At 45.7% G+C, this 230,686-nt stretch carries 170 protein-coding genes and 1 pseudogene (2 of these 171 only partly in view); 80 read left to right on the top strand and 91 right to left on the bottom strand.

What is annotated here, in order from left to right:
* Positions 1–2,444 carry the 3' portion of a T9SS-dependent M36 family metallopeptidase gene (locus tag OP864_RS16030; RefSeq protein WP_270099161.1) on the top strand. 1,282 nt of this gene lie to the left of the window's left edge, so the window shows 2,444 of its 3,726 coding nt (coding positions 1,283–3,726); its start codon lies beyond the left edge, outside the window; it ends in the stop codon at positions 2,442–2,444.
* Positions 2,445–2,735: 291 nt separating this feature from the next.
* Here the strand turns inward: OP864_RS16030 and OP864_RS16025 are convergent, their stop codons facing one another.
* The 4 genes from OP864_RS16025 to smc form a co-directional block, all read right to left on the bottom strand.
* Positions 2,736–3,284, bottom strand: a complete 549-nt coding sequence (locus OP864_RS16025; protein WP_270099160.1) for a YkvA family protein — start codon at positions 3,282–3,284, stop codon at positions 2,736–2,738.
* Positions 3,285–3,289: 5 nt separating this feature from the next.
* On the bottom strand, positions 3,290–3,826 hold the full coding sequence (locus OP864_RS16020; protein ID WP_270099159.1) for a hypothetical protein: 537 nt from the start codon (positions 3,824–3,826) through the stop codon (positions 3,290–3,292).
* A 309-nt stretch (positions 3,827–4,135) separates the two neighbouring features.
* Positions 4,136–5,119 carry a hypothetical protein gene (locus OP864_RS16015; protein WP_270099158.1) on the bottom strand — a complete coding sequence of 328 codons (984 nt, stop codon included), beginning with the start codon at positions 5,117–5,119 and terminating at the stop codon, positions 4,136–4,138.
* Positions 5,120–5,153: 34 nt separating this feature from the next.
* Positions 5,154–8,675 carry a chromosome segregation protein SMC gene (gene smc, locus OP864_RS16010; protein ID WP_270099157.1) on the bottom strand — a complete coding sequence of 1,174 codons (3,522 nt, stop codon included), beginning with the start codon at positions 8,673–8,675 and terminating at the stop codon, positions 5,154–5,156.
* Positions 8,676–9,641: 966 nt separating this feature from the next.
* Here smc and OP864_RS16005 point away from each other — a divergent pair.
* From OP864_RS16005 to OP864_RS15965, 9 genes are all read left to right on the top strand, one after another.
* On the top strand, positions 9,642–12,902 hold the full coding sequence (locus OP864_RS16005) for a S41 family peptidase (RefSeq protein ID WP_270099156.1): 3,261 nt from the start codon (positions 9,642–9,644) through the stop codon (positions 12,900–12,902).
* 353 nt (positions 12,903–13,255) lie between these two features.
* Positions 13,256–14,347 carry a class I SAM-dependent methyltransferase gene (locus OP864_RS16000; RefSeq protein ID WP_270099155.1) on the top strand — a complete coding sequence of 364 codons (1,092 nt, stop codon included), beginning with the start codon at positions 13,256–13,258 and terminating at the stop codon, positions 14,345–14,347.
* A gap of 12 nt (positions 14,348–14,359) precedes the next feature.
* A complete protein-coding gene (locus tag OP864_RS15995) occupies positions 14,360–15,334 on the top strand; it encodes a T9SS type A sorting domain-containing protein (RefSeq protein WP_270099154.1) in 975 nt (324 codons plus the stop codon).
* A gap of 195 nt (positions 15,335–15,529) precedes the next feature.
* Positions 15,530–16,810, top strand: coding sequence for an ornithine--oxo-acid transaminase (rocD, locus tag OP864_RS15990; protein ID WP_270099153.1), 1,281 nt, complete (start codon positions 15,530–15,532; stop codon positions 16,808–16,810).
* Positions 16,811–17,059: 249 nt separating this feature from the next.
* Positions 17,060–18,745, top strand: coding sequence for an acyl-CoA dehydrogenase family protein (locus OP864_RS15985; protein ID WP_270099152.1), 1,686 nt, complete (start codon positions 17,060–17,062; stop codon positions 18,743–18,745).
* A 5-nt stretch (positions 18,746–18,750) separates the two neighbouring features.
* Positions 18,751–19,185: a hypothetical protein gene (locus OP864_RS15980; protein WP_270099151.1), complete on the top strand. Its 435-nt coding sequence runs from the start codon at positions 18,751–18,753 to the stop codon at positions 19,183–19,185.
* Positions 19,186–19,985: 800 nt separating this feature from the next.
* Positions 19,986–20,405 carry a DUF7793 family protein gene (locus tag OP864_RS15975; RefSeq protein WP_270099150.1) on the top strand — a complete coding sequence of 140 codons (420 nt, stop codon included), beginning with the start codon at positions 19,986–19,988 and terminating at the stop codon, positions 20,403–20,405.
* Positions 20,406–20,462: 57 nt separating this feature from the next.
* Complete coding sequence (locus OP864_RS15970; protein ID WP_002660908.1) at positions 20,463–20,954, top strand: hypothetical protein; 492 nt, start codon at positions 20,463–20,465, stop codon at positions 20,952–20,954.
* A 50-nt stretch (positions 20,955–21,004) separates the two neighbouring features.
* The gene (locus tag OP864_RS15965; RefSeq protein ID WP_270099149.1) at positions 21,005–23,620 is read left to right on the top strand and encodes a TonB-dependent receptor domain-containing protein; all 2,616 of its coding nucleotides are present in this window, start codon (positions 21,005–21,007) and stop codon (positions 23,618–23,620) included.
* 101 nt (positions 23,621–23,721) lie between these two features.
* Here OP864_RS15965 and OP864_RS15960 read toward each other — a convergent pair whose 3' ends face one another.
* Positions 23,722–24,336, bottom strand: a complete 615-nt coding sequence (locus tag OP864_RS15960; protein WP_270099148.1) for a hypothetical protein — start codon at positions 24,334–24,336, stop codon at positions 23,722–23,724.
* A 1,664-nt stretch (positions 24,337–26,000) separates the two neighbouring features.
* Here OP864_RS15960 and OP864_RS15955 point away from each other — a divergent pair.
* Positions 26,001–26,981 carry an arginase gene (locus OP864_RS15955; protein ID WP_270099147.1) on the top strand — a complete coding sequence of 327 codons (981 nt, stop codon included), beginning with the start codon at positions 26,001–26,003 and terminating at the stop codon, positions 26,979–26,981.
* Here OP864_RS15955 and OP864_RS15950 read toward each other — a convergent pair.
* A complete protein-coding gene (locus OP864_RS15950) occupies positions 26,971–27,738 on the bottom strand; it encodes a tRNA pseudouridine synthase A (RefSeq protein ID WP_270099146.1) in 768 nt (255 codons plus the stop codon). The genes OP864_RS15955 and OP864_RS15950 overlap by 11 nt on opposite strands.
* Before the next feature lie 21 nt (positions 27,739–27,759).
* On the opposite strand from OP864_RS15950, the gene OP864_RS15945 reads away from it, so the two are divergent.
* The 3 genes from OP864_RS15945 to OP864_RS15935 all read left to right on the top strand — a co-directional run bounded on the left by OP864_RS15945 (position 27,760) and on the right by OP864_RS15935 (position 32,598).
* Positions 27,760–29,286: a BCCT family transporter gene (locus OP864_RS15945; protein ID WP_270099145.1), complete on the top strand. Its 1,527-nt coding sequence runs from the start codon at positions 27,760–27,762 to the stop codon at positions 29,284–29,286.
* Positions 29,287–29,729: 443 nt separating this feature from the next.
* Positions 29,730–31,790: a BatA domain-containing protein gene (locus OP864_RS15940; protein ID WP_270099144.1), complete on the top strand. Its 2,061-nt coding sequence runs from the start codon at positions 29,730–29,732 to the stop codon at positions 31,788–31,790.
* A complete protein-coding gene (locus tag OP864_RS15935; RefSeq protein WP_270099143.1) occupies positions 31,780–32,598 on the top strand; it encodes an alpha/beta fold hydrolase in 819 nt (272 codons plus the stop codon). The genes OP864_RS15940 and OP864_RS15935 overlap by 11 nt, the downstream gene beginning before the upstream one ends.
* Here OP864_RS15935 and OP864_RS15930 read toward each other — a convergent pair.
* The 10 genes from OP864_RS15930 to OP864_RS15885 all read right to left on the bottom strand — a co-directional run bounded on the left by OP864_RS15930 (position 32,595) and on the right by OP864_RS15885 (position 44,539).
* Positions 32,595–33,944 carry a toxin-antitoxin system YwqK family antitoxin gene (locus OP864_RS15930; RefSeq protein ID WP_270099142.1) on the bottom strand — a complete coding sequence of 450 codons (1,350 nt, stop codon included), beginning with the start codon at positions 33,942–33,944 and terminating at the stop codon, positions 32,595–32,597. The two genes, OP864_RS15935 and OP864_RS15930, sit on opposite strands and share 4 nt — an antisense overlap.
* Before the next feature lie 61 nt (positions 33,945–34,005).
* Positions 34,006–34,860 (bottom strand): SDR family NAD(P)-dependent oxidoreductase, encoded by an 855-nt coding sequence (locus OP864_RS15925; RefSeq protein WP_270099141.1) that lies wholly within the window; start codon positions 34,858–34,860, stop codon positions 34,006–34,008.
* Between the two features lie 603 nt (positions 34,861–35,463).
* On the bottom strand, positions 35,464–35,898 hold the full coding sequence (locus OP864_RS15920) for a hypothetical protein (RefSeq protein ID WP_270099140.1): 435 nt from the start codon (positions 35,896–35,898) through the stop codon (positions 35,464–35,466).
* A 288-nt stretch (positions 35,899–36,186) separates the two neighbouring features.
* A complete protein-coding gene (locus OP864_RS15915; protein WP_270099139.1) occupies positions 36,187–36,795 on the bottom strand; it encodes a TVP38/TMEM64 family protein in 609 nt (202 codons plus the stop codon).
* Between the two features lie 99 nt (positions 36,796–36,894).
* The gene (locus tag OP864_RS15910) at positions 36,895–37,926 is read right to left on the bottom strand and encodes a tetratricopeptide repeat protein (RefSeq protein WP_270099138.1); all 1,032 of its coding nucleotides are present in this window, start codon (positions 37,924–37,926) and stop codon (positions 36,895–36,897) included.
* Positions 37,927–37,933: 7 nt separating this feature from the next.
* Positions 37,934–38,614 carry a tRNA (guanosine(37)-N1)-methyltransferase TrmD gene (gene trmD, locus OP864_RS15905; RefSeq protein WP_270099137.1) on the bottom strand — a complete coding sequence of 227 codons (681 nt, stop codon included), beginning with the start codon at positions 38,612–38,614 and terminating at the stop codon, positions 37,934–37,936.
* A 5-nt stretch (positions 38,615–38,619) separates the two neighbouring features.
* Complete coding sequence (gene hpt / locus OP864_RS15900) at positions 38,620–39,174, bottom strand: hypoxanthine phosphoribosyltransferase (protein WP_270099136.1); 555 nt, start codon at positions 39,172–39,174, stop codon at positions 38,620–38,622.
* Positions 39,175–39,514: 340 nt separating this feature from the next.
* Entirely contained in the window at positions 39,515–42,049 is a 2,535-nt protein-coding gene (locus tag OP864_RS15895; RefSeq protein WP_270099135.1) for a DUF3352 domain-containing protein, read from the bottom strand.
* A gap of 176 nt (positions 42,050–42,225) precedes the next feature.
* Positions 42,226–43,470, bottom strand: coding sequence for a 3-deoxy-D-manno-octulosonic acid transferase (locus OP864_RS15890; RefSeq protein WP_270099134.1), 1,245 nt, complete (start codon positions 43,468–43,470; stop codon positions 42,226–42,228).
* Positions 43,471–43,765: 295 nt separating this feature from the next.
* The gene (locus OP864_RS15885; RefSeq protein WP_015694298.1) at positions 43,766–44,539 is read right to left on the bottom strand and encodes a hypothetical protein; all 774 of its coding nucleotides are present in this window, start codon (positions 44,537–44,539) and stop codon (positions 43,766–43,768) included.
* A 200-nt stretch (positions 44,540–44,739) separates the two neighbouring features.
* Here OP864_RS15885 and OP864_RS15880 point away from each other — a divergent pair, with 200 nt between their 5' ends.
* The 8 genes from OP864_RS15880 to OP864_RS15845 all read left to right on the top strand — a co-directional run bounded on the left by OP864_RS15880 (position 44,740) and on the right by OP864_RS15845 (position 49,939).
* A complete protein-coding gene (locus tag OP864_RS15880; RefSeq protein ID WP_270099133.1) occupies positions 44,740–45,351 on the top strand; it encodes a DUF975 family protein in 612 nt (203 codons plus the stop codon).
* Positions 45,352–45,513: 162 nt separating this feature from the next.
* Positions 45,514–45,843 carry a hypothetical protein gene (locus OP864_RS15875; protein ID WP_270099132.1) on the top strand — a complete coding sequence of 110 codons (330 nt, stop codon included), beginning with the start codon at positions 45,514–45,516 and terminating at the stop codon, positions 45,841–45,843.
* 45 nt (positions 45,844–45,888) lie between these two features.
* Entirely contained in the window at positions 45,889–46,986 is a 1,098-nt protein-coding gene (locus OP864_RS15870) for a T9SS type A sorting domain-containing protein (RefSeq protein ID WP_270099131.1), read from the top strand.
* A gap of 8 nt (positions 46,987–46,994) precedes the next feature.
* Positions 46,995–47,456: a hypothetical protein gene (locus OP864_RS15865; RefSeq protein ID WP_270099130.1), complete on the top strand. Its 462-nt coding sequence runs from the start codon at positions 46,995–46,997 to the stop codon at positions 47,454–47,456.
* Entirely contained in the window at positions 47,438–48,082 is a 645-nt protein-coding gene (locus OP864_RS15860; RefSeq protein WP_270099129.1) for an RDD family protein, read from the top strand. The genes OP864_RS15865 and OP864_RS15860 overlap by 19 nt, the downstream gene beginning before the upstream one ends.
* Positions 48,079–48,603 carry an RDD family protein gene (locus tag OP864_RS15855; protein ID WP_270099128.1) on the top strand — a complete coding sequence of 175 codons (525 nt, stop codon included), beginning with the start codon at positions 48,079–48,081 and terminating at the stop codon, positions 48,601–48,603. The genes OP864_RS15860 and OP864_RS15855 overlap by 4 nt, the downstream gene beginning before the upstream one ends.
* 56 nt (positions 48,604–48,659) lie before the next feature.
* A complete protein-coding gene (locus OP864_RS15850; protein ID WP_270099127.1) occupies positions 48,660–49,154 on the top strand; it encodes an RDD family protein in 495 nt (164 codons plus the stop codon).
* A gap of 209 nt (positions 49,155–49,363) precedes the next feature.
* Complete coding sequence (locus OP864_RS15845; protein ID WP_270099126.1) at positions 49,364–49,939, top strand: RDD family protein; 576 nt, start codon at positions 49,364–49,366, stop codon at positions 49,937–49,939.
* Between the two features lie 352 nt (positions 49,940–50,291).
* On the opposite strand, the gene OP864_RS15840 is transcribed toward OP864_RS15845, so the two are convergent.
* The 5 genes from OP864_RS15840 to OP864_RS15820 all read right to left on the bottom strand — a co-directional run bounded on the left by OP864_RS15840 (position 50,292) and on the right by OP864_RS15820 (position 62,039).
* Entirely contained in the window at positions 50,292–56,708 is a 6,417-nt protein-coding gene (locus OP864_RS15840) for a T9SS type A sorting domain-containing protein (protein ID WP_270099125.1), read from the bottom strand.
* A gap of 224 nt (positions 56,709–56,932) precedes the next feature.
* On the bottom strand, positions 56,933–58,225 hold the full coding sequence (locus OP864_RS15835) for a nucleotide sugar dehydrogenase (RefSeq protein ID WP_270099124.1): 1,293 nt from the start codon (positions 58,223–58,225) through the stop codon (positions 56,933–56,935).
* A gap of 233 nt (positions 58,226–58,458) precedes the next feature.
* On the bottom strand, positions 58,459–59,406 hold the full coding sequence (locus OP864_RS15830; RefSeq protein WP_270099123.1) for a phytanoyl-CoA dioxygenase family protein: 948 nt from the start codon (positions 59,404–59,406) through the stop codon (positions 58,459–58,461).
* Positions 59,393–60,871: an O-antigen ligase family protein gene (locus OP864_RS15825; RefSeq protein WP_270099122.1), complete on the bottom strand. Its 1,479-nt coding sequence runs from the start codon at positions 60,869–60,871 to the stop codon at positions 59,393–59,395. The genes OP864_RS15830 and OP864_RS15825 overlap by 14 nt, the downstream gene beginning before the upstream one ends.
* Positions 60,864–62,039: a Wzz/FepE/Etk N-terminal domain-containing protein gene (locus OP864_RS15820; RefSeq protein WP_270099121.1), complete on the bottom strand. Its 1,176-nt coding sequence runs from the start codon at positions 62,037–62,039 to the stop codon at positions 60,864–60,866. Before OP864_RS15820 ends, OP864_RS15825 begins: the two co-directional genes overlap by 8 nt.
* Positions 62,040–62,406: 367 nt before the next feature.
* Between OP864_RS15820 and gap the strand changes: the two genes are divergently transcribed.
* Both gap and OP864_RS15810 read left to right on the top strand, forming a co-directional pair.
* Positions 62,407–63,411, top strand: coding sequence for a type I glyceraldehyde-3-phosphate dehydrogenase (gene gap / locus OP864_RS15815; protein ID WP_270099120.1), 1,005 nt, complete (start codon positions 62,407–62,409; stop codon positions 63,409–63,411).
* Positions 63,412–63,463: 52 nt separating this feature from the next.
* A complete protein-coding gene (locus OP864_RS15810; protein WP_270099119.1) occupies positions 63,464–64,675 on the top strand; it encodes a phosphoglycerate kinase in 1,212 nt (403 codons plus the stop codon).
* A 713-nt stretch (positions 64,676–65,388) separates the two neighbouring features.
* Here the strand turns inward: OP864_RS15810 and OP864_RS15805 are convergent.
* The 6 genes from OP864_RS15805 to OP864_RS15780 form a co-directional block, all read right to left on the bottom strand.
* A complete protein-coding gene (locus OP864_RS15805; protein WP_270099118.1) occupies positions 65,389–65,823 on the bottom strand; it encodes a hypothetical protein in 435 nt (144 codons plus the stop codon).
* 75 nt (positions 65,824–65,898) lie between these two features.
* Positions 65,899–66,336, bottom strand: coding sequence for a hypothetical protein (locus tag OP864_RS15800; RefSeq protein ID WP_270099117.1), 438 nt, complete (start codon positions 66,334–66,336; stop codon positions 65,899–65,901).
* A 177-nt stretch (positions 66,337–66,513) separates the two neighbouring features.
* A complete protein-coding gene (locus tag OP864_RS15795) occupies positions 66,514–66,963 on the bottom strand; it encodes a hypothetical protein (protein WP_270099116.1) in 450 nt (149 codons plus the stop codon).
* A gap of 685 nt (positions 66,964–67,648) precedes the next feature.
* Entirely contained in the window at positions 67,649–68,098 is a 450-nt protein-coding gene (locus OP864_RS15790) for a hypothetical protein (RefSeq protein ID WP_270099115.1), read from the bottom strand.
* Positions 68,099–68,178: 80 nt separating this feature from the next.
* Complete coding sequence (locus tag OP864_RS15785; protein WP_270099114.1) at positions 68,179–68,634, bottom strand: hypothetical protein; 456 nt, start codon at positions 68,632–68,634, stop codon at positions 68,179–68,181.
* A gap of 74 nt (positions 68,635–68,708) precedes the next feature.
* Positions 68,709–70,094: an RtcB family protein gene (locus OP864_RS15780; protein ID WP_270099113.1), complete on the bottom strand. Its 1,386-nt coding sequence runs from the start codon at positions 70,092–70,094 to the stop codon at positions 68,709–68,711.
* Between the two features lie 611 nt (positions 70,095–70,705).
* Here OP864_RS15780 and OP864_RS15775 point away from each other — a divergent pair.
* A complete protein-coding gene (locus OP864_RS15775) occupies positions 70,706–73,156 on the top strand; it encodes a M48 family metallopeptidase (protein ID WP_270099112.1) in 2,451 nt (816 codons plus the stop codon).
* 9 nt (positions 73,157–73,165) lie between these two features.
* A complete protein-coding gene (locus tag OP864_RS15770; protein ID WP_270099111.1) occupies positions 73,166–73,849 on the top strand; it encodes a hypothetical protein in 684 nt (227 codons plus the stop codon).
* A gap of 604 nt (positions 73,850–74,453) precedes the next feature.
* On the opposite strand, the gene OP864_RS15765 is transcribed toward OP864_RS15770, so the two are convergent.
* Both OP864_RS15765 and OP864_RS15760 read right to left on the bottom strand, forming a co-directional pair.
* Positions 74,454–75,308, bottom strand: coding sequence for a hypothetical protein (locus OP864_RS15765; RefSeq protein WP_270099110.1), 855 nt, complete (start codon positions 75,306–75,308; stop codon positions 74,454–74,456).
* Between the two features lie 26 nt (positions 75,309–75,334).
* Positions 75,335–80,329, bottom strand: a complete 4,995-nt coding sequence (locus OP864_RS15760; RefSeq protein WP_270099109.1) for a hypothetical protein — start codon at positions 80,327–80,329, stop codon at positions 75,335–75,337.
* A gap of 666 nt (positions 80,330–80,995) precedes the next feature.
* Here OP864_RS15760 and OP864_RS15755 point away from each other — a divergent pair.
* The 8 genes and pseudogenes from OP864_RS15755 to OP864_RS15715 all read left to right on the top strand — a co-directional run bounded on the left by OP864_RS15755 (position 80,996) and on the right by OP864_RS15715 (position 87,831).
* Positions 80,996–82,828: a DUF8202 domain-containing protein gene (locus OP864_RS15755; RefSeq protein ID WP_270099108.1), complete on the top strand. Its 1,833-nt coding sequence runs from the start codon at positions 80,996–80,998 to the stop codon at positions 82,826–82,828.
* Positions 82,829–82,938: 110 nt separating this feature from the next.
* Complete coding sequence (locus OP864_RS15750) at positions 82,939–83,415, top strand: hypothetical protein (RefSeq protein ID WP_270099107.1); 477 nt, start codon at positions 82,939–82,941, stop codon at positions 83,413–83,415.
* Positions 83,416–83,886 (top strand): TspO/MBR family protein, encoded by a 471-nt coding sequence (locus tag OP864_RS15745; protein WP_270099106.1) that lies wholly within the window; start codon positions 83,416–83,418, stop codon positions 83,884–83,886.
* Positions 83,887–83,891: 5 nt separating this feature from the next.
* A complete protein-coding gene (locus OP864_RS15740) occupies positions 83,892–84,368 on the top strand; it encodes an Mpo1 family 2-hydroxy fatty acid dioxygenase (RefSeq protein WP_270099105.1) in 477 nt (158 codons plus the stop codon).
* Positions 84,369–84,574: 206 nt separating this feature from the next.
* Positions 84,575–85,291 (top strand): annotated as a pseudogene (locus OP864_RS15735) (DUF434 domain-containing protein).
* A gap of 314 nt (positions 85,292–85,605) precedes the next feature.
* Positions 85,606–86,304, top strand: a complete 699-nt coding sequence (locus OP864_RS15725) for an SIR2 family NAD-dependent protein deacylase (protein WP_270099102.1) — start codon at positions 85,606–85,608, stop codon at positions 86,302–86,304.
* Positions 86,305–86,859: an NUDIX domain-containing protein gene (locus OP864_RS15720; protein WP_270099101.1), complete on the top strand. Its 555-nt coding sequence runs from the start codon at positions 86,305–86,307 to the stop codon at positions 86,857–86,859.
* A 78-nt stretch (positions 86,860–86,937) separates the two neighbouring features.
* On the top strand, positions 86,938–87,831 hold the full coding sequence (locus OP864_RS15715; protein WP_270099100.1) for an EamA family transporter: 894 nt from the start codon (positions 86,938–86,940) through the stop codon (positions 87,829–87,831).
* A gap of 345 nt (positions 87,832–88,176) precedes the next feature.
* Here OP864_RS15715 and OP864_RS15710 read toward each other — a convergent pair whose 3' ends face one another.
* The gene (locus OP864_RS15710; protein WP_270099099.1) at positions 88,177–89,901 is read right to left on the bottom strand and encodes a tetratricopeptide repeat protein; all 1,725 of its coding nucleotides are present in this window, start codon (positions 89,899–89,901) and stop codon (positions 88,177–88,179) included.
* A gap of 262 nt (positions 89,902–90,163) precedes the next feature.
* On the opposite strand from OP864_RS15710, the gene OP864_RS15705 reads away from it, so the two are divergent.
* Entirely contained in the window at positions 90,164–90,622 is a 459-nt protein-coding gene (locus OP864_RS15705; RefSeq protein ID WP_270099098.1) for a peroxiredoxin, read from the top strand.
* Between the two features lie 46 nt (positions 90,623–90,668).
* Here the strand turns inward: OP864_RS15705 and OP864_RS15700 are convergent, their stop codons facing one another.
* From OP864_RS15700 to OP864_RS15685, 4 genes are all read right to left on the bottom strand, one after another.
* Positions 90,669–91,568, bottom strand: coding sequence for a helix-turn-helix domain-containing protein (locus OP864_RS15700; protein WP_270099097.1), 900 nt, complete (start codon positions 91,566–91,568; stop codon positions 90,669–90,671).
* A 695-nt stretch (positions 91,569–92,263) separates the two neighbouring features.
* Positions 92,264–92,794: a hypothetical protein gene (locus OP864_RS15695; RefSeq protein ID WP_270099096.1), complete on the bottom strand. Its 531-nt coding sequence runs from the start codon at positions 92,792–92,794 to the stop codon at positions 92,264–92,266.
* 31 nt (positions 92,795–92,825) lie between these two features.
* Positions 92,826–93,977 carry a hypothetical protein gene (locus OP864_RS15690; protein ID WP_270099095.1) on the bottom strand — a complete coding sequence of 384 codons (1,152 nt, stop codon included), beginning with the start codon at positions 93,975–93,977 and terminating at the stop codon, positions 92,826–92,828.
* Between the two features lie 19 nt (positions 93,978–93,996).
* Complete coding sequence (locus tag OP864_RS15685; RefSeq protein WP_270099094.1) at positions 93,997–94,473, bottom strand: hypothetical protein; 477 nt, start codon at positions 94,471–94,473, stop codon at positions 93,997–93,999.
* A gap of 923 nt (positions 94,474–95,396) precedes the next feature.
* Between OP864_RS15685 and OP864_RS15680 the strand changes: the two genes are divergently transcribed.
* Complete coding sequence (locus tag OP864_RS15680) at positions 95,397–96,074, top strand: hypothetical protein (RefSeq protein WP_270099093.1); 678 nt, start codon at positions 95,397–95,399, stop codon at positions 96,072–96,074.
* Between the two features lie 57 nt (positions 96,075–96,131).
* Here OP864_RS15680 and OP864_RS15675 read toward each other — a convergent pair whose 3' ends face one another.
* The 5 genes from OP864_RS15675 to OP864_RS15655 form a co-directional block, all read right to left on the bottom strand.
* Positions 96,132–98,609 carry a TonB-dependent receptor gene (locus OP864_RS15675; protein WP_270099092.1) on the bottom strand — a complete coding sequence of 826 codons (2,478 nt, stop codon included), beginning with the start codon at positions 98,607–98,609 and terminating at the stop codon, positions 96,132–96,134.
* 201 nt (positions 98,610–98,810) lie between these two features.
* Positions 98,811–99,860 carry a hypothetical protein gene (locus tag OP864_RS15670; protein WP_270099091.1) on the bottom strand — a complete coding sequence of 350 codons (1,050 nt, stop codon included), beginning with the start codon at positions 99,858–99,860 and terminating at the stop codon, positions 98,811–98,813.
* Entirely contained in the window at positions 99,845–101,254 is a 1,410-nt protein-coding gene (locus OP864_RS15665) for a hypothetical protein (protein WP_270099090.1), read from the bottom strand. Before OP864_RS15665 ends, OP864_RS15670 begins: the two co-directional genes overlap by 16 nt.
* A 1-nt stretch (position 101,255) precedes the next feature.
* Positions 101,256–101,675: an acyl-CoA thioesterase gene (locus tag OP864_RS15660; protein WP_270099089.1), complete on the bottom strand. Its 420-nt coding sequence runs from the start codon at positions 101,673–101,675 to the stop codon at positions 101,256–101,258.
* Positions 101,676–101,714: 39 nt separating this feature from the next.
* A complete protein-coding gene (locus tag OP864_RS15655) occupies positions 101,715–102,461 on the bottom strand; it encodes a methyltransferase family protein (RefSeq protein ID WP_270099088.1) in 747 nt (248 codons plus the stop codon).
* Between the two features lie 301 nt (positions 102,462–102,762).
* Between OP864_RS15655 and OP864_RS15650 the strand changes: the two genes are divergently transcribed.
* Positions 102,763–106,059 carry an AAA family ATPase gene (locus OP864_RS15650; RefSeq protein ID WP_270099087.1) on the top strand — a complete coding sequence of 1,099 codons (3,297 nt, stop codon included), beginning with the start codon at positions 102,763–102,765 and terminating at the stop codon, positions 106,057–106,059.
* A gap of 2 nt (positions 106,060–106,061) precedes the next feature.
* Here OP864_RS15650 and OP864_RS15645 read toward each other — a convergent pair whose 3' ends face one another.
* Positions 106,062–106,343 carry a hypothetical protein gene (locus OP864_RS15645; RefSeq protein WP_015694233.1) on the bottom strand — a complete coding sequence of 94 codons (282 nt, stop codon included), beginning with the start codon at positions 106,341–106,343 and terminating at the stop codon, positions 106,062–106,064.
* Between the two features lie 109 nt (positions 106,344–106,452).
* Here OP864_RS15645 and OP864_RS15640 point away from each other — a divergent pair, with 109 nt between their 5' ends.
* Complete coding sequence (locus tag OP864_RS15640; RefSeq protein WP_270099086.1) at positions 106,453–107,022, top strand: glutathione peroxidase; 570 nt, start codon at positions 106,453–106,455, stop codon at positions 107,020–107,022.
* A gap of 314 nt (positions 107,023–107,336) precedes the next feature.
* Complete coding sequence (locus OP864_RS15635; RefSeq protein WP_270099085.1) at positions 107,337–108,386, top strand: DUF6340 family protein; 1,050 nt, start codon at positions 107,337–107,339, stop codon at positions 108,384–108,386.
* On the opposite strand, the gene OP864_RS15630 is transcribed toward OP864_RS15635, so the two are convergent.
* From OP864_RS15630 to OP864_RS15580, 11 genes are all read right to left on the bottom strand, one after another.
* Entirely contained in the window at positions 108,343–108,915 is a 573-nt protein-coding gene (locus tag OP864_RS15630) for a 4'-phosphopantetheinyl transferase family protein (protein ID WP_270099084.1), read from the bottom strand. The genes OP864_RS15635 and OP864_RS15630 overlap by 44 nt on opposite strands.
* A gap of 1 nt (position 108,916) precedes the next feature.
* Complete coding sequence (locus OP864_RS15625; protein ID WP_270099083.1) at positions 108,917–109,171, bottom strand: acyl carrier protein; 255 nt, start codon at positions 109,169–109,171, stop codon at positions 108,917–108,919.
* A gap of 269 nt (positions 109,172–109,440) precedes the next feature.
* On the bottom strand, positions 109,441–111,885 hold the full coding sequence (locus OP864_RS15620) for a TonB-dependent receptor (protein WP_270099082.1): 2,445 nt from the start codon (positions 111,883–111,885) through the stop codon (positions 109,441–109,443).
* 75 nt (positions 111,886–111,960) lie between these two features.
* Positions 111,961–113,805 carry a tetratricopeptide repeat protein gene (locus OP864_RS15615; protein WP_270099081.1) on the bottom strand — a complete coding sequence of 615 codons (1,845 nt, stop codon included), beginning with the start codon at positions 113,803–113,805 and terminating at the stop codon, positions 111,961–111,963.
* Positions 113,806–114,404: 599 nt separating this feature from the next.
* A complete protein-coding gene (locus tag OP864_RS15610; RefSeq protein ID WP_270099080.1) occupies positions 114,405–114,860 on the bottom strand; it encodes a hypothetical protein in 456 nt (151 codons plus the stop codon).
* A 2-nt stretch (positions 114,861–114,862) separates the two neighbouring features.
* Positions 114,863–115,297, bottom strand: a complete 435-nt coding sequence (locus tag OP864_RS15605) for a hypothetical protein (RefSeq protein ID WP_270099079.1) — start codon at positions 115,295–115,297, stop codon at positions 114,863–114,865.
* A 361-nt stretch (positions 115,298–115,658) separates the two neighbouring features.
* Positions 115,659–116,153 (bottom strand): hypothetical protein, encoded by a 495-nt coding sequence (locus tag OP864_RS15600; RefSeq protein ID WP_270099078.1) that lies wholly within the window; start codon positions 116,151–116,153, stop codon positions 115,659–115,661.
* Positions 116,154–116,266: 113 nt separating this feature from the next.
* Positions 116,267–117,103 carry an RHS repeat domain-containing protein gene (locus OP864_RS15595; RefSeq protein ID WP_270099077.1) on the bottom strand — a complete coding sequence of 279 codons (837 nt, stop codon included), beginning with the start codon at positions 117,101–117,103 and terminating at the stop codon, positions 116,267–116,269.
* Positions 117,104–117,964: 861 nt separating this feature from the next.
* Complete coding sequence (locus OP864_RS15590) at positions 117,965–118,636, bottom strand: immunity 53 family protein (protein ID WP_270099076.1); 672 nt, start codon at positions 118,634–118,636, stop codon at positions 117,965–117,967.
* A gap of 37 nt (positions 118,637–118,673) precedes the next feature.
* Positions 118,674–119,111 (bottom strand): hypothetical protein, encoded by a 438-nt coding sequence (locus tag OP864_RS15585; protein WP_270099075.1) that lies wholly within the window; start codon positions 119,109–119,111, stop codon positions 118,674–118,676.
* Positions 119,112–119,245: 134 nt separating this feature from the next.
* Entirely contained in the window at positions 119,246–119,464 is a 219-nt protein-coding gene (locus OP864_RS15580) for a hypothetical protein (RefSeq protein ID WP_270099074.1), read from the bottom strand.
* 1,134 nt (positions 119,465–120,598) lie between these two features.
* Here OP864_RS15580 and OP864_RS15575 point away from each other — a divergent pair.
* Positions 120,599–127,594 (top strand): reprolysin-like metallopeptidase, encoded by a 6,996-nt coding sequence (locus OP864_RS15575; protein ID WP_270099073.1) that lies wholly within the window; start codon positions 120,599–120,601, stop codon positions 127,592–127,594.
* A 698-nt stretch (positions 127,595–128,292) separates the two neighbouring features.
* Positions 128,293–129,066, top strand: a complete 774-nt coding sequence (locus tag OP864_RS15570; RefSeq protein ID WP_270099072.1) for a hypothetical protein — start codon at positions 128,293–128,295, stop codon at positions 129,064–129,066.
* A 135-nt stretch (positions 129,067–129,201) separates the two neighbouring features.
* Here the strand turns inward: OP864_RS15570 and OP864_RS15565 are convergent, their stop codons facing one another.
* The 6 genes from OP864_RS15565 to OP864_RS15540 all read right to left on the bottom strand — a co-directional run bounded on the left by OP864_RS15565 (position 129,202) and on the right by OP864_RS15540 (position 136,609).
* Positions 129,202–129,765: a hypothetical protein gene (locus tag OP864_RS15565; RefSeq protein WP_270099071.1), complete on the bottom strand. Its 564-nt coding sequence runs from the start codon at positions 129,763–129,765 to the stop codon at positions 129,202–129,204.
* Between the two features lie 109 nt (positions 129,766–129,874).
* Positions 129,875–130,405: a hypothetical protein gene (locus OP864_RS15560; protein ID WP_270099070.1), complete on the bottom strand. Its 531-nt coding sequence runs from the start codon at positions 130,403–130,405 to the stop codon at positions 129,875–129,877.
* A 504-nt stretch (positions 130,406–130,909) separates the two neighbouring features.
* Positions 130,910–132,007 (bottom strand): WD40 repeat domain-containing protein, encoded by a 1,098-nt coding sequence (locus OP864_RS15555; RefSeq protein WP_270099069.1) that lies wholly within the window; start codon positions 132,005–132,007, stop codon positions 130,910–130,912.
* A gap of 1 nt (position 132,008) precedes the next feature.
* Positions 132,009–134,777, bottom strand: coding sequence for a phage tail protein (locus tag OP864_RS15550; RefSeq protein ID WP_270099068.1), 2,769 nt, complete (start codon positions 134,775–134,777; stop codon positions 132,009–132,011).
* A gap of 12 nt (positions 134,778–134,789) precedes the next feature.
* Positions 134,790–135,857, bottom strand: a complete 1,068-nt coding sequence (locus OP864_RS15545; protein WP_270099067.1) for a hypothetical protein — start codon at positions 135,855–135,857, stop codon at positions 134,790–134,792.
* A gap of 290 nt (positions 135,858–136,147) precedes the next feature.
* On the bottom strand, positions 136,148–136,609 hold the full coding sequence (locus OP864_RS15540) for a hypothetical protein (protein ID WP_270099066.1): 462 nt from the start codon (positions 136,607–136,609) through the stop codon (positions 136,148–136,150).
* Positions 136,610–137,128: 519 nt separating this feature from the next.
* Here OP864_RS15540 and OP864_RS15535 point away from each other — a divergent pair.
* The gene (locus OP864_RS15535; RefSeq protein ID WP_270099065.1) at positions 137,129–140,425 is read left to right on the top strand and encodes an AAA family ATPase; all 3,297 of its coding nucleotides are present in this window, start codon (positions 137,129–137,131) and stop codon (positions 140,423–140,425) included.
* Between the two features lie 66 nt (positions 140,426–140,491).
* Here the strand turns inward: OP864_RS15535 and OP864_RS15530 are convergent, their stop codons facing one another.
* From OP864_RS15530 to leuS, 4 genes are all read right to left on the bottom strand, one after another.
* Positions 140,492–142,534 (bottom strand): DUF3857 domain-containing protein, encoded by a 2,043-nt coding sequence (locus OP864_RS15530; RefSeq protein WP_270099064.1) that lies wholly within the window; start codon positions 142,532–142,534, stop codon positions 140,492–140,494.
* A 197-nt stretch (positions 142,535–142,731) separates the two neighbouring features.
* Positions 142,732–143,538, bottom strand: a complete 807-nt coding sequence (locus OP864_RS15525) for an ABC transporter substrate-binding protein (protein ID WP_270099063.1) — start codon at positions 143,536–143,538, stop codon at positions 142,732–142,734.
* Positions 143,539–143,541: 3 nt separating this feature from the next.
* Positions 143,542–144,159 (bottom strand): class I SAM-dependent methyltransferase, encoded by a 618-nt coding sequence (locus OP864_RS15520; RefSeq protein WP_270099062.1) that lies wholly within the window; start codon positions 144,157–144,159, stop codon positions 143,542–143,544.
* A gap of 397 nt (positions 144,160–144,556) precedes the next feature.
* Positions 144,557–147,376, bottom strand: a complete 2,820-nt coding sequence (leuS, locus tag OP864_RS15515; protein WP_270099061.1) for a leucine--tRNA ligase — start codon at positions 147,374–147,376, stop codon at positions 144,557–144,559.
* A 941-nt stretch (positions 147,377–148,317) separates the two neighbouring features.
* Here leuS and OP864_RS15510 point away from each other — a divergent pair.
* From OP864_RS15510 to OP864_RS15490, 5 genes are all read left to right on the top strand, one after another.
* Complete coding sequence (locus tag OP864_RS15510; protein WP_270099060.1) at positions 148,318–148,797, top strand: Dps family protein; 480 nt, start codon at positions 148,318–148,320, stop codon at positions 148,795–148,797.
* A gap of 90 nt (positions 148,798–148,887) precedes the next feature.
* Positions 148,888–150,186 (top strand): adenosylmethionine--8-amino-7-oxononanoate transaminase, encoded by a 1,299-nt coding sequence (bioA, locus tag OP864_RS15505; RefSeq protein ID WP_270099059.1) that lies wholly within the window; start codon positions 148,888–148,890, stop codon positions 150,184–150,186.
* A gap of 975 nt (positions 150,187–151,161) precedes the next feature.
* On the top strand, positions 151,162–152,535 hold the full coding sequence (locus OP864_RS15500) for a hypothetical protein (protein WP_270099058.1): 1,374 nt from the start codon (positions 151,162–151,164) through the stop codon (positions 152,533–152,535).
* 2 nt (positions 152,536–152,537) lie between these two features.
* Positions 152,538–154,115 (top strand): hypothetical protein, encoded by a 1,578-nt coding sequence (locus tag OP864_RS15495; RefSeq protein ID WP_270099057.1) that lies wholly within the window; start codon positions 152,538–152,540, stop codon positions 154,113–154,115.
* Positions 154,099–155,787 (top strand): DUF4407 domain-containing protein, encoded by a 1,689-nt coding sequence (locus tag OP864_RS15490; RefSeq protein WP_270099056.1) that lies wholly within the window; start codon positions 154,099–154,101, stop codon positions 155,785–155,787. The genes OP864_RS15495 and OP864_RS15490 overlap by 17 nt, the downstream gene beginning before the upstream one ends.
* 737 nt (positions 155,788–156,524) lie before the next feature.
* Here the strand turns inward: OP864_RS15490 and OP864_RS15485 are convergent.
* From OP864_RS15485 to OP864_RS15475, 3 genes are read right to left on the bottom strand one after another with little or no spacing between them, the layout of a single operon-like run.
* On the bottom strand, positions 156,525–159,470 hold the full coding sequence (locus OP864_RS15485; protein WP_270099055.1) for a type I restriction endonuclease subunit R: 2,946 nt from the start codon (positions 159,468–159,470) through the stop codon (positions 156,525–156,527).
* Between the two features lie 12 nt (positions 159,471–159,482).
* Positions 159,483–160,724, bottom strand: coding sequence for a restriction endonuclease subunit S (locus tag OP864_RS15480; RefSeq protein ID WP_270099054.1), 1,242 nt, complete (start codon positions 160,722–160,724; stop codon positions 159,483–159,485).
* Positions 160,711–162,426 carry an N-6 DNA methylase gene (locus OP864_RS15475; RefSeq protein ID WP_270099053.1) on the bottom strand — a complete coding sequence of 572 codons (1,716 nt, stop codon included), beginning with the start codon at positions 162,424–162,426 and terminating at the stop codon, positions 160,711–160,713. Before OP864_RS15475 ends, OP864_RS15480 begins: the two co-directional genes overlap by 14 nt.
* A 979-nt stretch (positions 162,427–163,405) precedes the next feature.
* Between OP864_RS15475 and OP864_RS15470 the strand changes: the two genes are divergently transcribed.
* Complete coding sequence (locus tag OP864_RS15470; RefSeq protein WP_270099052.1) at positions 163,406–163,645, top strand: hypothetical protein; 240 nt, start codon at positions 163,406–163,408, stop codon at positions 163,643–163,645.
* A gap of 728 nt (positions 163,646–164,373) precedes the next feature.
* Here the strand turns inward: OP864_RS15470 and apaG are convergent.
* The 3 genes from apaG to OP864_RS15455 all read right to left on the bottom strand — a co-directional run bounded on the left by apaG (position 164,374) and on the right by OP864_RS15455 (position 166,327).
* Complete coding sequence (gene apaG, locus OP864_RS15465; protein ID WP_270099051.1) at positions 164,374–164,763, bottom strand: Co2+/Mg2+ efflux protein ApaG; 390 nt, start codon at positions 164,761–164,763, stop codon at positions 164,374–164,376.
* A complete protein-coding gene (gene gmk, locus OP864_RS15460; RefSeq protein ID WP_015694187.1) occupies positions 164,741–165,361 on the bottom strand; it encodes a guanylate kinase in 621 nt (206 codons plus the stop codon). Before gmk ends, apaG begins: the two co-directional genes overlap by 23 nt.
* Positions 165,362–165,451: 90 nt before the next feature.
* A complete protein-coding gene (locus tag OP864_RS15455) occupies positions 165,452–166,327 on the bottom strand; it encodes a YicC/YloC family endoribonuclease (protein ID WP_270099050.1) in 876 nt (291 codons plus the stop codon).
* A 303-nt stretch (positions 166,328–166,630) separates the two neighbouring features.
* Between OP864_RS15455 and OP864_RS15450 the strand changes: the two genes are divergently transcribed.
* A complete protein-coding gene (locus tag OP864_RS15450; protein ID WP_270099049.1) occupies positions 166,631–167,656 on the top strand; it encodes an NAD-dependent epimerase/dehydratase family protein in 1,026 nt (341 codons plus the stop codon).
* A gap of 170 nt (positions 167,657–167,826) precedes the next feature.
* A complete protein-coding gene (locus tag OP864_RS15445; RefSeq protein ID WP_270099048.1) occupies positions 167,827–168,324 on the top strand; it encodes a GbsR/MarR family transcriptional regulator in 498 nt (165 codons plus the stop codon).
* Here OP864_RS15445 and OP864_RS15440 read toward each other — a convergent pair.
* The 4 genes from OP864_RS15440 to OP864_RS15425 all read right to left on the bottom strand — a co-directional run bounded on the left by OP864_RS15440 (position 168,321) and on the right by OP864_RS15425 (position 172,848).
* Complete coding sequence (locus OP864_RS15440) at positions 168,321–169,064, bottom strand: lysophospholipid acyltransferase family protein (protein ID WP_270099047.1); 744 nt, start codon at positions 169,062–169,064, stop codon at positions 168,321–168,323. The genes OP864_RS15445 and OP864_RS15440 overlap by 4 nt on opposite strands.
* 144 nt (positions 169,065–169,208) lie before the next feature.
* Positions 169,209–169,922, bottom strand: a complete 714-nt coding sequence (locus OP864_RS15435; protein ID WP_270099046.1) for a hypothetical protein — start codon at positions 169,920–169,922, stop codon at positions 169,209–169,211.
* Positions 169,923–172,388, bottom strand: coding sequence for a M48 family metallopeptidase (locus OP864_RS15430; RefSeq protein ID WP_270099045.1), 2,466 nt, complete (start codon positions 172,386–172,388; stop codon positions 169,923–169,925).
* A gap of 259 nt (positions 172,389–172,647) precedes the next feature.
* Positions 172,648–172,848, bottom strand: a complete 201-nt coding sequence (locus tag OP864_RS15425; RefSeq protein WP_270099044.1) for a hypothetical protein — start codon at positions 172,846–172,848, stop codon at positions 172,648–172,650.
* A gap of 365 nt (positions 172,849–173,213) precedes the next feature.
* Between OP864_RS15425 and dapB the strand changes: the two genes are divergently transcribed.
* The 4 genes from dapB to OP864_RS15405 are packed head-to-tail and all read left to right on the top strand — an operon-like array spanning position 173,214 to position 176,762.
* Positions 173,214–173,942 carry a 4-hydroxy-tetrahydrodipicolinate reductase gene (gene dapB / locus OP864_RS15420; RefSeq protein WP_270099043.1) on the top strand — a complete coding sequence of 243 codons (729 nt, stop codon included), beginning with the start codon at positions 173,214–173,216 and terminating at the stop codon, positions 173,940–173,942.
* The gene (locus OP864_RS15415; RefSeq protein ID WP_270099042.1) at positions 173,943–175,187 is read left to right on the top strand and encodes a DEAD/DEAH box helicase; all 1,245 of its coding nucleotides are present in this window, start codon (positions 173,943–173,945) and stop codon (positions 175,185–175,187) included.
* A gap of 6 nt (positions 175,188–175,193) precedes the next feature.
* The gene (locus OP864_RS15410; protein WP_270099041.1) at positions 175,194–176,120 is read left to right on the top strand and encodes an ion channel; all 927 of its coding nucleotides are present in this window, start codon (positions 175,194–175,196) and stop codon (positions 176,118–176,120) included.
* Positions 176,121–176,153: 33 nt separating this feature from the next.
* On the top strand, positions 176,154–176,762 hold the full coding sequence (locus tag OP864_RS15405; protein WP_270099040.1) for a hypothetical protein: 609 nt from the start codon (positions 176,154–176,156) through the stop codon (positions 176,760–176,762).
* A 61-nt stretch (positions 176,763–176,823) separates the two neighbouring features.
* Here the strand turns inward: OP864_RS15405 and OP864_RS15400 are convergent, their stop codons facing one another.
* The 4 genes from OP864_RS15400 to OP864_RS15385 all read right to left on the bottom strand — a co-directional run bounded on the left by OP864_RS15400 (position 176,824) and on the right by OP864_RS15385 (position 180,078).
* Positions 176,824–177,516, bottom strand: a complete 693-nt coding sequence (locus OP864_RS15400) for a DUF2461 domain-containing protein (protein ID WP_270099039.1) — start codon at positions 177,514–177,516, stop codon at positions 176,824–176,826.
* A 6-nt stretch (positions 177,517–177,522) separates the two neighbouring features.
* The gene (locus tag OP864_RS15395; protein WP_270099038.1) at positions 177,523–178,059 is read right to left on the bottom strand and encodes a hypothetical protein; all 537 of its coding nucleotides are present in this window, start codon (positions 178,057–178,059) and stop codon (positions 177,523–177,525) included.
* A 268-nt stretch (positions 178,060–178,327) separates the two neighbouring features.
* On the bottom strand, positions 178,328–178,879 hold the full coding sequence (locus tag OP864_RS15390; RefSeq protein ID WP_270099037.1) for a hypothetical protein: 552 nt from the start codon (positions 178,877–178,879) through the stop codon (positions 178,328–178,330).
* Between the two features lie 251 nt (positions 178,880–179,130).
* Positions 179,131–180,078 carry a hydrogen peroxide-inducible genes activator gene (locus OP864_RS15385; protein ID WP_270099036.1) on the bottom strand — a complete coding sequence of 316 codons (948 nt, stop codon included), beginning with the start codon at positions 180,076–180,078 and terminating at the stop codon, positions 179,131–179,133.
* A gap of 410 nt (positions 180,079–180,488) precedes the next feature.
* Between OP864_RS15385 and OP864_RS15380 the strand changes: the two genes are divergently transcribed.
* Complete coding sequence (locus tag OP864_RS15380) at positions 180,489–181,997, top strand: catalase (protein WP_270099035.1); 1,509 nt, start codon at positions 180,489–180,491, stop codon at positions 181,995–181,997.
* Between the two features lie 86 nt (positions 181,998–182,083).
* On the opposite strand, the gene nadD is transcribed toward OP864_RS15380, so the two are convergent.
* Positions 182,084–182,659: a nicotinate (nicotinamide) nucleotide adenylyltransferase gene (gene nadD, locus OP864_RS15375; RefSeq protein WP_270099034.1), complete on the bottom strand. Its 576-nt coding sequence runs from the start codon at positions 182,657–182,659 to the stop codon at positions 182,084–182,086.
* A 118-nt stretch (positions 182,660–182,777) separates the two neighbouring features.
* Between nadD and OP864_RS15370 the strand changes: the two genes are divergently transcribed.
* The 4 genes from OP864_RS15370 to OP864_RS15355 all read left to right on the top strand — a co-directional run bounded on the left by OP864_RS15370 (position 182,778) and on the right by OP864_RS15355 (position 187,673).
* Complete coding sequence (locus OP864_RS15370; RefSeq protein WP_270099033.1) at positions 182,778–183,968, top strand: OmpA family protein; 1,191 nt, start codon at positions 182,778–182,780, stop codon at positions 183,966–183,968.
* Between the two features lie 1,335 nt (positions 183,969–185,303).
* Positions 185,304–186,212 carry a protein kinase domain-containing protein gene (locus OP864_RS15365; RefSeq protein ID WP_270099032.1) on the top strand — a complete coding sequence of 303 codons (909 nt, stop codon included), beginning with the start codon at positions 185,304–185,306 and terminating at the stop codon, positions 186,210–186,212.
* Positions 186,191–186,730, top strand: a complete 540-nt coding sequence (locus tag OP864_RS15360; protein WP_270099031.1) for a hypothetical protein — start codon at positions 186,191–186,193, stop codon at positions 186,728–186,730. The genes OP864_RS15365 and OP864_RS15360 overlap by 22 nt, the downstream gene beginning before the upstream one ends.
* A gap of 1 nt (position 186,731) precedes the next feature.
* Positions 186,732–187,673, top strand: coding sequence for a hypothetical protein (locus tag OP864_RS15355; RefSeq protein WP_270099030.1), 942 nt, complete (start codon positions 186,732–186,734; stop codon positions 187,671–187,673).
* Between the two features lie 250 nt (positions 187,674–187,923).
* Here OP864_RS15355 and OP864_RS15350 read toward each other — a convergent pair whose 3' ends face one another.
* A complete protein-coding gene (locus tag OP864_RS15350) occupies positions 187,924–188,379 on the bottom strand; it encodes a hypothetical protein (RefSeq protein WP_270099029.1) in 456 nt (151 codons plus the stop codon).
* Positions 188,380–188,918: 539 nt separating this feature from the next.
* On the opposite strand from OP864_RS15350, the gene OP864_RS15345 reads away from it, so the two are divergent.
* The 6 genes from OP864_RS15345 (at position 188,919) to OP864_RS15320 (ending at position 195,378) form a co-directional block, all read left to right on the top strand.
* A complete protein-coding gene (locus tag OP864_RS15345; RefSeq protein WP_270099028.1) occupies positions 188,919–191,132 on the top strand; it encodes an SDR family NAD(P)-dependent oxidoreductase in 2,214 nt (737 codons plus the stop codon).
* Between the two features lie 140 nt (positions 191,133–191,272).
* Positions 191,273–191,830, top strand: coding sequence for an energy transducer TonB (locus tag OP864_RS15340; protein ID WP_270099027.1), 558 nt, complete (start codon positions 191,273–191,275; stop codon positions 191,828–191,830).
* An 82-nt stretch (positions 191,831–191,912) separates the two neighbouring features.
* Entirely contained in the window at positions 191,913–192,452 is a 540-nt protein-coding gene (locus tag OP864_RS15335; protein ID WP_270099026.1) for an energy transducer TonB, read from the top strand.
* Positions 192,453–192,534: 82 nt separating this feature from the next.
* Positions 192,535–193,113: an energy transducer TonB gene (locus OP864_RS15330; protein WP_270099025.1), complete on the top strand. Its 579-nt coding sequence runs from the start codon at positions 192,535–192,537 to the stop codon at positions 193,111–193,113.
* A gap of 88 nt (positions 193,114–193,201) precedes the next feature.
* Positions 193,202–194,740, top strand: a complete 1,539-nt coding sequence (locus OP864_RS15325; RefSeq protein ID WP_270099024.1) for a polyamine aminopropyltransferase — start codon at positions 193,202–193,204, stop codon at positions 194,738–194,740.
* A gap of 20 nt (positions 194,741–194,760) precedes the next feature.
* Positions 194,761–195,378: a peroxiredoxin-like family protein gene (locus OP864_RS15320; RefSeq protein ID WP_270099023.1), complete on the top strand. Its 618-nt coding sequence runs from the start codon at positions 194,761–194,763 to the stop codon at positions 195,376–195,378.
* A gap of 232 nt (positions 195,379–195,610) precedes the next feature.
* Here the strand turns inward: OP864_RS15320 and OP864_RS15315 are convergent, their stop codons facing one another.
* Together OP864_RS15315 and OP864_RS15310 are read right to left on the bottom strand one after the other, a co-directional pair.
* Positions 195,611–196,102, bottom strand: a complete 492-nt coding sequence (locus OP864_RS15315) for an LURP-one-related/scramblase family protein (protein ID WP_270099022.1) — start codon at positions 196,100–196,102, stop codon at positions 195,611–195,613.
* A gap of 6 nt (positions 196,103–196,108) precedes the next feature.
* Complete coding sequence (locus OP864_RS15310) at positions 196,109–196,600, bottom strand: LURP-one-related/scramblase family protein (RefSeq protein ID WP_270099021.1); 492 nt, start codon at positions 196,598–196,600, stop codon at positions 196,109–196,111.
* Positions 196,601–197,005: 405 nt separating this feature from the next.
* Between OP864_RS15310 and OP864_RS15305 the strand changes: the two genes are divergently transcribed.
* From OP864_RS15305 to OP864_RS15285, 5 genes are all read left to right on the top strand, one after another.
* Positions 197,006–197,872 carry a protoglobin domain-containing protein gene (locus tag OP864_RS15305; RefSeq protein WP_270099020.1) on the top strand — a complete coding sequence of 289 codons (867 nt, stop codon included), beginning with the start codon at positions 197,006–197,008 and terminating at the stop codon, positions 197,870–197,872.
* 68 nt (positions 197,873–197,940) lie between these two features.
* Positions 197,941–199,875, top strand: a complete 1,935-nt coding sequence (locus OP864_RS15300) for a leucine-rich repeat domain-containing protein (protein WP_270099019.1) — start codon at positions 197,941–197,943, stop codon at positions 199,873–199,875.
* 226 nt (positions 199,876–200,101) lie between these two features.
* Positions 200,102–201,484 (top strand): DEAD/DEAH box helicase, encoded by a 1,383-nt coding sequence (locus OP864_RS15295; RefSeq protein ID WP_270099018.1) that lies wholly within the window; start codon positions 200,102–200,104, stop codon positions 201,482–201,484.
* 6 nt (positions 201,485–201,490) lie between these two features.
* Positions 201,491–202,495, top strand: a complete 1,005-nt coding sequence (locus OP864_RS15290) for a cation diffusion facilitator family transporter (RefSeq protein WP_270099017.1) — start codon at positions 201,491–201,493, stop codon at positions 202,493–202,495.
* A gap of 256 nt (positions 202,496–202,751) precedes the next feature.
* Positions 202,752–204,326, top strand: a complete 1,575-nt coding sequence (locus OP864_RS15285; protein WP_270099016.1) for a CHAT domain-containing protein — start codon at positions 202,752–202,754, stop codon at positions 204,324–204,326.
* Positions 204,327–204,556: 230 nt separating this feature from the next.
* Here the strand turns inward: OP864_RS15285 and OP864_RS15280 are convergent, their stop codons facing one another.
* Both OP864_RS15280 and OP864_RS15275 read right to left on the bottom strand, forming a co-directional pair.
* Positions 204,557–205,942, bottom strand: coding sequence for an MBL fold metallo-hydrolase (locus OP864_RS15280; RefSeq protein ID WP_270099015.1), 1,386 nt, complete (start codon positions 205,940–205,942; stop codon positions 204,557–204,559).
* Between the two features lie 228 nt (positions 205,943–206,170).
* Positions 206,171–206,830 (bottom strand): peroxiredoxin, encoded by a 660-nt coding sequence (locus OP864_RS15275; protein WP_015694145.1) that lies wholly within the window; start codon positions 206,828–206,830, stop codon positions 206,171–206,173.
* Between the two features lie 320 nt (positions 206,831–207,150).
* Here OP864_RS15275 and OP864_RS15270 point away from each other — a divergent pair, with 320 nt between their 5' ends.
* Complete coding sequence (locus OP864_RS15270; RefSeq protein ID WP_270099014.1) at positions 207,151–208,095, top strand: LysR substrate-binding domain-containing protein; 945 nt, start codon at positions 207,151–207,153, stop codon at positions 208,093–208,095.
* Positions 208,096–208,133: 38 nt separating this feature from the next.
* Positions 208,134–210,413: a leucine-rich repeat domain-containing protein gene (locus OP864_RS15265; RefSeq protein WP_270099013.1), complete on the top strand. Its 2,280-nt coding sequence runs from the start codon at positions 208,134–208,136 to the stop codon at positions 210,411–210,413.
* A 245-nt stretch (positions 210,414–210,658) separates the two neighbouring features.
* On the opposite strand, the gene OP864_RS15260 is transcribed toward OP864_RS15265, so the two are convergent.
* From OP864_RS15260 to OP864_RS15240, 5 genes are all read right to left on the bottom strand, one after another.
* Positions 210,659–211,663: a sugar phosphate nucleotidyltransferase gene (locus OP864_RS15260; protein ID WP_270099012.1), complete on the bottom strand. Its 1,005-nt coding sequence runs from the start codon at positions 211,661–211,663 to the stop codon at positions 210,659–210,661.
* A gap of 280 nt (positions 211,664–211,943) precedes the next feature.
* On the bottom strand, positions 211,944–212,378 hold the full coding sequence (gene dut, locus OP864_RS15255) for a dUTP diphosphatase (protein ID WP_270099011.1): 435 nt from the start codon (positions 212,376–212,378) through the stop codon (positions 211,944–211,946).
* 3 nt (positions 212,379–212,381) lie between these two features.
* A complete protein-coding gene (locus OP864_RS15250; RefSeq protein WP_270099010.1) occupies positions 212,382–213,893 on the bottom strand; it encodes a lipopolysaccharide biosynthesis protein in 1,512 nt (503 codons plus the stop codon).
* A gap of 118 nt (positions 213,894–214,011) precedes the next feature.
* Entirely contained in the window at positions 214,012–215,541 is a 1,530-nt protein-coding gene (locus OP864_RS15245) for a DUF4836 family protein (protein WP_270099009.1), read from the bottom strand.
* Positions 215,542–215,702: 161 nt separating this feature from the next.
* Positions 215,703–217,196 (bottom strand): DUF4836 family protein, encoded by a 1,494-nt coding sequence (locus OP864_RS15240; RefSeq protein WP_270099008.1) that lies wholly within the window; start codon positions 217,194–217,196, stop codon positions 215,703–215,705.
* A gap of 107 nt (positions 217,197–217,303) precedes the next feature.
* On the opposite strand from OP864_RS15240, the gene OP864_RS15235 reads away from it, so the two are divergent.
* Positions 217,304–218,326, top strand: coding sequence for a WG repeat-containing protein (locus tag OP864_RS15235; RefSeq protein WP_270099007.1), 1,023 nt, complete (start codon positions 217,304–217,306; stop codon positions 218,324–218,326).
* Between the two features lie 202 nt (positions 218,327–218,528).
* Positions 218,529–219,437, top strand: coding sequence for a WD40 repeat domain-containing protein (locus OP864_RS15230; RefSeq protein ID WP_270099006.1), 909 nt, complete (start codon positions 218,529–218,531; stop codon positions 219,435–219,437).
* A 409-nt stretch (positions 219,438–219,846) separates the two neighbouring features.
* Here the strand turns inward: OP864_RS15230 and OP864_RS15225 are convergent, their stop codons facing one another.
* The 3 genes from OP864_RS15225 to OP864_RS15215 are packed head-to-tail and all read right to left on the bottom strand — an operon-like array spanning position 219,847 to position 223,206.
* Positions 219,847–220,818 carry an endonuclease/exonuclease/phosphatase family protein gene (locus tag OP864_RS15225; RefSeq protein ID WP_270099005.1) on the bottom strand — a complete coding sequence of 324 codons (972 nt, stop codon included), beginning with the start codon at positions 220,816–220,818 and terminating at the stop codon, positions 219,847–219,849.
* A 21-nt stretch (positions 220,819–220,839) separates the two neighbouring features.
* A complete protein-coding gene (locus OP864_RS15220) occupies positions 220,840–221,976 on the bottom strand; it encodes a lipoprotein N-acyltransferase Lnb domain-containing protein (RefSeq protein WP_270099004.1) in 1,137 nt (378 codons plus the stop codon).
* A gap of 12 nt (positions 221,977–221,988) precedes the next feature.
* A complete protein-coding gene (locus tag OP864_RS15215; protein ID WP_270099003.1) occupies positions 221,989–223,206 on the bottom strand; it encodes a BaiN/RdsA family NAD(P)/FAD-dependent oxidoreductase in 1,218 nt (405 codons plus the stop codon).
* Between the two features lie 420 nt (positions 223,207–223,626).
* On the opposite strand from OP864_RS15215, the gene OP864_RS15210 reads away from it, so the two are divergent.
* From OP864_RS15210 to OP864_RS15200, 3 genes are all read left to right on the top strand, one after another.
* A complete protein-coding gene (locus tag OP864_RS15210) occupies positions 223,627–224,952 on the top strand; it encodes a TolC family protein (protein ID WP_270099002.1) in 1,326 nt (441 codons plus the stop codon).
* 331 nt (positions 224,953–225,283) lie between these two features.
* On the top strand, positions 225,284–225,700 hold the full coding sequence (locus OP864_RS15205; RefSeq protein WP_270099001.1) for a phasin family protein: 417 nt from the start codon (positions 225,284–225,286) through the stop codon (positions 225,698–225,700).
* Positions 225,701–225,777: 77 nt separating this feature from the next.
* Entirely contained in the window at positions 225,778–226,143 is a 366-nt protein-coding gene (locus OP864_RS15200; RefSeq protein WP_050981184.1) for a phasin family protein, read from the top strand.
* Positions 226,144–226,201: 58 nt separating this feature from the next.
* Here the strand turns inward: OP864_RS15200 and OP864_RS15195 are convergent, their stop codons facing one another.
* Both OP864_RS15195 and OP864_RS15190 read right to left on the bottom strand, forming a co-directional pair.
* Positions 226,202–226,594, bottom strand: a complete 393-nt coding sequence (locus tag OP864_RS15195) for a hypothetical protein (protein WP_270098998.1) — start codon at positions 226,592–226,594, stop codon at positions 226,202–226,204.
* A gap of 278 nt (positions 226,595–226,872) precedes the next feature.
* Positions 226,873–227,409 carry a hypothetical protein gene (locus OP864_RS15190; RefSeq protein WP_270098997.1) on the bottom strand — a complete coding sequence of 179 codons (537 nt, stop codon included), beginning with the start codon at positions 227,407–227,409 and terminating at the stop codon, positions 226,873–226,875.
* A gap of 228 nt (positions 227,410–227,637) precedes the next feature.
* Here OP864_RS15190 and OP864_RS15185 point away from each other — a divergent pair, with 228 nt between their 5' ends.
* From OP864_RS15185 to OP864_RS15175, 3 genes are all read left to right on the top strand, one after another.
* Positions 227,638–228,381 (top strand): leucine-rich repeat domain-containing protein, encoded by a 744-nt coding sequence (locus OP864_RS15185; RefSeq protein ID WP_270098996.1) that lies wholly within the window; start codon positions 227,638–227,640, stop codon positions 228,379–228,381.
* Positions 228,382–228,466: 85 nt separating this feature from the next.
* Complete coding sequence (locus tag OP864_RS15180) at positions 228,467–229,489, top strand: IMP dehydrogenase (protein WP_270098995.1); 1,023 nt, start codon at positions 228,467–228,469, stop codon at positions 229,487–229,489.
* 370 nt (positions 229,490–229,859) lie between these two features.
* Positions 229,860–230,686: the 5' portion of an NAD(P)-dependent malic enzyme gene (locus OP864_RS15175; protein WP_270098994.1), read on the top strand. Its footprint extends 385 nt past the window's final position; only the first 827 of its 1,212 coding nucleotides appear in the window; it begins with the start codon at positions 229,860–229,862; its stop codon lies beyond the right edge, outside the window.

The following is a 230,686-nucleotide window of genomic DNA, read 5'->3' as shown; positions in this document are numbered from 1 at the left end:
CCGGAACTTATACGGCTACTGAGGGTACTTTTGGCCCCAATGTCCCCACTACACCTATTACAGAGGATTTGGTCCTCGCCGATGATGCTACCGCTCCAGATCCCAATGATGCCTGCGACCCGCTAACCAATGCAGCTAGCCTCAACGGAAAAATTGCTGTGGTATATCGAGGAAGCTGTACCTTTGTGGCTAAGGTGCAAGCCGCTGAAGCCGCTGGAGCCCTGGCCGTTATTGTGATCAATAATACTGCAGGTGCCCCCATTACTATGGGCGGAACAGGAACCACCAATATCCCCAGCATTATGATTAGCGATACCGATGGAGCCGCTATTGTCGCCGAAATGGCCAATGGAACCGTCAATGCGAGTATCGGTAACTTTTCGGCTAACTTTGATAAAGATGGCGATTTTGACAATGGAATTATTGCCCATGAATATGGCCACGGTATTTCTACTCGCCTGACAGGCGGAGCCTCTAACTCTGGTTGCCTCAGCAATGCAGAGCAAATGGGCGAAGGCTGGTCCGATTACTTTGGTTTGATGATGACAATTGAGCCTGGCGACCAAGCCACTGATGTCCGTGGCATCGGTACGTTTGCCACCGGCCAAGCCGTTACTGGAACAGGAATTCGCCCAGCACCTTATACTACAGATATGGCCGTTAATAGCTATACCTATGGCGATGTAAATAATACGAACCTTTCTGAGCCTCATGGCATCGGTTTCGTTTGGGCAACGGTGCTTTGGGACCTCAACTGGGCTCTTATTGACCAATATGGCTATGATGCCGACCTTTATAATGGTACTGCTGGAAACAATATGGCGATGAATTTGGTCATCAACGGAATCAAGTTACAGCCCTGTAGCCCCGGCTTTGTCGATGGTCGTGACGCTATCCTCCAAGCCGATCAATTGCTCTATGGAGGGGCCAACCAATGTTTGATCTGGGAAGTTTTTGCCCGCCGCGGTTTGGGCGCTAGTGCAGACCAAGGAAGTAGCAATAACCGCTCGGACCAACTAGAGGCTTTTGATCTGCCCACTTCTTGCCAAACGCCAGTAACCGCCCCCACGGCCAACTTTAATAGCCTTTTGGTTTCGGCCTGTGGTAGCAGCGTTAATTTTGAAGACCAGTCTACGGATGTGCCCCAACAATGGCGCTGGGACTTTGGCGACGGAAATACAGATACCCTCCCCAATCCTAGCCATAACTATAGCGCCAATGGAACTTATAATGTGGTCCTTATCGTCAGCAATAGCCTAGGGAGCGATACGATTAGCAGTACCGTGACGATTAACATACCTAGCGCGCCTACCGCAGCCAATCAAACGATTTGCCCAGGCAGCACAACTATTAGCGCCAATACGACTAGCAACAGCGTGATTTGGTACGATGCCCAAGGAACGCCTCTGGATACTAGCCTCACTTTCGTTACGCCCAACCTCAATAGTAATACCACTTACCAAATGGAGGGCGTGACTTTCTACCCCAGAAGCTTTGTCGGTATTGATTCGGCTGGAGCCTCAGGAAATGGCGGTTACCATAATACTGGATTTACGGGTACCCAAAACTTCGAGGCCTTCAAGCCTTTGGTCATTGTTTCTGGCTGGATCGATGCTGGAAACCCTGGACCAAGAACGATTTATCTTTGGGATGGCAATGATGGCTCTGGAAATATTGTGGACCAAGTGACAATTAACGCCTTAGGCGGTCCCCAAAGAGTAGAACTCGGCCTAGAGGTTCCTGGTCCAGGAAATTATAGCCTTGGTGGAACCTCTATCAATCTTTTCCGCAATAATGCCGGCGCTAGTTATCCTTATGTGGTCCCCGGCCTATTGTCAATCAATAGCTCTTCGGCAACTACGGGCCCTTTAGACTTCTGGTATTATGTCTATGATTGGGAGGTAGAGGAAGCGCCTTGCCGCTCTCCCTTGGGCAATCTGAGCGTTAATGTAAACAATGGAGCGGTATTTAGCTATACGGCCAGCGATTTGGACCTCAGCTTTACGGACCAATCTGCCAATGCCTCTAGCTGGGCTTGGGATTTTGGCGATGGCAATAGCTCTACCCTACAAAACCCTACACATAGCTACAACCTGCCAGGTACTTATACCATTACACTCAGCGTTAATGGCAATTCCAGCTGTGTATATAACGAAACGATTACGGTCGCAGCAAGCAGCGTTCAGAACTTGGCCAACGGCAATAGCATGCGGCTACAGCCCAATCCCGCCAAGGAGATCAGCACGCTTAGCTTTAGCCAGCCGCTAGAAAGCGAACAAAGACTAGAGCTCATCAGTCTGGATGGTCGCCTGCTCAATAGCTGGCAGTTGGCCATTGGCCAAAGTCGCCTAGAGATAGACCTCGAGCAATTGGTTCCTGCCTTTTACATCCTTCGATTGACGGATAAAAATGGTAGCCACAGCCTGCGCTTGCTGGTCCAATAATCATTATAGACGCTTATTTTTTCTCGAGCCCCTTAACTTTTTTGTTGAGGGGCTTTTTTTGGGGCTTCCCCTCGCCCTCAAGGGCTCGGGGCGTTCCCTTTCAGGGCTCGCAGGTCTGCTCGGCCCTGCAGCGGCTGCGCCGCTTTGGTCTGCCGCTTCGCGGCCCCCTTACAGCTCACTAAGCCATCAGCCTACGGCTGTGGCGGCTGCGCCGCCTTTGGACCAAAAGCGGGGGCTGCATGTTTAAAACATGCAGCCCCCGCCGCTTCGCTCTTGGCCAAAACAGTTGGCTTATGGCTCTTGGCTTTGGTCCTTTTCCTCCTGTATGGGATTAGGCTCAATTTCGATTTGTATCTTCTGGGCATCCTCCCAAGACTGAAAGTCCTCCAATTCCTTTTGGTAATTCTTAACTAACCATAGAATTAAGGCAATATCATCCACCAAACCAATGACTAGGAAATCGGGAATAAAGTCTAGAGGCGCTACAAAATAAAGCAAGGCCGCAATAGAAAGCACCACTCCTTGCAAAGAAACGCCCTTATACTCGCCCTTGGCATAGGCTCGGACCATTCTAAAGAGTAGTTGAAATTGTTCGAGCACGTCGGCGCCTAGTTCTCGGGCGCTATCGTAGCGCTGTAGGCGCTCGGCAGATTGCTTGAGCAATTGCAGCAAAGCTAGGGGCTTGTTGAGAAAACGATAAGCTGATTTGACAAAAATCTTATATAACCAAGTTTCTGAAATCAGCAGGCCTTTGTCTTCTAAGGGTTCATCGCCATCGGCAAACTCTTTCATGGCGGGAGTCAATTCCTTTTCTTCTTCTTCTTTATGTTCTTCTTGCATATTATTTAATTACGGTAAGATGCTTCAATAAGTTGGTTTTCTGCTAGGCTGCTCGATAAATCAGCCCTTGTTTTTTGCCAAAGCAAGTTTCGGCTTTTTTGTTCCCAAAGTTGGAGATTTGGTCCAAAATCTTTCCGTCTCCAGTTATTGGCAAAGGGGGCATAAGCTTGCTGAAAGAGGCCAAAGAGCCGTTCTTTTTCGCTCTGGGGAAGTTGGCGATCGGCTAGGCGGTCTCTCAAGAGGTTGAGCTGTTCTTGCCGCTGGCTGATGAGCCATTGCAAGAGCTCCCGCTTTTCTTCTTGATTGGGCAAGCTAGTGGACCAAAGCCCCAGCTGCTTAATATCCAGCATAATGATTTCTATGGGTGGTTTTTGGGCCAATTGCTCATAGCAGTGGCTCCAATCCATAAGGTCCATTTGCAAATAGCTATTGAGCAGTTGTTTTTCGGCCAATTGGGCTTGTAGCTTTTCTTTTTCGGCCCTAAGTTGGCGCAACTCTTCTTGCTGTTTTAGGCAAAGACTACGCAATTCTTTCTTGCGCATTTTGTCTATAGCTTTGCTTTGGCCCCAAAGGGATACAAAAGATAAGGAAAAAAAGAAGGTAAATAGAGCCAGACGCATAAGATTAAACAACTTTAAGAGATTTGGAGAAAGTGTACCCCCTAAAGAGCGGAGCCCAAAAGGCGGCTTTGCCGCCTGCGAGCGAAGCGAGCAATTGGCCCAGCGCTGCGGAGGGGTGGCCGAAGGCCAGACCGAGCTGGCGAAGCCAGCGAAGGGCCGAACAGACCTGTGAGCCCCGCAGCATAGCGGCGGCCGCCCCAAATTGAAGGGCGGCCGCGGGCCCCAAAACAGCTACTCTCGGATGAGGACCATTTTGAGATTATTCATTTCGAGGAGCATCTCCTTATTGGTCCAGTACAAAATAGACCAACTTTCATTGCCGGCGGAAGTGGCAAACTGAAAGCGGTCGCCGGTATCGCTAAGGCCCCAGGCCCCTTTTTCGGTAGATTGGTCGCCCAGAAAAAAGCGCAATTCGCCATTTTCCAAAAACTCAAAAGCGGGATAATTGAGCTGTTCGGGACCTTGGCCAGAGATCTCCACAATGCGCCAGCGGCCTAGCAACTGCTTCATCTCGGAAGGCAAGACGGGGCGGCTGTAGCGACTAAAGCGGAGGCGGGCACCATTGGGGTCCTTAAATTCCATATTCTCCTTATCGATTTGGAGCAAAGACCAGCTTTCGGCCTTTTCCATATTATTGGGACCGACCATCGTCACGATCGTCTCCCTTTTGGGGCCCATCCGCCAAAAGATGCTATCTTTTTCGACCCCAGCATCAATAAACAAGCGGCCATAGGCAGAAAGCTGCAGGCTGACCGAGCGGCTATTTTGGGCGGCCACATCATTCACGGCAGAAAGCAGCCATTCGCCAAGGAGGTCCGAGGCATAGGCCTGAACAAACTGGCTATGAGGCGGAGCGGGCATGGCCGAGAGCGTCAGTAACTTTTGGCTAGTTTCCTCTCGGAGGACCAGCACCCTTTTGGGAACAAAAGCCATGAGGGTCCAGATTTCAGTGCTATCGGTTTCTACGATAAACTGCCTCTGGGGATGATTCCAAGCCCAGCGGCCGCCTTTTTGGTCCTCTCCATTGACCAACAAGAGTTGATTGCCATCAAATTGGATGTAAATGCTGGCACTTTCGGGTAGGGGCTGATTATCGACCTGTTTGAGTTGCCAGTAGCCTTCAAAATTATTTTCTATCCCAACTTGATAGGGCTGTGCAGCAAGCTGAAGGCCCAAAAAGAGGGCAAAAATAAAGGGCAAAGGGAAAAAACGCATATTTAACTTTAATTCTGAGATAAATAAATTGGGCCTATTGAGGCTGCAACATACGGAAATCGACGGGAATGACCTGAGAAACGCCCTGCTGCATGCTCACGCCATACATTACGTCTACCGCCGCCATCGTCTTCTTATTATGCGTAACGATAATAAACTGAGAATTGGCCGAAAAATCCTTGATGATATTATTGAACTTGGCAATATTGGTATCATCCAAAGGCGCATCCACCTCATCAAAGATACAGAAAGGGGCCGGTTTGAGCAGATAGAGCGAAAAGAGCAGCGCCGTAGCGGTCAGGGTTTTCTCTCCCCCCGAAAGCTGGTTAATAGAAAGCGGGCGCTTTCCCTTGGGCTTAGCAATAATCTCGATGCGAGACTCTAGTGGATTTTGCGGATCAGAAAGCAGCAGGTCGCAGGTATCATCTTCTAGGAAGAGAGAGCGAAAGACCCGAATAAAATGCTCACGGGCCTCTTCAAAGGCCTGCATAAACTTTTTGCTGGCCGTATCATCAATTTCATCAATGGTTTGCATCAGGCTGTCCTTGGCCTCGACAAGGTCTTGCCGCTGCTCGCCAATAAAATCGAAACGTTCCTTGGCCTCATCAAAGGCCTCGATCGCCATTTCATTGACGGCCCCATAATTATTGATTCGCAGGCGGAGCTGCTCTACCTTTTGGTCCAATTCCTTTTCGGGCAGTTCGCTTTGGACCTCATGCTCTAGGAGCTGAGAGAGTTGCAGCTCAAACTCAATGCGGAGGCGCTCGGCGATATTAGACAACTGCATCTTAAGTTCGGCAAAGCGTTCCTTTTGCAATTGAAAGAGCTCTTGTCGTTTTTGCAATTGTTTTTGGCCCTCTTCCCAATGTTCTTCTAGGGTTTGGATTTCGCCACGACCACTAAAGAATTGTTGCTCCACATCAGAGAGGCGAGCCTTATAGAGCTGTCGGTCTTCATAGAGCTCTTGTAGCTGCTTTTGGCTATCTTCTTGGGCCAATAACAGGCTTTGTTCTTTCTTTTCGCCCTCCTCTAAGGCTTCTTGGTCTTGCTTGAGCTGTTGCTGCAGCTCTTGGGCCTGCCGTTGGGCAAACTGCCATTCTTTGTCTAGGCCCTCTAGGCGGTTTTGTTGCCTGAGCTGCTCAATATGTTTTTGGTTGTATTGAGAAGAGGCCTGAGAAAGCTCTTGGGCTTGTTCCTTAAAGGCCATATTCTTTTTGCCCAACCGTCTTTGTAGTTGCTCCAGTTGATCTTCCTGAAACTCCAGCTCTCCCTCTATTTCCCTTTTGTCGTTTCGTATCTTTTTGAGCTCTGTACGGAGCTGCTCTTTTTGACTTTTGGTTTCTGCCTTAAATTGCTCGAAGCCCTCTAGTTTTCCCTCCAAGCTAATGTGCTTTTGCAAGAGCTGCTGATGGCCTCTTTCTGCGGTTTGGATCTCTCGGCTGCGGTCGGCTTGGCGCAATTGTTTTTGGCGCAGGCGCAACTCATCTACGGCTTGTTGTAGACTGCCCACTTCGGTCTGCAATAACTCGATTTCCTCAGCCAAAAGGGCCAGATTTTTCTTTCGCCCAATCTTTTTCCCCTCAAAGGCGCCAACAGAGCCCCCCTGCAGGCTGTAGGGACCAAAACTTCGCTTTCCGTCTTTAGACAAAAAATGTCCTGGGCTTTGAGCAGGCCGCTCTTGGCCCTCTTCCAATATATAGACCTGAGCGAATAGCTGTTGGGCCAAGGCTTCGTAATCCGCTTCATAGTCTACTAGCTCCAAAACCGCCTGAGCGCCCGGAACCGATAATTGTTTTTCGCCTTTGAGCGCCATCCAGTCTAGGACAAAGAAGTTGGCTTTTCCCTTTTCGGCTTCCTCTAGGAGCTGTACCGCCTTATAGGCTTCTTCTGCCGTTTGGACCACATAGTAGTTGAGGTAGGGAGAGAGGTAGTTTTCTACCGCTAAGCGATATTCTTCTGGACAATAAAAGAGGTCCGATAAGAGAGCCGGCTTGTCGGTCCAGCTATCGTTCTGATGCAAGAATTTTACAGATTGGGCATAGCCCTCCATGCTCTTGACCAAATCCTCTAACAACTTTTTTTCGTTGCTTTTGGCATCCAACAAACGGTTTTTCTGCTGCAAAAGCTGACTTTCGCTTTCCAGTTGTTGCTCTACGTTTTCTAGTTCGCTTTTTCGGATTTCTTCGGCCTGTTGCAGCCCTTCCAATATGCCTTTTTGGGTCTGTAGCTCGCTCGCACTTTCTCTATAGGCCAGCTCGACCGCCTTGAGCTCTTCGGCACGTTGGGCCAAACGCTCATCAATTTGTCGGTACTGCTTTTTGAGGTTGTTTTGTTCCGTTTCATAGACCGCCATTTCTTTTTCGGCCTGTACCAAACGCTCTTGCATGCTCTTTTGCTCTTCCAGAAATTGTTCTACTTCTATTTTGAGCTGCCCATGTTCCGAACGAATTTTAGCGAGTTGTTCTTGGGCCTCATAGAGGGCATCGGAAAGGATCTCTAGGACCTCTTCCTCGGTTTTCTTTTGCTGGGCATAGCGGTCGGCATTTTGTTGGGCGGCCGATAGGCGTTCTTTGCCCGAGCGCAGACGGTCCAATAGTTTTTCTTTGTTTTGCTGCAAAAAGAGGGCTTCTTGAGCTTTCATCTTTTGCTCGTTCTCTAGGCCCTTGATGCGCCCAATCAACTGGTTGAGCTTTTGCTGGGCAGCCGATAAGCGTTGTTCTTTTTCTAATTGTTCTCGCTTGGCCGAGCGCAAGCGCTCTTGCTCCAGTTCTTGCTCGCCTTGTTGTTTTTGAATTTGCTGCTGCTCTTGCGCCATCTTTTTTTCGAGCTCCGAATAATCTTTGCGCAAGCCTCTAATCCGAATGGCCTGTAGGTCAATGCTCAACTGTTTATATTCGCTTTTGAGCTCTAGATAGCGCTTGGCCCGCTTGGCCTGCCGTTCTAGGGTTTTGAGCTGTTGCTCCACCTCATGCAATAGGTCTTCCACCCGCTCGAGGTCCTCTGCGGTTTGTTTGAGCTTGCGTAGGGTTTCTTTTTTGCGAATTTTATATTTAGAGATGCCCGCCGCCTGTTCAAAAAGCTTGAGGCGGCTGTTGTCTTTATCCTGCAACAAATCATCTACCATCCCCAGAGCAATGATAGCATAAGAGTCGGAGCCCATACCCGTATCAGAAAGCAGGTTATTGATGTCTTTTAATCTACATTTGACTCCATTGAGGTAGTATTCTCCACTGCCGTCTTTATGCAACGCTCTTTTAATGGTCACTTCCTGAAATTCGGTGGGCAATACACCTCTGTCGTTTTCAAAGCGCAGACTTACCTCGGCCAAGGCGGCCGCTTTGCGCTTGCTGGTCCCATTAAAAATCACGCTGGTCATGCTGTCTGAACGGAGCTGTTTAGTTTTTTGCTCTCCCAACACCCAGCGAATCGAATCTACAATATTAGACTTTCCGCAGCCATTGGAGCCTACGATCCCAATCACATCTTCCGAAAAATTGATGACCGTTTTATCCGCAAAGCTCTTAAATCCCTTTATTTCTAAACTTTTTAGTCGCATACTTCCCCTTGATTTGAGCCCACAAAAATGCATTCTTCCAAGCAGAAAAGCAAATTTCTTTTTAAGGGGGATTTGGGGCTTCCCCGCCCGAAGGGCGGGGCGCTATGTTGCGGGGCTCGCAGCTCTGCTCGGCCCTGCAGGCAGGCTTTGCCTGCCTTTGGTCTGGCCCTTTGGGCCACCCCTTCACAGCGCTAAGCCGCTCATCCTTCTTCTTTGCGCTAATGCTGGGGCTCCGGCCGTTAAGGAGGGCTTATAAAAGGTATAGGAAATTAAAGCAGTGAGGATTTAGACTCGGTCCAGCGCATTCGCTAGAAAAATAATGGTCCATTGGAAGTCTTTTGCTGCATTCGCTGAAAAAATATATGCACCATGCAAGCCCTCAGCACATTTGCTAGAAAAATAATGCTCCATTGCAAGTCTTTTGCTGCATTCGCTGGAAAAAAAATGGTCCATTGTAATCCCTCAGCGCATTCGCTAGGAAAAAAATGGTCCATTGGAAGCCTTTTGCTGCATTCTCTGGAAAAATATATGTGCCATGCAATCCCTCAGCGTATTTGCTAGGAAAAAAATGGTCCATTGGAAGTCTGTTGCTGTATTCGCTGGAAAAATAATACTCCATTGCAAGTCTTTAGGCCTATTCGTTTTTTAGCGAAGGGGATAAAAGGCCGTTTTAGGGCCGAAGCCGATCCCCCAAGCCTGAAAAAACCCAAGAAGAGCGGCTGAGCTGCCGAAGCAGGGCCGCCGAAGGCGGCAGACCAAAGCGCTGAAAGCGCTGCAGGGCCGAGCAGACCTGCGAGCTGCGTAGCGGAGCGACCCGACCATAGGGAGGGGCAGCCCCAAATCCTCCTGCAGCAGTTTATGAATAAAAGAGAAGCCGCTTTCGTCTAGTTTAAAAAACATTGGTCGATATTATTCCTCATCTTGCCCAAGACTACTTATTATCTGAATTCATCAAAACAAGAACTTATGCAAAAGATATTTGCTTCCTTTTGGTTGCTCTTTTTACTTCCCTTATGGACCCAAGCGCAGCTACAAGATGCGCTCTGGATGCGCTATCCCGCTATTTCTCCCGATGGGCAAAGCATTGTATTTAGCTATAAAGGCGATTTATATAGTATGCCCGCCGCAGGTGGAGAGGCCAAGCCGCTCACGCAGCATAGCGCGCACGACTTCATGCCCGTTTGGTCCAAAGATAGCCGAAGCATTGCCTTTGCTTCTGACCGCTACGGCAATTTTGATATTTTCACGATGCCCGCAGAGGGTGGGGCCCCCAAGCGCCTTACTTTCCATTCTACAGATGATTACCCCTCAGACTTCAGCGGAGACGGTCACCGTATCTTCTTTAGCTCCCTGAGGATAGATGATGTCAAGAACCAACAGTTTCCCTATGCCCGCTTGCCCGAGCTTTATGCCGTGCCCGCTACAGGCGGAAGAGTAGAACAAATTACCTCTGCCGCTGCCGAATACACCAAAGTGAGCCGCAAAGGCGATATCTACGTCTTTCAAGATAAGAAGGGCTATGAAGACCCTTGGCGCAAACATCATCAATCTTCTGTTACTAGAGATATTTGGTTGTATGAGCCGCTCAGAAACAAAAGCTTTAGCCGCTTGACCGATTTTGGCGGGGAAGACAGAGAGCCGGTGCTTTCTAAAGATGCCAAAACCCTCTACTACCTTTCAGAAGAATCGGGCAGTCTAAATGTCTATAGCCTAGAGATTCGAGGCAAAAAGAACAAAAAGCAATTGACCAACTTCGATAAGCATCCCGTTCGCTTTTTGTCTATTTCTGATGAAGGCCTGCTTTGTTTCCAATACAATGGAGAGCTATATACCCTAAAGCCAGGCGCCAACGCCCAAAAACTACAGGTACAAATTGCTAGCGATTGGCGGAGCAACCCCAGAGAAATCGTCATGGCCAATCGGGCCGGGGAGTTTGCTCTTTCGCCCAATGGCAAAGAGGTGGCCTACGTTTATAGAGGGGAGGTTTTTGTCTCTTCTATGGAAGCTGGAACAACCAAGCGCATTACCAATACGCCAGAGCAGGAGCGCAGCATTAGCTTTAGCCCCGATGGTCGCAGTATTCTCTATGCTTCGGAGCGAGAAGAAAGTTGGAACCTCTACCAAACGAGTTTGGCCCGCAAGGAAGAAAAGTATTTCTTCAACTCCACCTTGCTCCAAGAAGAAACCATCTTGGCCTCAGATAAAGAGACCTTCCAACCCGCTTATTCTCCCGATGGGAAGGAGGTGGCCTTTCTAGAAGAGCGCACAAGGCTCAAGGTCATCAACCTAGAGAGCAAAAAAGAGCGGACCATCTTGGAGAAAGACCGCAACTACTCTTATTCCGATGGCGACCAATACTACCAATGGTCTCCCGATGGCAAATGGTTTTTGCTAGAGTTCTTGCAAGAAAACCAATGGATCTCTGAAATTGGTCTAGTGGCCGCCGATGGGAAAACCGCTCCCGTAAATTTGAGCCGCAGTGGCTACAATGACGGCCGCCCCAAATGGAGCATGAATGGAGAATCTCTCATTTGGTTCTCAGACCGCAAAGGCATGCGCAATCATGCCAGCTGGGGAAGCCAGAATGATGTTTTTGCCCTTTTCTTGACCCAAGACGCCTATGACCGCTACCGCCTGAGCAAAGAAGATTATCAATTGCTCAAAGAGGAGGAAGAGGAAAAGAAGAAAGCGAGCAAAAAGGACGAGAAGAAAGATAAAGAGGAAAAAGCAGCAGAGGATAAGAAGCTCAAACCCCTAAATATCGAATTGGAGGGCCTTGAGGACCGCATCGCCCGCCTAACTATCCATTCGGCAAGTTTGGCCGATGCCGTTTTGGACAAAGAAGGGGAAACCCTCTATTATCTGGCCGCCTTTGAAAAAGGCTATGACCTTTGGGCCACTAACTTACGGACCAAAAAGACGGAGATTGTCCAGAAACTGGGCGGCTCTGGCTCTTCACTAATCCTAGATAAAAAAGGAGAGAAACTCTACTTTGGCAATAGAGGACAGATCAAAGAGATGGAGCTCAAGAGCAAGAAGGTAAAAACAGTTCGCCTCAAAGGAGAAATGGAACTACAGTCTGCCGAAGAACGAGCCTATTTGTTTAACCATATCTGGAGACAGGTAAAACGCAAGTTCTACTTAGAGGACCTACATGGCGTAGATTGGGACCTCTATAAAAAAGAATATGCTCGCTTCCTTCCTCATATTAACAATGGCTACGACTTTGCCGAGATGGCTAGTGAGCTGCTCGGAGAGCTAAATGCCTCGCATACAGGCTGCCGATATACCCCCAACAGAAAAGGCGGAGACCAAACCGCTGCTTTGGGGATTTATATGGATTATGCCCATAATAAGGCGGGAATCAAAATTGCCAAAATCCTCAAAGGGAGTCCTTTGGATAAAGCCGATATAGAAGTAGCCGCAGGAGACATCATTGAGGCGATTGATGGACAAAAAATTGGCAAAGAAGATAATTTCTGGCCCTTACTCAACCGCAAAGCAGGGGACAACATCCTGCTCACGATCTATAACAGCAAAGAGAAGAGTCGCCAAGACATCCGCATCAAGCCTATTTCTTTTGGCCAAGAGTTCAACCTCCGCTATGAGGACTGGGTAGAAAGCCGCCACAAGATGGTCGAGGAGCTTTCTGATGGCCAATTGGGCTATGTGCATGTCAAAGGCATGAATAATTCGGCTTTTCAGCAGGTTTATTCTGATGCTTTGGGCCGTCATTACAACAAAAAGGCCCTAATCGTAGATACCCGCTTCAATGGTGGGGGCTGGTTGCATGATGACTTGGCCAGCTTCCTCAGCGGAGAGGTTTATCTCAAGATTCGCCCAAGAGGACAAAAGATCGGTACCGAGCCCATGTTCAAATGGTCGCGCCCCTCGGTGGTCCTCATGAGCGAAGGCAACTACTCCGACGCCCATATGTTTCCCTATGTATACAAGGCCTTGGGCATCGGCAAACTGATCGGTATGCCTGTACCAGGTACGGCCACGGCGGTATGGTGGGAGCGCCTACAAAACGGCATGGTCTTCGGCATTCCGCAGGTGGGCATGGAAACCCTAGAGGGCCAATTGCTAGAAAACACCCAACTAGAGCCCGACATCATGGTCCGAAACGATTATGAGAAGATGCTCAACGGTAGAGATGAGCAAATTGAGGCAGCTGTAAAAGAATTGCAGCGACAACTCAAAGCTCAAAATATAGATAAGCAATAGACTAAGCAGGCTATAATAGAAGAGGCAGCAACTTTAGGGTGGCTGTCTCTTTTTTTGGGGCTGCCCCTCCCGCCGGGTTGAAAGCCAGCGCAAAGCGGTATCGCTTTGCGAACTTATACAAAATGAGGGTTGAAACCCTCACGAATGATTGCTCGGGTCGCTCCACTACGCAGCTCGCTGTTCGCTCGGCCCTGCAGCCCTTCGGGCTTTGGTCTGCCGCTGCGCGGCCCTGCTTCGGCAGCTCAGCCTGCGGGCGCTTCGCGCCCTGCTAGACCCAAAGGGCCTTGGAGCAGATTATTTTTTTGCCCAAAAAAATGTATTTTGCGGCCTATTAAGGACCAATAAATCAACCTATGTTTCAATTTGAGTTTAGAGGGCGGCCCTTCAAGCTACAACGTTATCCGCAGACGACTAACCGCTCTTTGGTGCCGGTCTCTGCCGCTCAGGCTTATCTGCTTCGCCTACTAGAAGAGGGGGAGCTTCCTTTAACGGATCAGCCTTTGGTGTATAATGATCGCTTTGGGGCTTGGGCCTTGGCTTTATCGGGCTGGAAACCACAGTTGGTCCCCAATTATGCCTCTCAAAAGAAGGCTTGGACCAAAAACTTTTTGCTCAATGGCTTAGATTTGGACCAATTGAATTATTGCCTCCCTTTGGAGCAGGCTAAAGCTTGCTCGCAGGCCCTCATGTTGGTTCCTAAGTCTATGGACCTCTTTGAATTGCAATTGCAGCAGGCGCATCAGGCCCTAAAAGAAGATGGGAGCATACATGCCGCCTTTATGACTCGGCATTTTACGCCTAGCATGCTGCAAATCGCTCAAAAGTACTTTGAGCAAGTAGAGCAATCTAGAGCCTGGAAAAAAGCACGCATCTTGAGCATGCGGGGCAAAAAGTCCTTGGCTGGCCAAGCCTTGATGCGGAGCATTTATTATGAAAGTGATAGCTACCAACAATATTATGGGGTTTTCTCGGCCAGACAAGTAGACAAGGGCAGCCGCTTCTTTATAGAAAACTGGTTAGTGCAGGAAGAAGAAGGGCAGTTATTGGACCTTGCTTGCGGCAATGGCATTTTGGCCCATCAATATCTTAAGCGAGCGCCCAATATGCAGGCCCAACTAACCGATGATGCTTATCTGGCCATTGCCTCCAGCCAATTAAACTTGCCTGAGGCCTCGGCGGTCTGGACCGATGAGCTCTCGCATATTCCTGCCGAAAGTCTAGATTTGGTCCTCTCTAATCCGCCTTTTCATTTTGGGCATGAAAACAATATAGAAGTGAGTTTGGGCCTTTTTCAGGCCGTCAAACCCTTACTAAAGCCCAATGGAAGCATGCAAATTGTGGCTAATCGACATTTAAATTATAGCAGTCAGCTAGAGCGGGTTTATGCTAGAGTAGATTGTTTGGCCCAAAATCTCGCTTTTGAGGTTTTGAGAGTAGAATTGTAAAATAATAGGCAGATGAACCATTCTTGGAGCTTTATCCTCGCTCTTTTCTTATCCTTTAATCTGAATGCGCAGTATGCGCCTGCGGCTGGGCAGGCAGGAAGCACCGCCCTACATAAGGATTCTGTGCTTTGGGCCGATTGGGGCGCAACTCCTTATGTATGGAGTAGAGGACCTCAAGATATTAGTCAGCCCCAGCTGGGCTTGGCCAGTAATGGGCAGCCTGCGGCAGCAGCTGGTCCCGCTGGAGATGGGACCGTTTTCAGCCTTGGCGATGGTGGCCAAGCCACCTACTACATCCATCCACCAATTATTGATGGAACAGGGCCAGATTTCGCCATCTTTGAAAACGGCTTTAGCGATAGCTTTTTGGAGTTGGCCTTTGTAGAGGTCAGTTCTAATGGGGTTGATTTTGTGCGCTTTCCTGCGGTTTCCCTAACGGATACGGCCCAGCAAATAGGGGGATTTGGCGCCTTGGAAGCCAGTAAAATTCATAACCTAGCGGGAAAATACCGAGCAAACTATGGCACTCCCTTCGATTTATCGGAACTGGCCGATTCTAGTCGAGTAGACATTAACAATATAGCTTATGTCCGTATAGTGGATGTAGTGGGCCATATTGGCGAGTATGGAAGCTATGATAGTTGGGGGCGGGTGATTAACGATCCTTGGCCCACGCCATTTCCCTCTTCGGGCTTTGATTTGGATGCCTTGGGGGTAATTCATCAGCGGCCATTGGGCCTAAGGCCTTTGGCCCAAGCGGAGCCCTTAAAAATTTGGCCCAATCCCTTGCCTAGAGCGAAAGAACTGCAATTGAGTGTAGCCTATGAGGCTGGAACCAAACTCTACATATATAATATGCAGGGCCAATTGGTCAAAAGTATGCAGCCAAATGGGCCAAAAATTAGCCTTTCTTTGGCGGAATTGCCCGCAGCTAACTATATTATAGGCTATAAGGGGCAATTGGCCCGGCTCATCTTGCTGCCTTAGGCGGCTTTTTGCGGTTTTGCAGGGCGCGAAGCGCCCGCAGGCCTAGCGATGTGAAAGGGTGGCCCGAAGGGCCAGACCAAGGCGCTTTGCGCCGCAGGGCCGAGCGAATAGCGAGCCCTGGAACGTAGCGCCTGCCGAAGGCAGGAGGCCCCAAAAAAAAGAAATTTACTGACAATTGAATATAAACAGCTAGCTATGCAAGATCAACTATCTTCAGCGGATTTGATGGCCTTAGAAAATGAGTATGGGGCCCATAATTATCATCCTTTGCCCGTGGTATTGGCCAAGGGAGAGGGCGTCTATGTTTGGGATGTAGAGGGAAAGCGTTATTACGACTTCCTTTCGGCTTATTCTGCCGTGAATCAGGGCCATTCTCATCCGAAAATTGTGGCGGCCATGATGGAGCAGGCCAATACCTTGGCCCTGACCTCTAGAGCCTTTTACAACGATCGTTTGGGGGTTTATGAAAAGACCTTGAGCGAATACTTTGGCATGGACAAGATCTTGCCGATGAACTCTGGGGCCGAGGCCGTAGAAACCGCCATTAAGCTTTGCCGCAAATGGGGCTATGAGAAAAAGCAGATTCCCGCCAATCAGGCGATAATCATTGTTTGTGGGCAGAACTTCCATGGGCGGACCACCACGATTATTTCCTTTTCTTCTGATCCTGATGCCAAAGGCCAATTTGGTCCTTATACGCCTGGTTTTGTTTCTGTGCCCTACAACGATTTGGGAGCCTTGGAAGCAGCACTAGAAGAATATGGCGATCGGGTAGCTGGCTTTTTGGTCGAGCCCATTCAGGGAGAAGCGGGCGTTTTTGTGCCCGATGAAGATTTCATTCCCAAGGCGGCTGCGGCTTGTAAACAGCGCAATGTGCTCTTCATTGCCGACGAAATTCAGACGGGGATTGCCAGAACGGGTAGCCTTTTGCGCATCTGCGGCGATTGTAGCTGTGGTGGGCATTGTGAAAAGCAGGAAACCTACACGCAGCCTGACATTTTGATCTTGGGCAAGGCCATTTCTGGGGGCTTGTATCCTGTTTCTGCCGTTTTGGCCAAGAAAGAAATCATGGATGTGATTCAGCCAGGGCAGCATGGGAGCACCTTTGGCGGAAACCCTTTGGCCTGTGCGGTGGCCATGGCCGCCCTAGAGGTCGTTAAAGATGAAAAACTGGCCCAAAACGCAAGAGCATTAGGGCAGCGCTTCAGAGATCGCATTCAGGCCGAATTGGTGGAACAAAGCGAGCTCGTCAGCTTGGTCCGTGGAAAAGGCCTATTGAATGCTGTGGTTATCAATGACAGCCCCGACAGCAAAACGGCTTGGAACATCTGCGTCAAATTGGCGGAAAATGGCTTGTTGGCCAAGCCCACACATGGCAACATCATTCGTTTTGCGCCCCCTTTGGTCATGACCGTCGAGCAATTGGATGAATGCTGCAACATTATTATAGCGACCATCAAGTCCTTTGAGGCTTAGGTCTAAATTGCTAGATCAGCGCCGAGCTAATTGATTAGTTAGGCGCTTTTTTTATTATATTTTGGGGCTGTCCCGCCTAAAGGCGGGTCGCTATGCTTCGGGGCTCGCAGGTCTGCTCGGCCCTGCAGGCAGGCTTTGCCTGCCTTTGGTCTGGCCCTTCGGGCCACCCGCTCCGCAGCGCTCATCCTGCGGGCGCAAAGCGCCCTGTAGGACCGCAAAAAAATTCCCTTCCCATTTATTTTAGTGATTATGCAAAAAGAGAATTGCGTTTTGCCTCAGGGGCATAAAACAAGTCAAAACTACTTTAAGTCGGATAAGCTATTAGAAGATTACCTACATGCGCATTTGCCTGCGCAGGTCCTTTCTGAGCAATCAGACGCTTTGGAGCAATTGGGTCGTTTGGCGGCTGGCGTCATGAATGAACTCTCCTTAACAGCGGATAAAAATGGGCCAAAATTGCGCAAGCGCAACTATTTGGGCGAAACCATCAATCAGATTGATTTTCATCCTGCCTATGAAGAGCTCAAAGCCATAGCCGTGCATTCGGGTATGTTTCGCTTAAAGTGGGCCCCTGAATTTAGGGAGCGCTATGCGGGGCAGCGGCACCGTTTGGGTTTTGCCTTAGGTTATCTGTATGCCATGAGTGAAAGCGGTTTGTATTGTCCCTTATGTATGACCGATGGCGTTGCTTTACTGATCGATAAATATGCTTCGGAAGAGGACAAAGCCAGATTGTTGCCTAGAATTTATACCGATGAGCCCAAGGATTTTTATACAGGCGCCATGTTTTTGACCGAAAAAGCGGGCGGTTCGGATGTAGGGGCCAATTTGGTCAAGGCTAGTCCTTTGGACAATGGCTATTGGTCCTTAGAGGGCGAAAAATGGTTTTGCAGCAATGCCAGCGCCGAAATCATTTTTGCCTTAGCACGGACGGGCCCCTTAGAGAAGGGCACTAGAGGTTTGGGCATCTTCCTTTTGGAGCCCAAACGGCCAGATGGCAGCGCCAACGATATGGACCTTATACGGCTCAAAGATAAATTGGGTACTCGCTCTATGGCCAGTGGCGAATACCTCTTGCAGGGCAGTTGGGCCAAAATAGTGGGAGAAGAAGGGCAAGGCTTTAAGATCATGACCGATATGATCAACCTCTCTCGTTTGTATAATTCGGTAGCGGCTATTTCGGGTTTGCGCAGAGCCTTAATAGAAGCCTATCAATTTGCGACTTATCGAAATACCTTTGGGAAAGAACTGCTGGAGCACGCATTGGTCCGCATGAAGTTCTGGGAATTGGGCAGCATTCATCAGGGCCAGTTTTACAGCTGTTGGAAAGCCATTAGTTTATTGGACCAAGCAGAAGCGGGAGATGCGACCGCCAAAGAGTGGTTGCGCTTCTTGACCCCTATGATAAAAAAAGCCACGGCAGAGCAAGGCGTTTATGTAGCTAGGGAAAGCATGGAACTAATGGGTGGATTGGGCTATATTGAAGATGGCGTGATGCCCAAAGTCATGCGAGACATTATGGTTTTGCCCATTTGGGAAGGTGCTGGAAATATCATGATCTTAGATATGTTGCGGGCCAGTCAGAAGAGCAAAGGCTTGCTTCTGCTGCTTGAATTTGTCTATGAACAGCTAAAGCAGCGAAGAGGAACCGACAAACTAAGAGCCGATTTTGCGCTATTGAAACAAAAACTGTTTACCCTTGCGGAGGCCAAAGATATGGACCAAATTCAGTTGGAGGCCAAACAGCTTTTTGAGCGTTTGACGGACTACTTTCAGTGGGCTTGTATTGCGGAGCAGGCTGGCCTGATGCAGACTAATTATCAGGAGCTGGCTTTGCGTTATTATGAGGAAGAACGTTTATTGGCCCAAGCCTATCGGGGGCAGTATTTGCCTAGCCGAGAAGAAATTGCGGGCCTTTTGGCTTGGGAAATTTAGAAGAGATGCATAAAATAACGATTCGCTTAGAAGAAGAGGATGAAATATGGGCGTTATTTGATCAAAGCTTAGCGCATATTTTTGTTGCCGATTTTTGTCCAGAAGAAGCCGCCCGTTGGGATTTGGCCCAGATACAAATTGGTCGGCATCCTTTGCTGCAGGACATTATGGTTCGTCATCTTCGCTTTGATGTTCACACAGATTTGGAGGGCTTGCAAAAACTACTTGCTTTTGGAACGAGACATCTGCGGGTTTATCAATCTAAGCAGCCTATTTCCCAAAGTTTGGAACCCAAATACTTAAAAGCGGCATCGAGAGAAAAGATTTTGGCCCAAAACGGCATACGCCACTTTTTCTTTCTATCCTATGAATTTGTTGAGGTAGAAAGTTTTGATGCGGATTTTATTGCTAGCCTAGAAGCTCGGTTTAATTGCATTTAAAAAGATGAAAAAAGAGAGGGGCAAAAGCCCCTCTCTTTTTTTTGGCCAAGCTCATTTCAGGGCGGCTTTGGCTTCTGTTGTATAAGTAGTTTGCAAGGCTGTAATTTGAATTTTAGCTACCAACAGTCGCTTAAGCCGCTAAAAGGGGAAAGACAAAATTTCCAACCTCTTCCATTTTTTTGCTTGGCCCTCTCTCCCACTTTGGACCAAATAATATTCTTGTTTTGAGCTAGCATAACGCTACCCGTCTTATACGACGCTCATTTTCGACTTTAAAATTTTTCGTTTATATCTTTATTTTTAAATGCTAGAAAAAGTTGACGGACTAATATTGACTTAGTAAAAACAGAAGCTAAACCTTTCCTTATGAGCTATTTGTTTGCATGCTGCTTATTTTGGTCCAAAAAGCTAGAGTTTATTGGTATTTCTACGGCTAAGTTTTTTTGTTTCTGAAGACAGCTCTGCTAGATAAAGCCATTTTGTTTACTTAGGATTGCTTTTGCATATTTTACCCCAGAAAAAGTTGAGGGACCAATAACTTTTATTTATCCTTTAGGGCCAAGAGCCATTTGGCCCAGCGCTGCGGAGCGGGTGGCCCGCAGGGCCAGACCGAAGGCGAAACGGAGTGGAGCCTGAAGGGCCGAACAGACCTGTGAGCCCCGCAGCATAGCGGCGGCCGAGCGAGGCGAAGCCGAGCTGGCCGCGGGCCCCAAAACAGCCCTTAGAATCTTTCTAAACAGAAAAAACAGGCTAATCTTTATTTGTATTTCTATATTTTAGAGCCCACTAACTTAAATAAAATGAAAAAACCGAACTATACTCAAGAGCGGGTAGAGCTTCAGTCTGGAGCTTTAATTTGGCCCGAGGGCGACTTTATTGTGGAGCAGGAAATCAAGCCATCCTATTATATGGAGGACAGCGATGCCGAGGAGTCCTTACAGAGCATGCAGGCGATGGCTAGAATTAGATCGGCTAAAATTTATCTTTTGATTGACATGAAAAACATCAAGGGGGCTTCGGCTGGGGCTAGAAGAACCTTGTCGGGGATTTCTCCAGAAATTGTGAAAGGGGTGGCTACTTTGATTGCCAACCCTGTATCTCGTTTATTGAGTAACTTTATTTTGGGCTTAAACAAACCAAAATATCCCGCCAAAGCATTTTCGGATCGGGAGCAGGCTCGGGCTTGGTTGACTGAATTGCGGGCCAAGGAGCAGGCCTAGTGTTTTAAAAAGGGTTAAAAATTTAGATAAATCTAAAAAAAGTGCTTCATTTGTAATATGAGTACGGTCCAACTACATAAAGCTGGGCGTTTTTTGGCGCCTATACTTGCCCTGCTACTACTTTGTGGTTCAGTGGGTTGGAGTAGTTATTCTCATTTTTGTGCTTGTCAAGACAGTTGGCACTACAGCATTTGGGCCGAGGCCTCTTGTTGTCGGCAGGGAGTAGAAAATTCGGCTGAAAGTTGTTGTTCTATTTCGGAAGAGCAGCAGCATTGCAGTTTAGAGCAACCTTGTTGTCAGGACAATGAGGTAGAGTTTTTTTCTATTTGGGATGATTCTGGGGAGCTGCTGCCGCCAAATCTGGCCCAGTCCTTATATTCTCTTCAATTATTTTGGGCTCCTCGTCTAGTTCTCCATTGGCCCAGCCGCTCGCTTTCTGCACAGGAAGAGTTGGAGCTGGCTGCGCCCTTCATTTTTTGGCAAAAGCGGGCGCCGCTGCTTTTTGAGGGGGCCGACTATTTACAATTTATTCAGATCATGCGTTGCTAAAATTGATTTTCTGTACGAGTATTAGTTAATAATCAGAAAATCAAAAATTTATGCAATTTTACAAATATATTCTCCTGCTAGTTGGGCTAGCATGGAGCCAATTGGCCTATAGCCAATCTTATTTTTCAGGCCAGCTTGTTAATGGCCAAGGGGAAGCCATTATTTCGGCCACTATTCATTGGCAAGATAGCGCTAGTATTGGGGCGGTTACGGATTTTGAGGGGAAATTTCGCATTCTTCGCCTAGATACGGTCCAGCCACACACCCTAGAAATTCGCCATCTTTCTTATGAGCCAGTATCTGTAGAAATACTGCCCTCGGAGCAAGATTTAATCCTTACTGTGGGCGATGACCTACTCCTAGAGCAGGCCACCGTTGAAGTAACGGCTAAGCAAGGCGATGCCTTTGCTTCAACCATCAACCCCATCAATGTCGAGACCTTAGGACAGTGCGAGCTACGGCGAGCGGCTTGTTGCTCTTTGGCCGAAAGCTTTGAGAACAATGGGACCGTCAATGTAAGTTTTACCGATGCCGTTACTGGAGCCAGAGACATTGAAATGTTGGGCTTGCGGGGCATTTACAGTCAGTTGATGATAGAAAACCGGCCCAACTTTAATCGTTTGGGCTTAGCTTATGGCTTAGAATACATTCCTGGTACATTTGTCGAAAGCATTCAGATTTCTAAGGGAGCGAGCACGGTGCGCAATGGCGTAGAGGGCTTAACGGGGCAAATTAACACCGAATTGATTAAGCCACATAATGCGCCCAAGCTCTACCTCAATGGCTTTCTCAATCATTTGGGCCGCAGCGAGCTCAACCTAAACTTGGCTCATAAATTTAATGAGCGGACGGCTACTGGGCTTTTGCTACATGGCAACTACTTCAATCAGGCGATAGATCATAATGGGGACAACTTTATGGACATCCCCCTCAAGCGGCAGCTCAACGCCCTTTGGCGATTGAACCACAGGACCAAAAACCTGCATGCCGAAATCAATGCGCAAGCTATATTGGACCAAAGAGAGGGCGGACAAGTCGCTAGCTTCTTTTCTGCGGCTGATTTGCCCCAACGCTTATACCAAATCGACTCAGATATTGAGCGTTATGAGGTATTTGGGAAACTTGGATTTATTGGTTTTGATAATCCCTTACAATCTTTGGCCCTTATTTATAGCCTTAGCCAGCACAATCAATCTTCTTCTTTTGGCGATCGACTTTATGAGGGAAAGCAAAACACGGCTTATCTCAACTTGCTCTTTCAAACGCCTTTGGGCAAGGGACAAGAGCTGATGGCGGGTTTTAACTACCGCTTGGATGACTTTCAGGAGCAAGTAAATGAGCTCAATATGGACCGTAAAGAGCAGCAATCTGCTCTTTTTGCCGAATACAACTGGCAGCAGGAGCTCGATCCAGAAACCGGCCGAGGTTTTGGCCTTATTGCGGGGCTCCGTCTGGACCAGGTCCAAACCCTTAATGGCATGCAGTACTTGCCCACGGGCCGTCTCAACTTCAAATACAACTTCAATCAAGACTTTATCATTAGAGCTTCTGGGGGCCGGGGAATTCGCCTGCCCAACCTATTGATTGAAAACTTCCGTTATTTGCCCAGCAGCCGTGCCTTTATCCTAAATGAAACTCCTGCCGTAGAAAAAGCTTGGAACTATGGCCTCAATATCACGCGCAACTATATTTTGGGCGAGCGTGCGGGAAGCTTGAGTCTAGATATTTACCGCACTGATTTTGAGCAGCGTTTGGTGGCAGACATTGACCACAGCAGCAGCCAAGTTCAGTTTTACAATTTAGACGGCCGCTCTTTTGCCAACAGCATTTTATTATCTTGGACCCAAGACCTTATTGAAAACCTAGAGTTGCGTTTGGCCTACAAATACAATGATGTGTATACCACACATCATGGGCAATTGACCTGGATGGCCTTTTCTCCTCGTCACCGTGGCTTGATGGCCTTACAATACCAATTACCAAAATCGGGCTGGCAGTTTAACTTCAACAGCCAGTTAGTGGGGCCACAACGTCTCCCTACACTTTATGGCGATCTAAGCAACCTTCCCGCTTATCGACAAGAGGCCCTCTCTCCTACTTTTGCCTTGCTCAATGCGCAAGTTAGTAAAAAATTGGGCAAAGGCTGGGAAGTTTATTTGGGTGGCGAAAACCTGACGAACTACCGCCAAGAGCAACCTATTTTGGGCGCTCAAGACCCTTTTGGGCAAAACCTACAACCCCAGCTTTTTGATGCTTCGGCTGTTTATGCCCCTGTTTTTGGAACGATGGTTTATGCGGGCTTCCGCTACACTTTAGGCGAAAAAACCAAGGCAGATCCCCATGCTGGACATCATCATGGGCCCAATGAAGAGCATCATGCTACAAAAGAGCATCATCATGAAAATGGCGCCGAACTTTTGATTAAATCTGACCCTCAATGTGGTATGTGTCAAACGACAATTAGTCAGGGCCTAGAAAAAATAGAGGGCGTTTATCATGCTAGCGTTAATTTGAACAGCAAGACCGTAGAAATTCACTACGATGAGGAAAAAACCAATCCCGCTGCCCTACGCAAGGCCCTTAGCAAATTGGGCTATCCTGCCGATGAGCTCCCTGCTGATCCAAAAGCCCATGATCAGCTTCCCGCTTGCTGCCAACAGCATTAGGCCATTTTCTTTTAGCTGAAAATAGATTTGGGCGAAGAACTGCGGTTCTTCGCCCATTTTTTAGCACTTAAGGGTGGTAAGAAAAAGTTGAGGGACTAAATTCAATATATTTTATAAAACTCTTTTCTTCTCAGAAAAAAGACCAGCATCAAAATCCCTAGATAAGAGGAAGTGCCCATAATAGATAAGAACATAATTACAAAAATTAGCTTCCAGTAGTAATAGACTGTAGGTTTTGAAGCTAGATTTACCCAAGATAAAGCAAGGGGCTCTAGCTCCCTTTTTGAAATGGGCAATAAACCATCATCCGCATAATACCAGTATTGGCCACTATCGGTAACAAGATCAAAGAATAACTGACCTTCTTTTAAGGCATAACGATTTATGCTGTAAACAAAAGGCTTAGCCTCCTCTTCACTCCCAGAAGGCAGCCCAAAAGAACTCTCATCTTTATGGATAGATTGCCTTGAAAAAGAAAAATTAGCAATATATACCCCATCATCCGTAAGTCGGTAGGAACGCTTAAACCGCCCATTTCCATATTTGGCCGCCTGATTATCTAAAAAAATAAAGGATAGCAGATAAGTCAACTGAATCATTAAGATAAAGAGCAGCCATTTTTTCTCTAGTATACTTTTCAAGTAAGTAGCTAAGACGATAAGCAGAATATTTAGCCAGCGCTTTCTCAATAGGTTTTTCCAAAAGGAGTCGCTCATAATTTTAGTAAGGGTTTAAAGTTTGCCAGAAAAAGTTGAAGGACTATTTTTATTTTTGGGGGCCTGCCGCCAAAGGCGGCCGGGCTGTGTCAGGGCTCGCAAGTCTGCTCGGCCCTTCGCAAAATTCGCTACGCTCATTTTGCTCGGTCTGCGGCTTCGCCGCCCCCTTTTCCATCCCTAGGCCTGCGGGCCTTCGGCCCTGTAGGACGAATATATATACCTGTAGGTTGAAACCTACAGCAACAAAAGCGGCCATACCAAACGCAATTCGGCAAAAATGAGCCGAAGGTTAAAACCATCGGCCCATAATGAGTTGTAATAAACCGCTTTATTATTTATAGCAAACAAGGGCTTTAGCCCGCCAGTTTGCTCAGTCCACAACCATGGGCTTCAGCTCATGGCCCCAAACCGCCCAACCGCTAAAAAACGCTTTCTTTATCTCTCCTTTTTCAAAAACCCAAGAAAAAGTTGAGGGACTACCCCCCCCCAAATCTGCAAAAACAGATGAGCAAAACCAGTTATATCAGCAGTTAAGGCCCTTTAGGGCTGACTCCATGGGGTTAGCCTAGGGGCTTGTCCCTAGGCGATGAATGGCAGGCGGCAAAGCCTAGAGGTTGCACAAGCCCAAAATAGGGGTCCTCTAAGGTATAAATTAGGTCCAAGAACCCCAAAACAGTCCTTATCTACCACATTTTTTAGCTTAAGAAGCAGAAGAGGCCGCTTGTTTAGCTCAAGCTATAGGTTGAGTAACCAAAATTAGGGCTCTTCTACTGCTTTATAGACGTCTGGAACTGCATTCTATAGGTACAAAACTGCAAGGAGTAGGTCCACAACTGCTTGCTTGAGGTCGAGTAGCCCCAATTGGGGCTAGAGCAAGTCCTTAGCTGCGGTTCTTTTATCTATAACAGACCTTATGATACTGCTTAGGTGAGGTCGCTTTACCTACGCTTGAGGTTCATTATAGAAAAGCTGAGGTTATATAACTCCGCTAATCTAGTCCACCAACTGCAAGTCTAGCCTTTGGTCCCCTTAATTTACAGTTGGCTAAGGACTAGCTTGCAGTAGAAAAGCACAAACAAGGAGTTCCATAACCTATATTCTGGAGTTTTATAGGCTATGCCATGGAGTTCAGGACGACTCTTATGCAGTAAGAGGAGCTATAACGAACAGTTTAGTGACTGCATGCAATGACTTTGACAAGCTATATCGTAGAGTTCAGGACGACTAAGAAGGAGTTTTGCTAGACATTAGCCCACAAATATATAGTATATACACCTGTAGGTTAAAACCTACAGCAAGAAAAGAGGCCAAGCTAAGCGCAATAAAAATGAGCCGAAGGTTGAAACCATCGGCCCATATCATTTATAGCTTCCCGTTAAGCTTCTTCCCAAAACCACCTAACCGCCAAAGAAGACCGCCAAAAGAAAAAAGACCGTTGAGCGGCCCAGCGCTGCGAAGGGGTGGCCGAAGGCCAGACCGAAGCCGCCAAAGGCGGCTGAAGGGCCGAACAGAGCTGTGAGCCCCGCAGCATAGCGGCGGCCAGCTTTGCTGGCCGCGGGCCCCAAAGCCTAATAATAGGAAAGCAAAAAGCTATAGAATCATAATTTTTATTTTCTCTAATGCTTTTTTATCTTGGCCATCTTCACAGAACAACAACAACAGCTATGGAAAACATACAAATTTTAGAAATCCGCTCTGAATTGGGCGCAGGGACCCGTGGGGCTAGCCTAGGTATTGGCGCCATGAAAGTGGCCTCTCTCAAAATGAATGATACTTATTTTGCCCACTACCCCCTGCATTTGGTGCCCAATGAAAACGAAATTCTCTTTCGGCCCAGCTCAACTACCCGACATGCCAAACACATCAAGGGCATCCTCAAGGTCTATAATTATGTGGCCGATGCTATGGAGCAATTACTGACCGAAGGGACCCAGTTTCTTACCATCCTTTCCGGCGACCACTCTTCGGCAGGGGCCTCTATTGCTGGCCTGCGCAAGTCCTATCCAGACAAACGACTGGGCGTTATTTGGGTAGATGCCCATGCCGATTTGCATACCCCTTATACCACCCCATCGGGTAATGTGCACGGTATGCCCCTGGCTGCCTCTTTGGGTTTTGACAACCTAGATATGCGCCAAAATAACCTATCGCCTGAGCTCAATGTCTATTGGGAGCAGCTCAAAAGAGTAGGCGAAATCTCGCCAAAAATATATCCAGAAGACCTCGTCTTTATTGGCCTGAGAGATACCGAAAAAGAAGAAAACTTTTTGATCGACCAACATAAAATTAAGGTCTTTGAAGTGCCTGAGGTGCAGGAAAAAGGAGCGCTCCGCATTGCGGAGGAAAGTCTGCACTACCTCCAAAACTGCGATATAATTTATGTCTCTTTTGATGTAGATAGCATGGATTGCGAACTGGTTTCTGAGGGCACCGGCACCCCCGTCCCCAATGGATTGACCCCAGAAGAAGCCCGACAACTCCTCTGTCGATTTGCTCAGGAAGACCGCCTGAAGTGTATGGAAGTAACTGAAGTGAATCCCCTACTAGACAACAAACGCAACCTAATGGCCGAAACTGCCTTTTCTATCCTTCGGTCAGTAACCGATACGGTAGAAAAGCGACTGCGCAGCCAAGCTACAGACTAGGCAAATCCTCTTGAATATATGGATATTGGATATCCTTGAGAAACAAACCCTGAGGCGGGACCGAATAGGCTCGTTTCAGGGCTTTTTGTTGGTCCATAGCTGTTTTTAGCTCGGCCAAAGACAATTTGCCCAGGCCCACATTTAGACAAGCGCCAACAATCAGGCGAATCATGCCCCGCAGAAAACGATTAGACTGCACCTCATAGCGCCAAAGATAGGGGTCGCTAAAATCCCATTCGGACCGACTCAATTGGCAGCCATAATGCTTCACATCGCTATTGGTTTTGCAAAAAGGGAAAAAGGCCTCATAGTCGAGCAACAAAGCCGCTGCTGCCTGCATCTTTTGAGGGTCCAACATCTGCGCCCGAGGAAAATGGAAGGCCGTTTCTTGCCGAAAGGGATCGGGCCGCAGACTCAGTTGATAGACATAGGCCCTAGAACAGGCATCATAGCGGGCATGAGCCTCGGCTTCTACGGCTAATAAACGATAAACGGCAAAATCGGATCCAAGCAAACTATTGAGGCGAAAGGGAATGCGCTGGGGCAGCTCCCCTTGGGCATCAAAATGGGCAAAATACTGTAGGGCATGCACCCCCGTATCGGTGCGGCCACAACCCACAATTTGGATTTCTTGCCGTAAAACCGTAGATAGGGCCTCTTCTATTTTCTGCTGTACGCTCATTTGCTGAGGCTGGCGCTGAAAACCATGAAATCGACTGCCGTTATAGGCAAATTCTAGAAAATATCTCTTCATCATTAAAATTTGAGCCCCAAAGATATGCAAACTCTTCGAAAGACTGTTTTTTGGCCAAGCTTTGGCCTGCTATTATTCGCTATAATATATAGTATGAGCCAAGCAACAGCCTTTTTGGCCCAGATGAAAGCCCTAAATGCGGCCCTGCTGGCCAATTTTGGTCCCTTATTTAGCCTCACGAGCTTTTTAATGCTCTGCCTGCTGCTTGTCCTACTGCTTTCGCCACTAGGAAAAATCCGCATTGGCGGGGCCGATGCCCAGCCCTTGCTCAGCCGCTGGAAATGGTTTAGCATTAGCATCTGTACGACTATTGCCACGGGGATATTATTTTGGGGCACGGCAGAACCCCTCTACCATTATGGGAGCCCCCCCGCTGCCGCCAAACTGGCCGCCCAGAGCCCAGAAGCCGCCCAATTTGCCCTTTCTACCCTCTATTTGCACTGGAGCTTTACGCCCTATGCCATTTATTGCTTGCCCGCCCTGCTCTTTGCCTTGGCCCACTATAATTATGGGGCAAAATATAGCTTAAGCGCCCTTTTATTTCCCTTCTTAAAAGCCAAAAAAGAAGGCGGTTTTCATAGCTTCAAGGGCTTATCCTCTACCATAGACAGCCTTTGTCTATTTGCTTTGGTGGCGGGCATGGCTTCTTCTTTGGGGGCCGGTTTGCTCACTTTAGCGGGGGGCTTAAGCAGCCAATTGGGTTGGACGAGCAACAACAATATGCTGCTTTTGCTTTGCATACTGACGGTCCTGGCCTTTATTATTTCGGCGGCTACGGGCCTTAAGAAAGGTATTCAATTTTTATCGACGGTAAATATTTGGGCCTTTATTTTTATTGCGCTTAGCTTTTTATTTTTGGGGCCGGGCCAAAAAATGCTGCCCCTAATTGGAAGCAGTTTAGGCGAGTACTTTGGTCATTTTATAGAAAAAAACCTCTACAACATTTATCATCCAGAAGAGGATTGGGCCAATAGCTGGACCACTTTCTACTGGGCCAATTGGATGGCTTGGGCCCCCATTACGGCCCTCTTTTTGGGCAAAATTGCCAAGGGCTACACCCTTAGAGAAATGCTGCTCTTCAACTGGATTTTGCCCTCTATTTTTGCCCTGCTCTGGATGAGCATTTTTGGCGGCTCGGCCCTTTGGGCGGTGCAAACTGGCCAAGATTTGCTGGGCAGCCTTGCGGCCCATGGCGCCGAGTCTATCATCTATGAGCTCATGGCCAAATACGCCGCCCCACTAATGCCCTTTATGGCCCTGCTTTTCATTTTCACGGTCTTTTTGTCCTATGTCACTGCGGCCGATTCGAACACCGAAGCCATGGGCAGCATTAGCATGGATGGACTAAAAGCGGGGGAGTCGCCCAAGCTCTACATCAAAGTAATTTGGGGCCTTTGCATTGGTGCCGCCGCCTATATTATGGTCAGTCAAGCAGGCATAGAAGGCATCAAAATGCTCTCTAATTTGGGCGGCTTGCCCGCCTTGCTCCTGCTCTTGAGCGCTAGTGTTGGCCTACTCTACTGGATGATTAAAGAGCGTTTTGGTTATTAGGGGCGTTACTCCTTTTAGTCGTCGAACTGCGGCTTTCAGCCTTGTTGTCGCCTCCTTTCAGTCGTCGGCGCTATGGTCCGCAGCTCGCAGGTCTGCTCGGCCCTGCGGCGGCTGCGCCGCCTAGGTCTGCCGCAATGCGGCACTGCTCCCCAGCGCTAGGCCGTTTCCGCTAAGGGCTTAACAAAGCTTTTGGACCTAAAAAAAACATTAGCCCTAAAGATTGTTTATATTTAGCGCTTGGCTAAATCAATGGTCCAAACTATTGCGTCTTGCAGGCCCGGAGGGCCGCAGGATGAGCGCTGCGGCGGGGTGGCCGAAGGCCAGACCGAGCCAGCGAAGCTGGCGAAGGGCCGAGCAGACTTGCGAGCCCCAAAGCATAGCGACCCGCCCGCAGGGCGGGACAGCCCCAAAAAAATAAAAATAGGTTTTTTTTAAAATAGACTATGAGTTTTCTATATCCCAGCTTTTTATGGGCCCTTTTTGCCCTGATTATCCCTGTTATTATTCATCTCTTTTACTTTAGGAGGTACAAAACGGTTTATTTTACCAACCTTCGGTTTTTGAAAGAGGTCAAGGAACAAACCAACTCTTGGCAGCGGCTGCGCAACCTGCTGGTCCTGGCTGCTCGGATGCTGGCCCTAGCGGCTTTGGTCTTTGCCTTTGCACAGCCCTATTGGCAGAAAGCGGGCAGCAAAACCGAATTGGGCAACCATGATGTGAGTATCTTTTTTGACAACTCTTACAGCATGTCTGCCGAGGCCGAAGATTTGCGTCTGCTAGAAAAAGCTCGTCTTCGGGCCGAGGAAATTGTGGCTGCTTATGGGCCCAATGACCGCATTCAGATTTTGTCTATGGATTTAGAGGGGCGCGACCAACGGTTGTTGTCTAAGGAAGATGCTTTGCAAAGAATTCGGGAAATTCAATTGTCTTATCAGGTGCAGGATATGGAGCGGGTTTTTAACCGCCAAAAGCAAGCCCTAGAAAAAGGAGAGAATAAAAAAAAGCAGGCCTTCATTATCTCTGATTTTCAGAAAAACAGCAGTGATTTGGCCAAAATAGAGGCCGATACGCAGCTACAGTTGAGTTTGGTCCCCTTGCAAGCAGCCGCCCTAAAAAATGTGGCCATTGATAGCGCTTGGTTTGAGGCCCCCGTTCAGGGATTGAACCAAAATAACCGCCTTTTTGTGAAGATTCGCAACTATGGGCAAACGGATCAGAACAAACTGCGTCTTTCGCTACAACTCAATGGCGAAAATCGGCCAATTGGGAGCTTAGATGTGCCGGCCAACAGTGCTATATATGATACCATCAGCCTCAACTTGAACAAAACGGGCTGGTATTTGGCCGAGCTACAGCTTACTGATTTTCCGATTGAATTTGACAACAGCTATCGCTTTTCTTTTTATGTCAAGGAGAAGCTGCAGCTGCTAGAGCTCTATGAGGGCCAGGCTTTGGGCGCCATTTCTGCTGCCTTTTCTGATGATGACTATTTTGAGATGCGATCACAATCTGTAAGTCAGTTAGACTACTCTAAGCTGCCCCAAAACGACCTCATTATACTTAGCCAGCTCAGCAAATTATCTTCGGGCCTACAGGCCGAGCTCAAGACTTATGTAGAAGAAGGCGGCAAGCTGCTCATCTTGCCCAGTCGCTCGGCAAAGCTAGAGGACTACAACAACTTTTTGCAGCAATTGGGGGCCAATCGATTGCAGCCTTTAGAGCAAAAAGAGCGCAAAGTGGTGAGCATCAACTACCAAGACTTTATCTTTAGCGATGTCTATGAAAATGAGAGTGATCGGATGAAACTGCCGATTAGCCAAGCCAACTTTCCCTTGAGTAAATCGGCCCGAGCGGCAGAACAGCAGCTATTGCGTTACCGAGATGGCAGCAGCTTTTTGGGAAAATACAAGGTAAAAAATGGTTTTCTCTACCTCTGTTCTGCCCCTGCGGATAGCGAGAGCTCGGATCTGAGCAAGAATGGGGAAGTCTTTGTGCCTATGCTTTATCGCATGGCCTTAGAAAGTGGCAAGCGGCAGCAGATTGCCTATATTGTAGGCCAAGATCAAAATCTAGAATCTGAGGCCCAGGCCCAGCAGCAAGAAACCGCCTTTAAGTTAGGCTCGGGGCAATTGGAGTTTATTCCAGAGCAGCGTCGTTTGGGCAACCGCCTACTTTTGGGCCTTAATAACCAATTGCAGGAGGCGGGTTTCTATCAACTCTATTTGAATAAAGAAGAAGTATTGGACCAATTTGCCTTCAACTACAACCGTCGAGAATCGGCCCTAGAGTTCTATTCTTTAGAAGAGTTGGAAAGCAGTGCAGATGGGCGTTACAACATCATTGACGGAAACTACGGCCAAGACTTTGGCAGCTTAGTTTTGGAAGAAACAGAAGGAGCCTCTCTTTGGAAATACTTCTTGATTCTCGCCCTACTCTTTCTTTTGCTAGAAACGCTTTTGCTTCGCCTTTGGCAGCCTCAAACGCCCAAAACAAATGTCTCCTAGTTATCATCAAATTGATTTTGGTCCGCACCGCTTGCATTATGGTTGTTTTGGTCGCGGGCCCAAAGCCCTTCTGGCCCTACACGGCTTTGCCAATCATGGCGGCTACTTTGAAGAATTGAAAAGCTTGGGTGAAAGCTATCGGGTTTTTGCCCTAGACCTGCCTTTTCATGGAAAAACGCAGTGGGAAAGCGATCATTTTAGCGCCCAAGAGCTGCTAGAAATTATTCGGCTCATTTTGGCCCAAGAAAACTTTCAGCGCTTTAGCTTGGCTGGGCACAGCATGGGGGGACGCATTGCCCTGAGCCTAGCGCCCGAGCTCTTGCCCAATTTAGATGCCTTGATCCTATTGGCTCCAGCGGGCCTGCAACCTACCCCCTCGGATAGTCCCGTTTTGTTCCCACTTTTTTTGCGTCGCTTTTTGGCGGCTCGTCTGGAGCCGCCAGGATGGATTCTCTCTATTTTTGCCTGGGCCAGAAGGGCCAATTTGCTCAACAAGGCCACATACGTCCTTTTTCGCCAACAAATTGAGCAGGCTGATCGTCGGCATCGTTTGTTCAACTGCTGGATTTCACTATACGACTTTCCTGTCTATAAGCGAAAACTCAGAAAGTTGATTCAAGAAAAAGAGCTGCCGCTCTACCTCATCTATGGTCAGGAAGATGAGATTACGCCTGGCCGCTATGGGCAGCAGTTTGCCCAAAAGCTCCCTTCGGCCCAGTTTCATTGGGTGGCTGATGGGCATTTCTTTTTGCGGGCGCCCTTGGACCAGTGTATAAGAGAGATTTTAGCCAAACAGCAATACTTTTAATAGAGCTCCCACTTTATCCCCTGATCCAACAGCTCTTGATAAAGCGGCCAATCGGCCTCCTTCTCCAAATAGAGGTATACCTTTTTCAGGCGAGGGAACTGCTGCAGCAAGGGCTTCCATTTTGTTACAAATTCTTCGGGGCTCTGAGGGGCTATATAAAGCGCAACGACCTTATCCGCATAGCTTAACTTCTCGGCGGGAAAACAAATATCTTCCTGTTCACAAACTCGAAGGTCCAAAACGATATCTTCTTGTAGCTCTTTTTGGTCCCAGATATACTGGCTAAACCGCTCTGGAGCCCGCTTAAAACTAAGCGTATAAGGCATATTTCTATTTTTTCTAAATAGCTGCACCTTTTTTTTGCGCAAATCCATACTCAAACTATCTAGCTGATAATAAGAAGAGGCTCGCAGATCTCGCAACTTAATCTGATAAGCCTGCAATTTTCCCTTTTTATATTGCAAATAATGCCGCATATCGGATAGTGCATAAAGGTCTATAAAATACAGTTTTTTCAGCCGACCTTTTTTGTCTGTCTGCCAATCTACCGCTAGCAGCTTCTCTTGAGGCGCGCCATAGGAATAGCGATAATACCGACAACGGCCATAGGGCTTTCCATTTCGGATTTCGCCTTCTTCTTGCAAGCGTCCTTTTTCATCATAAGCCGTGTATTGTCCTTCCTTCAATGCGGGCAACAGCTTTTGCAGGCCTAAAAATAAGCGTTCTATATTTTCAATTGGCACTCCTGCCTTTACTCTTCGGTAAATAAAAGCTTGGAGTCGGCGAAAACCTTGGCGAGCAAAATAGGGTTTGGGATGTTTTAGGTTTCCTCCATAAAAATCGGCTGGTCCATAGCGCACAAAAAGCTCTTTGGCAGCCACATTAAAGCCATAAGTTTGGCGTTCTGCATAGCGGTTGGCATAATTGGGCAAGCTGCCCAGCTGCTGCAAGTTGGCTAAGTATTGTTCTTCTTGGGCCAGAGAAAAAGTTTGACAATAGGCGATGGCCTCCTCTATAAATAGATGCAGGGCATATTGTTCCATGGGCGTCAATTTGGCCCATTTGGCATGGATTTGATCTCGATAATAGGCTTGACTAAAAGGCAAATAATGTGTAATTCCCTCGCTTAAGCCTTGATTCAATTCTTCCGCTGGATTCTCTCTGCGCCATGTTCCAAAAGGAAAAGCCTGCGCATTTAGCAGCAGATTATCATCCAACAGCAAATAAATAGGACTTAATCCCTCGGCCTTATTTTTATCCAAGACCTGCTGAAAACTGACTAGGGGCTGCTGTCCGAAAGCCGCCAAAGCATAGGCGGTAAATAGGAGGAATAAATAGCTTCTCAAGTTCTGATTATTTTAATTTTGGGCAAAAAAAGGCCAGCGATTTTCGCTGGCCCTTTCTATTTTATTCTGCTTTCAACTCATCTTTATCGGGTACAGCCTCTTTGGGCGCTTTCCCTTTAAAGGTGCTCATGGTTTTATAGACACCAAATAGGCGGCCTGCGATAAAATCAAAAGCACGGGTGGGCAAAACACCTTTGAGCAAGGGAATTGCCTTTGTCATAAAGGGCTCCATCACCAGGATATCATCTTCCTTAACCGCCTTCATGATTTTATCCACAATGTATTCAGGTTCCATAATGGGCGTAAGTGCGGGTGCGGTCACGCCATCAAACATGCCTGTATTGATATAGCTAGGCAAAATCGTGCTCACCACTACCCCATTTTTGGCCTCTTCTTGTTCTAGACGCAAAGATTCGGACCAACCGACTACGGCCCATTTGCTGCCTGCATATACAGACATATTCGGGTTGGGAATCAGGCCAGCAGCCGAGGCAATATTAACAATATGGCCTTCGCCTTGGTCTTGCATATCGGCCAAAAACTGCAGGGCAATATGCATAGGGGCCGAAACATTGATATCGATCGTTTTCCGAATTTCTCGGTGGCTATGTTCCTCAAAGCGTTTACCGACCACAATACCGGCATTATTAAAGAGAATATCCACCATTCCCCATTGTTTTTTACAAGCGGCGGCAGCGGTCTCAATATCTTCTAAATTGGCCACATCAACTACCTGCACGGCCACCTCATGACCTCGGCCCTTAAACTCGGCCTGAGTAGCCAATAATTTCTGCTCGTTAATATCCCAAAGGATCACTTTATAGGCCCTTTGGCGCAGGCAGCGTTCTGCAATGAGCTTCCCGATTCCGGCCGCCCCCCCTGTAATCAGGACTGTTCTATTATTTATTCTTGACATAACTGATTGATTTTTGGTCCTACAAGATAAGAAGAGCGACGCAATATATTGTTTTGCAAAGCAACTTATTTTTGGCTACCCTATATGCCTTGGCCTAAGGTTTCCTATTTTCTAATGATTTTTATCTAGATGATTTTTTGGGGCCTGCCGCCTTTGGCGGCCGGGCCCTTGCCGGGCTCGCAGGTCTGCTCGGCCCTGCGCCAGCAAGCTGGCTGGGTCTGCCGCTGCGCGGCACCCTTTCAGGCCCCTAGGCCTGCGGGCCTTCGGCCCTTTTAACTGTAGGTTGAAACCTACAGCAAGAATGGTATTGCTTCGCAATCATCTATAAATGAGGGTTGAAACCCTCATAAAATTAACTTCTCGGCCATCCTTTGATAAAAATTTCAGGCTAGTCAAGGCATTTTTTAAAGGCATAGCCGTACCATCCTCAAGGCAATAAAAATGGGCCGATGGTTAAAACCCTCGGCCCATAATGAGTTATAATAAACAGCAAAAAAGGACTTCAGCCCGCTCTTTGCTCAGTCTACAAGCATGGGCTTCAGCCCATGGGCTCAAAACTGCCAAAGAAGAACAGCCTAGTAGACATAGCTTAGAAACAAGAGGCTATGAATCTGGATCTATCTTGAAGTTACTGTAAAACAAGCCTGTATCATGACGTAATTCTATCAGATATTTTAAATTTAAACTGACTGCGCTGATACCTTCATAACCAGAAGCTCTATAGAAATCGTACCAGTGCGCTATAAAAGTCGAGGTTTTTACTTTGCAAATTGGTCTATCATAGCCCATCTCTACAATTAACTCTGGATTTTCTGATAAACTAGTCTCTTTTAGCCGAGCAGTAACCCAGTCCTCATCTGTCTCCACATCAAAGGTATAATATTCTTGGCCTAAATGTTCCCAATCTATTAAATCATCTGTTCTCACTGGAATATGATGGGCCTGCAAAAAGTACTTAAAAAACCTAGACCTATAAGTCGCCAAAGGTGTTAAGTCTTTCATATAAGGCTGTAAAAAATAATTAGTAATTGTTATCATATCTTTTTGATTATCGCTGATGCTTGAAATTTTTATTAACTCCTCTATGTCGTTTTCTGTTCCTTCAAAAGGAATTTAGGCAAGGGCCAAAACCGCCGAAGAAGAATGGCCAAAAGAAAAAAGACCGTTGAGCGGCCCAGCGCTGCGCAGCCGTGGCCGTAGGCCATACCAAGTTTTTTGAGCGTAGCGAAAAAAACGCAGGGCCGAGCAGACCTGCGAGCGGCGCAGCATAGCGGCGGCCAGCTAGCCTTCGGCTAGCTGGCCGCGGGCCCCAAATCTTTATACTCATTAGGAAAAATAGCCCGCCTCAAAAATGGCATAGGCCAAAGCCATATAGCTAATTGGGACCAAAAGCGCCAGGGCATTTCCCAAAATATAGTCCTTGGGTTTCATTTGGCTAAAGGCCAAACTATAGCCCACAAAAGGCGATAATTGCATGAACGTTCTAATTACAATGAGGCTCCAATAAGGGCGCTGCTCTACCTTTTCGACATATTTTTTGAGCCAGCCCTTGGCCTCTGGTGCATTTTTTCCACCCAACAATTTGGCCCAATAAAAAGTAGCCAAGGCCGATAACCAAGCCGCAAAATAGGTCAGGGCCGCCCCCTCCCAGCTACCATATAAAAGCATGGCCAACAGCATAAAAGCAGAGCCTGGCAGACCGAGCAAACTGGCCAAAAGAAAAACCGCCACATAAATGACCGCCCCCCAAGGACCAAAAGCCTGTATGTCTTGACGCAGCTGCTCTATATCCCGAAGATAAAGCCCCAGTGGGGTTCCAAAAAGGATAATAAGGCCCAAAATAAGGAAGCCGCCAAGCAAATAAAAAGAACGATAAGGCCAAATATACTTGCGCCAAATCGCTTGTAAATCAATGGAAATCGGTTTTGCTGCCATAAGCGAAAAAGGGAGTTTGGTTGTTCTATTTTAAACTTAAGCCTTTTATACAACTCTAAATAGCTTATTGTTCCCTTTCCTTGTTATAGATCTGTTAATTTAATCTCGCCCAAAGTCCTGATTCCTAATCTTTTGCATATACTCTAAAAGCTTGGCCGCAAACTCATCCGTCAAATGGGCCGCCAAAGCGGGATGGTCCACCAAAAGGACCTCATAAAAGACGTATTCCTCCAATAAATCGGCATCTAGGGCTTGGGCGAAAGCCTCTAGGGCGGGCTCAATTCTTCGGTCCTTTTCAGGCAGGGCGCTATAGGTCAAAAAGGTGCCTAGGGTCCCTTCTAATTCGGCATGAAAAAGAAAATCAGAAACCTCTTGTCTGGACTTGATGTACTGATAGTCGGGTTCATAGGACCAAACCGCCTTGTACATGCCATAGGTCAGCCAAACCCCATCGGCTACAATGCTGACGGTATCGGCCTCTCGCTCTAGATAACATTTGGGGTCAAAGCCCCAGGCCAATTCATAGTTTTGGCCATTTAAGGCCCAAATTTCTCTCAAACGAAGCAAGAGTAGCTTATTATTCCGATTCAACAGATGGGCCTTGGCAATGGCTTGGGCTGCCTTGGCCGTATCTTTTTGCAGTAAAAAAACTTCCGCTTTTAGGCGTTGGGCCACATAATCAATAGGGTTAGCGGCTAGGGCCTGATCAAAGTACAAGAGCGCTTTTTCCCAGTTTTTTTGCCGATAATAGCTGTCGCCCATATATGTTAATATCTGGGCATGCTGCGGAATATCCTCTAAGATTTGCTGATACAGCTTGCGTATCTTTTTATACTTGGGCCGTTCCCGATTAGCCAAGGCCAAAGCTTTGGCTTTGAGGGCCTTATGCTCTTTCGTTTCTAAGGCCGCATAATCTCTCAAATGCTCTCGATTCTCCTCTAGCTCCACATAATTCCCATTGGCCAAAACAGGCCGCTCCCGCTTGGGCGGCGGCCCATACAATTGATCGATGCGGTATTGGGTGGGCGAAGCCTCCATAAATGCCATGATCTCCATGGGCGTAGACAATCTCGACTGCCCAAAAAGCAGGACAGTCGAACCAATAAATAATAAACTGACTAAAAACTTCATAGCTGATCTATTCCTCCAATAAATCGGGCCGACGCTGCTGGGTCCGCAACAAGGCTTGCTCATCTCGCCAAGCATTTATTTTTCGCTCATGGCCCGACAGCAAAATATCTGGCACTTTCCAGCCATTATAATCGGCTGGGCGAGTATATACGGGGGGCGCCAAAATGCCATCCTGAAAAGAATCCAAGAGGGCCGAAGATTCATCGCCTAATACGCCTGGCAACAAACGCCCAATGGCATCTACCAAGATGCAAGCCGGCAATTCTCCACCAGAAAGCACATAATCGCCCACAGAGATTTCCATAGTCACAAAATGCTCGCGCACTCGCTCATCAATGCCCTTGTAATGTCCACAGATGATAATCAAATTACCCGCCAAGGACAAATGGTTACAGGTTTTTTGATTCAGGGTTTGCCCATCGGGCGTCATATAAATAATATGCTCATATTCCCGCTCGGCCCGCAAATGCGCTATGGCCCGATGAATGGGCTCAATGGCCAAGACCATGCCCGCGCCACCTCCAAATTGATAGTCGTCAATTCGGCGATACTTTTCATCGGTAGAAAAGTCGTGCAAATCATGCAAAACAACCTCTAAAAGCCCCTTTTCTTGGGCCCGTTTCATTATAGAATGCGCAAAAGGGCTCTCCATCAATTGAGGCTGCGCAGAAAGGATATCAATTCTCATTTTTCTTAATCTATCGCCTTATAAATATCATTTAATTCTCGGCCACGCTTGTCATAATCTAAGCCATAACCGAGCAAAAAGTCGTTGGGCACTGCAAAACCCGCAAAGTCAATGGGCAGTTTGTATTGCATGGCATCGGGCTTGACCAATAGGCTGCAAAGGCCCACCGACAAGCAGTTTTTGGCCTTCAAGCTGGGCAAAAAATAGTAGAGCGTACGGCCCGAATCAACAATGTCTTCTACAATCAATACGGCTCTGCCCGCCAAATCAAGGTCCAAACCAATCATTTCGGTAACCTGCCCCGTAGAACTGGTTCCCGAATAAGATTGCAGCTTTACAAAGCTAATTTCTAGGGGGATGTTCAAGGCTTTGACCAAATCGGAGGCAAAGCGAAATGAGCCATTTAAGATGCCCAAAAGAACAATGGGCTGTTCTGTTTCGGCATACTGCTGCTCTATTTTTCTTGCCAATTGCTCAATCCGTTCCTCTATCTGCTGGGCAGAAATAAAGGGCGCAAATTCTTTGTCCCAAACCTTTACATTTTGACCTGCTGCTTTCATTTTGTTTGTTCTATTTTATTTTTCTTGTTCTTTTTTTTCTTTTTTTTTGGGGCCCGCGGCCGCAAAGCGGCCGCCGCTATGCTGCGGGGCTCGCAGGTCTGCTCGGCCCTTCAGGCTTCACTTCGTTTCGCCTTCGGTCTGGCCTGCGGCCACCCCTCCGCAGCGCTGGGCCAAGGACCGCCCGGCCAAGCGGCTGGCCCTCGGCTTAGGGATGGTAGGCAGTGGCCCGAAGGGCCAGACCGCGCAAAAAAGCTTCGCTTTTTTGCGCAGGGCCGAGCGAGCAGCGAGCTGCCGCACAGCCCGGCCCGCCCGCAGGGCGGGCAAGCCCCAAATCCATCGCCTAACGCAACTTATAGGCCTTCAATTCCTTGCCTTGGCTACAGAGCAAGACATTATTATTATCATCAAAAAGATCGGCCACCACAAAGGGACCATCGGCGGCAAGGGGAAAACCCTTTTGTAGTTTTCCGGCCGCATCAATCAGATAAATCTGGCCCTTTGTTGCCGAATAACTGCCCAGAAGTGCTTTTTCTTGGGCCAATAAACGAATCGGAAAAATGTCTGTTTGAGGCGCCTCATATTCATATACCGGAGCCGCTTGCAGACTTTGGGCCGTATCATAATAATGGATGTACAACTTCTGCCCCATCAGGCGCATAAAATCGGGGCGAAGGTCGCCCAAAAGATCGGCATAAGCAAATTGAACGCCCTTCATATTTTTTTCTGGGGGCGGAATGCCAAACTTTTTGCCTTGCAGGTTACAGACTTCAATTTGTCCGTTGGTGGCTCCGGCCACAATCCGCTCCTGCTCTAGGTCCAAATAAAAATTATCGAGATAATAGCCCTTAAAGCTTTTGGTCGGCATTCTTCGGTCGCCACTGCGTTTCATAAAGTACAACTGGCCCGAGCCACTCATGCCCAAAATATAATCCTTCTCGCCCTTTTCTAGGTAGCGCAAGGGAAAGCGCAGAGCGCCCATTTTGCTATTGGGGTTCCAGCCCTCTAGGGGTTTACCAAATTTATCGAAGCCATAAATATTTTTATCGGCGGCGGAGACAAAAAAGCGCAATCCTCGGCCATAGTCTACCGACATGACCGCATTTAGGGCCCGAATGACCAAGGGAATGTCCTTGAGTAGCTCGCCATCTTCTTCCCAAATATAAATCTTGCTTTTGGTGTTGGCCGCCAACTGATAATTTCCGTTGCTATAGTAATCTACCAATTGGGGTGGGCCCAATAGCTGCTCGCCCAGGGCTTTTTTCCAGAGCAATTCTCCCGCATTATTAAAAAGGTAGAGGCGCTTGGCCTTATCTTGGGCCGCAATAAAATAGCTTCCTGTTTTGGGGTTTTGCAACAGGCTAGGCGGCATCAGCAGACTGCTGTCTAGGGCGGCTCGCCAGAGCAGTTCGGCTCCGGCCTGTTCTTGCAGCGCTTGGGTAGCGGCCGAAAAGGTACTGAGGAAATGGCCCTTATGCGCCGTTAGCTGTAGGCCCATGGGATAGAGCGAGCGAAAGGCCAAAAAGCGCTGGTCAAAGGCATCTCGCCAATCTTTGCGCAAAAACTTTTTGAATAAGAGGGCCGCATTGGGCGTATTGATCAAGAAATAGAGGGTCGAGCGGTTTTTCATCTGCTCTACTTGGCCCTTAAAAACGGGATTATGGACCAGCATCTTTTTATTTTGGTATTGCTCCCACCAGCGTTCTAGCTGTCGGCGGCTATTGGCCAAAATCAGGTAGTTGTCGGCAACTAGGTAATAGGGGGTTTGCAAGGGGGCAAACTCGCCTCCAAACAAGGGGCTGAGCAGGCCATTTTTGGCCAACCTTCTAATTTCGGCCCCTTGGTATTGCATACTATCCAATAGGCCTTTTTCGCCTTCCAGTTTTTTGAGTTTCTCTTTGGCCTCCAAGGGATTTTGCAGGGCTAGCGCCACCGCATAAGCAGGCTGTAAATCTTCTTCTTGGGCGGGTTCTTGCATAAAAAAGGCCAGCTCTCGGCCCAAATAGGGCAAAATATAGCGGGAGAAATCGGGATCCAACTCTTTTTGTTGGCGGTAATAATCGCCAAAGGCGGAGATATTAACCGTTAGGGCAAAAGCCAACTGTTCGGGCAAATAGGCGGCAATTTGGCTATTTTCATTGCTAGGCGCATTTAACAAATAGCTCCAGTAATCATCCTTTTGGGCCAAATAAAGCTGTCCGCTACCTACCAGATGTTGTTCTTGGAAGCGGCAATCGAAGCCCTGCCAGCTAAAATCATTGGTCAGGCCTTCTACAAAAGGGAGGCTTTGGCCAGAAAGCAAATTGGCCAAAAGCGGTAAATTCTGAAAATTGATGTAAAAACTGAGGTCCGAATCGCTGCGATTATCTTGTAGGGCCAAAAAATCTTGCTCCCAGCTCAGGCTAGAGCGAATGCTGCCCAGTTGCTCTAGGGCGGCCTCTACTAGGGCCGACTCTCGGCTAAACAAGAGCAAAGAGCGGTACTGGCAGAGACTAAATCGCTCTCCATCAGGCAGCTCCAATTGATAAATTTGGCTCCCTCGATAACTGTGTTTATCGGTAATTGGGACCTTCAACTGGGCGGCTAATTGAGTGGGCCGCAACTCTTTTGGGAATTGGGCCGCAATATGTAGATAAGAAAGAGACTGTGCCCCATTGAGCTGAACAGCCGTAAAGATTTGTTTTTTGGCAAAGGGGTGTTTGTCTCGTTTGAGGCGGGCCAATTCTTTTTGCCAAAGGGCCAACTCATCTACCCAATGCTCGCTAGCGCCTATGGCTTTCAGGGCATTGGCATATTGGGCGGCCTGCAAGCGGTTTTGGCTATTTTCCCAATCTCTGATTTCAATTACGACGGAGCTACTTGAGGGGACTGCCGCCAAGGGAGAAAGGCTCGAAAAAGGGGCTCGAAACCAGCCCAGCTGCACCCCTGTAAAAATACAAAGGGCCAAAAAAAGACTGCTTGCGGCCAGGGGAAGCCGAAACCAGTAAAAAAACGGATATATATTGACCCACCAAAGGCGTACTAGCCCTGCTTGCATATACTTAATGCTCCACTTCACTCTGTTGATTGCTTGAGGTAGTCCAGAATTTTTTGACTAGCGCCAGCCTGCGCCTGAATATATTGCTCTGCTTTTTGGGCCAGCAGTTTGTAGTTGAGCCCATTAAAAGCGGTGGCCAATTCCTCTTGGCTGCGGATAGCTTGCGCAAGGCCTAAGTTAATTAAATCAGTTGCTTCTACAAACTTTTTGTGATTTGGTCCAAAGAAAAGGGGAATTTGATAAACTGCGGGTTCTAGTGTATTGTGAATTCCTTTGCCAAAGCCTCCACCTACATAAGCCATACTGGCATAGCGGTAGAGGCTGCTAAGCATACCGATATTATCAATAATTAAGATATTTTCTTGGCCCGATAATTCTTTTTCGCTCAGGCTAGAATAGCGGATAGCCGAGCCTTTGGGCAAGCTATTGAGTAATTTTTGGATGCGCTCCTCGCCTATTTCGTGGGGGGCGATGAGTAGTTTCCAGTTTTGGGGCTGCAAATGGTCCAGATAAAAGGGCAAACAAATTTTTTCGTCGGCGGGCCAGCTACTGCCCAGCACCCAGAGTTTATTTTCGCCTTTAAATTGTTGGACCAAGGGATAATTTTTGGCCTCTTCTCGGATTCTGAGCACCCGATCTAGGCGGGTATCGCCTGTAACGATAGCGGGGCAACTGATGCTAGCCAGCAATTCTTTAGAATATTCATCTTGCACAAAAATCTGCTGATACTGGGCCAACATTTTTCTAAACAGGCCGCCCCAAGGCTTAAAAAATGGCAGGGCGGGCCAAAAATTGGCGGAGACCAGATAGGCGGGGATATTTTTTTCGGCCAAAACCTTAAGGTAAAAATACCAGAACTCATAGCGCACAAAAAATGCTTGTTTGGGCGCCAAAAGGGCAATAAAATCTTGGGCATTTTTGGGGCCATCCATGGGCAGGTAGCCCACCCAATCGGCTAGGGCGTAGTTTTTTTGTTTTTCATAGCCTGAGGGCGAAAAAAAGCTGAGTAAAATGAGGGCCTCGGGTTCTTGGGCGCGCAGAGCTTCTAGTAGTGGGCGGCCTTGTTCAAACTCTCCTAAAGAAGCGGCATGAAACCAATAGCGCTTTTTATTTGGGGGTAGTTGGGCCAATTGTTTTGCATATTTTTTTCGCCAATTTTGGCGGCCTTGGGTCCATAGTTTGGCCTTAGGGACAAAAGGGCTAGCCAATTGTAGGGCTAGTCGATAGGCCCAAAGTCCGAGGCGATAGAAGAAAAGCGCCATGATATTATATATTTCTAGTTTTTGTTTTGGGGAGAGGGCCTAAAGCTAAGCCTTGACTGGCCTGAAATTTTTATCAAAGGATGGCCGAAAGTTAATTTTATGAGGGGCTTTAGCCCTCATCTATCAATGATTGCGAAGCAATGCCATTTTGCTGTAGGTTTTAACCTACAGCATCGGCCTAGGGGCCTGAAATGGTGCCGCGCAGCGGCAGACCCAGGGCGAAGCCCGCAGGGCCGAGCAGACCTGCGAGCCATGCAAGGGCCCGGCCGCCGAAGGCGGCAGGCCCCAAAACCCCTTAATAAAACTTCAGCTCATCGCTACGGGTATTTTCATTATAGATGAAAAAGGGAATGCAGAAACCGGCGCGGAAACCATAGAGCATATCGAACTGGCTTTCTGTATTGGCTTGGCGGAGGTGGTAATCCCAGCCTCGGACGCTAGTGGTAAAGGCCTGATTGAGATCTAGGCCCACAAAAAGATTGAGCATGCGGTTGCGGCTCATATAGCGGTAGCCCACAAACTGCTGCAAGCTCAGGCCTGCTCGGCGTTGGTCATAGCCCTTAATATAATCGCCTTGCAATTGTGGCAGTTCCTCCTCTCTGCTCATTAGGCGGATGCGCACCCAATGCTCCATATAGCCGGCGCCCAGGCGAAACTCCAGATTGTGGCGGCGGTTCTTTTTATTGAGCGAAACCAACTTTCCGATTTGGCCCGTAAAAATAAAGCCCCTTTGGCCCAATTGCGTCAGGCCCATATCGCCATAAAGGCTAATGAGCTCGCCATTGGCCTCGCGCAGGGGGGCCAGCACATCCGTTTTCACTCGATCGGCAAAAATGACCTGGCCCGAGAGGCCAAAAATCCAGTTTTTTGGGCTGAGATAGGCCAGCTGTCCACCGGCGCTATTGCTCTGATAATAATCGGCCTTCATATCGCCTTCGGGCAGATGAAAAGCATAATTGATATCGATCAGGAAGGCGGCGGGCAGACTGCCCTCCTGCTCTTCTTTTTGGGCCCAAAGCGCATGCCCTAAGAAAAGAAAGCTGAAAAATAGCGGAAAATAGAGTCGCATAAGATTGTTTTTTTGAACCCAGTAGATTGGGCTGCAAAGCTAAAAAAATAAAGTCAGTTTGAAAACGCAAGCCCATCCCAAAAGGGCCAAAACAGACATAACTTAAAAAATATATCAAAAAAATGCGTTCACAACTTGCGTTAGTAAAAATTAAGCCCTATACTTGTTATATCTTATTTAATAAACTTAAATTTTTAAGCATGAAAGATGTATCAAATGCACAGTCATCGGCTGTAGTGGTTGAGTTAGGCATGGGGCAGCTCTTGAGCAAAGGTTTTGTTTGGGGCCTCAAAAACTTTTTGTCCTTGTTGGGGGCTTCCTTACTATGGATGCTTACGATTTGGATTCCGTATGTAAACGTAGGGACCACTATTGCACTTTTTTCTTTGCCGGTAGAGATGAGCAAGGGTAAAGCAGTGAACCCCCTTGCTATATTTGATGGTCGTTATCGGAAGAACATGGGTGAATTTTTTCTTTGGGCGGGTTTGTACAATATGATTTTGGGGCCGGCTTATGTATTTGCGATTATTCCGGGGCTTATTTTGTCTTATAGCTACTCTATGAGTTTGTATATTTTGCTCGACAAGGAGCTATCGCCTTCAGAGGCCCTTAGTCAGAGCAATAAGATTACGCATGGTTATAAGTGGAGTTTATTTGCGGCTAAGGTAATCTCTTTTCTTCCCTTTCCCTTGTTTTTGGTTATTCCGGAGGTAGGTCCTTATTTGTTTTCGATTTACTACATCCTCTATTTTCCTTTTTATTTGGGTTTAGAGGCCTATAGTTATGCGCAGTTATCTAAGCGTTTGTCTTAGCATAGATTAAGTTTTGGTTTTAAGAGCTGTGGGACGAGGGTCTCATAGCTCTTTTTTGGTTAAAAGGAACTAAATTACAACCTTAGGTAAAGCTTTAAGGTCTTAATAATATACTTTAACCAAAGTGTACTATATTAAACAACACTTAATAAAATTCTCCTCATGAAACGATTTTCCCTTTCTACCTGCTATCTATTCTTATCGGTTCTATTATTTGGACAATGGCAAGATGCAGGAACCGACCTCATGCATTATGTTGAGAGTAAGCGCAGCTTGGCCCTAGGCCAGAATGGACAGCAGTTGGCTGTTAGTGAGCAAGGCATCATTAGTATTTACTATTGGGACAGCCAGGCAGAAGATTGGCGCCAAAAGGGCAGCCAAATTATTGATTCATCGGCTTGGGATGTTATAGCGATGAGTGAAGATGGGCTAACTTTAGCCCAGAAATGTAGCTATGCTGACAGTAGTGGTCGAGAGATAGGCTATGTATAAATATATGCTTGGAACGGCAGCGATTGGCAGCAAAAGGGGCAAGATTTGACAGAAAACAGCCATTTTTATAATAGCGGGAGCTTTGGCAGCAGTTTGGCCTTTAGTGCGAATGGAGAAAGTATTGTCATCTCGGCCTCTGTGCAGTATGAACTTATAGATAATGTAGGGATGCTTTATAACTACCGCTGGGAAAATAATAGCTGGCAACTCAAGGGTGTACCTATTGAGGGCCAACATTATAATGGTCGTTATGGTCGAGATATGGGGCTTAGTGCAGATGGTGAATATTGGGCCATTCTAGGTGGCTTTCATAGCCCTGCCTCAGCGAGCAAATACCTAGACTACCTTCATTGGGATGGTCAAAACTGGCAGCATCAATCGACATTAACTAACCATTATTCTTTAGTTGGCGAAATGTCTATTGCCTTTTCTGGAGCGGGAGAGCATTTTGTGATGGCTCAGGCGCAGGGAACTACGCCTAACCCCTATGGTCCTCCTCCTGCGCCAAGTCCAGGTCGTTTTAGAGCCTATGAGTTTGATGGCAGCCAATTTAACCTTAAAGGACAAGAAATAAGATCTACAGATAGTCAAGCCTTTTTTGGGGAATCCGTAACAATTAGTGCAGATGGAACTGTCATTGTGGTAGCTGCCCCAAGCGGCAATAATACGGGCTATATCAGGAGCTATGCTTGGTGCAATAATCAATGGAAAACCCCCTTTGCTCAAATTGAAGGCAACAACAGAAGTAATGGTAAATTTGGCAAAGCCCTAGCGCTATCAGCAGATGGGCGGCGAGTCGTTTTTAATGACTATGCTTGTCACTGCCTAAAAACTTACGATATGCAAAGCAGCAATAACTGCTTCGCTATTACCTCAACAAGCCCTGCATCTCATAGCTCTTCTAATATTCGCCAAGGGATTTACCCCAACCCCAATCAAGGCTCCTTTAATATTGTGCTAAACAAAGCAGCCCCAGCAACTATTCGAATTTATAATACGGCGGGGCAGTTGCTTTATGAAAAAGCCAGCCCTCAAAGTAGCTTGCATGAGGTCGATTTTCGGGCCGCTGCGGGAATTTATTTTGTAGAAGTTGAACAAAATGGAGAAAAAGAGCGCTTTAAGTTTATCCATCATGGAAAATAGTTCAAAAAATGCTTGTCGCCAGACGCTCTGCCTTTTTATTAGATCATCTCCTCATGGCCCTACTCTTGTTTTTTAGTCGAGAGTTGGGCCTTGTTTCTTTTCTTGCTGCCCTGAAGCTTCCGAGTTTCGTCCTTTATTGGGGGCTCTACCTGAGCTTTTACATTGCCTACAGTTATATTTGTCAATCTGTTTTTAAGCGAACTTTAGGCAAAATAGTTTTGGGTTTAGTTTGGGAGCGGCCCAATCAAAAACAACTACTCAAAAGGCTAATCTATAAGCTTTTTCTCCTTAACTTCCCTCTTCTTTTAATTTGCATAGAAAAGGGCTTTTTCTTAATCCTTATCCCTTACTATGCTTTTTTATTCGTTAGCTATTATCAGCTACTATTTCTCAGCTACCCCTTATATCCCGATAAATGGGCCAAACAGAAGCTAATTTCAACAAACCCAATATGGCGAAAAAAACCTTAACTCCTCCCCCTCATTTTGGCCGCCGCATTCTGGCCCTTGGCATAGATACGGCTATTCATCTGGCCGTAATTATTGGGCTGCTTATTGGGATGAAAGAGCTGCCCTTTATTGTCAAGATGATGGACAAACTGCTTGAAATTTGGGGCGGCACCCCCGATGGCAGCGATTTTACCTTTGCGCTTGGCTTTTTTATCGCCTTTAGTCTGGCCTATCAATATATGGGCTTGCGTTCTAGTTGGCGGGCCACTTTTGGGCAGCGCCTTTTGGGCCTCTATTGGCAGGCGGTGGGCAAAGAAGCCGAACAGCCCTTATCTTGGGGGAGTATCCATATTCATATTTGGAGTAAAATTCTGTTCCTGCTGCTTATTCCGATGAGCTTTGTCTTTTTTCTGGAAGATGGCTTTTTTTTAGGCGTAGGCGCCTATTATTTTCTGATGCTATTTATGTTTTACAATGAAGCTCGGCAGACATCTTTGGGCCAGCTTTTTCATGATAGCTGGTCGGGCTGGACCCTAGCCAAAAAGGAAAAGGAAGCCAAAATTTCTCTAGAGCGAATGGAGGAAGACTTTTGGGCCGAAGAAACCGAAGCGGAACGCCTTAAAGAACGCCAAAATAAATACCGATGAATAAAAAAGTTGAACTTACTGCCCGAATTATGACCTTTGCTATAGACAGCATTACTATTGTTGTCTTTTCAGTTGTTGTGATTGGCCTCTTAGAGCAGATCCGCCTGCATCCTTATGCCTCTTTGGGCCAGGAGATTCAAAATTTGCTCCCCCCAAACGATTGGCTCTATTGGTGGATCATCCAACTGGCCCTCGCCCTAGGCTACCATTATGTTTCTTGGTCGGTTTGGAGCGCTAGCCCCGCCCAACGGCTGGCCCGCCTAAAATTGGTCAATGCTCAGGAACAAAAGTTATCCGTTTTGAGCTTTCTTTTTCGCCTGTTTCTCAAAACCCTGATCATCAATGTTCCGCTTTTTTTATTTGTCTATGATGGCGACTTTTTTCTCTTTTCGGGCCTAATTTACTTGGCCATTTTCATTATCGGCAGCAAAATGATTTATGAAAACCCCAAGGGACAAATGTTTCATGGACTACTGAGTAATAGCCATTTTGTCTATTTGCCAGAGAAAAAAAAGCGCTAAATTTTATTCTTTACTTCCTACTTGAGCTCAAGTGAGGACTACAGCCCAAACAAATCATGCAAAAAGTTGAATTTAGTGTCCGTATTTTGACTTTTGTCCTAGATAGCATAATTATCGTTGCTCTTTCCATCATGGGCATCAATATTCTAGCGGATGTTAGTCCACTACTATCACAACTGTACTTTCAAGATTACTGGCTCTATTGGTGGATTATCCAACTTGGCGTGGCCCTAGCCTATCATTATACGGCTTTCTCGCTCTGGTCGGCCAGCCCAATGCAACATCTAAAGAACTTAATATTGGTCACTACAAAGGGAAAAAAACCGTCTTTTATTCAGTTTTCTATTCGTTTATTCATCAAGGCGACCGTCGTCAACATTCCGATATATATGTATGTTTATGATCAGGACCTTTTTTTCTTCGCGGGCGCTATCTACTTGGGCATCCTCCTCATTGGTAGCAAAATGATTTATAAACACCCTCGGGGCCAATTACTACACGGCCTAATGAGCAATAGCTATTTTACTTATTTGCCAGAGGAAGAAAGCTAGCTGTTTGTTTTTTGGGGCTGCCCACTCGCTTCGCTCGGGTCGGGCTGTGCCGCAGCTCGCAGGTCTGCTCGGCCCTGCGCCGCCAAAGGCGGCTGGGTCTGGCCCTTCGGGCCACTGCTATCCATCCCTCAGCCGAAGGCGGCCGCCCTGCTTTTGGCCTTTTTGGCCCCTGCTAAATTTCTTTTCCGCTCTATAAACGCTACCCCAATATGGCATTATCTAAAGACTTAAGCGACAGACTACAAAGAAGAACAATTGCCAGCTTTCTGGACCTCATTCTTTGTTTAGTGCTCTCTGTTTATCTCTCTCAGTTATTTTCAGAACAAATATATGAGCTCTATTATCAACAGCTTAGTCTAGACCCTTCTTCAGCAAAGTATACCCAAGCCCTGAATACCAATCGCTTGGGGCAAAAGCTCAACTGGATTCCCTTTTTTACGGCTATTGTTTTTGCCTACCATTGGGCCTTTGAAACCAGCCCCATGAAAGCCACTTTTGGCAAGTTTTTGCTGGGCCTATATTGGAGCTCGCCCAAAAAAAGCTACTGGCTTTGGGTAAAACGAGCTGCTCTTAAGACCTTAATTTTTTGTGGACCATTTGTTTTATTTATTCTTGGAGAACATGTACTTCTGGTTTTCTTTGTCCTCCTCGTCTTTTTGGGCGGCAACTACTTCTATGCACTTCAACAAACCGAAGAAAGCAGCAAAAATGGCCAGCAACTGGCTATTTACGACCGCTTTTTTGATTGTTTTTTACAGCAAAGACCCCAAAAGAAAAAGCAGTAAGGCCAAACCGCAGTGCAAAAATGGCTCATCCATTTTTTCTTTTGGCCTTCTTCTTCGGCAGTTCACTTTATGAGAGCTTTAGCCCTCATTTATAGATCATTGCGAAGCAATACCGCTGTTATATGGCTGCTGGTTTCAACCAGCAGCCACAGCTAGCAGGCGGCAAAGCCGCCGCAGGCCTAGGGGCCTGAAAGGGTGCCGCGCAGCGGCAGACCGAGCTTTTTGAGCAAAGCGAAAAAAGCGAAGGGCCGAGCAGACCTGCGAGCCCAGCAAGGGCCCGGCCGCCGAAGGCGGCAGGCCCCAAAAAAACATAAAAAAGCCCCCAGCTAAAACAGTTGGAGGCTTTCTTCATTTAGTGCGTTAAGACAAAGCGTTTTCGCCAGCTTTCGCCTTGCAAATGCAGCTCTAACAGGTAAAGGCCATTGGGCCAATCGTCTAACTGCAAAGCTTGTAGCTGCTGCCCAGCCGGCCAATTGGTCCGTTTGAGCAACTGTCCAGATAAATTATAAATCCGAAGTTCGCCATCTGATAAAGGGGCCGCCTTGAGCTGTACATTCAGCTGCCCCGAAGAGGGATTGGGGAAAAGCTGCAGCTCTTGATAAACTTGGACCAGGGAAAGCGTTGCCGTGCCGAGCTGGCAAGTTGCGGGATCTACCCCCAGCGGCAAAGCCTGAATAATCGTATCCGAACCGCAGTCGTTGTAGGCATAGAGACGAACCTCATAGCAGCCCGTATCGGGATAAAAATGGAAGGGACTGCCAAAACTAGTAGCCGTGCTATCGCCAAAATACCAAACTTGGCTCGTTTGATTGACCGACAAATTGCTAAAGCTCACCGAAGTGCCGCTGACCGTATAGCTAAAATTGGCCGTGGGCAAACTATCCTGATACAAAATGACCGAATCTTGTCCGCTACAGCCTGTTGGGGCCGTTACCGTCACCTCATAGACCCCAGCCGAACTGGCCAAAACGGTCTGTGTGGTATCGCCAGTAGACCAACTATAGCTATAGCCTTGGTTGCCAAAACCCGCATCGAGCAAACGGTTGTCGCAAATAGGGAGCAGCGAGCCGATATTTACAACAGGCGGACTGGCCAACTGGCTAATAAAGATAGAATCCGAAAGCTGGCAACCAAAATTATCGAGCAAACTGAGGCTATAATTTCCGGGGCTAGGGGGAATAATCTGGCTTGTTGTTTCGCCCGTAGACCAGCTAAAGCTTTGGGCCATATTATCCGTATAATTACTACTAAGTTCATCGGTACAAAGAGGGCCATCTGCGGGTAATTCGAGAGGTTCTGGTAGGTAAAAGAAGATAGAGTCATTAGTTTGGCAGCCATTTCCGGCATCCATACTCAAATAATAAAGGCCTGTTGTATCGGCGATAATACTTGCTGTTGTTTCGCCGGTATTCCAGTGATAAGATTGGGCTTGAGCAAAGCTAGCATCGAGTACTGTGGTATCGCAGCTAAACAAGCTATCGGCTAAAACAGAAGGCAGGCGTACATTTACGCTAAAGCTATCGGTTTGGTTTGCGGCACAGCCCGACATCCCATAGCCAAAATGCCAATCGAAGAAAGGACTATAGCTAAGGCCAGGCAAGCTGGTTCCAGTAAGTGTTGCCAATTGCGCATTAGAGCTAATGGGATAACTTAAGTTTTGTTGGATCAAAAAGTCGCTATTTAGACCCACTAATTCTAAGCGGTACCCATTGCCCGTCGGAATAAAGAAATTGGCGGGTAAAAACACCTTTGTTTGTGCTTGTTGGATAGTAAAGCTCTTTCGGGCTAGCTCCTGACTGCTGCTATCTCGAAGGACCAGCTCCACCGTAGTGGGGGCTGTTGCGGCATAAACCGCCACCGAATCGAGCAGCATCGGCTGCGCCACATCAAAGAGGTTGGGCAACACAAAGGGTTGATATTGGTTAAGGTTTTGTGGGTTGGGGGCCATTTGTTCGCCTAATCGGGTATAGGCCTTTGCTTGATTTTGGATAATAAAGCTTTGGCTACTATCTATATAGGCGGTATATGGAGCCCCTAAGAAGGCCACCGACTGACTATTTTGCCATTGTAGGATTCCATTGTTGGGCGGAGCCAACATATCTAATGTTCTAGAGCTACAGATACTACTATCGCTGGCAAAATAGGGCAATGGGGGTGAAAGCAGCTGCAGGTCAAAGCTTTTTCGGCTTTCGCAAAGGCCCATATTGGTCACGGTAACGCTATAGCTACCGGCTTGGTTAAGATGAACTTGATTGCTTGTATCGCCCATACTCCATTGGTATTGATAATTGGGGTTCGTTGTTGTGGCAGAAAGTGTTAAGTTATTGGCAGATCCACAGATAGCGGTATCAGAAGGCATGCTGATGATTGGTTTTGGGGGCACATTAACTTGAATGGGGATACGGTTAGTGGCACAAGCTAGGCGGCTAATTTCCCATCGGAAGAAGGCGGGGTAAGAAGTTCCTAAAGCTAGAGGGTATCCAGATTGAATAGTTAATGCAGTAGTAGTTAGTGGGTAAGAGAAACTATTTATGGTATAAATACCTTTTCCCCAAATCATCCGGATAGTTAGTCGATAACCATTAGCTTGAGGTACAAACCAGTGGGGGCTGATTATATTTTCTCCTAACTGCAAGTTATAATTTTGGCGATACAAGCTATAGCCAAAACGGTCTAGCAGTACAATTTCGACTTCTGCGCTAGAGTCTGCAAAAACAGAAAACTGGTCAATTAGTAGGGGTTCTTGGGCGTCAAAGAAGAGTCCTCTTTCGGGGTAGAAAGAGTTGCCAATTTCTTCATAAGAGCCATTTAGGGTAGGGAACTCTTGCCATCCATAAAATTGAGAAGAATGCATAAAGTCTACTCCCTCGAGCCAGATGGTTTGACTATCTGCAACGGTTAGGTGCAAGCTATCTCCGTAGCCCAAAATTTGTTGTCCGATAGAATCGGCATACCAAATTTGGGTATAGCCGGTACTGCTTGCAAAAATATCGATTCCAGAGGCACAAACTGTGGTATCATTGGGCAACTGATTAAAGCTAGGGGGGTTGGTTAGATAAATAATCAGGGTATCTTCTGTGGTACAGCTTCCTATTTGTGCTTGGACCCAGACCGTATCACTTTGACTAAGTGTAATTGTTGGGGTCACACTTCCGTCAGACCATAGATAACTAGCATTAGGGTAGCTAAGATCTAGGGTTAGGCTATTTCCGCAGGCTGTAGAGTCTCTTCCCCAGTTGGTGTTAATTGTTGGAAGGACATCTACATTCATCGCTTGTCTTTGGCTAGGGCAGCTCAGTTCGCTCAACTTCCAATTATAAAAATAGTAATACACCTGAGTAAAGGGCACCCCCTCCTGCATTTGAATCGCGCCATAGTCTAAGGGGTAAGCCGTGGGATAATCGGCATAAAGGGCCCCTGTTCCCGCATACTTCTCAAAAAGGATTTGGTAGCCGGTCCCCTGTCTCAAAAATACGTTTATATCAATGGTGAGTGCGCCAAAATGATTGAAGTTATAAAACTGCTCATGAATAGACTGGCCGTTAGGGTCCAAAATTAGTACTCGGCCATTAACTAGACCATTGGCATAAAAATCAACCGTTTCCAAATAAATATCCTCGGCCACATCAAAACGAATTCCTCTACGGTCAGAAGGCAAGATAAAATAATCGCCTTGGGTGGTATTATTATTTTGCGTAAAGCCTACTGTGGTTATCTCTGGAAACTTGGCATAGGCTTCTACAAAAAACTGGCTACTATCGTACAAAGTTGTAGTATAGTTTTGTCCTTGATGCAAAAGCTGACCAGCTTGAGCGGCATCCCACCAAAGGTAAATACCCGAGCTATCTCCATTGGCGGCTAAGGTTAAGTCGCCACCACAAGAAACCGTATCATTCAATTGAAAAGCAACGGTATCTACAATATAGAGCTGCATACTATCTTGATAACTACAACTTCCGATAGCCGCTGACAGTTCTATATTTTGAGATTGCGTGAGCTGAATGCTAGGCGAACTGCTGCCATTACTCCAATTATAGCTGCCCGCAGAAAGGTAGCTCATATCTAAGGTTACTTGTTGCCCACAAACTAAACTATCCTGAGGGAAGTCAAAAGTAGGGGTAGTCAAGGCGTCGATATTTACCGTATCTCGCTCCTCGCAGAAATACTCCCGAAGCTGCCAATTATAAAAGCAGTTGTAAACTGTGGAAAAAGGTGTTCCCCCCAATATTTCTAAATCGGCATACTGCAAACTAGACCAATTTGAATAGGGAAACTCCACAAAGACCTGCCCGCCAGTTCCAACTAGGCGCAACTCTAAATCATTGGCCGCTGGAACCACAAAGTTAAGGGTTTGTAGTAGGGTTCCCGCAGCTGTGGCATTAACTGTGGCTGTAGCCAAAATTTGCTCCGAGGCATCTAGTAGCTGTACGCTACCACTAAAAGGAGCATTAAAATCTATTTCCACAGATTCCAAGTAGAAATCAGTCAAGGCATTAAAACGAAGTCCTCGATAATTCCCCACATTATAATAACCTGCTTGTGTAGTTGTATTTCTTTGTGTTTCGCCTCTAGTGTTCAAGGCATAAGCGCCAAAAGCTTGCAAGTAAAAGCTATCTGTTTGTTGTACCAGCAAAGATAGACTATCTGTAGCGGCTAAAAGCTGCCCGTTAAAGTCTCTCCAAAAACGATGGCTGCCTGCTGATTGAGCCAAAAAGCTTATTTCTTGCCCCACACAAATGCTGCTGTCGTTCAAAGAGCTGCTGGCCCCCAAAGGGGCTACAATATTTACATAGATACTGTCTCGGCTAGCACAAGTGCCAGTGCTATCTACTAAGTCAATGGTATAAGGACCACTATTACTAACCAAAAGCTGTGGTTGTTGGCTGCTATCACTCCAGCTATACATAGTAGGCCCCAGATTGCTTGCATCCAGTAAAACATTGGCTCCACAGCTAATGGTATCTGTCGGGAAATCAACTAAGGGCGTATAAGCTGCATCCCAATGAACCAAAGCCCGCTCTTCACATTTGAAGTCCCGAATTTTCCAGTTATAAAAGCCTGCATAAACAGTCCCATAAGGAGTTCCCGTTACAAATTCTAATTCAGGATACTGTAAACTAGACCAATTACTGTAGGGGTACTCCATATACATTTGCCCACCAGCACCAACTAAACGCAATTCCATCCCATTGCCCGCAGGTACCGTAAAGTTAAGGACCAAGGTATGACTTCCAGCATTAGCCGTGTTAATAGATTGAGTCAGCAGTATTTGCCCAGAAGGCGAACGCAACTGTATCTCCCCTAAGAACCCTCCATTCAGATCTATATCCACTGATTCCAAATAAAAGTCTGTTAGAGCGTTAAATACTATTCCTCGATAATTTCCTAAGTTATAAAAGTTAGCCTGTGAAGTTGTTCCTCGTTGCTCTTCTCCCCGACTCAAGATTTCATAGCCACCAAAACTTTGTGCATAAAGACTATCTGCCCCCCTTACCGTCAGAGCATAGTTGTTGCCAATAGCCAATAGACTATCATCAGCCTGTCTACGCCAAAAGGTAGTATTAGCGGCATTATAAGCTTCTAAGATTAAGGTTTGGCCCAAACAAGCTGTACTATCCGTAAAATTTGTATACAGCCCCTGAGGCTGCAACACCTCCACATAAATACTATCCGTAAAACTACAGCTTCCGCTGCTATCTGTCATACTTAGGCTAACTTGCTGTGTACTCCCTACTAAAATGCTGCTGGTAGTCGCTCCATTGCTCCAGTTGTAAATTGTTGGTCCCGAATTGCTTGCATCCAAGAAAACAGAACTGCCACAACTCAAAGTATCTTCTGGAAAATCTGTACTAGGAGTATACAAACTTCCTAAAGCAACCCCTTGCTGCTCAGGACAAGCAAAACGCTCTATCTGCCAATTATAAAAAGAGCTATAAACCACCGAATAGGGAGTCCCCTCCACCAATTTCAACTCCTCATAATCATGACTTGCCCAATTAGAATAGGGGTATTCCATATAAGACTGCCCACCACTCCCTGTCAAACGCAGCTCTAAGCCATTGGCCTGCGGCACTGAAAAGTTTAAGGGCAAAACAAAAACACCGGGCCCTACCGTCTGCACGGTATAAGTTGCCAACGACTGCCCCGAAGCATCTAGCAAACTAATTTGGCCTGTAAAACTGCCATCAAAGCCCACCTCTACAGATCTCAATACAAAGGACTTTTTGGCATCAAAACGAATCCCTCTATAATTACCCGTTGCATAAAATCCAGACTGTGAAGTAGTTCCTCTTTGCTGCTCGCCTCGGTTATATTGCAAACTACTTGCGTAGGCATTCCAATACAAACTGTCCTCTTGCTGTAGCAGCATAGACAAACTATCTCCCTCTCCCAAAATTCCTCCTAAAGGGCTAGACCAAAACTGATATGCCGCAGAAGGATCTCCCAAAAATAATAAAGAATTCCCAATACAAACTGTGGTATCTGATAAATATGTTGGTCCCGACAAAGGCGTCACGGCCAAGAGCTCAATGCTATCTCGAACAGGACCCGAACCCGCATCCACATCTACCCAATAAATCCCTGGATTACTCACAGTTATCATCTGTCCAGTAGCTCCCGTACTCCACAAATAACTACTGCCCGAATTGCCCGCATCTAAGGTCAAACTACTACCAGGGCAAAGCGGCTGGTCCCCCCCTAAATCAACCTGAGCCTGAAGAGGCAAAAGTAAAATCATAAATAATACAAATAGATTCATCTCTCGCATAAGCTTATGTTTTTTTTCTTTTAGGGGGCTGTCCTGTGCTATAGAATGGGCCTTGGGTTATGTCCTAACTTGCTAGTCTACTCTAGACTGTAAAAGTGCGATAAAGTCCTTTCTAATCTGGCAAATATTGAAGCAAGTTAGATCAATTTCTAAGATAAAGAAATCCCATAAAAGATGTACTCTTCTACAGGATTTATACTAAAAATTTATTGTAAATAAAAAACCTAAAGTGTCCAACGAGCAGGCAAATCCTCCGCCCAATTTGCATATAAATTTTTAAGGTCCAAAATAGGTGCGCCCTCTTTGCTTATAGAACGAAAATAAGCGGCATCTAGCTGCTTGTATTCCTTATGGGCTACGGCCACAATGACAACATCGTAGTCTGTTCCGACCTCATCGGCCAATTCGATGCCGTATTCATGGGCCACTTCATCGGCTGCGGCATAGGGGTCAACCACCTCTACTTGCAAGGCATAATCTTTTAGGGCCGCAATCAAATCCGCCACTTTAGAGTTGCGAATATCGGCTACATTTTCCTTAAAGGTAATGCCCTTCACCAATACCTTGGCCGATTTGGGATGCGTATCGGTCTGCAAAATAAATTGCAAGGCCTTTTTGGCCACATATTCGGCCATATTATCGTTGATGCGGCGGCCACTCAAAATTACTTGGGGGTTATAGTTGAGTTGCTGCGCTTTGTAGGTCAAGTAATAAGGGTCTACCCCAATACAGTGGCCGCCCACTAGGCCCGGATAAAAATTGAGGAAGTTCCATTTGGTCCCTGCGGCTTTCAAGACCTCATAGGTATTGATGTCCATTTTATCAAAAATGATAGAGAGCTCATTCATCAAAGCAATGTTGAGGTCGCGCTGGGTATTTTCAATGACCTTGGCGGCCTCGGCTACCTTGATGCTGCTGGCCCGATGCACCCCGGCCTCAATAATGAGCTCATAGGTTTGGGCAATGTTTTCTAGGGCCTCTTCATCATTTCCAGAAACCACCTTGACAATCTTCTCGATAGTGCGCTCCTTATCTCCGGGGTTAATGCGCTCGGGCGAATAGCCCACTTTAAAATCTAGGCCTGCCTTTAGGCCCGATTCGGCTTCTAGGATAGGGACACAATCTTCTTCGGTGCAACCGGGATAAACCGTAGACTCAAAAACGACATAATCGCCTTTCTTGAGCACTTGGCCCACCGTTTTGGAGGCCGAGAGCAAAGGATGAAGATTGGGGCTGCGATGGCTATCAATAGGCGTAGGCACGGCCACCACATAAAAATGGGCTTGGCGCAAATCCTCTAGCTCATGGCTAAAGACAATATCGGCTCCTTCAAAAGCTTGGGCATCCAACTCCTTAGAGGGATCTTGCTGCTGTTGCATTTGGGCCACTCTTTCGGCATTGATGTCAAAACCAATAACCGATAGTTTTTTGGCAAAGGCCAAGGCGATGGGCAAGCCCACATAACCTAGACCAATAACTGCTAATTTCTTTTCTTGGGCAATAAGTGCTTGATACATTTACTTCTTTTTATGAACTCATGGAAAAAGGGCTGCTGCTTCAGATTTTGGGCCAAATTTTAGCTTTTGGGCAGGCGGCTTGGCCGCCTGCGCTCCGGGCCTTGGCCCGCGCTTTTGGCCTAGCGATGTGCAGGGGGGGCCGAAGGCCAGACCAAGCGGGCGAAGCCCGCGCAGGGCCGAGCGAACAGCGAGCCCCGAAACGTAGCGCCCGCCGAAGGCGGGAGGCCCCAAAATTACTGCATTAAACTTGGTCGCTCACTAATTTCATGGTAGCGAATGACGTCTTTTGCATAATAATGAAAGACCATGCTTTTGCGACTGAGCTCGGCCGAGGCGATGGGGCTGCCCCCATGCAATAAATTGGCATGCCAGATCAGGATGTCCCCCTTTTTGGCCTCAAAATATTCTTTTTTCAGTTGTTTTGCTCTGATTTGGGCCTCAATTTTATCCTCATAGGCTTTGTAGGCATTTTTGCCGAGCCGAAAAGCGCTGCCGCCATGCTCAAAATCGAGCTTAGAGACAAAGGGGAGTTTATGGCTGCCGGGGTAATAAAATAGGGCCCCCTGCGGAATTTTAATATCTTCTAGGGCCACCCAAACGGCAATCAGATGATGCAACGGATGAGTCGTCATGTGGATCAAATCGGAATGCGCCCGCTGCTCGCTACCCTGCAAAAAGTTGATCGATTGGAAGAGCTCTACGGGCCGGCCCAACAAAAAAGAAAGCAGGCGGATGAGCTCTGGTTTTTGGCCCAAGCTGGCTATCAAAGGCGATTTTTTCCAGACAAACATCAATTTATTGCCATAGCGAAAGGCAATTTTTTTCTGGGCCAATAACTGCTCAATTTCCTGATTGACAGCCTCGGCCTCTTGGGCAAAATAGCCTGGAATAATGGCATAGCCCTTTTCGGACCAAGAGCGAATACTATCCTGAATCAGGGGCGAAAAAGCCTGAAAATCGGCATTTTTATCGGCGGCTTGGGCCAAAGAATGTCGGTCCCAAAAAGGGAGGTCATCCTGCGGTAAATCCTTAAAATCGGCATAGGAAATAGGGGCATGCGGCGCCTTTTTGATGCCGTACTTTTTGTATAAGGGGCGCAGGTAGTCCAACTTAGAGCGGTTGAGCATATTACTCAGCTGATAGGTCAGTTTGAAAGAGCGCAAAAAACTATTGAGAGACATCTTTTGGGGAATTTAGCAAAGCGCGATTGCGGAGATCAAAATTGACCAAAATGGCCATGGCAAAAAAGAAAAAGCTACCCACCTTATCCGTTTCAATGAGGTCGTTCATTAGCAAAAAGGCCGAGATAATCACGAGCATCATCATCAGGCCCATAGTGGCTCGCTTTTGTCGAACATCTTGACTTTGATGATAGACTTTTTCGCCTAAAATAAGACCATAAAATAAGAAAAAGATGAAGAACAACATGCCCAAATAGCCCTGCTCCACCAACAACATCAAAAAGTAGTTGTGAATCCCTGAGCGTTCGGGATTATCCGACACATAGGTCTGAAAGCGATTGAGGCTATATTGCTTGTAGTAGGTATAGAAAGTACCTGGGCCAAAACCGACCCAAGGGGCCTCTGTGGACATTCGTGCACCGGCTATCCAACGGTAATAGCGCTCCGAAGTCGATACATCTTCTAGTTTGTAAGTAGCGGCGACAATATCGCCAAATTCTTTATGCGAAATGGTCCGTTCTGAAGGCGCTAGCTCCATAAAATTATTGTCCTTAATGAGGTAGCCAAAAGCCAAAACTACCGCCAAACTCGCCCCTAAAAGTGCCCAACGCATCAATTTGAGCTGGATAATAAAATAGGCTACAACAGAAAGGACCAAAGAAACATAGGCCGCCCGAGTGTAGGCCGTTAGCATACCAAAAAAGAAAAGGCAAAAAGAGGCCCCAATAAAGAGCTGCCCCCAAGACCATTTTTTCAGGTTGCGGCCAAAAAAGTAGAGAATGGGCAAAAAGAAGGTCAGCACCGCCGCATAATTGACATGATTTCGGAAAAACGGGCTGGTTGCTCGGTTAATCTCTTTAAAGCCAAAATCGAGCAAGGCATGATGCGCCACCACCTTAAAGCTAGCAAAAGCCAAGGGAATAATCACCCACCACCACAAATGATGCAGCTGCTTTTCTTTGCGAATCAAATGCCCGGTCATAAAATAAAAACAGCCAATATACCACAGCTTGGCGAGGGTAAACTTTAGCGAAATCGTAAAGCTATCAGAGAGCAAACAGCTAAAGGCCGTCCAGGCAAAATGCAAAAGGAGCAAGAGGCTGAGCGGATGCAGCCAAAAAGCGCCCGAAATCGTTTTGGGCTTGGTCAAAACCAATAAAATATAGAGCAAGAGCACGCCCACAATCAGCGGCTCGGTGGGCAAATCGGTAGCCAAGCTATCACTAAAAAACACCTCTGTAGAAAGCGGCAAAGTGGTAAACAACAAATAGTAAATGACCCGATAATCTACCAAGGCTTGATAGGCCAACAAGACCCCAAAAGGCAGGGCCAAAAAGACCAGTTCCTCCAAGAGTAAACTGGCCAATATAGCGAGCAGACTCAAAGCCGCCAAGGCCCAAAAAAGCTGTTGCTTAATGGGCTGCAAACGCGGATGAATCGTAAAATCTAAGCTAAATTTAGGCATCGAGCACTTCTTTCCAGTCAATTTTTCGGTTGAGTTCTAGGACCAAAACAGCCATCACCCCAATAATTAGGGCCAAAACGCCCGCCCCCAATACAAATAAAGAGCGACGAGGATAAGACTTGATTTTAGGGACCTCCACTTCTTCCAAAACAATAATAGAACTAGCCTGACTAGCCGCCTGCGCCTTAAATTTGGCAAACTCCGAACGAATCTCCCCAATGTCATCGGTTAGGTTTTCTACTTCGTTTTCATAGGCCAAAATTCGCTCCCGCCCCTCATTATAGGCCTTTAGGTTAATGGCCGATTGGATCGTATCCGATTCCTCATTCAATTGCTTGAGCTGCTCGCGATAACCCGCAATCTGCGCCGAAATAACCGCCACCGAGTCTTTGCGCCCTACCGACTTAAAAGCCTGCAGTTTGGCCTCGCCCTCCGCCAATTTAGCCTGCGTTTTCACTAAGGCAGAGGCCAAAAGTTCGCCCTGCCGCTTCACATCATAAATCTTATATCGAGCACGCAAGACATACAAGCTATCCGAAATCCGACGCAGCTCTTCCCGCTTATCTTTCAAGGCCTGCTCATAGGTCCCCAACAACTGCCGCTTGCTCGGCCCTGTCGCCTGCTTGTGTATCGCCTCCAATTTGGCCAAAACTGCCCGAAGCATCTCCGCCGCCTTGGCCGCATCCTGATCCTCCAAACTGATCTCAATCCCCGAAAATTCATTCTTTTTCACCTGATACAATTTCCGAAAACGCTTGGCCACCTTATGCTCCCCCTTAGGCGTGCTCGCATCAATATCATAACGCTCGGCCAACTTAAAACTATCTACCATAAAAGCCACCAAAGGCGAAGAATTGGCAAAAATAATCGAGCGGTCCACCGCATCCTCATCCCCATACAAACCATTGTTCTTCGTCTGAGAACCAAACAGGTCTTTCTCCTCATTAGCCGGCATAATCGTCACCTGCGCCTTATAATAATTCGGGATCATCAAACTAACCACAGCCGTTAAGACCATGGCCGCAATGACAAAAATAATTAGGCCCTTTTTCCAACGCCAAATACTCCCAATGACCTCCAAAAGGCTAAACGCTAACTCCTGCTTTTTGGCCGCTGCCAAGTTGTTTTCTTCCATCATGGATGTTTCTTCTAGTTTTATTGAACGCATTCGCTCTAAGTCCGCAAAGCTAATAAAGAAGTTCTTTAAATACTACTGTCTATAAATTTAGTCCCATTTTATCCGTTTTTTTTGGGGCTGCCCCGCCCTGCGGGCGGGTCGGGCTGTGCCGCAGCTCGCTGCTCGCTCGGCCCTGCGTTTTTTCGCTACGCTCAAAAACTGGGTCTGGCCTACGGCCACTGCTATCCATCCCTCAGCCGGTCGCTGCGCTCCCCAGCGGCGGCTGCGCCGCCTTTCCAACTGGACCAGTAAATTATTCCACAAAAAAACTTTCTCTAGCTAAACTTTTTTTCTAACTTATCTTTCTTGCTTCGAAGCAAGGAAACAGAAATTTGCTAACAAAGAAATATAAATCAATATGAACAAAATACGCTTAGCCATCAATGGCTTTGGCCGCATTGGCCGCCTAGCCTGCCGCCGCCTACTACAAATGCCTGAAATTCAAATTGTAGCTATCAATGATCTGGCCCCAGCCGCTAGCCTAGCCCATCTCTTCCAATATGACTCTAGCCAAGGAACGTATCAAGGAAGCGTTCAGTTGGAAGAGGATCAGCTCCTCATCGATGGACAAAAGATTCAAATTCTAGCCGAACGCGACCCCAAGGCCCTCCCTTGGAAATCCCTAGAGATTGATATGGTCCTAGAGTGTACGGGCATCTTCAGAACCCGTGAGAAAGCCCTACAGCATGTGCAAGCTGGGGCCAAAAAGGTCCTGCTCTCTGCCCCCGCCAAAAGTGAAGGCATTCCCACTATCGTACAAGGGATCAACCAAAATGAAGTCATTAGCAACCAACTGATTTACTCTAATGCCTCTTGTACCACCAACTGCCTGGCTCCTATCCTCAAAATCTTTAATGAAAGCTGGGGGATTGAACATGCCATCATGGAAACGGTTCACGCCTATACCGCCGACCAAAATCTACAGGATGCTCCGCATTCCGACCTCCGCCGTGCCCGTGCCGCTGCCCTCAATATTGTGCCCACCAGCACCGGCGCCGCCAATGCGGTCCAATTGGTTTTGCCCGAGCTAAAAGGAAAAATTTCTGCCGCCGCTATGCGGGTGCCCGTCCCCACTGGCTCACTGATCGACCTGACCATTTTGCCCAAAAATAGCGCTAGCATCGAGGAAATCAATGCCGTCTATAAAGCCGCCGCCCAAGGCGATTTTAAAGGCATTCTGGCCTATAGCGAAGCCCCTCTGGTCTCTTCTGATATTGTTGGCAATCCTCACTCTTGCATCTTTGATGCCCCACTAACTAGCCAACAAGGTCCCCTAGTTCGCCTGGTAGCTTGGTACGATAATGAATCGGGCTATGCCAACCGATTGGCCGAAACGGCTCTCTTTTTAGCCAAAAAATCTTAATATTGTGGCGGCCTTAAGGGCCGCCTTTTTTTTTGACCAAAATCTTTTTGCTTTGAAGCTTAGCGATCTTTCTTTATCCAATAAACGCATTTTAGTTCGCCTAGACCTTAATTGTCCCCTAGATGGCGAGCAAAATATTAGCGACGACTCTAGAATTTTAGCCGCCTTACCCACCATCAAGTATTTGATAAAAGAAGGGGGCCGCCTGATTCTCTGCTCGCATTTGGGCCGACCAGATAAAAAACGCCTGCCCAATGGCGATATCGATCGACAACGTTTTTCTCTGGCTCCTATCGCCCAACGCCTATCCGAACTTTTGGACCAAGCCGTGTTTTTTCAGCAAGATTGTATTGGCCCAGAGGTGCAAGCCGCTGCCGCCAATTTGAAAAATGGCCAAATTCTACTCCTAGAAAATACTCGCTTCTATAAAGAAGAAAAAAAAGGCGATAAAGCCTTTGCCGCAGAATTGGCCGCCCTAGCCGATGTTTATATCAATGATGCCTTTGGTACGGCCCACCGCGCTCATGCCTCTACAGCTGTTGTGGCCGATTTCTTTTTGCCCCAAGCCAAAGCCATCGGCCTGCTGATGCAAAAAGAGGTAGAACAGGCCAATAAGTTATTGCATGAACCCCAACGCCCCTATTTGGCTATCGTTGGCGGCGCCAAGGTATCTGATAAAATTTTGCTGCTCGAAAAATTAGTGGAAAAGGTAGATGTTCTGCTCATTGGTGGCGGTATGGCCTATACCCTACTCAAAGCACAGGGCGCAGAAGTTGGCGCTTCTTTAGTGGAAGATGACAAGCTAGATTTGGCCAAAAACTTTTTAGAAAAAGCGGCCCAAAAAGGTATTCAAGTAGTTCTCCCCGAAGATTCTTATATCGCTAATGAGTTTTCGGCTACTGCAGAAAAAAAATTGGCCAATAATAAAAATATTCCCACTGGCTGGATGGGCCTAGATATTGGACCAAAGGCCCAAGCCGCCTTTATCGCCAAAATTCAACAGGCGGCCTCCATCTTATGGAATGGCCCTATGGGCGTTTTTGAGTTTGCCGCCTTTGCCGAAGGGACCGAAAAGCTCGGCCAAGCGGTGGTAGAGGCAACTCAAAAGGGTGCATTTTCTTTGGTGGGTGGCGGAGATTCTGTGGCCGCACTCAAAAAATTGGGTAAGGCCCATGCGGTTAGCCATCTGTCTACTGGCGGTGGCGCTACCCTAGAGTATTTGCAAGGAAATGAATTGCCTGGCCTCAAAGCCATCGAGCAATAAATTACTTAGGTACAATAATTTAGGCGCAAAGAAAAAGTTTTCTCTTTGCGCCTTTTTTTGCCTTTTTATTTTTTGGGGCCTGCCGCCAAAGGCGGCCGGGCCCTTTATTCCCGTTGGTCATCGAACTGGCGCCCCTTAGGGGCTGGTTGTCAGGGCTCGCAGGTCTGCTCGGCCCTGCGCCAGCAAGCTGGCTGGGTCTGCCGCTACGCGGCACCCTTTCAGGCCCCTAGGCCTGCGGCCCTTCGGGCCTTTTAACTGTAGGTTGAAACCTACAGCCATACAACAATCCCATTCTACATCTATAGTGCGGAGAGGATTAAAATCCTCTACCGCTTTGAACAAGGGTTGTTTTTTCTTGGAGCGAACCTTTTCCATTTTTATAGCAAACAAGGGCTTTAGCCCGCCAGTTTGCTCAGTCTACAACCATGGGCTTCAGCCCATGGCCGCAAAACTACCCAGCCGTTAATAGAATAAAGCACGGACTAAAAAATGTTTATTTATGGAGGGTTTTAACCCTTCATTGAACACAAAAATGCATTCGTTAATTGGCTGTAGGTTTCAACCTACAGGCCCATATAGCAGGCCCGTAGGGCCGCAGGCCTAGCGATGTGCAGGGGTGGCCGAAGGCCAGACCAAGGCGGCAAAGCCGCCGCAGGGCCGAGCGAGCAGCGAGCCCCGAAACGTAGCGCCCGCCGAAGGCGGGAGGCCCCATATTAGATTAAGAAGTTAGCGTATATCGATTTAGGATTATTTAGCCACTCTAAAAACAATTTTCCATCTGCTGTAGCTAGTGGAAATCCTTCTACCGACTGATATAATATCTCATACCAATGTGCTATAAATGAACTTGTGGATATTTTCAAGATAGGCTCCCCATATCTCAATTGTAAAAATACCTCCTCATGTTCAGACAAAGACGATTTTTTCAAACGAGCCTCAATATCGTCTAGATCTAATAGATCCCATTCAAGGCTGTGAGCTGTCTCAAAAGTATCCCAAGCGATATTTCCTAGATAAGAGGTAGCCTGATAATTTTTAATTTGAGCTAAGTGGAAATATTCAATTATTCCCTTTCCTCTAGCCTCCTCCACTAAGCTAAAATCAGCAGCAAAGGGCGCTAATACTGGATTCTCTAATAATTCTTTCATATTTGCATTTTTGTGTGCCTAATCGTTTTGGCTAGCTGCTATGAACAGAAAAAGTTGAAGGACTATTTTGTTGTTTTACCAGTCTTCAAGATTCAGATCTTCACAAATATCAGACTCTAAATAAGAGCTTTTAGCTGAGTTATAAGAGCTGCGTTTTTGGCTATCAGCATCATATTTTATGGTTGTTTGTACGATAGTCTCGCCATAGCCTATAGGGTGACTTGTAATTTGAACTATAGTAAAGTTATCAAACAACATATAATGATCTAACTCATCATAGTGGTATCGTACATCAACAAGTTTGGCCTCTTTTCTTTGTTCATCAAAAGATATATCTACCTCTCTAAATAGAGACAGGTCAAATTCTTTTCTATCCTTACGAGAGAAAGTCCCCCCATCAAAAAAGATTACCGTCTGGCTATTTTCTCTCAGTATAAGTAATTCTATATCTGAAAATCGTAGATCATCGTAGCCTATATGATCTTTAGCGCTTCTACAATACACTTTATCCATAGTCTTAAATTATTACCTATTAAAAATTAATACAATTAGACGCTCACAATAAAAAAGGCTACTGCTCCTCAGTAGCCTTTCACTTTACTCCATTCGGACCAATTTAGGATAAAATCGGCCTAAAACATTTACTAAATCGGTTTGTGCGGCGATGACCAAAGAGGATAAGCAACTACCCTAAATCTTAACCTTAAAATATTCGTCTTTCATTACTGCATAGCCTATATCTTCCACAAAGTCATGCCCTTTTAGGAAAATACAGTCTTCTATGATAATATCACTATCAAGCAAAGTTTCTTCAAAATTAACCTCTCCTAAAAAAACGCAGTTACGAATAATTATAGGTTCACTGTTATGGCCACCATCCATCAATCTGAAACCTCCTATGACAGAGTTAATAATAGTAAGCCCTCCATATAAATGGGCTGCATATAGATCTAGTGTTGAAATCATAGAATCTTTTATCACTATTCGTTTTTGATATTGTGCGAGAGCACTGTAAATTCCACGACATACACATTGTTCTATTAAAATTTCTTCTTTATAAATCCCATCTCTTGTTCCATCTTCCTTTTCATCACTAAAAGATAAACCTATAGAATTAACATACCCTTTAGCTATCTTCATTTCACTTGTTTTATGTTTAAATAGTAAGTCATTCAGCAATCAATACCTACTAGGGAGAGGCCCCTATAACTTAACTTTAAAATATTCTGGTCTACTTACCCCCTTAGGGTACTCGATATCCTGTATAAAGTTGTGTCCTTTTAAGAAAATACAACCTTCTATAATAACATCATTATAGAATCTGACCCCCTTAAGGTGTACCTCTTCTGTAAAAATACAATTACGAATAATAATTGGCTTATAGTTATAGCCACCATCCATCATTCTAAAATACCCAATAACAGAATTGCTGATCGTAAGCCCTCCTGATAATTCGGCTCCGAATAAATCCAACTTTGAAATAACAGAATCTTTTATCTCTATTCGTTTTTCATATCCTGTACTAGTCCCTTCGACTGTATGACAAATAGATTGTCTTATTAAAACTTCTTCTTTATAAAACCTATCAGAATTTCCATTTTCTTGTTCATCAAAAAAAATAAATCTACTGTACCAACATACCCTTTAATTATTTCCATTTCATCTATTTTATAATTGGATAATAAGCTCCTTAATAGAGCCAAACTGAAATTAAGGCCAATCGCCTTTCACTTTACTCCATACGGACCAATTTAGGATAAAATCGGCCTAAAACATTTACTAAATCGGTTTGTGCGGCGATGACCAAAGAGGATAAGCAACTACCCTAAATCTTAACCTTAAAGTATTCCTCTTTCATTACCGCATAGCGTATATCTTCCACAAAGTCATGCCCTTTTAGGAAAATACAGTCTTCTATGATAATATCATTCTTAAGTACACTTTCGTCAAAATCAACCTCTCCTAAAAAAACGCAGTTGCGAATAATTATTGGCTCACGGTTGTAGCCACCATCCATCAATCTGAAATACCCAATAACAGAATTAGTGATAGTCAGCCCCCCATATATATAAGCAGCGTACATATCTAGTCTTAAAATGACAGAATCTTTTATTTCTATTCGTTTTTCATATTGCCCAGTAATAGTAGCAACTACACGACAAATACATTTTTCTATTAAAACTTCTTCTTTGAGAAGATCACTAGTTATGATAGATCCTTGTTCATCATCAAAAAGAAAACTTATACCATCAGCATATCCTTTAGTTACCTTCATTTTATTTATTTTATAATGATATATAGTAAGGTCCTTAGCAAGTAACAATTTGGAAATCAATACCTGCTAGAGATAGCTCCCTACAACTTAACTTTAAAAAATTCTGGTCTACTTACCCCCTTAGGGTACTCGATATCCTGTATAAAGTTGTGCCCTTTTAAGAAAATACAGTTTTCTATGACAATATCATAGTTAAATGTTGCCCCTTTAAAGTCAATATCTCCTGTAAAAATACAATTACGGATAATGATTGGCTCTTGGTAATGACAGCAATCCATCAGCCTAAAGGATCCAATGACCGAATTGCTGATCGTAAGCCCTCCTTCAAAATCAGCCTCAAAAAAAGTCAACTCTGAAATAACAGAATCTTTTATCTCTATTCGTTTTTTATATACTACCCGAACTCCTTTAACTGTATTGCAGATAGCTTTTTTAATTAAAACTGCTTCTTTATAAGAAAGATCAAGAATACCTTCTTCTTTTTCTTCAAAAAAATCCAATATTAATTGCTCAACATAGCCTTTAATTACTTCCATTTCATCTATTTTATAATTGGATAATAAGCTCCTTAATAGAGCCAAACTAAAATTAAGGCCAATCGCCTTTCACTTTACTCCATACGGACCAATTTAGGATAAAATCGGCCTAAAACATTTACCAAATCGGTTTGTGCGGCGATGACTGACTCAATATCTTTATAAGCATCTGGAGATTCATCCAATCCGCCACCAATAAGTTCTACTCCTGCATTTTTCAGGATAGCCTTCATTTCGGCCTTAGAAAAGGTTTCGGTTGCTCTTCGGCGAGACATTTTTCGGCCAGCGCCATGTGAAGCAGAACCCAAAGCTGCGGCCAAGCCCTTACCTTCTACCAAAAAAGCGGGAGCCGTCATAGAGCCAGGGATTACGCCTAGTTCGCCAGCGGCAGCGGGAGTTGCTCCTTTGCGGTGAACAATTAGCTCCTTGCCGTTATGGACCTCTTTCCAGGCGAAATTATGGTGGTTTTCCACTCGGACATAAGGTTGTAGCCCTAAGCCTTCTGCCATTCGGCGATGGATATGATGATGACAGGCCGAGGCATAATCGCCAGCCATATTCATGGCCATCCAGTATTCTTGGCCTTCGGCCTCCTCCATATTGAACCAAGACAGATGCGCATATTCTTTAGGCAATTGGCGTTTTTTCTGCGCCAGGCGGCTATAATGATTGGCTAAAAAGGCCCCAAAACCTCTAGATCCGCTATGCGTTAAGAGCGTTAGGTAACGGCCTTTGGGCAAACCAAAGCGCTCTGTTTCCAAATCTAAATAGCCCCATTCTACAAAGTGGTTTCCGCCACCAGAAGAGCCAATTTGGGCATAAGCCTTATCTTTTAATCTTCTCAGAATAGACAATTGTCCAAATTCGGGGCGATCAAAGAAATCATCCCCTCTTTTGTTATCTTCAAAAGTAGCTCTACCGAAGCGGCTATGCAGATTCAAGCTTTTTAGCAGCTGGGCTCTTTCTTTTTCCAGAAAATCGCTAGGGGCTTCAAAAACGCTCATACACATTCGGCAACCGATATCTACACCTACGGCATAGGGAATAATGGCATTTTCGGTAGCCAAGACCCCGCCGATAGGCAAACCATAGCCATGATGGGCATCAGGCATAAGGGCGCCCGCTTTGGTAATGGGCAAACGCATAGCATTTTTCATTTGGTCCAAAGCATTTTGAGCAATTTGTTCTACTCCAAAAATGGGGAAGTCTTTATCTACAAAGTCATATTGGGGGACCTCCGCTTGATAGTCTAGTACTTTTAGGGCCAAGGGACCAAGAACCGCATCTTGTCGATAGGCCTCGGCATCTTTCCATAGATTGGCCAAAAGGGCCATTTTTTCTTCTTTGGGCGTATACTTATAATGTTTCCCTACAGCCAACATGGCCATGCTTCTCAATACGGCATCTTTATATCCTAGAGCCGCTATTTCCTTTGATTTTAATTTTTCTTTCTTTGCCACGATATTATTTTTTTGTTTGACGGCTTGTTAAAGCTCCCCTTTGGCAAAAAAATTCCCTGAGCCTAAAAAAAAGTTAACATTATTCTTGGTCCTTACTCAAGGCGGCGAAGCCGCCTGCGAGCGAAGCGAGCCCCGGCCCAGCGCTGCGGAGCGGGTGGCCAAAGGCCAGACCGAGCTGGCGAAACCAGCGACAACAAGGCTGAAAGCCGCAGTTCGATGACCGAAGGGAATAACGGCCGAACAGACCTGTGAGCCCCCCAGCATAGCGGCGGCCGCCCCATTATAAAGGGCGGCCGCGGGCCCCCAAAAAAAAATAGAAAAACAATATTTTTTTCGTGCAGCAATAGCTGTCACAAAACGGCAGTCAAAATAAAACAAAGAAAATAGAGTAACTCAAAAACCCAAAACTTAGCAAGAGCAAAGCACCATAAACAAAACTTAATTTCCCAAAAACAAAGCAGCTCAAAAAAATAGCCCCCTAAGGCCCAGCTAGGCTAAACAAAAAGTTATCATTTTCTAAAAATGAATATTTGAAGGAAGGAACCAAAATCCCTAATTTTGCATCTAGTAGAACGTATTTTTTTATTTAACCTTTTTCTAGAACTAAAACCATGCAAAACACGCAATTCTGGGCGTTTATTTTGTTTCTTTTTCTTGGACAAAATAGTTGGGCCCAAAACTTTGACGATTACCGCTGTCTTAGATCAAGCGGTGACGTTCCCGAACGATTTTCCTTAAGCTCGGCACAAAAGTACGAGCTAGGGTTGGCCCAATTGGATGAGGGCCTGAGCAACAAAGACCGAAAAACCCAAGAAAAGTACCAGCAAAAGGCCATTTACACCATTGACGATTTGCTTCGTTCTGGTAAAGTACTATTTGGCACGCCCCTCAATGACTATGTCAATCGGGTGGGTAATCGTTTGTTGGAGCACACTCCTGAACTCAAAGGCAAGGTTGATTTTTTCATTATTCGCTCTTCTGCGGTCAATGCTTTTGCTACGGCAACGGGTTTGGTCTGCATCAATATGGGACTTTTGGCCCAATTGGAGAATGAGGCCCAACTGGCTTTTGTGCTTTCTCATGAGCTCATGCACGTACAAAAGCAGCATGGTTTGAGTCAGTATGAAAAAGACATTGCCATTCTCAAGGAGAACCGTCAGCGCAGTCTTTTTAAGAAAACCGACTTTAACAGCGCCCTGCTCGAGTCTAACTCTTACTCTAGAGAACTAGAATTTGAAGCGGATAAGGGAGGTTTAGAGATTTTCCTCAAAACGCCTTATAGCGTAGATGCATTAGAGTCTTCTTTTCAGATGCTCTATTACTCTTATTTGCTTTATGACACGACTCGCTTTGATGTTAGTTATTATAATGAAGGTAGCTGCCAGCTAGATCCTTCTTTATTTTTGGCTAAAGATAGCCTAAAACATATTTCGGCTTGGGTAGATGATGCAGAAAACACAGATACCTTAAAAAGCACTCACCCTAGTACGCTTCGCCGTTGGGAGATTGTCAAGGAAGCGATTGCGGGCAAAACTGCTGGCGATAAATTGTTTATTGAGCCTCAGGCAGATTTTGAGCGCATGCGTAAAACAGCTCGTTATGAGCTCGCCAGCTACTACCTACATAATTTCCGTTTTGAGGATGCGCTTTATGTGGTCCAATTGCTACGCAAAGAAGAGCCCAACAGCCGCTACTTGAGAGAAGTGGAAGTACAGGCCCTACATGCTATTTCTAGGTTTTCTATGTATGAGTCTAGAAGCTTTCAATCTAGTGACTATCGCCGTCAGCGAGAAACCTACAAAAACATTGAGGGTGGACAGCAGCAACTTTATTTCTTGAGCAGCAACCTTCGGGCCGTAGAGCTTTCTGCTTTGGCCCTTTATAAGGCTTGGAAACTGCATAAAGATTATCCAGAAGATCGCTATATCTTTGATTATTACCGCGATGCTATCTATGTCTTGCAACAGCATATTCCCAACTTTGAGCAATTGCCCAAAGCCATGCAAGAAGCCGAAATTAAGGCCTATTTGGCCAAGGCCCCTGCAGCACAAGACTACTCTGTACCTAAGGTGACCAAAGATAGCCTTATCGAGGTGCTTCAGGATGCAAATATTGAGGTTCTCTTTGATAGCTACCGCAAAGAATATGGCTACAGTAATTTAGACAAAGGCTATAATCTTGCCCGTTATATTCTTTCGGACCTAATGCAAGATGAGGACTTTGAGGACTATTATAGCCGTACGGAAGATTATCATGAGGCGCAGGAAGAACGAGACTCGCTCTATGATGCAGAGTCAGAACGCCGCAAAGCCGCCAAAGAAGAGGTGGACCGCAACTTGGGCATTGACTCTATTCTTTATGTCAATCCTTATATGTTGAGCTTGAAGCGCAAGCGTTTTTATCTTGCTGATAATCATTCTATTGATTTCGAGAACAATCAGAAACTACTCGATAAATACTATGCAGAAGTACATAAAAATGCCGACAAACTAGGCCTTTCTGTACAAACTCTAGATACTCGAGAAGTAGAAACACTCACGGCTGAGCGTTATGCTGATGTAGCTACTCTCAAAGATTGGATTCGTCTTCGGATGAATGTTAATGACCGCAATCATCCCATCTTTAACCAAAGAGAGGTAGATGAAATTTGCGAGAAGTACGGCAGCCATTATGTAGTTACTGGAGGCTATATGCAAGAAGGCATCGATGGGAAAAAACGACTCCGCCGCAGAGTAATTACCTATGGTGTTTATGCAGGCCTCCTCTTTGGTGGTATTGCTCTTACTAATGCTGAAGACGATGGACTAAAGAACACGGGAGCCTTCTTTGTGATTGCTGCCTCAACTGGTTTGTTTTTCCAACTTCCAGCTCACTTCGTCAACAACATGAGATCTAGAGGTAACCAAATTTACTTCTCTACCATCTTCAATACCCAAAACTCGACCTATGAGACCTTGGGTACAAATACAAAACCATATAATGGGAAGATTGGTCAATTGTCCCGATCTATCAAGAAACAAATTCGTAAAGACCTCAAACGCATCAAAGCGGAAGATAAATAAGCTATTTATATGAAATCACTAATTTGCAGCTTTTTGCTGCTTTTCCTAGGGCTACAATTGCAGGCCCAAGATATATATTATCCAGATTTGGCCGCCTTTCTAAATAATGAAGGGCAAAAAATTAGCCAAGTCAAAAAGGCAAAGTTTGTCAATATTTACGAGAACTACTTTCAATACAACATCAGCGTAGAGCTAGAAAATGGGGATAAAATCAATAGCCTTTGGAAATCCCAGGGCCCTAGTTTCATTAAGCGAAACGGCGATGTCTACTGCCTTAAAAGAACGACTATTGGTACTTATGGTTCTACTTATATTTATCAGGATGACTGCTATAAGTTAAAAACAGTGGGCCATTTTTTCTATTTCCGACAAAGCAAGGAGGCTCATCTTTTCTTGGATGAGTTTAAGAAAAAAGACCAGTATAAAATCAAATCCAATGTAAATGATGAATATGTGGCCATGCTGCTAATGGGTTCTGGCAAAAACTACTGGGGACTCATCAACCAAAACTACATCATGAACAGCCTGGCCAATATTAGCGAGATACATACGGTGGGCGCTAGCCTATTCCGCCACTGCCGCAAGTTTGTAGAAGACAAAGCAGAGCGTGAAGGTATCGAGTACAAAGATGCTTCTTTTAGTATGAAAGAATTTGAAAATATTCTTTACCAATACGAAAGAGGAGAACTCTAATCCGTAGTTAGTTAATTAGTTAAGCGTCCCTTTTTGGGGCGCTTTTTTTTGGGGCCTGCCGCCTGCGGCGGCCGGGCTGTTTCGCAGCTCGCTGTTCGCTCGGCCCTGCGTCGCCTTCGGCGCCTTGGTCTGGCCTAACGGCCACTGCTGTCCATCCCTAGGCCTGCGGCCCTTCGGGCCTGTAGGATGGATATATGGACCTGTAGGTTAAAACCTACAGCAACAAAGGAGGCCAAGCTAAACGCAATAAAAATGGGCCGAAGGTTAAAACCATCGGCCCATAATGTCTTCTAATACAAGGAAAGCTGTTTATTTATGGAGGGTTTTAACCCTCCATTTTATATTAAAATGCATTCGTTAATTGGTTGTAGGTTTTAACCTACAGTCCATGGCCGAAGGCCAAACGGCCTAGCGATGTGCAGGGGTGGCCGAAGGCCAGACCAAGCGGGCGCAGCCCGCGCAGGGCCGAGCGAGCAGCGAGCCCCGAAACGTAGCGCCTGCCGAAGGCAGGAGGCCCCAAAAACAAAAAACCCTAGCAGAAAACTACTAGGGTCGATCTAACTATTCGAGCTCAGAAGTGATGAGTTCGGTACAACAAATTGTCTTAAATCAGGGCATATTGGTTGTGTGCGATAATGCCTGTGCTACGGCGGCTAATTTGCAAAAAGCGTTTCTCGAAGCCATTGCCGAGGCTACCTTCATAGGCGGCCATACCGTCTAGGCCAGAGTTGCCGAGGACCAAAGCGAGTTTAGTCATCATCTGCTCGCTAGGGTTGGGAATGCGCAAGCCCATTTCGAGTAAACCGGTCTTTCCGAACTTGAAGAAGCTCTCCATATAGGCGGGTTCATCCTCTATCAAAACGCCCAACAAGGCCTCGGGAAAAGGATTTACGTTTAGGGCTTTGGCTTGGCTAATATGCAATTCGGCATTTTCGCGGGCATTGGCCCCAAAGAGCTCAGTGGCAAAAAAGCTGTAGGTATCGGCAGCTAGAGAGCGGCCAAAAAGCACGGCTGCATCGGCTTCATGCTGGGCGTACCAAGCTTCAATTTGATCGCGATGCGTAGAGGCGGGGACCAGCTTTAGGGTTTGGCCCAGGGGATACATTCCAGAAAGGGCCCAGCCGGTATTTTGCAGGCTTTCGCCTAGCTCTAGGAAGAGCTGCAGCTTACCTTCGCCTCCGCCAATTTGCAGGCCTTTTTTAAAGACCTTGAGCTCATTGGCATTTAGGCCGGCCATCTTCACAAATTCGGCATAGCGGTTGGCCAGCAACTTATGGTCGCTAGATTCTACCCCCCAGCAGACATCAGATTGATTGAAAGCGGTGCTATTGAGCAGCGTAGTTTGCTCTTCCATGAAAGGGCGCATTTGGCCCAGCCATTGGCGGAGGAGGCCCTCCTTATCGTCGGTCATGAAAGGGAGGCTCATGAGCGCTCCTCTCATTCTAATTACAGATTCCATTTATAATTGATTGTGGGGTTGAATAATTAGGCTTTTGCATTTTCGGGAAGCTGTTGCCAGTTTTCGTAGTAGTCAGAAATATCGGACAAATGGTAGGTATCTCCTAATTTTATGGGCTCGGTCTCTCCGTCGCCATAATCTAGGGTATATTGGCCCCAAATTTTTCCAGTTACTACATCGGATAAAAAGTTTTTATCGGTTAGGCAAAGCTTAGTAGCCTGATAAAGATCGACATACTCTTCAATGGAGTAAGTTTTGTTATCCTTTTCCATCCAAGAACTAAAGCCGGCCCAGATTGAGGTTTCTATGTTAATATAGGTAGCCATAGCGGTGCGAACAGCATCGGTTGACTCATAAGGCTGGGGCAACTTATTGCTCATGCTCAAGAGCTGGCCCAAAGAAAGGCTAGACAAATCTTGGCCAGGATCCAAGCCCATAGCGCTTAGTTCATCAGCTGATTTCTTAGCCAATTCCTTAGCCATATTCTCCTTAAAGTTGGCTTGTGCTTCTTTGAGCGAGGCCAGCATTTCGGTTTTCACCTCTTCAGGATCAGGAAGTTCAACATCTTCGGGAAGATCTAAGTTGTTGAGTTTTTCCATCTTCTTAGAAACAAACTCATCAATTTGGGTTCCTAATGAGATATCCAGATTTTCATCGGCCTCTCCTTCGAGAACACCATTAACGATATTGATGTAAACCTGAGGATTTTTCATATTGGCCGCCATAGCGCTAAAGAACTCGCTAGGATTTTCGGCAGCCACCAAATAGGTCTCTGTTCCTTCATCCTCATCTTCGCCCCAGGCGTCATCAAAATTAAAGTTACTAGAGGCATCCTCTCCAAAGATAAGGTCTAGTGCTCCATCTTTGAGTTGACCAGCCCCTTCTGCCAATACGCCCTTGAGATAAGTGGCGGGCATAGAGATAAAGAAATCCTTTCCCCAAGCCTGCAATTCAGCAGTTGTAGAGGTTACTGGATTTGTTTTCTCATGGAAGATGCTATTTGTAATAGAATCGGCAATCAGATCAGCCATATCAGAAGGAGCTCCTAGTAGAATTTCCTTGAGGGGGTTCAAGAATAGGGTATCTTTATCTCCTCCAGTGATGCCTTTTTCAAGATTAGTCAATACGCCCTTTAGGTCAATAGCATCTAAGGCAGCACCTGCCCAGAAAGTCATCATATTGGCCGTTTGGTTGGCTAGGAACTGGGCGACAAACTCGCTAGCTCCTCCATAGTTATTTCCTTTTACGGCCATTTCTACGGCCTCATTGATCACTGTAGTAATAGCTGTAGAAGTCATGGCCCAAAGCATCTGCATAAGAACTGGAGCGGCGGGAATTCCAGCCATACTAGAAACAGCCATCAAAATAGATCCAGCAACAATAGAAACCACCATACGAAGGCGGCCGTCATACTTCTCTTTAGTTTCTAGGAAGCGTTCTTGAGCGGCTTCTAGTTTTTCGCTAGCATCGGCTAGGTTTCCACTATATTTTTCCTGTTCTTCTGCCAATACTTCGGGATCTGCAGTAGCGAGCGCATCGAGTTTTTCTCTTCCTTTCCAGCCTTCTTTGAGGAAGTTGGCGCCCTCATGCTCTTTTTGCTGCGATCTAGAGCTGAGTGAGCTCCATTGGATACCTTCTTGTAGTTGACGTTGGTACTCTACAGTAGAAATAGCCTTAATATCTGCCCCTAGCATCTGAATTTCAGCATCGCTAAGTCCAGCCTCACCCAAAACCCCTCGAATATCGTCTAGCTGAGTAGGATCTTGTAGGGCGGCGGCAATCTGTTCTCTCAAGCCCTTTTTAAAGTCGGCAATTTTATCGCCAGAAGCAGTTTGATCGAGTTGTAGTTGAATATCCTTTTTGATGTCGAAGGCTCTAATTTGAGCAGAAACCTGCTGCAATTGCTTTTCTAGGGCCTCTATTTCTTCCACATCTTCCGCTGTTTGTGCAGCTTTGTCTTGGAGGGCTCTAATCTTCTCTACCAATTCTTTTTTGCTGGCAATCTGCCCCTTGAGCTTGGGAATATCGAACCAATCCTTGAGCAAGACCGTCGCATCTACTCCCTCGGTAAGTGCTTCAATATCTTCTAGGGGAACACGGCGTTGCAAGAAGGTATCATCTCGGCTATGCTTAAGCATATCGACAACAGAAGGCTTCTCTCCATGAAAAATTTGGTAGGTTAGGGCATCGACCTCTTTGCTAATCGTATAGCCTAATTTACCCAATTCTGCCAAGACCTCTTGCATGTCAATCCCTGAGTTTCTGGCCTCGTAGGCAATATTGGCCAACATGGCCTTAGAGGTATCACTTTTTTCTTCTTCGGCCATACGAGCAGCCCAGTACATTGGCGTCTCCTTACGCTTTTCTTCCTCAGCTTGAACAAGCTTAATTTCGGCCTTAGTCATCATTTTGTGCCGCTTGGGCTTGCTGATCATTTCGGCAGTAGTGCTATCTATACCCGTCGTTTCAATCTCGGGATCAGCAATTTTTGTTTGCCATTCGAGCAATTCAACAAGCTCTTGGTCAGCCGCTTTTCTAGCCTCTTCAATTAGAGAGGGAGCGGGAGGTAGGCCAAGTTTGGCCATGGCCACTTTCCACTCCGCTTTTTCGGTATCGCCCTTAAAGGTACCATTTAAGGCATTTTGTTTTAGGCGTTGGAGCATGCCGATGTCCTGCTTGATCGCTACAATTTCCTTAGAATCTGGATCTAGGTCCTTAATTACCTTCATGGCCTTTTCGGCTACAAAAAAGTTACTATCAGTGAGCTTTTCTAGTTGGCGATAGTTGTCGCCTCTAGCCCCATCACTATCTACCATATCCAGAATTTTGACCATATAGTCATCATGGATAGCGGCCTCGTTTAAGATGGGAATCAGATGCTTCTTGGCCTTATTTAAGATAGCCGTTTTCCGATTTGGATCTGTGTTGGGATTGGTAAACTCTGCCAATTCTGCGGCAGTACAGAACTTCATGATGAGGGTTTCTTGGGGAGATTCTACATTATCTCCAAAGAGCAAATCTTGCATCTTTTGGCCCATTTCCTCATTCTGTTTCCACTTGCTGTAGCTACTTTTTTGTGCCTGCTGTTTGGCCAGCTGCTTCATTTGATCAATAACGCGAGTAGACTCTTGGCCCTGAACAGGCTCTGAATGAAACTCGATCAAAGAACGCAAATAAGCAGCTTCGCTGTCTTTTAGACCTGTAAATACGCCATCAGCAGAGTCTTTTAGTTTTTTAGAAAACTCACTGTTGCTATTCAAAACAGCGGCCCGTTCTTCAGGAGTCGAGTTTTCTAACCACTCATTGATCACTTTTTTGAGGCCCTCAAAATCATTACCTAGGCGGTTGAAGCTCGCCATAAGGTAGTAGTCGCTCTTAGAGGTATAGCTTTTTCCTGTAGTATTATTGATGGTCTGCAACTCTTGGCTAATATCATCCTCTCGCTTGAGCAAAGAGAGCGCCTGCATCTGAGCCCGATATTTATCCTTGCCTCCAATCTTCTGGTTAATAGCCAGGGCAAAACGATCTGATTTTGCCTTATTGATATCTAGAATTGTATCAATTTCTGCAGAAGAAAGCTCTGAATTCATATAGGCAAAAGCATCGCCTACTTCTTTGGCAAACCAGCCCTTGCCCAAGAGGCCAAGTGCCATGGCCGGACGAACAAAGTTGGAAACGCTATCCTGATAATGCTGCTTTAGGTAGAGAAACTGCAAGCTTTCGGCCCCAAATACTTTTTGTAGATCAGGCAAAATGCCCAAGCTGTTATGACCAAAAATTTCTACTACGGCCTTACGATATTCTTGGTCCAAGGCAAAGTCATCACTGTCCACCAACCAAAGCGTAACCGCAGAAAAAAGTGTATCGGAAGAAGAAGCTTTGCCTCCTTTGAGCAATTCTGCCAATTTTCTGGCCCGTTCATCTACGCTGCTATTTAGCATTTCTGCCGCCCGCTCCGATGAAGCAGCAGAACCCGCCCGCTCTTCAAACATTTTAGTGCCCTGAGCGGCAGCTTTCTCCATATCGCTATCGCCTAGCTGGCCATTGCCTGCATTGATTTGCTGACGAAGCTGGGCAATGGCACTGGCTTGTTTACGCTCGGTGCTATTTCGGCCAGCAGCAGGGTAACGCTGCTCCCAGGCATCCATATTTGCTATTAAGCGCTTGAGCAAGGCTGGCCCCGCAATGGGGTCATTCTTCACCTTTTCATATTCTTCTAAGGCCTTACAGATGTTTTTGTACTGATCGCTCCAGCCCCAACCCGGACTTCCTCCAATACTCTTGAATGCCCCTGCAGAAAAGAGCTCTACAGGCGCTTTTTCTACATGAAGATTGGAAACAAAATCATAAACCTCATCATAAAATTTAGAGGCGGTGGTGTACTCCTCGGGCAAAGGACTAAACTTCTTTCTAAAGTTTTCTACAAACTGCTTGAGGTTGGCCACTACTTTTTGCTTAAGCTCTGGCTTACTGTCCATCACCCCAGCTTGCAATTGCTCATAAGCTTGCTTCACTTTGGCATTGATCGCCTTTTGCTCCACCGCATTTTCTTCCTCCTGAACTTCAGGCGCTTGAGCAGCAACAGCATTCTCCTCCGCGCCCAGTTCACTGCCATCGGCATTGACGAACTTGAAGTTATATTTATTTTTAAGGGCCTTTTTGAGCTGCTTCAAAATGGGCGCCTTAGAGGTTCCTTTACTCACAATCAAACAAATGGTCGCATCGCCATCTTCTGCACCTTCTATATAGGCCTTGCCCACACTGACCATCTTCTTGTTCTTCTTTAGCTCTTCTTTGGCGATTTTTTTCCAAGCTGGAGCCAAAAAACCGACCACCAAAATGGGCGTCTCCTTGGGGTTATCCGAGTACTTATAGTCTACTTTCAAAAAATATCCCGTAGCTGTTTCGGGACTGTTGTGGTCCACAGCCAGATCTTCCCCCCAAGACAGGTAGAACTTTTTATACTTTGGCCAAGCCAAGCCAGCCTGAAACTCCTCTGGCTTTATCTTTTTAATTTTCATCTAAAACGCTTTGTTCGGTTAACAAATTTTGACATGCCTCAATTTAAGGCAAGCCATAGAAAATGGCCTTTTTTCAGGGTGGACAATTGGTTCTTTTTCCTTTTTTTTGGGGCCCGCGGCCGCCCCAATTAGGGCGGGCGGCCGCCGCTATGCTGCGCCGCTCGCAGGTCTGCTCGGCCCTTCGTTTTTTTCGCTTTGCTCAAAAAACTCGGTCTGGCCTGACGGCCACGGCTGCGCAGCGCTGGGCCATGGCTCGCTTCGCTCGCAGGCGGCTTCGCCGCCTTTTTAAGGCCTAGCGCTGGGAGCTAGTGCGGCACAGCCGCAGACCAAAGCCCGCAGGGCTGCAGGGCCGAGCAGACTTGCGAGCTAGCGGACATAGCGCCACAAGCATAGCGCAGTGGAGGCCCCAAATCCCTAATAAAATTTAAGCGGTTAGTTAATTTAATATTAAAAACTAAGACTTTAACATTCGGAAGATAATTCTATAAAAAAAGGTTAGACAGAATACTGTTTCTGTAAATCAGCTTCACGCTCTAATTATTCTGCACAAAAAACACATTCAATAAAACTATAATGTATTTCGGGCCAAAATTAGGGATAGACATTCGTACGATTTTTTCCGTTCATTTTGTGACGCAGCTGCCCCCCAGCTGTCTAAACAAATGTATGAAACTAACAACAATCATGAATAAGAATTTCCATCTACTCCTAGTCCTCCTTTTTTCTCAGCAGCTTGTACAAGCGCAATTTGGCCCCGCAGGTGTGGGCAATAGTAGCAATAATGGCCTTTGGCTGGCCGCAGATGCCATTCCCGCAGTGGCCGATGGAACGCCCATTAGTTTTTGGCCCGACCAAAGCGGAAATGCCAACCATGCCCAACATGCCGTAGCGGGTCGCCAACCCACTTATGTTAGCAACTCCAATATCAATGGCCAACCGGCCCTTCTTTTTGATGGCAGCAACGACCAAATGATTGTGCCCGATGCCGATATTTTAGATGGTAGCAATGGCCTGACCTTCTTCTCTGTCGTTCGAGGCAATAATATTGATGGCAACCCAAGAGGTATTTTTGGCAAACGCATTACCTATACCGTTAGTGTGGAATATGCCTATACCTTCTTTTTTTGGAACAGCAATAATATCACGGCCGATATTCATACCCAAAATAACCGTTTTTCTACTTCAAACAGCTTTAGCAATGGCGTAAACTATATGCCTAGCCTTATTTTTGATGGTAGTCTGGCCAGTAGCCAAAGAAGTAAAATTTATGAGCGAGGACAGCTTATCCGCACAGCGGCAGAGAGCTCTAGCACGCTGCCCAACTCCAACCAAGACCTCTGTATCGGCGCCCTTAATGTTGATTATGGAACCTATTTTGGTGGCGAATATGCCGAGCTTATCCAATTCAATTATGCGCTTAATTCGGCCCAAAGAGTAATTGTCGAAAACTATCTAGCGGCCAAATACAATATGACTATCGCCCGCGACTATTTCAGCTTTAAGAATACCTATGGACATGAGGTGGCCGGTATTGGCCGAGATGATGTCAATAACCTACATGATGATGCCCAAGGCTCTTCTTTTATCCGCATCAATAATCCCTCAAATATGGAGGATGGCGAGTTTTTACTCTGGGGCCACAACAATGGCGATATTAGTACTAATAATACCAGCGATGTGGATGGAACAATCATCGAAGCCCGCCTCAACAGAAGCTGGCGCGTACAAGAAACTGGCGACCTGGGCCCAGTAGACATTATCTTTGATGTAGCCCAATACAATCAATTTGACCTCAATGACCTCCGTTTGTTGATTGACCGAGATGGCGACGGCTTTGCCGATAATGATGTCCCTGTTCGTATGGGAACTCCTGTTGGCGCCACACAAATTTTATTTGCTACCGTAGACCTAGTAGATGGCGACCGTATTACGCTGGGCTCTATCAATGAAGGAATCACTCCTTTGCCCCTAGATTTAATTCGCTTTGAGGTAAATCAAGCAGAAGAAAACAAGGCCCAATGGAGCTGGCAAACGGCCCAAGAAGAAAACCTTTTGGAGTTTGAGCTTCTACATAGCCTCGATGGCCTAGACTGGCAGAGCGAAACCCTCATTGCCGCTCGCAACCAAAACGAAACCCAAAACTATAGCTACCTACAAGAAGAATTGGGCCCTGGCCAACATTATTTCCGCCTCAAAATCTGGGAAGAAGATGGCAGTTATAGCTTCTCTTCGGTTAAATCGCTTTTTGTAGACAGTGAGCAAGCAATACTTACACTTTTCCCTAATCCCGCCAAAGATTGGGTAGAAATTAGCAGCTCTCAAAGCTTAGAAAATACTAATTTACAAGCCTTTAATCAGCTAGGGCAAGCCCTTCCGCTGCAGGTTCAACAAAATGGGCAAAATCTGCGTTTAACTATTAGTGACTGGCCCGCAGGGCAATATATCATTCGCCTAGAACAAAATGGAATTGTCCGCAATTTGCGCCTAATCAAGCCATAAAGAACTATCTGTCTATCTGCCAGTCTTCGGACTGGCTTTTTTTATGCCTCAAATGGCCCTTTTTTGGCGCAAAAAGCTTAATTTAATGGACAAACTCATCAAAATTACTAATGAATAAAGAACATCTGCTGAAAATTGGGCAGCAAGAAATTGACCTGCTTGCCCTGGCCCAAATGGCCCCAGAAGCCCTGATCCCCATTTTAGAGCAAATTTACTTTGATGGCTATCAAGCGGGCAAGGCCGCAGCCCCCAAAGCTCCAAAAACAACGGAAGAAGTCGTAATTAAGAAGGAAAGTAGCGAGGAAATTCGCATTTCCCTAGCCACAATCCAAGACGAAACGGTCTCTACCGAAGACCCGCTGCACAAAAGAATGCGAGAAATGGAGGAAATGGTCTACCGCTTCAAGCGCCCTGGTTTTGTCCTTTACCGCCTCAATGGCACCGAAGAAGAATACCTGATGGGAAAATACAATTATAGTAGCCTGCCTATGAAAGCTCTTGTTTTTGATAGCCTAGAAGAGGCCAAGGCGCATAAAGATGCCTATTGGGGCGCCTATTATGAAGAACTAAAAATACGTCAAGTCTAAATGAAAAATTGGTCCTTTTGGCAACGTTTACTTTTGGCCCTACTCCTTTGTTTTGGAGTAGCGGCCCTAGGCGGCTGGGCTACTGCCCAAGGCTTGGCAGATTGGTACCCTCAACTCCAAAAGCCCAGCTTTAATCCCCCAGGCTACCTCTTTGGCCCCGTCTGGACCCTACTCTATACGCTAATGGCCATTGCCTGGGCAATGGTAGAAGGTAAAGGCAATAGCGCCAAAGCCCGCTTTTTCTTTCTGCTGCAGTTGGGCCTAAACGGACTTTGGTCCTTTCTCTTCTTTTTTGCCCAATCTCCCGGCGCCGCTTTGGTCGAAATTGCCCTACTTTGGGCCAGCATTTTTTACTGCATCCGCCTATTTTGGTCCATACAGCCCAAAGCCGCCTACTTCCTTTTCCCCTACCTGGCTTGGGTCAGCTTTGCCGCCCTGCTCAATGCCAGTATTTACCTTCTCAACAGCTAATGGATATGCCTCAGCGAACCATCGATACCCTTCTCGAAAAGTATGGCGAAAGCCACCAAAATTCTATCAATAAGGTCATTCACTGGATTTGCGTGCCCACAATTATGTTTAGTCTGCTTGGGCTACTGTATAGTATTCCCTTTTTTATCGAGCCTGCGCCCTTGCTCAATTGGGCCAGCATTTTGGTCGGCCTCACTTTTATCTATTATCTGCGGCTATCGCTGCCCATTTTTCTGGGCTTTCTGCCCATTGGCCTCGGCCTATTGTATGGCAATCATTATCTAGCCCAAGCCAGCGCTAGTTGGGGCCTCGCCTACGGTTGGCTAGCCTTTGGCCTCTTCTTTATCGCCTGGATTGGCCAGTTTATCGGCCACAAAATTGAAGGCGCCAAACCCTCTTTTTTAGAGGATCTGCAGTTTTTGTTGGTGGGTCCCGCCTGGCTGCTGCACTTTATCTATAAGTCGATCGGTATTAAGTATTAAGTTTTGGGGCCTCCCGCAGCTTTGCTGCGGGCGCTACGTTTCGCAGCTCGCTATTCGCTCGGCCCTGCAGCCCTAGGGGCTTTGGTCTAGCCTGCGGCCACTGCTACACATCGCTAGGCCAAATGAAAACTTGCTGCGCAAGAAAAACGCCCTGCGGGCGCCCAACTACTCCCCCCACTTTTTATATAACCCCTTGAAATAAGAAAATGAAACATAGAGGAAAACACCCTCAGGATAAACAATTATTTGGACAACAAACCCAACTCTGGAGCCTACAAGAGGCCGTTAGAGATCTCTCCTTTTTATTGGACCGCGGCTATGCCGAAAAATCTGCCTCTGAACTCGTAGGCAATCGCTACCGCCTCCGCAAAAGACAAAAAAAGGCCCTGCTCCTCATGAGCTCTGGCCAAGAAGCCCAAGCCAATCGCCTCAACAAACAAATTCCAGCCGAAATGCTGGCTGGCGAAACGCTCTATATTGATGGCTATAATTTACTCATTGGCATGGAAGCCGCCCTCTCTAAGGGCTATTTGCTAGAATGTGAAGATGGCCAAATCCGAGACCTGGCCTCCGTACACGGTAGCTACAAAAAAGTAATAGAAACCCAAAAGGCTATCGAAATTATGGGCCAAGCTCTTTTGGACCTAGAAGTAGAAAAAGCACATTGGATTTTTGACCGCCCCATTTCTAATTCTGGCAAACTCAAACAAGAGATGCTGCAAATGGCCCAAGAAAATAATTAGCCCTGGGAGGTAGAGCTCGCTTTTAATCCCGATAAAGAGTTGGTGCAGCTAAATAAACTAACCGCTAGCTCCGATGCCTGGATTTTGGACCGTGTAGACCGCTCTTTCAACTTTATGAGCTATTTGGTCCGCAATTATGTCCCTGATGCTGAGCTGATTAGCCTTTACGATATGGCCTAAACAAAAAAAGAGGCTGCTCCTATTCGGAACAGCCTCCCCTAAAAACCCAAACAAATAAACACAAAGACAATACAAATGTACGGATTAGATTTTAATATGCAAATATTCCCTACTTTTTTCTCCAATTTTAACATTTAAGGGCCAAGCTCTACAGGAGCGAAGCGACTTGGCTGAGGGATGGACAGCAGTGGCCCAAAGGGCCAGACCAAGCAAAATGAGCAAAGCGAATTTTTGCGCAGGGCCGAGCGAACAGCGAGCTGCGAAACAGCCCGACCCGCCCGCAGGGCGGGGCAGCCCCAAAAAAATATAAACAGATGTCAGAAAAATTGAAAGTAGTCATTTTGACGGGTGCAGGAATCAGTGCCGAATCGGGCATACAGACTTTTCGAGATGCCAATGGACTTTGGGAGGGGCATGATGTGATGCAGGTGGCTAGCCCAGAAGGCTTTGCCCAAAACCCGGCTTTGGTCCTTGATTTTTATAACCAAAGGCGGGCGCAATTGCATGAGGTGGCGCCCAATGCGGGGCATTTGGCTCTCAAGGATTTGGAGGCGCATTTTGAGGTGGCCCTGATTACCCAAAATGTGGACGATTTGCATGAGCGGGCCGGTAGCAGTCGGGTTTTGCATTTACATGGCGAGCTGTTTAAGAAGCGCTCTAGCCTAGATCCCGAAAATATTCAGCCTTGTAAAGACGATATTTTGTTGGGCCAAACTTGCCCAAAAGGTGGGCAATGGCGGCCGCATATCGTTTGGTTTGGAGAAGATGTGCCCATGCTGGGCGTAGCTGCAGCTTGGGCCGAATTAGCTGATATTTTTATTGTGGTGGGCACCTCTATGCAGGTTTATCCCGCTGCGGGTTTGATTCATTATGTCCCCAAAGCCTCGCCTAAGTTTTATGTAGATCCCAAGCCTGCCCAACTGCCTCATCTAGATAATTTGAAAGTTTTGGCCGAGCCTGCCACAACGGGCCTGCCCGCTTTGGTGGCCGAACTGATTGAAAAATACGGATAAATGCAAGAGAAAAATCCCTGGACCTTTTTGTCGCGCAAAAAAATATATAGCAATCCCTGGATTGAGTTGGAGGAAGACCAAGTTTTGGATCCTAGCGGTAAAGCGGGCATTTATGGGGTCGTTCACTTCAAGAATATTGCGGTGGGCGTGATTCCGATAGATGCCGAGGGCTACACCTATTTGGTGGGCCAATATCGCTATCCACTTTCGGCCTATAGCTGGGAAATTCCAGAAGGGGGCTGCCCCAAAACGGAGTCGCCTTTGGCGGCCGCCCAAAGAGAACTGCTAGAGGAAACTGGCCTGCGGGCCAAAAAATGGCGGCCCTTATTGCAGCTGCATACCTCCAATTCGGTCACGGATGAATCGGGCATCGTCTATTTGGCCCAAGAGCTCAGCCAAGGCCAGGCCCAGCCCGAAAGCAGCGAAGAACTTCGGCTTTGGCGCCTCCCTTTGGCCCAAGCCATCGAGATGGCCCTAAATGATGAAATTACGGATGTGATTTCGCAAGCCGCCCTCTTCAAGCTAAAAATTTTAATGGATAAAGATGAGTTGTAAATAGATTTATCTATTTTGTGCGCCCTTTGGCCTGTTATGGACCAAAGGGCTTTTTTATGACCTTTTTTAGCATACTTCATGGGACAATTGAAAGGAATTTTGCTGGTGGCCGCTGGGGCCTGCAGCTATGGCGTTTTGGCCACTTTTGTAAAAATGGCGACCCTCAAAGGCGGCCATATTGGCAATTTGACCTTGGGTCAGTTTGTTTGGGGCATTTTGATCCTCTTTATTTTGCGCTTGCTCTTTGGTGGCAAGGCCAAAAAGGCGGTTGCGCCCGCCTCTCTAAAAGAAAAAGGGCAGCTGTTGTTGGCCGGAACGGCCATGGGCCTAACCAGTACCTTTTATTATTTGGCCATCCAATATATTCCCGTTTCGGTGGGCATTATTTTGCTCATGCAAGCCATCTGGATGGGCATTTTGTTAGAGTCTATACTAGAGCGGAAATTCCCGCCTCTCATCAAAATCATGGCTGCCGCTATCGTTTTGGTCGGTACCTTTTTAGCCACCGGGATTTTGGGCCAAGAAGAATCCCTAAGCCTAGATTGGCGTGGCTTGGCCTTTGGTTTGGCCGCCGCTTCTAGCTATACCGTCACCCTCTATTCTTCTAACCGAGTGGTGTTGCGCCTGCCCAATTTGGAGCGCAGTTATTTTATGGTTTGGGGGGGATTGATCATCACGGTTTTGTTCTGGAACCTCAGCCTAATCGACAATTTTGGCTGGGCCGATTTTGCTAGCTGGGGACTGCTGATAGCGGTTTTTGGGACCGTCCTCCCTCCTATTTTGCTCAATGAAGGCATGCCGATTACGGGCACGGGCTTGGGCAGCATCATCGCCTCTATGGAAATTCCCGTCTCTATTCTTTTTGCCTATGTTTTGCTCAATGAACAGGTGGGCGGCTTACAATGGCTGGGCGTCGGCTTAATTCTGGCCGCCGTCTTTTGGATCAACTGGCCCAAAAAGGCCAAAGCCTAATCATAAAGCGAAAACGAGCTTCAGTTCGTTTTCGCTTTTTCTTTTTTGGGGCTGCCCCTTCGGGTCGGGCTATGCGGCAGCTCGCTGCTCGCTCGGCCCTGCGGCGCTGCGCGCCTAGGTCTGGCCTGCGGCCACTGCCTACTATCCCTCAGCCAGATTTAATCGCGCTGCTTTGGCCATGGTTTGCTATGAATTTTTGGCTAGGCTAGCTATTTTTTAAGGGCATAGCCTTCGCTATGGTCGAGAAAAATAGGGACGACTAGCGGGAAATTGCTGCAAACTATAAAAGTGAGTGCGTTTAAATCTGGCTATTGCCTGCGGCCCTTCGGGCCTGTAGGACCGCAATTAACGCAAAGAAGGATCTAAGCGAATGGCCTTTTTTCTATATTTATCGGCCTCGGCCAAATTGCCCAAACGCTTATGGCTATGGGCCAAGGTCAAATAAGCTTTAGCAAATTTGGGGTCTTTTTCAATAATTTTCTCCGCCTCATCAATGGCATCTAAAAAGCGGTTGGTTTCAATATAATTGACGCAAATATGATATTGAGCATCAATGAAATAGGGATCTAAGGCCAGGGCTTTTTCAAAATTCTGGATCGAAAGATCATTTTTCTTTTTGCGCAAATAGCTCAGGCCCAAGGCAAAATAGAATTGTTTCTCTTTGGGGTTTTTAGCAATAGCTTGCTCAAAACTTTCGGCAGACTCCTGAAAGCGGTTCAGTTTATACAAGCTACTCCCTAGCTGATAGTAGCTATAAGCATCTTGCATTCCCGCCTCGATACAAGCCTTAAAATAGGCAGCGGCCTCACTATACTTCTCCGCCTGATAATGAATATCGCCTAGGGCCGAATAGGCTTTGGCATGGCCGGGAGTAAGGGCTACGGTTTTGGCAAATTCCTTTTGGGCCTTTAGGCTATTGCCCACCTCTAGGTAATTGAGGCCCAAATTAAAATGCAGGGCGGCTTCATCTTCATGTTTGGCTATGGCTTCTTCCAACACCTCAATAGCTTTTTGGTAATTTCCATTTTTTCGGTACTCACTAGCCAGTTGTCCATATTCGGCCAGATCGTTTTGGATATCCACCTGCAGCTCTCCGCTTTTGTCTAGTTTTTTGGCCGTAGCCAAAGCTTTTTGACTCTCTTTTTTTCGACCTAACTGCATCAGTGTTTTGGACCAATAATAGTAGAGCTCTGCCGATTGTATTTTGGGGGCTAGCTTGGCCAAAAAAGGCTCGGCTTTCTCCATATTATTGCCCAAATAATAGCTAAGGGCCAAATGCTTGGCCAAATCTTTTTTCTTGGGTTGCTTTTGGTAGGCTGTTTCTAGCAGGGCTTGGGCCTCTTCATAGTTTCTATCATTGTAGTAGAGAATCCCTAAATTGTAATTACTATTAAAATGCCGATCATCTAGGGCCAAAGCCGCTTCATATTGCTCAATAGCGGCCGTTCTTTCGCCCAATTGCTGCTCGCAAAGGGCCCAAAGATAATAGAAATCGGCTTGGCTCACTTGGCCCGAAAAGGCCTGCAATTGGCCCCGGGCCTGCTGGTACTCTCCTTTCCGATAAAGGGCCAAAGCAGCATTATATGCCCGATCAGAAGGGCTGCTGCGCTCCTCTTTGATCACTTGCTCCTCTTTTGGGGCCTCTTTCTGGGCCAAATAGCGCTCTATTTGCTCCAAAGATTGCAAGGCTTTTCTATCTGTAGGCGATATATCTAAACTCTGCTCCAAGGCTTTTTTGGCCGCCGCCCATTCTTCTAGCTGAATATAGGTTTGCGATAAATTGAAATGCAAATCAAAATCATGTGGGGCCAGTTTTAGTGCAGCCAAATAGGCTGGCACCGCTTTATCTAGCTGCCCCATTTGCTCATAGCAACTGATCAAACTGCGATGTGCATAGTAAAAGTCTGGAGATTCCTGAATAGCCTGCTCAAAAAGAGGGGCAGCCGTTTCATAGTCTCTACTTTGGTAATAGCTCAGGGCCGTATTATAGGCCTTTATGGCTGCCTTGTTTTGGGCCAATAGCGTTCCGCTAAACAATAACAAACTAATAAGGAGTAACTTGGGCGTCATGGCTTTTGGTTTTGAGTGGCGGGGCAAAATAAAGGGGATATCTAAAATACGTAGTTTTTCCTGTTCTGTTGTTGGCCCTTCCTCCTTTTTAGCTAAATTAGGTAGCTTGCATAGGTACAAATACAGATAACCAACTGATTAGCTTTACCTTATGTAAGCAAATTTAAAGTTAGTCTAAAGTACTCACTGCAAAAGAACAAGCTAGTAGCCAACAAAAGGCCCTCGCTTTTGTTATGGACAAAAATCAACAACTTCTAATCGTATGAGTAAGATCAGTTTAGGCGATAGCCTCCCTGCCTTTCGTTTGCAGGACCAAGATGGGCAGTGGCTCACAGAACAAGACTTTTTGGGCCAGGCTTTGGTCCTTTATTTTTATCCCAAAGATGATACCCCCGGCTGCACGGCAGAAGCCTGCGCATTTAGAGACCAATTTGAGGTCTTTACGGACTTAGGGGCAAAGGTGGTTGGCGTGAGTGCCGATGGACCAGAAAAACATAAGAAATTTGCTAGCAAACACCGCCTACCCTTCCGCTTGCTCAGTGATAGCAAAAAGGAATTACGCAAAAAGTTTGGCGTTCCAGGCAGCTTGTTTGGTCTTTTACCTGGCCGGGTAACTTATATATTTAATGCCGAGGGCAAGTTAATTCATGAGTTTAGCTCGCAATTTAATGCCGTTCAGCATATTGAAGAGGCCTTAGATAGCCTAAAAAAGGAAGCCTAAACACCAAAGGAGCAAACAGTTAACTGTTTGCTCCTTTCCTTTTCCCCTAAGCTCGCTTTCGGTATTCTTTGGGGCTCAGCCCTGTTTTGGCCTTAAACATTCGGCTAAAATAATGTGGATAATTATAGCCCAACTGATAGGCTAATTCACTAATGCTAAACGCTGATTGTAACAAAAGCAATTTGGCTTTTTCGACTACAAATTGCTGTACTTTTTCCTTTACCCCATAGCCTGTTTCTTTTTTGATGAGATCGCTGAGGTAGTTGGCCGAAAGCTGCAATTCAGCCGCAAAGTAGCCCACTGCAGGCTGCCCCTCTTCTGCAAAACGGCCTTCTTGATAATAGGTCTTTAACAACTGCTCAAAGCGGCTGAGTAGATCGCTATTTTGAGCAGAACGAGTATTAAATTGCCGTTGATAATAGCGCTGGCTATACGTCAATAGCAACTGCAGATGGTCCACAATCACGTCTTGAGTATGATCATCTATTCTACCCGCTAATTCTTCTTGAATTAAATCCGCACAGCGATTTAAGATAGTTTGCTCGGCAGCAGAAAGATGCAAAGCCTCATGCACCTCATAAGAGAAAAAATGATACTCATCTATTTTCTGCCCCAACTGCTTGTTGCGGATAAGGTCCGGATGAAAGAAAATCATCCAGCCCGTTCGTTCTCCTTTTTTCTGGCTTTCCTGCATGCTGCTGATCTGCCCAGCCGCAGTAAACAAAAGCACCCCTTCTGAAAAATCATAGCTATTTCGGCCATAATTCATCCCACAGCCCCCATCTTTTAGGGCAATACTATAGAGCTGCAAACAGAATTTTTGCGCCAGTAAGTCTTCGCCAATCTCCCACTCACTAACATCGACCACCGAAATAAGCGGATGCTGAGGAGCAGGCCATCCAGCCATTTTATGCAGCTGGCTAAGAGAATCTATTTCTATAATCATCAGAGACTTATTTTTAAGTGTTGTACTAAGGTCGGGCAAAAAAGAAGAAGAGAAAAACAGAAATCTCGGAAATTAGCACAGAAAACCCTTTTTAAGCGCCCTAAGCAGGAATGAAGCGATAAAAAACGAACCAAAAGGAGTACAATTCCTACTGATCAAGACGCCGTTTTTTTGGGGCCTGCCGCCTACGGCGGCCGGGCCCTTTCAGGGCTCGCAGGTCTGCTCGGCCCTGCGCCAGCAAGCTGGCTAGGTCTGCCGCTACGCGGTACCCTTGCAGGCCCCTAGGCCTGCGGCCCTTCGGGCCTGTAGGATGGATGTATATCCCAGTGGGTTAAAACCCACAGCAACAAAAGCGGCCATACTAAGCGCAATAAAAATGAGCCGATGGTTAAAACCATCGGCTCATATCATTTATAGCAAACAAGGGCTTTAGCCCGCCAGTTTGCATAGACCCACAACCATGGGCTTTAGCCCATGAGCCCAAAACTGCCCAACCGCCGAAGAAAACAGCCAAAAGAAAAAAGACAGTTGAGCGGCCTAGCGATGTGCAGGGGGGGGCAACGGCCAGACCCAGCGGGCGCAGCCCGCGCAGGGCCGAGCGAGCAGCGAGCCCCGCAACGACAACAAGGTCTTTAGACCGCAGTTCGATGACCGAAGGGAGTAACCGCCGCAAGGCAAAGCCGCAGCGGAGGCCCCTAGACCTCATCATAATTAAAAGGATCGCCCCAACCATAAAATTCCTCAAAAGAAGAAAACTCATAACGGGCTATAATTTCAGGCAAGTTATCAACAGCGGTTAATTTAATTACGTCCAATAAATATTCATAAGTCTCCTCTGAGTAGCCTGAAACTCCTCCATAAATATGGGCTTGACCAAGCCAGAACGTATGACATATAGCAGACAAAAAACGCTCTGGCAAAGCTTTGTACTGCTTGTGAAATTCATTAAAATCTTCTTCCTTCAAAAAATCAGCGAAATATTCTGCATCATAGCTTCCCTCATCTTCCATTATTATATCTGGCATTAGCCGATCCGTTTCCTCCATCCAATCATCTAATGTCATACTATTGGTAAATTCTTTCAGTTTACTAATTAGGATTTTTGAAGTAGGACTCTGCTGAAAGACAGGATATTTTGGTAGTTCTATTTCTAGAATACGCAAAGCTATGGCAAAGCGTCCAGCAATAGATATTTTTTTTATTCGCTCTTTTAGTTGCTCATTCATTAGTCTTTTATTTAAATAGTTGGCCAATAGCTCAATCTCCTGAAATCCATTGATAATCTATGAGTCGCACACTATCATCGCCCCGATTGGCTAAGGTCCAACTGCCTTTTTTACCATTTTCAAATAGGCGAAAACCATTATAAAATCGGCCTTTCACGGGCCACTTTCTAGCCCCTCCTAGCTGATTAACTTCTACTAAATAAGCTTGCTTGTCCTCCTTACAAAAGAGATAGATCTTTTTCTTTTCCTCTTTTAAAAAATAGCAGTCCCCACAAGCCTCTAATTTACCTGCATATTCAGCGATAAGCTCTCCATCTGTATCTAAATGTAAAGCGTTATAATGTTTCCCTAACAAAATAAAGCTGGAATCAGTAGAATAGAATTGTGTAGAAGGGTAAGGGTATTTGCAAGTTATATCTGTAAACCCCTCAAAGCTTTTGGTCCAAAGCAACTCTCCATCTTTTAACTTTTTCAAGATTATTTTAGTAGGCTGCTCGTAAAACGAATGCACTTCAACAGCCAACACAATCCCACCATCGGCCATTCTTTCAAGCTGAAAAATAAACAATCCACTCTCGCCCTCTATATCTATATTCTCTGATTCATAACGCTTTTGTTCTTTGCCATCTGCATCAAGAAAAAGAACAATAATTTTTTGATTCAAATTGAAAACTACAGCAAAGCCAGCCGAAGGTAGATCGACCATGTAGGCTGTATGTATATAATTTCCTCTAAAGATCTCTTTAAACTGATGGCTTTCTGTTTGCCGATCCCATTTGCTAAAGTACATGATGCTCCCCCCCTTATTTTTCCCTTCAAACATCTTAGTCCGACTCAGGCTATAAATATTATCTTCTTTCCATACATAATCATCTAGATAATGCCTCTTTACGATAGGAAAGTAAATACGCTCAACAGTATCTTTTCTATTTACTAATAAGACGCCCTTTTCTCTTGAAAGCTGTATCCCTAAACCTTCTGCATAACTTTGTCTCATTCGATAAGCCCCGTAAAGGCCTGCCCAACTCTTATTTTCCCCAATATAAATTGTGGTATCTCTAACAAGCGCCAAGCTAGGCGCTTTCCTTTCTATAGCTTTCTTTTCTGGAGCTTTCTGCTCGCAAGATATTAGCCACAGCAATGCGATAAACATTATAAAGTTACTTGCTATTCTTCCCTTCATGATCTTTAGTTCTATAAATTTAATCCTCAGCGCAAAACCTCAGCCTTGGAGCCCATGCACCGCCAGTAAACAGCCCCTCTTTTCCTTGGTCCACAATACTAAAATCATCTATATTTATAGAATAAAACTGATGTAACAGCGTATCGTAAACTGGAGCATAATAATCTTCAAATTGATCCTTTGTCAAAAAAAATAGCTTTACTTGATAGACATTCTCCACCTTTGTCGAGGATACTACATAAGGCCCTAATAAGGCATAAAGAACAGCTTCTTTCGCCTTGCATTCATGGCAAGTAACGATAAAATCTTCATAAGAAACATACATTATACTGTCCTTTTTATTAAAAATGGGCAGCAAAACTTCATACCCAAGGTCCATATAATTCTTGTCAATCAAATAGAGCGTAGAACTATCTTCTTTTAGCCGAACATCATTACAATACTCGCCCTTTTCATCATATACCGCATAAGACAGCTCTGTTGGTCCCTGCGGCACACAAGCAAATATAGAAAAGATTATAAGTATATATAATATATTTTTCATTTAATCCTAATTACCTTAACTAAAATTTTATTCTGTTTCAACAGATGCTCAAGCGGCTCATTTTGGCGCCAATTTCTAATATCAAATTTCTTACTGCTGTTTCTTTTTTGGGGCCTGCCGCCTGCGGCGGCCGGGCCCTTGCAGGGCTCGCAGGTCTGCTCGGCCCTGCGGGCTTCGCCCTTGGTCTGCCGCTGCGCGGCACCCTTTCAGGCCCCTAGGCCAAGTCGCTTCGCTCCTTTGCGGCGGCTTCGCCGCCTGCTCGCTGTGGCTGCAGGTTGAAACCAGCAGCCATACAACAACCCCATTCTACATCTATAGTGCGGAGAGGATTAAAATCCTCTACCGCTTTGAACAAGGATTATTTTTTCTTCGGTTGTTTGATTTTGTTTTTGTTTCCCCCATAAATTTCATAGGAACCCTAGGGCCAAGGCCCTAGGCTATCGAAAAAAACGCCATCCCCTCATTCGAGGGGATTTTTCTGTTCCACTAGGCTGCATCAGCAAAGAAGGGCTAAAATGTTTATTTATGGAGGGTTTCAACCCTCCATTGAACACAAAAATGTATTCGTTAATTGGCTGTAGGTTTCAACCTACAGGCCCATATAGCAGGCCCCTAGGGCCGCAGGCCTAGCGATGCGAAAGGGGGCGGCAAAGCCGCAGACCAAGGCCGTCAGGCCGCAGGGCCGAGCAGACCTGCGAGCCCTGAAGCGTAGCGCCGCAGCTTTGCTGCGGAGGCCCAAAAAAATAAAAAAAACAGTTCCTAAATCCCTATCTTTTAAGGAGAAGAAGCATTAACTAAAAAAGCCCGCACCAAGGCTAGGTTTTTGTGCATCTAGCCCAATAGACCGTTTAGTAAACTCATTTAATCCTCTGCTTATGAAAATCCTTAGTTTTTCGGCCCTGGCCCTCCTTTTTGCCTTTGGCTTCTATTCTTTTAGCCAATTGGGGCAAGATAAAGAAGAAGGCCGAGCCAATTATGCCAAATTTCTGGCCCAATTTGAAGAGCAAGCCCTGCCCCTACAACTGAACCAGAACCAATGGGAAAGCAGCGAGGCGCAGCGAGAATATGAAAGAGACCTCTGGCAAAATATTTCAGGTAAACGCCTCGGTAGAGAGTTTTCGGCCTTTATTCCAGGCCTAGATGATGGCATGATGAGCCGTATGGGCCCCGACCGCTATCAGTCGCAAGCTTTGGTGGCCCAAACCGAAAACTACGACCTACTGCTCTATGCTATTTTGCCCCCCTTCCGCGCTAATGAACGCTGGATCTTGGCCGCTTATAGCAAAAAAGGCGAACTGATCGACGAGATGATGGTGGCCACTAACCGCTACCAAAAACAAGTTGGCGCCCTGATTGCTGAAGATGGCGCTATCGTTTTGACCGAATGGAACCGCAAACTAGAAAACGAACGCTACAGTTATACCGAAGCCGATAGTAAGCGTTTTGTAGTAGCCGATAATGGCGAGTTTGTCCAAGAACTAGGCAATGAGCTCAACCGACAGCCCAGAAAACAAGAACTACAACAAGTTCAACAAAGCTTTGGCATGCGCTAATTGCTGCCCCCTAAGCCTATAAAAGCCCCCAGATGCAAGCATCTAGGGGCTTTCTGTTTATAAATTGGCCCTTAAAGTGAGGATGATGTTTTGCCCTGGGGCCGAAATCCCCGAAGCATAAGGCCGATAATGCCAATCTAAAAGGTTTTCTATCCCCAATTGCAACTTCCATTTGCTGCTCAACTCATAGGCCGTATAAAAGTTGATGACAAACCAAGCAGGGGTTCCGCTAGGTAAGGCTTGGTCCAAATTTTCCGAACTCTCATCCGCATAATCTTCTAGGCGCTTGGGGCCATTAAAACGAATATTGCTCTGTAGACTAAAGGCCTTTTTATGATAATGAAAGCTCCATTGGCCATATAAGGGCGGAATATGCGGCAGGGGCTGGGGCTCCGCCTCTGAGTAGTCGATCCCCTTCGTATAGACCAAACTCCATTTGAAAAAGGCAAAATTATTGAGCTCATAGGCCAAACTGGCGTGTAGGCCCCAAACTGCCCCTCGACCAATATTGACCAGGGCCTGAATGTTCCGAAAACGCCCATCATAATACATGCTATCCTGCCCATTAATGCTGTATTCTTGCTGTACAATAGCATCAAAAAGATAGTTGTAGTAGACCGTACTGCTAATTTTGAGCTTCTTGGCAAACTGCTTCGATAGGCCCAACTCCATATTAAGGGATTTTTCTGGACCAATCTCGGCATTGGGCACCGTAACATTATCTCCCTTGGCCCGCAACTTGGCCATATCATCAATATTGGGCGTCCGGAAGGCCGTAGAGGCTACCGCCCGCAGCTGAAACTGCCGACCCATATCCCAACTTAGACCCGCACTAGCCGTTAGGGCATGGGTCTGCAAACTCAAATCTTGATAAGGCAAACTATAAAGTAAGGTATCCAAGTAACTAGCCGATAAGGAGGTATAAGTGTAACGGCTCCCCAAAATCAATTTGGCCTTTTCTTGGGCAAACTTCAGGCGATAACTGCTATACAGACCAAAATTCCCCATCTGGCTGCCCCCATCGGGGTAGCGGGTCCCCAAGCCCCTGTTCGATTGCTCTCCCGTTTCAATATTCTCCGTAAAAGCGGTCGATGAGACCCAGTTGTGGGTCCATTCGGCCCCATATAATAGCTCCTGTTTATTGCAAATCTTCCGCAAAAAGTCCGCATTTAAGGTCAAGACATAAACCTGCTCGGCTTGGGTTCTGCGTAGGGGGTCATTAAACTTTCGGCTAATCCGCTCTTCATCAATTTTCTGAAAAGCGGCCACCAATTGGCCCTGCCCCAACCAACGACTACTATCGCCCTTGATATTGGCCCGCAAGGCAGAGAGTAAGCGCTTTTGTGGACCATAATTCCATTCGGCATACTCCAAGTTTTGCGAGATAATTTGCCCATTGCTAAAGCTCACATCGCCCTCTGTCAGTTGGTCGTAACGGGGCACATCGGTCGAGGTCGAATACTGAAAATTATACTCAAAATCTAGGCGCTCATTATAGCGGTACCGCAGTTTTTGCATCAGGTCCATTTGCCCATAAGCGCTCCCCAATTGCACATTGGGATTTTCGTTAATCCGAATCAGGTCTTGGCCTAATTCCTCATCTCTTTCTACATAAAAATAACGGTTCCAGTAGCGAGCCATGCTGCTATCGGCCTTGTACCGCCCCGCCCGAAGATCGCCGTATTTAGAAAAGCTCAGGCTGCTGAGGCTGGCCCAACGCTGGCCCGACCAATGGATGTCGCTATGCAAACGCCGCTCTAAATTGGCCGTCGAAAAGCGACTGTAGGCATGTATATGCCAGGCCTTGCCCTGCTCCTCCAAAAATCTAGGCGATTTGGTCTTGATGTACATTACGCCCCCCAAAGCATCGGAGCCATAAATGGTTGAGGCGGGCCCATGATGCAGCTCCACCCCTTCTATAATAGCCGGGTCAATCGTGATGATATTCTGCAAATGCCCCGCCCGATAAATGGCGTTATTCATCCGTATGCCATCCAAAACTATCAGGACCTTATTGGCCTCAAAGCCTCTAATGATCGGACTTCCGCCCCCCATCTGAGAGCGTTGCACAAAGACCTCCCCAGAGTTCTCCATCACCCCAGCCGTGGTCTGTGGCTGCAAAATCTCAATCTCTTTTTTATCAATTAGCGTTAGCTGCGAAGGCACTTCCCGCAACGGTTCTTCTCGCTTAGAAGAGCCCTGCACCAAGACCTCAATCAGATCAATGGGCCGCCTTTGCAGCAGCAAACGCCCTTTTTTGGCCTTCAACTCAAAGTAGTCGCCATAATAGCGATGATAATTCAGATGCGTAATGAGCACAAATTGCCCTTCTACAAACGAATCTAAGACAAAAAGGCCCTTTTCCGAGGAAAACAAAGGCGCAGAGAGCAAGCCTCGGCCCGCCTCATCCAAAATCTGCAATTGGGCATTGGCCACCGCCTGTCGACTATCCGCATCCAATATATATAGGCTATCTTGGGCCAGCAGTAGGTTGGCATAGGCCAAGGCAAAAAGTAGAAGTAGCTGTTTTTTCATGCTGTTTTTTTTGGGGCTGCCCCTCGCCTTTGGCTCGGGTCGGGCTGTTTCGCAGCTCGCTATTCGCTCGGCCCTTCACAAAATTCGCTTCGCTCATTTTGTTTGGTCTGGCCCTTCGGGCCACTGCTGTCCATCCCTCAGCCGGCTCGAGAGCGCTCCCTTTGGTCGCCCAAAAGGGCCTTTGGCCCAAGCTCGTTCCGCCTAGCGAATGGACCGCAGCTGCTCTGCTGATAATTGTTCTAAATAAACCGATTGCAGTTCATAAAATAGCAATTGGCTGTCTTGCATTTTGGGCCAAATTGGGCGCAAGGCCTGCAAACTTTGCTCAAGTTCGGCTAAAGAACAAGCCTCAAAGCGAATTTGATCACCCTCGTACAGATAATGTCCACCAAAAAAGCCCTCGGCTAAGACCTTATAGCGCCTAGGACCCAGTTTTTCATGGGCCAGAGCAGTAGCTAGAAAATCGGCCTCCGTCTTTTTATTGAGCAAATAGAGTAACTCCCCATTTCGGAAACAAGCCCCCCAATGAAAAATGGGCAGGGCCAAGTCCATGGGCAAAGGATAAGTAGAAAAGTTTTCTAAATAGGATTGGGCCAGTTCTAGATCCAAAATGGAGTTATCGGTTTCCCAATCTCGCAAAGCGCCCATATTATAAAACATCAGTACGGCTCTATCGGCTGGGGGGATGCCTGTCTTTTGTTGGTATTTTACTTGGTGCAGCCGCAGGGTAACCGACAGCCGCAGATCGGTCCCCAGTTCCTTTTTGAGCAACTTTAAAAACATAAAATAAGGGGCCTTGGTTTTCAGGCTCCAATCACAATCTATCTGTACTTCCTTAAAGGCCAAGCGGGGCGGGAGTTTTTCTTCATAGGCCCGTAGATAATTGGCCAGTTCTCTGGCCAAGACCTCCAATTGGCCCGGCTTATTTTGTTGCAAAAAGCTGCGGTTGGTAATAAAGACCACCGGCCGCAGCTCTTCCCAAATGGCTGGGGGCGAAAAATCTTTGGGCAACTGCAAGTTGGCAATAGGGAAAATGCCCTTTTGGCCAGGCACCCAATCTAAATCGGCCAAATGCAAATAAATGGTTTTGCTGCCCAGCGCTTGCATTGCTTGGGTTTCAGCTTCGCCCCAACTCCAATTCATCTTCCAATGGTAGAAATGTCGCTCTTCCCATTTTGGGCCAGAGGGTTGGCAGGCCAAAAGGAAAAAAAAGGGTAAAAACACCATCCACTGCTTTAGTCTTCTTCGCATGCCTCTTCTTCTATTTTGATGGGCTCGGGATACTCCTGTTCTAGACGTTTACAAAAAGCCTGAATCTTTTTTCGGCTCTTCAAGACGGCCAAAATACAGCCTTGCGGCCCCACTAAGAGTAGGCTGCCTGGGCTCCCCAACTCCTTTAGTTTTGGCAACTGATAGGCTGCGGCAAAACGAGGCTGTTCGGGCAGGCGATCTTGGTAAAGGCCAACAAACTGGCTGCGCAAACGGGCAAAAAGGGCCAACTCCTTAGGCGCTAATAAATCTACGGGATTGGCCCCTAGGCCCAAAAGGAGAAAACCCTTTTGCTTGATGGCCCAAAGTTTAGTTTTTCGCTCAAAGGCATCTTCTAGGGACAAATTGGGCAGCAAAGGATTTTTTCGGGCCGCTAGGCGCTGGGCCCAAAAGTCCGCCCCTCGCCAATACTCCTTCAGTCGAGACCAAAAAGAGGCTTGCTTTTTCAATAGCTCTTTTTGCAGGCCAAACACCTTTTGCCAATCGCGGCCCTGTTCTTCTTCCCAGGCAGCCAAAAGCGGCTCTTCAGCCAAATAGCCTGCTTGTATATAGGCCAAGCGCCAGAGCAGATTGCCCATTTCTTCCCAAAACAGACTGCTTGTGAGGCCAAAATAAGCAGGCAGATGATGGGCCAAAGAACCCAAAACAAAAAGGCGGCCCTTTCGCCAATTCTTTAGGCGATAAGCCTTCGATAATTTTTTTTCGCTTTTTAGGGCTGGGCCAGGGAGCAAGCGCTCCTCCTCTTCTGGGCTCCAATCCTGACCATAAAAGCGGTAGTGGAGGTTTTGGCCATCATCCTCTAGGGTGTAGGCTTTTTGGCCCAAAAGGAGAAGTTCTCTTTGGCGTTTTTTGTTTGTAGATTTTAGTTGATAGTGTTGGAGCGGCTTTTCTAATTGGGGCAAGGCTTGCTGCAAGAGCTCAAACTGCTCTATATATTTTTCGGGACAGCCCTTAGAGAGAATTAGGTAGCGGCAGCGAATCGCTTGCAGCTCCATACCAGCTTGGCTATGCCAGCAAATAAAACTTTCTTCCTCTTCTTCTATTGCTTCTAATTGGGCCAAGGGAAACTGCCGCAATTGGGCCGAGCTAGGCAGCCGCAACTTTTTTTCGCCCAAGGCCTTCATCTGCTGATGAGCAAAGGCTTTGCCGCGGCGACTTTGGACCTTATACCCCCAATCCTTCATTTTTCCTTCCTCCTTAAATTGCCAGAGAAAAAACTGAGCAGCAGGGCGCAGCAAAGCGAGTTCGCTTCGGCTAGATGGAGCTTTAAAACAAAAAACAGAGAGGCCCAAGGCAGCAGCATAAGCACTGAGCCATTGGGCCAGTTCGTCCTCCATCAGGAGGCCTATATCATAAACAGTAGATTCTTCTTTCAAGCTATTCTTTGGCTTTAGCCTCCAGCTCCTCAATAAACTGACGGAGTTCATCAGAAATTCTAGCTGGACGTTTTTTCACAAAGTCGAACATCACAATACTACAATGGGCCACCACCGCCAAATAGCCTTTGGCGCTATACATTTCGGCCCGCATTTTTAGGCTGCTATTGCCCATTTCGGTCACCCCTAGTTTTACTTCTAAGGTATCGGGATAAGTAACAGGGGCCTTATAATCGGCTTGTAGGCTAGCTACAACGGGCTGGACGGGTCCTTTGCCTTTTTCGCCAGTCATGAGGTCTTCAAAGTACTTGACCCTAGCGGTTTCAAAATAGCGTAAGTACTGTACATTGTTCACATGGCCAAAGGCATCCATATCGCCCCAGGCGACGGGCTGTTTCCAGATTAAAGGAAGCTTGCTCATAATACAATTGATTTTAGTGAGCTCAATGATACATTAGGCTTAGCGTCCTTCAAAAATGTTGGTTGTTTTTTGGAGAACTTTAATAATCACATACCAAACAATGGCCCCAATAAGTAGGCTATACCAAAGTGGCGACATATTGAGCCATTCTTGGCTACTGATATAGCTGCCGATGGCTTCAAAGATAAAGAAGACCAAAAAGAGGTTGAGAATACCGGCTTTTTCTTGGCGAATAATCTTGGTCCAAGAAAAGGGATAATCGGGTTTGCGCCATTGGCTAAATTTGGGCCAGAAGGCAGGAGTTTTGGCCGACCAATCGGTATAGGCTTTTCCGTATTTATCAATCAAAAAGGCTTCTTCGGCGTACATGATGCGTTCGTAGTAGACCCAATACATAAAGATAAAGGCCATAACGAACCAAAAATCTTGAGTGAGGCCAGCTAGGCCCAACCACATAAAGAAATTGCCCAAATAGAGGGGATGGCGGCAGCTAGCGTACCAGCCAGAACTATTGATATGGTCGGCAATTTGGCCCTCGGCGGTATTGCGGCCCGAGGTATTGGGGGCGGCATGGCCAATAGCGTGCATACGGATAAACAGGCCGATCAGGGAAACGGCTAGGCAGCCCCATTTATAGTATTCGGCATAATTAGGATCGATTAGCTCCTCATAGTATACATTATATACATAAGCGCCCAGGCCCAAGACAATAATCACTAAAGGGAGGTAACTGCGGTGCTTAAAGAGGAAATCGCCCTCTGTTCTTAGCTCTGTTTTTAAACTCATAGTTTGCTTTATTTTCGCCAATTTTGGCCTAGTGGCGCAAAGCTAAGAAAATCTAATAAAAAAAGGGGGCTTGGGCTATACTTTTGCGGCAGACAGGCGGCGAAGCCGCCGCAGGCTGAGCTGCCGAAGCAGGGCCGCCCGGCAGGGCGGCAGACCAAAGCCCGTAGGGCTGCAGGGCCGAGCGAACAGCGAGCTGCGAAGTGGAGCGACCCGACCGCAGGGAGGGGCAGCCCCAAAACCTCTTCGAATAGAAATCTATTTAAAAACTTATTTGTATTTTCGGCCAAACGAATCATTGAATATGCAGAAAGTACAACTTCCGTTTCCGATTATATCGCTTTATTTGGCGGGGCAAGCCAGCCCTATTCGCATTCCTTTGGCCGAGCAAGATTATTTATCTTTGGAGCGGGAGGAAGATTTGCGTCAACATTTTCAGCAGCGTTTCCAGGAGGCGGTCATGAAAGAGGGGGAATATCTTTTTATGGCGGACTATGAGTTGCCGGAGGATTTTGAGTTGGCAGAGACGACCTTATACTTTGATCATCCGAGTTTTGAGGAGCGTTTGGACCTGCAGGCCTTTCATTTGCGCTTGCCTTATTTGCGTCGGCAGCAAGAGCAGGGCTATTGGTTGATGTTGCCTCAGTTGGGTTTGGAGGGTTTTGCGGCTCGGGAGGAAGATATTCCGCAGCAGCTCAAGCAATTGGTTGAAATTGATGTGCTTCGGGCGGGTCGCTTGGAGTATGTGCAGGGCTTAATGCCTTTATTTTGGGCCGAAAAAATGAGTTTGCAAAAGGGCAGCGTTGACTTAATGGCCTACAATCTCAAGGAATTGGCCGAGCTCAAGGAAAAGCAAGAAAACAACCTCTTGCCTCAGGCGGCCAGTCTTTTGCCCAAGGCCAAAAAACAGCAACTTTGGGGACATGCCTCGGCTTTAGAGGAGCTTTTGCAACTTTTGCAGCAAGAGGGGCAATCTATTTTATTGGTCGGGCCTTCGGGAGTGGGGAAATCTACCCTTTTGTTGGAAGCGATGCGGAAGCGGAAGGCCAAAAAGCCTCAGATTTGGCGGACCACAGCGGCTCGGCTCATCAAGGAGCTAAGTGGGGAGAGTGGTTGGCAGGAGAAGCTGCATTTATTGGTGCAAGAGCTACGGCAGGCCCAAGAAATTCTGTATGTAGAGCATCTGCTTTCTCTTTTTGAGGTGGGGCAATACTCGGGCAGTGACTTAAGCATGGCCGAGCTAGTTCGCCAGTATTTGGACCGGGGCGAAATTCGCCTAATTGCCGAATGCACAGCGGAGGAACTTGCGCTGATTGAGAGTCGGAGTCCTTCCTTTTTGCAACATTTTCAGCGCTTGGAGCTTTTTGCGCCCAAGGGGGCCGAGCTCAGCGCAATAGTGAGTGGAAAAATACAGCAGAAGGCCAAAAACATGGGCCTTAAAATCTCTTCTGAAGCCATTGCAGAAGGCCTGCGCTTGCAATTGCGTTATCAGCCCTACTCGGGTTTTCCGGCCAGGAGCATTCGTTTTTTAGAGAGTGTATTGCAGCAACAAAAAGAGCAGGGCGGAAAAGTCAGCCGCAGCCAAGTGGTGCAGGCCTTTTGTCAGGAGAGCAATATGCCGGCCTTTATGGTAGACCCTGAAATCAAGCTAGATCCATTTGCTTTAGAGCAATTTTTCAGAAAGCAGCTCTTTGGGCAGGATGCGGCCATAGAGAGCCTAAGAGATGTTTTGGCTTTGGTTAAAACGGGCCTCAACCGGCCTGAAAAACCTATTGCCTCTCTCCTATTTGCGGGCCCTACGGGAGTTGGAAAAACGGAATTGGCCAAGCTACTAGCCGACTATATGTTTGGCAGCCGAGAGCGGATGATTCGTTTTGACATGAGTGAATTTTCTTCGCCTTATGATGTCATGCGTTTAATTGGGACCGACTTCAACTCGGATGGTTTGTTGAGTTCGGCTGTTCGCAGAGAGCCCTTTTCGGTCCTGCTTTTTGATGAATTAGAGAAAGCCCACCCTTCCTTCAACGACCTTTTGCTTCAGATTTTGGGCGAAGGGCGGCTTACAGACAGTCGGGGGCAATTGGTCAATTTTTGCAGTTGCATCATCATCATGACCTCTAATGTGGGGGCTGCAAAAATGCAAAACAAACGCATTGGTTGGGCCGATCAGCTGTCTAATATGGAACTGCAGCAGCATTTTGAGCAAGAACTACAAAAGTTTTTCCGTCCAGAGATTTACAACCGTCTCGATCGGATTTTACCCTTTCAGCCTTTGGGACAGGAACTGATGCTCCAATTGGTGGAAAGAGAACTGGCCTTATTTAAGGAGCGGGAGGGGCTGAAGCGTCGGCCCATTGCCCTAAGCTGCTCTATGGCGCTTAAAATCCGCCTAGCCCAGGAGGGCTATCAGCCTAAATATGGAGCTCGGGCCTTGCAGCGGAGGATGCGTAGTCTGCTCTATTTGCCTTTGGCCGAAGAGCTCAACAAATATGGGCCCGACGACCGTCTGGATGTTTTGGCCGACTATGCCCCCAAGGAGCAGCGAGTGGTCTTTCAACTCAAGGCGCAGAGTCAGGAATTTAGTGCGCTGATTGAACAACTGAGTCAGGGGCAGTATATGGATTTTGCCAGTGAGTTGCGCTACGACTTTCATTTGCTCAAAGAAGGGCAGTTTTTCATCCAGCTAGAGCGGCAACTAGAGCAAATTCGCAGAGAGCAGGCCGAACAGGAACAAGCCAATGCGGCTCGCTTCCTGAATAAGGGCAGCCAGCTCTTGGCCGAAATTCAGCAAAAGGGAGAAGAAATTGATGCCTTAGAAACCGAAATGGCCCTTTGTAGCTTGGGTTATCGGAGCTTCAATCGGCAGCGACATCAGGCCCTAAAAGATTGGGAAAAAGCCTTTTTTGAAAGCAAATTATCGCTCTATCGTTTGATGGACCAGCAGGCCGATCAACTGACTTTATCTATATATAGTACGCCTGAGGCCTTTAGCGACCTTCGGCTTCCCCAATTTATTGCTCAGGCCTGCTATGAGGAGGGCTTTCAGTTAGAGATGACCGCTATTTTGGCCCCCAAACAAATAGAAAAGCTAGAGGAAGAGGTTTGGCTAGATGCTGCCGCTTATCAGGCCCTCGAACAGTCTGAACTTTTGGAGGAAAAAGAAGAAAACGGCCAAAATTATTATAAAATCCGCCTTAGCCAATACCAATACCTAGAGCGTAGGCTACAACAGCTAGAAGAATTGGACCAGCTCGATAGCTTGGGTCGACTATTTGCCTTGCGCCTGAATATTCAGGGGCCTGGCGCTCGCCTCTTCTTTGCCCATGAGTATGGCCTGCATGCCCTAGAGTACGATTTGGATAAATTTCATTATTACTATTTGTTGCAGGGAAAAGACCAAAGCGAACTGCCCGAAGCCCCACACCGCATGAAGGTTCGCTCGCTTAGCCGTAGCCCCAAACGCAAATATCGCCTTCAGCGCATAGAGGATAGCGAATTTCAGCTCTCTAAACAAGAAGTCCCCAAAGAACAATACTTTCAACAGCTATACAGCATCTGGAAGCAGCTCTTTAGGGACCATATTGAGGCCTTAATGCAGTAGGCTTAGCGGCGCTTTTTGCGCATATAGCCCGGAAAAAGATTGGATTTGCCCTTTTTAGTGCGCTTGGCACTGAGCTCTTTCTTCTTTTTCTTTTCTACCTCTTTTTTGTTGTTGTATTTCCCCTTGCTTTTTAGGGCCGTTTCTCTGGCCTTGTCATCGGGGTTGGGGGTGCTAAAACCGGGGTCAATACCGCCATAAGCAGGGCAAGAAGGACCTCGGTTGCAACTTTGCAAACCGCTAGAAAGAATAAACAGAAAGGAAATGGCGATCAATAAATATTTCATAAGTTGGTCAATTTAAAGTAAATTTAAGAATGGCTGTGGCAAACATTTACATCGCCCTGCCGTTTGTAAAAAGTACGTATATTTAATCAAATAGAAAAACGGATTCTTCATGAAGTACCTATTTGTTTCGGGCCTAGTATTTTTTGGCCTCGCTTTTAGTTTTTTTGCATTCAAACCCAACAACGATATGGCTAAGATTTATGATTTTAAGGTAGAAACCATTGACGGAGAAGAGGTTCAGCTCAGCCAATATAAGGGCAAAACCCTACTGATTGTCAATGTGGCCAGCAAATGCGGCCTCACCCCTCAGTATGAAGAGCTACAGGCGCTCTATGAGGAATACAAAGATCAAGGGCTCCTCATTTTGGGCTTTCCCGCCAATAACTTTATGGGCCAAGAACCCGGAAGTAATGAGGAGATTAAAAGTTTTTGTCGCCTAAATTATGGGGTCGGCTTTCCCATGTTTGCCAAAATATCGGTCAAGGGCAAGGATATTCACCCTTTGTATAGCTACCTCACGCAAAAGTCAGAAAACGGGGTCCTCGATGCTAAAGTGCGCTGGAACTTCCAAAAGTTCCTCATTTCGCCAGAAGGCAAGCTGTTGCAGTCTTTTGCCCCTAGAGAAAAAGTAACCGAAAAAGAGGTGCGCCAAGCAATTGTTGCCGCCCTTCCCCAATAAGCAGTTCTCCAACTGTTTTTTTACCGCTTAGCTTTTTTAGGCTAGGCGGTTTTTTATTTGGGGCTGCCCCGCCCTGCGGGCGGGTCGGGCTGTGCCGCAGCTCGCAGGTCTGCTCGGCCCTGCGGGCTTTTTCGCTGCGCTTCAAAAGCCCTGGGTCTGGCCTTCGGCCACTGCTATCCATCCCTCAGCCGACGGCCCTTCGGGCCTTTTAGGGGGCGCCTTAGGCAAAATCTTTGGAGCGCTTCTTCTTGCAAAATGCAAAGAAGCATTATCTTGAATCTGCCTATTTTATTCCTTATTGAAACCTCAAAAAAATGAAAAACGCCCTAAGCGCCCTTTTCCTCCTACTGTTTGCGGCCCTGCTGCTAGGCAGTTGCAGTACAAGAAAATCTGTTTACTACTATCAAATGCGTTGCCCCGACCTTTATATTCCTGATAGTTTGGACCAAGTTTTAGTTTGGAACCGCGCTTTTAGCAAAAAAAAGGGCAATCAACTTTTACTCAACACCCTAGAGGGCTTAGCCTCTGGCGAAAACGTGGGCGATGACCGACAAGCCGCCAAAGGCATCCTGCAAGGCCTAGAAGAAACCCTAATAGAAGAACGAAAAAGAAAACAACAAAAAATAGATACCAGTTATGGGCGGCTACAACTCAGTGGCGAAATTCCGCCCCCTTTGCCCGATAGCTTTCTGCGGGCTTTGGCCAAAAAGGGACAACTACTAGCCAGTTTAGATATGGTAGATAGTGACCAAGAAGACCCCCACACAGAATATGCCCGCAACGGTAGTCAGGGCCGAGCCCCTAGGCCCACAGCCACTAACCAAATTTACCTAAAAGTTTGTTGGCGTTTATATGACCTTGAGCGCCAAGAAGTGGTAGACATTTGGCGGTCCGAGAAACAGTTTAGTGGCAGCTCTACAAGTAGCGACTATGATGTTCTAGGCCAAATTATTTCGCCTTGGAAAAACAAAAAAATGAAGTCTCAGGGCTATCGCTTGGGCCGACAATACGCCATGCGCATTTGTAGCACGATGGTCCAAAAAAGACGCTATATTTACCATAAAGGGCATAAAGAGATGAAAGCCGCCTATAAATTGGTCAAAATAGGCGATTGGGATGAAGCTGCTAAAATTTGGCGGCAGCAACTAGAAACCAATGAGCAAAAACTTCGGGGTCCACTCCTATTTAATTTAGCTGTTTATGAAGAGCAAAAAGGAGAACTCGCCAATGCTGAAACCCTAGCTCGAGAGGCCTTTTTCCTCAATGCCTTTCAGCCAGCGAGGGCCTACTATAAATGGTTGGCCGAGGAACAAAAACGGATTAAGAATTATCTGTGGCAGCAGGAACTACCCTGGCCCAACTAGCCCAGGGACCATCATAACTAAGGCTTAATGCTATAAGCGAGGAGCCTGTCTTTTTTGTCCAAAAAGGCAGGCCCTTTTCGTCTTTAATGAGCTGGCCCGGCCCTAAATGCTGGACCAACTCTTCTCGCAAGGCCGCCGAGCGCAAGCGAGGCGATAAGGCAAGCGCTGGCCAATGATAGACCTCATAATGAATTTGAGATAATTGAGCAAGCTGCTCGGCGGCTTGGGCCCAAAGGTAGCCTTCTGTTTGCTTGAGCGATAAGTAGATATTCCAAAGGGGACAATAAAAGTAGCCATCGGCCCTAGCTTGCAGGCTAATTTTTTTGGGGTAATAGCCCAGAGGGGCTCCCAAACGAAGGCCCAATTTATAGGCAGCCTCTTTCATGGCCCAGAGCTGGGCAAAAGCCAAAAATGGCTGGGGCGCCTGCCCCAGCCATTTTTGTTCCTCTAGGCTACAAACCTTATCCAATCGTCTGGCCCAGCGGTTGCTATGCAGCTGCTCCAAAGCAACGATATCTGTTCCGAGCATACTAAGCGGGCTGAATTAAAGCTTGAATGATATCCACAGCAGCGCCTACAGTCATCATCTTTTCGGCGGCCTCATCATCAATCTCAATATCAAAGGCATCTTCTACATCTAGGATAATATCTACCAAATGCTGTGAATTGATTTTGAGGTCATTCATCAAATGAGTGTCCTCTTGAGCGGCTTCAAAAGCAGCTTGGTCCTGAACATAAGGCGCCATAATTTCTTTTAGGGCGGCAGTTAATTTTTCTCTTGTCATGATTAAAAGTTGAGGAAATGGAAAAATAAGCTGGCGGCGGGGGGCTAGATGCCCCCCAAAGCCAGATGGCCTAGCGATGTGCAGCAGTGGCCGAAGGCCAGACCGAAGCCCGAAGGGCTGAAGGGCCGAGCGAATAGCGAGCTGCGGAACGTAGCGCCTGCCGAAGGCAGGAGGCCCCTAAATAACAGCGAGCTACGAAACGACAACAAGGCCTTTAGGCCGTCTTCGACGACCGAAGGGAGTAACCGCCTGCCGAAGGCAGGAGGCCCCTAAAAATTGAGCTGAAAGCTCAGCACAGGCAAAAAGCCCGTATTGGGATCAAGGACAATTGTTTGTAGATTTCGGTCATATTCCACCGATCTCCAGTTGTCTGTTTTATTGGTGGTATTCTGAATATCGAGGCCAATCGTATAAGAAAAGTTTTTGAGATCTTTACGGTAAGCCAGGCGAGTATCGAGGCGAAAATAAGGGGGGAAACTAGCGTCAAAAGCGGCTTCTTGGTCCTCCACAAAGGCGCCCAATTCTCGAGAAGCCTCGATATCGGCTTGGGGGTGGTGCAAGCCACCACGGAAAAAGGTTTTGACCCCTAATTGCAGAACGCCTCCATTTTTAAAGACAAATTCCTTTGTAGCCATTAGGCTGCTAGAGAAGCGGTTATCTAGGCGGGCAGAGCGATAATCTTGCTCCCAAGCCTTGAAGGTAGAACGGAAAGCCGAAGCCGTAAAGAGCATAAAAAAGCCCTTGCCAAAGAACTGTTCTAGGGTGAGGTCGACCCCATAATTTTGGCCCTTTCCTTCCGAGACCATGGGGATCGTGCCATAATTATCGCGAAGATTATAGAACCAGAAATTGCTATTTGGATCTGTAGAAATGGGCACATTATAGAGTTGCTGAAAATAGCCCTCGGCCTGCAGGCGAAGCTTGGGCGTAAGCATTTGTTCTAGGCCCACAATAAGATGATGCGCCCTTGTAAACTTAAGGTTTTTATTGGGCTGATAAAGGGCGCCATCAGCCCCTTCAAAGCTCAGCATATAGGTACCAAAAGGCTGCATTTTTGAGTGCAGGCCATAGGCAAAAGTAAACTTCGTATTTTGGCTCAATTCGTAGCGCATAGAAAGGCGGGGATCGAGGGCCCAGTCCTGATTGAGGGCCAAATACAAGAAATGAGCCCCTGCGTTAATCGTAAATTTCTCGTTGAGATGATAACTAGCCTGAGCATAAGCCTGCTGGCTAAAGGCCGTGCCTAGCTCGCCCTCCCCATCAAAGGTAGGAATATCGCCCAATTGAGCGGGGTCAAAATAGGCTTCGGTCAGTGGGCGGCGGGGACCAGGAGTAAATTGGCCCAAATAATTTTGGTAGCCTAAGCTATCGCCTTGAAACAAGCCATATTCTAGGTCCCAGAGGTGGTAGGTACTAATCAAGCCCGCTTTGATTCGCAATTGTCGATTAATTTTTCGGCTATAGACCCCATGCCAGCTAAACTTGGTCGTGAGGAAATTATTGCGTTCTAGCCAATAAATAGAGTCGGCGGCAACTGTGGGCTCGACCTGATAATCATTGAGGTAATTGGTCCCTACCCCAGCAGACATCTTAAAGAAAGACTTATCGTCAATTAGTCGGGTATAGGTAGTTCCCAAAACGCCCATATTGGTAGTATTGGCATCCCAGACATAATCTAGGCTATTTTGCCAGCGGTCTTTGGGGAGCATCCACCAGTATTCTTGGCTCAAACCGCCCATACCAAAGATGGTAAAGCGATTTTTATTTTTTGGGCCAGAAAAGTAGAGGTTAAACGAGAGGTCTTGAAAGGTATTCGAGGCATTTTCTCTAACCACATAGAGTCCTCCTTTGGCCAAAAGGCCCATAGTAGAATAGCGGTAATTGATGAGATAAGAACTTCTGCCTTTTTTGATTGGACCTTCAGCGGCAAAGTCAATACCGATCAGTCCCGCTCTAAAGGTATACTCTCGTTTTTCTAGGTTTCCTTTTCGGAAACGCACATCAAAAACGCCCGAAAAAGCATTGCCATATTCTGCGGCAAAAGCGCCAGTACTAAAATCAGAATTACTCAAAAGAGAAGCGCTAAAGACCGTAATTCCGCCCCCAGTAGTTGCTGGTCGGGCAAAATGGCTAGGGTTGGCAATATCAAGGCCTTCTACTCGCCAGAGCACCCCCACCGCAGAGTTTCCTCGGATGATGATATCGTTTTCGGTATCTTGGTTGGCTTGTACACCTGGGAAGGCCATCACCATCCGCCCGGGGTCATTGATAGAAGCCGCATAGCGCTCTGTTTCTTCTACAGAAAAAGAGCGGGTACTGACCACCGAAAGCTCGTTAATCGCTTCATTTCCGCTACTAGCTGCGGCGGCGGTGACGGTCACCTCTCCCGTTTCTTGAACTGCCTCTAGCAGTTCAATATCTAGGGTCAATTCTTTGGCGCTAGAAATAATTAGAGGTTTACTAAGAAAGGGTTCATAGCCTAAATATCGGGCTTCGATTTGTTGGCGGCCAAGAGGGACTTCTAATCTATAGAAGCCGTCAAAGTCGGTAACTGTGGCTAGAATAGGATCACTTTCAAAGAGGAGGACCGTAACGCCAACTAGTGGTTGTTTGCTCGTTTTATCAAGGACACGGCCTCGAATTTCTTGGGTATTTTGGGCCCATAAAGTGGGGAGCATAAGGCCCATAAAGATGCAGAGGTTAATCCAGCGCATAAGTTATAAAGCTTGGGTGAGATAAAAACTTAGGGTTAAAAGTACGTTTTTTAAATCTGCCTAGAGACCTAAATTTTAGTTTTTAAGGGAAACAAGTTCAATTTCTAGTCGTCGTTCTCTGGCTGCGGCAGGCGAAAAGATCGATAGTTGGGGTTGGTCGAAGCGATCATTTACTGTTTTTGGGGCTTGGCTTTCGCCCAGAGGCAAAGATTTGAGTTGGAGTTGGCCGCTGGCATAATAAGGCGCTAGGGGGCCTGCCTCCCAATTATTGATCAGGGCATCTAAGCGCCTTTGGGCCAAGTTAAAATTGTAATCCGTCCAAGAACGAGGCGAACAATAGGCTCTTAGGGCGACTTCTACCCTAGCCCCTGTTTGCAAAAGGGCCAGCAATTGTTCTTCAAACTGCTGTAGTTGCTGATAGTTGGCGCTAGCCTGCGCTTCAAACTGTTCCCAGGCGGCCAAATTGGCGCTATTTTGTTGGCGATAGCTAGGAAAAAGCTGCGCATAGCTCCCCCAAGATTGCCGATAAGTTTGGCTAGCCGATAGGGCAAGGCTATTGCTATCGGGTTCGTCATTATGAAAATAGAGGGCTAGGGGTAAAGATTGCTGCAAGGCCGTGAGGAGTTCCTCTTCTTGGCTGGGCCCTATTGGCTGGGGCGGTGCTGGACTATCTAGTTGGACCAAAAGCGGGGGCTCAGTGGGCTCAGTGGGCAAAAATCGACTAGTTTCAAATTGATAAATATCGGTGCAGCAAACGGCCTCCTTCAATTGCTGCGAGCCCTTTCGATTAGAAGCAAAATAGCCACTGCTATCGCCCTGATTAAGATAAAAATAGAGCTCATGGGCGGCAGAGTTCAGGCCTGGCCCCAAATTAAAAACGCTATCGCTACTGGCGCAAAAGATATCTAAACCGCCATAGCCCGCCCAAAAGTCTGAGGCAAAAAACAGACTATCGCCTCGTCTAAAAGGAGAAAGCTCTCGGCCGGGGCTATTTATTTCGGCCCCCAAGGAACCAAAGGCAAGCACAAGCGTATCCTCAGCTATTTTGGCCCAATAAATATCTTCCTTTTGTTGGGCCGTTTGATGAACAAAATACAGGTAGGCCGAGTCCTTGCCAAAGGCATAATAATGCGGTTGGCTCGAGCGATCGGGCAAACCTTTTAAGGCTTTGGGGAGCGAAAAACGGCCATTTTCCTGCAAATAGCTATAGGCCAAATAAGAGCTACTATCTTCGATAATCGTAAGGTATCGAGAAGCAAAGTTTTTGCCCCAACAACTGGCGCCTAGCTGCTTTTGCTGACTAATTCGCTCATCTTGCTGGGCTTTTTTTCCTTTTTCCCGCTCTCTATACAATTGGCTGCGAAAGGCCATCTCAGCATTTTTTTGTCGCAGGGCCGAAAACTGCAGGCGGTCCAAACTATCCGGATAAGCCGCATAATCTGCCGAGGGGCCGTTAATTTTTGGCCCCATATTTTGGCAGTTCCAATCTTCATCCACAACTTGCGCCTCAATCATCGCCAGCCCCTTTAAGCACTGCTGCAAATGCGCTTTTTCATAGGGAGACAGCTGCTCTGCGGCTTGTTTTTCCCAGGCCTCTTGGGCCTGCTCATACTGCCCAGACTGCTGCAGGCTCAGGCCATAGCAATAATAAAAATTTGGATACTCTTCGGCTTTTTTCTCCGCCTTTTGATAAGCGCTCACGGCCTGCTCATGGGCCAAAGCGCCAGCCAAAGCCCGAGCATAGGCCCAATAAATATCGGCTTGGGGTTTGCTTTGCAAAACCGCCTCATAATAATAAATAGCATTGTAATAATCGGCCCGATCTAGGGCTGCCTGAGCGGCCTTTTCATAGGCTTTTAAGGATTGTGCCCAAAGCGGCAATCCCCAAAATAGGAAGAGAACAAGTATAGGGTACCTCATCTTTTTTTAGGAAAGATAATGAAGTTGCTCTAGAACTAGATAGTCTGTTTGTTTTTTTGGGGCCTGCCGCCAAAGGCGGCCGGGCCCTTGCAGGGCTCGCAGGTCTGCTCGGCCCTGCGCCAGCAAGCTGGCTGGCTCTGCCGCTGCGCGGCACCCTTACAGGCCCCTAGGCCGTTTGGCCTTCGGCCATGGACTGCAGGTTAAAACCAGCAGCCAATTTAGGTACAGCAGAGCCCGCTCCTAAGCAACAATTGGCCTGCAGCTTAAAAGCCGCAGGACCTGAAAACCGAATAGCTCCTTTCCACAAACAAAGCAGGGGCTTTTAAGCCGCTGCGGCGAGAAAGATGAAGGCCCAACAAGATTGGCTGCGGCCTTTAGGCTGCAGATAGCGGCAAAGCCGCCATGGCCGAAGGCCAAACGGCCTAGCGATGTGCAGGGGTGGCCGAAGGCCAGACCAAGCGGGCGCAGCCCGCGCAGGGCCGAGCGAATAGCGAGCTGCCGAACGTAGCGCCGCAAGCGTAGCGCAGCAGAGGCCCCATATTAGATTAAAAAATTTGAGTATATCGACTTAGGATTATTCAGCCACTCTAAAAACATTCCTAATCGTTTTGGCTGCTTGTTCTGGGCGTTAGGCTTATTTTTGGTTGGTCCAAAGCAACAACATCTATGATCAAGCCTGAGAAAGCAAAAAAGTAATGTATCGCCTCTCTCCCATCTGTAGCAGCTGCAAAATTTAATCTATTGGATTTCAACAACTCTATATAAGCTGATTCTTTTGCCCAAAAGCAAAAATCTGAACCTTTTATTTGTCCTGAAACAGCCCAGTACTTGCCAGCAGTAAGAAAAAGAGATTCTTCTGTTGTCATGCTAGACAAAATACGGTCTATATCAATGACAGCCCTATAATTCTTGGTATACAAGCTAATCTTAAAACTCTGTCCAGATCTGTGAATAGATTCTATATAGAGATCATCAAGATAATGCTTATCCGTTTCATCTATAAAATCTTGACTAAGCCCTTCAAATCTATAGGGTTGAAAACCATTTAAATTCATGTTTATTTCCTTTTAACTATTATCCTTGGAAGGTCCATAGCAACAACATCGATGAGCAGAGTTGGAAAATGGAAACAGTAGTGCACAGCCTCATAGTAATCTGGATATGCCATAAAGTCCATCGTAAAAGATTTGACAAAATCTATGTATGCCGACTTTTTTGCATAAAGACAAAAACCTCCTGCGCTCCATTCTTCCGCAGCCCCCCAATAGCTCGCATTAGCCTGAAATAATGTTTTCTGGCTACTCATACTAGATAAGGTAAATCCGGTATCTATACTAGCCAGATAACTCTTCGTCTCTATATTTACAGTCAGTTCAAATTGAGATGCGTTGACTGCCTCGACCTTCAATAAGTCGTTCTGCTCTATTTCTTCCCAGAAGGCTTGTTCTACACCTTCAAACTCAAATGTTGCAAATCTATTTTTATCAGACATATCCTATTTTATTTATATGCAGAAAAAGTTGAGGGACTAGTTTTATTTTTTTGGGGCCTGCCGCCAAAGGCGGCCGGGCCCTTTCAGGGCTCGCAAGCCTGCTCGGCCCTGCGGGCTTCGCCCTTGGTCTGCCGCTGCGCGGCCCCCTTTCAGGCCCCTAGGCCTGCGGCGGCTTCGCCGCCTGCTAGCTGTGGCTGCAGGTTGAAACCAGCAGCCAATTTAGGAACAGCAGAGCTAGCTCCTTAGCAACAATTGGCCTGCAGCTTAAAAGCCGCAGGACCTGAAAACCTAATATCTTCTTCCCCCAAACAAAGCAGGGGCTTTTAGCAGGAATAGTAATAAAGAAGAACACTTATCTCCCTTAATCAAGGTCATTCCAAACCTGACCTAAACTATCCTCAAATGAAACTATTCTGCCTTTCTCAAATCTTAAACTTTTTATGAACGAGCCCTTATTATTTATAGTTATTTCAAAACCCAAATCTTTTTTCTCTAAAACATTTTTTATTCTTTTCGTAAAAAGGCCATTAGAATAAACACCATACTCAAACATTCCCTCTTTTTCAACAAAATAACTAGAAATGAACAACCCAATAGTTTCATTATAATTTGCTAAATGGTAACCATTCGCACACCCCTCCATTGAACTGAAACTAGAACTTGAAGTTTTTTCAGAAATGGTGTAGAACTCATAAACTTTAAATTCAAATGTGTCTTTACCATGAAGGTATAAGGCGTTACTATTTAATAAAAGAGTATCTATACCAAACTTACTGTAATCGACCGCATCACATTCCTTCTGAAAACTGCATCTCCAAAAAGTAAATAAAACACAAAAAAGTAATATAATTTTCATTTTTCTTGTTTTTTAGCTTCCACCTCCTTTATTGATTTTTTCAAATCAGGGAACCATTCATCAAAATTATCATCAGAAGGACAATGGTTTGAAAAATCACATGCACCTCCATTTTAGTCAGTAAAGAAAATATAGGCATCTGCATTATCAATTACAATTCCATTATCATCAAACCCTCCAAAATCACTTCCTAATTCTTGAATTTGGTCACTAATTGCATTTATTGAATATACATTCATATCACTTTCCTGAGGTAAAGTTTGCTCCCATTGATCAGATGTATTCATTGTCACAATATTTATCTCATTGGGATCTATTTTATGATCATTTATCAATATTAAGGCTGCTTCAATAACAGCATTACCTCCATGACTATGACCTACTAAAGTTATAGGCTCACTAGAAACTCTATTAGACATAACATAATTAGCTAAATCGCGTCCAGCTTGCGCCCTTGCTTTATCTGTATTATCCCCAGACCATCTAAATGCAGTACTACTGAATTGATTCCCAAAAGCTTTTGGTAATTCCTGAACTACCTTATCATAACTTTTGAAATAGTATGCCCCTGTTTGAAAATTCATCCATGCAAGATCAAAGTTGGTAGTTCCATGAACAAAAAAAGCCTCCAACCCATCTAAATCAATTGCTTGTATTGGCGTATTAGACGCAAACTGATAACAAGTCAACTCAGGATACTCCGGCGCCAACGGATCCACACTCAAAAACTTCCCTATACTCGGATTATACAACCTAAAGCCATAATCCTGAATGTTTTGCGTCCCCCAATCTCGGTCATCTTCCTTCCCATTAAACCCAAAACGATAGTCCTCCCCACTCACAAACTTGCGGCCAGGCATTTCCCAACCAAAGGGATAGTACAAACTAGCCGAAGAAACCTGCGCCAAATAATAATCTGCCTGTCCAGTTTGGCTGCTGTCTTGACCCAAAGATTTATCACTGACCGTAGCCAGTACGTTGCCTAGGTGGTTGGACAGCTCGTAGCGGCGGCGGCTTAAAGCTCATTTTATTTCAAAGAACGAGGTCTAAAGATACTATTTTTTATCTTTTTTTGGGGCCTGCCGCCAAAGGCGGCCGGGCCCTTGCAGGGCTCACAGGTTTGCTCGGCCCTGCGCCAGCAAGCTGGCTAGGTCTGCCGCTACGCGGCCCCCTTGCAGGCCCCTAGGCCTGCGGCGGCTTCGCCGCCTGCTAGCTGTGGCTGCAGGTTGAAACCAGCAGCCATACAACAACCCCATTCTACATCTATAGTGCGGAGAGGATTAAAATCCTCTACCGCTTTGAACAAGGGTTATTTTTTTCTTCGATAGTTTGTTTTTGTCTCCCCCATAAATTTCATAGGAACCCTAGGGCCAAGGCCCTAGGCTATCGAAAAAATCGTCATCCCCTCATTCGAGGGGATTTTTCTTTGCGGTTGTGGTTGGACGGTTGTTGTTTTTCTTGGAGCGAACCTTTTCCATTTTTATAGCAAACAAGGGCTTTAGCCCGCTCTTTGCATAGTCCCACAACCATGGGCTTCAGCCCATGGGCCCAAAACTGCCCAGCCGCCAAAGAAGAAAGCACGGACTGAAAAATGTTTATTTATGGAGGGTTTCAACCCTCCATTGAACACAAAAATGCATTCGTTAATTGGCTGTAGGTTTCAACCTACAGGCCCATATAGCAGGCCCCTAGGGCCGCAGGCCTAGCGATGTGCAGGGGTGGCCGAAGGCCAGACCAAGCGGGCGCAGCCCGCGCAGGGCCGAGCGAGCAGCGAGCCCCGCAACGTAGCGCCCGCCGAAGGCGGGAGGCCCCTATTCCTCAAAATCTTCATCAGCAGCTTCTACCAGCTCCTTAAAAGAATGCAATAAAAAACTTAATTTTCGGAGATCTCCAGAAGCCGAAAATACACTATCTTTGATAGCCAGCCCATACCAATCATTTTCTGATTTTTTCACTAATTGCCAGGCTATCTCGGTATCCTCTAAAAGAGTTTCTATTAGGTCTATCTGCAGAGACCAGCCGCCACTTTCGATCGTCTTTATGGTAAAGCCATATTGATGTTCCCAATCTCCGTCACAATGAAAGCTGAACCAGTCTTCTATCCAAGCTAATATGTCAGTGTTATCCTCTTCTTGCCATTTTTTACCGTCCTCAGGACTATTCCAGCCTAACTCTTTCTTTTTTTGTTCTACTAAGTCCTTAAAGCGATTCAATAACAATCGTAGCTTTCTAGGACCTCCAAATCCATCAAAAACAGCATCTACTACAGCAATTCCATGCCAGTCTCCTGTGGACCAACCATCTTTAGATCCTTCTATTCGTTCCCATTCTACACTTGCCCCATCTAAAATAGTTTCTTTTAAATCAATTTTAACACCCCAGCCTGGGTTATCAATATTACAAATGTGAATCAAGTCTTTAACTTGTTCTTTCTTAGCAGAATACAACAAAGCCCACTCTTCTAATACATCTAATGAGTTCATATTTATTTTGATTGGGAAACAGCTAAATAAGCTGGCTCTAGATTAAAAAATTCGAGTATATCGACTTAGGATTATTTAACCACTCTAAAAACAGTTTTCCATCTGCTGTAGCCAGTGGAAATCCTTCTACGGACTGATATAATATCTCATCCCAATGTGCGATAAATGAACTTGTGGATATTTTCAAGATAGGCTCCCCATATCTCAATTGTAAAAATACCTCCTTATGTTCAGACAAAGACGATTTTTTCAACAAATCCTCAATATCATCTTCTCTCTTCACTAGATCCCACTCATAGGTATGAGCTGTCTCAAAAGTATCCCAAGCGATATTTCCTAGATAAGAGGTAGCCTGATAATTTTTAATTTGAGCTAAGTGGAAATATTCAATTATTCCCTTTCCTCTAGCCTCCTCCACTAAGCTAAAATCAGCAGCAAAGGGCGCTAATACTGGATTCTCTAATAATTCTTTCATATTTTCATTTTTGTGTGCCTAATCGTTTTGGTTAGCGGTTCTTGGTTTATTTCCCCTATGAGCAGAAAAAGTTAAGGGACTAGTTTTATTTTTTGGGGCCTGCTGCCCTACTAAGTTAATGTAGATGAGAACACCTAGTTACCTTTTAATCTACGCTTTGCTTCAAGCAATGCTTCCATCAAAAGATCTAAATTAAACTTCTTAACCTTATCTAGCCCTTCTTTAAAAAATTCAACTCTTATATTATCTACTCCTTCCTCTTGATCTAAAATTGCTATACACCCTCCTTCTAAATAAACATATGCAACTACATCTTCATAATCTACTGGACTCCCAATAATAACTCTATACATAATTTTATTTTCACATATCCTAAGTTCTTAAAATCCTAATTCTAGAAACTTCCCATTTTTGTTTTGGTATCATTTATAGCAAAGAAAGGCTTTTTCTTTACTTTCTCCCCCCTCTCCACAGAAAAAGTTGAGGGACTAATATTGGAATTTAGTGTCTGCCCTTTCCTGCGCCTAGGGACAAGCCCCTAGGCTAGCTTTTTCAGACAGCCCTCTAAAGAGGGCCTTTGGATATGCACTTCTCTACAAAAATAGATGAGCAAAGCCGTAAATCATAATTTGAGGCCCTTTGGGGCTGACCCTATCGGGTTAGCCTGGGGGCTTGTCCCTAGGCGATGAATGGCAGGCTGCGAAGCCTAGAGGTTGCATAAGCCCAAAATAGGGGTCCTCTAAGGTATAAATTAGGTCCACAAACCCCATCAGGTACGTCCTGAACTCCATGAGATACGTCCACAAACCCCATTAGGTACGTCCTGAACTCCATGAGATACGTCCACAAACCCCATTAGGTACGTCCTGAACTCCATGAGATACGTCCACAAACCCCATTGGGTAGCTTCCTATACCCCAAAATAGACGTCCTAGGACGTCTATTTTGGGGTCATACAACCTATATTATGTAGTTCCACAACCTATATCGTACAGTCCCCTAACGTATATTACACACTTCTGCAACCTATACCATGGAGTTCAGGACGACTCTTATGCAATAGAGGGACCTATACCGAACAGTTTAGTAACTATATTCAATGACTTTGACAAGCTATATCGTAGATTTCAGGACGACTAAGAAGGAGTTTTGCCAATCATCGGCTATGGGCTGCAGCCCATGGGCCCAAATGCGCCGAAGAAGAGAGCCAAAAGAAAAAACAAAAGATGAGCGGCCCAGCGCTGCGGAGGGGTGGCCGCAGGCCAGACCGAAGGCGAAATGAAGTGGAGCCTGAAGGGCCGAACAGACCTGTGAGCCCCGCAGCATAGCGGCGGCCAGCTTTGCTGGCCGCGGGCCCCAAATTCTCCCTATAATTATTCTTTTAAAGATCAACACACAATAAGGGCAGGAAAGGCGTTCTAAAAAAAGAGAAGCTTTATATTAAGGACTTCTTAACTCATTTTTAAATCATTAAGCAGTAAACGCCTATGCAACTGACCTACCTCAGGTCCTTTCTACTGGCTTGGCTATTGCTCTTGGGCTCCCAATTGTGGGGGCAAACAGAGCTTTGGTCGCCAATAGCCGAGGACCAAATCCCTAAATCGGGTACTCGCTACATTTTTGCAGAGCAGTACCAAACGGTTCGATTGAACCTAGATGAAATTCGGGCCATTTTAGATGTGGCCCCTATGGAGCGAACGCCCATTGCGGCGATTAGCCAGACCCTTTTGAGCTTGCCTATGCCCGATGGCAGCTATGAAGTTTTTGACATTGTAGAGTCGCCGATTATGGAGACCGAATTGGCGGAAAAGTTTCCGGAAATTCAGACCTATGCGGGGCGGAGCATCAATGACCCCTCCAAGTCGCTTCGTTTTGATTTGACCCCACAGGGCTTTCACGCCATCATTTTGACGGCGGGCAAGGGAACCATCTATATTGACCCCTATCAATTTGGCGGGGGCGATATTGAGCACTATATTGTTTATAACCGTCGGGACTTTCGGCCAGCTGCTCCCAAGCAATTTGTTTGTGGCTTGACGGCTAACAATATTCCCTTATCTAACTTTAAGGCTGCTGGGCAGACTGCTGCTCGTTTTGGGAGCTGTGAATTGCGGACCTACCGCATGGCCGTTGCCGCCACAGGAGAATACACTCAATTTCATGGGGGTACGGTAGCCTTGGCCCTAGCGGCACAAACCACCACCATCAACCGAGTAAATAGTGTTTATGAGCGAGAGATGGCCATTCGGATGAACTTGGTGGCCAACAACAACCTCATTATTTATACTAATGCAACAACGGACCCTTATACTAATGGAGCGCCAGGCACAATGATTACTGAAAATCAGGCTAATATTGACACCGAAATTGGCTCGGCCAACTATGACATTGGTCATGTGTTTGGGACCAACAGTGGTGGATTGGCTGGTTTGGGCGTTGTTTGTAGCAACTCGGGCAAAGCCCGTGGAGTTACGGGTAGTGCTGCGCCCATTGGCGATCCTTTCGATATTGATTATGTGGCCCATGAAGTAGGCCATCAATTTGGATGTAACCACACCCAAAACAACAACTGTAACCGCAACAATGCCACCGCCATGGAGCCCGGTAGTGCCTCTACCATTATGGGATATGCTGGCATTTGTGCCCCCAATGTACAAAACCAGAGTGATGACTACTTTCACTCGATTTCATTGGAGGAAATGGGCGCCTTTATTACGGGAGCAGGCCACAACTGTCCGGCCACAACGGCCTTGGCCAATAATGCCCCTACCGTAAATGCCCCAGCGGCCAACATTAACATTCCAGCCAATACGCCTTTTTCATTGACCGCCTCGGCCACAGACCCCGATGGCAATACCCTGACTTATAGTTGGGAACAGATGGAAAATGCTACAGCGACCATGCCTCCTGTAGCTAGTTCTACGGCAGGACCAAACTTCCGTTCTTTTGAGCCAGTTACTGACCCAACTCGCTACTTCCCCAATTTAGTGGATTTGGCTGCAGGTGGACCTTTTACCTGGGAAGTACTTCCTTCTGTAAGTCGGGTTATGGACTTTAGAGTAACCGTACGCGATAATGCTGCTGGCGGAGGCTGTACTGATCATGCAGATATGCAAGTGACTGTAGATGCCAACTCTGGGCCCTTTGTTGTTCTTTATCCCTCTGCTAGTGGAATTAGCTGGAATGGAGGCGGGACAGAAACCGTAACTTGGGATGTAGCTGGCACCGATGGTAGCCCAGTCAGCTGCGCCAATGTTGACATTCTACTTTCTACAGATGGTGGATTGACCTATCCGACCGTACTAGCTAGCAATGTTCCCAATGATGGAACTGAGCCCATTAGCGTTCCTAATGTAGGCACAACCACCGGCCGCATTATGGTGCGTTGCGCCAATGGCTACTTCTTTGACATTTCGGATAATGACTTTACGATTGTTTTGGCCACTAATGACTATACGCTAAGTACAACGAATAACAGTCAGTCCGTTTGTGCAGCAGCCACGCCCAGCTACAGCATAGATGTGGGCCAAATTGGCAGCTATAGCGACCCAGTTACGCTTAGCCTTAGTGGTTTGCCGACAGGAGTTGTGGGCAACTTTAGTATCAACCCCGTTACGCCTGCATCTAGCAGCACACTAAGCCTCAATGTAAGTGGTGCAACCGCAGCGGGTAGTTATCCCTTTACCGTTAATGCGAGCAGCACCTCAGGGAACAAAAGTCTAGCTTTGACTCTAATTGTTAATGACCCTGCACCTACAGCCGTCACGCTCAACAGTCCAGCCAATGGCGCAACAGCGGTGGCCCTACCCGTCAACTTTGACTGGTCGGCAGCGGCAGGAGCTAGTTATGATATTAGCATTGCTACAGATGCAGCATTTACCAATATTGTCGACCAAGCTACAGGACTCAGCTCTCCCAACTATACTTCTAATGTATTGGGGACGGGGACGCAGTACTTCTGGCAGGTCATTGCAACAAATAGCTGTGGAAGTTCGCCAGCGGCTAGCGCCAGTTTTAGTTCTGGCCTACAAGCCTGTGATACAATTTCGAATTATGATGTAGCTAATGACAATCCAGCCCTCTATAATGCAGGTGGACCAGGTGGCTATCTAGCTGGCCACAATGGCTATGGAGATATTGCCAAGGCGGACTACTTTAATTATGGCGGAGCCAATACGCATTTGACTGGAGCCTACTTTGGTTTTGGTCAGGCCGTAGCCGCCAATGCTAGCAATAGCTTTAATGTACAAGTTTGGGATGGTACAGGCGGAACGCCAGGAGCCGTAATTGCCAGTATTCCTATCGCCTATCAGGATATTGTTACCTTGATTGCTGGCGGAAATAATGTGGCCTTTGTTCCCTTTGGAAACATTGCCTTACCCGCCTCCAATGAGTTCTTTGTCGGTATAGAATATACCTATGGCAACGATACCATTGCACTCATTACTAACACCGATGGAGAAACATCACCCGCTACCGCTTGGGAACAATGGGGTGACGGAACTTGGCACGCCTATGACGAAACCGGTAGCTGGGGAATTGATGTCGCTCATTATATTGTCCCCGTTTTAGGGACCTTGCCCTCGGCTAACTTTAGCCCCAATAACAGTACGATCTGTTTGGGCAATAGCATTACATTTAATAATAGCTCTACCGATGCGGATAGCTATGAGTGGTTCTTCCCTGGTGGAAGCCCCGCTAGCTCCACAGCAATGAACCCTAGTGTAAGCTATAACACTGCTGGAACCTATGATGTGGCCCTTGTTGCCACAAATGACTGTATTAGTGATACCCTCATTGTCCTTTCTGCTATCACCGTTAGTGAGGTAGTTACAGGAATTGGCAGCAGCGACGAAAGCTGCGCTGGAAATGATGGTACAGCAACTGTTTCTGCCACTAGCGGAACAGCTCCTTATACTTTCCTTTGGTCTGATGGACAAACTACGGCTACAGCTTCAGGATTAAGCGCAGCTAACTATTTTGTTACGGTTACTGATGCCAATGGCTGTACTGCTGTAAGTAGTGTGGCCGTCACGCTAAACTGTAGCTGTACCTTAGCCGCAACCACTAGCGCCACGGATGCCAGCTGTAATGCTAGCAATGATGGAAGCGCCACGGCTATCGCTACCGCAGGGACAACGCCCTATAGCTTCCTCTGGTCGGATGGACAAACGACGGCTACCGCAAGCAACCTAATCGCAGGTACTTATATCGTGACAGTTACCGATGCTGCGGGATGTACAACTACAGCTACTGCAGTGGTCAATGAACCTACTGCTTTGGTCGCTTCGGCCAGTAGTAGTGATGAAACTTGCGCCGGAAATGATGGTACAGCTACGGCTACAATTAGTGGCGGCACGGCTGGCTATACTTTCCTTTGGTCCGATGGACAGACTACGGCTACCGCTAACAACCTAGTAGCGGGCACTTATACCGTAACAATTACTGATGCGAATGGCTGCCAAACAACAGCCACGGCTGTAGTCAATAACAGCTGTACGCCTTGTACATTAGCCGCTAGCACTAGCGCCACTGATGCTAGCTGTAATGCAAGCAATGATGGTTCGGCCACGGCTATCGCTACCGCAGGGACAACGCCTTATAGCTTCCTTTGGTCTGATGGACAAACGACGGCTACAGCTACCAACCTAATCGCTGGTACTTATACCGTAACAGTTACCGATGCTGCGGGATGTATAACTACAGCTACTGCAGTGGTCAATGAACCTACGGCTTTGGTCGCTTCGGCCAGTAGTAGTGATGAGACTTGTGCCGGAAATGATGGTACAGCTACGGCTACAATTAGTGGCGGTACGGCTGGCTATACTTTCCTTTGGTCCGATGGACAAACTACGGCAACCGCTAGCAACCTAATCGCGGGTACTTATACCGTAACAATTACTGATGCCAATGGCTGTACGACTGTGGCCACGGCTGTAGTCAACAACAGCTGTACGCCTTGTACCCTAGCCGCGACCACTAGCGCCACGGATGCTAGCTGTAATGCGAGCAATGATGGAAGCGCCACGGCTATCGCTACCGCAGGGACAACGCCCTATAGCTTCATTTGGTCGGATGGACAAACGACGGCTACAGCGACCAACCTAATCGCTGGTACTTATATCGTGACGGTTACCGATGCTGCGGGATGTACAACTACAGCTACTGCAGTAGTCAATGAACCTACTGCTTTGCTTGCTTCGGCAAGTAGTAGTGATGAGACTTGTGCCGGAAATGATGGTACAGCTACAGCTACAATTAGTGGCGGTACAGCTGGCTATACTTTCCTTTGGTCCGATGGACAAACTACGGCTACAGCTACCAACCTAGTGGCGGGTACTTATACCGTCAGTATTACTGATGCCAATGGCTGTACGACTGTGGCCACGGCTGTAGTCAACAACAGCTGTACGCCTTGTACCCTAGCCGCGACCACTAGCGCCACGGATGCTAGCTGTAATGCAAGCAATGATGGTTCGGCCACGGCTATCGCTACCGCAGGGACAACGCCCTATAGCTTCCTCTGGTCGGATGGACAAACGACGGCTACCGCAAGCAACCTAATCGCAGGTACTTATATCGTGACAGTTACTGATGCTGCAGGATGTACAACTACAGCTACTGCAGTAGTCAATGAACCTACTGCTTTGGTCGCTTCGGCCAGTAGTAGTGATGAAACTTGTGCCGGAAATGATGGTACAGCTACGGCTACAATTAGTGGCGGTACGGCTGGCTATACTTTCCTTTGGTCCGATGGACAGACTACGGCAACCGCCAATAACCTAGTAGCGGGTACTTATACCGTAACAATTACTGATGCTAATGGCTGTACGACTGTAGCCACAGCTGTAGTCAACTACAACTGTCCTTGCAATGGTAGTCTACAGCTTACGCCTACAGATGTAAGTTGTGCAAGCAACTGCAATGGCAGTATTAGTCTACAAAGCAGTGGACTACAAGCTCCAATTAGTTATCGTTGGACAAATGGGGCCACAGTAGCCAACCCCATTAACCTTTGTGGGGGCAACTACAGTGTAACCGCCACCGATGTAAATGGCTGTGTTGCTGTTGCCAGCACTACAGTAGCTCAACCTACCGCCATGACCCTAGCCACAGGAATCAATAATGAGAGCTGTGCGGGTAGTGATGGAAACCTAACGGCCATTGTTAATGGTGGAACGACGCCTTACACTTTTGCTTGGTCTAATGGAGCGAATACAAGTAGCCTAACGGCTCTAGCGGCAGGAGTTTACCAACTCACTGTAACCGATGCTAATGCTTGTGATTTGACGGCGGCTTATACCGTGGCCCTAGACAACAGTTTAGCCAGCAATGCCATAGCTAGCCAGAATGCAAGCTGTGCAGGCTATGCAGATGGAGAGGCTCAGGCTGTGGGAACAGGCACGGGTCTTCCCATGAATTACAGCTGGTCCAATGGGGCCAATACGCAAGTAGCCAATGGTTTGGCTGCTGGTAATTATACCGTAACGATTAGTTCTGGAGTATGTAGTGCAGTGCGTAGCGTTCAAGTTACAGAGCCTGCGGCCATGCAAATCCAGCTCATGAGTACGGAGCAAAACTGTGTACCTGGCACGGGCGCCTTGGCGCTTAATGTCAGTGGCGGAGGCGGAGCGCCTTATAGCTATCTTTGGTCCAATGGAGCCACTACAGCTAATGTGAGCAACTTGGCCAATGGCAACTATAGCGTGACAATTACTTCTGCCAATGGTTGTGAGGAACAAAGAAGCGCTAGCTTTAATATTCCTCAAGGACCTGTATTGAGTAGTCTAAGCAGTAGCCCGAACTGCTCTAATACGGCAGATGGAAGCCTTGACCTCACGGTCAGTCCTGCAGGAAACTACCTCTATAGTTGGTCCAATGGCGCCAATACAGAGGATCTTCAGGGATTAGCCGGAGGTATTTACCAGGTTTCGGTAACTGATACCGCCCAAGGCTGTACGGTTGTCCTCAGCGATACGGTAAATGCACCCGCTAGTTTGCAGGTCGCCTTTTCGGTCACTCAACCACATACACCAACAAGCAACAATGGCGCTTTGGCCGCTAGCGAAAATGGCGGGACCGCTCCCTTCAGTTATCTTTGGAGCACTGGAGATAGTGTGTCGCAATTGACCAATGTAGGCGTTGGTAGCTATAGCGTTACAGTAACGGATGCCAATGGCTGTACTGCAACAGATAGCATTTTTGTATCGGCAGTAACGGGCATAAACGTCCAATGGGCAGAGGCCTTTAGCCTCTATCCCAATCCGAGCAATGGCCAGATGCAGCTAGAGCTTGTTCTTCAGCAGTCTCAGCAACTGGAGTTGGCTATCTTTGATGTTTTGGGCCGCCAGCTATATCAGCAGCGCTTAAGTGGTCAGCAGTTTAGCTTGCCGCTCTCTTTTGATTGGCCTGCAGGTACTTACTTCTTGCGCCTCTCTAGTCCGGAGGGACAAATTAGCCAGAAGTTTGTCATTCGCCGTTAAGGCCTTTTTCTAACTGTTTTTATGCCCTCTCTTTCTGTATGAAGGAGGGGGCTTTTTTTGGGGGCCTGCCGCCTGCGGCGGCCGGGCTGTTTCGCAGCTCGCTGTTCGCTCGGCCCTTCGGCGCTTTCAGCGCCTCGGTCTGGCCTAACGGCCACTGCTGTCCATCCCTAGGCCTGCGGCGGCTTCGCCGCCTGTAGGATGGATATATACCTGTAGGTTGAAACCTACAACAACAAAAGAGGCCATACCAAACGCAATAAAAATGAGCCGATGGTTAAAACCATCGGCTCATATCATTTATAGCAAAGAAGGGCTTTAGCCCGCTCTTTGCATAGATCTACAACCATGGGCTTCAGCCCATGGCCCCAAAACCGCCCAGCCGCCGAAGAAAAAAGACAGAAGAAAAAAGACCGTTGAGCGGCCTAGCGATGTGCAGGGGTGGCCGCAGGCCAGACCAAGTTTTTTTGAGCGCAGCGAAAAAAACGCAGGGCCGAGCGAACAGCGAGCCCCGCAACGTAGCGCCGCAGCTTTGCTGCGGAGGCCCCAAAAAACATCAGCCTAAACAGTTTAACTTTCACAAAAAGATTCATCCCCTATTATTTTTTTATAGCTTTACATACAAAATAAAACTTTTAGCGATTTTAAAGCTAGCAACAACTGACTTAAAGCGTATTTTATTAGAAATAAAGCTTGAACTTATGAAAAATTGGATAATGGTCTTGGGACTATTAGCGGCTCTTTTTATGGGGCCAAAAAGCTGGGGGCAGGAGGAGGAAACCCTGATCACTTTCGAGGAGGATAGCCTGCCTAAAACCCTGACCACTTTTGAGGAAGATAGCCTACCTAAAACCCTGACCACTTTTGAGGAAGATAGCCTACCTAAAGACTATATCACTTTTGACCTAGCCTTAGGGGCGGGCAGTAGCGATGGGAACAACCTCTATTATGCTGCAGTTTCGATGCATAGTGGAATCGTTATGCTTAGAAACCGTCGATTGTTGGCGGGATTGGGCTTTCGGATTTCGGCTTTTGATGCCGCCAATGAATTACTCCACACTACAGGAGAGCCAGATCTGATCAAAAAAAATTTAATTGATAGTATACGGGCGGAAACGCCCTTTTATATGAAGTTTTCCTTCACTTTTAACGTTGCTTATTTGATTACGCCCAAGCTCAAGATAGGCTATAATGCTGACATTGGAAGTTTTACGATAATGAGCAAAAGTAAAATAGGGCACTTTATAAGTAGTGATAATCGTGGTCAGTACGCTATTCGGCAAAAGGGCTACTTTTCGCAATCAACCCATGAGTTTTTTCTGGCCTATAATATCAATGAAGAAATAGGCGTTCGGGCGGGCCTAAATCTTAGCCGTCTCAGATTTAGTACGGAAGAAGAACTGACCTATAACAATAGTTGTTTTCGAAAAAGGATTCTGTTTAGCTTTTTAGGTATCTATTATACGCCTGCATAAGATGATTAGGCATCAGTACTTCATCTGGCTAGATTTTAACGCCAAAAAAATGGGCCAAGGGGATATTCCCTTTGGCCCATAAAATTGTAGTCAAGAACTTTAGTCCCCAAAAAGAGTTGGCGCTCATTACAAACATCAGTCAATCATCCGCTCTACATAGGCTGAGCTATCTATAGCTAAAACCTCTTTGATTGGACGCAAAAGGCGCTTATACATTTCTTCATCAGTAGTAAATTTTCTTGATACAAGATTAGTTTTTCCGTTTAGATTAGCCTCTATGCACCAACCGTCGCTATCATCATGCCCCTTCATTCGTTCCTCTTCAGGAATATTTAAAAAATCATTATCATTCAGAATAAGCACTACAGAGTCCCAAATTTCTTTTTTGATATTTTCTGTCTTATAGAGTACTTCATAGTCTTCATCAAGGTCAATACCACCACAAGTTTTTGCTACAAGCATAAAACTATTTTCAGACTGTTCTTTGAGTGTAAACAGATATGAAGGAGCCCCAAAATTTTGAGCTAAAAATATTCTGATTCCATTAGAGGCCAAAGAATCTTCATCCAAGGCCCCTAAAAAATTCCCATAGTAAAATAAATTATCCGGACTTCTGATTTGCTCTACTTTTTTGGGCTTAAGCTCTTCCTCTATATTGGAGGAGGGCTGTGCTTTCTCTTGGTTTTGGCAGCTAAGCATAGAAAATACAGCTAGGCATCCAATAATTGCTTTTATGTTTAAACGCATCAACTTGCAGTTTATTTAAATCCTGTAATTTATAGTTTTTTGCTTTAATAGGCTACTAGCCCTAGACCTCATCATAATTAAAGCGATTTCCCCATCCTCGATTCTCCTCAAAGGAAGAAAACTCATAACGGGCTATAATTTCAGGCAAGTTATCTACGGTAGTTAATTTAATTACCTCCAATAAATATTTATAAGTGTTTTCTGAATAAGTCTGAATTGAGGTGTAAATTTCTGTTTGACCAATCCAGAACGTATGACAGACAACTGACAAGAAACTATTTGGCAAAGCTTTGTACTGCTTGTGAAATTCATTGAAATCTTCTTCCTTTAGAAAGTCAGCGAAATATTCTGCATCATAGCTTCCCTCATCTTCCATTATTATATCTGGCATTAGCCGATCCGTTTCTTCCATCCAATCATCTAATGTAGAACTACTTGTAAAACCTTTCAGCTTACTGATTAGGTTTTTTGAAGTAGGACTCTGCTGAAAGACAGGATATTTTGGTAGTTCTATTTCCAGAATACGTAAGGCTATAGCAAAGCGTCCACGAACAGATATTTTTTTTATTCGCTCTTTTAGTTGCTCATTCATTGTTTAGTCTTTATTTACGATAATAACAGAGGTCCATCAAGCTCAAAATAGCCCTTCTAGACTTTGTTTTCAACTATAGACAGAACTATTTAAATATCCTAGGTTTTGGACCGAGCAGAGCTGCGAGTCCTTCGGAATCGATATATAACCCAGATCAAAAAAGAGGGCCATTCTACATCCAAAAAAATGAGCCGAAGGTTAAAACCATCGGCTCATAACATCTAGCAGAAAAAATTGTGGTAAAAAATTCATTCATCGCCATCAGGCCAGTTTTTTCCAAGAGAAATTTTTGTCCTTGTTTTTTAGGCAATTGCTAATTGAAAGCCGCTATTTGAAAGGGGGATTTGAGGGCCGAAGAAAAAAGACAGTTGAGCGGCCTAGCGATGTGCAGCAGTGGCCGCAGGCCAGACCCAGCAAAAAACTTGTTTTTTTGCGCAGGGCCGAGCGAATAGCGAGCTGCGAAACGTAGCGCCGACGAGCGAAGCGAGGCGGAGGCCCCAAAAATTAGCATTCCCAAATTTTTCTCTCTGCATCTTTGGCGCAGGACAAAAATCGATTTTGGTCCAATGGAAGGAGTTCTTGAATATTCGTATCATGTGCATTCTCCAAAATAAAATCTTCGCCCGTTTTTAGATTCCAAATCATGATCGAATTAGCCTGATAACTAAGGTAAAAGGATGTATTGAGCAGGCAACCTTCATTAGAAAAGCCCTGAAGACTATTTTTTATTTCTCCCGTTTTTTTGTCCCAGATAATATGCTGTCCATCTATAGATTTCGATAATAAAAGTTCATCATTGATGGGCCAAACATGAAGAAGCAGACTTTTGTGTTGCTCAAAGCAAAGAGTGAGCAAAAAATTAGTCCAAACATAAATTCTATGCTGATTATCCCAGGCAATAATTGTTTCCTTCTCTAAAACTAAGGCAAAACGAATTGGTTTTTTATTTCCCTTCAGTTCTCGTTTTAAAACTCCTTTGGGTGACCAAATTCTTAAGGCAGTTCCCCAACTAAGTAGTTCGTCTTCATTCAATAAACAAGCTCCTTCTATATTAAAATTTTCTTCCCATAGACTAATTTTTACTGCGCCGCTCAAATAATTCCAAAAATCTAGCTCAATACTTCCCCAACTTACAAGCCAGTCATATTTTTGCCAAAGCAAAAAAGGCGGCTGTAATGAATTCCTATAATAATCCATAACGGCTTGCTCCAGTATAGAAATTCCTTGCTCATTTTCTACCTCCCAAATAGATATGTCGCCCTCCGCATCCCATGCTATAATTCGTTGTTCATCCCAAGCTTGAGCCCCCAAAAAGCTTCTGTTTACATTTTCTAATAATTTGTAGTTAGAAAATGTCTTTCTGTCCCAAACGTTAATTTGTCCATCATAGGCAGTAGAAACAATAAATTGTTCTTTCCATACAAAAACCTGTGTAACAGGCGTATGATGTTGTTTAATTAGTTTTTGCCTTCCATCTTCTAAAGCATAGAGGCAAATTGTTCCTTCATCAGACCAGCTTAGTAATTCATTTCTCTTTGAAAAAAAAAGATTTCCATTAATTGTACTTTCTAGACTCCTTATCGTTTTGACAAGTTTAATCATCTTAATGTATTATCCGGGTTATCGATGTAGTTAATTCAGCTATAAATTCATCAATTTTTGAGCTGTTAGATCTAAATAAAGTATATATCTGTTCATCTCGCTCTTCTTCGGAATTTGTTGTTTCTATAATCTTTTTCCTAATAGCTTTTGCAAAATACTCTATTCGTTGCATTGTAATGTACTCTCTTGTTTCAGAAGTTGTTGTTGCAAATTGTTTGTCCATTTCTCTACTATCAGCTGTATCTCCATTTTCAGCCATAGCGCCATTGGCTCGTTGAATCAATGACTGTCCTGCAAGAAACTTTCCGACTGTATCCCCTGCGGCACTCCCCTCACAAACTTCACATTGTTTTTGAAAATCTCCCTTTGTAGGTAAAGGGGCAGAACTTCCTGTACTATTTGCAAGCCCTCTCATATGTTTGTATAATATAGTTTCTTTTGATCTTTCATCAAGTCCACCTACTAAAATAGCTTCTAAAGCTAAATCAATTGCATCCTTAGCATGTTTTGCAGTTATAACATTATGAGGGCTGGAAACACCTTCGCGTAGTCCGCAAGAAGCACAAATGGAATCTCCAGACTTTCGGCTTACTCCTAAGTATGCTGGCTTTCCTTTTTTTTGATTTGTACTTTTTTCCTTTAATAGGAATGTAAATTTATGAGAAAAGCCTCCTTTTTTAGTCGTATTTAAAATAAACCATATTTCATTCCCATCTCTCCGCGTTGCATTTAACCGAGTGACAATTATACCTATAATTGCTTCTATATTATCAATATTAGGGTGTGGCTGATGCAAATCTTCATTTTCCTTAATAGCCTCTGCTAAATCAGTAAAACTTTCATTTTCGGTATTTAAATTTATCTCTGTTTCTAAAACTTCTGTATTAGGGGCAATTTTTATTTGAACATCCACATCGCCATCTTTTTCATCCTCCTTAGCTGTACTCGTCAACTGAATACTGACCTTAATACCATCCGTTAACTTCGGTTGATATTCCTTTTCCAATTCATTGGCTCTTATTTGCACTCGTTGACGGAAATCTTCAAAAGATTCGCCCTCTTTAGGTTGAATTTTCTTTAAATCTGCTTCTATTTCAGCAGCAAAGCGTTTATGTTTTGCTCGATCTTCCTCTGTGACTTCTTTCTCATTTTCTGCTTTCCGCTTATCCTTCCCTTTTCCTTTAAACCAGGCTTTAGCCTTATCTATCAAGCCCGTAATCGCATCATCAATGCGTTTGCGAATAGAACCTACAATTTCTTGTACTTTATCTGACAGACCATCAATTCCCAATAAAGAGGCTAAAAAGTCGATTAAAATAGGTACCGTGCTTGCCATGGCCCCCTCTACAGCCTGTGCGACAAAGCCTACATCTCCTGCAGCAATAGCTGCTAAAGAGTCAATGATAGATTGCACTAAAGCCATAATTTGGCTGCCATTTTCGATAAAGAATTTGACAATATCTATAATGGCCATGGCTGCCTTAACAAAAGCACCTGCTGGAGTCAACAAACCGATAATCCATTCAATTCCGGCCTGGAATACTGCTGTAATTAAAAACTCTTGAATTCCACCAAGAACAACTTCCTGAAGATTGCCCAACTGTCCTTGAATATATTCCCAAGCACCAGCCAAGCCTTCTGTTTGTAAGATTTGGAAAATCTCAAAGCTACTTTCCATAGCAGAAACAGCATCTTCTCCAACAGCATAGACCGCTTTTTCTCGAACATAATCCCAGCTCAAGCCCAAAATCTGTGCACTGAGATCCAAAATGCCCGCAAAGCTAAAAATATCTTCGGGTAAGCTAATATTTACCCCACTCAAGGCCCCTGTCAACCACTCAATTAACCCATTGAGCAAATGATCGCTTACATTGGCAAAAAAGCCATTTACCCCTGCCGAAACACCATCAATAAGATTACTCAAAAAGCCAATGGGATCGGCTAAAATGGCCGAAATAACTTCTACCCCCGCATTGACCACATCGGTAAGCATTTGCTTAATTTCCATGATGGTCTCAATCACGCCCCCTACAGCTTCTAATGCGTGGTCAATTAAGCCTTTATTCGCTTCTTGCATGGCCGCAATCTCAGCATCTATAGCCGCTAGATTGTCTGTGTACTGTTTGGCCAATTCATTAACTAAAGCATCTTGCTTACTATTTACAGATGCATCCAATTCACCAAAACTACGATCAATAGCTGCAGCCGCTTTTTCCCCCAATGCTCGAACTGCATCCGGCAAACTTTCTACATAAGCCGTTACTTCTTCTCGCCCTGCCTGGATTCTCGCTTTAGCCGCATTCAAACCCGCCGCAATATGATCAGCAATTTGGTATAAAGCCTGACGCATTTCGGCAATATACAATTCACGCCCCTCTACATAAAACGCATTAACTTCCTCTGGCAAGCCCGTAAAGGCATCCCCCAACCAACGAGCAGCTCCCGAAAGTCCCTCATAACGCTCAGCCTTATAAGCAGCCATTTTAGTTTGAACATGGCTCAAAAATTTTGCTTTGGCCTTAGCCGCCGCTTGATTGAACATATTTTGAACCTCTTGATCCAAACTACTCAACTGCTGTTCTACCTCAGATTTACTTCGCTCATAAATACTATGTATTTCTGATGCCACCTTAGCCCGCTCCGCAGTTTGCTCGGCAGAACTGTCTTCCTGCTCACCCAAAACATTCTGTAAGAAAAGTTCTCGCTCTGTATACAAAGCATCCATCTCACTTATCGCCAATTGCTCTGAATTGCCCGCAGCAGCCGACAAAATTCCTGTTTCTTATAAACGAACAGCCGTTTTCATTTCTTCACTGCCCGTTTTTGCCCCTTCTTTCTCTCCCAAAGCAGTCAAAAAGCTCGCTTCATTAGAGGCTGCCAATTGCTCATCTTTTACCTCATTGCTCTCCATCAAGCTGTCGATTTCCCCCAAACGATCATCAACAACATTTTCTACATAAACGGCTTCTCGAGCATCGGGAATAGCCGCTCCTCCACCAACTGGCGCAGCTACAGGACCTAGTTCTGGACCTTCCAATTGTTCTACGGTTCGTGCAGAAACAGCCCCCACTTGAGGCGCTTCTTCACTAGCCCCCTCTATCGCATGTTCTGCAGCCTGCTTCTCTTTTCCTACTTCTGCAGAAACCGTCTGACTCATTTTACCCAAACCATCATTGCGCTCAAAATTATCCGCCTCTTTTTCCGTTTTAGGCATAATGGCCGCAATCCGATTCATCAAAGCCCCCACAAATTGCTCGGCATTAAAGGCAGCAGGCTCCTGAGCATCCATTTTGTTAATTTGCCCCTGCTCAGCCAAACCTTCTCGCTCCCCCTCAGCCAAAGGCGCAGCCAATTCGGCATTCTTAGACAATGAAGCTGCCGCTTCATGCTCTTTATATTGTTCTCCTCCAGCTACAATTTTTTCTTCTACAGCATTAAAATCAGGATCCTCAGTAGGCGCAATCGGTGGCGGAGTAGGCCCAACCGTTCCAGAACCACTTCCTCCCGCTCCCGCAGCATCTCCAGCCGAACTGCTTTCGCTACTCTCCACTTGCAAACCAGCACTCATTCCATCCAAACTCTCTTCTGCATTCAAAGCTAATGCTGGCGTTTGCTGAAGAGGAGCTACTCCTGTTGTTTCTACAACTACTTGCTCATTGTTTTCTTGCCCAGCTTCTACACGCTCTACTTCACCCTCCCCATATAAAGGAGGATAAGCCTCATAGCCATTTTCATAACCCGCCGTATAACTCATCGGATAAGCGGCCTCCGTAGATTCAATGCTGTTTTTTTGCCCTTGTACTGCTCCTAAACCCTGCTTCTCCTGCTGTTTTTGTAATTGCTTTGCCATGGGGATATTTTTTTGAGGATAACTTCTTTCTGTTTATTTATTTAAGATTTTGGGGCCTCCGCCTCGCTGCGCTCGTCGGCGGTTACTCCCTTTGGTCGTCGAACTGCGAACTAAAGTTCTTGTTGTCGTTCCGCAGCTCGCTGCTGTTTTGGGGCCTCCGCCTCGCTGCGCTCGTCGGCGCTACGTTTCGCAGCTCGCTATTCGCTCGGCCCTTCAGCGCTGCGCGCTTCGGTCTGGCCTGACGGCCACTGCTGCACATCGCTAGGCCAAATGCGCCCCCTTTTCTTCAACTATTTATTGTTCAACAAACTTTCATAAAAAGAAATATCAGCCAATAGTAATTCACTACCAAAAACTGCCGCTCCCTTCAAAGCCTGTTTGTGCAAAATCTTCTGCTGATAAAAAGGATGACTATTTTTAAGTAAATGGCTATAGGCCAAACGACTCTTTATATCTTGCCCAAAGAGTAAATACAAAAAAGTATTGCCCGTTGGTAAATAATAGCCCAAATTGGGGTCACGAAAAAGCGCAAATTCTAAAAATTTAGGCGTGTCATAACGCACAAAAAGAACTTTGGTCTCCAAATCATTTGTGGCCGCCTTTAAATGTGCCAGCGCCTCAGTCAAATAAAAAGGCTCAGCATGCGGAATAATACTCAAGATGAGCAATAAACGCTCAGCAATAGAAATATTATGCTTGATAATAAATTGTCCGTAGCTATCCCGCAGCAAAAAAAACAACAAAAATAACAACTCACTTCTTTTTTAGATCCAATAAAAACAAAGATAACTGTCACTAAATTACTTCTTATAATGGGAACCTTCGAACAGCGACAATACCCCCTTTAAGGCACAGTTCGACGACCAATAGGAGGACCAGAGTGACGGCTGAGCTGGACCAAAGGTTTTGGACCCTCCTAAAATTAAGGGCCGAAGAAAAAGGCCCTGAGAAAAAACTAAAGTTGAGCGGCCACAACAAGCCCTTTAGGGCGCAGTTCGACGACCAACGGGAGTAACCGATGTGCAGCAGTGGCCGTAGGCCAGACCAAGGCGGCAAAGCCGCCGCAGGGCCGAGCGAACAGCGAGCTGCGAAAAGTAGCGCCGCAGCTTTGCTGCGACAACAAGGCCTTTGGCCGCAGTTCGACGACTGAAAGGAGTAACGCCCCAAAAAAAATAAAAAAGCAAACTGCGCCTTAAATATATGCGGAGGCCTTTGCCCAAACAGTTTAGATTCCTTAGCTTGCTAAGCTTAAACTAAAACCAGTAAAATTTATGTCCTCTGTACAGCTGCAACTGCCTATTTTGGTCCAAAATATTAAGGTAGATGAGCGCTGGCAATATTATATTCGCCCGCTATTTTTCCAATCGCCCATTGCCACCGATCGTCGTTATGAAGCTGCGCTTCAGCAATTTAGAAAAGAGTTGCGGGCCTATTTTAGAGATTTCAAGTTGCGCAGAGACAATATGGAGCAGCTTTTTTGGTTTCGTTTTTCGCCAAAGATGCAATCCTTCAAGCCGCAGCTCAAGTTTCTGTTAGAGAAAGAGCAGCTCTTTCAGGGGCGTTTTCACATCCTTTATTTTCAGTTGCAGGAGCAGGGCATTGTTTGTCTGCCCAGTTTTCAGTCCTATTGTTTTTTGGTGGATGCAGAGCGGCAAAAGCCCTCTGATATTTTGGCCCAAACAAAAGAAGTGATTGAGGAATTGTTGTTGATGGAGCTGGAAGAAGGCAGCAGTTTGGAGGAGTTGCAGCAGTTTTGTTTGCAGCGTTCTGAGTTTGTGCAAGAACTACAAATGCGCATTAGCTTAGAGCAGGGAGATTTCTCTTTTGAAGCGACTGCAGGCAGTGATATGATGGCCTTTTTTCAGGCTCCTACTTCCTTTGATGGCGCCGATGAACTAGAGCGTTTGGGGCGCAACCTCAACAACTTTTACCCTAGTGAATTGCAACGCGCCTTTGAGCGAGAAGAGCTGATAAAAGAGCTTTACCCCTTGGTGTATGGACCCAACAACCAGCCTTTGGTCCTCATTGGTGAGGCCGGTGTGGGGCGGCACAGCCTAATTGAAGAGATGGTCTACCGCTATATGCAAAAAGGCGAAGAAGAGCTGCCCGAGGAGGAAGAAATCATCTGGCGGCTCGATCCCATCCGAGTGATTTCGGGAATGAGCATTGTGGGTATGTGGCAAAAGCGAATGGAGGCCATTGTGGAGGAACTGCGCTCGCCCAAAGGCTATCGCAATAAGCAACTGAGCCATAAACTCGTTATTGACAACCCTTTGGCTTTGGTCCGAATTGGAAAAACGGCCCAAAATAGCATGACCTTGGCCGATTTGCTCAAGCCCTATCTAGAGCAGCAGGCCTTTCAGCTCATCTTGATTGCTAGCTCGGAGGAATGGAAGCTTTTGCAAGAAAAAGACCGTCGATTTACCGAACTGTTTCAGCTCAAACGGATTCCCGCCGCCAAGGAGGAGGAGGCCGCCCGCATGCTTTTGGGCCTGCGCAAAGAGCTCGAGTTGCAAGAAGCTTGTAGCATTAGTGTGCCTGCTCTACAGCAGATGCTCAATATCCATCATAACTACTTTAAGAAAAGAGCCCTGCCGGGTAGTGTGGCCAAAATGATGCGGCAACTGGCCCGAAAACTACAGGGCCAAAGTATTGATGTAGAAGAAGTACAGGAAGAATTTAAGGAGTATACGGGCTTGGCCTCGCCTATTCTAGACGATAACTATCAGCTAGAGGCCGAGGAATTGCGTAAAAATATTTCGGCCCGCTTGATTGGACAAGAACAGGCCGTGGAGCGGCTCAGCCAATTGATTCATTTGCTCAAGGCCAAATTGCAAAACCCCAACCGCCCGCTGGCCTCCTTCCTCTTTATTGGCCCCACTGGCGTAGGAAAAACCGAGGCCGCCAAGGTCATTTGCGATTATTTGACCGGAGACCCCAAACAACTCATTCGCTTTGATATGAATGAGTATAATGACTATAATGCCAGCAGCCGATTGTTGGGCAGCTACAACCAACCCGAGGGACAATTGGGCGCAAAACTTCGCTATAATCCCTTTGGCATTTTGCTTTTTGATGAGATCGAAAAGGCTCACCCCCTAGTGCACGACCTGCTGCTACAAATTTTGGACGATGGCCGCCTGAGCGATGCCCTAGGTCGCCCGATAGACTTTAGCAATACCATTATCATCATGACCTCGAATATTGGGGCCGAAGATTTGGACCGCCGCCTGGGCTTTGGCAATAGTCCCGATGAGCAAGCCGCTATTTATCGCCGAGCCGTAGAGAATTTCTTCCGTCCAGAGCTCATCAATCGCATTGAGGAAATCGTGATCTTTAATAGCCTAGAACTGCCGCATATTCTACAAATTGCTCAGCTGCAAATTAAGCAGCTACTCAGTAGAGATGGCTTTGTTCGAAGAACTAGTATCCTCAATATTTCGGCGGCCGCCCTAGAGTGGGTGGCCAATAGGGGCTATAGCAAACGAATGGGGGGACGCGCCCTCAAAAGACAAATTGAACGAGACCTAACGGCCTTTACCGCCGAAGAACTACTGAAAACAACCGGAGAACAACCCGTTATTTTCGATATCCAGCTCAAGGAGGATAAACTACAGGCCCGCATCGAAGAACTGCGCTTTATTCAGCGTTTAGAGCAAAGCGGCCTACCCAATATGCAGCAGCAAAAAGGGCCTTATGCCTATAAAGATTTGCTCCGAAAGGTAGAACAGATGCAAGGCCTGCTCCGAGAGAGCCAAGAAGAGGAAAGCCACTTTTATAGCAGCCAACCCGCTCAGGAACAATGGCATTTCTTTCAGCTCAAAGAGCAGTTAGAACAAAGCAAGGAAGGCCTACAGCACCTGCTCCTCGAATTTAAGAGCCTCAGTCTGGAGGTAACGCCTCTGCGCTTAAAAAATAGTGGTACCCGAAGCCTACTCTACCAAAAAGCAGCCGCTAGTCAGGAACAGCTCAAGCAAGAGGCCGTTTTTGAAGATGCCGCCTTGGCCGAACTTCGCTATGTCTACCAAAATGCTCCCGATCAATTTGACCGCAGCCAATCGCTTTATTTGCAGCAGTTGCTTAAGGTCACTTATTTGAGTATGGCTTGCCGCCTAGCGCTGCAGGAGGAAACCGATGCGATCTGCCTGCATTTTGAGTCGGCTATTGAGGGCCAAGGACAAAAAGAAATTGATTATTTGCAGACCAATTATGCTCGCCTTTTAGAGTATTTGGACCTCAATTATCGGATGCAGCCTCAAAAGATTTGGGTAGAAGGCTATGCCCTCTATGATTTGTTCAAAAAAGAAGAGGGCTACCACCTCTTCTATCGGCCCCAACAAACGGCCCTCCCCATTCGCCTGCGGATTCAGTTTCAGGAAGAGCCCCTAAGCAGTAGCCCCCTCGAAATTATTCGCTTGTACGATATTTGGATGGGCGAAGAACAGGCCCGCTCTACCCTAACCGATCTGCGAACGGCCTATACCAATCAGGCCCAAATTAGTCCAGAAGAACTAGCCGTCTTGCTCTATATTGCGCTAGATCCCTCTGATAAACAACTTTATATTTAAGGCCAAAGAAAAGGGCGGCTCCTCATCTGAGGAGCCGCCCTTACTATTTTGCTCAATTTGCTGAGCTTACTTGAGGTAAATGCGTTTGTCGGTCAATTCATCCCAAAGTTTATTGATCTCTTGTTGCTTTTTTGCCTCTTCGGGCTTAAGGTCCAATTGCTTGACGCTATAGCTAGAGTTGATGCGCACCACATTGGGCTGCATTTGGCTCACTTTTAGGCTATAAGTAGCTTGATCATTCTCTTTTTTGGCCGTTAGGCTTTTAATTTCTTCCACCTTTCTAGGCGAGTCAAAAACCAAGAAGATTTCTTCTTCATCTTGGCCCAAAAAGCGGTTGTGATAATCTAAGGTACGCTTGTCGGCATTGCTGACCCAGCGAATGCTATGGCCCAACCAGTCTTTGAGCTTGAGCGAGATTTTACCCTCTTTTTCTTCAAAAAGACCTTTTACTTCGGCTTCATAGACCAATGAGAAAGCATAGGGCTGTACAATGTTCAATTGCTTGATTTCTACCGATTTTACGCTTACTTCACGGTCATCAAAACGGCTGCTTAGGCTACGCTCTAAAGCCAGTTTCAAACTATCTTGCCCTTCTTTATTGGCGGCTACCCAGTTGCTGCGTTGACCAGAAAACAAACCCGAAAGCTTGAGATCGCCCTTGATGACAGCATCTCCGTTTTTGGCTACGGTCAGTTGCAAACGGCGCTTGCGGCTGTTGTTTTTGCTGTCCTTTAAAACGGCATCATTAAAGTTGATTGATTGCAAACTAGCCTTTTTATCATTGAGATCGAGCATGAAACAGCTGGTGTTCTGCAGTTCTGCAGGCAATTCATTCAAGCCTCCTGTGGGCGTAATGGTAAAGAGCGAACCATTTTCATCCTTAAAGACAAAGAGGTAAGAGCTAATCTGCGTGGCCGAAGGATAGTCCTTATCAAAAGGTCCATTAAATCGGCTTTTGCCAATACCAAAATAGAACTCGATATTATGGCGCTCAAAAAAGTCGCGGTAAATACAAAGTAAACTGCTAAAGTCCGCTTTCTTATTGGTCAAGAAATAATCAATGCCCTCACTTTCTTCAAAGTCCTTAAGGCGACCCACCAATTGTAGCTCCTTAACCACAAAGTTGTTCATCAAATAGGCCTTTTCGACTACGCTTAGTTCTTCTGCCGACTTCTTAAAGGTTTTGGCGCCTTCTGCAAAAAGGGTTTCATAAAATTTGCGCACTTTCTTCTTCGAACGAATACGCACATCCATAAAGTCCGTGCTATACTGACGCAAAAGGTCGCTAAAGTTGTTCACCTTCATGCTGCGGTCCGAACGCAAGGCCGAAAAGTCTAGCTCGTAGACAAAATGCTCTAGCTCGGTCGTAAAAATGGTCCCCGAACTATTGGCCTCTGGTACCGCTTTTAGGTTGTTCATTTTCCAAGTATAAAAGCGCTGCTCGCCTCTTTCCTTAATGTCTACCGCAGGCATCCCATTATAAATCTGCCCTTTCAAGCCCACTGAGGTCGGAACAGAAATCTTAAATTCACTTTCCAATACAGGGTAGTCCTTATATAAGGTAACAATTCGCCCTTGGTCCGGAAATTTCGACTCAATCACCGTAATTTGCTCCATTTCATCGCCCGGCTCTAGCTTGGGCAATTTATAGATATATGCATTTTTTTGCGTCTCATACAACTCATCATCTTCCTCAAATTTGGGCTGCTCCAAGTCCCGAATGACCAGGTCCTCTACACTGCCATCTTTTCTGCGAATGCGCACATCCACATATTTCATCTGCACAAAATCGCCAATTCGGCCCTTAAATTTGGGAATAATCAGATGCTCATAATCCTCTGTGGCCTCGGCTTTTAAGAACTTAATATGCTGGTATTCTTTGTAGTTGGCCAGCTGCTCGATATAAGGGAAGGTCCCCGAAAACTCATTGCTACTATAGGTCGAGCTTTTCAGAATTACGGCATCTTCCTGCTGCATTTCTGCGGGAATTTCCCCCGCTTTGGGCATCTCGCCCCCCCAATCATACTCACTAAAGGTTTGCCCCATCAGGCTGTTGGCGCCCAATAGCGCAAAAGACAAGAGTAAAAGGGGATACTTTCTGTTTTTCATAGCGTTAAATCCAATTAGCTGTTGATAAACTGATTATTTTTTTTCTTTTGGGGCTGCCCCTCGCCTATCGGCTCGGGTCGGGCTGTTTCGCAGCTCGCTATTCGCTCGGCCCTGCGCCGCCAAAGGCGGCTGGGTCTGGCCCTTTGGGCCACTGCTGTCCATCCCTCAGCCGTTTTGGCCCTGCGGGCCAAGGGCGGCTAGCCGCCCAACTTCCCTGCCGCCACGATTCTTTTCCATAGCGCCCGACAATAATCTGGGGCCTTAAAAAGACGAGAACCATACCAAGAAAAAATCTCGCCATCTACCAAAAGGATCTGGCTATTGGGCCAAATTTCTTTTAGCTCGGCGATATGTTTTTCCTTAAAGGGATAGGGCTCCGAAGATAAGAAAATCAAATCAATTTTTTCTTGCTCCAATTCCTTTAGCGATAGACTGGGATAACGGGCCAAATGCCCCAGGACATTTTTAAATCCCGCCCAATTGAGCATTTCGTCTATAAAGGTTTGGCCTGCGGCCAGCATCCAGGGCTGCCGCCAAATAAAATAGGCCACCGACAAATTAGCTGCAGGCGCCTGATAAGCCGCCAAGGCCTCTTCAAAAGGGGCCAAAAGGCTTTCGGCCCGCTGGGCTTGGCCCGTAATTTGGCCCAAAGCCCGCATCATTTCTAGGGCCTGCGGCAAATTGGCGATATCCGAAATCCAAACTGGAAATTCTTGGGCCAAAAGTTCTATTTCTGCCTTTGTGTTTTCCTCTTTGTTGGCAATAATTAAATCTGGCTGAAGACTTCTGATTTTGTCTAGGTCCAAGCTTTTGGTCCCGCCAATCCGCTCTTTTTCTCGCCACCAAGAATGAGGATGAATACAAAATTTGGTCAAAGCAATGACTTCCTGCTCCAAACCCAAATCGGCCAGCCATTCTGTCTGAGAAGGGACCAGCGATATAATACGTTGAGGCCGCTCTGCAATTCTTACAGAGCGGCCCATTTGGTCGATATAAATCGGCATGTTTTAGTTTTCTTTTTTCTGGGCCATAATGCGCAAGACTTCGGCCTCTCCATTATGATATAGCCCTTCTTGCAGTTCTACCACCTCCTCTTTGAGAATAGAGAACTCAAAATCAGAGAAAATTTCGAGCATTTCTTCTTTATCAAAGAGCATTTCTACATTTTTTGGACCACCTACGGCCGGATTTTTTTCTTGATAGACGGTATGTCCCTTAGCAAAGCCCTCTAAGAGCAAAAGCCCCCCAGGCTTAATGAGGTCGGCCGCTTTGCGCAGATAATCGGCCTTGAGATGAGGCGGAAAATGCGCATAGACCAAACCCAAAGCATCAAAGCTTTCTTTGGGATAATCCAAGGCCCCAAAATCGCCTAAATCATAGCGCAAATCTAAGCCCTCTTTTTTGGCCCAAGCCAAGGCTTTTTGTTGGCCCTCCTCACTGAGGTCGCAGGCGCAAACATCCCAGCCATTTTGAGCGGCAAAAATAGCGTTTCGGCCTTCCCCCTCGGCAATGAGGAGAATTTTTCCGGGCGCTAGATCATGTAAATGAGCAGCAAAATAACGATTGGGCCGACGGCCATAAGCAAAATCTTCAGCGCCATAACGCTGGTTCCAAAATTCTTTCATCTTTCTTTTTTTTGGGAGGGGCTTTTTTGAGTTCTAATTTTTTTTACGTGCTGCAGGCAAAATAGAAGCCCTGTCACTTCTATTCCTTGCTTTAATTTCCTGCTATTCTGCCTTCCATTTATCAAAGGAGGGCCAAAAAGTTAAATTCCTGAGGGTTTCAACCCTCAGACATATATCATTGCGAAGCAATAGCATTTTTGCTGTAGGTTTCAACCTACAGTTATGGCCTAGCGATGTGGAGCAGTGGCCGTCAGGCCAGACCAAGCGGGCAAAGCCCGCGCAGGGCCGAGCGAACAGCGAGCTGCGCAAGGTAGCGCAGCAAGGCGAAGCCGCAGCTGAGGCCCCTAAAAAACAGAAAGGTCTCCAAATTCGCAAACTTGGAGACCTTAAACAAAACTTAAACCACAATATTGACCATGCGCTTGGGCACAACAATCACCTTGCGGATCGTCTTTCCTTCAATCCATTTTTGAATATCTTCTAGGGCCAAGGCTTGCTCCTTGATGGCCTCTTGGGCCAAGCCATTGGCTAGCTCGATAGCCGCCCGCTTTTTCCCATTGACACAAACGGGATAAACGATGCTGTCCTCCACCAAATAGGCGGGATTAAAGCTGGGGAAAGCCCCCGTTTTGAAGACCGACTCCTGATGGCCCAAAGCCTGCCAAAGTTCTTCGGCGAGATGCGGGGCAAAGGGAGCGAGCAACAAAACAAAACCCTCTAGAATTTCGGCCTTATGGCAGTTGAGATCGCGCAACTCATTGCTGAGCTTCATGAAATCGGAAACGCAGGTATTGAGCGAGAAGCTTTCGAGCCCATGCTGCACTTGCTTGATGCAATGGTGCAAAGCCTTGCGTTCTTTGGCCGTAGGCGTTTCTTTTTGGACCAACCACTCCCCTTCTGGGCTGTAGAACAACAACCAAAGGCGACGGAGAAATTTGGCCACACCAGAAATTCCGCTCGTGTTCCAAGGCTTAGAGTCTTCCAAGGGACCGAGGAACATTTCGTAGAGGCGGAAACAGTCGCTACCGTAAAGGGCCACCATATCATCGGGATTGACCACATTATAATAGCGCTTAGACATCTTGCCAATTTCGCTATCCGTCATTAGCTGTCCCGCTTCATTATAGATAAACTCGGCATTGGCATAGCTGGGGCGCCATTCCAGGAATTTAGCCACCCCTTCTGCCGTCAAATGAGAATCTTCTTGGCCATAATTGCTCACAAAATCGATATGCACAGGCAAAAGGGCAAAAGCCTCCTCACCACCATATTCGGCAATGCGGTCGGCAGAAACAAAGACCGTTTGGCCAGCTTCATTCTTTTCTTTGAGCATATAAATCTGCTCGATGATCCCTTGGATCATGCCTTGATTGACCAGTTTTTTGTAGGGCTCTTGCGTGGGCACTTTGCCCAAATCGTAAAGGAACTTATGCCAAAAGCGAGAATACATCAAATGGCCCACGGCATGTTCTGCTCCACCGAGGTAAAGATCGACATCCTGCCAATAATTTACGGCTTCTTCAGAGAAGGGAGCATTTTCATTTTTGGGGTCCATATAGCGGAGGAAATACCAGCTAGAGCCAGCAAAACCAGGCATGGTATCGGTTTCTCTTTTGCGTCCTTCGGGAGTGTTTACCCAAGACTCCACTCGGGCCAAAGGAGAATGTCCATCGGCTGTAGGTTGGAAGTTATCTAGCTCGGGCAATTCTACGGGCAAGGCGGTTTCTACTTGCGTGAGGCCCTCTGCATCATAAGAGATGGGAAAAGGCTCGCCCCAATAGCGTTGGCGGCTAAAGTTAGCATCATGCAAGCGGAAATTCACTTTGCGCTGGCCAATATTTAGGGCCTCTAGCTTTTCGATAGCTTTGGGAATAGCGGCTTTAACCTCTAGGCCATTCAAGAAATCGCTATTGATTAGTTTGCCGATTTTTTGGCCCATTTCTGCATTGGGGTAATCGGATTGATCGACTACGGGCAAGATATCTAGGCCAAAATGCTGGGCAAAACGCTGATCTCGTTCATCATCTGAAGGAACGGCCATGATAGCGCCGGTGCCATAACCTGCCAAAACGTATTCACTGATCCAGATCGGCACTTTTTTGCCCGTAAATGGATGAATGGCATAACTGCCCGTAAAGGCGCCGCTAATGGTTTTTACATCCATCATACGGTCACGTTCCGAGCGGCCTTCTACATAGTGTAGGTAAGCATCAATTTCTTCTTTTTGTTCGGCAGTGGTTAGTTTTTGGACCAACTCATGCTCGGGAGCGAGCACCATAAAGCTCACCCCAAAAAGGGTATCGGGGCGGGTGGTAAAGACCTCGATTTTATCCTCTTCATTTTCGGTCAGGAAGAAGAGCTCGGCCCCTTCAGAGCGGCCGATCCAGTTGCGCTGCTGTGTTTTGAGCGCCTCTGAAAAGTCTACCGTATCTAGGCCATCGAGTAGGCGTTGGGCATAGGCGGTAATGCGCAAAGCCCATTGCATCATGGGTTTTTGGACCACGGGAAAGCCTCCGCGTTCCGAGCGGCCATCCTTAATTTCGTCATTGGCCAAAACGGTTCCGAGTTCCTCGCACCAGTTCACATAGCCCACTTTGCGGTAAGCTAGGCGATAATTCATGAGGACCTCTTCCTTTTCTTGGGCCGAAAAGCCCTGCCAATCGGCGGCAGAGAAATGTTCTTCATGGCTATGGGCTGCTGCTACGGCTTCTGAGCCAGCTTGCTCAAACTGACGGATGAGTTCTGTTATGGGCAAAGCCTTATCGGCAGTGGTATCATAATAATGCTCAAACAACCAGATAAAAATCTGCTGCGTCCATTTATAGTATTCAGGAGAAGAAGTATTGACCGAGCGGTCCCAATCATAGCTAAAGCCCAATTTATCGAGCTGTTGGCGATAGCGGCCCACATTTTCGGCTGTAGATACCGCAGGATGTACGCCCGTTTGGATGGCATATTGTTCGGCGGGTAGGCCAAAGGCATCATAACCCATAGGGTGCAGCACATTAAAGCCCGAAAGGCGCTTATAACGAGCAAAAATATCGCTAGCGATATAGCCTAGGGGGTGGCCCACATGCAAACCTGCTCCAGAAGGATAGGGAAACATATCGAGCACATAATACTTGGGCTTATCTGAAGTAGTGGGAGTTTGGTAGGTCTTATTTTCTTTCCAATAGGATCTCCATTTTTCTTCGATCTCCTGTGGCCTATATTCCATTTTTTTTCTTGTCTTGAATGATACTAAAAATGAATTCGATCTAAGGCTGCAAATTAGCCAAGTTTTGGCGTTTTTCAAAGAACTGTTTCAACTGAAGGGATTTTAAGCTGCTTTATCTGTTTTTTGGGGGGCCTGCCGCCTGCGGCGGCCGGGCTGTGTCGCAGCTCGCTGCTCGCTCGGCCCTGCAGCGCTTTCAGCGCTTTGGTCTGCCGCCTGCGGCGGCCCTGCTATCCATCTCTAGGCCTGCGGCCCTTCGGGCCTGCTATACGGGCCTGTAGGTTGAAACCTACAGCCAGACAACAGTTGGTATTGCTCCGCAATGTTTTTATGAGATGAGGGTTGAAACCCTCATGTATTTAACTTTTCGGCCATCCTTCGGGGACAATATCCCATTATCACCGCTCCCTCCAGGGGCCTATATAATATTCGGTACCTGTAGGTTAAAACCTACAGCAACAAAAGAGGCCATACTAAACGCAATAAAAATGAGCCGAAGGTTAAAACCATCGGCCCATAATGACTTCTAATAGAAGGAAGGCTGTTTATTTATGGAGGGTTTTAACCCTCCATTTTAGATTAAAATGCATTCGTTAATTGGCTGTAGGTTTCAACCTACAGCTTTAGCCCGCCAGTTTGCATAGCCCCACAAGCATGGGCTTCAGCCCATGGCCCAAAACTGCCCAACCGCCGAAGAAGATGGCCCCAAAAAAAAAGACAGCTGAGCGGCCTAGCGATGGGGAGCAGTGCGGCGAAGCCGCAGACCAAGCAAAAAACTTGTTTTTTTGCGCAGGGCCGAGCGAACAGCGAGCTGCGGACCGTAGCGCCGCAAGGCCGCAGGCCGCAGCGGAGGCCCCAAAAAATAAGAAAGTCCTAAACCACTTAGAAAGGTTGATTATCCCTCTTTTTTTCTGTATAATTGGGCATTAACTCATAAAAGAACAATGATGAAAAAACAGACAACTACCATTGGTTTGGACCATGCCGAGAGCCAGCAATTGGCTGAAAAACTAAACGTACTATTGGCAAATTACCAATTGTTGTACATCAATACTCGTGGATTTCATTGGAACATCAAGGGCGATAACTTTTTTGAGCTGCACGCCAAATTTGAGGAAATTTACAGCGATTTGCAGATCAAAATCGATGAAATTGCGGAGCGGATTTTGACTTTGGGGCAGCAGCCTTTGCATGCCTACAGCCAATATTTGGAGCAATCATCTATTGAAGAAATTACCAATGTGACTGATGGAAAAGAGGGTTTGGCCCATGTACTAAAGGCCTTTTCGGTTATTATTGAGCTAGAACGCGAGCTGCTTGGGCTTTCTGATGAGGCCAATGATGAGGGCACTAATGCCTTGATGAGCGACTATATTCGGGAGCAAGAGAAATTGGCTTGGATGTATAATGCTTATTTGGGCTAGTTCTAAATAGTTTTATATCTTAAGCGCGCTGGTCAGATTGGCCAGGGCGCTTTTTTTTCGCCCAACATTTTGCTCACAAAAAAGAATCTTATGCAAAAGAAAAGTTCTTTGGTCCAAAGAGACCAAGCTGTCGTTTGGCACCCTTTTACACAGATGAAAACGGCCGAGGCGCCGATTGCGATTGCGAAAGGGAAGGGCGCTTTGCTCTGGGATGAGGACGGCAAGGAATACATTGATGCGATTGCCTCTTGGTGGATGAATTTGCATGGGCACAGCCACCCCAATTTTGCCGCGGCCCTCAAGCAGCAGGCCGAGCAATTGGAGCATGTCATTTTTGCCAATTTTACGCATGAGCCCGCCGTACAAATTGCCGAAAAAGTATTGAGTAAACTCCCTGATAATCAGGATCGTTTCTTCTTTTCGGACAATGGGTCTACCGCCGTAGAGGTGGGCCTAAAAATGTGTTTTCAGTATTGGCACAACATCGGGAACCCCAAAACGAAGATCATTGCTTTTGAGGGGGCCTATCATGGCGACACCTTTGGGGCCATGTCGGTGGGGGGACGCTCTGCTTTTTCGGCCCCTTTTGCCCCCTATCTTTTTGATGTGCTTTTTGTAGAGCCGCCTTTGCCGGGCCAAGAAGCCGAGAGTTTGGCTGCTTTTGAGCAGTTATTGGACCAACATCAGGGAGAAATTGCGGGATTTATCTTTGAGCCTTTGGTACAGGGTTCGGCGGGTATGCGGATCTATGAGGCTGCGGCCTTAGATCCCTTTTTGGCCAATTGCAAATCGGAAGATATTCTCATTATTGCCGATGAGGTCATGGTGGGTTTTGGTCGAACGGGCAGCTGGTGGGCCAGTGACTTTTTGGCTCATGATCCCGATATTTTTTGCTTATCGAAGGGCCTTACGGGCGGCACGATGGCCTTGGGCGCGACTACTTGCAGCGATAGAATTTTTCAGGCATTTTGGTCCGATGACAAATACAAAACCCTCTTTCATGGGCATAGCTGCACGGGCAATCCCTTGGCCTGCGCGGTGGCCTTGGCCAGCTTTGAGCTGACCAATTCGGAAAAAACCTGGGAGCAGATTCGCTGGATCGAGCAGCAGCATAAAGCCTTTGGGCAGCAGATCATTGGGCACCCCAAAGTGACGAATATGCGTCAGAAGGGGGTAGTTTGGGCCTTTGATTTACAGACGCCCGACTCCACCTCTTATTTCAACAACATCCGCGATGAGATTTGGCAGTTTTTCATTCAGAGAGGCTTGTTGTTGCGCCCCTTGGGCAATACGGTCTATGTTTTACCGCCCTACTGCATCACTGAGGAGCAAATGGGCAAGGTACATGAGGGGATTTTGGCCCTTTTGGATAGTGCTGTTGGGGGGTAGGTTTTGGGGCCTGCCGCCTTTGGCGGCCGGGCCCTTGCAGGGCTCGCAGGTCTGCTCGGCCCTGCGTCGCCTTCGGCTCCTTGGTCTGCGGCTGCGCCGCCCCCTTTCAGGCCCCTAGGCCGATTTGGCCTGCGGCCAACCCTAGGGTCCTGTATAATACGGGCCTGTAGGTTGAAACCTACAGCAACAAAAGAGGCCATGCTAACTGCAATAAAATGGGCCGATGGTTAAAACCATCGGCCCATAATGTCTTCTAATGCAAGCAAACAAGGGCTTTAGCCCGCTAGTTTGCATAGACCTGCAAGCATGGGCTTTAGCCCATGGCCCTAGACAATGATTGGCTAGCAGTAAAATTAAGTGATAAAAACAATGTCTATACTTACTGCCCTGGGCTGAAGCCCAGGGTTGTTGACTGAGCGAACTGACGGACTAAAGTCCTTGTTCGCTTTTTATCTGCCGTTATGGCTATTCCCTAAAACAACTATTGGCCGAAGCACAAAAAAGCCCCCTCGACGGAGGGGGCGACTTTACCCTTAGCCTAGGGCCTTGGCCCTAGGGTCCTGTATCTCGGCCCCATGGCCTGCAGCTTAAAAGCCGCAGGTCCTGAAAATCGGATGGCTGCGACCTTTCTCCAATGGAGCAGGGGCTTTTAAGCCACTGCGGCGAGAAAGATGATAGCCCAACAAGAATGGCTGCGGCCTTTAGGCTGCAGATGGCGGCTTTGCCGCCATGGCCGAAGGCCAATCGGCCCAGCGCTGCGGAGCGGGTGGCCGTAGGCCAGACCGAGCTTTGAGCGCAGCGAAAAGCGAAGGGCCGAACATCCCTGTGAGCCCCGCAGCATAGCGGCGGCCAGCTTTGCTGGCCGCGGGCCCCAGAAAAATAGATATTAAAAAGGAACGTAAATTAAGTTAGGGCTAGTGATTTTAAATGAGTTTGTAAAATTATCTTAATTTTATGGCCTAAACACAAAGACCTATGTCCTCTAACTTTTTATTTCTCTTGGCGGAGAAATCGGATCAAAGGTACTATCTAGCTGCTGCTGAAGATCGTGATTTAAGGCTTCTATGGATAGAAGAAATGCGGCGGCAGATAGACCTAGATCAACCCTTAAGTGCTGATACGAACTGGAGTTATCCGAGTTTTAGTCTACAGCTGGCTCAGCTTGTTGAAGAGCGGGGCATAACTGCTGATAGCATTATCTATGAGGCTCCTTTGCCCAAGCGTTTTCGGTCCAAACTCAGCACTATATCTATAGAAGATATTCTAGCCAGCGTTTTAGGTCAAGAAGAAGAAGACCTATTAGGCTATGCGGAGCAGGTTGGGCAAATTTTTTCTAGCTTTTTACTTTATCTAGAGCCTATTAGTATTTGGTCAAAAATTATTAGTCGGCAGCTAGCGCCCCATGAGCGAATCTTTTTATTATTGGCATTATACCGCTGGTACTTGGCGGAAGACCCCCCTATTTTGTATGCGGAATTATTCTGGATATTCCCAAAGACTGAGCTGTTTAGCTTGAAGCGAGGTAGTTCTCATGTGGTTGTTAATTTTAGGCTTGGCTATAGAAACATAGCAGCTCAAAATATTCAGTTTTACAACCAGAATTTGCAAAAAGCGATCCCCTTAAACTTTAGCGCCCAAAAGAAGAAGCATGGAGAAGCCAGTTTGAGCATTCGGCTTCCTAAGGGGCGACATTATTTTTTGGTCAAGGGGCGTAACTACAATGGGAAGGTCCAGATTTACAAAGAAATTTTGATTAAGGATTTACCGACTAATCCTGTAGGCAAAGGAGGTACTGGAGGGGGAGGATACTCTACTTCTCCCCGCCTAGATCCCGAAGCGGTATACCGTATACTTATTGACCGACCAAATCTTCCTCTAAGTAAGCAAGAGCTTCTGCTGGGGAAGTCAGTTTTTTTTCAGGGACGGCTTCTAAGTAACTCCTCATCAGCGGCGACTACAATTCGTCAGCTTATGGTAGATATCATAGCCCCCTACCCTTCCTCTTTATTGGCCAAGAAGCAAGCAAATAAGTTTAGTTTTACATTAAGATTAAGCCTAATTGGGGCAAATTATAAAGTTAGGATTAGAGTCTGGCATGCGGGCGGCATGACAGAGCGGATTATTTCATTGCAAGAGGTATGGGTAGAACAAGCAGAGCCGATAGGTCCCCTTATCAGTGAAGAGACAAAGCCCTCGGGTACAGAAAAAAAACCTTCAAAAGAGAAGCCCCGAGAACCGAAGCCCCAGGTCCCCAAGACCGAAGCCTTTCTATCTCCAGCAATGGCTATTTTGATTTACATTGTGCTCATCCTACTCCTTGGTTTTCTAGATTATTTACTTAAGCATTAAACATGAAGGCATTTTTTAATCAGACAGAGGCTGCTTTAGTGGCAGAAATTGCAAAAGCCCAGGATGCTGTTCTTTTGGTCATAGGTAATCTGCAAACGCCTAATTTGCAAGAGGCGTTACTTGATGCCCTTGAGCGAGAATGTTATGTAGAGGTTGTCTTGCCTGATGCTTCTTTTTTTCAGGACCGGCCAATTTATCTGGGCCAAGAAGATCTAGAATGGGTAGAAGAAGAAGCTGAAGAGGCTGAATTTTTATACAAATTTTGGGAGTTGGGCGGCTATCTAGGCGAGTATCAACTAAACTTACATAGAGAAAAGGGAGCCTTAGCACATAACTTTCTCATTTTGGACCTTAAGCAGCTATTTATAGGCGATTTGTCTAATCATTTAGAAGTCGTTAAACAAGAGAGTGCGCTTTTGATTAACGATCAGTCTATAGTAGAGGACTACTTTGCGCTCTTCAAATCCTTAAGGCGATATACTAAGGCAATTCTACCAAATGAGCGCCCTGCAGAAGAGCGTTCTTTTGAGGGCTACTTTAAAGCAGACCGCAAACAGCTATATATTGGCGAATCGGTTCGGCTATATTGGTATTGGCCAGAGCAATATGCCCTACGCAGTATTAAGCTCTATAAGAGTCGCTCTTTATATTTGAACAAAGCAGAGCAGTCGGAAGACAAAGTGGAAGAGCTAAAAGTACTCACAGCTAATGATTTTGAGTATAGCTTACTACTTGAAAATCTGCAGCAAAATGTAGTAGTTACCCTAGAAGAGGGGGGAGAAATACTTGCTCAGCTAGAGCTAAAGGTTTTAGCTAGACCTTCTCTCTCCTTGAGCTTTAGCATGCAAAACCAAGATATAGGAGGAGGAAAAGAGGCCGCCTTAGAAGTTAGTCCTCGGCACTTTGTAATTCCCTTAGGCTTTCACTTTTTGGTCAACTGGATTGGAGAAGGAATTAAGGCCGTAAAACTCTACCAAACAGAGTCAAATCACTTATTGGCAGAAAGCAGTAAGCATTGGGGCAGATTTGTCTTGCACCCAGAAAAAAGCAAGCATTATTATATCGTAGCAGAAAGTCCCTTAGGGCTAAAGAAACGATATCGTTTTGAGTTGCAGCCTGTTCCTAAACCTAAATTTCAGGAACACATTATTCCTTACCCCGATAATATTAGCTCCTTTGTGCTTTTTAAGTTTAGCGAAACCTCCATTCCCGCAGACTTCCAGCTACAAGGCTATAAAACCGCATTGCGACTCCCTGAAATGAAAGCCTTTAGCTTTGGGGAAACAAAAAGTCATTTTGAAGAACGACATCAGGGAAACACACTTTCTGAAGAAAAAAAGCTGCTAGATAAACTAAATAGCAGAATAAAATCTGAGCTTCCTCTACCCCAGTCGCCTTTATTAGGCCCTCCTGGAAACTGGGAGGAACTAGTAGCGCCTAGTTTTCCAAATACAGCGCAGTTTGAACCAGATTTTAATACACTAGAATTACCCCAAATGCCCGAATGGGGGCAATTACCTGAAGGACTAAAGCAAATTTTAAACCTCGACAAAGAGCAACAAGATGAACAAGAACAATAAACCACTAGATTTCTCGGCCAATAAGCTACAACAACAACAGCAGCAACTCCTTAATGCCCTGCATACTACAGGACAAAACAACCCTAAAACTCCCCCCCCTCCATTTAGTAGTAATCCCTTTATCAATGGATTCTATAACTTTTTTACTTGGTGCGCAGGGGTAGATAAAGCAGTACTAAAACAATGCTCAAGAAATGAATGGGAACGCTACTTAGGTATTGGCATAGCTGTTTTTATGGTGGCTGTTTTAGCCTTCGTTTCGGGCTCTTTTGCCATCGGACGAATCAATGCTGGCGGCAGCTCTTGGATCACTTTTTTAGGCGGCCTAATTTGGGCTATTCTTATCTTCAACCTCGATCGACTCATTGTTACCTCTACCAAACCCCTAGAAAAAGGTTGGCGCATTGCTTTCTTGAATAAAGAACTTAGACTCCCCGCCATTCTTTGCCAAGTGCTCAACCTTAACTTTCTTGTCCGAATCGGACTCACCCTCATTATATCTTTGGTCATTACCAAACCCCTAGAAATCTATATTTTCCGCAACCCCATCAATGCCCAACTGCTAGAACAAGCTGATAAAAAAGCCGCTGAACGCAAACAAAAACTCAAGCAATCAGAAGCAGAAGGTATTGCCGACCTAGCCAAGCTCGAAGCAAAAAGCCAAGCTATTCTAGATTCTATGCTGGCCAATGAGCCCCCTATTCTCCCTAAACTCAGAACCGAAAGAGAGGAAGTAACAAAATACTTCGAAAAACAAATCAATCAGGTCAATACCCAAATACGCTATACAGAATATGCACGTAACCAATTGGGCTACACAGATGAAAATAGAAGCCGAAGAGCTGACCTTAATAGACAAATCCGACAACTTATAAATAGAAGAAACGCTATCGAAATAGATCAAGACAATAAGTACAATAAAACCACTGAGCAGATTCAAACCCTAGAAAAAGAGCACAACAATAAATTCCTAACTAAAAAAGAACTACTCGATAAGGAAATCCTTGAAAAAAAAGCCGAGATAAAAGGCTTTCAAGAAAAAAGCAAAAACAGAAATAATCAATTACAAGCTATTGACGACCAACCAACACTCAGCCAGCAAATCAAGGCCCTAGAAGATGTTCGGGAAGAAGACCCCTACATGGAACTAGTGAGCAACTTTATTATGCTCTTATTTATCGCCCTAGAATTGGCCCCCGTCCTAGTAAAAACGCTTATTCCTTTTGGCCAATACGACCGACTCCTAAAGGCCCATGCCGAAAAACTAAGCGTTCAATCCGAAAACTTTAACCAGGTTATTGAAGATAAACTGGCCTTGCTTCAACTAGAAAAGAAATTTAGAGAAGAAGAGGTCCATCTGCTACATGAAGAACGAAAGTCTAGCCTCAAACATCAAGCTGAATTACTCCGCAAACTAGATGAAGAAGTACTCAAAGAAAGTGAAAAACAACTGCGTACCCAAAGCTACCTAAGTAGCCGAGAAGAACTACTGCAAGCACAAGAACAAAAAGATGCAATTAGCCTTAAAGCAGCGGTCAACCTTAGCCGCAAAGATGTAGAAGTAGAGAACAATAAGAAAATTATGAAGGAGATCTCAGACGCACATCTAGAGATTGTCCGCAGCCAAGTCAAAAAATGGATGCAAGAACAAAAGAAACGCTTAGATTTGTAAACTAGTTTTTTGAGGCGTTACTCCCTTCGGTCATCAAACTGGCGCCCCTACAGGGGCTGGTTTTCTCAGCTCACTGCTATTTTTTGGGGCCTCCTGCCTGCGGCAGGCGCTACGTTTCGCAGCTCGCTGTTCGCTCGGCCCTTCGCCAGCTTCGCTGGCTCGGTCTGGCCTGACGGCCACTGCTGCACATCGCTAGGCCTGCGGCCCTTCGGGCCTGCTATCTGGACCTGTAGGTTGAAACCTACAGCCATACAACAGCGGTATTGCTTCGCAATGATATATGTATGAGGGTTGAAACCCTCATTCTTTTAACGGACCTCTTAGCCACCGCATTTATGATTTAAACCGCCCAGAAGCTGTTTATCTATGGAGGGTTTCAACCCTCCATACCATATTAAAATGCATTCGTTAATTGGCTGTGGGTTTTAACCTACAGCTTGGCCGAAGGCCAAACGGCAGAGGCCAAATGAAAGTCCTGCCACTTCTATCCTTTGATTTAATTTCCTGCTATTCTACGTTATTTTTCTCCCCCATAGCTACGGCTATGCCTTTAAAACATGCCTTGACTAGCCTGAAATTTTTATCAAAGGATGGCCGAAGCGCAGAACCCCCATTCGGCCTAGCGATGCGACGGGGTGGCCGTCAGGCCAGACCGAGGCGGCAAAGCCGCCGAAGGGCCGAGCAGACCTGCGAGCCCCAAAGCGTAGCGCCGCAAGGCAAAGCCGCAGCGGAGGCCCCTAATCCTTCAGATGCTTTAGATAGTCTCTATATAAACCATCCAATATCATCGGAAAGATTTTCTTGTTCATGACCTTTTTATAGAAGTCTAAACGATCTCCATAATACTCGGTGACCTCATCCCGCAATAGATTGTCAAAAAAGGTCTTTTTGTCATCCTCCGAGTTGTTGCCATTCATTACCGATAACAACTCCTCATTACTAAATAGACGGTCAGAGACGTTCCTCAGGTCCAATTCGTCTTCCTTCGATAACTCTATACCGTAAACCTCATTGATTCTCTTGATAATATGCGAAAGCAAACTCATCGGCTCTTCTTGGACAGGACCCTCAGCCCCTCCATAAATTGGAGATAACTCACCCAACTGATCTTCTAATACTAGCTTAGACTCCCCCATCATCTTAATCCGCAAAGAGCTTAAATCAATAGCCTCCGTGATATTGATCCGCTCCTTGGCCCTTTTGGGCAACTTCTTATTGAGATAGCTCAAATATAAATACAGCTTTTCCCATTCTGGCTCAGAAAAGTCTATAATCTGCGAAATATAGGCATAGAGCCGAATGAAAGACTGTATCTTGGACTTAAACTCCTGTTGCGGAACTTCCCCCTCTAAGGCCTTCCAACGCGCTAGCCCCCTATTGATAATAGGCTGTAATCGCTCATCGGTGGCCTTTTCTCTCAATAACTCTTTGCAAAAAGCTTCTACCTCTTCTGTAGTAAATACATCATAGGTCGATATATCATACTGAATGTCATAGAGCTTGTCAGGATCCGTAGCCCCCACTAACTTAGTCTGTTTGTAGTAGGGCTGAAAAGCATGGACGATATCCTCTGGATCATTGATAAAGTCTAAAACAAAAGTGTCCGTTTTCCCCTTTTTGGTCCTGTTCAAACGAGAAAGGGTTTGCACGGCCTGCACCGAACTCAATTTCTTATCCACATACATGGAGTGCATCAGGGGCTCATCAAAACCCGTCTGAAACTTACTGGCTACAATCAATATCCTGAACTTTGGGTTTTTTAAGGCCGCTGGAATACTGCTGCCCTCCATCCCATTTTCTCTATTGAGCTGCTTTTCTGTATAATCGGCCTCCGCAAAATGTACCGTCCCACTAAAGGCCACTAAACAACTATAGGGCAAGCCCATGGCCTTCATCTGCCGCTTCATCTCTAGAAAGAATAAAACGCAATGCTTGCGCGAACGCAAGACCAACATCCCCCTAGCTTTTTGCCCAATCTTCTTGGCCGTTCTGTTGACAAAATGATGCAGAATGATCTTGACCTTTTGCCGAATCACTTCATCATGACTGTCCACATAGTCAAAAAGCTGCTTCATGGCCTTGGCCTCTGGCAATTCCTCATCTACCGCTGCAGTCTGAACTACCTTAAAGTAGCGCTTGTAGCTGGTGTAATGCTCCAACACATCTAAGGTAAAGCCTTCATAGATCGACTGCTTCATGCTATAACTATGAAAGGGCTCAAACTCCCCCGCCGCATTCTTCCGACCAAAAAGCTCTAAGGTCTTGTTCTTGGGCGTACCCGTAAACCCAAAGAAAGAAACATTGGGTTGCCTCCCCCTAGCCGTAATTTCTCTATTGATTAACTCCTCATAGTCCAGATAGCCTTCTTCATCCACTATCAAGTCCGCATTCAAAGACTTTTTTAAATGCTTGGCCGTCTCTCCCGTCTGACTCGAATGTACCTCATCGATAATGACCGCAAAATTACGCCCACTCAAGGCTTTAATCGAACTCGATATGACGGGAAACTTCTGCACCGTGGTCACAATAATATCTTTGCCCTTCTCCAAATAGTCCTTGAGCTGCTTGGCATTCAAATCTACAGGATGTACAACCCCCTCCGTTTGCTCCAACTGCTTTAAGGTCTGCTGCAACTGATTGTCTAAAACCCGACGATCCGTTACCACCAAGACCGTATCAAACATACGTCTAGTGTCTTCCTTAGACCGATATAAGGAGGTTAGGGCATGCGCCAACCACCCAATAGAAAAACTCTTGCCCGCCCCCGTCGTGTGCTGTATGAGGTAGTTCTGCCCCAACCCCTCTGTAGTGATGCTCTGCTTGAGCTGCCGAATTAACTCCCACTGATGATATCTCGGAAAAATTAAGGCCTCCTCTTTCTTTTCAACGACCTTCTGTAACTCATCCGACCATTCTACCTTTTTGTCTACCGCCAAAAGAACAAAGTTCTCCAATATGTCTAGCAAACTATCTGGCGATAATACCTCCTCCCACAAATAAGCCGTCTTGTAGTCATTATATGGCTGGGGGTTTTCTATCCCCTTGTTATAGGGGAAAAACCGACTGTCCTCCCCAGCCAAACGAGTCGTCATGGAGACCCGATCATTGTCTACACAAAAATGAACTAAACAACGCTTGAACTGCAATAAGGGCTCCCCCTTGGGCTTCCGATCTCGCTTGTACTGTGCCTCCGAATCAACAATGCTCTGCCCCGTAAACTGGTTTTTTAATTCCATCGTCACAATCGGCAAACCATTCAGAAACAAGACCATGTCTATGGAGTTGTTGTTCCGACTCGAATAATGCAACTGCCGAACTACCGTAAAACGATTCTGCTCATATAAGGCCTGATGCAGCGGATTCAACCCACTCTTGGGCTGAAAATATAATAATGCAAAGCTTTCCCCTCTCGTCTGTACCCCACTGCGCAATACATTTATCAATCCCCTCTTCAAAATCTGTCCATGGACCAACTTGCTCAAATGCGCCTCGGTCTTATCGCCCAATAGCTTCTCCAAACGCTCATAGGCCTCCAGCTGCGTGTCCCGAATAAATCCAAGCAAATCCGCCCGAAGCTGACAATGCTCCCGATCATATTCACTATACATTTTCGCCTGATAGCCCTGCGCCTTCAATGCCAATTCTATTTTCTCTTCAAATCTATATTCTGTGGGTTTTCGCATAGGGATTGTTTTTTAATTCTTCTCTAGTTCTAGGCAGCAGTCCGCTACCCTCTTTTTGCCTGTTACTACTTCCGATATCAAAGACTGCCGATAAGCCTTGAGCAAGGCTATTTTTTTAGCCTCCGTACGGATGAGATGATCTATCTTAGCCGTCTCTTGGTCTAAGTAGGTAATGATTTGTTGCTGCTCAAATTTTGGTGGAAGCACAACAGTAAAATCTTGCAGCATATTCATTCTCAATGAATCGACAGTCGATTTTGCGTTTTGATTTTCTACTGTCTTTAAAAAGTTATTCTTCATATATAAATATAAATACCTGCCAATAATCCTCTTAAAATTATACAGTAAATATACACGCTGATGAAAATCAAACTTACCAATGTAATGATGAAATACTTTACCTACGCCAACACCATCTCCAGCAGTAAGAATACCTTCTCCATCAAAACTAAATGTATTGATTTTTTCTATAGTTTGAGAACGTACAAAAAATGGATACAATCCATCATCTTCTCGGTCCTTAGTATCTTTCGCACCAGTTGTTATATCACACAAAAATTTCATTCGAACCTTCTCCCAGCCCTCAGGAATCTCCCCAATCCATTCCACTCCCGAGTCCTTCATCGTTACCGTCCTATCTAGCCCTTTTGTCACCACCTGATTGATTAAAGCGGTCCGCTTCTCTTGGAGGAGCTTGATTTTCTCTTCCTTCAACCCAAGCAAACGATCTAATTGGGCCGTTTTTTTATCGAGATAGGCAACGATTTGTTGCTGCTCCATCTCAGGGATGATGGGTATAACTATATTTCCAACATCCGTAGTAGAAATAGCTTTAAAAGTAGAGCCTGTTCCTAAACTATTTAGATAATCGTTAAGTGAATACAAATAGTAGTATAAGTATTGAGAATGATGCATATCAGCTCTTATCGCTGCTAAGCCTCTACCTATTCCATACTTTTGATTGGCAATGTTTAAAGCTCCAACTGGGGCCCTCACAGAAATAAGAATATCACCTTTTTCTGCACTTTTATTAACATTATCACACCATACCTTAGGGGATGGATATTTTGATCCAAACTCAGCATTTCCTTGTAAAAAAGGTTGTGCTATTGGTTCAAAAATATAATCATCAGAGCTAGGCGATTGCCCCATGATAATTTTGTTGGTATATTTCATCTTTGTAACCTCCCAATGCTCAGGAATCTCCCCGATCCATTCCACTGCTGTTTCCTTATACGCACTATACCGTTTCATCCATAATTGCTTTAAAAAGTCCTTCAGATTCTTGTTCTAGGGCCCATAGTTCTTGGGTTATTTCGGCCAGGCTACGCAGGGGGGTATATTGATAGAAATACTTACTAAAGTTAATTTCATAGCCCAGCTTATCCTTACTTCTATCCATCCAAGCATCGCTAAGATGTGGGGCCACCTCGGCTTCAAAATAGGCCTCAATATCCTGACTGAGCGGAATCCGCTCATAATCTCTAAGCTTGCTATCGGCTTTTAGGCTGCCATCTCTTTTGCGAACAGCCTGGCCGTTTTCTACTACTGGCCGCTCAATCGTGACCTTAGTATAGCCAAAGAACTCATTATCATAGATTTTAGATTGTTCATTCTCGACCATCTCCCGATAATAGCGCAAAATCTCTTCTCGCTGCTGATCGCTAACCGCCTTGCGCTTTTGTCCCAATGATTTCTTCATTGGGCTATAAAAACTAGTCGCATCAATGAGCTGGACCTTGCCCTTGCGCTTTTCGGACTTATTGTTATTCAAAATCCAGATGTAGGTAGAAATTCCCGTATTAAAGAACATCTGATCGGGTAAAGCAACAATACACTCCAAATAATCCTGCTCAATAATGTACTTGCGGATATTGCTTTCTCCGCTGCCCGCATCTCCCGTAAACAAGGGCGAGCCATTCAGCACCACCCCAATCCGCGAGCCCTTATCTCTCATCTTGGCCAACATATGCAGCACAAAAAGCAAGGCCCCATCAGAGGTTCTGGGCGTACCTGCCGTAAAACGGCCCAAGGGGTCCTTGGCCTCTTCCAAAACGGCCTCTTTTTCGGCCTTCCAAGACACCCCATAAGGCGGATTAGAGAGCATATAATCAAACTGCTTGAGCCCAAACTGATCCTCTGATAAAGAACTACCCAGCTTAATGTTATTGGGGTCTTCTCCCGAAATCAACATATCGGACTGGCAAATCGCATAGGTTTGGGGCTGCATCTCTTGGCCAAACAAATTAAGTCGGACCTCTTCATTGATGTTCTCCTTAATCCACTCCTTCGCCATCGTCAGCATTCCCCCCGTACCACAACAGGGGTCAAAAATAGAACGGATAATCCCCTCCCCCTTCAAGCTCTCTGTATTCTCAGCAAAAAGCAGCGCCACCACCAATTTCACACAATCTCTAGGCGTATAGTGGTCACCGCTCGTCTCATTAGACATCTCCGAAAACTTGCGGAGCAACTCCTCATAAATCTTCCCCATCATGCGGTTATCCACCTTATCGGGATGCAAATCCACCTCCGTAAATTTACTAATCAGCAGAAAAAGCTTATTGTTTTTTTGCAGCTTAGCCACAGGCTTATCCAACTGAAAGTTATCGAGAATAACACGCACATTCTGAGAGAAACTACTGAGATAAGTAGCAAAATTAAGTTTCAGGCCCTTAGAATCTGCCTTCAATCGCTGCAAATCAAATTTAGAGTGATTAAAGAACTTCAGGCCCGTCTTCTTTCTAATAATAGGGCTAGGCTCCACCTCTTTGGCCGTCAGCTCCTCATACAATTGATGCACAGCATCCTTATGCGGCTCCAGCACACAATCCAATCGTCTAAGCACCAAAAAGGGCAAAATCACATCCCCATACTCATGCTGCTTAAACAACCCTCTTAGCACGTCATCACAGACCCCCCAAATAAAAGATGATATCTCCTGAAAATTTTGCATAACTATATTTATCAATTTGAATTTTTGTCTTGAACTCCATCTAAGACCCTATGGTCTGCGCCTAATTTAGGAAAAAGCAGCTATATAGTCCAACTAAAAAAGAAAAAGCAGCTCTTTGTTTTCATTCAGGATAATCTTTTTGGGCCTCCTGCCTGCGGCAGGCGCTACGTTCCGCAGCTCGCTGTTCGCTCGGCCCTTCGCCGCCTAGGGCGGCTCGGTCTGGCCTGACGGCCACTGCTGCACATCGCTAGGCCTGCGGCGGCTTCGCCGCCTGCTATATGGGCCTGTATCTCATTATCTATTATCATCCATCCCATCAGACCTTATTATTTCCCTACACCTAGGGCCAAGGCCCTAGGCTATCTAAAAAATCGCCATCCCCTCATTCGAGGGGATTTGCATTCCAGCCAGCCCCTAACCACCTTCCCTAAAACAACCATTGACCGAAGCACAAAAAAGCCCCCTCCACGGAGGGGGTGACTTTACCTTTAGCCTAGGGCCAAGGCCCTAGGGTCCTGTATAATATGAGCCTGTAGGTTGAAACCTACAGCCATACAAGGGCGGTATTGCTTCGCAATGATATATGAATGAGGGTTGAAACCCTCATTCTTTTAACGGCCCTTATAGCCGCTACATTTATGATTTAAACCGCCCAGAAGCTGTTTATCTATGGAGGGTTTCAACCCTCCATACCATATTAAAATGCATTCGTTAATTGGCTGTGGGTTTTAACCTACAGCTTGGCCGAAGGCCAAACACCCCATCAAAACATTTACGCCCTATTGGACAGAGATCAAACACCACATCAAAACTTTTACGCCCTATTGGACAGAGATCAAACACCCCATCAAAACATTTACGCCCTATTCTGCAGTTGCAGAATAGCTTACCGCAACTGTAATATGCCATTTTGAAACTGCAGAATAGCTTACCGCAACTGTAATATGCCATTTTGAAACTGCAGAATAGCTCCACCTAAATGGAATATACCATTTTGAAACTGCAGAATAGCTTACCGCAAATGCAAGATGCTATTTTGAAACTGCAGAATAGCTTACCGCAAATGCAAGATGCCATTTTGAAACTGCAGAATAGCTTACCGCAAATGCAAGATGCCATTTTGAAACTGCAGAATAGCTTACCGCAAATGCAAGATGCCATTTTGAAACTGCAGAATAGCTTACCGCGGGACTGTTCAGGGTTTTCTGTATCCGAATAAAATTTGGCTCTTTAGCTTATTAGGATTTAGCCAATAGTCGCCTAGGGAAAAGCCCCTAGGGTCCTGTATAATATGGGCCTGTAGGTTGAAACCTACAGCAACAAAAGAGGCCAGACTAACTGCAATAAAAATGAGCCGATGGTTAAAACCATCGGCCCATAACAACTGCTAATACAAGCAAACAAGGGCTTTAGCCAGCCAGTTTGCATAGACCCGCAACCATGGGCTTCAGCCCATGGGAAAATACGCTCACTACACCCTTAAGCTTCTTCAACAACTTCTATTCTTACTGCCCTGGGCTGAAGCCCAGGGTTCTTGACTGAGCGAACTGACGGAGAAAGTCCTTGTTCGCTTTTTCTCTGCTGTTATGGCTATTCCCTAAAACAACCATTGACCGAAGCACAAAAAAGCCCCCTCCACAGAGGGGGCGACTTTAGCTTTAGCCTAGGGCCTTGGCCCTAGGGTCCTGTATAATATGAGCCTGTAGGTTTCAACCTACAGATGGCCAAAGGCCAAACGGCCCAGCGCTGCGCAGGGGTGGCCGTAGGCCAGACCGAAGGCGAAACGAAGTGAAGCCTGAAGGGCCGAACATCCCTGTGAGCCCCGCAGCATAGCGGCGGCCAGCTTGCTGGCCGCGGGCCCCAAATCCTTCTAATCGTTACCCCATCGACAAGAAAATGAACTAACTATTTGGCATAAAAAAAGCGACTCCTTAGAGTCGCTCCTTTCTAATTATTCTTAAAAGGCGTTTGCAAACGGAAACGAGGAACAATCACCTTGACCTCCTCCTCTTCGCCATCCAAATAACGCATGATATAATAGCCCTGCATATAGCCAATATCGCTCTGTAAAGGACAGGCCGAAACGTATTCATGAAAATCGCCAGCATATAATACCGGCTGCTGGCCCACTACGCCCTCGCCTTCTACCTCTCTTTGGCTGCCATTAGAATCCCAAATCAACCAATATCGGCTGAGTAGCTGCAAAGGACGCTTGCCCAAATTGTCAATGCGAATTTGATAGGCAAAGACAAAGTCCGAGCGCAAGGGCCGAGAGTAATCTGGCTGATAAACAGCGCTTACCGTAACCTTAATATTATGCGTGATGGCCGTTTCCATGCTTTAGTTTTTCTAAACCCGAATTACCTTCCGAAATAAAGGCTTCTACTACTTTTTCGGCTTCCGCTAAGGCGACCTCCAAATTGTCATTGACCAAAGTGTAGTCAAATTTACATTCATAGGTCAGCTCATCGCTAGCCCGAGCAATCCGCTTGCGCAGACTTTCTTCATCTTCCGTTTTGCGGCCCCGCAAACGCGCAAAAAGCGTATCGGCAGAAGGCGGCTTGACAAAAATCGAGAGCGAGCGCTCTGGATAATGCTTCTGGATATTTACGGCTCCTTTGACATCAATGTCAAAAAGAACACTTTTGCCCAAGGCCAACAAACGCTCCACCTCTTCTTTTAAGGTGCCATAAAACTGATTGTCATAGACTTCCTCCCATTCCACAAATTCATCGGCCTCGATCCGGCGCTTAAAGTCTTGTAAAGACAAAAAGTAATAATCCATTCCGTTCACCTCGCCATAGCGCTGGCTACGGGTACAGGCCGAAATAGAGAAGGCCAAATCTTTGCGGGTTTTGAGCAAATGTTTGACGATAGTGGTTTTCCCCGCTCCAGAGGGGGCGGTAAAGATGATCAGTTTGGCTTCTTGCTGCATGTATTCTGCGATATTCTGTGAGAAAGTGCTTTTTTATAAAACGCTTCCATTTTGAAATAGGCCACAAACATAGGGAAAATAGGCCGATTTTTAGAGCACATTAGCCAGTTGCTCCTTGATTTTATCGGCTTCCTCTTTCATTTGAATGACTAGGCGCTGAATGGGCGCATGATTGGCCTTAGAGCCTAGGGTATTGATTTCTCGGCCCATCTCTTGGTTGATAAAGTTGAGTTTTTTCCCTTTTTGGGCGGGCTTTTCAGCCAAAAGTACCTCCTTAAAGTACTGGCAATGTTGGGCCAAACGCACTTTTTCTTCCGAGATGTCGAGCTTATCTAAATAATATAACAACTCTTGCTCAAAGCGGTTTTCATCTAGCTCTTTTTTCAAAGAAATGCTATCTAAATTATTGTGCAAGCGCTCTCGCACATTTTGCAGCCGCTCTTCTTCATGTTTGGGCAGCTCTTGCAAAAGCGCCTCAATTTCTTCTAGTCGGCCCAACAAATCTTTTTGCATGGCCAAGCCTTCCTCGGCCCGAAAACTATTAAATTGCGCAATGGCCAACTCTACCGCCGCCAAAAGCTCGGCCCAACTTTCTTCCGACAAACTATCCTCATTGGGCACGACCACCGCAGGCAGGCGGCTTACGGTATACAACAAATCACCGGGCGGCACTTCTAGCTCGGCCCCCAAACTTTTGAGTTGCTCGGCATAAGCCATAAAAGCGCCCTCATCAATGCGGTAATCGCTTTTTTCGGCATGGCTTAATTGTAGGCTAAAATCAATTTTTCCTCGGCCCAATCGCTGTTGCAATAGGCGGCGCAGCTCCATTTCTTTGGCCTGAAACTGCAAGGGCAAACGCAGACGCAAATCACAGCCTTTGCTGTTTACGGCCCGAATTTCTACTAAATAATGGCCTTTGTTGCCTTCTTTTTGGCCACGTCCGTAGCCCGTCATTGAGTATAGCATCTCCAAATGATGTTGGTTAAGGGCACAAAGGTCGCATTATTCCATTGTCTTCCCAAGCTAGCCGCCTTTTTTTTGCCCAAAAGCTTTATCTTGGCCCAAACTGTTTTTATTTTTTGGGGCCTCCGCTTCGGCTTCGCCTTGCGGCGCTACGCTTTGGGGCTCGCAGGTCTGCTCGGCCCTGCAGCCCTGCGGGCTTTGGTCTGCGGCTTCGCCGCCCCCTTTCGCATCGCTAGGCCAAATAGCGCTTGGCGGCACAGCCCGCCGCTATTTATTTTGCAACGCTCAGAATTTTTTCTCTTTCGCATGGATAATCAAAAACTACTTTTTATTACTGGGGCCACCGGCTTTTTAGGCGCTTATTTGGTCCGAGAGGCCCTAAAAGCAGGCTATCGGATTCGGGCCAGCAAACGGCCCGATAGCCCTATGGACCTACTGGGCGAAATGGCCCAACAAATTAATTGGAGAGAAGGCGATTTACTGGACCTCTCTTTTGTAGAAAGTTGCCTAGAAGGAGTAGATAGCCTAATTCATGCAGCAGCCTTGGTCTCTTTTCAGCCCAAAGAGGCCGAAAAAATGATCCGCTTCAATGCCGATAGCACGGCTTATTTGGTCAATGCGGCCCTAAATGCCAACATTTCTGAATCGCTTTTTGTGAGTAGCATTGCCGCTTTGGGCCGAGACGAAAAAAAGTTGCGCATTGATGAACAATCCCAATGGGAAAACAGTAAATATAATTCTAATTACGCCATTAGTAAATTTAAGGCAGAATGCGAGGTTTGGCGGGGAATTCAGGAGGGTTTGCCCGCCTGCATTGTCAATCCCTCGGTGATTATGGGGGCAGGCTATTGGGCCAAGGGCACCGCCCAAATGTTTCAGCAAGTGGCCAAGGGACTTTCCTTTTATCCTGCTGGGGCCACCGGCTTTGTGGATGTGCGAGATGTAGCCGAGTTTTCCTTGGCCCTTTTGCAAAATCCTCAGGCGCAGGGACAACGCTTTATCTTAAATGGTATAAATTGTAGCTACCAAACCCTATTTAGCGAGATGGCCAATGCCTTGGGCAAAAAGCCCCCCAAAAGAAAATTGCCCAGTTGGGGCGTTGAACTCCTTTGGCGACTGGAAAAGCTCCGTAGTTGGATTAGAGGCTTGCCCCCAGTAATTACCGAAGAAATTGCCCGCAATTTGAATAGCAAATACGAATATGACAACCAAAAAGTGATTGATTTTTTAGGCAAAGATTTTCGTCCCTTGTCTGTTTGTATGCAAGATAGCGCCAAATTGTATAAATTAGCCGAGAGCGGAGAACAGCCCTTTGGCCTACTGGCCCCCTAAAGGCCTAGCGCTGTGCAGGGGTGGCCGCAGGCCAGACCCAGTTTTTTTGAGCGCAGCGAAAAAAAACGCAGGGCCGAGCAGACCTGCGAGCCCCGCAACATAGCGCAGCAAGGCGAAGCCGCAGCTGAGGCCCCAAAAAAAGAAAAATCTGCTCAGAAACAAGAACAACTATGCAACTGCAAGAAGCAAAAGAAAAATTTATTGAAGCCTGGGGCGGATTTGGCTCCAATTGGGGAATCAACAGAAGTATGGCCCAGGTACATGCCCTGCTGCTGGTCTCCGAAGCGCCCCTTTCTGCCGATGATGTGATGGCCGAGCTCCAAATTTCTAGAGGTAGCTCAAACATGAATCTCCGCGCCCTAATTGACTGGGGCTTAGTCTATAAACGCCTAAAAGCGGGAGAACGAAGAGAGTATTTTGTGGCCGAAAAAGACATGTGGAAGGTCGTGCGGCAAATTATTATTCACCGCAAGAAAAAAGAGCTGGAGCCCGCCCTTCAGGTGCTAGAAGATGTGCAAGATATTGAGGGAGAAAGCAAGGAAAAGGAGGAATTTGTCGCCATGATTCAATCTATTGAGCTCTTTTCTAAAAAAGCCGATGGTTTGCTCGAAAGATTGGTGGATGCCGATAGCGAATGGCTGATGAGCGTTTTGCTCAAGATGCTTTAGGCGCGGCCAAATTCTTTTAGGGTCGCTAGCATTTTTTGGCGCACCTCTTCTTTTAGGGCGGGGATATCGGCTCGGCTTTTTCCTTGAGTGGGAATGGGGTCGGACCAAACGCCCCAGCAAAGGCCAGGCCCTGCCTGAAACTTCTTTTTGGAGCTCAGAATCTTATCGGTATTGATGATGGTTAGTACCGCTATGGGCTGCTGGCTGTCTACCGCCAAGTTGAAAGCCCCATTATGGAAGGCCTGCAGGGGTTCATCGGAGACATTTCGGGTACCTTCAATAAATAAGTGGATGGAGCGCTGCTCCTCCAAATACTTTTGCAATTTGAGCATACTCGCTTTGCGGCTTTCTGGGCTACGGCGATCGACAAAAACGTCTCGGTAGTGGGAGACAAAACCCACCACGGGAATTTTTCGGACGCCCCATTTGGCCAAATAAGAAAAAGGCATGGGGGCGGCAGCCGCACAAACGGGAATATCCATCATAGATAAGTGATTGCTCACCATCACATAGCGTTCCTTGGGGTCAATTTTTTCCTTGCCCCGAATCCGAATCCAATGCCCAGACAAAATCCCCAACAAAAAGCCCCAAAACTTGGTAATATAGAGGGTGGTCCAGGCTTCTCGCTCTCCTTTGAGCAACTTGAAACTGAGCCAAAAGAAAGGAAAGACCAAAGCGCCAGTGAATAAAAACATCAGCAGCAGCCAAAAACAAAAGATATTGCGGAGGAGGCGAAGCATAAACTTTAGCAAGTTGGTTAATTAAATAAATTTTGGGCAAGATAAACAAGTTATAGAAAAAGAACGCTTAGGGAAAACTTAAAAAAGGGGGCTAATAAATCTCGAGGATTTATCGGCCCCTTTTTGGGCTAAAGAGAAATAAATTTAGATGCGTTGTGCTTGTTCAAATTCAAACAGCAGCTGTTCAAACTCTTCTAATTTGATGCGAATTTTTCTCTTTTTGCGTTTTTTGCTTTTGGCCCGTTTTTCTTCTAAAAACTTTTGGCATTTTTCGAGTAAATCTTCTGCCGAGCGGTCATATTCGCTCATATCGCGCAGCATCTTGATAAAATCGATTTTAGCCCCAAAAGCATAGGAAGAAGTTTTGCCTTTACCATAAAGCAATAGGCCTACATAGCCTCTTTTTTTTGGGTAAGTACTTTTTCGCCAGCTAGCAAATTTCTCTTCTCCTCCTGGAGGTAAATCTCGACGGAAATAAAGAAAGCTGCCCATTGATTTAAGGGTCATATGATAGCGTGCCAGCAATTTGGGACTCTCATTTTCTAGGAAGGCCACTTGATTGAGTCCATACATCTTTGGGCCTATGTAAACCTGAAAAAAAGCAAAGAACTCTTGATTATACTTGACAAAACTAATCTCCTCTCTATTAAAGGGGTTCTTAATCTTTTCGCCCGCTGAGGTAATAATCTGGAAGCTAAAAAAGTTTTTTTCCTTTACTTTTATGCGCTTAATATCTGCAATGCCAATGCCTTCATCTGCATTAAGGGCGTCAATATCTTCATAGTAATAGCCTTTTTGGGCAAAAAGCCCCAAGCTAAATAAGGACAATAGTAGTCCGAAATAATACTGTTTCATCATTTATTTTTTAGTGCGGCGAATTAACCGAATATCGTTAAGCAAATTATAGCGGTTGTATCTGCTTACAGCCATCCCCTTTAGTCGCATAAAACTTAACCTAGTTTCTTGAGATGTTTTGCTGTTAAACACACTACTATAATAGAGTGACTGATACTTTCTGAAATCTCTACTCAAACTAACTTGGCCCCAAGTCATGGCCACAGCTCCTCCAGCAATTAAAATTAGGCCTGTAGTCTGATTTTCACTTCCTTTCATGATTTGAGAAACACCCAAAGCTGCTGCGGCCGTCCCTGCAATCAAGGGAACCGCCCCTTGCCAAATCATTTTGGAATTAGATGGTCGCGTTTCTATTTTTCCCAACAGCAAAATATCGTGAATATTATAGCGGTCACAAATTCGGTCAACCTCCTCTTGGTTAAAAGCAGGTTGATGGCGCTTAGCAAAGGTGTTTCGCTGCTGCAACCATTTTTTTAGAATTGCGATATCACTAAACTCTTCAATATTCAAGCGATTGAGATATCGGCTATCTAGCAACTTAATTTTCAAGTTGTTTTCTTCAGCAACTTCTAAAATTTCTGCGCAAAAAGCATCTCTAGCTTTTTCTCTGTCCTCAAGTTGCGTTGCTGTTCTAAAAGGATTCTTTTTAAAATTGGGTTGAATAAATATATAGGGATCGACCAAAAGGACAGAATCTAAACCTAATCCTGGCAGGGTTTCTTGTTTAAAGGCTTTGCGGTCGGCCATCATTCGCTCTATCCGCTTTGAATTCTCCTCTTTAGAGTTATAGGCGGCTGCAACTTGATTATCATTTTTCTCGCGCTTTAGCTTTTCCGCTTCATAATCCTCTATAAAACTCGCATCCTCTACAAAATCTGACAAAATATAGCTGGCTAAGTTAAAGTCCTTACTCAGGTCAGGATATTCATATTTCGCTCGATAAACATTAAAGATAACTGGCCCTTTCAAATTTTTAAATGCTCTGGGCAAATCATCTTGCGTTATACTTCCTGGCCGAAAAGGAGGGCGACTCCTAGGATCTTGCATATATTTCGCTCGCTCGGCCGCAGACATGGCCTTGGGTAAATCTACAACGCTTGGAAAATGTTGCAAAAGCAAATGAATTGCATCTTCATAATGGGCCAAAATATATTTATCCTCTGGATAATCATTCTTTAATGCCCAAGCCCGATACATATTCAAGGCTGCCCAATCATAACTTCTTAAAGAATGCGTCAAATAATAAATTTGCTGCTGTCCTCCCTCTATTTTATTAAAGGCCAAAGAATCTTTGCTACTTTGATCTTCTAAATAATAGCTACTCAAACATTTTTCTGCATAATAATTTAAACGATGCCCCAGGGCATTCATAGCCTTAAGCTCCAAAAAACGCAAGAATTTACTATTGGGCTCCTCTTGGCGCAAGAGAAAACAACTATAAATAGCATCCTCGTAGCGATAATTATTGAGGTAGTAGAATGCCTGCTCAAAACGAGCCGTTTTACGCATTAAATCAAATCTTTCCTGAGAAATCATAAACGTTTTACTTCCGCTCTCTTTTCCAGCAGCCGCTTTTTCTATTTCTTTCCAACGTTTAAGCGTACTCGGGTGTGTACTCAAACTATCCTCTTCCTCAGTCCAGTCCGAAACAGGATGCAATTCCTCTTCCGACATAAAAATTTCTGCGGGCAACTGACAACTACCCGAATTAAAGTAGCTGCGATCAAAGGGACGATTATCATGCAACAAATGGCTGTAGTTGAGTATCTCGAAAGTTTTTTGAATGGCTTTTACACTATATTCCGTTTTCAAAAAAATATCCAAGCCCCCTTTATCCGCCTCAAACTCTAATTCTTTAGAATATCGGCTCCGCTCCAATAACTGCGCATCAAATGTTTCTTTACGAAGCACAAATCTTCGGCGATTTTCATTAAAAATGGCCCGTTCTCGCTCATATTTACTCATGCTGTGCTGCTTAATCACATGCATCAACTCATGAGATAAAATAAAAGCCAATTGCGCCTCATTTTCCAACTGCGCCAACAAGCCCATGTTTACACAAATCAACCCTGTTCCCGCCGCAAAAGCATTCACGGCTGGCGAACGCAAAATATAAAACTCTACATTTACGCCTTCCAACTCTGGACAATGCTTGAGCAAACGCTGTCCGACCTCATTCACATAGTCATTTAAGGGCGTTCCAAAAAGCACCAGTCCACTGCGCAACAAATCATCCATGCTATAAATAGAACTCGCATAAAATTGCTGCTGAATTTTTAAGCGACTCCCTTTCAAGCCCGGATCTATTTGCGACAAACCCAACTCATACTTTTTAGCGGCCGAATTTAAAAAACGCTCTGGAATCTCTCCCTGCGATCGCAAGGGCCGATAATTATCAAAATCTTGGGCCCAACTCCCCTGCTGAATAAAAAACAACAGTAAGTAGCAACAAATTAGTGCTCTTCTCATTTTTTGGCTTTTATCTTTTTTAGAATAATTGCCGCAAAAATAAAGAAAAGGATGTTTTAAAAAATATTTTTTGGGCTACACATCGCTCATCCGCTCCAGTGGCTTTTTTTCAGGCTATTTTTTTTCTTCGACTAATTTTACGTTCAATTTTTTCCTCGCCTCAAAAAATCTTCTTCTTTTTTGGGACCAAAAAAAACAGGCAGAAAAATCAAATTGATTTTTCTGCCTGTTGCTAATTGAAAACCGCTAATTGAAAGGCCTAACGGCGACCTACTTCTCCATTATTTTCTCGGATTCTTTTCTCTCTATATTTTTCTCTTCGTTTTCTGTTGTTCTTTTTGTGCTTCTGGGTTTTTGCATAAGATTTTTCATCCTCCGACATAATCCAGTCCGCCCAACGAAATAGTTTTCCAAAAATCTTAAAGGGCAAGAGCAATAGGGCAAATAAAAGTCTAAACATTTTTTGTGCTTTTAGTTAAAAAAATTCTTTGCACAAGAAACAGCAACTGAATCCAGCCTATCTAAACAGTTTTAAAAAAAATTTCTTCCCATGGCTATAAGACTGCCTTTTTTAAATGAGTTCTTATAGACTTGCGTATCTTTGGGGCGGAATGAAAAAATTATCGCAAAGTCTAAACTATTTCGGTCCAAGAGGGCGCGAAGCGCCCGCAGGCCTAGGGATGGAAAGCGGGGCGGCGCAGCCGCAGACCCAAGTTTTTGAGCGCAGCGAAAAAACTGCAGGGCCGAGCGAATAGCGAGCCGCGACACAGCCCGCAGCAAGGCGAAGCCGCAGCTGAGGCCCCAAAAAAAATAAAAACAGAAAAAATGAAAATTCTACTCATCGGATATGGAAAAATGGGGCAAACCCTAGATAAAATGGCGCAGGCTGCCGGGCATGAAGTGGTCGGAAAAATTAACCAAGCTAGCGATTGGGATAATTTTGAGTTGGAAGCAGAGGTAGCCATTGAATTTAGTCAGCCCGATGCTGCCTTGAACAACTATTTGGCTTGCTTTGAAAGAGGGATTCCCGTTGTTTCGGGCACTACCGCTTGGTTGGCTGATTGGGATAAAATGGCTGCGGCCTGCGAAGAAAAAAAGGGCGCCTTCTTTTATGCCTCTAACTTTAGCATTGGCGTCAATTTATTTTTTGCCCTCAATGAGCGTTTGGCCGAATTGATGGCCGGGCAGCCGCAATACCAATTGGAAATGGAGGAAATCCATCATTTGGAGAAAAAAGATGCTCCTTCTGGGACCGCTATTTCTTTGGCGCAGGGCGTTTTGGCCCACAACCAACGCTTTGAAGATTGGTATTTGGCCGAATTTCCCAATTTAGAAGGCAGCCAAAAAGAAAATCATTTTCCCATTTTTGCGCTAAGAGAAGCGGGAGTTCCGGGCACGCACAGCCTGAAATATGCATCTTCGGAAGATGAAATTATAATTACACATCGTGCAAAAGGCCGCATTGGTTTTGCGGCTGGCGCCCTCAAAGCGGCCGAATGGTTGGCGGGAAAAAAGGGTGTATTTGGAATGAAAGACCTTTTAAAAGAGCAATAAATGAAATTTAGTCGTTATCCCTTTGAGCAAATCTTAAAGGAGCGTCTGGCCGCCCTAGAATTTAAGCGGCCCACCGATATTCAGTATAAAGCAATTGAGCCCATTTTGAAAGGGCAGGATGTTTTGGCCGTGGCCCAAACCGGAACGGGAAAAACGGCCGCTTTTGCCATTCCTTTGGCGCAGCAACTGCTAGCGGGAAAGGATCAAAGCAAAGGACGGTCGCCCAAGGTGGTAGTGATGGTGCCTACGCATGAATTGGCCCAACAAATTGAGTCCTTTATTCATAATTTGACTCGTGGAAGTTGGATTGAAACCCTGGCCATTTATGGGGGGAGCAAGCAGGATAAGCAGTTGGCCAAATTGGAGACAGGAGTTGATATTTTGGTGGCTACGCCTGGTCGTTTGTTTGACCTACAAGCTCAGGGCGCATTGCGTTTGCAGGCTGTAAAAACCTTGGTTTTGGATGAGGCCGATAGAATGTTGCAATTTGGGTTTTATGAAGATATTCAGGACCTTTTGCAGCGGCTGCCCCAAAAGCGGCAAACCCTGTTTTTTTCGGCTACTATTGACCAGAAAATTAAGAAACTGGCCTATTCGCTAGTCTCTAATCCCATTCGGATTCAGATTTCGCCCAAAGATCCCGTCAATAAAAATATTGACCACTCCCTTTGCTTTGTAGAAATGGAAGACAAGCGCTTTTTCTTGGAGCGTTTGTATAAGGAAAATCCCAATCAGAAGATTTTGGCCTTTGTGCGTACCCGTGTGCGGGCAGAACGGCTGTTGACAGCTATGCAAAAAGTAAATATTGAGGCCAGAAGTCTGCATGGCGACAAAGAACAGCAAGAGCGAACTGCTGCGCTCAAAGCCTTTGCCGAAGGCGAAGTTCGTTTGCTCATTGCCACCGATGTGAGTGCTCGAGGCATTGATATTCCCAATGTGCATTTGGTCATTAACTATGATTTGCCCGATCAGGCCGAGAACTATGTGCATCGAGTGGGCCGAACGGGCCGAGGTCGAAAAAGAGGGAAAGCCATTTCTTTTTGTGCGCCTAGAGAAGAAGAAATGTTGGAGAAAATTGAGGACTATATGGGGCAAAAAATCAAATTGCTGGATATTCCGGTAGAGGATTATGAAGCCACCATCGACCTCAGTGATTCGCAGACATATTCGTTTAAGGACGTAATGCGAGAAATCCAAGAAGCCGAAGACAGCAAGAAAAATCGACGTAAAAAACGGAAGAAATAAAAGGAGATGGCCAAAAAGAGGCGCTTTCAGGATTTGGGTTTTGGCACCGCCCTTCGAGGGGAACAAGATCGTTTAATCTTGCCCAATGGGCAGTTCAACATTTATAGAGACAATGCTTTTTTTGAGCGTTTTCAGTCCTATCAGTGGTTAGTTGACCTATCTTGGTGGAGCTTCTTTTTGGTCCTCACTGCTTTTTATTTGCTCATTAACACAGTTTTTGCGCTTTTGTATTTGGCTGTGGGCATTGAGCAATTGAGTACGGGAAATCCCGAGCTTTCGCATTTTTGGCAGGCCTTTTTTTTTAGTGTGCAAACTCTGACCACCGTAGGTTATGGCAGTGTGAGTCCAGAAGGTTTTGCCGCCAATTGCATTGCTGCTGCGGGTGCCTTTGTGGGTTTATTGAGTTTTGCCTTGGCCACGGGGCTGCTTTTTGCCCGTTTTTCTAAGCCCAATTTAAAATTGCGTTATAGCAAAAACATCTTGATTGCGCCCTATCAGGATGGAAAAGCCCTAATGTTTCGCATAGCCAATGCCCGACAAAAAGTATTGGCCGAGGCGCAAATTTCTTTGGTGGCCAGTTGGTTGGAAGAGAATGAATTGGGCCAATTGAGTCGAAAATTTTCGCTTTTGCCTTTAGAGCGAGAACAACTGCGCATTATGCCCCTCAATTGGACCGTAGTGCATCCGCTCAATGAAGATTCGCCCATTCAAAATTTGGGAAAAAGCAGTTGTTCTCGCCAAAAACTAGAGCTTATTGTCATTTTTCAGGCCCATGATGATAGCCATGGCATCCAACTCCGGTCCTACCACTCTTATAGTAGTGAGGAAATGGTTTGGCATGCGCAATTTGTACCTATGTTTCATGCTGGCCGAAATGGGAAGACGCTATTGGAGCTGAGTAAAATATCTGATTTTGAGTATGTAAAATTATAACTCTAGATTCTAATAACTTTTCAAATAAACCAAATGCAAACTACTACTTTTTTCCTTATCCTATTTTCATTATTTACATTTAATACGGTCCAGGCTCAAAGCCTAAGCGGTCTAGAATCTGACTACAGCTCTTTGGTAAGACAATATAAAAGTATTAGCGAATGGGCCGAAAACATGGAAGATTTTGACGATAAGATAGAAGACCTTCATAGAAAAGTATCTTCCCTTGTTGGAGATATTGAAGATTTTGAACCTGACTATGAGGATGCCAAACGCCATAAAAAACTTCTCCTTTTGGTCGAAGATTTTGAAGGCTTCACTCATTCTAGCCCATCTTCTGAGTCTTTAGATCACTTCAATCAATTTCTAAAAAAACTAGGCGCAACAGTCGAACTATTAGCGAAAAAAGATGGCGTAAATATTTATGCTGTACAAATTGGGTATTTCACACATATTTGTGCTTATGCTACAAAAAAAGGACTTTATCGAGTTGATATTGAGTTTAATGCAAAACAAAATGGCTATAGTTTTGCCGCTGGACGAAATTCTTTCGGTCTACGCAATGAGATAGATATTATTGATATTTATGACCAAAGAGAAATCTCAAAAACCATTAGCAGCATCAAGGTAGAATTGAGATAGATCTATAAATTGATTTTACAAAAAGAGCCGAAGAAAATTCCTTCGGCTCTTTTTTAATGCCCTACTCCCCCACCAAAGCCTCTCGCAAAAAACGATTAACCCCCATGGCCGCCTCAAAATGTTCTAAAAGCCAAGGCAAAAGCTCCTTGCTTTGCAGAATTTCATCCATTTCTGCCTCCTCCTCATAGGTCCGCATAAAATAATATTGCTTTTGGTAAATCAGGGGCAATTCCTCGCCCAAAGCTCGAAATTGCTTGGGGATGCGCTTATGTTTTTCGCCCTGCAAACCCGCTGGATAATACTGCTCAAAAGCAGGCTGGGCCAATAAACGCTCAAAGTTTTCTCTTTGGTCCAAAATAGCTTCCCGAACAGCCAAAACTTGAGCCGGCGATAAACGATAGGCGCCACCGCCCACCCAAATTCCCGCCGGACCAATTTGCAAATAGTAGGCGGGCCAATCAATCGCTTTTCGCCCTTTAGATGATAAAATGGCCGAAGCATGCAGCTTGTACGGACTTTTATCCTTGGAAAATCGACTGTCCTTATAAATCCGAAAGATCAATTCTTTGGGCAAACGCAAATCAATGCCCGGCTCTATCCGCTGCATTTCCTGGCCCAAATCCTCAATCAAACGCGCAAAAGGCTGCTTGACCGACTCCTCATAGCGCTTTTTGCGCGCCTTAAACCATTCTCTTTCGTTGTTGGCGGCCAATTCTCGAAAAAAACCGAGGAAATCCGCATCAAAATATTGCATCTTATTTTACTTTTTAGGATAAGGCTCGCCAAATGTTTGGCGAAAATGACCATCTTCTTGGACGATAAATCGCTTAAAATCAACTTCTTTATACTGTAAAACACCTTTTTCGATCTCAATTTTCCACTGCTGAATCATCAGCGAGCCATCTTCAGATAGAATAGCGCCCAATTGTTCATGTTCTGCATTCAAAGCAATGGGCAGCTCGGTCAATAACTCCCCTTTTTTGCTATAGCTGGCCAACAGCCATTTTTCGGAGCTTCGCCAAGGGGGCATAACCACATAAAGCAGTAAATCGTAGTTGTCAGTTTGGGCCAATAAGGCCTGAGACTGAAAACGAGCCGGCCCTTCTCTAGTAAAAGTTCCCGCCTCTAATTCTGGAATAAATGGCGCAAAAACGGGCTTAATCCATTGGCCATCTATTGTTTCCCATAATTCATCCTGAAAAGTTTTTCGACTCTTTTCGGTCTCAAATTTTTCATAATTGACGACAATGGGATAAGGCTTTTTTTCAAAAAGAGCCAGAAAATCTTGATAATTCAACTCTACTTTTTCCTTTTTTCGGGCCAAGCCGTAAAGGCATAAAGCAAAAAACAACAAGCCAATAAAAGGCTGGGGAAATATACTTTTTTCATGGGTATGGAGATTTAATCGTTTCCTTTTTGGGGCAGCCTCTGGGGCTCGCTACTACTTGCTTCGCTGCGTCGACTCCCATTGGTCGGGTCGCTCGGCCCTTCGCAAAACTTCGCTAGGGCTTTTTACGCCCATTTCTACTTAAAAAAAAAAAAGCTATAAGCTAGCAACGGCGCTCTCATCCCCATCGCTCTTCAGCATAACCAAAAAAGTCTTCAAAAAACAACAGTCCTGCCGTAGGTTGTGCTTGTCGAAAAGAGAATCTTTGATTAACAAAGTCTAAACCAGCTACAACATATTCATATTCTTGATCCATAATCAATGTAATTCCATGTTTATCAAAAAATGACACTAATTTTTCGCACAAATCAAATTGTTCTTGAATAAAGCAATCGTCATAACTTTCTCGGTCAATGTATCCGCTATGAGTCCTAGGATCTGGATTTTTCACAGAACAATAAAACGTGAGTCTTACTGCATTGACAAACTTAGAAAAAGACAGGCTCGTCTGATAGTAGATTTCCAAGTCTCCAGATTTGAATTCGGAGTGGTCAATATAAACTTTCACTTTTAATCCATCATGTATTGATACATCGGCATAGTCGCTCAGTTCTTTGCGCAATTCTTCCATCAAGGGATAGGGCTGAACTATTTTTTCTATATACTTTTCTTTATCCTTAGCCAGTAAAAGCACCTCATCTATCAAGGATTGTAAATTATCAACCACCATAATTTTCATTGTTTTTCAGCTGCTTTAATCATCAAAAATGAAATGCAGTCCTTAGTTTTTAGATTATTTCTTTTTTGGGGCCCGCGGCCGCCCTTCAATTTGGGGCGGCCGCCGCTATGCTGCGGGGCTCGCTACTCGCTCGGCCCTTCGCAAAACTTCGCTAGGGCTCGTTTTGCTCGGTCTGGCCTGCGGCCACCCACTCCGCAGCGCTGGGCCAATTGGCCCTTCGGGCCAGGGCGGCTTCGCCGCCCCTAATCCTCAAAATGAACGGGCCAAGATTTTCCTGCTGCGGGCAGTTCTCTGGGGCAAGCGGGAGGCAAATGAGACCAAATTTGTTCTTTGAGTAAATCGAGTAGAGCTTGGCGCTCAAAGTTGGCGGGCCGAAGCAAACCAATTTCTCGATAAGGTTCGGGTGTAGCAAAACTGCGCAAGCTCGCCTGTTGTTTGGGCGGCAAAGCCTGGCCCGCCAATCTGGGCAAAATGGTAAATCCTCCCTGATAATCGACTAGCATGCGGAGACTTTCCAAACTGCCCGCCAAATAATTAAGCTGTCGACTTTCGCCAGTTTGCAACTGCAAGGCACAAAAATCAACCAATTGTTGGCGGAGACAATGGCCTTCTTCCAGCAGCCAAAGTTGAGAAAGGTCCAACTCTTCGGTTAAGAAGTAGTTTTTCTCCATTTCAAAATCATCTCCATATAATAAGAAGTCTTCATAAAAGAGGCTTTCTTGGACCAAAGTAGGATGGCCAAAAGGCAAAGCCAAAATGCCTAGGTCCAAATCTCCCGCAAGCATGGCCCGTTCCATCTCTTGGGTTTGCATTTCTCGGAGCTCTACTTGCAAATCTGGACAAGCGGCCAGAAAACTGGGCAAAAATAAGGGCAATAAATAAGGCGCTAAGGTAGGAATCACTCCCAAGCGCAAGCATCCGCCCAACTGATTTTGCTCCCAATCGACCATAGCTTTGAGCTGCCCAGCTTGCTGCAAAATCAAACGAGCTTGTCGCAAAATTTTTTCGCCTAAAGGCGTTGGGGCCAAAGGCTTTTGTTTTCGGTCAAAAATGGGAGCGCCCAGTTCTTCTTCCAACTTTTTGACCATCATGCTCAAGGTAGATTGGGTCACAAAGCAAGCCTCTGCCGCCTTGACAAAATGCCGATGCTCTTCTAGGGCCAAAATATATTCGAGTTGCTGTAAATTCATTTCATCATCGGTTTAGTCGATATCTGTATCAAATATATCATTTTAAACAATTAAGCAGACAAACTATATTTGCCTAAGCAAAGAAAAAATACTAAATTCAATGGTGGTCCAAGCTGGGCGACCAAAGGGAGCCTTTCTTTGCGCAGCAACTTTTAGTTGGCCTAGCGATGTGCAAGGGTGGCCGAAGGCCAGACCGAGCAAAAAACTTGTTTTTTGCGAAGGGCCGAGCGAATAGCGAGCCCTGCAACGTAGCGCCCGCCGAAGGCGGGAGGCCCCAAAACAACAGCGAGCCGTGAAACGACAACAAGGCCTTTAGGCCGCAGTTCGACGACCAAAGGGAGTAACCGCCCGCCGAAGGCGGGAGGCCCCAAAACCATATTATTTTCCTCATCCTAAACATAGCTTATATAATGAGTAAGAAAGAGCAAAACCATAAATTGCGTTCGGCTTCTGGCCGTCCTTATACGAATCACGAAAATAGTAAATCTGCGGGCCGTCGGGGTCCTCTTTTGCTAGAAGATTATATTTTGCATGAAAAACTGGCCCATTTTAACCGCGAACGGATTCCCGAGCGGGTGGTGCATGCCAAAGGGAGCGGTGCTTTTGGTACTTTTACCGTGACCCAAGACGTATCTAAGTACAGCCGCGCCAAGTTTTTGAACCAAATTGGCAAAGAGACCAAGGTTTTTCTGCGTTTTTCTACCGTAGGTGGCGAAAAAGGCAGCGCCGATAGCGAGCGAGATCCTAGAGGTTTTGCGGTAAAATTTTACACTGAAGACGGCAATTTTGACATGGTGGGGAATAATACGCCCGTCTTTTTTATCAAAGACCCCAAAAAGTTTCCCGATTTTATTCATACACAGAAGCGGGATCCTAAAACCAACTTGAAAAGTCCGACCATGATGTGGGATTTTTGGAGTTTAAATCCGGAGAGTTTGCATCAGGTTTTGATTTTATTTTCGGACCGAGGCACCCCTTATGGTTATCGCCATATGAATGGTTATGGCTCGCACACCTTTAGTATGATCAATGCGGAAAATGAGCGAGTTTGGGTAAAATTCCATTTTAAGACGCTGCAAGGCATCAAAAATATGACTGGGCCAGAGGCCGATCAGATGCGGGCCAAAGATATGGATTTCTCTCAGCGGGATTTGGTAGAAGCGATTGAGTCGGGCAACTTCCCTAAATGGCGATTTATGATTCAGATCATGACGGATGAGCAGGCGCAGGCTTTGCCTTTTAATCCCTTTGACTTATCAAAAGTTTGGTCGCATAAAGACTTCCCTTTGCAGGAAGTGGGTATTTTGGAATTGAATCAAATTCCTAGAAATTACTTTGCTACCGTAGAGCAAAGTGCTTTTGCGCCCGCTCATATTGTGGATGGCATTGGCTACTCGCCCGATAAAATGTTGCAGGGTCGTTTATTGTCTTATCCCGATGCGCATCGTTATCGTTTGGGGGCCAATTATGAGCAAATTCCCGTTAATCGTTGTCCTTTTGCGGTAAAAAATTACCAAAGAGATGGCTTGATGCGAGTAGATGGCAATGGCGAAGAGGGGCCCAACTATTATCCCAATAGTTTTGATGACATTTATGAGGATGCGAGTTATACGGAGCCTGCGGAAGAAATTAAGGATCCTGTGGCCGATTTCTTTGATCGGAATGAGGGGCCTGGCGAAAACGATCATTTTAGTCAGCCCGCCGCCCTTTTCAATGAAGTCATGAACGATTATGATCGCCATAATTTGGTGGCCAATATTGTGGGGGCTATGCAAGGCATTGCTGGTCCAAAACGAGAGACGATTATCAATCGCCAACTTTGTCACTTCTTTAGAGTAGACCCCAAATTGGGTGCTGCCGTGGCCCAAGGCCTAGAAGTTGATGTGGAGGCGGTCATGGCCAGTTTGAAACATGAATAAATTTAGTGGAGGAAGATAAAAAGCCCAGTCTGTAGACTGGGCTTTTTTTTGGGGGGTATTTCCAAAGTAAATTGCTCATCAGCAACCTAACGATACACTCCCGATTTCTCAATAATTTCTCGCACTGCATCGGGCACCCAATAACGAATACTTCCTCCATTAACTACTTGCCGACGAATATAAGTTGCTGAAATTTCTACCAAAGGCGCTTCTGGAAATAAATGAATACTGGGATGATTTTCCAGCTCGCCCAAACTTACTTTGGGCCGTTTATATACATATATAGTATGATGCGCCAAAATTTGCTCATAATTTTTCCATTTGGGCAAAGAGCGCAGATTATCGCCCCCCATCAGCAAAACAAATTCATGCTCGGGATGCTCTTCTCGCAAATAAGCCAAAGTATCTACCGTATAAGAAGGTTTGGGCAAATCAAACTCTATTGCGCAAGCTTTTAAGCCCGGCTCCTCCTCTACCGCAGCCTGCAACATTTCTAAACGCAGGTAGTCATCGGCCAAAGTTTTTCGTTCTTTATGTGGATTATGCGGACTAAGCACCAACCATAGCTCATCCAAAGGACTATGTTGCAACAAATAACTGCTAATCATTAAATGCCCGATATGAATGGGATTAAAAGAGCCGAAAAAGAGTCCTACTTTCATAATTTTTAATTTATTCTGCCGAAAATATACAGCCTTCTTTTCGGATTGCCCTAGAAGGCTCCGTTTTTTTGTGACTTTAGCCCGCCTTTAGTATCTTTAAATAAAACAGACCTTAATTATGTGGAAAAAATACCTTTTTTGGCCAGCTTTTCTGGCCCTGCCTTTTCATTTGATGGCACAAGCTCCAGAAGGATCGGGCCCCAACTTGGTTCCGAATCCCGGTTTTGAAAAACTTAGAGCAAAACCGCCTAAAGATGATCTCGATGGCTTTAAAACCTTTCGCTATAGCGTTTCTGATTGGTCTAGCCCTTCTTTATCGACGCCTGACTTAAAAATTGTGTTTCCACAAACCCTAAAGTCGGCAAAAAGAAACAATGAAATCATTGACGAACCGCATTCGGGCTATAAAATGGCTGCTATTTTAACGCACAACCCAAAATCGGAACGCAGCAGCGTCTATAGAGAATATGTGCAGGCCAAATTGACCCAAACTTTGCGCAAAGGAACCGAATATTACTTTGAATTTTGGGTCTGCCGTGCCGTTCGCTCTAAATATGTAAGCAATAATATTGGTCTGGCTCTCTCGCCTACCCGAATTACCAAAGGAAAAACTTGGGACCCACTCACCGAGATTAAACCCGATTTTAATGTGGAAGAGGTCATCAATAAAGATAAAAGAGAATGGGTAAAGTATTCTGGTACTTTTGTCTCTCCAAACCGCTCCAATTGGATTATCCTCGGCAATTTTTTCGATAATGAAAAAACAGAAATGATTGAAGGCTCTGCCGATCCCGCCGGAGATTTTGAAAATGCCTATTACCTCATTGATGATATCATGCTTTGCGAACTCAACTTTAAAGAAGAGCCCCCCGCATTGCCTCCGCCCCCGCCACCAAAAGTTGGCGATGTGGTTAAATTGGACCGCATTTTCTTTGTGACTGCAAAATGGGGCCTCTTGCCCGAATCTAACGAGCAATTGCAAGAGGTAATTGACCTGCTCAATGAATATCCAAGCATGGAAATTGCCATTCATGGGCATACCGATAGCCGCGGAGACAATAGCTACAACCAACGCTTATCAGAAAACCGCGCAAAATCGGTCTATAATTATTTGGTCCAAAAAGGAAGCGTGGCCCCAAATCGCTTAAGTTATAAAGGCTTTGGCGAAAGTAAACCCGTTGCCGACAATAATACCGCCGAAGGCCGACAAATTAACCGCCGCGTAGAGTTTACTGTCACTAAAGTAGATGCCGAAAATCTCGAAGTAGAATACGAAACAGAAGTTGATCCTTATACCGATGAGGATTAACCCCATTTCATAAGCACTTTCAAGCCCAAAAGTAAAATTTTGGGCTTTTTTTTGGGGCTGCCCCTCGCCTTTGGCTCGGGTCGCTACGCTGCGCAGCTCGCTGTTCGCTCGGCCCTGCGCAAAAAAACAAGTTTTTTGCTTGGTCTGCGGCTGCGCCGCACTGCTGCGCATCGCTCATCCGCTCATCTGTTTTTTTTCTTTGGGCTTTTTTCTTCGGCAGTTTTGGCTTCTTGTTTTTTCTATTCCGCATAAATTTCATAGGAACCCTAGGGCTAAGGCCCTAGGCTAAGAAAAAAATTGTCATCCCCTCTTGCGAGGGGATTTTTCTTGGCGCTTGTGCTTGGGGGGTGTTTTTTTTGAAGTTTTTTGGGGTCCAGTGGGTCAAAACCCACAGCAAGAAGGGAGGCCATTCTACATCCAAAAAAATGAGCCGAAGGTTAAAACCATCGGCTCCTAAAAAATTAAACTAAAACCGTTTCCTTTTTCGGGGCGGTTGTTTTTTCTCTTGTTTTGGTCACAGCATTTTTTTTAGCGAAGAAAAATTTTGTTGTTTTTTAGGCTTGAGCCTAATTGAAAGCCGCTATTTGAAAGGGGGAGTTTTTCTCCCATAAATTTCATAGGAACCCTAGGGCCAAGGCCCTAGGCTAAGCAAAAAATTGTCATCCCCTCTTGCGAGGGGATTTTTCTTGGCGGTTGTGCTTGGACGGTTGTTGTTTTTCTTGATGGTTTTGGACCAGTGGGTTAAAACCCACAGCAAGAAGGGAGGCCATTCTACATCCAAAAAAATGAGCCGATGGTTAAAACCATCGGCTCCTAAAAAATTAAACTAAAACTGTTTCCTTTTTCGGGGCGGTTGTTTTTTCTCTTGTTTTGGTCACAGCATTTTTTTTAGCGAAGAAAAATTTTGTTGTTTTTTAGGCTTGAGCCTAATTGAAAGCCGCTATTTGAAAGGGGGAGTTTTTCTTGATGGTTTTCTAGACCAGTGGGTTAAAACCCACAGCAAGAAGGGAGGCCATTCTACAGCCAAAAAAATGAGCCGAAGGTTGAAACCATCGGCCCATAACTAGCAGAACTAAATTTCTGCGTCTAGAAGGAGCGAAGCGACTGGCCACAACAAGGCTGAAAGCCGCAGTTCGACGACTAACGGGAGTAACCGATGTGCAGCAGTGGCCGTCAGGCCAGACCAAGCAAAAAACTTGTTTTTTTGCGCAGGGCCGAGCGACCCGACCAACGGGAGCCGACGAGCGCAGCGAGGCGGAGGCCCCAAAAATCAAAATCATCTTATCAGTAAAATATTTTTATTAAATTTTGTTACCTTGAGGTAACAAAAAGATTATGGAAGAGAACAACTACACAGAACAAAAAGTCATTCTTTTTTTAACTGAAACAAAAGAAGCTATCTTTTTGGCCCCTAAAGCTTTTGCTTCGGGTGGTGAAGGCAGCTTGTTTCACATTTTATCGCCAGAAAAGTATAGTGATCGGGTAGCAAAAATTTATCATCCACACAAAAGGACGGCTGAAAAATTGGCCAAATTGGATTTTTTGATAAATGATCCTTTGAGGCGAGGGAAAGAAGGAATTACGCCTAGTTTTATTTGGCCCGAAGCCATTTTGCAAAATGAAAAAGGCGAACAAATTGGGTTGATAATGCCGAAGGCCCAAGGGAAAAAATTAGAATTGCTTTGTTTGCCCCAATTGCCCAGAAAAATTGATGCCGCTTGGAAACGCTTGGCTTTTGATCAGGCCGATAGCCTAAAGTTTCGTTTGAAAATTGCCTTTAATTTGGTCAATGCCCTTCGCTACCTGCAAAGGAGAAAAAAATATGTGCTGGTCGATTTAAAAGCCGAAAATATTTTGGTCCAACCCGATGGACGAATTTCTATTGTAGATGTCGATTCTATACAAATTTCGGATGGCGATCAATTTTTTAAGGCTGCAGTAGCCACTCCAGAATATTCTGCCCCAGAATATTATCTGGAGCCAAAAATAGAACGCTTTGAAGCCAGTTGGGATAATTTTGCTCTCGCCGTTATCCTCTATAAATTATTTTTAGGAATTCATCCCTTTGCCGCCTCAGCCAAAGGAGAATATGAGTCCTGTGTTAGTTTGCATGAAAAAATTGAGGCGGGTTTATATGTACATCACCCGAAAGCTAAAGAATGGCTTAATTTTTTGCCGCCCCCCATCAAAAATATGCGGAGCTTCCGCAGGGGCTGCAAAATTTGTTTGCACAAACTTTTGTAAAGGGTTTACATCAAGCCGAAAAAAGGGCGGGTCCAGAAGAATGGTGCACAGAATTGCTCCATGAAATTAGCGGCTGGGCAATCATTTTTGGTTTTGAAGAAGTGGAAGCCACTGAAGAAGTAAAGCAGTTGGAACTATTGAAAAAAGAAATTAGGCTGCCTGAAGAAGATGAGCTAGAAAAACTGCCTTTATTTCCAGCAAGTTATCAAATGCTCCTTAGTCAAAAGAAAGATTTTTTGGATGAAGAAACGCTTAGCGCACCTTCAGGTTGCTTAAGTATTTTGGGAGGGCTCAGTTTTTTGTCCCTCCTTTGCTTATGTATAATCTTTATATTTTTTATTTACCGTTCTTTTGAAGGCTGGGCCTTTTTGTTTATCAGTTTAGTTTTTATTTTTCCGGTTTATGTTTTAGTAAAGGCCTTTACCCAAGGGGGCGACCCAAAGCGGAGCCGTTTTTTATTGGGTGCAGTAAAGTTTGGAGGTGCAGCCTTAGTCCTTGCAAGCTTTAGTTTTTTTTAGATTGACTGATTCACTTTTTATTCCTGCTGCGATTTATTTCATCATCTTGATAGCTAGTAACTTTGCTTTGGTCAAGATCTTAAATTCTCAACAAGGAAATAAAAATCCTTGGCAAGAAAACTTAGGTATTTTACTTCAGGTGGCTGCTTTATTTTTATTTGTGGCGCCAATTTTTTATGTTTTTTATTTTCCTCCCAATATTTCACTTTCTACTTTCTTTCAAATTACTGCCGTCTTTATTCTTTTTGCAGTTATTAGCTTTTTTATTGGCTGGCGATTGAAAAAAGCCTCGACCCAAGGACTTCCCAGTCTTGTTCAACTCATTGACGACTATAATAAGACCTTAGAAGAGCTACAGCTTAATTATAAAACTGCAGCGCAAAAATTTGTTGCTTTTGCAAGCAGCTATAAAGAAAGACTTGATGATCATCTTAAAGGGTGGTTTGAGCAATGGAAAACAGAACAAAGCGAAGTTTTAGGCAGTTATCAAGACCTTTTGCAAAAACAAAAAGCCATTCAACAGGCTAGCCAAAAACCTTTGCTCAATAAAGCAAGAATGCTCCACGCCTCACTCCAAAATGTACAATCTCTTGAAGAGCTTCAGGAAGAATTATTTGTTTTAGAAAAAATAGTCACTGCCAAAGAAATACAAGAGATCAATACAACACTCCTACGCCTTTTGCAAGAATATTTAGAACAGTATCGCAGTTATTTGACGCAGCAACAGGAAAAATATGAAGAAGCTCGAAAAAAATTGACTGACCTCAAAGCTAAATTGCTAAAAGACTATCAAAAAGAACTAGAAAAATATTTTGCCGCCTCCGAAGATGAGCTGCAAAAAATAAATATTATTGATGATCTGTCTTTAAATGCCTTTGCAATGCAGTTGGAAGAAAATCGTATACAAAAAGAAAAGTTGATTGCCATCACAGAGAAGAACTAAGTAGTCAGTAGTTTTTTAGAAAAAAAATTCCCAATCTTTTCTAGCAGCAAGCTCAGGGTTGGGTTACTGACTTGAGCGAAGAGCGGACTAAAGTCCTTCTTCGCTTTTTGGGGACGGTTGTTTTTTTGGCTTGTTTTGGAGCTGTGGGTTGAGCATAGGCATTCAACCATGAGCTTTAGGCTATGGCTATAAAAAAACTAGATTGTAAAAATTGAGGGATAAAAGTAACTGCTATTCTTGATGGACGAAGCTAAGCTGCTTGTTGAACAGCATATTTTTTCGTTGGGCCATATAAAAGGTCCAAACCATTTAGTAAAACTTGATAATAGAGGGCAATAAAACGATTGAGCAAAGCCAAAGGCTTTTGCAAAAGCCGTAATTTTGGCGAGGAAAAAAGAGCTTCCTCCTTTTTTTGCCCTTTTTGCGGCAAATCTTTCTGAGATTGCCCCTGCAATAAGCCCAAACTAATGAGCTGCTCATAAATAAGAGCCAGTTCTGCAACTTCTTCCAAAATGCTTGTAGGTTGGCCCAAGGCCTTAAAAATGAGGAGAAATTCGGCAAAGAAAAATTTTCTGCGGCCAATAAAATGGTCCAAACCCGCAGCACGTAGGCGTTTGCGCAAAGTGGGATAAGAAATGCCGTAAAAAGCCTTGAGCATTTTCTTGCTCAATTTATAATCCTGCATTTTTTGTTCGAGAGTCATCATGGGGCTATATTTTTTTGTTGTTTTTAAAGTTACGACTAAAAAATAATAATGTCAATAGACTGACTAATAATTTTTTAGAAAAAAAAGTGGCCGAAAAATCAATGTAATTTTTATACCCATCGCTAATTGAAAGCCGCTATTTGAAAGGGGGATTTTTTCTTGATGGTTTTCTAGATCAGTGGGTTAAAACCCACAGCAAAAAGGGAGGCCATTCTAGATCCAAAAAAATGAGCCGATGGTTGAAACCATCGGCCCATAACTAGCAGAACTAAATTTCTGCGTCTAGAAGGAGCGAAGCGACTGGCCTAGCGATGCGGCGGGGTGGCCGCAGGCCAGACCCAGTTTTTTGAGCGCAGCGAAAAAAACGCAGGGCCGAGCGAACAGCGAGCCCCAAAGCGTAGCGCCGACGACCGAAGGGAGGCGGAGGCCCCAAAAAATAGCTCTAATTTTTATCTAAAATGAAAAGTTCTGTAGTTTTAAACTTTCATTTCTTTTCAAAAGCCCTTACTTTAGGCCAAGGAAAAAAACAACGTCAAACTATGCCTCAATATCAACTCCCTGTATTATATGTAGCGGCCAACAGCGAAGAATTTCAGCGCTTGCAGCATTTTTTTGCTGGCAGCCAAGTTCAATTAGTGGCCAACCCCAGCCCCCAGCAACTAGAAAATAGTGAAGAAAAAGTTTTGCTACTGCTTAGCGATAACTTTTTAAAAGATCATCTGGCCATGCAAGCACTGAGCTCGCTGATGCTAGAAACCGAGCGAATTTTGCCCATTATTTTAAATGGTCGGCAAAAAGATGTTAACGGCCAAATTATCGAAACGCCCACACAAACAAAAACCATTCATGAACTCATGCGCTACCGAGATTTTTGGCATGAGGAATGGATTCGCCTGCGCAAAGCCAACCGAGAAGCAGCCGCTGATGAATTAGAAGAAATTGAAGCGAAAAAACTTTTTGCCAAACGTTTATCGACAAATATTGGCAGTTTTTTGCGAAAAATCAATGCGCTTTCGCCTAGTCCTTGGGCCGATTTTGAAGCCAGCGAATTTAGTCGCCTTTTGCAAGCAATCGATATTACAGCTTTGCAAAAAAGCGAAGAAAAAGAAGCGGAAGAAGAGCAAGAAGAAATTGAAGAAGCTCCAGAAATAGAAGTAGAATCTCGGGCCGAAGAAGAAATTTTGGAAGAAGAAAGCCCTGAAGAAACGCCCCTAGAAGAAAAAGAGGAGGAAGAAGAGCAGGCAGAAAATTCTGTTGAGGAAATGGAGGAGGAAGAAAAAACAGCGGAGGAAAAAGAACCCCTGGAAGCTGTAGAAGAGGAAAAAGTGGAAGAAATTCCGACCGTTCTAGAAAAAGAGGAAGAAAAAGAAGCGGCGACCGAAAAAGTAGTTTTAGAAGACGAAAATTTGGAAGCGGCCCAAGAATATTTGACCGAAGTTCGCTCTTTGGATGCACTTTTTGTCATTGCAGAAACCGAAACGGAAGAAGCGGATTATGAAGTGGCCCGTTTGGCTTATGAACGAATTTTAGTGTTGGACCCCAGTAATGGTCGCGCTTTGATTTGGTTGGCGCGTTTGTTAGATCGTCATTTTGAGGAAGAAGAGCAGCAATTGGCGCAAGAATATTATAAAAAAGCGATTTTTGTCAATGAAGAATCGGCAGCGCTTTATTATGAGTATGCTTTGCATTTGCGTAAAAGATTTGCGTCTTTATTTAGAGTGAATGAATTATTGCATCGGGCCTTAGAAATTGATCCGCAATATGAGTTGGCTTATTTGGCTTTGGCCGATTGTCAGGCTAAACAGGGACAAATTGAAGCGGCCAGAGCAAATTATTTGCAAGCTTGTTTGTTGAAGCCCGAATTGCAGGCAGAAGAATTGGATCAGTTATATAAAGTCATTCGTCCAGAAGAACAGCAACCGATAGCCGAAGAATTACAGTTGCCTGAATCGGAAGAAGAAATTTTGCGCTCGCCTCATGCAGAAGAAGTTGTTTTTATTACTGGCGCAACTTCTGGTATTGGTCGGGCTACGGCTTGGCAATTTGCTCGCGCAGGTTACCGTTTGGTATTAACTGGTCGCCGAGCAGCCCGTTTAGAAGAACTTTCGGAGCAATTGCGTGAAAATTTTGAGCAGTTGGAAGTACAAACCCTTTCTTTTGATGTTCGAAATAAAGAAGAAATTGATGCCGCCTTGGCAAAATTGCCTGAATCTTGGGGCAACATTGATATTTTGATCAATAATGCAGGCTTGGCAAAAGGTAGAGGCCCCATTCATGAGGGAAAAATTGAGGATTGGGAAACTATGATTGATACCAATCTGAAAGGATTACTTTACTTGAGCCGGGCGATTAGTCCGATTATGGTCCAAAATAAAAAAGGATTTATTATCAATATCGGATCGATTGCAGGCAAAGAAGCTTATCCTGACGGAAATGTTTATTGCGCTACAAAAGCCGCTTTAGATATGCTCACTAAAGGAATGCGTTTAGATTTGCATCGCTATGGCGTTCGGGTAGCGGCTATTCATCCGGGGCATGTAGAAACTGAATTTGCTTTGGTTCGTTTTAATGGCGATGAAGAAAAAGCAAAAATTTATAATGATTTCACGCCCTTACGAGCCGAAGATGTAGCGGAAACTATTTTCTTTGTGGCTAGTCGCCCAGAAAGAGTAAATATTCAAGATTTGCTTCTTTTTGCCAATCAGCAAGCTAGTGCGGCCGTTATTGATCGCTCTGGAAAAAAGTTTGAGTAAAACTTTAGAGAAATAAAGAGAGGTGCGCAAAAAACTTTTGTTTTTTGCGCGCTTTTTTTTTGGGGTAGTTTTTCCACCAAACGAGCTGATACAAACATCTTTTAGACAAAGCTTTTATTTCACCGCCGAAAAATATGCTCATGTACTATCGCTATTTATTTTTGCTCCTCTTTTTTGTAGGGGGAGTTAACAGTGTGCTAGCGGCAATTGCAGTGGCTGATACTTTAGTTCCGCAAACAAAAGAGAAAACAGCACTTCCTTTTCCTCCTCCACCACCTCCGCCACCGCCAAGAACAGCTGCAGCAGATCAATATAGTGGGTTTGGAATAAACTACATGGAGCCCTATTATCTTTCTGATGATTGTCCCGATGATGATTTTTGGTCAAAAAATAGATGTGCTGACCTTGCCTTACATAAAGTTTTAACAGCGGCCTTAATTTATCCTAAAGCGGCCAAAGAAAAATCTTTGGAAGCAACTGCTTATATTCGATTTGTAGTAACTACCGAGGGAAAAATGGAAAATATTGAGTTGGTCAAATTAGTAGGAGAAGAAAAAATGGGCTTTGAAGAAGCTGCATTAAATGCCGTAAAAACGGTAGCTAAAACAGCAAAATGGAAAGTAGCAAAACACAAAGGAAAATATATCCCGATGAAAATGGTTGTCCCTATTAAATTTGGATTGGAGGAGCAGGACTAATTTTCTGCTCCATTTTCCAGCAAAAAACTCATACAAACATCTTTTAGACAAAGCTTTTATTTCACCTCTGAAAAATATACTCATGTATTATCGCTATTTATTTTTGTTCCTCTTTTTTGTAGGGGGAGTTCAGGCTGCGCAAGCCGAAACAGCTCCGCAATATATTGTAGAGGCCGATACTTTGGTTCCAGAAACGGCTGAAAAAAAAGATGCTCCGTTGCCAGACGAACTTTCATTTCCAGGACACTATATAGAGGAATTCAGTTACTACCTCAAAGCGCATTGCCCAGAAGACGGAAGTTATGAAGAACGAGATAAGTGTGGCGATTTAGCTTTAAGAGATGATTTAATATCGGCCTTAATTTATCCTAAAGCGGCCAAAGAAAAATCTTTGGAAGCAACAGTTTACATTCGCTATACAGTAACTGCCGAGGGAAAAATGGAAAATATTGAGTTGGCCAAATTAGTAGGAGAAGAAAAAATGGGCTTTGAAGAAGCTGCATTAAATGCAGTAAAAACGGTAGCTAAAACGGCAAAATGGAAAGTAGCAAAACGTAACGGAGAATATATCTCAATGCAAATGATTGCCCCCATTAAATTTAAATTGGAAGAGCAGGACTAATTTTTTACTCCATTTTCCAGCAAAAAACTCATACAAACATCTTTTAGACAAAGCTTTTATTTCACCGCCGAAAAATATGCTCATGTACTATCGCTATTTATTTTTGCTCCTCTTTTTTGTAGGGGGAGTTCAGGCTGCGCAAGCCGAAACAGCTCCGCAATATGTTGTGGAGGTTGATACTTTGGTTCCGCCGCCACCACCGCCACCGCCGCCAGTTCCTCCAGCGCCAGTTGTAGAAGAAATGCCGCCGCCACCACCGCCACCACCCGCACCGGCTCCAACTATAGATTATGTACCAAAATATTGTTATTATCTTACAGAAGAATGTTCAGAAGACGAAAGTCCAGAAGAGCGAAAAACCTGTGGGCAGCTAGCGTTGATGAAAGATTTATCGGCTGCTACTATTTTTCCTAAGGCGGCCAAGGGAAAAAACATCAATTCGGTAGCTTATATTCGATTTGTGGTAACAGCTGAGGGAAAAATGGAAAACATTGAACTTCTTCGGTTTATGGGCGAAGAAGGATTGGGTTTAGAGGGAGTTGCATTAAATGCTGTAAAAGTTGTAGCCATAACGGCAAAATGGGAAGCGGCAGAAGAATTCGGAAAAAAAGTTTCGATGCGAATGGTTGTACCGATTCGATTTAAGTCAGAAAAAGATTAGCGGGTCGAACTCCTTTAAAAATTAGCAAAATTGCAACTAGCTGTCTATTTTGGGCGGCTAGTTTTTTTATGGACCTATTCAAGCTGTCATGTTAAAATCCAACATTCTCAAGTTATCTCTTTTTGCCACTGGTCTTTCGGGTATTGTGGCCGAATACATTTTGGCCACCTTGGCCACTTATTTTTTGGGCAATTCTGTTTTTCAGTTTACGATTGTCTTGTCTGTTATGCTTTTTTCTATGGGCTTGGGCAGTAGAATTTCCAAGTATTTTGAAAAGAATTTGCTGAGCAGCTTTGTTATTATTGAGTTTACGCTTTCCCTTTTGGTGGCCTTTTCGGCTTTATTTACTTATACGGCCACGGCTTATATGGAATACACTGGTGTTTTTATTTATAGCTTTTGTATTCTGATTGGTTTATTGATAGGGATGGAAATTCCTTTGGTGGTTCGGCTCAATGATGCTTATCAGGAGTTGCGGGTCAATGTTTCTGCGGTAATGGAAAACGATTATTACGGCAGTTTGATTGGCGGATTATTTTTTGCTTTTGTGGGCCTTCCCTATTTGGGCCTTACCTATACGCCTTTTATTTTGGGGGCCGTCAATTTTGGCGTAGCGCTTTTATTATTGGTCTTTTTGGGCCAACTTTTTCCCAAAGCGCATAAATTGGCCTTTAAAATTGGGGCTTTTGCCGTAGGTTTAGTGCTTTTGGCTGGTTTTTTTGCGGCAGAACCTATTATTCTTTTTGGCGAACAGAAACGTTATAAAGATAAAGTCATTTTCCAGCATCAATCTAAGTATCAAAAACTAGTTGTTACCGAATGGAAGGGCAATCATTGGTTTTATATCAATGGCAACCAGCAACTTTCTACCTTAGATGAATGGATGTATCATGAACCTATGGTCCATCCAACGGCTAGTTTGCATCCCGAGCCCAAAACGGCTTTAGTTTTAGGTGGTGGCGATGGCTGCGTAGTTCGAGAATTACTCAAATATCCCAGCATTGAAAAAATTATGTTGGTTGATTTGGACCCCAAAGTGACAGAGCTGGCCAAAACCAACCCCATTTTTTTAACTATGAATGACAGCGCCTTGCTAGATCCTCGAGTAGAAATTCTCAATGGCGATGCTTTTCAGTATATGGAAAAGACCTTAGATTTTTACGATTTGATTTATTGCGATTTTCCAGACCCAAAAAGTATTGAGTTGGGCCGTTTATACTCTTATGAATTTTATAAAATGTGTTATAAACAATTGCGGCCAGGCGGACTCATTTCCATTCAATCGGGTAGCCCGTATTATGCCAGTAAAGCTTTTGTTTGCATTGACAAAACACTAAAAGAAGCGGGATTTAGCACATTACAAATTCACAATCAAGTACTTACTTTAGGGCAATGGGGCTGGACCCTTGGCGCCAAAGATTTACCCCAAGAAGGTTTTCGAGATGCTTTAAGAAATATTAACTTAGATCAAGTAGAAACCAAATGGCTCAACAAAGAGGCGCTTTTGCACATTAGTTCTTTTGGCAAGCCAGTTGTTCCTATTGACACGGCAAAGATTGAAGTCAATCGCATTCATCATCCAGTACTCAGTAGTTATTACCGCAAAGGAAACTGGGACTGGTACTAACCCTTAAAATTAAGCCTCCTATGAAAAAGTTATTTGTTTTTTTGCTCCTCTTTTCGGCCAGCCTTTCTTTTGCCCAAAAAGAAACGGTCCCCAATGCCGCCGAAGATATTTGCCCCATCTTGGTCGGCGAAACGATTCCCGCCGGCAACCTTAAAAATGTAGAAGGCGAAAATTTAGGCATTCGCAAGTTGATTAAAAAGCAAAAGACCGTTTTGGTTTTTTATCGCGGAAATTGGTGCCCCTATTGCAATTTGCAACTCAATGGATTGCAAGAAATTGAAAAAGACATCCATGATTTGGGCTTTCAGGTTTTGGCTATCTCTGCCGATAAACCCGAAAAGCTAAAAGAAAGCGCAGAAGATGGCGAATTTCGCTACCAGTTGCTTTCTGATGCAAAAATGGAATATGCTCGAAAATTGGGCATTGCCTACCAACTAGATGACAAAGCCCAGAAACGCTATCGGGCCTTTGGTGTGAAGCTAGACGAGCAATCGGGCGAAAAACATTATCAGTTGCCGGCTCCCGCTGTTTTTGTCCTCAATACAGAAGGCGAAATTCAATTTTCTTATATCAATCCTAATTATAAAGTGCGTTTGGCCCCCGAAATTTTGTTGGCGGTGCTCAAAGCCACCGAATAAAACGACAAAAGCCAGTAGATTTTTTCTACTGGCTTTTTTTTGATCTCTTTTTTTGAGATTTTTTATGTTTTGGGGCCCGCGGCCGGCTAGCCTTCGGCTAGGTCGGCCGCCGCTATGCTGCGGGGCTCGCAGGTCTGCTCGGCCCTTCGTTTTTTTCGCTGCGCTCAAAAAAACTCGGTCTGGCCTTCGGCCACCCCTCCGCAGCGCTGGGCCAAGGCTGCTCTTTTTTCCTCTAATTTGACCCATGATTAAATAAAATAGAATCAATAATGACAGCCGCTGCCAAAATTAGTTGTTCCTCTCCTTCATAGATTTCGACGCTATAAGTATCCGTCCATGCCCAAAACTTTTTAGACAATTTGGCTAATTGTTTTTCATTTGCACTAACAATAAAGTTTCTGGACCAAAAGCCAGCCTCAACTTGGTAACTTGCCCCTCCTGAAAACCTTAAACTAAAGCAATGCCCCCAAAGGTAAAACTGCTTACGAAATTCGGCAATGACTTCTCCCTTATGTTTTATTTCAAACTGAGGCAACAGGCAAAAAAGCCGTCTTTTAATTTGAAATAACTCTTGTCCTGTTTTATAATCTTGAAAAGATAGGTCTTTACCCCAAGAAAAAAACTTCCCTTCTACCAAATAAATAATTTGGTCTAGCTCATCTCGGATTAGATAACTACTATCTAGGCTCCAAGCTTTTTCCTTGAGCTGAAAGCGCTTTGACATGACTACTTAGTTTGATTTCTTTTCAAACAGCACCAAATCAATAACAATAGCGGTGGCCAAGATAAAAGCCTCATCGCCTTCATAAATTTCAATGCCGTAGGTATCGGTCCAATTCCAAAACTCTTTAGACACTCTGGCAGAAAGGCCCGAAGCTCGGCGAAATTCAAATTCTCTTTGCCAAAAAGAGCCATCAATCGTATAATCATTTGGGCCAGGCACATCTAGGGTAAACTTTTGGCCAAACCACTGAAACTCCTTGCGGATTTCCGCCATCGAGGCCCCATCTTTCAAAATTTCAAAGCGCGGCATCAAGCTCATCAAAATTTGCTTGATGCGAAACAACTCTTGGCCAGTATTGTAGTCCTGAAAAGAAAGATCTTTACCCCAAGAGAAAACTTTTCCCTTGACCGCATAAACAGGTTCTTCATTTTGGTCTCGAATGACATAATTGCCACCAAAACTCCAGATTTTTTCTTTCAATTGAAATAGCTTGGGCATATTACTATGTTTTAAGGTTATATGAGGATAAAAAGCCAGTGAGCTGGCTACAACTCAATAATAAACAAAAAAAACAAATTAAGCAATAAAGCCGCTATTTTTCTTGCCGAAGCAAAATGCTAGCGCAAAGAAAACTGATGAGCGGATGAGGGATGGAAAGTGGTGCGGCGCAGCCGCAGACCCAAGTTTTTGAGCGCAGCGAAAAAACTGCAGGGCCGAGCAGACTTGCGAGCCACGACACAGCCCGACCCAAGGCCCAAAGGGCCGCAGGGGCAGCCCAAAAAAAATAATAACTACTATTTTTTGTGACAAAAGAGGATTATCCTTTTCTTAAAAAGTTTTTTTTATAATATAAAGACATCTATATATTTTCCTTACATTTGGAGCAGAACAAGAACCTATAAGATGCAGCCCCTTAAAGTTTTAAGTCAAGAACAAATTTTAGCTGACGATATGATTTTGCATAATTATGCCGATTTGATGCTTAGCCAACTTCCCCAGATTATAGATGAATTTTATGATCGGATGCTGAGCCAGTCAGAATTTAAGCATTTTTTTAGCTCCGAGCAGCAAATCAAACATCTCAAAGCCTTACATGAAAGTTATTGGACCGACTTCTGGACCTTAGACTTTGATGAAGCCTATCAGGAAAGGCGAAAAAATATTGGTTTGGTGCATGCGCGCATTGGTTTGCCCCTCAAATTTTATTTTGAGGGCATGGTTTTATTTGGCCATCTCTTTCGAGAAGTTTTTAGAACCCTAAAGCTAGAAGATTTTGATCTTTTAGAGGCTTTTCATATGCGTATAGAGCAAGAAATCGCCATCATTGTAGATAGCTACAACCAGCAAAAGGAAGCGGTTTTGGAAGAGGAAAATCTACGTCTGGCGGCACCACTTTCTCAAATTTGGGACGATATTTTATTTTTGCCTTTGGTGGGTATTTTGCATAAAAAGCGGCTCAAGGAAGTGAGTCGACAAGCCCTGCATAAAGTTTCAGAAGTATCGGCTAAGGTGTTTATTTTAGATATCAAAGGCTTGCATCATTTGCAATTGGAAGAGGCCAAAGGCTTGCTGCAATTGCTCAAAGCGGTGCAACTGATGGGCTGTAAGGCCTTGGTCTCGGGCATTAGCCCAATTATGGCCCAAACCTTATTGGAGCTAGATATTCAGCTGAAGAAAATTGAGGCACAAAGTAGCATGAAAGACGCCCTAAATAAAGCTTACGCTTTTAGAAACTTAAAATTGGTCAATTTGCAAGAATTGGCGATTTAAGCTGTTCTTGTTAAGCAAAACTTCCCCTTCTTCCTCAAAAACTTTATGTTTGCCTCAAAAAATAGAAAATGAAGCATTATATAGAAGAAGAGAAACTGGAGCGCAAGATGATTGCCGACGAAATTACCCAAGTGCAGCAAGAAAAATCGCTATTTTTTGATGTTCCTCCCCTACTCAACCTCAACCGTTTTCCCAAATCTTTTTTTGCTCTTCAAATCCATGAGCTCAGGCTCAGTGAACTCCCCAAAGATTTTGAATGGGAGGGCCTAGATCCGCAACCCATGCCTACGGTCAAGCGGCTTTATTTAGAAACCCATTCGCCTAAGCTCCTGCCGCGACTGCCCTATCTTTTCCCCAATTTGGTCGAGCTCCGTTTGTCTGGGCAACAGTTTGACAGAAAAACAGATTTTAGCTTTTTTGGCCAACTTTCTAAACTCGAAAGATTGGATCTACAAGCCTGTCGTTGGAAAGATACCCCGCAACTTCCAGATAGTATTTCCAAGCTTTCTCAACTGAAAGAGCTACATATTCTTTATTTTTATAGCTTGAGACGTTTAGGCAAAAACTTTTCTAAATTAACTTCCCTAGAAGAGTTTTCGGCCCCTTCTGCCCATCTAAAAGTAGACAAAAATAGCCCTTTGCTCCAATTGCCCAATTTGCGCAAGCTATCTTTGCACGATATGGCGATGATGGATCAAGCCGAACTGCTACTGCAGTTTCTAGCCCTAGAGAACTTTAAAAGAGGCTATAAATCGGATAAGGCTCCTCCTTTTTTCCAAGATTTTGTTACCCTCTTTAATGCCGCCAAAAAGAATCATTATAAAGTTGATTTTCTGCAAGATTGCATCAGTTATTTGAAGCAGCCAGAAAAAGAACTGCCCAAGTTGTCTAAGAATGAACTCATCGAGCTGCTTGATTTGCCCTTGAGCAATTTTAGAGATAAAATTTTTACTGAGCTCGAAAAACGCATTCAAGAAAACTTGCCCGAGCTAAAAGCAGGAACCGAAATTGTGCTCAAAGGAAAGTTTAAAAGCAATAAACGAGAGCTCAAAGAACAACTTAAGGAGCTAGAGTTGGTTCCAAAAAATAAAATTACCGCAAACACCCAAATTTTGGTCCTTGGCGATCTGCCCAAAATTAAGGGCGATCCGCTCACTAAATATCCCCAAATTAAAATCCTAAGTGAAAAAAGTTTGTTAGAGCTCCTCGAGCCAAAAGGAGAAGCCTACCTTAAAGAAGCCCCTAGCCAAGAGCTAGAAAAATTAAAGGAGTTGCTGCTCAACGAAGACCCAGAAATGAATCGCCTAGGGCTCTATATGCTGGAACAAGGCGGCTGCCCCACTGAGCTCCGCGCCAGTTTGTTTGTGCTCTACAAAACCAACAAAGACAAGAAAATCAAACAACTTGCTCTGGCTCAAATCGAGCGTATTAGTCCTCGTTCGTTTAGTACAGTGATCAAAAAACGCTGGCCACTCTATAATACTGGTATGCTTGGCATCACGGAAGACAAACTCAGCAAAAACCTTCAGCGTTATTTGGATGCGGCTCCCAATGAGCTGAGCCCAAAAGCCCTGATTCAAGCTATTTATAGCTTTTGCAAGATGGGCAAAAATTATGTCCTTAGCTATGGCGATGAAAGCTGGGCCAAAGCATTTTTTGCCACAGATTTAGCCCAAAACAAACTCGATTTGGCTCAGGCCCAACTGCTTGAGCTGCCCGACTATGTCTATAATTGGCAAAATATAGAGCAGCTCGATATTCGCCACAATAAATTTGCGCAGCTGATTCCACAAAATCTCTCAAAACTAAAAAACCTAAAAGAGTTACAGCTTTGCCTAACACCACTAGATACAATTGGAGAAGAAATTTTAGCCCTGCCCGCCCTAAAACACCTACATATTACGCCTATCTGGTTCCGCTTTAGCCTTGAGCAAACCCTCTCAGAGTACCCCATTTTAAGAGAACTCATTAAAAAGGGAGTTGATGTTACCGTATTTCGTTAACTCCTTGTATTTTTACACTCTTTTTTTAGGGGCCTCCGCAGCAAGCTGCGGCGCTACGCTACAGGGCTCGCAAGCCTGCTCGGCCCTGCACAAAATTCGCTTCGCTCATTTTGTTGGGTCTGCGGCTTCGCCGCCCCCTTCCGCATCGCTAGGCCGGTTCGACAAATAGCCCTAAAGGGCAAAAAGGGGCCTAAAGGCCCAAGGCTAGCTCACTAACTACAGATTTATGTCTATTACTAAAGAAAATTTTGGCCCACTTGGCCTTTCTCCTCAATATATTAAGGCCCTAGAAGATTTGGGCTTTGAACAACCCACCGGCATCCAAGAAAAAGCAATTCCGCTCATTCGTGGAGGCCAACACCTCATTGGCATTGCCCAAACAGGAACCGGAAAAACAGCGGCTTATCTCCTGCCTTCTTTGCAAAAACTGCAATATCATCAGCCTGATTTTATTCGGGCCATTATTATGGTGCCCACCAAAGAATTGGTTTTGCAAGTTTTGGAACAGCAACAAGAGCTAGCCAAATACACCGACATTAAAATGGTGGGCCTTTATGGCGGCGTGGGCTGGCAAAAACAAGCCAAAGAACTAGAAGCAGGTACCGATATGGTGGTTTGTACCCCCCGCCGCCTCTTCGAACTCTACGAAAGAATGAATTTGGACCTCAGAAAGGTAGAAATTCTGATCTTGGATGAGGCCGACCGCATGCTCGACATGGGCTTCCGCCCTCAAATCAATACCCTTTTGGACCTCTTGCCCAGAAAAAAGCAAAACTTGCTTTTTTCGGCCACCTTCTCGCCAGAAGTGGAAGAGCTCAGCTGGAACTTTATGGATTTTCCCCATAAAGTAGAAATTACCCCAGAAGCCACCCCCGTAGAAACCGTAGAACAACGGCTCTATTATACGCCCAACTTTGGAACAAAACTCAATCTTTTGGTCCAGCTTTTCCAAAAAGAAGAGGGCTTTGATCGCGTCATCATTTTTGTCCGCTCTAAACGCAGCGCCAACAAGGTCTTTGAAGCTTTACAACGGGCCAGACTAGAAGGCGAAATGCGCCTGATCCACTCCAATAAGGGCCAAAATAGCCGAATCAATGCCTTTAAGGAGTTTAAAGAAGGTTTGCTGCGCATTCTGGTCAGTACCGATGTCATGGCCCGAGGAATTGATATTCCCGAAGTAAGCCATGTCATTAACTTTGAAGTGCCCCGCCTACATGAGGACTATGTCCACCGCATTGGGCGCACTGGCCGAGCGTTCCGTACCGGAACAGCCATTAGTTTTGCCCAAGCGGCCGAGCAATATCACATTCAGAAAATCCAGAAGAAAATCCGAATGGCCATTCCCGTTTATGAGCTACCCGCCAATTTGGATATTCCAGAAACCCCTTTTGACGAAAAGCAAGAGATTGCCAAGGAAATTGACCACCAAAAGAGGAAAGACGACCCGAACTTTCAAGGGGCTTTTCATGAAAAAAAGGATTACAAGCAGAAGCAAAAACAAAAAAGCAGCAAACGCAAGCGACAGTTTAATGGAAAAGCCAAAAGCTATATTCAAAAAACTACGCCCAAGAAGAAAACCACCTCTAAGCGCAACCGCCACAAAAAGTAATGCATTTTGGACCAGCAGAATATTCGCCTACAGGCTTGGGCGGTCCTCTTGGGGGCTTTGCTTCTAGCCGCCAAGTTTATCGCCTACTTTTATACCAACTCGAGTAGTATCTTGACCGATGCCTTGGAGAGTATTATCAATGTGGTGGCGGGGGCGCTAGGGCTGTACAGCCTCATTCTAGCCGCCCGCCCCAAAGATGAAAACCATCCTTATGGGCATGGAAAAATAGAGTTTATTTCTGCTGGTGCCGAGGGCAGCCTCATTGTTTTTGCGGGCCTATTGATTATTGGCCAAGCGGGCTACCGCCTTTTTGCTGGAGACTATGAGCTACACCCTATTGACTTGGGGCTATACATTACGGCTTTTGCTGGGGCGGTTAACTATTTTTTGGGCCATCTGGCCGAAAAACAAGGCAAAAAAACGCATTCTCTTGCGCTGATTGCTAGCGGGCAGCACCTAAAATCAGATGCTTATTCTACTTTGGGGCTTATTTTGGGCCTACTGCTCATTCTCATCTTGCAATATCAGGCTGCCGATAGCTTTTGGATTCGATTCACCGATAATATAGTGGCGATTCTATTTGGGGGGCTCATTGCCTATACGGGCTATCATATTATCCGAAAATCTTTGGCGGGTATTATGGATGAACTAGATTATGAGCTGGTCCATAAAATTGTACAAGATTTACAAGATAACCGAAAAGAAAACTGGATTGATGTGCACAACCTGCGCATCATTAAGTATGGGAGCGACCTGCATATCGACTGTCACCTCTCGGTGCCTTGGTACTTTGATATCCGAGAAGGGCATGATGAAGTAGAAGCATTAGAACAACTCTTGCGCGAAAAATTATCTTCGCCTGTAGAGCTTTTTGTACATTTAGATGCCTGCCGCCCTAGCTCTTGCCCCCTTTGTAGCAAAAAAGACTGTCCCAAACGAAGGTCCAAATTTGAAGGGCAGTTAGCTTGGACCGCAGACAATATTTTGCTCAATAAAATGCACGGCCGCTAGTCCGCCCCCCTAAGCAGGCGAAGCCTGCAACGGCTGAGGGATGGAAGGGGGTGGCCGAAGGCCAGACCCAGCTTTTGAGCGCAGCGAAAAAGCGCAGGGCCGAGCGAGCAGCGAGCCCCCGAACAGCCCGACCCGACCAAAGGGAGGGACAGCCCCAAAAAAACAGATATATATATACAATAAGTTAAGGCTTCATTTTTAGAACAATTGGGCATTATGTATCTTGGGAGTCCCCACCCTATAAATTTAGCCCAAAATGTTTAGAATCCTAATCTTGAGCCTCTTCTGCTGCTTTGCCCTTAAGTTGTCTTGGGCACAACCGGTTCCTACAGCTAGCCTAGCTACTGTAGATAGCTTTTCTTTGCTGCAGATTGATCGCCTTTTTGAGCATTTAGAAGAAAATTGGTCCTCTTTATCGGCAGAAAAGCAAGAGAGTTTGCTTCAAGAAGCCGCTCTATATCTAGAAAGAGGACTTTTGTCTCCTCAGAGCCATGCGCAAAAATATAGCTGGATCCAGCAGTACAAACGGATTCGGGACCGAGCTATGTTTAAGCAGCAAGCCTTGGCCCAGCTATCGGATAGTTTGCGGCAGTATTCTTTAGCTGATTTGCAGGCCAATTTGCCAGCTAATACAGCTTGCCTAGAGTATTTCTGGGGCAATTTTATGGTTTATGTTTTTTATGTGGACCAAGAAACCGCGCAGTTTCTTCGCTTGGGCTTAGCTTCTGATCAATTGGAGGAAGAGCTAGCGCAATTTAGGCAACAATTAAGCGACCCCAAACAACTAAAACTAGGCGAGCCAGAGCTAGTTGGTCCTTTTGTCCAACAATCTTCGGCTTTGTACGAGCGGCTTTTGGCTCCCTTAAGCAGCTTGCTGCCTAGTTACAAAAAGCTACTGATTATTCCTGATGGCCCCTTATTACAGCTTCCTTTTGAGGTGCTGCTCAATCGGCCAGCGGGCAAAAAACGCTTTGGCGATCTGCCCTATTTGATAAAAGATAAAGCCATTTTTTATCACTATAGCAGTAGTCTTTTTTTAGAACAACAGAAGGACCGCCCCAAAAAAGGCGGCCAAATGCTGGCTATTGCAGGCTCTTACACAGAAGGGCAAGGCCAAAAACTAGAAAGTTTGCCCAAAACACGCCTAGAAATTGGGCGACTCGCTCGGCAGTTTGAGGGCCGTTTTTTACTGGATAGCCTAGCCAGCGAAGCTAATTTTAAGGCCAATATTAAACGTTATGCCGTGATTCATTTGGCTATGCACGGAATTCAGGATAGAGCGGAGCCGCTGCGGTCTGGGCTCGCTTTTTCTAATCTGCCTCAAAAGGAGGAAGACAATCTGCTGATGGCCAATGAAATTATGAATTTGCCCATTTCTGCCGATTTGGTGGTCCTTTCTGCCTGCGAAACAGCCGTGGGCCGCTTCCAACAAGGAAATGCAACGGCCTCTTTGGCTAGGGCCTTTATGTATGCTGGCACTCCTGCGGCTCTTGTTAGTCTTTGGCAGGTAAATGACGAGAGCACGGCTATCCTTATGGAGGATTATTACCGACAAATTGCGGCCGGGGCAGATAAAAGCAGTGCCTTGCAAAGGGCCAAATTAAAATACCTTTCGGCCAATAAAAATAGCATAGCTGCCCACCCCATTTTTTGGGCCGCTTTTGTCCAAATTGGTATTGATCAACCACTCTATTTAGCCGAAAAAACCATGGGAAATGCCCTGCTTTTTTTGGCCAGTATTTTTGCTGGGGGCATTGGCTTGCTCCTAATTTTATCGGTGATCTTTCGCTGGCGACGACATGCTGATGCAGAAGGAGTTTACCGAAAATAACTAGCTTTTGGGGCCCGCGGCCGGCTAGCCTTCGGCTAGGTCGGCCGCCGCTATGCTGCGCGGCTCGCAGGTCTGCTCGGCCCTTCACAAAACTTCGCTAACGCTCGTTTTACTCGGTCTGGCCTTCGGCCACCGCTGCGCAGCGCTGGGCCAGCTGGACCAAAAAAGGAGGAGCGATTTCTCGCTCCTCCCTGCTTGACAACTATTGTCCTCTTGCTATAACTAATACACTAAACCAAGGGTTCTTTTGCAGCCGTCCAGGCCTTAATTCCACCACTAAAGTTTTTAATATTCTTAAAGCCCATTTGGACCAAAATACTGTAACCAATAGCGGCACGATCTCCGCCCTGACAATGTAGAATAATGGCTTCATTGCGGTCTACATCTTTGGCTAGTTCATAAAGTTTGCCCAAAAAGAAATGTTCTGCGCCTTCAATATGGCCCTCTTTGTATTCTTTGGCTGAGCGAATATCAAAAATGCGATATTCTCCTTTTAGCGCTTTTACTTCTGCTAGCTCAATAATATCGGGTTGATGCAAGGCTTGCGGATAAACAGCAGTAGAAGCAACAAATCCCTTAAAGTTATCTAAGCCGATGCGCATAAGTTTTCGGCGGAGCTCATCGATTTGGTCCTCGGCGGCCAAAAGCATAAAGTCCTTATCATAATCCAGGAACCAGCCGGCCCAAGTAGAAAAGGCATTATTATGCTGAATATTTAGCGTGCCAGGAATAAAGCCCTCTTTTTCGACCTGCGTTCTGGGGCGAGCATCAATTAGAGGGATGCCCGCTTGCATAGCGGTGGCTACGGTCTGCCAATCGAGTTCTTGAGCGGGGGCCAGCTTGGTTAATAGAGGGCGTTCTACTCTATTGAGCAACTTCATTTTAGCAAAATACTTTGGCGGCTCGGGTTGGTCCTCTAGCAGATAATCGGTAAATGCTTTATCGTCATCGGCTAATTGGCAGGCCCAGTTACGGATTTTCTCATAGCCTACGGTACTGCTAGGTACGGCACCAAGGGCCTTACCACAGGCAGAGCCGGCACCATGTCCGGGCCAAAGCTGAATAAAATCGGGCAATTCTTTGAATCGGCGGACAGAAGCCAGCATTTGCTTGGCCCCTTCATCTTGGGTACCTTTGATCCCTGCGGCTTTTTCCAACAAATCGGGTCGTCCGATATCGCCAACAAAGACAAAATCTCCAGTAAAGAGCATAACGGGTTCTTCCGTTGCGGGCGTATCGGTGAGTAAGAAGCTGATACTTTCTGGGGTATGGCCAGGCGTATGCCAAACCTCAAACTTGAGGTTCCCCAACCAAAATTCGTCTCCATCTTTTAAGCCTTCATGCGGAAACTCATATTCCCAGCCCTCGCCACCTTCAGCGGAGAGATACATTTTGGCTCCAGTTAGTTCGGCCAATTCTCGGCTACCGGCCAAAAAGTCTGCATGAATATGTGTTTCTAGGATATGCGTAATCGTAAAGCCCTCTTGCTTGGCAATATCTAGATAAGTATCTACATCCCGTTTAGGATCGATTACGGCGGCCACGCCTGCTTTTTGACAAGCGATCATATAGCTAGCTTGAGCTAGACTTTTATCATAAATGTGCTTAAAAAACATAGTTCGGAATATTGGGAGGATCGGCTCCTCTGGTTTGGGAAAAAATAATTGGAGTGACAAATTTGGTCTGCTGCGTTTTGCAGGCCCGAAGGGCCGCAGGCTGAGCTGCCCGGCGGGTGGCCCGAAGGGCCAGACCAAGCCAGCTTGCTGGCGATGGGCCGAGCAGAGAGCGAGCCCAGAGGGGAGCGACCCAGCCGAAGGCTGGGGCAGCCCCTAAAAAATAATCTCTTAGAGAGACTTCTTAGCGAGGTAGAAATCTACTTTTTCGCAAGAAGTATCGGCGATGCGAGCGTCCATTTCGGCCAAAGTTTTGGGTGGAGGAACGATCACCTTATCGCCTTTGCGCCAGTCTAGAGGCATAGCCACCTTATGTTCGTCAGAAACCTGTAGGGCTTCTAGTGCGCGGAGAATTTCGTCCATATTGCGGCCCACATTGAGTGGGTAATACATAACGAGGCGAATTTTTTTGCTCGGATCGATGAAGAAAACGGCGCGTACGGCAGCGGTTTCGCTTTCATTGGGCTGAAGCATACCGTAGAGCTTAGAGACCTTCATGTCGATATCGGCGATGATGGGGAAATTGAGGTAAACGCCAGTGTTGTTGCGTACATTATTTACCCAAGCGAGGTGAGCGTGAAGGCTATCGATGCTTAGGCCAACGAGCTCAGTATTTAGAGCTTTAAACTCGTCTTGGCGGATAGCGAAGCCACTCATTTCGGTGGTACAAACGGGTGTAAAATCGGCGGGGTGAGAAAAGAGAACGATCCATTTGCCCTCTGCATACTCAGAGAATTTCATGGGGCCGGTAGTCGTTTGTGCTACAAAATCGGGTGCTTGGTCGCCGATGCGAGGCATAGGGTTGAAGTTTACTTCAGTGGGATTTTCCATAATTGGTATTTTTATTTAAAAACTTGTATAAATTAAATTTGTTCTGGGAACAAAAAATAAGAACTAAATCTGGACAAGAAGAAAATCTATTAGCTATAATAAATAATTAACGAATTATCCTTTAGTTTTCCGTCCTTGTTGATACAAAGATAAGGCAAGATAGCTATAACTAAAAATGATAAAACTTATAGGCCGTATAATAAAAACTAATAACTATCTTTTGGCCTATGGCTTTCCGTCCTTGTTGATACAAAGATAGGGCAAGATAGCTATAACTAAAAATGATAAAAACTATAGGGCATATAACAAAAACTAATAGTATGAAATTACAGCAGCTACGATACATTCTTGCCGTAGATCGGCACAAGCAATTTAGCAAGGCGGCGGAAGAATTGGATTTGAGTCAGGCCACTTTGAGCAGCATGATTGGGAAATTAGAGAAGGAATTGGGAGTGATGATATTTGACCGCAAGACGCAGCCTTTGGTCACGACAGATTGCGGCAAAGAGTTGATTATGGCAGCTCGGCGTATTTTATCGGAGACCGATAATTTTTATGATTTGGCCCGAAATGTTAAGCAAAAAGTGGCGGGACAGCTACGTTTGGGGATTATTCCGACCATTAGCAGTAGTTTGCTGCCTATTTTTCTGCGGCCTTTTTTGCTCAAATATCCAGAGGTAGAGTTAGAGATTATCGAGGCCCCCACGGCTAGTTTGACCGAGGCCCTCAAGCGGGGCGAATTAGATTTGGCCATTTTGAGTACGCCATTGAAGGATAGCAGCATAGAGGATTGGGTGCTCTATTATGAATTGCTTTTGGTTTATGGCAGTGCGGAGGAGCAGATTAAGCGCTATACAACTCCAGATATTTTGTTGGAGCGGCCGCTTTGGCTATTGGAAGAGGGCAATTGTTTGCGGGAGCAGATGTTGGATCTTTGTCATTTGCGGCAAAAGGCTAGTCCTTGGCCCAACTTAAAACTGGGGGCCAACTCTTTTGATTGTTTATTGCCTTTGGTGGACCAAATGGGGGGGCTCACCTTGGTTCCGGAGCTTTATCTCCAGCAACTTTCTGAAGAGCGGCAGCAGCGTTTGGCTTATTTTGAGCGGCCCGTTCCTGTTCGGGAAATTAGTTTGGCTTTTTATCGGCCCTATGCAAAATTGCGTTTGATGGAAGTTTTGCATAAGGAGATCAAGGAGTTGGTAAAGCCCCTGCTCAAGAGCCAGCAGTATAAGAATAATGAAATGCGTATTACTATGCCTGAGTAATTGCAACTTTAGGATTCAACTCATAAAAAATAAAGAAGATGAAACAACTCTTATTCCTCTGTTTACTGCTGAGCGCTCCCCTTTTTGGGCAATCCTACAGCCTATTCGAAACGCCAAATCAGCATGATTATCTAATCGAATTAGAGTGGGGAGAACAAGTCTGGATCAAAGAACAACCCCAAGGTAAAAGGCAGCTATTTCATCTAAATGGGCAGCCTGTTTTCAAGCAAACATTTGATCAAATTTGGCCTAGTAACTTCAAAGGATATCTAGAGCTGCAAGATGGGGATAAGTTTTATATTGGTAGTTTGGAGGGCGAACTTTGGCCCTTGGCTCGTACGATAGACGAACTAGGGCCTGAGATTAAAGCACTTGATTTTTCTGCAAAAAGCTTAGGTCCTGTTGATTATAGAGAGATTTCATTCCTTTTAGGTTTACCCAGCCAACTACTAGAGCAAGAACAAATTGAATTGCTAAATATTTCCATAAAAAATAGTCGACTTCATCGAGAAATTGGACAGCTAAAGAACTTGCGGATTCTCAGTTTAACTTACGGAAGGCTTCAACAACTGCATAAAGCTCTTGGGCAATTGACTAAGTTAGAAGAATTATGCCTTAGCTTCAATATGTTTCATAACATCCCTGAAGAATTGGCTTTAGCGCCCAAACTACATACGCTCTATCTAGATTTTTTGCGCATAGACAGTTTGCCTGATGACCTTTCTGTTTTGGCCAATATTAAACGCCTGAGTTTGGCGAGGCGTAGCTGCACTAAACTTGCCCCCTTGGCCCAACTCAAGCAGCTCAAAGCTCTAAATTTAGAATATACTAATCCGTATAAATACCGTCAAATTGAGCATCATCCCAAAGCCTTTGAAGCTTTGGCCCAACTTAGCGAGTTAGAATATCTAAATTTAGGCGCTAGTATCGAGGACAGCATCAGCCTAGATTTTTTAATCCCCCTTGAACAGCTGCGCTATCTCAACCTCTCCTCAATCAAGAGCAAAAAAATACTTGCCGATTCCCTTTGGCCCCAACTAGAACAGCTCGTTTTGGATGATACAGATTTGCAATGGGACAATCAAGTCTGGAAAAAACTATTTTATTTTAGCGCCAACGCCTCTTACGAAGCTCAAGCTTTTAGAACAAGAAGTCTAGAGGTATTTCCTAAAAGCTTGCTTATTTTAAAACTAGGCAATCGCATTTTTTCTTCTTCAGATGCCCAAGCCCTAAGCCAATTTAAAGACCTAGAATACCTCGATTTAGAGCAGAGCCAAATAGAGGCCTTGCCCGAAGACTTTGGCCAACTCAGCGAACTGTGCCAGTTAAATCTAGAGCAATGTCAGCTCAAACGTCTGCCGAGCTCTTTTGGCCAACTGCAAATGCTATCTGGCCTACAGCTTTCCAAAAACCAACTGAAAGAGCTGCCAGCCAACTTTTACGAACTCCGAAAGTTGCAATATCTCAATCTCGAAGGGAATCAGTTGAGCAGCTTGGCTCCTGAAATTGGCCAACTTCAAAAACTAAAACTACTGATCCTGGCCCATAATCAACTCAAAAAGTTACCCAGTACAATAAGCAGTTGTAAGAAAATTAAATACCTAAATATTCAGGATAATTTAGTTCGTCAAATTCAGTTTAATCTTGAAAAAATGAAGCAGTTGACCCTCCTCAACCTAAGCGACAACCTACTTCAAGAGTTACCCTCATCTATATTTCAAGCAAAAAAACTACAGTTTTTAACGCTTAGCAACAATAAAGATCTACAGCAACTGAGCCCCAAAATTGGCCAACTTCAAACGCTAGAAGTACTGCAGTTAGAGCACTGTAGCATCCAAAAACTGCCCAAAAACATAGAACAGCTAAAACAGTTAAAAGAGCTGCATCTAGACAATAATCAACTTCAAGAGCTGCCCAAAACAATTGGACAACTAGCCCAACTACAAGAACTATATTTGAGTAATAATCAACTCCAAGAACTACCCATAACTATTGGGCAGCTAACACAACTACAAAAATTGCATTTAAATAACAATCAGCTCCAAAGTTTGCCCGAAAACATTGGCCAACTAAAGGCCTTAAAGACGTTGACGCTCAACAATAACCAGCTTAAAAGTCTACCCAAAAGTATCGTTCAATTAACCTTGTTAACGGATCTTGATCTCCGTAACAATAAAGACTTCAAGGCTTTTCCAAAAGGGTTTGAGCAACTGCAACCCAAGCTGCAGTTACTACCTCTATTCGGGACTGGACTAAGCAAAGAGGAAAAATTAAGCTGGGAGAAAAAATGGAGATACCAACGGTCCAACCTTTATTGATAAGACTATTTTGGGGCCTCCGCTGCGGCCTGCGGCCTTGCGGCGCTACGTTTCGCAGCTCGCTGCTCGCTCGGCCCTTCGCCGCTTTCAGCGGCTCGGTCTGGCCTGCGGCCACTGCTCCACATCGCTAGGCCAAAAAAAACTGGCCTGCGGCCAGCGGGCAAAACCAAACTAACCGCCTGAACGCAAAAAGGGCGCTTGTCTGTGAACAGACAAGCGCCCTTTTCTTTGGACCAAATAGCTGCTTAGCAGCTATATTCTGAGTAGTCGCCCAAGCTCAAAGCTTGTGCTTGGCCCTTGTATTTTACATGTGCGCCTAGCATCGTATCTCTCAAAACAGCATCTTCTACCTGAGAGTTTTCTTGAATCAAGCTATTTTGGACAATAGAATTGCGGATAAGGCTGCCCTTGCCAATAGAAGCATGTGGACCGACTACCGCATTTTCCAAAACTACGCCCTCCCCAATAAAGCAAGGCGGAATCACTACGCTATTCGATTGCTGCAAGTCGCTAGCAATTTGGGCCGCATCCTCCTTAATCTCTAATACCCGCTGATTAGCATGAACCACAGCTTTTTTGTTGCCACAATCCAACCACTCATCAATACGGCTAGTAGAGAACTTGAGGCCCTTCGTTTTCATATTTTCCAAGGCATTAGTCAATTGGTACTCGCCTCGGTCCATAATATTATTATCAACTAGATACTGGAGTTCCTTCTCTAAGTTTTCGGCACTTTGGAAATAGTAAATACCTACAATGGCCAAATCAGAAACGAAAGTGCTGGGCTTCTCGACAAAGTCGGTTACATAACCAGATTGGTCCAATTTTACTACGCCATAAGCAGAGGGGTCGGCTACTTTTTTGACCCAAATCAGGCCATCTTCTTCCATATTGAGTTTAAAATTCGATTGGAAGAGCGTATCGGCAAAAGCGACAATAACTGGACCTTGCAAACTTTCTTTGGCACAGAGAATAGCGTGAGCGGTGCCCAACTTTTCTGTTTGCTGATAAATGCTTCCCTTAGCGCCAAGGCTTTGGGCTAGGGCTTTGAGGTCCTCTTCTACCTGCTCGCCAAAATCGCCAATAATGAAAGCAATTTCGTCAATGGGTTCTGGGCAAGCTTTGGCCAAATCTTCTACCAAGCGGGCCACAATAGGCTTTCCGGCTACAGCAACCAAAGGTTTAGGGACAGTAATTGAGTGGGGACGCAGGCGGGTTCCTCTTCCCGCCATGGGTATAATGAGTTTCATTTTTGCTTAATTTATTTCCTAGAATAGATCAATTGAAGATGATGAAAGGGCGTTATATTGGGCCAGCGGCCGGAGCCGAACGGCCAAAAGCCCGCTATATGGTTGAGCTGGCCCAGCGATGCGCAGCAGTGCCGCGCAGCGGCAGACCGAGGCCGCAGGCCGAAGGGCCGAGCAGGCTTGCGAGCTGCGGAGCGTAGCGGCGGGCGCAGCCCGCGGGCCCCAAAAAAACATAAAAATTTTCGGCCTAATATAGTAAGTTTTTCAGGGAACTAAAAAGTATTTATTGAACGCCTGTGCTACCAAAACCGCCTGTACCTCTTTCGCTTTGGTCTAGACTTTCTACGGCCTGCCAGCTAATTTTTTGGTAGGCGGCCACCACCAACTGGGCAATGCGTTCGCCGGGGGCAATTTCAATTTCGTCCTTGGATAAATTGACGAGGATCACGCCAATTTCTCCACGATAATCGCTATCAATAGTGCCGGGAGCATTGGGAACAGAAAGGCCTTTTTTGAGGGCCAAACCAGAGCGGGGACGCACTTGCGCCTCATAGCCTTGGGGCAATTCTATAAACAAGCCCGTAGGCACTACAGTCCGCTCTAGGCTGCCTAGGCGGATGGGCGTTTCGATATTGGCTCGGAGGTCCATGCCTGCGCTTCCCAAGGTTTTGTAGCTAGGCAAAGGAAAATTTGAGCGATTGATAATTTTTACTTGCATAAGTTAGGCAGATTTGGGTCGGAAGATAGACAACAGCCAGCGCCGATCCTTTAAGAAGACGAGGCCCAAGAACAAAAGGCAGCAAAGGGCCGAAAAAATGTATTGGATGGGGCCGCTGGGCAACAGATAGGCCTGAAGTCCCCAAAATAGACAAACGCTGCCGAGGGCTGCAAAGATATAAAAAAAGATGCTTTGCAGGGGATAGGGAATTGGGTAGTGCTTTTGGCCCAAAAAATAGGCCGTCATGCTCATGGCAAAATAGCAGGCCAAAGTGGCCCAAGCCGAGGCCCAATAGCCCAAAACGGGAATGAGCAAAAAGTTGAGTGTGAGTGTAATCCCCGCCCCCAAAACGGCAATATAGGCGCCATATTGCGTACGGTCAGAGAGTTTGAACCAGATAGCAAAATTGTAATAGAGGCCCAAAAAGAGATTGGCCATAAGCAGGATGGGCACCACCCCAATCCCCGCTCTAAAATCTTGGCCCAAAAAGTACTGAATGAGGTCCATAAAACAGACCAAGCCCACAAAGGCCAGCGCGCCCACCAAAGTAAACAAGCGGGCCACCTGAGCATAAATGGCTTTATCTTGCTTGGCTGCGGCCTGCCTAAAAAAGAAAGGCTCGGCGGCATAATTAAAGGCTTGGGTAAAGAGATTCATAAAAACGGCCAGCTTATAGGCGGCAGAATAGACCCCCATTTGGGCCAAGCGCTCCTCTATGGTCCCTGGCAACAAAACCTTAAGCAAACTTCGGTCGGCCAATTCGTTAATCATGCTAGCAAAGCCCGCAAGAATGAGCGGCAGCGCATAGCGCATCATCTTTTGCCAAAGTTGGGGATCAAAATAAGGCTGTCCCTTGGGCTTTTGCAGCAAAAAGCGATACTGTGGCAAAAGGAAAAGGAAGCAAATGAAATTGGCCAATAAATTGGCCACAAACAAATAGCCAATCCCCAAATTGGGGTCAAACCAATAGGCGGAGCCCAAGCTGCCCGACTGGACCAAAGTTGGTCCTAATTCTAAAAAGAAGAGTAAAGCCCCCAAATAAATCAATAAATTTAAGATTTTCAGGGCCGCAAAGGGTATTGCCTTTCCCGCCAGACGCAAACGGGCAAAAGGCAGGGCCATCAGGGCATCAAAACCAATAATACCCAGCATAAGGTAAACATAATGCGTAAATTCTGGATAAGCCAGCCATCTGGCCAAACTTGGCCCCAAAAGTGCCAAGCTGCCCAAAACAATGCCCGTATGAAAAAGGACTGAAAAGGCCGCTGTTCGAAACACTTGATTTCGATCTTCGGCCTTGGCCCCAAAACGAAAAAGGGCTGTCTCCATCCGATGCGTAAGCAGGACCAAAAGAAAAGCCGCCCAAACATAAAGGTCCGTTTGTATGGCAAAATCAACCCGCTCAAACTTGTAGGTTAGATAAGGGGTAAGGATGACAAAGGACAAAAGGCGGCTCAGGATGCTACTCAGGCCATAGATTACTGTTTGGCCCGCTAATTTTTTTAGTACACTCAATTTGCTATGATTTGAGGGCCAAAGATAAAGAAGTTGTTGGAGATCTGTAGTTCTTTTTGGGCAAACAAAAAGGCGGAGCTGCAAAAGCCACTCCGCCCCTAGTAGAAAAAGAAAGCCTTTATTGATTAGCCTCTTTTTCCATTAGCTGCTTGAGAATATTGGTTTTTTGATCTTTGGTCTGCATCACATACTCGATATCGCTACCTTTAGCGCTAATACTAGCACTCTTTAGCAGTTCTGTATCATTTTGGCTACTTCCAAATGGATTGCGTTGAGCATTCATAAAGTTTGCATACTGTTGAAAATCGCTGAAGTCAACAGCCATCCAGCCTTCACTAAGCTTTTTAAATTTAGCAGACTCTAGTTGGTCGCCACTAGCCAAACCTTTTTCTACTTGCTCTAATAGGGCAGTACTATTGGAGAAAATGGCAAAATTATCTTTGAGCAAAAGCGTGCCTGCCTCAGGCATATTCTCTGAGTAGATGCGGTTGTCTTTTTTAGTCAAAGGCAAACCATTCTTTTTGGCCAGTTGCATTAGTTTATCAATAATAGCCTGATCCTTAAGCTCTACAATAGTTAGAGAAGGAAGCTCACGGAAGTTGCTGCCTTTATTTTCATAAGAAGCCACCACAATGTTTCCAGTCAATCCGCCCAGAATCTCCTTAGTATTTAGGCCCATTTTGGCCATTTGCATATCGGCCATAGCGCTCAATCCACGGCCCTCTAAATAGTTGTATAGTTCCTCTGTATCCAAAGAAAGAGCAACTGCACCAATGTAATCTGTTTTGGGAATAAACTGACGGAAATCCTTGCTCACTCCTTTGGCAAAAAGTTTCCCAAACTCTTTTTCTAGCTTTTCATTGAAGTTCCCCTTGGCGTTCATGACCATTTTACCATTTTCAAAGTTCATGCTCATGCCAATGTTGTTATCATCTAGTTTTTTGCTATCTAGGCCGACAAAAGCCAGGCCCATTACAGCCTGTTGATTACTAGGGTCTTTTTTGGCCATATCATAAAGGCCAGTACTATTTACCCAAAGGTTGATATCATTGCCTTTGCTCAACAAGCTTTTGAGGTCGGCATTATTGGCCATAGATTTTTCGGGTTTTTTTCCAAAAAAGTTAGCTAGGCGAGTAGACAAATCGCCTTCCCCCCAACAAACCACTAGAAAAGCCCCATCAAAACCGACAGCAACATCTTTGTCGCCTTTAGATTTTGTTGAATTGAGGATGGTATAGCCCTCTTTTTTTTCTGTAGATAGTGTTTTGCTTGCCGCCACAAATTCTTCAAATTTCTTTGCATTAGCAATAGGCAGCATCACGGTCCCCATAGGGTCTTCTCCATCTAGAGAAAGGTAGCCATAAGCACTTTTCTTAACATCCAAACCCTTAGAAGCTGGGTCCTGAATCAACTCTTTGAGAATTTGAGCATCTTCCTCCTTAGATTCAGCCTTAGCCTTTTCAATCGAAGCCAAAAGCTGATCTGGCCCAGCCTTGTCTAAAAGCTGTTTCCAGTTTACAGAAAATACAGCATTTTCTGAGGCCGGAATTCGGCTCAGGCTGTCTTGGTCCACTTTGCCGCCTCCGCAAGAAATAACAAAAAAGCCAAGGGCAAAGGCCAAAACAAATAAAGATAGTGGTTGTTTCATAATGATTAGTATTGAGGTTTAAAAGTTCTGCTCGAACTTCTACAAATAAGATACAGGGGAACCCCCTTTTGCCCCTCAAAGATAAGGAAGTTGACGGATATCTTCCCTCATTTTATAGCAAACAAAAAAGGCGGGCTGCTAAATGCAGCCCACCTTCAGGGTTAGTTGACTTGATTTATCAACTGTTCTAAAGCATTTGTTTTTTTATCTTTTGCCAAAAGCAAAAGCTCCATTTGGCGGCCTTGGGCCGAAAAGCTAATGCGCTCAATAGCCTTAGATAAGGCCGAACTATTATTGGCTTTAAATATATCCATATAGGGCTTGACGTTTACAATGTCTAGCGCAAAGGCTCCCTGAGTCAATTTTTCATACTGCTTTTTAGGCAAGAGCTCGCTTTTTGACAGCCCCTCGTTAATAGCTGTGCCCAAAAAGAAATAGTTGGTAATGATGAGGTAGTTATCATGCTGAATTAGCATAACATCCAGAAACCAAGAATACTGAGCCTTGATAAAGTGCTGATCTCGCTCGACCGAAAAGTTGTTCGTAGCCAGTTGGTCCACCAACTTATCTAAATGCGCCTTATCCTTAAACTCTATAATGAGTAGAGAGCTCGGAAGCTTGTCTACAAAGGCTTCCTCAATCTCATAAGAAAGCCAGGCGACATTCCCCGTCATGGCCTCCAATAAGTTGGCTCCACTAATACTGGTTCCCGCTAAAAATTCATCAATAAGAGGACGAAGCTCTCTTGCGGCTAAATACTCACTCAGTTGCTCACTGTCCGTAGAAAGGGCAATGCCCCCAGCATAATCCTTGGCGGGAATAAAATTCCGAAAACCTTCGCCAATGCCCTCATTAAATACTGGCCCAAAAAGCTGCTCTAGCTTTTCACTGTAGTCGCCTCCTAGCTGAGCCGCTAGTTGGCCTTGGTCAAAGTTTAGACTGATGCCCAAACTGTTGTCTGCAAATTCCTCAGAAGTCACTCCCAAAAGCCCTAAAATCATGAGGTCCTCTTGCATGCTTGGACTATCTTGCCAGCTCTCATAAACGCCCTTACTGCTCAACCAAACCTTAACATCATCGCCTTTAGAGAAGAGTTTTTTCAAACTCGCATTATCGGCCATGCTGTTGGCTGGCTTTTGCTCAAAAAACTGCTTTAGATGTGCATTCAACTTAGACAAAGCCCCCCAAGAAAGCACAAGATGGTCCTCGTCAAAGCCTACTGCATAATTTAGCGGCTCACTGCTCTCCAATAAATGGTAACCCTCCTTTTTCTTTAGCGAAAAACGATCGCTACCTTCAATATAGGCTTTCAATTTCTCGACCTTGGCCAAGGGAATTATCAAAGTCCAAAGCTGCTGCCCCTCAGGCAAAGAAATATAGCCGTAAGCAGTCTGCCCCTTGGCAAAACCAATGCGCTCTGGCTTCGTTCTTAGCGTTTTTATAAACTCCTCTGTTTTGCTCTTCCCTTTGCCCGCTTTCATCAAAAAGTCCTCATCTAGCTTGCTCATCAAGGCCTGCCAGTTTAGAGAAAAAACGACTTTCTCCGAGGCCGAAATACGCGCCAAGCTGTCCTGCTGAAGTTTTCGACCACCACAAGAAATAACAAAGATTCCAAGGGTAAATGCCAAAAAAATTAACGATAATTGCTGTTTCATTATAAATAATATTGAGGTGTAAAGAGATAGCTAGCATACCTCTTTAGATAAAAAATAATGGGGCTTACGTATTCCCCACTTATGTAACTGTTACAAACATATAGAAAATGAATCTTAGATGCCACCTTTTCGTCTACTTAATTGCTTTTTTTTGTATAACAGCCTGTTCTAACCCTCAAAATACAGCGGGAGAAAATAGCACAGAAGCTAGCAGCAATCAGCCTCAGAGCGCAAAAGAGGGCTGCTACCACAGCATTGAAAAAAATTGGGAAGAAAGATTGAATATTGCCGTTTCCGATGACCGCATCTCGGGTTCTGGCTACCGCATCAACCAACAATTCAATGACCGTTTCCAAGTCGATATCCAAGGCAAAAAGATGAAGGATGGAAATTATGATGTAGAGGTTATTTGCCAATCTAAACGCCGAACCAATGAAAAGGAAACCCAATATGAAACTTGGTCCTTCCAAGGCAATAGCCTCAAAATTATTAACCGAAATACCAAGGATTTTATCGGCGACCTCAGCCTGCAAAAGGTAAATTGTGGGGCCAATAGCGCCAAAGATCCTGAATTATACGATGAGTTTTTGGGCTACAATGAAGGCTATGCCGTGGTGGCCAAAGACGGTAAATATGGCCTAGTCAATAAGGAGGGCCAACTCACTATTCCCTGCGCCTATATGGCCCTGGGCGCCGTTTCTGAAGGCACAATTATGTACTATGATGAACAAAAAGGACGTCACGGCATTCTCGATGTCAATGGCAATATCCTCATCGAACCCATTTATGATGTGATCACGCCCGTGGGCCAAGGCCTGCTCGGCTTTGTCTATGAGGGCAAATGGGGCTTTCTCAATACAAAGGGAGAGATCGTTATCGCACCTAAGTTCTTCAATGTCAACTTTTTCCAACCCAATCCGCTCGAGCTCCCCTTCAATGAAGGCCTAGCCAATGTGGCGATCGAGGACGCAAAATGGGGCTATATCAACCCCAAAGGAGAGGTCGTCATCCCTTACCAATTTATGTTTGCTGGCCCCTTCAGAGGCGGCAAGGCTAAGGTGATGCGCCAAGGCGAAAACAAATGGATTTACATTGATAAGTCTGGACAATGTGTAGAAAATTGTAACTAGACTTTTTATTTTTTGGGGCCCGCGGCCGGCTAGGCTCCGCCTAGCTCGGCCGCCGCTATGCTGCGCCGCTCGCTCTCTGCTCGGCCCTGCGTCGCTTCGCTCCTGGGTCTGGCGCTTCGCGCCACGGCTGCGCAGCGCTGGGCCAAGCCCGCCCCTAGCCCACTCTTTCTGCCTAATCTGTTAATCACTCATTTGCTCAGTTATGCCCATAGAACTCATTCGCAAAAAGCAATTGCTCGGCCATAAAGGAGCCATTTATTCTCTTTTATTGGCCCCCGATAAACAAAGCGTTTTCTCCGCCGCTGGCGATGGCTATCTGGTCCAATGGCCCCTCTCTCCCCTAGGCGATGGCCAAGTTTTGGCCCAACTAGATGCGCCCATCTTTTCTATGGCCCTGCTACAAGAAAATCGTATCCTTTTAGGCGACCAACATGGAGATATTCATCTTATCGACTATCCCAATAAACAGTTGCTCCAACAAAGAAGAGGACATGATAAGGGCGTCTTTGCCTTGCTCCCTTGGTCCAACTCTTCTTTTCTTAGCGCTGGGGCAGATGGCCAACTCTCTCGCTGGTCTATCCCTAAGTTTCGGCCAGAGGCTAGCTGGAAACTCAGCCATAAAAGTATAAGGGCACTCTCCCTGATAAGAGATCAATCTACTTTGGTGGCCGCAGGTAGCCAAGGCCACCTCTTTTTTCTCGATGCCCAAGATTTTAGCCTCCAAAAGGAAATTCCCCAAGCCCATCAGTCCTCTATTTTTTGTCTGGCCCAAACGCCCAATTATCTGCTCTCTGCTGGCCGAGATGCCTTTTTTAGAGTCTGGACCAAAAAGGAAAAAGAAGAAATTCCCAGCCAAGCCGCTCACCTATTTACGGTAAATGACCTCGCTATTTCGCCCAATAGCCGCTACCTGGCTAGCGCCAGCCGAGACAAAACCCTCAAAATATGGTCTCTGCCCGATTTTAGACTGCTCAAGGTGATCGATGCCCCCCGTGGTGGCCATATCAATTCGGTTAATGCCCTGCTTTGGGCCAATGATCATCTCCTGCTCTCTGCCTCCGATGATCGCAGCATTATTGTTTGGGAGTTGCTAGAAATTGCCGCGGATTAAAAGCGGCAAAGCCGCCATGGCGGAAGGCCAAACGGCCACAACAAGGACTTTAGTCCGCAGTTCGACGACCGAAGGGAGTAACCGATGTGGCAGGCTGGCCGAAGGCCAAACGGCCTAGCGATGTGCAGCAGTGCGGCGCAGCCGCAGACCAAGCAAAAAACTTGTTTTTTTGCGCAGGGCCGAGCGAATAGCGAGCTGCGAAACGTAGCGCCGACGAGCGAAGCGAGGCGGAGGCCCCACAAAAAAAGCAGCGAGCTGCGACAACAAGGACTTTAGTCCGCAGTTCGACGACCGAAGGGAGTAAACGTAGCGCCGCAGCTTTGCTGCGGAGGCCCCAAAAAACAATAAAAAAAGGGACCAACTAGAGCAGTTTCTAGTTCGTCCCTTTCTTCTGGGGTTATTCCCTTAACTAGCGCATTTCAATATGCACCACCACCTGAGCATGGTCAGACTGCCAATTGGGAATGCGCTCCTCCGAGATCGTTTCATCCAATAAATGGTCGTTAAAGGTGCGGACCATGGTCACTCGGCCGATGTGATTGGGGTTCTCTCGGACCAGCTCCTGGCTCACCATAATATGGTCTAAAGCCTCATGATGCCCATTGTGCAAATGCGTATAATAGGTATCGGTATAAGAATTTCGGGCCTGAATATCTTTGGCATGATAAAGCAAAACATCCCAGATTTTGCGCTTCTTGTGCATGGGCAGGTAGCGGAAAGGGGCCTCGCCAGAAATAATTCGGGTGGTCACAGACGTATGCGTATCGTTGAGGTCGCCAATCACCACCACCGGCGAATCTCGGTTTTCCAAAACCTCCATCAAAACCGTGCGTACAGCTGCCGATTCTGCCGCCCGCAAGAGCAAGGCGCGGGCTTGGCCTTTGGCCTGCGCCAAGGGATCGTCTCGGTCCTCGCCGTCTTCTAGCATGGGGCGTTTCGACTTAAGGTGGGCCACTACCACATGAAAATCTTGGCCATCAGCATATTCAATCTGGCATTTGAGCAAAGGGCGAGAAAACTCCTTGAAAGGAATCAACAAACCGTCTACCTCCAACTGCTCGGGAAACTCCCGGATCACTTCATAATCCTTAATTGGGTAGCGGCTAGCAATAGCCACGGCGGGAGAACCGCCCTTGCGATCACTCATCACAATATGATAATCTCGGTAATAGGGATTCGAGCGGATGACCGTTTTCAGGGCCTCCTCCGAGAACACCTCCTGAAAGCCAATAATATCGGCCTTCATGCTATTGAGCTGGTGGCTAATCCAAGCCTGCTTTTTCTCAAACTCTTCATAGGTATAGCTACGGTTATAATAGGGCTGCTCGGGCAACTGTAGATTGAGCAGATTAAAACTGCCGATTTTTAGTTCTTTACTCATGGCGATATTTTGAGGGGCAAATTAGGCCCATTTATAAACATATAAGCGGTAACTAAGGTAAGCAAAAATTGGCAATAAAGGCAAGGGATAAGCCTGCCAAGCAATTAACCAATTGAGCAAAGCCAAAAGGTAGCTCAGTAGCAAAAGGCCGTGAAGGAGGGCAAAAAATTTATTCGTCTTCACTTTTTTCAGGCCAAAAAGCAAGGGCAAATAGAGCGGCGAGAGCCACAAAATATTGAGATTCCATTGGGTGGCCGCATGATCGGTGCCCCACCACATAAAGCAGAGAAAAGCCCCCGCCAAACCCACTACTGTTAGCAATAAACGGTCGGCAACATAGGCATAATTGGGAAAAACAAAGGCGATGGCAAAAAACAAAGCCGCCAAAAGCGTAAAAAGCAAAAATGGATAATGGTCCTTGATGCTTTCTTGATGCGCTGCTGGCCAAGGCAACAACTCTTTTTTCTCGCCCAAAAATGGGCCCGCTGGCGTTTGACTATGGCTCAGATGTTGGGCCAGATAATCGGGCAAAAACATTTGTTCGCTCACCGAAGGGCGCTTGTCGGCGCCTCGGCCCAAAATGACCTTAATGCCCAAATCTAGCCAAGGAGAAGGAGCCGTATACTCCGCCAAATAGCTTCGGAAAGAGCGGCTGCTATCGGCCTGAGGCAAGATAAAATCTTCGGCATAAAGGAGCTGGCCCAAATCGCGGATTTGCGTAGCGCAATTATCGTAAAAAAAGTCGTACATATAATAGCGGTCCGGAGAATTGAAGCGCGCTTCTAGGGCATCAAATAAGGCCTGCTTTTTTTCTGCCGAAAGTAAAATTTCTTGCTCATAAACGCCCCTTTTCTCATAAACATAGGTTTGCATGAAGGGACCAAAAGGGGCCCGACTCAGGGCATACTCCAATTTCCCCTGAATGAATTTTAGACCAAAATTAGGCGTATCAAAATCAAAGGTCCCATAATTATAGACCAGCTCGATGCCATTAGCAGGATCACTCAAATGCAAGGCCGAATGCCCAAAACAGTTGTAGAGCTCCGTTCCAGGCGAACAGGTCAGCAAGCTAAATTTGGCTGATTCGGAAAGGGGGCGAGCCGCAAAACTCAGGCTCGAAAACAGGCAGAAAAAAAGAAGCGAAAAAAATATGCGCATAAGAAATCTTATTTATTTGGGGAGAAAATCTTGGCCAATGCTCCAACCGCCCGTCCAAGCCGCCTGAAAATTAAACCCACCCGTAATCGCATCAATATTGAGCAATTCGCCAGCTATATAAAGGCCCTTAAAGGCTTTGGTCTCAAAGGTTTTAAAATTCATTTGGTCCAAATCAACACCTCCAGCAGTAACAAACTCATCTTTGAAAGTCGATTTGCCCGCTACTTTTATTTCGCAGGCCGTCAGCTCTTCTTCTAGGGCCAATAATTCTTTTTTCGACAAATTGGCCCAGCTTTTATCTTCCTTAATCCCTGCCGCATAGAGCAAGCGCCGCCAAAGGCGGTTGGGAATTTCGCTAAAGGGACTCGTTTTGCTCAGTTGTTTTTTGGCCCAATCCTTTTTGAGCAATTGCAATTCTTCGGCTAGGGTTTGGCGCTCCCAACCCAACCAATTTACCCGCAAACTAAAGCGGTAATCTAGATCAAACAACTTTCTTGCGCCCCAGGCCGATAGGCGAAGAATACCAGGACCACTCAAGCCCCAATGGGTAATCAAAAGCGGACCGCGAGCCTTCAAATTCTTTTGGCCCAATACCTCTACTTCGGCTTGAGGGACCGATAGGCCCGGCAAGCCCTTGAAGCGAAAATCTTTGGAATTAAAAGTAAACAGAGAAGGCACCGCCGGAACGATATTCAACCCCATTTCGGCCAAAACTGCCCAAATTGGAGCACTACTGCCCGCAGCCAAAACCAATTTATCGGCCTTGTACTCGGCCCCAGCTTTGGTCGCTAAAAAATATCCGCCTTCTTCCAAAGGCTTAATTTGGCTTACTCGCTGCTGCAAATGCAATTGCACCCCAGCCGCCTCAGCCGCCTGCATCAGGCAATCTACAATAGATTGCGAGCTATTAGATTGGGGAAAAACCCGACCATCCTTTTCAATTTTTAGCGGCACGCCCCGCTTTTCAAACCAATCCATCGTATCGCCACAAGCAAAGCGATGAAAAGGCCCCAGCAAGGCTTTTTCGCCTCTAGGATAATGCTTCACCAGCTCCTTGGGCGTCCAGCAAGCATGCGTCAAATTGCAACGCCCGCCCCCAGAAATCTTTACTTTTTGCAAAAAACGCTGCCCCGCCTCCAAAATATGCACCTCCGCCTCTGGGCAGTTTTCTGCAATCTGTATGGCCGAAAAAAAACCAGCAGCCCCGCCGCCAACTATATATACTTTCATTTTGTCATTTTGGCCAAAAATACAAGCTTCCCAAAGATTGCCCTAAGATTAAGGCTTTTTTTACGGTTTTTTTGGGGCCTCCCGCAGCAAAGCTGCGGGCGCTACGTTCCGCAGCTCGCTGTTCGCTCGGCCCTGCGCAAAAATTCGCTTTGCTCATTTTGCTTGGTCTGGCCCTTTGGGCCACTGCTGCACATCGCTAGGCCATAAAAACTGGCCTTCGGCCAGCGGGCAGCTCGCTTCGCTCGCTCAAGAGTCGATAAAAAGCGGCAGTTCTGCGAGCGAATTGGCCCATTCCTATTTTTAATGCTTTCTTAAGTCCAACTAGATGTCAGTACATTTGTTTTCTAACTACTAACTTAGTTTTTTTGTGAACTCATTAAAAGGCCAAAGGCTTATTTCGTCATTACGAACTCATTAAACGTGAAAGTATATTTAACTGCAGCGCTTGTATTTATAAGTGCTTTGGGCCTAGAGGCTCAGCAAGTCTTAAGTCTAGAAGATGCCATTCAAAAAGCGCTAGAGCAAAGTTATACGGCCAAAATTGCCGCCACTAACCAAAAAATTGCGGCCGTGCAGAACCATTGGGGCGAGGCGGGCCGCTATCCGCAAATTACGGCTAGCCTAAGCAATGCCAATAGCTACAGTAATGTACAAAACCCCACCTCCTTTCTCAATGGGGCCCAGTTGCTGGGAACGGGCGGAACTGCAGCGGTAGATTTGCAGTGGGCCCTTTATCAGGGCGGCCGCATTCGGCTAACAAAAGACCGTTTGGGCCTACAAGAAGAATTGGCCAAATCAGAGGCCAACCGTAGCTTGGAGAATATCAGCCAGCAGGTGGCCAAGGCCTATTTCAATGCGCAAATTCAACAAGAGCGCCTAAAGTCGCAGCAAGAACTCTTGGCCCTTTCTCAAGATAAGATTAGCTATATTGAAGCCCGTAGAGAATATGGCCAAGCCACAGAATTTGACCTCCTCCAAATTCGAGATGCCTACCTCAACGACTCTATTCAATGGATGCTCCAACGCACTACTTTTGAAAATGCCCAGCAAAACCTAGCCCTGGCTATGGGCCAAGATTGGGCCTCGGCCAAGGAGATTGTCCTGCCCACAGAATTGAGCTATGAACTCCCTAGCTACACCTTTGACTCCCTCTTAGAAGTGGCCCTCCAAAGTAACCGAGAAATTGCCAGCGAACGCATTCGCCAGCAAACTTCAGCCATTGATATTTCTATTCAGGAGGCAGCCCTTTTGCCCACGGTAAGTTTGGGCGCCAATATTAGCGAACAACTCAACCTAACGCAAATCAATGGTAAGCAACCCCAAATTGCTGACGATTGGCAGGGAGGAACGACCCTATCTGGCGGCCTCAATATTAACCTCAGCTATAATATATATAATGGCGGCAAGCAAAGAAGAGCTATAGAATTGGCCAAACTTCGACAAGAAATTAGCCGCTTGAGCATTCTTCAGTTGGAACAGCAGCTGGGCCAAAACCTAAAAACGGTCCTGGCCCTCTATGAAAATCAACGACAGACCTATAGCCTCAGCCAAACACTGCTAAAAAACGCTAGCCGAAATCTGGAAATCGCTAGCGAAAGATTCAAGGCCAATACGCTCAACTTTTTTGATTATCGGACCATCCAAATCAATTATATTAGAGCCTACAATAATGTGCAAAATGCCTTCTTGAGCGCCAAACAAACAGAATTTGACCTGCTCTTGCTTTCAGGGCAACTCTTACGCTAAATCAGGCTTTAGGGCAAACAACAAGGGCGAGCCGCAAATTTGCGGCTCGCCCTCTCTTTTATCGTCCAAAAACTGTTAAAAAGACTTAAAATCTGACCCTAATTTATCTAGACAGTTGATTTTTAATTAAACCCAAAATAAGGCCTTAAAAACAAAATAAAAATTTTGAAAATAGATTTAAATAAAAAACTTTCAACAAAATGCCTAATTTCTATTTTTAGTCGAAAGTTGAGAAATCGGGTTTAGAATTGTAGAATTTTTATAATACCTTTGTACTGTCAGCAGTAAAAAAGCTGGACAATCACCAAAAATCAAGTCAAATTCTAATCCTATGAACGATCTATTTAAAAAGGCCATGCAAGCGGGTCTTGGTTTGGCCGTTGTCACCACCGAAAAGGTCAAAGACATTGTTGATGACCTTGTAGAAAAAGGCAAACAATACCAAGAAGAGCAAGAAGTTATGGACCAAGAAGCTCCTGCAGCTCCCCAAGAAGGGGAAAGCGAAGCTGTAGAGGGAGAAGCTGTTGCCGATGAGGCTCAGCCTGGCCAAGCTCATAACCGCCTAGAAGAACTAGAGGGCCGTTTGCGCAAACTAGTAGAAAATGCCATTGAGCGCTTCAACTTCATCAAAGGCGATGAGCATGAGCGCATCGAAAAGCGCATTGAGCGCCTAGAAGAGCGCCTAAGCGAACTAGTAAAAGCCAATACCGAATTGGCTGAGGAATGCGAGAGCAGCGAGCGTGTATAACAACAGCTGCATCACCAAAAATCAGTGGGGCCAGCTTCGGTTGGCCCTTTTTATTTACTATTAGAGTTTAATTTGTTATGATGGAGAAAATTGTCCGCAAAACTCTCTACACTGCAGTAGGGATTGTAGCGAGCACCACCGAGCGTTTGCAAAATGTAGTTGATGAGCTAGTATCTAAGGGAAAACTATCTGAGGAAGAAGGAAAAAAGGTAGTAGAAGATGTAGTGAAGAATACGGAATATAGCCGAGAAAACTACGAGGGACGATTTAGAAATATGATTGACGGCGTCTTGGCCAAATTGAATTTGCCCCAAGGCGATGCTTATGAAAAGCTAGAACGCCGAGTAAAATCACTAGAGGTAAAACTAGGTTTGTTGGCCAAAGAGCTAGAGGCTCAGCGCAAGGCAGCCAAAGCAAAAACAGAAGAAGACAAAGAGCAGTAAGCTGCAATTTGCAAAATATAAAAGAAGGGCTATCGGAAAATCCGATAGCCCTTTTGCTTTAGAAGGCGCCCTGCCCCTTATCGGGCAACAGCAATTGCATATTTTGTGGGTAGTTGATCTTAATTCGGATCTCCTCTTCTACAAGCTTGTTATTGAGCAATACCTGTTTATCAATTTTTGGCATATAAAGCGTTTGGCCCTTAATCTGCCAATCGTAGCGGCCCAAAACCAATAGCTTTTTGAGCACATTGCCATGCTCATCTCCTACTTTTACATAGGTATAAAGGCGGATATAACCCTCTCGCCAAGCTTCGGCCTCTAGGGTGTAATCTGTTTGTACCTCCAACTGATCATAAGGATCGATAAAGGTTTGTACGATGGTGCGCTCATTTTGGCCCAATAAATATATGGGAAAGAGCAGGGCCATAAAGTAAATTAAAAAGTTTTTCATGATTGGGGAAATTTGAAATTAAAAAATGGGGGTTGTGACAGCTTAACCGTCTATATATAATACGTAAGTCAGTCCAAATAAGTTACTCTTTAGACTAAAAAAGATAATTAGGGGCTAGGCGGAAATTGGCCCAGCGCTGCGCAGCCGTGGCCGTAGGCCAGACCCAGGAGCAAAGCGACGCAGGGCCGAGCAGACCTGCGAGCGGCGCAGCATAGCGGCGGCCGACCGAGGCGAAGCCGAGCTGGCCGCGGGCCCCAAAAAAATAAAAAAGAAAGGACTTAGAAACTTGGGCTGATAGAAATATCTAGGCGCTCGCCCAGTCCTCTAGTGGTGTAAGGTACAAGCAATAGGCTATCCTTGCTTTGGCCGGCCCAATTGAAATACAGCTGAAGATGGCAATCCGTTTCGATTTGGATCCAGACCGCCTGTTTATCGCCAGCGGCCAAGCTAGGCAATTGGTTTTGGCTACAGCCCTGCAGTTGTAGATTCTCGAGTTTTTCGGTTCCATTATTTAGTAGGACCAAATAAATATAATCCGTTCTTTGCAAGGCCCAGCTCCCATAAAGCAGCAGGGGCAGCAGATGCAAAATGCCCAAACAATAGCTCCAATTGGCCTGAGCGGCGCTGAGCTTTTCTCTTTTGCGTTGGCGGAAGGCCCAAAACATCAGGGGAAGTTGGAAGAGGAGAAAAAGCAGGATGCCCCAGATTTGTAGGCTGATCAGCTCGCCGGTCCATTGGGCCAAATAATCCCAACAAAAGTAGCAAGACAGCCCTAAGCTAAAGAGCGGAAAAAGGAGGAAGAATCTAAAGAGCATAGCGAAAGGCTTGTTAAGTTTAGATTAAATCTAGTGGGCTAGATCCAATAGAAAAGGGCGGTAGATAGGGCATTTGCGGTTTAGCTAAATTTTAAGCCCAGCCAAAAGCTAAGCCCAAAGTTAGCTGGGGCTTTTCGCCCTAGTAGTTTTTTGTAAATTTAGCTAAGGTCAGGCAGAAAGCTGGCCCGATGAAACGCTTTTTTTAACATTTTTTTTCATTTTCTCCAGATGCGACTACTTTTCGGTTTTCTGCTTTGTTCTGCTTTCTTCTCGGCCCTAAAGGCCCAAGAATTTGGCTTTGTTGGAGACAAAGAGCAAAATTCCCATGATTTTCAGACCTTTGAGTCTTTGATGACGGCCCTCAAGCAGGCCGATCAGGTGAAGAAACTAGATCTTTATTATAAACTAGACTATAGCCAGCTGCCTCAGGCCATTGCCGAATTGCAGGAGCTGCGCATTTTGTATTTGGGCCATAACAACCTAGAGCATTTGCCGCCCACCTTTAGAAAACTACAAAAGCTAGAAGAGCTCGATTTGGGGCAAAATCCCGCCCTTTCTATACAGGAAATCTGGCCCGAGCTTCGGGAGCTTAAAAATTTGCGCCGCCTGTTTATTCATCGCATTCAAATTGAGCAACTGCCCCAAGATTTTGGACAGCTTCAGCAGCTAGAGTGGCTCAGTTTGGAGGGCAATCATCGTCTGTCGGTAGAAAGTCTGTCGGCCTTAGACCAATGCAAGCGGCTCAAAACGCTCAATTTGGCCTGGTGCAATTTGCAAAGCCTCCCGAGTAATTTGGCCAATTTTCAGCAGCTCGAAGAGCTCTACCTCAACGAAAATCAACTGCATAGCATTCCCGAAGGCCTGCTGGCCCTCAAGCAGCTCAAGGTGCTCGACCTTAGCGATAATGAACTACCCCTTGAAGATATAGAGACCATAAAAACCGCCCTGCCCCAAACCAAGATTTATTTCTAAGTTGCGCTATCTCTTCTCTTTAAGAGGCGGTAGGCAAAAGGCTTAGCGCCTTTTTCTTTGCCCAAAATAGCCCCAGAAAAACGATATGATTAAAACTGCTTACCACTACGACGATCTCATGATCTTACCCGCTTTAGAGGCCCATCTAAACAGCCGGACAGACTGCATTCCCCATTATGCTTCTGGCCAGTTGCCGTTTTTTGCCGCCCCTATGTCTACTGTGGTTGCCGAGCAAAATTATCAGTTTTTTCTAGAACAGGGCCTCAATGTCTGCTTTCCCCGCTACCAAAATTTGCCGCCCAACTTTTTTGACCTCCAAGAGCAGTATAAGGGCCAGCTTTTTCTGGCCATGGACCTCGAAGAGTTTAATAAGGAGTTTTTGGTGCTCGGCAAAAAACTCAACCGACAACATGCCATCCTTATTGATACCGCCAATGGCCACCTCCAACGAGTCTATGAACTCTGCCTAGCCGCCAAAAAAGAATATGGCCAACAAATGCTGCTGATGGCCGGAAATATTGGCCACCCCCGCACCTTCGAGCGCCTAGCCGAAACCGGTGTCGATTATCTGCGCCTAGGCATCGGCGGCGGCCGAAACTGTAGCACCAGCAGCTTTACTGGCGTGCATTATCCGCTGGCCTCCCTCATTATCGAAAGCCGAAAATTGGCCCAACAACTGCCCAAAGCCCCCAAAATTATCGCCGATGGCGGCATCGGATCCTATGCCAATGCCATTATGGCCCTCGCCTGCGGAGCCGATTATGTCATGATGGGCAGCCTGATCAATCAAGCCCTAGAATCCGCCGGCCAAAGCTATCTATTCAAACAAATTCCCCTCTCTCAAAAACTAGCCAAACTAGCCTTCCGCCTAGGCCTGCCCCTCTACAAAGAATATAAGGCCCTACACAGCCGCCCCGCCTCCGCCCAACAAGGCCTAATCGGAAGAAGAGCCGTAGAAGGCCGCCGAAGCCTCCAAAAAGTGCAATACCAACTGCCCGATTTCCTCTTCAATTTGGGCAGCTACCTGCAATCCGCCATGAGCTATACCGGCAAAATCCAACTAGAAGATTTTATCGGACAAGTAGAACTGATTACCGACCAAAGATGATGTTTTGGGGCCTCCGCAGCAAAGCTGCGGCGCTACGGTCCGCAGCTCGCAGGGCTGCTCGGCCCTTCGCCGCTTTCAGCGGCTCGGTCTGCGGCTTCGCCGCACTGCTCCCCATCGCTAGGCCGCTCATCTCCAAAGCGCTGCTCTTGGCTTTCCGCTTCGGCAGGCTATGGGCCAAAAATAGTTTGGTCCAAGGAGAAGCTAAGGCCCAAAAAGTCAGAAAAAAAACAAAAAAACTACTATTGCCAAAATATAAGTTTAACTTAGCTCTCTGCGAACAAGCGTTCGTAGCTAAGCAGTTGATAGCGAAGCCATCAACTAAACAACACCATCAATACCCTATTTTGGGACAATAAAAGCTAGTTTATTCATGAATTATTCAGAAGAATCACTGAAACTTCACAGCTTACTGAAAGGAAAAATTGGCATCCGCAATCAAATGGATGTGCGCACCAGTGAGCACCTTTCTTTGGTCTACTCTCCCGGAGTAGCCGCCCCATGTATCGAAATTGCCAAAGATCCTGAGAAAGTTTGGGAATATACCCTAAAGAGTAATACCGTAGCCATCGTTTCTGATGGATCTGCTGTTTTGGGCCTTGGAAACATTGGCGCAGAGGCTTCTATCCCCGTTATGGAAGGTAAGGCGATGCTCTTTCGCCAATTTGGCCATATCAACGCTTTTCCCATTTGCCTCAATACCCAAGATGTAGATGAAATCGTGGAAACTGTCCGCCGAATCGCTCCCGTTTTTGGTGGCATCAACCTAGAAGATATTGCCGCTCCCCGCAGCTTTGAGGTGGAAGAACGCCTACAAGATTTGGGCATTCCCGTTTTTCATGACGATCAGCATGGTACAGCCATTGTCGTTTTGGGCGCCCTAATCAATGCCGCCAAGTTGGTAGGCAAACCCCTAGAGGAATTGTCTGTGGTCATTAACGGTGCTGGCGCCGCTGGGGTAGCTATCGCTCGCCTTTTGCGCTGTATCGATAATGAAAATAATACGGCCTGTATTCCCGTCAAAGAAATTATTCTTTGCGATAGTAAGGGGATTATTAGCCGCGATAGAGAAAACCTCAATAGCTCTAAGCAAGCTACTTTGGGCTATACCAACCCCAACAACAAATCGGGCTCTATTAAAGATGCCATTGTGGGAGCCGATGTATTTATTGGTGTAAGTGTGGGTAATATCCTTAATGC

It is taken from the genome of Saprospira grandis (genome assembly GCF_027594745.1).
GTDB classification, from domain to species: domain Bacteria; phylum Bacteroidota; class Bacteroidia; order Chitinophagales; family Saprospiraceae; genus Saprospira; species Saprospira grandis.
Note: the sequence above shows the minus strand (reverse complement) of the source record. Positions and strands in the feature narration are given on the sequence as shown.

What these genes read in the sequence shown, in the direction of transcription:
- OP864_RS15405 (WP_270099040.1), top strand. Translation starts at nt 176,154, where the DNA reads ATGCAAACTACTACTTTTTTCCTTATCCTATTTTCATTATTTACATTT.
- OP864_RS15480 (WP_270099054.1), bottom strand. Translation starts at nt 160,724, where the DNA reads ATGAAACGGTATAGTGCGTATAAGGAAACAGCAGTGGAATGGATCGGG.
- leuS (WP_270099061.1), bottom strand. Translation starts at nt 147,376, where the DNA reads ATGGAATATAGGCCACAGGAGATCGAAGAAAAATGGAGATCCTATTGG.
- OP864_RS15705 (WP_270099098.1), top strand. Translation starts at nt 90,164, where the DNA reads ATGAGTAAGATCAGTTTAGGCGATAGCCTCCCTGCCTTTCGTTTGCAG.
- OP864_RS15835 (WP_270099124.1), bottom strand. Translation starts at nt 58,225, where the DNA reads ATGTATCAAGCACTTATTGCCCAAGAAAAGAAATTAGCAGTTATTGGT.
- OP864_RS15995 (WP_270099154.1), top strand. Translation starts at nt 14,360, where the DNA reads ATGAACCATTCTTGGAGCTTTATCCTCGCTCTTTTCTTATCCTTTAAT.
- OP864_RS15190 (WP_270098997.1), bottom strand. Translation starts at nt 227,409, where the DNA reads ATGCTCTTTAGATTCTTCCTCCTTTTTCCGCTCTTTAGCTTAGGGCTG.
- OP864_RS15220 (WP_270099004.1), bottom strand. Translation starts at nt 221,976, where the DNA reads ATGCGCATATTTTTTTCGCTTCTTTTTTTCTGCCTGTTTTCGAGCCTG.
- OP864_RS15825 (WP_270099122.1), bottom strand. Translation starts at nt 60,871, where the DNA reads ATGCCTAAATTTAGCTTAGATTTTACGATTCATCCGCGTTTGCAGCCC.
- gmk (WP_015694187.1), bottom strand. Translation starts at nt 165,361, where the DNA reads ATGCAGCAAGAAGCCAAACTGATCATCTTTACCGCCCCCTCTGGAGCG.
- OP864_RS15315 (WP_270099022.1), bottom strand. Translation starts at nt 196,102, where the DNA reads ATGTCAAAGCGCTTTCAGCTCAAGGAAAAAGCTTGGAGCCTAGATAGT.
- OP864_RS16025 (WP_270099160.1), bottom strand. Translation starts at nt 3,284, where the DNA reads ATGCAAGAAGAACATAAAGAAGAAGAAGAAAAGGAATTGACTCCCGCC.
- OP864_RS15915 (WP_270099139.1), bottom strand. Translation starts at nt 36,795, where the DNA reads ATGGCAGCAAAACCGATTTCCATTGATTTACAAGCGATTTGGCGCAAG.
- OP864_RS15455 (WP_270099050.1), bottom strand. Translation starts at nt 166,327, where the DNA reads ATGCTATACTCAATGACGGGCTACGGACGTGGCCAAAAAGAAGGCAAC.
- OP864_RS15485 (WP_270099055.1), bottom strand. Translation starts at nt 159,470, where the DNA reads ATGCGAAAACCCACAGAATATAGATTTGAAGAGAAAATAGAATTGGCA.
- OP864_RS15580 (WP_270099074.1), bottom strand. Translation starts at nt 119,464, where the DNA reads ATGTATAGAGTTATTATTGGGAGTCCAGTAGATTATGAAGATGTAGTT.
- OP864_RS16015 (WP_270099158.1), bottom strand. Translation starts at nt 5,119, where the DNA reads ATGCGTTTTTTCCCTTTGCCCTTTATTTTTGCCCTCTTTTTGGGCCTT.
- OP864_RS15445 (WP_270099048.1), top strand. Translation starts at nt 167,827, where the DNA reads ATGCAACTGCAAGAAGCAAAAGAAAAATTTATTGAAGCCTGGGGCGGA.
- OP864_RS15945 (WP_270099145.1), top strand. Translation starts at nt 27,760, where the DNA reads ATGCAAACTCTTCGAAAGACTGTTTTTTGGCCAAGCTTTGGCCTGCTA.
- OP864_RS15960 (WP_270099148.1), bottom strand. Translation starts at nt 24,336, where the DNA reads ATGAGCGACTCCTTTTGGAAAAACCTATTGAGAAAGCGCTGGCTAAAT.
- OP864_RS15600 (WP_270099078.1), bottom strand. Translation starts at nt 116,153, where the DNA reads ATGAAAATTATATTACTTTTTTGTGTTTTATTTACTTTTTGGAGATGC.
- OP864_RS15980 (WP_270099151.1), top strand. Translation starts at nt 18,751, where the DNA reads ATGCATAAAATAACGATTCGCTTAGAAGAAGAGGATGAAATATGGGCG.
- OP864_RS15365 (WP_270099032.1), top strand. Translation starts at nt 185,304, where the DNA reads ATGGAAGAGAACAACTACACAGAACAAAAAGTCATTCTTTTTTTAACT.
- OP864_RS15690 (WP_270099095.1), bottom strand. Translation starts at nt 93,977, where the DNA reads ATGAAGGGAAGAATAGCAAGTAACTTTATAATGTTTATCGCATTGCTG.
- OP864_RS15695 (WP_270099096.1), bottom strand. Translation starts at nt 92,794, where the DNA reads ATGAATGAGCAACTAAAAGAGCGAATAAAAAAAATATCTATTGCTGGA.
- OP864_RS15865 (WP_270099130.1), top strand. Translation starts at nt 46,995, where the DNA reads ATGCTTGTCGCCAGACGCTCTGCCTTTTTATTAGATCATCTCCTCATG.
- OP864_RS15800 (WP_270099117.1), bottom strand. Translation starts at nt 66,336, where the DNA reads ATGGATAAAGTGTATTGTAGAAGCGCTAAAGATCATATAGGCTACGAT.
- OP864_RS15185 (WP_270098996.1), top strand. Translation starts at nt 227,638, where the DNA reads ATGCGACTACTTTTCGGTTTTCTGCTTTGTTCTGCTTTCTTCTCGGCC.
- OP864_RS15885 (WP_015694298.1), bottom strand. Translation starts at nt 44,539, where the DNA reads ATGCGACTCTATTTTCCGCTATTTTTCAGCTTTCTTTTCTTAGGGCAT.
- OP864_RS15260 (WP_270099012.1), bottom strand. Translation starts at nt 211,663, where the DNA reads ATGAAACTCATTATACCCATGGCGGGAAGAGGAACCCGCCTGCGTCCC.
- rocD (WP_270099153.1), top strand. Translation starts at nt 15,530, where the DNA reads ATGCAAGATCAACTATCTTCAGCGGATTTGATGGCCTTAGAAAATGAG.
- OP864_RS15850 (WP_270099127.1), top strand. Translation starts at nt 48,660, where the DNA reads ATGCAAAAAGTTGAATTTAGTGTCCGTATTTTGACTTTTGTCCTAGAT.
- OP864_RS15430 (WP_270099045.1), bottom strand. Translation starts at nt 172,388, where the DNA reads ATGAGAAGAGCACTAATTTGTTGCTACTTACTGTTGTTTTTTATTCAG.
- apaG (WP_270099051.1), bottom strand. Translation starts at nt 164,763, where the DNA reads ATGGAAACGGCCATCACGCATAATATTAAGGTTACGGTAAGCGCTGTT.
- OP864_RS15200 (WP_050981184.1), top strand. Translation starts at nt 225,778, where the DNA reads ATGATGGAGAAAATTGTCCGCAAAACTCTCTACACTGCAGTAGGGATT.
- trmD (WP_270099137.1), bottom strand. Translation starts at nt 38,614, where the DNA reads ATGAGAATTGATATCCTTTCTGCGCAGCCTCAATTGATGGAGAGCCCT.
- OP864_RS15940 (WP_270099144.1), top strand. Translation starts at nt 29,730, where the DNA reads ATGAGTTTTCTATATCCCAGCTTTTTATGGGCCCTTTTTGCCCTGATT.
- OP864_RS15440 (WP_270099047.1), bottom strand. Translation starts at nt 169,064, where the DNA reads ATGCTTCGCCTCCTCCGCAATATCTTTTGTTTTTGGCTGCTGCTGATG.
- OP864_RS15225 (WP_270099005.1), bottom strand. Translation starts at nt 220,818, where the DNA reads ATGAGTAAAGAACTAAAAATCGGCAGTTTTAATCTGCTCAATCTACAG.
- OP864_RS15750 (WP_270099107.1), top strand. Translation starts at nt 82,939, where the DNA reads ATGAATAAAGAACATCTGCTGAAAATTGGGCAGCAAGAAATTGACCTG.
- OP864_RS15845 (WP_270099126.1), top strand. Translation starts at nt 49,364, where the DNA reads ATGGCATTATCTAAAGACTTAAGCGACAGACTACAAAGAAGAACAATT.
- OP864_RS15635 (WP_270099085.1), top strand. Translation starts at nt 107,337, where the DNA reads ATGAAAAACGCCCTAAGCGCCCTTTTCCTCCTACTGTTTGCGGCCCTG.
- OP864_RS15790 (WP_270099115.1), bottom strand. Translation starts at nt 68,098, where the DNA reads ATGAAGGTAACTAAAGGATATGCTGATGGTATAAGTTTTCTTTTTGAT.
- OP864_RS15235 (WP_270099007.1), top strand. Translation starts at nt 217,304, where the DNA reads ATGAATCTTAGATGCCACCTTTTCGTCTACTTAATTGCTTTTTTTTGT.
- OP864_RS15265 (WP_270099013.1), top strand. Translation starts at nt 208,134, where the DNA reads ATGAAACAACTCTTATTCCTCTGTTTACTGCTGAGCGCTCCCCTTTTT.
- OP864_RS15975 (WP_270099150.1), top strand. Translation starts at nt 19,986, where the DNA reads ATGAAAAAACCGAACTATACTCAAGAGCGGGTAGAGCTTCAGTCTGGA.
- OP864_RS15650 (WP_270099087.1), top strand. Translation starts at nt 102,763, where the DNA reads ATGCAGAAAGTACAACTTCCGTTTCCGATTATATCGCTTTATTTGGCG.
- OP864_RS15725 (WP_270099102.1), top strand. Translation starts at nt 85,606, where the DNA reads ATGTCAGAAAAATTGAAAGTAGTCATTTTGACGGGTGCAGGAATCAGT.
- OP864_RS15785 (WP_270099114.1), bottom strand. Translation starts at nt 68,634, where the DNA reads ATGGAAGTAATTAAAGGCTATGTTGAGCAATTAATATTGGATTTTTTT.
- OP864_RS15450 (WP_270099049.1), top strand. Translation starts at nt 166,631, where the DNA reads ATGGATAATCAAAAACTACTTTTTATTACTGGGGCCACCGGCTTTTTA.
- OP864_RS16000 (WP_270099155.1), top strand. Translation starts at nt 13,256, where the DNA reads ATGTTTCAATTTGAGTTTAGAGGGCGGCCCTTCAAGCTACAACGTTAT.
- OP864_RS15740 (WP_270099105.1), top strand. Translation starts at nt 83,892, where the DNA reads ATGCCTCAGCGAACCATCGATACCCTTCTCGAAAAGTATGGCGAAAGC.
- OP864_RS15700 (WP_270099097.1), bottom strand. Translation starts at nt 91,568, where the DNA reads ATGATTATAGAAATAGATTCTCTTAGCCAGCTGCATAAAATGGCTGGA.
- smc (WP_270099157.1), bottom strand. Translation starts at nt 8,675, where the DNA reads ATGCGACTAAAAAGTTTAGAAATAAAGGGATTTAAGAGCTTTGCGGAT.
- OP864_RS16020 (WP_270099159.1), bottom strand. Translation starts at nt 3,826, where the DNA reads ATGCGCAAGAAAGAATTGCGTAGTCTTTGCCTAAAACAGCAAGAAGAG.
- OP864_RS15820 (WP_270099121.1), bottom strand. Translation starts at nt 62,039, where the DNA reads ATGCGTTCAATAAAACTAGAAGAAACATCCATGATGGAAGAAAACAAC.
- OP864_RS15875 (WP_270099132.1), top strand. Translation starts at nt 45,514, where the DNA reads ATGAAACGATTTTCCCTTTCTACCTGCTATCTATTCTTATCGGTTCTA.
- OP864_RS15525 (WP_270099063.1), bottom strand. Translation starts at nt 143,538, where the DNA reads ATGCCGATTTATATCGACCAAATGGGCCGCTCTGTAAGAATTGCAGAG.
- OP864_RS15955 (WP_270099147.1), top strand. Translation starts at nt 26,001, where the DNA reads ATGGAAAACATACAAATTTTAGAAATCCGCTCTGAATTGGGCGCAGGG.
- OP864_RS15765 (WP_270099110.1), bottom strand. Translation starts at nt 75,308, where the DNA reads ATGGAATCTGTAATTAGAATGAGAGGAGCGCTCATGAGCCTCCCTTTC.
- dut (WP_270099011.1), bottom strand. Translation starts at nt 212,378, where the DNA reads ATGCAAGTAAAAATTATCAATCGCTCAAATTTTCCTTTGCCTAGCTAC.
- OP864_RS15555 (WP_270099069.1), bottom strand. Translation starts at nt 132,007, where the DNA reads ATGATTAAACTTGTCAAAACGATAAGGAGTCTAGAAAGTACAATTAAT.
- OP864_RS15370 (WP_270099033.1), top strand. Translation starts at nt 182,778, where the DNA reads ATGTGGAAAAAATACCTTTTTTGGCCAGCTTTTCTGGCCCTGCCTTTT.
- OP864_RS15645 (WP_015694233.1), bottom strand. Translation starts at nt 106,343, where the DNA reads ATGAAATATTTATTGATCGCCATTTCCTTTCTGTTTATTCTTTCTAGC.
- OP864_RS15205 (WP_270099001.1), top strand. Translation starts at nt 225,284, where the DNA reads ATGAACGATCTATTTAAAAAGGCCATGCAAGCGGGTCTTGGTTTGGCC.
- OP864_RS15245 (WP_270099009.1), bottom strand. Translation starts at nt 215,541, where the DNA reads ATGAAACAACCACTATCTTTATTTGTTTTGGCCTTTGCCCTTGGCTTT.
- OP864_RS15195 (WP_270098998.1), bottom strand. Translation starts at nt 226,594, where the DNA reads ATGAAAAACTTTTTAATTTACTTTATGGCCCTGCTCTTTCCCATATAT.
- OP864_RS15240 (WP_270099008.1), bottom strand. Translation starts at nt 217,196, where the DNA reads ATGAAACAGCAATTATCGTTAATTTTTTTGGCATTTACCCTTGGAATC.
- OP864_RS15500 (WP_270099058.1), top strand. Translation starts at nt 151,162, where the DNA reads ATGTCCTCTAACTTTTTATTTCTCTTGGCGGAGAAATCGGATCAAAGG.
- OP864_RS15965 (WP_270099149.1), top strand. Translation starts at nt 21,005, where the DNA reads ATGCAATTTTACAAATATATTCTCCTGCTAGTTGGGCTAGCATGGAGC.
- OP864_RS15715 (WP_270099100.1), top strand. Translation starts at nt 86,938, where the DNA reads ATGGGACAATTGAAAGGAATTTTGCTGGTGGCCGCTGGGGCCTGCAGC.
- OP864_RS16005 (WP_270099156.1), top strand. Translation starts at nt 9,642, where the DNA reads ATGCAAAAGATATTTGCTTCCTTTTGGTTGCTCTTTTTACTTCCCTTA.
- OP864_RS15830 (WP_270099123.1), bottom strand. Translation starts at nt 59,406, where the DNA reads ATGTCTCTCAATAGTTTTTTGCGCTCTTTCAAACTGACCTATCAGCTG.
- OP864_RS15415 (WP_270099042.1), top strand. Translation starts at nt 173,943, where the DNA reads ATGAAATTTAGTCGTTATCCCTTTGAGCAAATCTTAAAGGAGCGTCTG.
- OP864_RS15380 (WP_270099035.1), top strand. Translation starts at nt 180,489, where the DNA reads ATGAGTAAGAAAGAGCAAAACCATAAATTGCGTTCGGCTTCTGGCCGT.
- OP864_RS15325 (WP_270099024.1), top strand. Translation starts at nt 193,202, where the DNA reads ATGTTAAAATCCAACATTCTCAAGTTATCTCTTTTTGCCACTGGTCTT.
- OP864_RS15470 (WP_270099052.1), top strand. Translation starts at nt 163,406, where the DNA reads ATGGAATATACCATTTTGAAACTGCAGAATAGCTTACCGCAAATGCAA.
- OP864_RS15760 (WP_270099109.1), bottom strand. Translation starts at nt 80,329, where the DNA reads ATGAAAATTAAAAAGATAAAGCCAGAGGAGTTTCAGGCTGGCTTGGCT.
- OP864_RS15770 (WP_270099111.1), top strand. Translation starts at nt 73,166, where the DNA reads ATGAAATCACTAATTTGCAGCTTTTTGCTGCTTTTCCTAGGGCTACAA.
- OP864_RS15535 (WP_270099065.1), top strand. Translation starts at nt 137,129, where the DNA reads ATGTCCTCTGTACAGCTGCAACTGCCTATTTTGGTCCAAAATATTAAG.
- OP864_RS15330 (WP_270099025.1), top strand. Translation starts at nt 192,535, where the DNA reads ATGTACTATCGCTATTTATTTTTGCTCCTCTTTTTTGTAGGGGGAGTT.
- OP864_RS15275 (WP_015694145.1), bottom strand. Translation starts at nt 206,830, where the DNA reads ATGGAAAATCCCACTGAAGTAAACTTCAACCCTATGCCTCGCATCGGC.
- nadD (WP_270099034.1), bottom strand. Translation starts at nt 182,659, where the DNA reads ATGAAAGTAGGACTCTTTTTCGGCTCTTTTAATCCCATTCATATCGGG.
- OP864_RS15855 (WP_270099128.1), top strand. Translation starts at nt 48,079, where the DNA reads ATGAATAAAAAAGTTGAACTTACTGCCCGAATTATGACCTTTGCTATA.
- OP864_RS15295 (WP_270099018.1), top strand. Translation starts at nt 200,102, where the DNA reads ATGTCTATTACTAAAGAAAATTTTGGCCCACTTGGCCTTTCTCCTCAA.
- OP864_RS15495 (WP_270099057.1), top strand. Translation starts at nt 152,538, where the DNA reads ATGAAGGCATTTTTTAATCAGACAGAGGCTGCTTTAGTGGCAGAAATT.
- OP864_RS15435 (WP_270099046.1), bottom strand. Translation starts at nt 169,922, where the DNA reads ATGATGAAACAGTATTATTTCGGACTACTATTGTCCTTATTTAGCTTG.
- OP864_RS15545 (WP_270099067.1), bottom strand. Translation starts at nt 135,857, where the DNA reads ATGGCAAAGCAATTACAAAAACAGCAGGAGAAGCAGGGTTTAGGAGCA.
- OP864_RS15270 (WP_270099014.1), top strand. Translation starts at nt 207,151, where the DNA reads ATGAAATTACAGCAGCTACGATACATTCTTGCCGTAGATCGGCACAAG.
- OP864_RS15670 (WP_270099091.1), bottom strand. Translation starts at nt 99,860, where the DNA reads ATGCGAAGAAGACTAAAGCAGTGGATGGTGTTTTTACCCTTTTTTTTC.
- hpt (WP_270099136.1), bottom strand. Translation starts at nt 39,174, where the DNA reads ATGAAAGCAGCAGGTCAAAATGTAAAGGTTTGGGACAAAGAATTTGCG.
- OP864_RS15180 (WP_270098995.1), top strand. Translation starts at nt 228,467, where the DNA reads ATGATTAAAACTGCTTACCACTACGACGATCTCATGATCTTACCCGCT.
- gap (WP_270099120.1), top strand. Translation starts at nt 62,407, where the DNA reads ATGAACAAAATACGCTTAGCCATCAATGGCTTTGGCCGCATTGGCCGC.
- OP864_RS15385 (WP_270099036.1), bottom strand. Translation starts at nt 180,078, where the DNA reads ATGAATTTACAGCAACTCGAATATATTTTGGCCCTAGAAGAGCATCGG.
- OP864_RS15755 (WP_270099108.1), top strand. Translation starts at nt 80,996, where the DNA reads ATGAAACTAACAACAATCATGAATAAGAATTTCCATCTACTCCTAGTC.
- OP864_RS15920 (WP_270099140.1), bottom strand. Translation starts at nt 35,898, where the DNA reads ATGATAACAATTACTAATTATTTTTTACAGCCTTATATGAAAGACTTA.
- OP864_RS15300 (WP_270099019.1), top strand. Translation starts at nt 197,941, where the DNA reads ATGAAGCATTATATAGAAGAAGAGAAACTGGAGCGCAAGATGATTGCC.
- OP864_RS15985 (WP_270099152.1), top strand. Translation starts at nt 17,060, where the DNA reads ATGCAAAAAGAGAATTGCGTTTTGCCTCAGGGGCATAAAACAAGTCAA.
- OP864_RS15410 (WP_270099041.1), top strand. Translation starts at nt 175,194, where the DNA reads ATGGCCAAAAAGAGGCGCTTTCAGGATTTGGGTTTTGGCACCGCCCTT.
- OP864_RS15925 (WP_270099141.1), bottom strand. Translation starts at nt 34,860, where the DNA reads ATGTCAAGAATAAATAATAGAACAGTCCTGATTACAGGGGGGGCGGCC.
- OP864_RS15910 (WP_270099138.1), bottom strand. Translation starts at nt 37,926, where the DNA reads ATGAAGTTTTTAGTCAGTTTATTATTTATTGGTTCGACTGTCCTGCTT.
- OP864_RS15620 (WP_270099082.1), bottom strand. Translation starts at nt 111,885, where the DNA reads ATGCGCTGGATTAACCTCTGCATCTTTATGGGCCTTATGCTCCCCACT.
- dapB (WP_270099043.1), top strand. Translation starts at nt 173,214, where the DNA reads ATGAAAATTCTACTCATCGGATATGGAAAAATGGGGCAAACCCTAGAT.
- OP864_RS15390 (WP_270099037.1), bottom strand. Translation starts at nt 178,879, where the DNA reads ATGGTGGTTGATAATTTACAATCCTTGATAGATGAGGTGCTTTTACTG.
- OP864_RS15675 (WP_270099092.1), bottom strand. Translation starts at nt 98,609, where the DNA reads ATGAAAAAACAGCTACTTCTACTTTTTGCCTTGGCCTATGCCAACCTA.
- OP864_RS15345 (WP_270099028.1), top strand. Translation starts at nt 188,919, where the DNA reads ATGCCTCAATATCAACTCCCTGTATTATATGTAGCGGCCAACAGCGAA.
- OP864_RS15520 (WP_270099062.1), bottom strand. Translation starts at nt 144,159, where the DNA reads ATGAAAGAATTTTGGAACCAGCGTTATGGCGCTGAAGATTTTGCTTAT.
- bioA (WP_270099059.1), top strand. Translation starts at nt 148,888, where the DNA reads ATGCAAAAGAAAAGTTCTTTGGTCCAAAGAGACCAAGCTGTCGTTTGG.
- OP864_RS15215 (WP_270099003.1), bottom strand. Translation starts at nt 223,206, where the DNA reads ATGAAAGTATATATAGTTGGCGGCGGGGCTGCTGGTTTTTTTTCGGCC.
- OP864_RS15630 (WP_270099084.1), bottom strand. Translation starts at nt 108,915, where the DNA reads ATGCTCGGAACAGATATCGTTGCTTTGGAGCAGCTGCATAGCAACCGC.
- OP864_RS15230 (WP_270099006.1), top strand. Translation starts at nt 218,529, where the DNA reads ATGCCCATAGAACTCATTCGCAAAAAGCAATTGCTCGGCCATAAAGGA.
- OP864_RS15475 (WP_270099053.1), bottom strand. Translation starts at nt 162,426, where the DNA reads ATGCAAAATTTTCAGGAGATATCATCTTTTATTTGGGGGGTCTGTGAT.
- OP864_RS15950 (WP_270099146.1), bottom strand. Translation starts at nt 27,738, where the DNA reads ATGATGAAGAGATATTTTCTAGAATTTGCCTATAACGGCAGTCGATTT.
- OP864_RS15775 (WP_270099112.1), top strand. Translation starts at nt 70,706, where the DNA reads ATGCAAAACACGCAATTCTGGGCGTTTATTTTGTTTCTTTTTCTTGGA.
- OP864_RS15680 (WP_270099093.1), top strand. Translation starts at nt 95,397, where the DNA reads ATGAAAATCCTTAGTTTTTCGGCCCTGGCCCTCCTTTTTGCCTTTGGC.
- OP864_RS15340 (WP_270099027.1), top strand. Translation starts at nt 191,273, where the DNA reads ATGTACTATCGCTATTTATTTTTGCTCCTCTTTTTTGTAGGGGGAGTT.
- OP864_RS15805 (WP_270099118.1), bottom strand. Translation starts at nt 65,823, where the DNA reads ATGAAAGAATTATTAGAGAATCCAGTATTAGCGCCCTTTGCTGCTGAT.
- OP864_RS15530 (WP_270099064.1), bottom strand. Translation starts at nt 142,534, where the DNA reads ATGAAAAACAGAAAGTATCCCCTTTTACTCTTGTCTTTTGCGCTATTG.
- OP864_RS15745 (WP_270099106.1), top strand. Translation starts at nt 83,416, where the DNA reads ATGAAAAATTGGTCCTTTTGGCAACGTTTACTTTTGGCCCTACTCCTT.
- OP864_RS15970 (WP_002660908.1), top strand. Translation starts at nt 20,463, where the DNA reads ATGAGTACGGTCCAACTACATAAAGCTGGGCGTTTTTTGGCGCCTATA.
- OP864_RS15935 (WP_270099143.1), top strand. Translation starts at nt 31,780, where the DNA reads ATGTCTCCTAGTTATCATCAAATTGATTTTGGTCCGCACCGCTTGCAT.
- OP864_RS15400 (WP_270099039.1), bottom strand. Translation starts at nt 177,516, where the DNA reads ATGCAATATTTTGATGCGGATTTCCTCGGTTTTTTTCGAGAATTGGCC.
- OP864_RS15640 (WP_270099086.1), top strand. Translation starts at nt 106,453, where the DNA reads ATGAAGTACCTATTTGTTTCGGGCCTAGTATTTTTTGGCCTCGCTTTT.
- OP864_RS15880 (WP_270099133.1), top strand. Translation starts at nt 44,740, where the DNA reads ATGAAAGATGTATCAAATGCACAGTCATCGGCTGTAGTGGTTGAGTTA.
- OP864_RS15565 (WP_270099071.1), bottom strand. Translation starts at nt 129,765, where the DNA reads ATGCTTAGCTGCCAAAACCAAGAGAAAGCACAGCCCTCCTCCAATATA.
- OP864_RS15890 (WP_270099134.1), bottom strand. Translation starts at nt 43,470, where the DNA reads ATGGCGCTTTTCTTCTATCGCCTCGGACTTTGGGCCTATCGACTAGCC.
- OP864_RS15795 (WP_270099116.1), bottom strand. Translation starts at nt 66,963, where the DNA reads ATGAAGATAGCTAAAGGGTATGTTAATTCTATAGGTTTATCTTTTAGT.
- OP864_RS15655 (WP_270099088.1), bottom strand. Translation starts at nt 102,461, where the DNA reads ATGAGTTTAAAAACAGAGCTAAGAACAGAGGGCGATTTCCTCTTTAAG.
- OP864_RS15710 (WP_270099099.1), bottom strand. Translation starts at nt 89,901, where the DNA reads ATGACGCCCAAGTTACTCCTTATTAGTTTGTTATTGTTTAGCGGAACG.
- OP864_RS15860 (WP_270099129.1), top strand. Translation starts at nt 47,438, where the DNA reads ATGGCGAAAAAAACCTTAACTCCTCCCCCTCATTTTGGCCGCCGCATT.
- OP864_RS15350 (WP_270099029.1), bottom strand. Translation starts at nt 188,379, where the DNA reads ATGATGACTCTCGAACAAAAAATGCAGGATTATAAATTGAGCAAGAAA.
- OP864_RS15310 (WP_270099021.1), bottom strand. Translation starts at nt 196,600, where the DNA reads ATGCCCAAGCTATTTCAATTGAAAGAAAAAATCTGGAGTTTTGGTGGC.
- OP864_RS15560 (WP_270099070.1), bottom strand. Translation starts at nt 130,405, where the DNA reads ATGAATGAGCAACTAAAAGAGCGAATAAAAAAAATATCTGTTCGTGGA.
- OP864_RS15605 (WP_270099079.1), bottom strand. Translation starts at nt 115,297, where the DNA reads ATGTCTGATAAAAATAGATTTGCAACATTTGAGTTTGAAGGTGTAGAA.
- OP864_RS15510 (WP_270099060.1), top strand. Translation starts at nt 148,318, where the DNA reads ATGATGAAAAAACAGACAACTACCATTGGTTTGGACCATGCCGAGAGC.
- OP864_RS15610 (WP_270099080.1), bottom strand. Translation starts at nt 114,860, where the DNA reads ATGAATTTAAATGGTTTTCAACCCTATAGATTTGAAGGGCTTAGTCAA.
- OP864_RS15425 (WP_270099044.1), bottom strand. Translation starts at nt 172,848, where the DNA reads ATGTTTAGACTTTTATTTGCCCTATTGCTCTTGCCCTTTAAGATTTTT.
- OP864_RS15280 (WP_270099015.1), bottom strand. Translation starts at nt 205,942, where the DNA reads ATGTTTTTTAAGCACATTTATGATAAAAGTCTAGCTCAAGCTAGCTAT.
- OP864_RS15615 (WP_270099081.1), bottom strand. Translation starts at nt 113,805, where the DNA reads ATGAGGTACCCTATACTTGTTCTCTTCCTATTTTGGGGATTGCCGCTT.
- OP864_RS15335 (WP_270099026.1), top strand. Translation starts at nt 191,913, where the DNA reads ATGTATTATCGCTATTTATTTTTGTTCCTCTTTTTTGTAGGGGGAGTT.
- OP864_RS15490 (WP_270099056.1), top strand. Translation starts at nt 154,099, where the DNA reads ATGAACAAGAACAATAAACCACTAGATTTCTCGGCCAATAAGCTACAA.
- OP864_RS15305 (WP_270099020.1), top strand. Translation starts at nt 197,006, where the DNA reads ATGCAGCCCCTTAAAGTTTTAAGTCAAGAACAAATTTTAGCTGACGAT.
- OP864_RS15720 (WP_270099101.1), top strand. Translation starts at nt 86,305, where the DNA reads ATGCAAGAGAAAAATCCCTGGACCTTTTTGTCGCGCAAAAAAATATAT.
- OP864_RS15840 (WP_270099125.1), bottom strand. Translation starts at nt 56,708, where the DNA reads ATGCGAGAGATGAATCTATTTGTATTATTTATGATTTTACTTTTGCCT.
- OP864_RS15285 (WP_270099016.1), top strand. Translation starts at nt 202,752, where the DNA reads ATGTTTAGAATCCTAATCTTGAGCCTCTTCTGCTGCTTTGCCCTTAAG.
- OP864_RS15320 (WP_270099023.1), top strand. Translation starts at nt 194,761, where the DNA reads ATGAAAAAGTTATTTGTTTTTTTGCTCCTCTTTTCGGCCAGCCTTTCT.
- OP864_RS15660 (WP_270099089.1), bottom strand. Translation starts at nt 101,675, where the DNA reads ATGAGCAAGCTTCCTTTAATCTGGAAACAGCCCGTCGCCTGGGGCGAT.
- OP864_RS15590 (WP_270099076.1), bottom strand. Translation starts at nt 118,636, where the DNA reads ATGAACTCATTAGATGTATTAGAAGAGTGGGCTTTGTTGTATTCTGCT.
- OP864_RS15585 (WP_270099075.1), bottom strand. Translation starts at nt 119,111, where the DNA reads ATGAAAGAATTATTAGAGAATCCAGTATTAGCGCCCTTTGCTGCTGAT.
- OP864_RS15575 (WP_270099073.1), top strand. Translation starts at nt 120,599, where the DNA reads ATGCAACTGACCTACCTCAGGTCCTTTCTACTGGCTTGGCTATTGCTC.
- OP864_RS15625 (WP_270099083.1), bottom strand. Translation starts at nt 109,171, where the DNA reads ATGACAAGAGAAAAATTAACTGCCGCCCTAAAAGAAATTATGGCGCCT.
- OP864_RS15570 (WP_270099072.1), top strand. Translation starts at nt 128,293, where the DNA reads ATGAAAAATTGGATAATGGTCTTGGGACTATTAGCGGCTCTTTTTATG.